At 67.6% G+C, this 222,884-nt stretch carries 217 protein-coding genes, 1 tRNA gene, 1 pseudogene and 1 riboswitch (1 of these 220 running past the window's edge); of the genes and pseudogenes, 118 read left to right on the top strand and 101 right to left on the bottom strand.

The features are described 5' to 3' along the window. Positions 1-403 carry the 5' end (the start) of a GNAT family N-acetyltransferase gene (locus BLS34_RS15965; protein ID WP_093151749.1) on the bottom strand. The gene continues 512 nt to the left of window position 1, outside the view, so 403 of the gene's 915 nt are visible here — the first part of the coding sequence; its start codon is at positions 401-403; its stop codon lies beyond the left edge, outside the window. Between the two features lie 24 nt (positions 404-427). Next, entirely contained in the window at positions 428-1,729 is a 1,302-nt protein-coding gene (purB, locus tag BLS34_RS15960) for an adenylosuccinate lyase (RefSeq protein WP_093151746.1), read from the bottom strand. A 113-nt stretch (positions 1,730-1,842) separates the two neighbouring features. Between purB and mtnA the strand changes: the two genes are divergently transcribed. The 3 genes from mtnA to BLS34_RS15945 all read left to right on the top strand — a co-directional run bounded on the left by mtnA (position 1,843) and on the right by BLS34_RS15945 (position 5,638). Further along, positions 1,843-2,943, top strand: coding sequence for an S-methyl-5-thioribose-1-phosphate isomerase (gene mtnA / locus BLS34_RS15955; RefSeq protein ID WP_093151744.1), 1,101 nt, complete (start codon positions 1,843-1,845; stop codon positions 2,941-2,943). 495 nt (positions 2,944-3,438) lie between these two features. After that, a complete protein-coding gene (locus BLS34_RS15950) occupies positions 3,439-5,109 on the top strand; it encodes a peptide ABC transporter substrate-binding protein (protein ID WP_093151741.1) in 1,671 nt (556 codons plus the stop codon). Positions 5,110-5,137: 28 nt separating this feature from the next. Beyond that, positions 5,138-5,638, top strand: a complete 501-nt coding sequence (locus BLS34_RS15945; RefSeq protein WP_038013982.1) for a PAS domain-containing protein — start codon at positions 5,138-5,140, stop codon at positions 5,636-5,638. A 57-nt stretch (positions 5,639-5,695) separates the two neighbouring features. Here the strand turns inward: BLS34_RS15945 and BLS34_RS15940 are convergent, their stop codons facing one another. After that, positions 5,696-6,265 carry a PAS domain-containing protein gene (locus BLS34_RS15940; RefSeq protein WP_093151738.1) on the bottom strand — a complete coding sequence of 190 codons (570 nt, stop codon included), beginning with the start codon at positions 6,263-6,265 and terminating at the stop codon, positions 5,696-5,698. Between the two features lie 249 nt (positions 6,266-6,514). Between BLS34_RS15940 and BLS34_RS15935 the strand changes: the two genes are divergently transcribed. The 9 genes from BLS34_RS15935 (at position 6,515) to BLS34_RS15895 (ending at position 13,383) form a co-directional block, all read left to right on the top strand. After that, positions 6,515-6,820, top strand: coding sequence for an alkylphosphonate utilization protein (locus BLS34_RS15935; RefSeq protein WP_093151736.1), 306 nt, complete (start codon positions 6,515-6,517; stop codon positions 6,818-6,820). Positions 6,821-6,958: 138 nt separating this feature from the next. Then, positions 6,959-7,669: a glutathione S-transferase family protein gene (locus BLS34_RS15930; RefSeq protein ID WP_028794229.1), complete on the top strand. Its 711-nt coding sequence runs from the start codon at positions 6,959-6,961 to the stop codon at positions 7,667-7,669. Positions 7,670-7,697: 28 nt separating this feature from the next. Continuing rightward, the gene (locus BLS34_RS15925) at positions 7,698-8,264 is read left to right on the top strand and encodes a carboxymuconolactone decarboxylase family protein (protein WP_028794230.1); all 567 of its coding nucleotides are present in this window, start codon (positions 7,698-7,700) and stop codon (positions 8,262-8,264) included. Positions 8,265-8,293: 29 nt separating this feature from the next. Then, positions 8,294-9,277: a zinc-dependent alcohol dehydrogenase family protein gene (locus BLS34_RS15920; protein WP_093151733.1), complete on the top strand. Its 984-nt coding sequence runs from the start codon at positions 8,294-8,296 to the stop codon at positions 9,275-9,277. Positions 9,278-9,393: 116 nt separating this feature from the next. Beyond that, positions 9,394-9,705, top strand: coding sequence for an ArsR/SmtB family transcription factor (locus tag BLS34_RS15915; RefSeq protein WP_028794232.1), 312 nt, complete (start codon positions 9,394-9,396; stop codon positions 9,703-9,705). Between the two features lie 67 nt (positions 9,706-9,772). Next, on the top strand, positions 9,773-10,225 hold the full coding sequence (locus BLS34_RS15910) for a YbaN family protein (RefSeq protein ID WP_093151731.1): 453 nt from the start codon (positions 9,773-9,775) through the stop codon (positions 10,223-10,225). A 119-nt stretch (positions 10,226-10,344) separates the two neighbouring features. After that, positions 10,345-11,706 carry a class I SAM-dependent RNA methyltransferase gene (locus BLS34_RS15905; protein ID WP_093151729.1) on the top strand — a complete coding sequence of 454 codons (1,362 nt, stop codon included), beginning with the start codon at positions 10,345-10,347 and terminating at the stop codon, positions 11,704-11,706. A 25-nt stretch (positions 11,707-11,731) separates the two neighbouring features. Beyond that, on the top strand, positions 11,732-13,126 hold the full coding sequence (gene fumC / locus BLS34_RS15900) for a class II fumarate hydratase (RefSeq protein ID WP_093151726.1): 1,395 nt from the start codon (positions 11,732-11,734) through the stop codon (positions 13,124-13,126). Next, positions 13,123-13,383, top strand: a complete 261-nt coding sequence (locus BLS34_RS15895) for a ribbon-helix-helix domain-containing protein (protein WP_038013985.1) — start codon at positions 13,123-13,125, stop codon at positions 13,381-13,383. Before fumC ends, BLS34_RS15895 begins: the two co-directional genes overlap by 4 nt. Here the strand turns inward: BLS34_RS15895 and BLS34_RS15890 are convergent. Beyond that, positions 13,380-15,806 (bottom strand): DUF1217 domain-containing protein, encoded by a 2,427-nt coding sequence (locus tag BLS34_RS15890; protein ID WP_093151724.1) that lies wholly within the window; start codon positions 15,804-15,806, stop codon positions 13,380-13,382. The two genes, BLS34_RS15895 and BLS34_RS15890, sit on opposite strands and share 4 nt — an antisense overlap. A 326-nt stretch (positions 15,807-16,132) precedes the next feature. On the opposite strand from BLS34_RS15890, the gene BLS34_RS15885 reads away from it, so the two are divergent. Then, the gene (locus BLS34_RS15885; protein WP_028794237.1) at positions 16,133-17,923 is read left to right on the top strand and encodes a gamma-glutamyltransferase family protein; all 1,791 of its coding nucleotides are present in this window, start codon (positions 16,133-16,135) and stop codon (positions 17,921-17,923) included. Positions 17,924-17,961: 38 nt separating this feature from the next. Beyond that, positions 17,962-18,351: an STAS/SEC14 domain-containing protein gene (locus BLS34_RS15880; protein WP_028794238.1), complete on the top strand. Its 390-nt coding sequence runs from the start codon at positions 17,962-17,964 to the stop codon at positions 18,349-18,351. A 180-nt stretch (positions 18,352-18,531) separates the two neighbouring features. Here BLS34_RS15880 and BLS34_RS15875 read toward each other — a convergent pair whose 3' ends face one another. Continuing rightward, positions 18,532-18,735, bottom strand: coding sequence for a hypothetical protein (locus tag BLS34_RS15875; protein WP_139189355.1), 204 nt, complete (start codon positions 18,733-18,735; stop codon positions 18,532-18,534). Between the two features lie 169 nt (positions 18,736-18,904). Between BLS34_RS15875 and BLS34_RS15870 the strand changes: the two genes are divergently transcribed. Genes BLS34_RS15870 through BLS34_RS15860 form a run of 3 tightly spaced genes read left to right on the top strand, consistent with a single transcriptional unit; the run spans position 18,905 to position 21,285 of the window. Next, positions 18,905-19,399: a flagellar basal body-associated FliL family protein gene (locus BLS34_RS15870; protein WP_175474253.1), complete on the top strand. Its 495-nt coding sequence runs from the start codon at positions 18,905-18,907 to the stop codon at positions 19,397-19,399. 52 nt (positions 19,400-19,451) lie between these two features. After that, positions 19,452-20,441, top strand: coding sequence for an N-acetyl-D-Glu racemase DgcA (gene dgcA, locus BLS34_RS15865; RefSeq protein ID WP_093151717.1), 990 nt, complete (start codon positions 19,452-19,454; stop codon positions 20,439-20,441). 4 nt (positions 20,442-20,445) lie between these two features. Further along, entirely contained in the window at positions 20,446-21,285 is an 840-nt protein-coding gene (locus tag BLS34_RS15860) for a class I SAM-dependent methyltransferase (protein WP_093151715.1), read from the top strand. 148 nt (positions 21,286-21,433) lie between these two features. On the opposite strand, the gene BLS34_RS15855 is transcribed toward BLS34_RS15860, so the two are convergent. From BLS34_RS15855 to BLS34_RS15845, 3 genes are all read right to left on the bottom strand, one after another. Further along, positions 21,434-22,417: an NAD-dependent epimerase/dehydratase family protein gene (locus tag BLS34_RS15855; protein ID WP_093151712.1), complete on the bottom strand. Its 984-nt coding sequence runs from the start codon at positions 22,415-22,417 to the stop codon at positions 21,434-21,436. Between the two features lie 109 nt (positions 22,418-22,526). Then, a complete protein-coding gene (locus BLS34_RS15850) occupies positions 22,527-23,285 on the bottom strand; it encodes an alpha/beta hydrolase family protein (protein ID WP_093151710.1) in 759 nt (252 codons plus the stop codon). Between the two features lie 33 nt (positions 23,286-23,318). After that, positions 23,319-24,173, bottom strand: a complete 855-nt coding sequence (locus tag BLS34_RS15845; protein ID WP_139189353.1) for a hypothetical protein — start codon at positions 24,171-24,173, stop codon at positions 23,319-23,321. A gap of 218 nt (positions 24,174-24,391) precedes the next feature. Here BLS34_RS15845 and BLS34_RS15840 point away from each other — a divergent pair, with 218 nt between their 5' ends. Beyond that, positions 24,392-26,011 (top strand): trimethylamine methyltransferase family protein, encoded by a 1,620-nt coding sequence (locus BLS34_RS15840; RefSeq protein WP_093151705.1) that lies wholly within the window; start codon positions 24,392-24,394, stop codon positions 26,009-26,011. 3 nt (positions 26,012-26,014) lie between these two features. On the opposite strand, the gene phhA is transcribed toward BLS34_RS15840, so the two are convergent. Next, a complete protein-coding gene (phhA, locus tag BLS34_RS15835; RefSeq protein ID WP_093151702.1) occupies positions 26,015-26,896 on the bottom strand; it encodes a phenylalanine 4-monooxygenase in 882 nt (293 codons plus the stop codon). A 62-nt stretch (positions 26,897-26,958) separates the two neighbouring features. Beyond that, positions 26,959-27,345 (bottom strand): DUF4870 family protein, encoded by a 387-nt coding sequence (locus tag BLS34_RS15830; protein ID WP_028794246.1) that lies wholly within the window; start codon positions 27,343-27,345, stop codon positions 26,959-26,961. Between the two features lie 89 nt (positions 27,346-27,434). Here BLS34_RS15830 and BLS34_RS15825 point away from each other — a divergent pair, with 89 nt between their 5' ends. Further along, positions 27,435-28,499 carry a threonine aldolase family protein gene (locus BLS34_RS15825; RefSeq protein WP_028794247.1) on the top strand — a complete coding sequence of 355 codons (1,065 nt, stop codon included), beginning with the start codon at positions 27,435-27,437 and terminating at the stop codon, positions 28,497-28,499. Between the two features lie 153 nt (positions 28,500-28,652). Here BLS34_RS15825 and hpnE read toward each other — a convergent pair whose 3' ends face one another. The 9 genes from hpnE to BLS34_RS15780 form a co-directional block, all read right to left on the bottom strand. Further along, positions 28,653-29,909 (bottom strand): hydroxysqualene dehydroxylase HpnE, encoded by a 1,257-nt coding sequence (gene hpnE / locus BLS34_RS15820; protein ID WP_093151836.1) that lies wholly within the window; start codon positions 29,907-29,909, stop codon positions 28,653-28,655. Beyond that, positions 29,906-30,763, bottom strand: coding sequence for a presqualene diphosphate synthase HpnD (hpnD, locus tag BLS34_RS15815; RefSeq protein WP_028794249.1), 858 nt, complete (start codon positions 30,761-30,763; stop codon positions 29,906-29,908). The genes hpnE and hpnD overlap by 4 nt, the downstream gene beginning before the upstream one ends. Continuing rightward, the gene (locus tag BLS34_RS15810; protein ID WP_093151700.1) at positions 30,760-31,641 is read right to left on the bottom strand and encodes a squalene/phytoene synthase family protein; all 882 of its coding nucleotides are present in this window, start codon (positions 31,639-31,641) and stop codon (positions 30,760-30,762) included. Before BLS34_RS15810 ends, hpnD begins: the two co-directional genes overlap by 4 nt. Further along, positions 31,638-32,633 (bottom strand): catalase family protein, encoded by a 996-nt coding sequence (locus tag BLS34_RS15805; RefSeq protein ID WP_093151697.1) that lies wholly within the window; start codon positions 32,631-32,633, stop codon positions 31,638-31,640. Before BLS34_RS15805 ends, BLS34_RS15810 begins: the two co-directional genes overlap by 4 nt. Beyond that, complete coding sequence (locus BLS34_RS15800) at positions 32,630-33,682, bottom strand: sulfotransferase (protein ID WP_281241211.1); 1,053 nt, start codon at positions 33,680-33,682, stop codon at positions 32,630-32,632. The genes BLS34_RS15805 and BLS34_RS15800 overlap by 4 nt, the downstream gene beginning before the upstream one ends. Beyond that, complete coding sequence (locus BLS34_RS15795; RefSeq protein ID WP_245701989.1) at positions 33,679-34,776, bottom strand: oxygenase MpaB family protein; 1,098 nt, start codon at positions 34,774-34,776, stop codon at positions 33,679-33,681. The genes BLS34_RS15800 and BLS34_RS15795 overlap by 4 nt, the downstream gene beginning before the upstream one ends. Before the next feature lie 162 nt (positions 34,777-34,938). After that, complete coding sequence (locus tag BLS34_RS15790) at positions 34,939-35,325, bottom strand: hypothetical protein (protein ID WP_028794253.1); 387 nt, start codon at positions 35,323-35,325, stop codon at positions 34,939-34,941. Positions 35,326-35,337: 12 nt separating this feature from the next. Then, positions 35,338-36,126 (bottom strand): 3'(2'),5'-bisphosphate nucleotidase CysQ, encoded by a 789-nt coding sequence (cysQ, locus tag BLS34_RS15785; protein ID WP_093151695.1) that lies wholly within the window; start codon positions 36,124-36,126, stop codon positions 35,338-35,340. 5 nt (positions 36,127-36,131) lie between these two features. Next, the gene (locus BLS34_RS15780) at positions 36,132-38,462 is read right to left on the bottom strand and encodes a xanthine dehydrogenase family protein molybdopterin-binding subunit (protein WP_093151693.1); all 2,331 of its coding nucleotides are present in this window, start codon (positions 38,460-38,462) and stop codon (positions 36,132-36,134) included. 99 nt (positions 38,463-38,561) lie between these two features. Here BLS34_RS15780 and BLS34_RS15775 point away from each other — a divergent pair, with 99 nt between their 5' ends. Then, positions 38,562-39,281 (top strand): SOS response-associated peptidase, encoded by a 720-nt coding sequence (locus BLS34_RS15775; protein WP_093151691.1) that lies wholly within the window; start codon positions 38,562-38,564, stop codon positions 39,279-39,281. 184 nt (positions 39,282-39,465) lie between these two features. Here the strand turns inward: BLS34_RS15775 and BLS34_RS15770 are convergent, their stop codons facing one another. The 5 genes from BLS34_RS15770 to BLS34_RS15750 all read right to left on the bottom strand — a co-directional run bounded on the left by BLS34_RS15770 (position 39,466) and on the right by BLS34_RS15750 (position 46,032). Then, positions 39,466-40,722 carry a M24 family metallopeptidase gene (locus tag BLS34_RS15770; RefSeq protein WP_093151688.1) on the bottom strand — a complete coding sequence of 419 codons (1,257 nt, stop codon included), beginning with the start codon at positions 40,720-40,722 and terminating at the stop codon, positions 39,466-39,468. A 60-nt stretch (positions 40,723-40,782) separates the two neighbouring features. Continuing rightward, positions 40,783-41,865: a hypothetical protein gene (locus BLS34_RS15765; RefSeq protein ID WP_093151686.1), complete on the bottom strand. Its 1,083-nt coding sequence runs from the start codon at positions 41,863-41,865 to the stop codon at positions 40,783-40,785. 12 nt (positions 41,866-41,877) lie between these two features. Continuing rightward, entirely contained in the window at positions 41,878-44,361 is a 2,484-nt protein-coding gene (locus BLS34_RS15760; protein ID WP_051244573.1) for a sensor domain-containing protein, read from the bottom strand. A 193-nt stretch (positions 44,362-44,554) separates the two neighbouring features. Then, positions 44,555-45,190: a DNA-3-methyladenine glycosylase family protein gene (locus BLS34_RS15755; protein WP_093151683.1), complete on the bottom strand. Its 636-nt coding sequence runs from the start codon at positions 45,188-45,190 to the stop codon at positions 44,555-44,557. Beyond that, positions 45,187-46,032, bottom strand: a complete 846-nt coding sequence (locus BLS34_RS15750) for a polysaccharide deacetylase family protein (protein ID WP_093151830.1) — start codon at positions 46,030-46,032, stop codon at positions 45,187-45,189. The genes BLS34_RS15755 and BLS34_RS15750 overlap by 4 nt, the downstream gene beginning before the upstream one ends. A gap of 106 nt (positions 46,033-46,138) precedes the next feature. On the opposite strand from BLS34_RS15750, the gene BLS34_RS15745 reads away from it, so the two are divergent. From BLS34_RS15745 to BLS34_RS15730, 4 genes are read left to right on the top strand one after another with little or no spacing between them, the layout of a single operon-like run. Beyond that, positions 46,139-46,594 carry a secondary thiamine-phosphate synthase enzyme YjbQ gene (locus BLS34_RS15745; RefSeq protein WP_245701988.1) on the top strand — a complete coding sequence of 152 codons (456 nt, stop codon included), beginning with the start codon at positions 46,139-46,141 and terminating at the stop codon, positions 46,592-46,594. 5 nt (positions 46,595-46,599) lie between these two features. Next, complete coding sequence (locus BLS34_RS15740) at positions 46,600-47,880, top strand: amidase (RefSeq protein ID WP_093151678.1); 1,281 nt, start codon at positions 46,600-46,602, stop codon at positions 47,878-47,880. Positions 47,881-47,925: 45 nt separating this feature from the next. Beyond that, on the top strand, positions 47,926-48,672 hold the full coding sequence (locus BLS34_RS15735; RefSeq protein WP_028794262.1) for a creatininase family protein: 747 nt from the start codon (positions 47,926-47,928) through the stop codon (positions 48,670-48,672). Between the two features lie 13 nt (positions 48,673-48,685). Then, a complete protein-coding gene (locus tag BLS34_RS15730; RefSeq protein WP_093151676.1) occupies positions 48,686-49,372 on the top strand; it encodes a cytochrome b/b6 domain-containing protein in 687 nt (228 codons plus the stop codon). 64 nt (positions 49,373-49,436) lie between these two features. Here BLS34_RS15730 and BLS34_RS15725 read toward each other — a convergent pair whose 3' ends face one another. Then, the gene (locus tag BLS34_RS15725; RefSeq protein ID WP_175474252.1) at positions 49,437-49,871 is read right to left on the bottom strand and encodes a c-type cytochrome; all 435 of its coding nucleotides are present in this window, start codon (positions 49,869-49,871) and stop codon (positions 49,437-49,439) included. A gap of 348 nt (positions 49,872-50,219) precedes the next feature. Between BLS34_RS15725 and BLS34_RS15720 the strand changes: the two genes are divergently transcribed. The 3 genes from BLS34_RS15720 to BLS34_RS15710 all read left to right on the top strand — a co-directional run bounded on the left by BLS34_RS15720 (position 50,220) and on the right by BLS34_RS15710 (position 53,669). Continuing rightward, a complete protein-coding gene (locus BLS34_RS15720; RefSeq protein WP_139189352.1) occupies positions 50,220-50,606 on the top strand; it encodes a hypothetical protein in 387 nt (128 codons plus the stop codon). Positions 50,607-50,764: 158 nt separating this feature from the next. Continuing rightward, entirely contained in the window at positions 50,765-52,399 is a 1,635-nt protein-coding gene (locus BLS34_RS15715) for a long-chain-fatty-acid--CoA ligase (protein ID WP_093151671.1), read from the top strand. A gap of 40 nt (positions 52,400-52,439) precedes the next feature. After that, positions 52,440-53,669, top strand: a complete 1,230-nt coding sequence (locus tag BLS34_RS15710; RefSeq protein ID WP_051244580.1) for an MFS transporter — start codon at positions 52,440-52,442, stop codon at positions 53,667-53,669. A gap of 18 nt (positions 53,670-53,687) precedes the next feature. Here the strand turns inward: BLS34_RS15710 and BLS34_RS15705 are convergent, their stop codons facing one another. Then, entirely contained in the window at positions 53,688-54,494 is an 807-nt protein-coding gene (locus BLS34_RS15705; RefSeq protein ID WP_084618823.1) for a DUF169 domain-containing protein, read from the bottom strand. Positions 54,495-54,619: 125 nt separating this feature from the next. Here BLS34_RS15705 and BLS34_RS15700 point away from each other — a divergent pair, with 125 nt between their 5' ends. Further along, positions 54,620-55,798 (top strand): CaiB/BaiF CoA transferase family protein, encoded by a 1,179-nt coding sequence (locus tag BLS34_RS15700; RefSeq protein WP_175474251.1) that lies wholly within the window; start codon positions 54,620-54,622, stop codon positions 55,796-55,798. Between the two features lie 15 nt (positions 55,799-55,813). On the opposite strand, the gene BLS34_RS15695 is transcribed toward BLS34_RS15700, so the two are convergent. The 4 genes from BLS34_RS15695 to BLS34_RS15680 form a co-directional block, all read right to left on the bottom strand. After that, positions 55,814-56,260 (bottom strand): VOC family protein, encoded by a 447-nt coding sequence (locus BLS34_RS15695; protein WP_093151666.1) that lies wholly within the window; start codon positions 56,258-56,260, stop codon positions 55,814-55,816. Positions 56,261-56,357: 97 nt separating this feature from the next. Further along, entirely contained in the window at positions 56,358-57,185 is an 828-nt protein-coding gene (locus BLS34_RS15690) for an alpha/beta hydrolase (protein ID WP_093151663.1), read from the bottom strand. Positions 57,186-57,231: 46 nt separating this feature from the next. Beyond that, positions 57,232-58,464, bottom strand: coding sequence for a hydantoinase/carbamoylase family amidase (locus tag BLS34_RS15685; RefSeq protein WP_093151661.1), 1,233 nt, complete (start codon positions 58,462-58,464; stop codon positions 57,232-57,234). Between the two features lie 555 nt (positions 58,465-59,019). Then, positions 59,020-59,919 carry a polysaccharide deacetylase family protein gene (locus tag BLS34_RS15680; protein ID WP_028794273.1) on the bottom strand — a complete coding sequence of 300 codons (900 nt, stop codon included), beginning with the start codon at positions 59,917-59,919 and terminating at the stop codon, positions 59,020-59,022. Between the two features lie 223 nt (positions 59,920-60,142). On the opposite strand from BLS34_RS15680, the gene BLS34_RS15675 reads away from it, so the two are divergent. The 3 genes from BLS34_RS15675 (at position 60,143) to BLS34_RS15665 (ending at position 62,791) form a co-directional block, all read left to right on the top strand. Continuing rightward, a complete protein-coding gene (locus BLS34_RS15675; protein ID WP_028794274.1) occupies positions 60,143-60,925 on the top strand; it encodes an SDR family NAD(P)-dependent oxidoreductase in 783 nt (260 codons plus the stop codon). A gap of 122 nt (positions 60,926-61,047) precedes the next feature. Continuing rightward, positions 61,048-61,941: a DMT family transporter gene (locus BLS34_RS15670; protein ID WP_093151658.1), complete on the top strand. Its 894-nt coding sequence runs from the start codon at positions 61,048-61,050 to the stop codon at positions 61,939-61,941. Positions 61,942-61,978: 37 nt separating this feature from the next. Next, positions 61,979-62,791, top strand: a complete 813-nt coding sequence (locus BLS34_RS15665; RefSeq protein WP_093151656.1) for a putative hydro-lyase — start codon at positions 61,979-61,981, stop codon at positions 62,789-62,791. A 76-nt stretch (positions 62,792-62,867) separates the two neighbouring features. Here the strand turns inward: BLS34_RS15665 and BLS34_RS15660 are convergent, their stop codons facing one another. The 3 genes from BLS34_RS15660 to BLS34_RS15650 all read right to left on the bottom strand — a co-directional run bounded on the left by BLS34_RS15660 (position 62,868) and on the right by BLS34_RS15650 (position 65,919). Beyond that, positions 62,868-64,151: a TRAP transporter large permease gene (locus tag BLS34_RS15660; protein ID WP_028794277.1), complete on the bottom strand. Its 1,284-nt coding sequence runs from the start codon at positions 64,149-64,151 to the stop codon at positions 62,868-62,870. A gap of 31 nt (positions 64,152-64,182) precedes the next feature. Continuing rightward, on the bottom strand, positions 64,183-64,758 hold the full coding sequence (locus BLS34_RS15655; protein WP_028794278.1) for a TRAP transporter small permease subunit: 576 nt from the start codon (positions 64,756-64,758) through the stop codon (positions 64,183-64,185). Positions 64,759-64,848: 90 nt separating this feature from the next. Next, positions 64,849-65,919: a TRAP transporter substrate-binding protein gene (locus tag BLS34_RS15650; RefSeq protein WP_038013995.1), complete on the bottom strand. Its 1,071-nt coding sequence runs from the start codon at positions 65,917-65,919 to the stop codon at positions 64,849-64,851. Between the two features lie 244 nt (positions 65,920-66,163). Here BLS34_RS15650 and BLS34_RS15645 point away from each other — a divergent pair, with 244 nt between their 5' ends. Further along, a complete protein-coding gene (locus tag BLS34_RS15645) occupies positions 66,164-66,754 on the top strand; it encodes a carboxymuconolactone decarboxylase family protein (protein WP_093151653.1) in 591 nt (196 codons plus the stop codon). Positions 66,755-66,820: 66 nt separating this feature from the next. On the opposite strand, the gene BLS34_RS15640 is transcribed toward BLS34_RS15645, so the two are convergent. From BLS34_RS15640 to BLS34_RS15625, 4 genes are all read right to left on the bottom strand, one after another. Further along, on the bottom strand, positions 66,821-67,891 hold the full coding sequence (locus tag BLS34_RS15640; RefSeq protein ID WP_028794280.1) for a TRAP transporter substrate-binding protein: 1,071 nt from the start codon (positions 67,889-67,891) through the stop codon (positions 66,821-66,823). A 277-nt stretch (positions 67,892-68,168) separates the two neighbouring features. After that, entirely contained in the window at positions 68,169-69,797 is a 1,629-nt protein-coding gene (locus BLS34_RS15635) for a GMC family oxidoreductase (protein ID WP_093151651.1), read from the bottom strand. Between the two features lie 226 nt (positions 69,798-70,023). After that, entirely contained in the window at positions 70,024-71,718 is a 1,695-nt protein-coding gene (gene betA, locus BLS34_RS15630; RefSeq protein WP_038013998.1) for a choline dehydrogenase, read from the bottom strand. 225 nt (positions 71,719-71,943) lie between these two features. Further along, on the bottom strand, positions 71,944-72,687 hold the full coding sequence (locus BLS34_RS15625) for an SDR family NAD(P)-dependent oxidoreductase (RefSeq protein WP_093151648.1): 744 nt from the start codon (positions 72,685-72,687) through the stop codon (positions 71,944-71,946). Between the two features lie 207 nt (positions 72,688-72,894). Here BLS34_RS15625 and hemN point away from each other — a divergent pair, with 207 nt between their 5' ends. From hemN to BLS34_RS15590, 7 genes are all read left to right on the top strand, one after another. After that, positions 72,895-74,238, top strand: a complete 1,344-nt coding sequence (gene hemN, locus BLS34_RS15620; protein ID WP_038014001.1) for an oxygen-independent coproporphyrinogen III oxidase — start codon at positions 72,895-72,897, stop codon at positions 74,236-74,238. Positions 74,239-74,290: 52 nt separating this feature from the next. Further along, on the top strand, positions 74,291-74,764 hold the full coding sequence (locus BLS34_RS15615) for a hypothetical protein (protein WP_028794285.1): 474 nt from the start codon (positions 74,291-74,293) through the stop codon (positions 74,762-74,764). A 152-nt stretch (positions 74,765-74,916) separates the two neighbouring features. After that, positions 74,917-76,095: an ABC transporter substrate-binding protein gene (locus tag BLS34_RS15610; RefSeq protein WP_093151646.1), complete on the top strand. Its 1,179-nt coding sequence runs from the start codon at positions 74,917-74,919 to the stop codon at positions 76,093-76,095. 92 nt (positions 76,096-76,187) lie between these two features. After that, positions 76,188-77,114: a branched-chain amino acid ABC transporter permease gene (locus tag BLS34_RS15605; RefSeq protein ID WP_028794287.1), complete on the top strand. Its 927-nt coding sequence runs from the start codon at positions 76,188-76,190 to the stop codon at positions 77,112-77,114. Continuing rightward, complete coding sequence (locus BLS34_RS15600) at positions 77,114-78,079, top strand: branched-chain amino acid ABC transporter permease (RefSeq protein ID WP_093151644.1); 966 nt, start codon at positions 77,114-77,116, stop codon at positions 78,077-78,079. Before BLS34_RS15605 ends, BLS34_RS15600 begins: the two co-directional genes overlap by 1 nt. Next, positions 78,072-78,827: an ABC transporter ATP-binding protein gene (locus tag BLS34_RS15595; protein ID WP_093151641.1), complete on the top strand. Its 756-nt coding sequence runs from the start codon at positions 78,072-78,074 to the stop codon at positions 78,825-78,827. The genes BLS34_RS15600 and BLS34_RS15595 overlap by 8 nt, the downstream gene beginning before the upstream one ends. Continuing rightward, a complete protein-coding gene (locus BLS34_RS15590) occupies positions 78,824-79,540 on the top strand; it encodes an ABC transporter ATP-binding protein (protein ID WP_245565595.1) in 717 nt (238 codons plus the stop codon). The genes BLS34_RS15595 and BLS34_RS15590 overlap by 4 nt, the downstream gene beginning before the upstream one ends. A gap of 51 nt (positions 79,541-79,591) precedes the next feature. Here the strand turns inward: BLS34_RS15590 and BLS34_RS15585 are convergent, their stop codons facing one another. Together BLS34_RS15585 and BLS34_RS15580 are read right to left on the bottom strand one after the other, a co-directional pair. Beyond that, positions 79,592-80,185 carry a YeeE/YedE thiosulfate transporter family protein gene (locus BLS34_RS15585; RefSeq protein WP_093151639.1) on the bottom strand — a complete coding sequence of 198 codons (594 nt, stop codon included), beginning with the start codon at positions 80,183-80,185 and terminating at the stop codon, positions 79,592-79,594. A gap of 1 nt (position 80,186) precedes the next feature. Next, entirely contained in the window at positions 80,187-80,753 is a 567-nt protein-coding gene (locus BLS34_RS15580; RefSeq protein WP_093151636.1) for a YeeE/YedE thiosulfate transporter family protein, read from the bottom strand. 293 nt (positions 80,754-81,046) lie between these two features. Between BLS34_RS15580 and BLS34_RS15575 the strand changes: the two genes are divergently transcribed. The 4 genes from BLS34_RS15575 to BLS34_RS15565 are packed head-to-tail and all read left to right on the top strand — an operon-like array spanning position 81,047 to position 84,347. Further along, positions 81,047-82,453, top strand: a complete 1,407-nt coding sequence (locus BLS34_RS15575) for a cytochrome ubiquinol oxidase subunit I (protein WP_028794293.1) — start codon at positions 81,047-81,049, stop codon at positions 82,451-82,453. Between the two features lie 5 nt (positions 82,454-82,458). Continuing rightward, a complete protein-coding gene (cydB, locus tag BLS34_RS15570; protein WP_028794294.1) occupies positions 82,459-83,463 on the top strand; it encodes a cytochrome d ubiquinol oxidase subunit II in 1,005 nt (334 codons plus the stop codon). Beyond that, complete coding sequence (locus tag BLS34_RS26230) at positions 83,460-83,594, top strand: DUF2474 domain-containing protein (RefSeq protein WP_211228889.1); 135 nt, start codon at positions 83,460-83,462, stop codon at positions 83,592-83,594. The genes cydB and BLS34_RS26230 overlap by 4 nt, the downstream gene beginning before the upstream one ends. A 51-nt stretch (positions 83,595-83,645) precedes the next feature. Further along, positions 83,646-84,347, top strand: a complete 702-nt coding sequence (locus BLS34_RS15565) for a histidine utilization transcriptional repressor HutC (RefSeq protein ID WP_093151634.1) — start codon at positions 83,646-83,648, stop codon at positions 84,345-84,347. Positions 84,348-84,416: 69 nt separating this feature from the next. Here BLS34_RS15565 and hutU read toward each other — a convergent pair whose 3' ends face one another. The 3 genes from hutU to BLS34_RS15550 form a co-directional block, all read right to left on the bottom strand. Further along, positions 84,417-86,087 (bottom strand): urocanate hydratase, encoded by a 1,671-nt coding sequence (gene hutU, locus BLS34_RS15560; protein WP_093151631.1) that lies wholly within the window; start codon positions 86,085-86,087, stop codon positions 84,417-84,419. Between the two features lie 31 nt (positions 86,088-86,118). Continuing rightward, positions 86,119-87,642, bottom strand: coding sequence for a histidine ammonia-lyase (hutH, locus tag BLS34_RS15555; RefSeq protein ID WP_093151629.1), 1,524 nt, complete (start codon positions 87,640-87,642; stop codon positions 86,119-86,121). A gap of 177 nt (positions 87,643-87,819) precedes the next feature. After that, positions 87,820-88,614 carry an SDR family NAD(P)-dependent oxidoreductase gene (locus tag BLS34_RS15550; RefSeq protein WP_093151626.1) on the bottom strand — a complete coding sequence of 265 codons (795 nt, stop codon included), beginning with the start codon at positions 88,612-88,614 and terminating at the stop codon, positions 87,820-87,822. Between the two features lie 89 nt (positions 88,615-88,703). On the opposite strand from BLS34_RS15550, the gene BLS34_RS15545 reads away from it, so the two are divergent. Further along, positions 88,704-90,032, top strand: coding sequence for a hypothetical protein (locus BLS34_RS15545; protein WP_139189351.1), 1,329 nt, complete (start codon positions 88,704-88,706; stop codon positions 90,030-90,032). On the opposite strand, the gene BLS34_RS15540 is transcribed toward BLS34_RS15545, so the two are convergent. Next, on the bottom strand, positions 90,029-90,982 hold the full coding sequence (locus BLS34_RS15540; protein WP_169400850.1) for a DMT family transporter: 954 nt from the start codon (positions 90,980-90,982) through the stop codon (positions 90,029-90,031). The two genes, BLS34_RS15545 and BLS34_RS15540, sit on opposite strands and share 4 nt — an antisense overlap. Positions 90,983-91,187: 205 nt before the next feature. Between BLS34_RS15540 and BLS34_RS15535 the strand changes: the two genes are divergently transcribed. From BLS34_RS15535 to BLS34_RS15520, 4 genes are all read left to right on the top strand, one after another. Continuing rightward, complete coding sequence (locus BLS34_RS15535) at positions 91,188-93,524, top strand: xanthine dehydrogenase family protein molybdopterin-binding subunit (RefSeq protein WP_093151622.1); 2,337 nt, start codon at positions 91,188-91,190, stop codon at positions 93,522-93,524. Positions 93,525-93,528: 4 nt separating this feature from the next. Continuing rightward, positions 93,529-94,509, top strand: coding sequence for a DUF1176 domain-containing protein (locus BLS34_RS15530; RefSeq protein WP_093151621.1), 981 nt, complete (start codon positions 93,529-93,531; stop codon positions 94,507-94,509). Positions 94,510-94,638: 129 nt separating this feature from the next. Beyond that, positions 94,639-95,118, top strand: a complete 480-nt coding sequence (locus BLS34_RS15525; protein ID WP_175474250.1) for a PAS domain-containing protein — start codon at positions 94,639-94,641, stop codon at positions 95,116-95,118. Positions 95,119-95,244: 126 nt separating this feature from the next. Then, positions 95,245-95,871, top strand: coding sequence for a glutathione S-transferase family protein (locus tag BLS34_RS15520; RefSeq protein ID WP_028794303.1), 627 nt, complete (start codon positions 95,245-95,247; stop codon positions 95,869-95,871). A 75-nt stretch (positions 95,872-95,946) separates the two neighbouring features. Here BLS34_RS15520 and BLS34_RS15515 read toward each other — a convergent pair whose 3' ends face one another. From BLS34_RS15515 to BLS34_RS15500, 4 genes are all read right to left on the bottom strand, one after another. Continuing rightward, on the bottom strand, positions 95,947-96,528 hold the full coding sequence (locus BLS34_RS15515; protein WP_175474249.1) for a PRC-barrel domain-containing protein: 582 nt from the start codon (positions 96,526-96,528) through the stop codon (positions 95,947-95,949). 178 nt (positions 96,529-96,706) lie between these two features. Then, positions 96,707-97,114, bottom strand: a complete 408-nt coding sequence (locus tag BLS34_RS15510; RefSeq protein ID WP_028794305.1) for a DUF2000 family protein — start codon at positions 97,112-97,114, stop codon at positions 96,707-96,709. Between the two features lie 82 nt (positions 97,115-97,196). Further along, positions 97,197-98,051, bottom strand: coding sequence for a helix-turn-helix transcriptional regulator (locus BLS34_RS15505; RefSeq protein WP_028794306.1), 855 nt, complete (start codon positions 98,049-98,051; stop codon positions 97,197-97,199). Positions 98,052-98,061: 10 nt separating this feature from the next. Continuing rightward, on the bottom strand, positions 98,062-98,745 hold the full coding sequence (locus BLS34_RS15500) for a fused DSP-PTPase phosphatase/NAD kinase-like protein (protein WP_245701987.1): 684 nt from the start codon (positions 98,743-98,745) through the stop codon (positions 98,062-98,064). A 345-nt stretch (positions 98,746-99,090) separates the two neighbouring features. Here BLS34_RS15500 and BLS34_RS15495 point away from each other — a divergent pair, with 345 nt between their 5' ends. Continuing rightward, positions 99,091-100,884, top strand: a complete 1,794-nt coding sequence (locus BLS34_RS15495; RefSeq protein WP_093151824.1) for an ABC transporter ATP-binding protein — start codon at positions 99,091-99,093, stop codon at positions 100,882-100,884. A 14-nt stretch (positions 100,885-100,898) separates the two neighbouring features. Here the strand turns inward: BLS34_RS15495 and BLS34_RS15490 are convergent, their stop codons facing one another. Together BLS34_RS15490 and BLS34_RS15485 are read right to left on the bottom strand one after the other, a co-directional pair. Continuing rightward, complete coding sequence (locus tag BLS34_RS15490) at positions 100,899-101,801, bottom strand: LpxL/LpxP family acyltransferase (RefSeq protein WP_093151615.1); 903 nt, start codon at positions 101,799-101,801, stop codon at positions 100,899-100,901. A 51-nt stretch (positions 101,802-101,852) separates the two neighbouring features. Next, positions 101,853-103,082, bottom strand: a complete 1,230-nt coding sequence (locus BLS34_RS15485; RefSeq protein WP_093151613.1) for an MFS transporter — start codon at positions 103,080-103,082, stop codon at positions 101,853-101,855. Between the two features lie 101 nt (positions 103,083-103,183). Here BLS34_RS15485 and BLS34_RS15480 point away from each other — a divergent pair, with 101 nt between their 5' ends. Next, the gene (locus BLS34_RS15480; protein WP_028794311.1) at positions 103,184-103,627 is read left to right on the top strand and encodes a MarR family winged helix-turn-helix transcriptional regulator; all 444 of its coding nucleotides are present in this window, start codon (positions 103,184-103,186) and stop codon (positions 103,625-103,627) included. 181 nt (positions 103,628-103,808) lie between these two features. Continuing rightward, on the top strand, positions 103,809-104,834 hold the full coding sequence (locus BLS34_RS15475; protein WP_093151611.1) for a hypothetical protein: 1,026 nt from the start codon (positions 103,809-103,811) through the stop codon (positions 104,832-104,834). Positions 104,835-104,963: 129 nt separating this feature from the next. Here the strand turns inward: BLS34_RS15475 and BLS34_RS15470 are convergent, their stop codons facing one another. After that, complete coding sequence (locus tag BLS34_RS15470; RefSeq protein ID WP_093151609.1) at positions 104,964-106,109, bottom strand: PQQ-dependent sugar dehydrogenase; 1,146 nt, start codon at positions 106,107-106,109, stop codon at positions 104,964-104,966. A gap of 70 nt (positions 106,110-106,179) precedes the next feature. Next, the gene (locus BLS34_RS15465; protein WP_093151607.1) at positions 106,180-106,674 is read right to left on the bottom strand and encodes a hypothetical protein; all 495 of its coding nucleotides are present in this window, start codon (positions 106,672-106,674) and stop codon (positions 106,180-106,182) included. A 211-nt stretch (positions 106,675-106,885) separates the two neighbouring features. Here BLS34_RS15465 and BLS34_RS15460 point away from each other — a divergent pair, with 211 nt between their 5' ends. Beyond that, positions 106,886-108,337, top strand: a complete 1,452-nt coding sequence (locus tag BLS34_RS15460) for an N-acyl-D-amino-acid deacylase family protein (protein WP_093151604.1) — start codon at positions 106,886-106,888, stop codon at positions 108,335-108,337. On the opposite strand, the gene BLS34_RS15455 is transcribed toward BLS34_RS15460, so the two are convergent. Further along, positions 108,334-108,885 carry a chloramphenicol phosphotransferase CPT family protein gene (locus tag BLS34_RS15455; protein WP_093151602.1) on the bottom strand — a complete coding sequence of 184 codons (552 nt, stop codon included), beginning with the start codon at positions 108,883-108,885 and terminating at the stop codon, positions 108,334-108,336. The two genes, BLS34_RS15460 and BLS34_RS15455, sit on opposite strands and share 4 nt — an antisense overlap. Before the next feature lie 115 nt (positions 108,886-109,000). Here BLS34_RS15455 and BLS34_RS15450 point away from each other — a divergent pair, with 115 nt between their 5' ends. Next, a complete protein-coding gene (locus BLS34_RS15450; RefSeq protein ID WP_175474248.1) occupies positions 109,001-109,615 on the top strand; it encodes a DUF2459 domain-containing protein in 615 nt (204 codons plus the stop codon). A 7-nt stretch (positions 109,616-109,622) separates the two neighbouring features. On the opposite strand, the gene BLS34_RS15445 is transcribed toward BLS34_RS15450, so the two are convergent. Then, the gene (locus BLS34_RS15445) at positions 109,623-111,017 is read right to left on the bottom strand and encodes an amidase (protein WP_093151597.1); all 1,395 of its coding nucleotides are present in this window, start codon (positions 111,015-111,017) and stop codon (positions 109,623-109,625) included. A gap of 106 nt (positions 111,018-111,123) precedes the next feature. Here BLS34_RS15445 and BLS34_RS15440 point away from each other — a divergent pair, with 106 nt between their 5' ends. Further along, positions 111,124-111,621 carry a PAS domain-containing protein gene (locus tag BLS34_RS15440; protein ID WP_139189349.1) on the top strand — a complete coding sequence of 166 codons (498 nt, stop codon included), beginning with the start codon at positions 111,124-111,126 and terminating at the stop codon, positions 111,619-111,621. Between the two features lie 9 nt (positions 111,622-111,630). Here the strand turns inward: BLS34_RS15440 and BLS34_RS15435 are convergent, their stop codons facing one another. Together BLS34_RS15435 and mnmC are read right to left on the bottom strand one after the other, a co-directional pair. After that, positions 111,631-112,020, bottom strand: coding sequence for a VOC family protein (locus tag BLS34_RS15435; protein ID WP_028794318.1), 390 nt, complete (start codon positions 112,018-112,020; stop codon positions 111,631-111,633). Positions 112,021-112,054: 34 nt separating this feature from the next. Further along, the gene (mnmC, locus tag BLS34_RS15430; RefSeq protein WP_093151594.1) at positions 112,055-114,055 is read right to left on the bottom strand and encodes a bifunctional tRNA (5-methylaminomethyl-2-thiouridine)(34)-methyltransferase MnmC2/FAD-dependent 5-carboxymethylaminomethyl-2-thiouridine(34) oxidoreductase MnmC1; all 2,001 of its coding nucleotides are present in this window, start codon (positions 114,053-114,055) and stop codon (positions 112,055-112,057) included. Between the two features lie 109 nt (positions 114,056-114,164). On the opposite strand from mnmC, the gene BLS34_RS15425 reads away from it, so the two are divergent. Continuing rightward, positions 114,165-114,419 (top strand): hypothetical protein, encoded by a 255-nt coding sequence (locus BLS34_RS15425; protein WP_028794320.1) that lies wholly within the window; start codon positions 114,165-114,167, stop codon positions 114,417-114,419. Positions 114,420-114,478: 59 nt separating this feature from the next. Here BLS34_RS15425 and BLS34_RS15420 read toward each other — a convergent pair whose 3' ends face one another. Then, positions 114,479-115,468 (bottom strand): aldo/keto reductase, encoded by a 990-nt coding sequence (locus BLS34_RS15420; protein ID WP_093151591.1) that lies wholly within the window; start codon positions 115,466-115,468, stop codon positions 114,479-114,481. Positions 115,469-115,718: 250 nt separating this feature from the next. On the opposite strand from BLS34_RS15420, the gene BLS34_RS15415 reads away from it, so the two are divergent. After that, complete coding sequence (locus tag BLS34_RS15415) at positions 115,719-116,885, top strand: SAM-dependent methyltransferase (RefSeq protein WP_281241210.1); 1,167 nt, start codon at positions 115,719-115,721, stop codon at positions 116,883-116,885. Between the two features lie 74 nt (positions 116,886-116,959). Continuing rightward, on the top strand, positions 116,960-118,264 hold the full coding sequence (gene lysA, locus BLS34_RS15410; protein ID WP_093151586.1) for a diaminopimelate decarboxylase: 1,305 nt from the start codon (positions 116,960-116,962) through the stop codon (positions 118,262-118,264). Positions 118,265-118,266: 2 nt separating this feature from the next. On the opposite strand, the gene BLS34_RS15405 is transcribed toward lysA, so the two are convergent. Then, complete coding sequence (locus BLS34_RS15405) at positions 118,267-119,934, bottom strand: sensor histidine kinase (protein WP_093151583.1); 1,668 nt, start codon at positions 119,932-119,934, stop codon at positions 118,267-118,269. Positions 119,935-120,138: 204 nt separating this feature from the next. Here BLS34_RS15405 and BLS34_RS15400 point away from each other — a divergent pair, with 204 nt between their 5' ends. The 5 genes from BLS34_RS15400 to BLS34_RS25945 all read left to right on the top strand — a co-directional run bounded on the left by BLS34_RS15400 (position 120,139) and on the right by BLS34_RS25945 (position 122,639). Beyond that, positions 120,139-120,552, top strand: a complete 414-nt coding sequence (locus tag BLS34_RS15400; RefSeq protein ID WP_051244612.1) for a hypothetical protein — start codon at positions 120,139-120,141, stop codon at positions 120,550-120,552. A 2-nt stretch (positions 120,553-120,554) separates the two neighbouring features. After that, positions 120,555-121,406 carry an alpha/beta fold hydrolase gene (locus BLS34_RS15395; protein ID WP_093151580.1) on the top strand — a complete coding sequence of 284 codons (852 nt, stop codon included), beginning with the start codon at positions 120,555-120,557 and terminating at the stop codon, positions 121,404-121,406. Between the two features lie 125 nt (positions 121,407-121,531). Further along, a complete protein-coding gene (locus BLS34_RS15390; protein ID WP_093151577.1) occupies positions 121,532-121,825 on the top strand; it encodes a hypothetical protein in 294 nt (97 codons plus the stop codon). A 241-nt stretch (positions 121,826-122,066) separates the two neighbouring features. Next, positions 122,067-122,285, top strand: a complete 219-nt coding sequence (locus tag BLS34_RS15385) for a hypothetical protein (protein WP_093151575.1) — start codon at positions 122,067-122,069, stop codon at positions 122,283-122,285. Between the two features lie 239 nt (positions 122,286-122,524). Continuing rightward, a tRNA-OTHER gene (locus BLS34_RS25945) sits at positions 122,525-122,639 on the top strand. Positions 122,640-123,214: 575 nt separating this feature from the next. On the opposite strand, the gene BLS34_RS15380 is transcribed toward BLS34_RS25945, so the two are convergent. After that, positions 123,215-123,601 (bottom strand): hypothetical protein, encoded by a 387-nt coding sequence (locus BLS34_RS15380; protein WP_093151572.1) that lies wholly within the window; start codon positions 123,599-123,601, stop codon positions 123,215-123,217. Between the two features lie 721 nt (positions 123,602-124,322). Between BLS34_RS15380 and BLS34_RS15375 the strand changes: the two genes are divergently transcribed. The 3 genes from BLS34_RS15375 to BLS34_RS15365 all read left to right on the top strand — a co-directional run bounded on the left by BLS34_RS15375 (position 124,323) and on the right by BLS34_RS15365 (position 126,044). Continuing rightward, positions 124,323-125,105 (top strand): class II aldolase/adducin family protein, encoded by a 783-nt coding sequence (locus BLS34_RS15375; protein ID WP_051244616.1) that lies wholly within the window; start codon positions 124,323-124,325, stop codon positions 125,103-125,105. Positions 125,106-125,156: 51 nt separating this feature from the next. Further along, positions 125,157-125,612, top strand: coding sequence for a YcgN family cysteine cluster protein (locus tag BLS34_RS15370; RefSeq protein WP_028794327.1), 456 nt, complete (start codon positions 125,157-125,159; stop codon positions 125,610-125,612). A gap of 171 nt (positions 125,613-125,783) precedes the next feature. Further along, positions 125,784-126,044 carry a hypothetical protein gene (locus BLS34_RS15365; RefSeq protein WP_038014013.1) on the top strand — a complete coding sequence of 87 codons (261 nt, stop codon included), beginning with the start codon at positions 125,784-125,786 and terminating at the stop codon, positions 126,042-126,044. Between the two features lie 39 nt (positions 126,045-126,083). Here the strand turns inward: BLS34_RS15365 and BLS34_RS15360 are convergent, their stop codons facing one another. The 5 genes and pseudogenes from BLS34_RS15360 to BLS34_RS26750 form a co-directional block, all read right to left on the bottom strand. After that, positions 126,084-126,647 (bottom strand): hypothetical protein, encoded by a 564-nt coding sequence (locus BLS34_RS15360; RefSeq protein ID WP_028794328.1) that lies wholly within the window; start codon positions 126,645-126,647, stop codon positions 126,084-126,086. Positions 126,648-126,776: 129 nt separating this feature from the next. Continuing rightward, on the bottom strand, positions 126,777-127,292 hold the full coding sequence (locus BLS34_RS15355; protein ID WP_093151569.1) for a 6,7-dimethyl-8-ribityllumazine synthase: 516 nt from the start codon (positions 127,290-127,292) through the stop codon (positions 126,777-126,779). An 89-nt stretch (positions 127,293-127,381) separates the two neighbouring features. Next, positions 127,382-127,545, bottom strand: a riboswitch (FMN riboswitch). Between the two features lie 100 nt (positions 127,546-127,645). Beyond that, entirely contained in the window at positions 127,646-129,133 is a 1,488-nt protein-coding gene (locus tag BLS34_RS15350) for a hypothetical protein (RefSeq protein ID WP_139189347.1), read from the bottom strand. 178 nt (positions 129,134-129,311) lie between these two features. Continuing rightward, entirely contained in the window at positions 129,312-130,064 is a 753-nt protein-coding gene (locus BLS34_RS15345; RefSeq protein WP_215906125.1) for a mandelate racemase/muconate lactonizing enzyme family protein, read from the bottom strand. Between the two features lie 100 nt (positions 130,065-130,164). Next, positions 130,165-130,332, bottom strand: a pseudogene (locus BLS34_RS26750) (hypothetical protein); the annotation flags it as partial. Between BLS34_RS26750 and BLS34_RS26225 the strand changes: the two are divergent. Further along, positions 130,280-130,489 carry a hypothetical protein gene (locus tag BLS34_RS26225; protein WP_215906124.1) on the top strand — a complete coding sequence of 70 codons (210 nt, stop codon included), beginning with the start codon at positions 130,280-130,282 and terminating at the stop codon, positions 130,487-130,489. The pseudogene BLS34_RS26750 and the gene BLS34_RS26225 sit on opposite strands and share 53 nt — an antisense overlap. A 76-nt stretch (positions 130,490-130,565) precedes the next feature. Here the strand turns inward: BLS34_RS26225 and arsJ are convergent, their stop codons facing one another. Further along, positions 130,566-131,891: an organoarsenical effux MFS transporter ArsJ gene (arsJ, locus tag BLS34_RS15340; protein WP_245701986.1), complete on the bottom strand. Its 1,326-nt coding sequence runs from the start codon at positions 131,889-131,891 to the stop codon at positions 130,566-130,568. A 16-nt stretch (positions 131,892-131,907) separates the two neighbouring features. Then, complete coding sequence (locus tag BLS34_RS15335) at positions 131,908-132,918, bottom strand: ArsJ-associated glyceraldehyde-3-phosphate dehydrogenase (RefSeq protein WP_093151564.1); 1,011 nt, start codon at positions 132,916-132,918, stop codon at positions 131,908-131,910. Positions 132,919-133,010: 92 nt separating this feature from the next. Between BLS34_RS15335 and BLS34_RS15330 the strand changes: the two genes are divergently transcribed. Both BLS34_RS15330 and BLS34_RS15325 read left to right on the top strand, forming a co-directional pair. Further along, entirely contained in the window at positions 133,011-133,361 is a 351-nt protein-coding gene (locus tag BLS34_RS15330) for a helix-turn-helix domain-containing protein (protein WP_028794332.1), read from the top strand. Then, on the top strand, positions 133,358-133,885 hold the full coding sequence (locus tag BLS34_RS15325) for an arsenate reductase ArsC (RefSeq protein WP_425441440.1): 528 nt from the start codon (positions 133,358-133,360) through the stop codon (positions 133,883-133,885). Before BLS34_RS15330 ends, BLS34_RS15325 begins: the two co-directional genes overlap by 4 nt. Before the next feature lie 46 nt (positions 133,886-133,931). Here the strand turns inward: BLS34_RS15325 and BLS34_RS15320 are convergent, their stop codons facing one another. The 3 genes from BLS34_RS15320 to BLS34_RS15310 all read right to left on the bottom strand — a co-directional run bounded on the left by BLS34_RS15320 (position 133,932) and on the right by BLS34_RS15310 (position 137,691). After that, on the bottom strand, positions 133,932-135,398 hold the full coding sequence (locus tag BLS34_RS15320) for a sensor histidine kinase (RefSeq protein ID WP_175474247.1): 1,467 nt from the start codon (positions 135,396-135,398) through the stop codon (positions 133,932-133,934). 150 nt (positions 135,399-135,548) lie between these two features. Continuing rightward, complete coding sequence (locus BLS34_RS15315; RefSeq protein ID WP_093151559.1) at positions 135,549-136,718, bottom strand: AbrB family transcriptional regulator; 1,170 nt, start codon at positions 136,716-136,718, stop codon at positions 135,549-135,551. Further along, positions 136,711-137,691, bottom strand: coding sequence for a M14 family metallopeptidase (locus BLS34_RS15310; protein WP_028794335.1), 981 nt, complete (start codon positions 137,689-137,691; stop codon positions 136,711-136,713). The genes BLS34_RS15315 and BLS34_RS15310 overlap by 8 nt, the downstream gene beginning before the upstream one ends. Positions 137,692-137,989: 298 nt before the next feature. Here BLS34_RS15310 and BLS34_RS15305 point away from each other — a divergent pair, with 298 nt between their 5' ends. From BLS34_RS15305 to BLS34_RS15280, 6 genes are all read left to right on the top strand, one after another. Then, on the top strand, positions 137,990-139,603 hold the full coding sequence (locus BLS34_RS15305; RefSeq protein WP_028794336.1) for an ABC transporter substrate-binding protein: 1,614 nt from the start codon (positions 137,990-137,992) through the stop codon (positions 139,601-139,603). A 136-nt stretch (positions 139,604-139,739) separates the two neighbouring features. Further along, entirely contained in the window at positions 139,740-140,720 is a 981-nt protein-coding gene (locus BLS34_RS15300) for an ABC transporter permease (RefSeq protein WP_028794337.1), read from the top strand. Beyond that, on the top strand, positions 140,717-141,676 hold the full coding sequence (locus BLS34_RS15295) for an ABC transporter permease (protein ID WP_028794338.1): 960 nt from the start codon (positions 140,717-140,719) through the stop codon (positions 141,674-141,676). Before BLS34_RS15300 ends, BLS34_RS15295 begins: the two co-directional genes overlap by 4 nt. Before the next feature lie 12 nt (positions 141,677-141,688). Then, positions 141,689-142,705: an ABC transporter ATP-binding protein gene (locus BLS34_RS15290; protein WP_051244626.1), complete on the top strand. Its 1,017-nt coding sequence runs from the start codon at positions 141,689-141,691 to the stop codon at positions 142,703-142,705. Beyond that, positions 142,702-143,751, top strand: a complete 1,050-nt coding sequence (locus BLS34_RS15285; protein ID WP_028794339.1) for an ABC transporter ATP-binding protein — start codon at positions 142,702-142,704, stop codon at positions 143,749-143,751. The genes BLS34_RS15290 and BLS34_RS15285 overlap by 4 nt, the downstream gene beginning before the upstream one ends. Then, positions 143,748-144,626 carry an N-formylglutamate amidohydrolase gene (locus tag BLS34_RS15280; RefSeq protein WP_093151557.1) on the top strand — a complete coding sequence of 293 codons (879 nt, stop codon included), beginning with the start codon at positions 143,748-143,750 and terminating at the stop codon, positions 144,624-144,626. Before BLS34_RS15285 ends, BLS34_RS15280 begins: the two co-directional genes overlap by 4 nt. A 313-nt stretch (positions 144,627-144,939) precedes the next feature. Here the strand turns inward: BLS34_RS15280 and BLS34_RS15275 are convergent, their stop codons facing one another. The 3 genes from BLS34_RS15275 to BLS34_RS15265 form a co-directional block, all read right to left on the bottom strand. Further along, on the bottom strand, positions 144,940-145,824 hold the full coding sequence (locus BLS34_RS15275) for an aminotransferase class IV (protein ID WP_175474246.1): 885 nt from the start codon (positions 145,822-145,824) through the stop codon (positions 144,940-144,942). A 94-nt stretch (positions 145,825-145,918) separates the two neighbouring features. Next, positions 145,919-147,574, bottom strand: coding sequence for a hydantoinase B/oxoprolinase family protein (locus tag BLS34_RS15270; RefSeq protein WP_093151552.1), 1,656 nt, complete (start codon positions 147,572-147,574; stop codon positions 145,919-145,921). Continuing rightward, positions 147,571-149,613 carry a hydantoinase/oxoprolinase family protein gene (locus BLS34_RS15265; RefSeq protein ID WP_093151549.1) on the bottom strand — a complete coding sequence of 681 codons (2,043 nt, stop codon included), beginning with the start codon at positions 149,611-149,613 and terminating at the stop codon, positions 147,571-147,573. Before BLS34_RS15265 ends, BLS34_RS15270 begins: the two co-directional genes overlap by 4 nt. Before the next feature lie 129 nt (positions 149,614-149,742). Here BLS34_RS15265 and BLS34_RS15260 point away from each other — a divergent pair, with 129 nt between their 5' ends. The 5 genes from BLS34_RS15260 to fahA all read left to right on the top strand — a co-directional run bounded on the left by BLS34_RS15260 (position 149,743) and on the right by fahA (position 155,366). Further along, positions 149,743-150,927 (top strand): M20 aminoacylase family protein, encoded by a 1,185-nt coding sequence (locus BLS34_RS15260; RefSeq protein WP_028794343.1) that lies wholly within the window; start codon positions 149,743-149,745, stop codon positions 150,925-150,927. 347 nt (positions 150,928-151,274) lie between these two features. Continuing rightward, positions 151,275-152,225 (top strand): MBL fold metallo-hydrolase, encoded by a 951-nt coding sequence (locus BLS34_RS15255; protein WP_093151547.1) that lies wholly within the window; start codon positions 151,275-151,277, stop codon positions 152,223-152,225. A gap of 29 nt (positions 152,226-152,254) precedes the next feature. After that, complete coding sequence (locus tag BLS34_RS15250; protein WP_093151544.1) at positions 152,255-153,877, top strand: FAD-dependent oxidoreductase; 1,623 nt, start codon at positions 152,255-152,257, stop codon at positions 153,875-153,877. A 2-nt stretch (positions 153,878-153,879) separates the two neighbouring features. Then, positions 153,880-154,086, top strand: coding sequence for a DUF2783 domain-containing protein (locus BLS34_RS15245; RefSeq protein ID WP_093151542.1), 207 nt, complete (start codon positions 153,880-153,882; stop codon positions 154,084-154,086). After that, the gene (gene fahA, locus BLS34_RS15240) at positions 154,083-155,366 is read left to right on the top strand and encodes a fumarylacetoacetase (RefSeq protein WP_093151539.1); all 1,284 of its coding nucleotides are present in this window, start codon (positions 154,083-154,085) and stop codon (positions 155,364-155,366) included. The genes BLS34_RS15245 and fahA overlap by 4 nt, the downstream gene beginning before the upstream one ends. 1 nt (position 155,367) lies before the next feature. Here the strand turns inward: fahA and BLS34_RS15235 are convergent, their stop codons facing one another. After that, entirely contained in the window at positions 155,368-155,664 is a 297-nt protein-coding gene (locus BLS34_RS15235; protein ID WP_093151537.1) for a hypothetical protein, read from the bottom strand. A 32-nt stretch (positions 155,665-155,696) separates the two neighbouring features. Next, positions 155,697-156,644 (bottom strand): glycerophosphodiester phosphodiesterase, encoded by a 948-nt coding sequence (locus tag BLS34_RS15230; protein WP_093151534.1) that lies wholly within the window; start codon positions 156,642-156,644, stop codon positions 155,697-155,699. A 241-nt stretch (positions 156,645-156,885) separates the two neighbouring features. Between BLS34_RS15230 and ugpB the strand changes: the two genes are divergently transcribed. The 4 genes from ugpB (at position 156,886) to BLS34_RS15210 (ending at position 161,108) form a co-directional block, all read left to right on the top strand. Beyond that, positions 156,886-158,199, top strand: a complete 1,314-nt coding sequence (ugpB, locus tag BLS34_RS15225) for a sn-glycerol-3-phosphate ABC transporter substrate-binding protein UgpB (RefSeq protein WP_038014023.1) — start codon at positions 156,886-156,888, stop codon at positions 158,197-158,199. 96 nt (positions 158,200-158,295) lie between these two features. Next, positions 158,296-159,177, top strand: coding sequence for a sn-glycerol-3-phosphate ABC transporter permease UgpA (ugpA, locus tag BLS34_RS15220; protein WP_028794350.1), 882 nt, complete (start codon positions 158,296-158,298; stop codon positions 159,175-159,177). After that, positions 159,177-160,025, top strand: coding sequence for a sn-glycerol-3-phosphate ABC transporter permease UgpE (gene ugpE, locus BLS34_RS15215; protein WP_028794351.1), 849 nt, complete (start codon positions 159,177-159,179; stop codon positions 160,023-160,025). The genes ugpA and ugpE overlap by 1 nt, the downstream gene beginning before the upstream one ends. 12 nt (positions 160,026-160,037) lie before the next feature. Continuing rightward, a complete protein-coding gene (locus BLS34_RS15210; protein ID WP_093151531.1) occupies positions 160,038-161,108 on the top strand; it encodes a sn-glycerol-3-phosphate import ATP-binding protein UgpC in 1,071 nt (356 codons plus the stop codon). Positions 161,109-161,381: 273 nt separating this feature from the next. Here the strand turns inward: BLS34_RS15210 and BLS34_RS15205 are convergent, their stop codons facing one another. Together BLS34_RS15205 and BLS34_RS15200 are read right to left on the bottom strand one after the other, a co-directional pair. Further along, a complete protein-coding gene (locus BLS34_RS15205; RefSeq protein ID WP_215906123.1) occupies positions 161,382-162,059 on the bottom strand; it encodes a MarC family protein in 678 nt (225 codons plus the stop codon). 120 nt (positions 162,060-162,179) lie between these two features. Then, a complete protein-coding gene (locus BLS34_RS15200) occupies positions 162,180-163,559 on the bottom strand; it encodes an MmgE/PrpD family protein (RefSeq protein WP_093151529.1) in 1,380 nt (459 codons plus the stop codon). 178 nt (positions 163,560-163,737) lie between these two features. Here BLS34_RS15200 and BLS34_RS15195 point away from each other — a divergent pair, with 178 nt between their 5' ends. The 3 genes from BLS34_RS15195 to BLS34_RS15185 all read left to right on the top strand — a co-directional run bounded on the left by BLS34_RS15195 (position 163,738) and on the right by BLS34_RS15185 (position 167,903). Then, entirely contained in the window at positions 163,738-164,541 is an 804-nt protein-coding gene (locus BLS34_RS15195) for an SDR family NAD(P)-dependent oxidoreductase (RefSeq protein WP_093151527.1), read from the top strand. 249 nt (positions 164,542-164,790) lie between these two features. Beyond that, positions 164,791-167,163, top strand: coding sequence for a methyl-accepting chemotaxis protein (locus BLS34_RS15190; RefSeq protein ID WP_093151524.1), 2,373 nt, complete (start codon positions 164,791-164,793; stop codon positions 167,161-167,163). A 212-nt stretch (positions 167,164-167,375) separates the two neighbouring features. After that, the gene (locus BLS34_RS15185) at positions 167,376-167,903 is read left to right on the top strand and encodes a hypothetical protein (protein WP_028794355.1); all 528 of its coding nucleotides are present in this window, start codon (positions 167,376-167,378) and stop codon (positions 167,901-167,903) included. 35 nt (positions 167,904-167,938) lie between these two features. Here BLS34_RS15185 and BLS34_RS15180 read toward each other — a convergent pair whose 3' ends face one another. The 6 genes from BLS34_RS15180 to BLS34_RS15155 form a co-directional block, all read right to left on the bottom strand. Continuing rightward, entirely contained in the window at positions 167,939-168,748 is an 810-nt protein-coding gene (locus tag BLS34_RS15180) for a hypothetical protein (RefSeq protein ID WP_028794356.1), read from the bottom strand. Positions 168,749-168,970: 222 nt separating this feature from the next. After that, on the bottom strand, positions 168,971-169,777 hold the full coding sequence (locus BLS34_RS15175; RefSeq protein WP_084618832.1) for an ABC transporter ATP-binding protein: 807 nt from the start codon (positions 169,775-169,777) through the stop codon (positions 168,971-168,973). A gap of 20 nt (positions 169,778-169,797) precedes the next feature. Continuing rightward, positions 169,798-170,553 carry an ABC transporter ATP-binding protein gene (locus BLS34_RS15170; protein WP_093151521.1) on the bottom strand — a complete coding sequence of 252 codons (756 nt, stop codon included), beginning with the start codon at positions 170,551-170,553 and terminating at the stop codon, positions 169,798-169,800. A gap of 14 nt (positions 170,554-170,567) precedes the next feature. Then, the gene (locus BLS34_RS15165; protein WP_038014026.1) at positions 170,568-171,728 is read right to left on the bottom strand and encodes a branched-chain amino acid ABC transporter permease; all 1,161 of its coding nucleotides are present in this window, start codon (positions 171,726-171,728) and stop codon (positions 170,568-170,570) included. Positions 171,729-171,732: 4 nt separating this feature from the next. Beyond that, positions 171,733-172,749: a branched-chain amino acid ABC transporter permease gene (locus BLS34_RS15160; RefSeq protein ID WP_093151519.1), complete on the bottom strand. Its 1,017-nt coding sequence runs from the start codon at positions 172,747-172,749 to the stop codon at positions 171,733-171,735. 171 nt (positions 172,750-172,920) lie between these two features. Then, positions 172,921-174,267 carry a substrate-binding protein gene (locus BLS34_RS15155; RefSeq protein ID WP_028794360.1) on the bottom strand — a complete coding sequence of 449 codons (1,347 nt, stop codon included), beginning with the start codon at positions 174,265-174,267 and terminating at the stop codon, positions 172,921-172,923. A gap of 265 nt (positions 174,268-174,532) precedes the next feature. On the opposite strand from BLS34_RS15155, the gene BLS34_RS15150 reads away from it, so the two are divergent. The 5 genes from BLS34_RS15150 (at position 174,533) to BLS34_RS15130 (ending at position 180,308) form a co-directional block, all read left to right on the top strand. Beyond that, positions 174,533-176,119: a helix-turn-helix domain-containing protein gene (locus BLS34_RS15150; protein ID WP_093151516.1), complete on the top strand. Its 1,587-nt coding sequence runs from the start codon at positions 174,533-174,535 to the stop codon at positions 176,117-176,119. Between the two features lie 148 nt (positions 176,120-176,267). Continuing rightward, positions 176,268-176,636: a response regulator transcription factor gene (locus tag BLS34_RS15145; protein ID WP_028794362.1), complete on the top strand. Its 369-nt coding sequence runs from the start codon at positions 176,268-176,270 to the stop codon at positions 176,634-176,636. A gap of 19 nt (positions 176,637-176,655) precedes the next feature. Continuing rightward, complete coding sequence (locus tag BLS34_RS15140; RefSeq protein ID WP_038014030.1) at positions 176,656-176,919, top strand: hypothetical protein; 264 nt, start codon at positions 176,656-176,658, stop codon at positions 176,917-176,919. Next, positions 176,919-179,642, top strand: a complete 2,724-nt coding sequence (locus tag BLS34_RS15135) for an ATP-binding protein (protein ID WP_028794363.1) — start codon at positions 176,919-176,921, stop codon at positions 179,640-179,642. The genes BLS34_RS15140 and BLS34_RS15135 overlap by 1 nt, the downstream gene beginning before the upstream one ends. Before the next feature lie 57 nt (positions 179,643-179,699). After that, the gene (locus BLS34_RS15130) at positions 179,700-180,308 is read left to right on the top strand and encodes a hemerythrin domain-containing protein (protein ID WP_093151514.1); all 609 of its coding nucleotides are present in this window, start codon (positions 179,700-179,702) and stop codon (positions 180,306-180,308) included. 303 nt (positions 180,309-180,611) lie between these two features. Here the strand turns inward: BLS34_RS15130 and BLS34_RS15125 are convergent, their stop codons facing one another. Further along, positions 180,612-180,809, bottom strand: coding sequence for a hypothetical protein (locus BLS34_RS15125; protein WP_028794364.1), 198 nt, complete (start codon positions 180,807-180,809; stop codon positions 180,612-180,614). A gap of 235 nt (positions 180,810-181,044) precedes the next feature. On the opposite strand from BLS34_RS15125, the gene BLS34_RS15120 reads away from it, so the two are divergent. Next, a complete protein-coding gene (locus BLS34_RS15120; protein WP_093151512.1) occupies positions 181,045-181,449 on the top strand; it encodes a hypothetical protein in 405 nt (134 codons plus the stop codon). A gap of 78 nt (positions 181,450-181,527) precedes the next feature. Here BLS34_RS15120 and BLS34_RS15115 read toward each other — a convergent pair whose 3' ends face one another. The 4 genes from BLS34_RS15115 to BLS34_RS15100 form a co-directional block, all read right to left on the bottom strand. After that, on the bottom strand, positions 181,528-182,844 hold the full coding sequence (locus BLS34_RS15115) for a TRAP transporter large permease (protein ID WP_093151509.1): 1,317 nt from the start codon (positions 182,842-182,844) through the stop codon (positions 181,528-181,530). Next, on the bottom strand, positions 182,844-183,365 hold the full coding sequence (locus tag BLS34_RS15110; RefSeq protein WP_028794367.1) for a TRAP transporter small permease: 522 nt from the start codon (positions 183,363-183,365) through the stop codon (positions 182,844-182,846). The genes BLS34_RS15115 and BLS34_RS15110 overlap by 1 nt, the downstream gene beginning before the upstream one ends. Before the next feature lie 87 nt (positions 183,366-183,452). Next, positions 183,453-184,481 (bottom strand): TRAP transporter substrate-binding protein, encoded by a 1,029-nt coding sequence (locus BLS34_RS15105; protein ID WP_093151507.1) that lies wholly within the window; start codon positions 184,479-184,481, stop codon positions 183,453-183,455. Positions 184,482-184,595: 114 nt separating this feature from the next. Then, the gene (locus BLS34_RS15100; protein WP_093151504.1) at positions 184,596-185,360 is read right to left on the bottom strand and encodes a GntR family transcriptional regulator; all 765 of its coding nucleotides are present in this window, start codon (positions 185,358-185,360) and stop codon (positions 184,596-184,598) included. Positions 185,361-185,659: 299 nt separating this feature from the next. Here BLS34_RS15100 and BLS34_RS15095 point away from each other — a divergent pair, with 299 nt between their 5' ends. From BLS34_RS15095 to BLS34_RS15075, 5 genes are all read left to right on the top strand, one after another. Beyond that, a complete protein-coding gene (locus BLS34_RS15095; RefSeq protein WP_028794370.1) occupies positions 185,660-186,769 on the top strand; it encodes a 5-methyltetrahydropteroyltriglutamate--homocysteine S-methyltransferase in 1,110 nt (369 codons plus the stop codon). A 74-nt stretch (positions 186,770-186,843) separates the two neighbouring features. Then, positions 186,844-187,887, top strand: coding sequence for a hypothetical protein (locus BLS34_RS15090; RefSeq protein ID WP_028794371.1), 1,044 nt, complete (start codon positions 186,844-186,846; stop codon positions 187,885-187,887). A gap of 102 nt (positions 187,888-187,989) precedes the next feature. After that, complete coding sequence (locus BLS34_RS15085) at positions 187,990-188,460, top strand: chemotaxis protein CheW (protein ID WP_028794372.1); 471 nt, start codon at positions 187,990-187,992, stop codon at positions 188,458-188,460. A gap of 44 nt (positions 188,461-188,504) precedes the next feature. Further along, positions 188,505-188,882 (top strand): response regulator, encoded by a 378-nt coding sequence (locus BLS34_RS15080; RefSeq protein ID WP_028794373.1) that lies wholly within the window; start codon positions 188,505-188,507, stop codon positions 188,880-188,882. 29 nt (positions 188,883-188,911) lie between these two features. Next, the gene (locus BLS34_RS15075) at positions 188,912-189,745 is read left to right on the top strand and encodes a CheR family methyltransferase (protein ID WP_028794374.1); all 834 of its coding nucleotides are present in this window, start codon (positions 188,912-188,914) and stop codon (positions 189,743-189,745) included. An 80-nt stretch (positions 189,746-189,825) separates the two neighbouring features. On the opposite strand, the gene BLS34_RS15070 is transcribed toward BLS34_RS15075, so the two are convergent. Genes BLS34_RS15070 through BLS34_RS15055 form a run of 4 tightly spaced genes read right to left on the bottom strand, consistent with a single transcriptional unit; the run spans position 189,826 to position 194,962 of the window. After that, positions 189,826-190,395 (bottom strand): sarcosine oxidase subunit gamma, encoded by a 570-nt coding sequence (locus BLS34_RS15070; protein WP_051244644.1) that lies wholly within the window; start codon positions 190,393-190,395, stop codon positions 189,826-189,828. Then, on the bottom strand, positions 190,388-193,417 hold the full coding sequence (locus tag BLS34_RS15065) for a sarcosine oxidase subunit alpha family protein (RefSeq protein ID WP_093151501.1): 3,030 nt from the start codon (positions 193,415-193,417) through the stop codon (positions 190,388-190,390). Before BLS34_RS15065 ends, BLS34_RS15070 begins: the two co-directional genes overlap by 8 nt. Next, positions 193,414-193,692 (bottom strand): sarcosine oxidase subunit delta, encoded by a 279-nt coding sequence (locus BLS34_RS15060; protein ID WP_175474245.1) that lies wholly within the window; start codon positions 193,690-193,692, stop codon positions 193,414-193,416. The genes BLS34_RS15065 and BLS34_RS15060 overlap by 4 nt, the downstream gene beginning before the upstream one ends. A 13-nt stretch (positions 193,693-193,705) precedes the next feature. Beyond that, a complete protein-coding gene (locus BLS34_RS15055) occupies positions 193,706-194,962 on the bottom strand; it encodes a sarcosine oxidase subunit beta family protein (protein WP_093151500.1) in 1,257 nt (418 codons plus the stop codon). 170 nt (positions 194,963-195,132) lie between these two features. On the opposite strand from BLS34_RS15055, the gene BLS34_RS15050 reads away from it, so the two are divergent. Beyond that, positions 195,133-195,519, top strand: coding sequence for an MAPEG family protein (locus tag BLS34_RS15050; RefSeq protein ID WP_093151497.1), 387 nt, complete (start codon positions 195,133-195,135; stop codon positions 195,517-195,519). 34 nt (positions 195,520-195,553) lie between these two features. On the opposite strand, the gene BLS34_RS15045 is transcribed toward BLS34_RS15050, so the two are convergent. The 3 genes from BLS34_RS15045 to BLS34_RS15035 all read right to left on the bottom strand — a co-directional run bounded on the left by BLS34_RS15045 (position 195,554) and on the right by BLS34_RS15035 (position 198,880). Beyond that, positions 195,554-196,870 carry a lipopolysaccharide biosynthesis protein gene (locus tag BLS34_RS15045; RefSeq protein ID WP_093151494.1) on the bottom strand — a complete coding sequence of 439 codons (1,317 nt, stop codon included), beginning with the start codon at positions 196,868-196,870 and terminating at the stop codon, positions 195,554-195,556. Positions 196,871-196,961: 91 nt separating this feature from the next. Further along, positions 196,962-198,125 (bottom strand): NAD(P)/FAD-dependent oxidoreductase, encoded by a 1,164-nt coding sequence (locus tag BLS34_RS15040; RefSeq protein ID WP_093151492.1) that lies wholly within the window; start codon positions 198,123-198,125, stop codon positions 196,962-196,964. Further along, on the bottom strand, positions 198,122-198,880 hold the full coding sequence (locus BLS34_RS15035) for an NAD kinase (RefSeq protein ID WP_038014037.1): 759 nt from the start codon (positions 198,878-198,880) through the stop codon (positions 198,122-198,124). Before BLS34_RS15035 ends, BLS34_RS15040 begins: the two co-directional genes overlap by 4 nt. Before the next feature lie 174 nt (positions 198,881-199,054). Here BLS34_RS15035 and BLS34_RS15030 point away from each other — a divergent pair, with 174 nt between their 5' ends. After that, complete coding sequence (locus tag BLS34_RS15030; RefSeq protein WP_093151489.1) at positions 199,055-199,543, top strand: molybdopterin-guanine dinucleotide biosynthesis protein A; 489 nt, start codon at positions 199,055-199,057, stop codon at positions 199,541-199,543. 261 nt (positions 199,544-199,804) lie between these two features. On the opposite strand, the gene moaA is transcribed toward BLS34_RS15030, so the two are convergent. Next, positions 199,805-200,851, bottom strand: a complete 1,047-nt coding sequence (gene moaA / locus BLS34_RS15025; protein ID WP_093151487.1) for a GTP 3',8-cyclase MoaA — start codon at positions 200,849-200,851, stop codon at positions 199,805-199,807. Positions 200,852-200,932: 81 nt separating this feature from the next. On the opposite strand from moaA, the gene mobA reads away from it, so the two are divergent. Both mobA and BLS34_RS15015 read left to right on the top strand, forming a co-directional pair. After that, positions 200,933-201,583: a molybdenum cofactor guanylyltransferase MobA gene (mobA, locus tag BLS34_RS15020; RefSeq protein WP_093151484.1), complete on the top strand. Its 651-nt coding sequence runs from the start codon at positions 200,933-200,935 to the stop codon at positions 201,581-201,583. 145 nt (positions 201,584-201,728) lie between these two features. Further along, positions 201,729-202,052, top strand: coding sequence for a hypothetical protein (locus BLS34_RS15015; RefSeq protein ID WP_028794385.1), 324 nt, complete (start codon positions 201,729-201,731; stop codon positions 202,050-202,052). 117 nt (positions 202,053-202,169) lie between these two features. Here BLS34_RS15015 and BLS34_RS15010 read toward each other — a convergent pair whose 3' ends face one another. The 3 genes from BLS34_RS15010 to bdcA form a co-directional block, all read right to left on the bottom strand. Beyond that, positions 202,170-202,961 carry a citryl-CoA lyase gene (locus tag BLS34_RS15010; protein WP_028794386.1) on the bottom strand — a complete coding sequence of 264 codons (792 nt, stop codon included), beginning with the start codon at positions 202,959-202,961 and terminating at the stop codon, positions 202,170-202,172. Positions 202,962-202,982: 21 nt separating this feature from the next. Then, positions 202,983-204,533: a class I adenylate-forming enzyme family protein gene (locus BLS34_RS15005; protein ID WP_093151482.1), complete on the bottom strand. Its 1,551-nt coding sequence runs from the start codon at positions 204,531-204,533 to the stop codon at positions 202,983-202,985. A 62-nt stretch (positions 204,534-204,595) separates the two neighbouring features. Then, a complete protein-coding gene (gene bdcA, locus BLS34_RS15000; protein WP_093151479.1) occupies positions 204,596-205,309 on the bottom strand; it encodes an SDR family oxidoreductase in 714 nt (237 codons plus the stop codon). Between the two features lie 74 nt (positions 205,310-205,383). Between bdcA and BLS34_RS14995 the strand changes: the two genes are divergently transcribed. Further along, complete coding sequence (locus BLS34_RS14995) at positions 205,384-205,965, top strand: TetR/AcrR family transcriptional regulator (RefSeq protein ID WP_028794389.1); 582 nt, start codon at positions 205,384-205,386, stop codon at positions 205,963-205,965. Here BLS34_RS14995 and BLS34_RS14990 read toward each other — a convergent pair. Together BLS34_RS14990 and BLS34_RS14985 are read right to left on the bottom strand one after the other, a co-directional pair. Continuing rightward, entirely contained in the window at positions 205,956-206,696 is a 741-nt protein-coding gene (locus tag BLS34_RS14990) for a Rossmann-like domain-containing protein (protein ID WP_093151476.1), read from the bottom strand. The genes BLS34_RS14995 and BLS34_RS14990 overlap by 10 nt on opposite strands. Positions 206,697-206,706: 10 nt before the next feature. Further along, positions 206,707-206,889 (bottom strand): DUF3553 domain-containing protein, encoded by a 183-nt coding sequence (locus tag BLS34_RS14985; protein WP_028794391.1) that lies wholly within the window; start codon positions 206,887-206,889, stop codon positions 206,707-206,709. 122 nt (positions 206,890-207,011) lie between these two features. On the opposite strand from BLS34_RS14985, the gene BLS34_RS14980 reads away from it, so the two are divergent. The 5 genes from BLS34_RS14980 (at position 207,012) to BLS34_RS14960 (ending at position 210,735) form a co-directional block, all read left to right on the top strand. Then, a complete protein-coding gene (locus tag BLS34_RS14980; protein ID WP_084618833.1) occupies positions 207,012-207,623 on the top strand; it encodes a histidine phosphotransferase family protein in 612 nt (203 codons plus the stop codon). A gap of 164 nt (positions 207,624-207,787) precedes the next feature. Next, positions 207,788-208,294, top strand: a complete 507-nt coding sequence (locus BLS34_RS14975) for a chemotaxis protein CheW (protein ID WP_093151473.1) — start codon at positions 207,788-207,790, stop codon at positions 208,292-208,294. Between the two features lie 61 nt (positions 208,295-208,355). Continuing rightward, complete coding sequence (locus BLS34_RS14970; RefSeq protein ID WP_028794394.1) at positions 208,356-208,721, top strand: response regulator; 366 nt, start codon at positions 208,356-208,358, stop codon at positions 208,719-208,721. After that, the gene (locus BLS34_RS14965) at positions 208,718-209,902 is read left to right on the top strand and encodes a protein-glutamate methylesterase/protein-glutamine glutaminase (RefSeq protein WP_425441446.1); all 1,185 of its coding nucleotides are present in this window, start codon (positions 208,718-208,720) and stop codon (positions 209,900-209,902) included. The genes BLS34_RS14970 and BLS34_RS14965 overlap by 4 nt, the downstream gene beginning before the upstream one ends. After that, positions 209,899-210,735 (top strand): CheR family methyltransferase, encoded by an 837-nt coding sequence (locus BLS34_RS14960; protein ID WP_028794396.1) that lies wholly within the window; start codon positions 209,899-209,901, stop codon positions 210,733-210,735. Before BLS34_RS14965 ends, BLS34_RS14960 begins: the two co-directional genes overlap by 4 nt. A gap of 93 nt (positions 210,736-210,828) precedes the next feature. Here BLS34_RS14960 and ctrA read toward each other — a convergent pair whose 3' ends face one another. Beyond that, on the bottom strand, positions 210,829-211,527 hold the full coding sequence (ctrA, locus tag BLS34_RS14955; RefSeq protein WP_028794397.1) for a response regulator transcription factor CtrA: 699 nt from the start codon (positions 211,525-211,527) through the stop codon (positions 210,829-210,831). Positions 211,528-211,674: 147 nt separating this feature from the next. Here ctrA and fliI point away from each other — a divergent pair, with 147 nt between their 5' ends. Both fliI and BLS34_RS14945 read left to right on the top strand, forming a co-directional pair. After that, positions 211,675-213,015 (top strand): flagellar protein export ATPase FliI, encoded by a 1,341-nt coding sequence (fliI, locus tag BLS34_RS14950; protein ID WP_028794398.1) that lies wholly within the window; start codon positions 211,675-211,677, stop codon positions 213,013-213,015. A 15-nt stretch (positions 213,016-213,030) separates the two neighbouring features. Then, positions 213,031-213,456, top strand: coding sequence for a flagellar FliJ family protein (locus tag BLS34_RS14945; RefSeq protein WP_028794399.1), 426 nt, complete (start codon positions 213,031-213,033; stop codon positions 213,454-213,456). Between the two features lie 431 nt (positions 213,457-213,887). Here the strand turns inward: BLS34_RS14945 and BLS34_RS14940 are convergent, their stop codons facing one another. Further along, positions 213,888-214,763: a DMT family transporter gene (locus tag BLS34_RS14940; RefSeq protein ID WP_028794400.1), complete on the bottom strand. Its 876-nt coding sequence runs from the start codon at positions 214,761-214,763 to the stop codon at positions 213,888-213,890. Positions 214,764-214,983: 220 nt separating this feature from the next. On the opposite strand from BLS34_RS14940, the gene BLS34_RS14935 reads away from it, so the two are divergent. The 9 genes from BLS34_RS14935 to BLS34_RS25490 all read left to right on the top strand — a co-directional run. Continuing rightward, complete coding sequence (locus BLS34_RS14935) at positions 214,984-215,454, top strand: SUF system Fe-S cluster assembly regulator (protein WP_038014046.1); 471 nt, start codon at positions 214,984-214,986, stop codon at positions 215,452-215,454. 53 nt (positions 215,455-215,507) lie between these two features. Next, a complete protein-coding gene (gene sufB, locus BLS34_RS14930) occupies positions 215,508-216,965 on the top strand; it encodes a Fe-S cluster assembly protein SufB (RefSeq protein ID WP_028794401.1) in 1,458 nt (485 codons plus the stop codon). A 24-nt stretch (positions 216,966-216,989) separates the two neighbouring features. Beyond that, positions 216,990-217,745, top strand: a complete 756-nt coding sequence (sufC, locus tag BLS34_RS14925) for a Fe-S cluster assembly ATPase SufC (protein WP_425441438.1) — start codon at positions 216,990-216,992, stop codon at positions 217,743-217,745. A 10-nt stretch (positions 217,746-217,755) separates the two neighbouring features. Then, entirely contained in the window at positions 217,756-219,057 is a 1,302-nt protein-coding gene (gene sufD / locus BLS34_RS14920; protein ID WP_139189345.1) for a Fe-S cluster assembly protein SufD, read from the top strand. 2 nt (positions 219,058-219,059) lie between these two features. Beyond that, the gene (locus tag BLS34_RS14915; RefSeq protein ID WP_093151468.1) at positions 219,060-220,307 is read left to right on the top strand and encodes an aminotransferase class V-fold PLP-dependent enzyme; all 1,248 of its coding nucleotides are present in this window, start codon (positions 219,060-219,062) and stop codon (positions 220,305-220,307) included. 31 nt (positions 220,308-220,338) lie between these two features. Further along, the gene (locus BLS34_RS14910; protein ID WP_093151806.1) at positions 220,339-220,737 is read left to right on the top strand and encodes an SUF system Fe-S cluster assembly protein; all 399 of its coding nucleotides are present in this window, start codon (positions 220,339-220,341) and stop codon (positions 220,735-220,737) included. A gap of 77 nt (positions 220,738-220,814) precedes the next feature. Continuing rightward, positions 220,815-221,174 (top strand): HesB/IscA family protein, encoded by a 360-nt coding sequence (locus BLS34_RS14905; RefSeq protein ID WP_093151466.1) that lies wholly within the window; start codon positions 220,815-220,817, stop codon positions 221,172-221,174. Between the two features lie 438 nt (positions 221,175-221,612). Beyond that, positions 221,613-222,383, top strand: a complete 771-nt coding sequence (locus BLS34_RS25495; protein ID WP_139189343.1) for a hypothetical protein — start codon at positions 221,613-221,615, stop codon at positions 222,381-222,383. 252 nt (positions 222,384-222,635) lie between these two features. After that, a partial coding sequence (locus BLS34_RS25490; RefSeq protein WP_175474244.1) for a helix-turn-helix domain-containing protein occupies positions 222,636-222,884 on the top strand: 249 nt, incomplete at its 3' end.

Here is a 222,884-nt window from a genome sequence, read left to right as displayed (position 1 = left end):
TGCCGGCGCCATCGGTGAAGTCGACGGCGCGGAACCCGTGGCGCTCGTAGAAGCGGCGGGCCGGGAGGTTCTGCTGGAAGGCCCAGAGCTGGAGTTCTTTCGTTTCGGCCTGTGCGCGGCAGAGCAGCTCGGTTCCGAAGCCGCGGCGCCAATGGCTGGGCAGAAGGTAGAGATGCCGGATCCAGTCGCCGACCGCACTCAGCGCCATATACCCGACGACGGTACCGTCCTCTTCCACGACGGTGACCCGGGCGTCGGGCAGCATCCGGTTCTCGACGAACCAGAGGTCTTCGTCAGGCGTGTGGCGATCGGGCAGCCAGGGCATCGCCGTGCGCATGGAGAGCCGCAGGATGCGGGCGACGGCCGGAGCGTCGGAGGCGAGGGCGGGCCGGTAGTGGATCATATCCGCCTCCGCATCCGTGCGGACCTACTCGGTGCGGCCGAACACGCGCCTGAAGATCGTGTCCACATGCTTGGTGTGGTAGCCGAGGTCGAACAGCCCGTCGAGCTGCTCGGCGCTGAGCGCGGCCGTCACTTCGCTGTCGGCGCCCAGCAGGGTGCGGAAGTCCTTGCCCTCCAGCCAGACCGGCATGGCGTTGCGCTGGACCAGACGGTAGGCGTCCTCGCGGCTCACCCCGGCCTGGGTCAGCGCCAGCATCACTCGCTGGCTGTGGATCAGGCCGCCGAGCTTGTCCAGATTGGCCTGCATGGTCTCCGGGTAGACGATCAGCTTGTCGATCACGCCGGTCAGGCGGGCCAGCGCGAAGTCCAGGGTCACCGTGGCGTCCGGACCGATCATCCGCTCCACCGAGGAGTGGGAGATGTCGCGCTCGTGCCACAGGGCCACGTTCTCCATCGCCGGCACCACCGTCATGCGCACCAGCCGGGCGAGGCCGGTCAGGTTCTCGGTCAGCACCGGGTTGCGCTTGTGCGGCATGGCGGACGAGCCCTTCTGCTTCTCGCTGAAGAACTCCTCGGCCTCGCGCACCTCGGTGCGCTGGAGGTGACGGATCTCGGTGGCCAGTCGCTCGACCGACGAGGCGACCACGCCGAGCACGGCGAAGAACATGGCGTGGCGGTCGCGCGGGATGACCTGGGTGGAGACCGGCTCGGCCACGAGGCCCAGCGCCTTGGCGACATGCTCTTCGACGAACGGGTCGATATTGGCGAAGGTGCCGACCGCGCCGGAGATGGCGCAGGTGGCGATCTCCTTGCGGGCGATGACCAGGCGCTCGCGGCAGCGCTGGAACTCCACATGGTGGGAGGCGAGCGTCACGCCGAAGGTGGTCGGCTCGGCGTGGATGCCGTGGCTGCGGCCGACCTTGACCGTGTTCTTGTGCTCGAAGGCCCGGCGCTCCAGGGCGGCCAGCAGGGCGTCCACATCCTCGACCAGGATGTCGGCGGCGCGGGTGAGCTGCACGGCCAGGCAGGTATCCAGCACGTCGGAGCTGGTCATGCCCTGGTGGACGAAGCGCGCTTCCGGCCCCACATGTTCGGCGAGGTTGGTCAGGAAGGCGATGACGTCGTGCTTGACCTCGGCCTCGATGGCGTCGATGCGGTCGACCTCGAAGGCGCCGCGCTCCCACACGGCCTTGGCGGCCTCCTTGGGGATCACGCCGAGTTCCGCCTGGGCGTCGCAGGCATGGGCCTCGATCTCGAACCAGATCCGGAACTTCGATTCCGGCGACCAGATGGACGCCATTTTCTCGCGGGAATAACGCGGGATCATGCGGGGACGGACTCCGGTGGCGGTTGGGATGCGAGGGTCATATCATCCGGCCCCGCCGGAGTCACCTGAACGAAGCAGCAGCGCACCGCCCTATCGCGGGAGGACACGAGACGATGAAGGTCAACGGAACCCACTACCGCCCGATCTGGCAGGCCAAGGACGGCGAGGCGGTCGAGATCATCGACCAGACGAAGCTCCCGCATGCCTTCGAGACACTGCGGCTGACGTCGATGCAAGACGCCGCGCACGCGATCAAGGCGATGCTGGTGCGCGGCGCGCCGCTGATCGGGGCGACCGCCGCCTGGGGCCTGTGGCTGGCGATGCGCGAGGATGCGTCGGACGGCAACCTGGAGAGCGCCTACACCATGCTGATGGCCACCCGGCCGACGGCGGTGAACCTGCGCTGGGCGCTGGATGCCGGCCGGGCCAAACTGGCGCCGCTGGCTCCCGACGCGCGGGTCGAGGCGGCCAAGACCTTCGCCGAGCAGGTCTGCGACGAGGATGCCGAACTGAACCACGCCATCGGCCGCCACGGGCTGGAGATCATCCGCGCCATCGCGGCGAAGAAGTCGGGCGAGACGGTGAACATCCTGACCCACTGCAACGCCGGCTGGCTGGCGACGGTGGATTGGGGGACCGCGACCTCGCCGATCTACCAGGCGCATGACGAGGGCATTCCGGTGCATGTCTGGGTGGACGAGACCCGGCCGCGCAACCAGGGCGCCTTCCTGACCGCCTGGGAGCTGAACAACCACGGGGTGCCGCACACGGTGATCGTCGACAATGCCGGCGGCCATCTGATGCAGCATGGCAAGGTCGACATGGTCATCACCGGCACCGACCGGGTGACGGCGAACGGCGACGTCGCCAACAAGATCGGCACCTATCTGAAGGCGCTCGCCGCGTCGGATAACGGCGTGCCGTTCTACGTGGCGCTGCCGAGCCCGACGATCGACTGGACGCTGGACGACGGCATGAGGATCGAGATCGAGGAGCGGTCCGGCGAGGAGGTCACCCGCATTCCCGGGCGCCTCGACGACGGCACGCTCGCGTCGGTGACGATCACGCCGAAGGGCTCGCCGGCGGGCAATCCGGCCTTCGACGTCACCCCGGCGCGGCTGGTAACCGGCCTGATCACCGAACGCGGCGTCTCTGCCGCAACACCGGCCGGGCTGCTGTCGCTGTTTCCCGAGCACCGTGCAGCGGGAGAATAGGGGCGAGCAGGGCAGGCGCCCCTCCACCGCTTCCCCTTCTCTCATTCCCCGGATTTATTCCGGGGTCTACGCTCGATAGCGCCCCATCGGCCGGGTTCTTTGGTTCCGCTGCCGAGCAGGTTGATGTGTAGGCCCCGGAATAAATCCGGGGAGTGAGAGTAGGGTGGATGGGCCGACACCGCCGCCGCCCGGCACCACCGCCATGCCGCCACCGCTCGTACCGCCACTGCCCGTGCCCCCACCGCCCCGTGCCGTCCCCGCCCGGCACCGGGGTCCACGGTCCGGCGGCGTCCAGCGGCGGCTTTGGGGGCAACGGCCGTCGGCGCGCCGGTGTGGACCCCGGCCGGGGTCGGAGACGGCTGCATAGGGGCCTCCGCTTCTCCCGTCCTCACCATGGAGACCCCAGACGCGATTTCCCGCACCGAGCGACGCCTCGCGAATTGACCCGGCGCCGCGCGGCCCTATCCTCGACCTCTGGCAACACGAGGTCCGACCATGCGCCGCCGCTTCCTGCTCGCCCTGTCCGCCTTCCTGCTCCTGCTGCCGGGCATCGCCGCCGCGCGCGACACCCTGACCATCGGGGTCAGCCAGTATCCCTCGACCCTGAATCCGATGATCGACGCGATGCTGGCCAAGTCCTACGTGCTGGCCGCCACCCAGCGTCAGCTCACCGTCGAGGACCAGGACTGGGCGCCGGTCTGCCAGCTCTGCGTCAAGCTGCCGAGCCTGGAGGACGGCGACGCCGAGACCTTCCCGTCGAAGACCGAGGAGGGGGAGCCGGTCACCGGCGTGCGCAAGACCTACGAGATCCGCGCCGACGCCTTCTGGGGCGACGGCACGCCGGTCACCACCGACGACGTGCTGTTCGCCTGGGAGATGGGCCGCAACCCGGAGACCGGGGTCGACATCCTGAAGGCCTATCAGGACGTGCTCGACATCGAGGTGCACGGCCCCAAGCGCTTCACCATCGTCAACCGCAAGCTCGACTACCGCTACCGCTCCATGGGCGATTTCTCGGTCATGCCGGCGCATCTCGACCGGCCGGCCTTCGCCGAGCCCAAGGAGTACCGCAACCGCACCCTGTACCAGACCGACCCGACCAATCCGGGCCTGTGGAACGGGCCGTACCGGGTCGCCGAGGTGCAGGTCGGCAGCCAGATCGTGCTGGCCCGCAACGAGCACTGGAAGGGCACGCGCCCGGCCTTCGACCGGGTGGTGATCCGCGCCATCGAGAACACCTCGGCCCTGGAGGCCAATCTGCTGTCCGGATCCATCGACATGATCGCCGGGGAGAGCGGGCTCGCCATCGACCAGGCCATCGCCTTCGAGAAGCGCCACGGCGACAGCTACACCGTGATCTACCAGCCCGGGCTGATCTACGAGCATCTGGACGTCATGCTGTCCAACCCGATCCTTGGCGACCTCAAGGTGCGCCGCGCCCTGCTGCACGCGATCGACCGGGAGGCGATCAACAACCGCCTGTTCGCCGGCAAGCAGCCGGTGGCGACCGGCTCGGTCAACCCGCTGGACTGGACCCATACGACCGAGGGCGTGCCGACATATCCCTACGACCCGGAGGCGGCCAAGGCGTTGCTGGAGGAGGCGGGCTGGACGCCGGGGCCGGGCGGCATCCGGGTGAACGGCGAGGGGCAGAAGCTGTCGATCTCGCTGATGACCACCGCCGGCAACCGGACGCGCGAGCTGGTGCAGCAGGTGCTGGCCGACTACTGGAAGCGGGTCGGGGTGGAGACCGTCATCCGCAACGAGCCGCCGCGGGTGTTCTTCGGCGAGACCGTCTCCAAGCGCCGCTTCACCGGGCTGGCCATGTTCGCCTGGCTGTCGGCGCCCGAGCACCTGCCGCGCACCACCCTGCATTCGGAGTCGATCCCGAGTGAGGCGAACAACTGGGGCGGGCAGAACTACACCGGCTACAGCAACCCGGAGATGGACCGGCTGATCGAGGCCATCGAGGTCGAGCTCGACCGTGAGAAGCGCGGCGCGCTGTGGGCCGAGCTGCAGCGGCTCTACGCCACCGACCTGCCGGTGCTGCCGCTGTATTTCCGGGCCGACAGCTACATCCTGCCGAAATGGCTGGAGGGCGTGCGGCCGACCGGGCACAAGTACACCACCACCAACTGGATCGAGGACTGGCGGGTGGCGGAGTAGCGGATGACCGAATAGCGGGGAGGGGGCCGTGACCGGGGAACGGGATACGCCGGGCGCGCGGACGTCCGTCCGGGAGGCTGTGGAGTGGGGTGCGGTCGGCCATCCGCTGCTGAGCGGTCTGTACGCCTATTGGGACGCCAAGCGCGGCGACCGCCTGATGCCGGCCCGCGCGGATCTCGATCCGCTGGAGATCCCCCAGGTTCTGAGCCACCTGATCCTGCTCGACGTGACCCACGACCCGCTGCGCTTCCGGGTGCGGCTCTACGGCACCGAGGTCGCCGACCTGCGCGGCCGCGACCTGACGGGGCGGTACCTGTACGAGGGCGCCCCCACCAGCCTGGGGGAGACCACCCGCCCCTGGAACCTCGCCACGGTGGAGACCCGCCGCCCGCACTATGTGACCGGGCCCTACGAGGACATCAGCGACAAGCGGATCGGCACCTTCCACCGGCTGGGCCTGCCGCTCTCTGTCCGCGGGGAGCGGGTGGACATGCTGATGATCGGGCTTGTGCGGGAGTGGGAGGCGTGAACAACGAGGTGGAGCCGAGGAGAAACGTTACCGTCTGATATGCTGGAACGGGGCGTCTCAAGTATACCGCCGAAAACTCCCCTCCACCTTCACCGTCCCGCTCTGCGACACCACGACGATGCAGAGCAGAAAACTGTCGATCGTCTGGCCGTCCCGGGCGAAGGGCAGGATCAGGCGGTCGTAGCGCAGCTCGCTGGTGCCGTCGCCGATCGGGAAGACGCGCTGGGAGAAATGCGGCACGCGGGCGGCCAGGATCTCCTCGTAGGTCCGGATCGCGGTCGACAGGTAGGCGTCGCGGTACAGCGCGTGAAAGGTCTTGCCGGTCGGGTCGCGGCCGGCGCGCTCGACGATCTCGGTGCCGGCCAGGCGGTAGCGGAACGAGCGCTCCGCCGGCCTGTCATCCAGTGCCGCCGGCTCCACCGGGAGACCGTCCAGCACCAGGCAGGGCTCGATCACCGCGATGCGCGGCAGCATGGCGCGGAAGTCCGACGGCTCGAAGGTCTCGCGCGACGGCAGGCCGCCCTCCGGCTTGGCGGCGTACCAGAACTCCAGCAGGGCGCGGTGGTCCGGATGCTCTACGGCGGCCAGGGTCGCCACATCGGACGCGTAGTTTCTGTCGTCGCTCATCGTGAGCCCTAACCTATTGGTGCGCAGCGGAAAGGCAAGCCGCCGCGGATCGGTGCAGCCGGCGGCGCGCCCGCGGCGATTGCGCCGCCCGACCCCCGCGGCGATTGCGCCGTCCCGCGCCGAAGCGTAGGTCTCTGGTTCCGGAGCCCTGCGGTACGCGTCTCTTCCATACGATCCGCAAGCCCCATTCGATCAGTTCAACCGGGCCGATCAGCTCAACCGAGCCGACAAATTCAACCGAGGCGTACCATGACCGACGCGCATGAAGATTACGTTTACGACGAGGCCAGCGGCGAGTGGGTTCCGGCCGGGCAGGCCGCCGCGGCCGCCGAGCCCGACGCGGTGCCGGTGCGCGACGCCGCCGGCACGGTCCTGGTGGACGGCGATTCCGTGACGCTGATCAAAGACCTGAAGGTCAAGGGCGCGAACCAGACCCTGAAGCAGGGCACGGTGATCAAGTCGATCCGGCTGACCGCCGACCCCGAGGAGATCGACTGCCGCCACGAGAGCATCAAGGGCCTGGTCCTGCGCACCGAGTTCGTGCGCAAGCGCTGATCCCTGCCGGTGCGGGCGGAGCGGGGCATGGCGGCAAGACACCCTTCGCGGTCGCGGCGCCATTCCCTGCATTGTCGGCCGCGCGCGGGCTCTGCTAGCGTCGCCGTCCCTTCAACCGGTCCTCGCAGGGAGCGCGTCATGGCCATCACCTTCTACGATCTGTGCGGCAAGGACGGAGCGCGGTTCAGCCCCTATGGCTGGCGCACCCGCATGGCGCTGGCCCATAAGGGGCTGGACTACGACCTGGAGCTGGTGAAGTTCACCGAGAAGGAGAAGGTGGCCTTCTCCGGCCAGAAGCTGGTGCCGGTGATCCGCTACGGCGAGACCGTGGTGGCCGACAGTTTCGCCATCGCCTGCTTCCTGGAGGACGCGTTCCCGGACAAGCCGTCGCTGTTCGGCAGCCCCGAGGTCGGAACGGCCGGGCGCGGCATGGCCAAGGTCATCAACGGCTTCGTCGACCGCATGGTGCAGCCGCTGATCGCGCCGCTTATCGTCGCCGACGTGTTCGACTGCGTGGACGAGACCTGCCGGGAGTATTTCCGCACCTCGCGCGAGCAGCGCTTCGGCATGACGCTGGCGGAATTCCAGTCCAAGCGCGACGAGAAGGTGGCGGCGTTCCGCACCGCGCTGGAGCCGATCCGGCTGGTGGTCAAGGACCAGCCGTTCATCGGCGGCACCGCGCCGACCTATGCCGACTACATCCTGTTCGGCTCGATGCAGTGGGCGCGGCTGACCTCGACCTTCCAACTGGTGGAGGGCGACGATCCGATCCATGCTTGGTTCGAGCGCGTGCTCGACAGCAATGGCGGCATCGCCCGCCAGGAACCGATCGTCGCCAAGGCCGCCTGAACGGAACAAGAAACCCGGAGGAAACCGCATGCCGCCCGTCCTGCCGCCGCCGCGCCTCAGACTGCCCGAACCAGACAAGCTGTCGCCGGAACAGCGGCGCATCCATGACGAGATCGCCTCGGGCCCGCGCGGCAAGGTGCAGGGACCGCTGGCGATCTGGCTGACCTCGCCGGATCTGGCGGACAAGGCGCAGCAGCTCGGCGCGTTCTGCCGCTACGGCTCGTCGCTGGAGCCGCGGCTGTCGGAGCTGGCGATCCTGGTGACCGGCCGGGTCTGGGGCGCGCAGTTCGAATGGACGGTGCACAAGCCGATCGCGCTCAAGGCCGGCCTGTCGGAGGCGGTGGTGGAAGCCGTCCGCACCCGCCGGACGCCGCCCTTCGAGAAGGAGGACGAGCGCGTGGTGCACGACTTCGCCCAGACGCTGCACCGCGACCGCAAGGTGACGGACGAACTCTATGCCGAGGCGGTGACGCTTCTCGGCGAGCGGGGGGTGGTCGATCTGGTCGGCATCCTCGGCTACTACACCCTGATCTCGATGACCCTGAACGCGTTCAACGTCCCGCTGGAGGGCGATGCCCAGCCCGAACTGGACTGAACGCATGTGATCCGACGGAGGAGGCTTCGATGCTGGCAGCGGAACTCACGGCCATCGGGCCGGCCCATGAGGTGGTCAAGGCCGTCGAAGTGGCGGCGCCCGGGGCGCCCGCCGCCGACGAGATCGTCGTGTCCCTGGCGGCCTGTTCGATCAACCCGGCCGACCTGCTGCTGATCGAGGGCAAATACGCCAGCCTGCCCGAAGTGCCGTCGCGCCTCGGCATCGAAGGGGTGGGGACGGTGGAGGCCGTGGGCACCGAGATCGACCACCTGTCCCCGGGCGACGTGGTGCTCAGCCTCGGGCGCACGAACTGGGCCCACAAGGTGGTGCTGAAGGGCACCCAGGCGGTGAAGCTGCCGGCCGATATCGATGTCGAGCAGGCGGCCATGCTGAAGGTGAACGGCGCCACCGCCTATCGCATGCTCAAGGATTACGTCGACCTCGCTCCCGGCGACTGGGTGATCCAGGACGCGGCCAATTCCGGGGTCGGCATCAACCTGATCCGGCTGGCCGCGGCCGCCGGGATCCGCACGGTCAACGTGGTGCGCCGTCCGGAGCTGATCGAGCCGCTGATGGACCAGGGCGCGGACGTGGTGGTGGTCGACGGCCCGGACCTGGTGCGGCATGTCCACGACGCCACCGGCGGGGCGGAGATCCGGCTCGGCATCGACGCGGTGGCCGGGAGCATGGTGCACCGCATGGCCGACTGCCTGGCACCGGGCGGGGTGATCGTCAATTACGGCCTGCTGTCCGGCCGACCCTGCGAGATCAGCGCCGACCACCTGGTGTTCAAGGGGCTCAGCCTGACCGGTTTCTGGCTGGCCAAGGTGGCGTCGGGCCTGGCCTATGACGAGGTCGCCGAGATGTACCAGGCCCTGGCCGAGCGCATCCAGGACGGCACCCTCGTCGTGCCGGTGGAGGCCCGCTATCCGCTGGAGGAGATCGAGGCGGCGATGCGCCATGCGGGGACCTATGGCCGGGGTGGAAAGGTACTGCTCCGACCGAACGGCTGAACCGCCCTCAGACACAAATTGTCACTAGACGCCATGTGGATTTACCGCCAATATTTTTCACAAAGAACTAACTAATTTTCATCTGACACGTCTGAAAACCTGCCGGGTGTGGCGTTATGGAACCGAGGAAGGTCGTCGCGGCGTTGTCGGCGCTGGCGCAGGAGACTCGGCTGGGAATCTTCCGTCTGCTGGTGCGGGCAGGCCCTGCCGGCCTGTCGGCGGGGGTGATCGCCCGCGAGCTCGGTGTGGTGGCCTCGACCCTATCCCATCATCTGGGGCTGCTGGAGCAGGCGGAGCTGGTCCGCTCGGCCCGACGCGGCCGGCACGTGATCTACAGCTGCGACCTGGATGGGGTGCGCAGCCTGGTCCGCGTCCTCGGCGAGGATCTGGTTTCCGCGGAGGCCGGCCTCGACTGCGCGGCCGAGTAGGCGGCGGCGCTTGACGGCTTCGGCGCCTTAACCTTGTATTGACGGGTTTCAGCGACACTTAATCGCCATGACCCAGAACCCGGCCGACACCGCTCCGCGCAGCACCGACGAGACCGAGATTGTCTTGCCGGCGGAGCTGTGTGGCGCCGCCAGGCTCGGACTTCAGATCTTCGGCTTCGTGTGCCTCGCCATCGGCATCGCCGGCGTGATCCTGCCGGGCCTGCCGGGCACGGTGTTCCTGATCGTGGCGCTCTGGGCGTTCTCGCGCTCCTCCCACCGCCTGCATCTCTGGCTCTACAGCCATCCGCGCTTCGGCGCCGGCCTGCGGGCGTGGCATCGCCATCGGGTGATCCCGACCAAGGCGAAGATCGCCGCCGTGGCCGCCATGAGCCTGGCCGCCGCCATGCTGATCGCCGCCTTTCCGTCGAATGCCTGGATCCCGGGGACCAGCATCGCGGTCATGGTCGCGGTCGCCGCCTGGATCGTCACCCGTCCGGGGCGGATCGCCGACCCGAGCTGACGGCCAACGCCGCCGTCGGACTGGCCCAAACTCCTCACTTCCGTTAAACCCTTCGCCACCCGCCGATCTGTCGGCGCGGCCCTGTACTGGTACTGGGCGGAAAGAAAGTCTGATCCGATATGCCACCGCGCCGCAGACGCTCAAAGCCGACGCCGATCAAGAAGGGTCGGATCCCCGCCAATGCCGGACCGGTCGATGTCGAGATCGAGACCGTCGGCGGCCGGGGCGACGGGGTCGGCACCGCCACCGTGAAGATTGGCTATGACGAGCGGGCACGCCTGGTTTTCGTGCCCTTCACCCTGCCGGGCGAGCGGGTGCGCGCGCGGCCTGTCGCCGATCGGGGCGAGGGGGTGGCGGCCGAACCGGTCGAGCTGCTGTCCACCGCCGACGATCGTGTCGATCCGGCCTGCCCGCATTTCATGACCTGCGGCGGTTGCGCCCTGCAGCATTGGCGCGACGAGTCCTATCAGGACTGGAAGGTCGGCCAGATCCGCCAGCACCTGTCGCGGGTCGGGATCGAGGGATTTCCGATGGCGCCGCTGGTGACGGCCGAGCCGGGCACGCGGCGGCGCGCCGATTTCGCCGTGCGCCGCCTGTCCGACCGCACCGTCCTCGGCTTCCATGAGCGCGGCGGCAGCAAGATCGTCCCGCTCGATACTTGCCCGGTGCTGACGGCGCCGATCCAGGCACTGCTGCACCCCGTCAGCGACCAGATGCACCGGGTGCTGCAAACGGGCGAGGGCGCCGACGTCATCGTCAACCACCTGCATAGCGGCCTGGACATGCTGGTGGTGCTGCCGCGCAGCCCGAACCTGCAGGAACGCGAGGCCTGGGCCGAGTTCGCCGAGACCGAGGGCCTGGCCCGGCTGTCGATGCGGGTGGCGGGTGATTCCGACCCGATGCCGGAGCCGCTGTCCGGCCGGGGGGCGGCGACTATCCGGCTGGGGGGCGTCGACGTGACGCCGCCGCCGGGCGCCTTCCTGCAGGCGACGGCCTCCGGCGAGACCGCGATCCGGGAGGCCGTGGCGCAGGCGGCCCGCAAGGCCAAGCGTCGGCTCGACCTGTTCGCCGGGATCGGCACCCTGTCGCTGCCCCTGGCCGCCGACGGTCCGGTGCTGGCGATCGACGGCGACACGCTGGCGATCCGTGCCCTGCGCGCGGCCGCCGATGCCGCCGGGCTGGGGACGGCCCGGCTGAAGACGGAAACCCGGGACCTCTTCAAGCTGCCGCTGGAAGGCGACGAACTGGACGGGTTCGACGTTGCCGTGTTCGACCCGCCGCGCGCCGGGGCCAAGGCCCAGGCCGCCGCGCTGGCCGCCAGCGGGATCCCGACGATCGTCGCCGTGTCCTGCAACCCGGCCACCTTCGCCCGCGATGCCGCCGCCCTGGTCGAGGGCGGCTACACGCTGGAGCGGCTGGTGCCGATTGACCAGTTTCTCTGGTCTCCCCACATCGAGCTTGTCGCCGTCTTCCGGCGCTGACGCTTCACCGATCCAAGGAGACCCCATGGCCGCCACCCGCGAAGAAACCGACAGCCTGGGCTCCATCGACGTCCCCGCCGACCGGTATTGGGGCGCGCAGACCCAGCGCAGCCTGGAAAACTTCCCGATCGGCGGCGACCGAATGCCGCTCGCCCTGATCCACGCCTTCGCCCTGCAGAAGCAGGCCTCCGCCCGGGCCAACCGGCGGCTCGGCGGCCTTGAGGCGGAGCTGGCCGAGGCGATCGACAGAGCGGCGGCGGCGATTGCCGCCGGGGATCACGACGCGGAGTTCCCGCTGGTGGTCTGGCAGACCGGTTCGGGCACCCAGACCAACATGAACCTGAACGAGGTGATCTCGAACCTGGCGAACGAGAGCCTCGGCAGCGCGCGCGGCACCAAGCGGCCGGTTCATCCCAACGACCACGTGAACCGGGGGCAGTCCTCCAACGATAGTTTCCCCACCGCCATGCACATCGCCGGCGTGCGGGAGATCCACGCCAGACTGCTGCCCGGCCTGCGCCGCCTGCATGCCGCACTCGCGGCCAAGTCCGAGGCGTTCCACGACATCGTCAAGATCGGCCGGACCCACCTGCAGGACGCCACGCCGCTGCGCCTGGGCGACGCGGTCGGCGCCTGGGCGTTCCAGGTGGAGACCGGGATCGCCCGGGTGGAGGCGGCGCTGCCTCGCCTGTCGGCGCTGGCCCAGGGCGGCACGGCGGTCGGCACCGGCGTGAACACCGAGCCGGGCTTCGCCGAGGCGTTCGTGGAGGAGCTGCGGGCGCTGACCGACCTGCCCTTCACCTCCGCACCGAACAAGTTCGAGGCCCTGGCCGCCCACGACGCCATGGTCGAGATGTCCGGTGCGCTCAACACGGTGGCCGTCTCGCTGATGAAGGTGGCCAACGACGTGCGCATGCTCGGCTCCGGGCCGCGCTGCGGCATCGGTGAGCTGATGCTGCCGGCGAACGAGCCGGGCTCTTCCATCATGCCCGGCAAAGTGAACCCGACCCAGGCCGAGGCGCTCACGCAGGTCTGCGCCCGGGTGATGGGCAACCACACGACGATCACCGTGGCCGGGGCGACGGGACATTTCGAGCTCAACGTCTTCAAGCCGGTGATGGCCGACGCCCTGCTGCAGTCGATCCGTCTGCTGGGCGACGCGGCGGCGAGCTTCGCCGAGCGCTGCGTGGACGGCATGGAGGCGGACAGGTCGCGGATCTCCGAGCTGCTGGGCAAGAGCCTGATGCTGGTCACCGCTCTGGCGCCGCATATCGGCTATGACGCCGCCGCCAAGATCGCCAAGAAGGCCCATGAGGACGGCACCACCCTGAAGGAGGCCGCCCGCGCGCTCGATCTGGTCTCCGACGCGGATTTCGACCGCTGGGTGCGGCCGGAGGCGATGCTGGGACCCGAGGGATGACGGTGTCGGCCGGCGCCGATCCGGCGGCGCCGCGCAAGCGCTCGGTGATGATCGCCGGTCACGCCACCAGCGTGTCGATGGAGCAGGCGTTCTGGGATCTGCTGGCAACCTTCGCCGAGGCGCGCGGGGTGTCGCTCAACGCGCTCGTCACCGAGATCGACCGGACGCGCACGGCCAACCTGTCCAGTGCGATCCGCGTCTGGGTGCTACGGGAGTGCGCGCGGCTGGCCGGCCTGGAGGACGGTCCGGCGGGTTAGACGACGAAGTTCAGCAGGCCGTTGCTCTGGGGCAGGATCGAGCCGATCTGGCTGGCGATCGCGCTCTGGGCGTTGAAGTTCGAGTTCACGCTGAAGCCCTGGGATTCCAGATCCTTCTGGATGAGGTAGCGCTCGATGAACTTGCGGGCCTCGTCGGTGAATTCGATCGGCTTCAGGAAGTTGCCCGTGCCGCCGCCTTCGCCCTCGATCGCGATCCGCTCCTCGTTGAGGATCTCTTTCTGGATGTTCAGCGCGTAGCTCTCCGCCTTCAGGCGGCCCAGGGTTCCCTGGGCGACGAACAGCGCATCGTTCAGGGCGCTGACCCGGGCGTCGTCGTCGCCGGCGGTCGCGGCCACGTAGTCGAAGCCTTCCAGCGCGGTGCGGAAGTTGGTTTCGAACGAGGTCTGGGCATCGATCGTGATCGTCGACCCGAGCGAGTCGAAGGCCACCTTGATGTCGCGGGCGAACTCGCCGAGCAGGTTGTTGCCGTCCTTGCCCGACTTGGAGATCAGCTCGTCGAGCTCGACCCGAAGTTCGCGCACCTGGCTGTCCAGGCGACCGCGCGGGTCCGCCTCTTCCAACGCGAAGGCGATGACGGTGCGATCCCGCTTCAGCTGGGATGTCAGTTCCTGCAACGACGGCTTCAGGTCGTCGTCGAGCTGGGTGACCAGCGCCTCGCCGGCGGCCGCGTCGGTGATCGACGCCGGCAGCAGGTCGTAGATCGAGGCCGTAAGGTCTCCGCCCTCGGCCCGGGCCTGGGTCGTGCCGACAACGGTGTAGTTGACGGTACCGTCGGCCAGCAGGTTGTCCAGGGTCGTCGAATTCGCGCCGTTGCTGACCTCGCCGGGCGTGTTGATGAGCTGGTCAAGCTCCCCGAGGCGGGCGGTGTAGTAGGCGTTGATCTCGGTGAGATCGGCGTCGTCCTTCTGGGCATCCTTGGCGAGCTGCCGGATATCGCCGAGCACGCGCTCGATGGTCGTGGCGCGCTTCAGACCGTCGTCGATCGACAGCAGCCCGGTGCTGAGCGACTGGGTGTCCAGCTCTACCGCGAAATCGACATTGTTCAGGGCGTTGGTGATGCTGACCACGTTGATCGCGGTCTGCGATTCCGACGTCTTGAACGCGGCGTTCGCAGTGTCGAAACTGGCGTCGGCGGTGTCGGCGTCGGCCGAGCGGGTGGCATAGGTCGCGCCGTCGACGGCGTCGCGCGCCGCCTGCAGGTCGGTCAGGAAGCCGGACAGGTCCGTGGACCGCGTGATGGCCTTCGTGCCGTCGCTGGCGACCTGGGTTGTGATCACCGCCTCGGTCGCGTCGGTCCCGGCCGGCAGGGCGCCGCCCGTGCCGTTGCGCAACAGGTTCTGGGTCTGACCGGTCTCAGGATCGTAGAAGGTCGCCGTGTTGACGAAGCCCTCGTCGCCAAGAATCTTGTCGGCATAGTCGAGATACTGAGCCTGCAGGGTGGCGAATGATTCCTCGTCCTCCGCGTTGCGCAGCTTGATCGAGATCTTGTCGAGTTCGTCGAGCACGATCCGGGTGTTCTTTGTCGCCTGGTTGGCCACCGCGACGAGACCGCGCTGGCGCAGCAGGTCTGGAAGGGCGGCTTCCTGGATCGGAATCTCGGCCGCGTTGACCCCGGCCGGATCGGTGATCGCGCCGAGATCGGCATAGGCGGTGCGGGCGGTCTCCAGCTTCTCGACGATGGAGTTCAGCGTCTTGGTGGCCGCGGTGATGGCCGCCGAGCCGTTGGAGATCGAGGTCAGGTCGGCCTGCAGCTTCTCCAGCTGATTTCGCTCCGTCGCCGACGTCGAACTCAGCTTGAGGGAACTGAGGTCCAGGCCCTTCTCGACCAGGGAGGCCTGCTTCTCGACCGACTGGTTGGCGATCTGGGCCGGCAGGTTCAGCGCGTCGGTCACAATGGCGCGCAGAGCGGAATCGCCGAGGATCTGGTAGGTGCTGTCGACCGAATTGATCCGGCGCAGGAAGAACAGCGCGTCGCGGGCGGCCGAGTTCTGCTGGCCCAGGCTGCGCTCGAACTGGACGGTCAGGTACTTGTCGATGACCTCGGTCTGCTCGGAGGAGAGCTTGAGGTTCTTGACGCCGTATTCGGGGGTGTTCAGGAACTTCGCCAGTTCGCCGTAGCGGGTGTCGGCCAGTCGGTTGGCGAAGGAGTTGATGTCGTTGGGGTCGCTCTCGATGACCTTGCGGATCTTGCCGACATTGTTGATGTCGGAGTCCAGGCCGAAAGAGGTCAGAACGAATTGCAGCGTGTCGCGGTCGTCGAGCAACTCGTCGACGTCGTCCAGCTTGGATACGCCCGACTTGAAATCGGCGATGGCATTCTGGACGTCGTTGCGGTCGAGAAAGGATTGGCGGGCGGCAACCTGATCGCGCTCGTAGCTGCGCCAGGCAGCGATTGCCGACATGGTGGAGCCGCCTCCACCGTACGCGGAGCCAAGGAGTCCACCACCACCTCCGGCGGCGCCTCCAAGGATGGCCGATGCGGCTGCGAAGTTCGTCACGGCGGAAAACTCCTGTTTTTGCCGTAGGCTCGGGCAGTAACGCCCGGTCCGGTCGTTTCTCGACCACCGTCTACTATAGGCGTCTCGTTACCTCTTCACAACGAGATTTACGCTTCTGCACACGGCGTCTCTGTTGAGGGCCCTCCGCCGGGCAGTTCTTGCCGGGCGAATGCCCCCGCTTCTATAGTGTCGACCAATCCCATGCGAAAACCATTCCAAGAGTCTGCGCCATGTTCACGACGCGCCCGGAAATCCGCGGCACCTTCGGAGTTGTTGCTTCCACCCACTGGCTCGCGTCCGCCGTCGGCATGCGCGCGCTGGAGCGGGGCGGAAATGCTTTCGACGCCGCGGTCGCCAGCGGCTTCACCCTGCAGGTGGTCGAGCCGCATCTGAACGGCCCGGGCGGCGACCTGCCGGCCCTGTTCTACAGCAAGAAGACCGGCAAGCTGCAGGCGCTCTGCGCCCAGGGGCCGAGCCCGGCGGCGATGACCATGGAGGCGATCCGCGGCCTCGGCCTCGACCTGGTCCCCGGCAGTGGGTTCCTCCCCGCCGTCGTCCCCGGCGCCTTCGACGGTTGGCTGCGGATGCTGCGCGACCACGGCACGATGACCCTGGCCGAGGTGCTGGAGCCGGCGATCGACTACGCGATCAACGGCTACCCGGCCGTCGGGCGGATCGCGGCGACGATCAACACCGTGAAGGAGCTGTTCGAGACCGAATGGCCGACCTCGGCGGCGATCTACCTGAAGAACGGCGAGCCGCCGGCGCCGGGCAGCCTGTTCGCCAACCCGACGATGGGCGAGACCTATGCCCGGATCGTTAGGGAAGCGGAAGCCGGCGGCGGCTCCCGCGAGGCGGTGATCGATCGGGCGCGCGACATCTGGTACCGCGGCTGGGTCGCCGAGGCGATCGACGCCTATTTCCACGCCGCCCCGATGATGGACGTCTCCGGCCGCCGCCATCTGGGACTGCTCACCGCCGACGATCTGGCGAACTGGGAATCCCATTACGAGGAGCCGGCCACCTACCAGTGGGGCCGCTACACCGTCGCGAAATGCGGCCCGTGGAGCCAGGGCCCCTCGATGCTGCAGCAGCTCGCCCTGCTCGACGGCATGGGCGTGGGCGAGATGGATCCGACCGGTCCCGACTTCGTGCACAGCGTGGTCGAGGCGATCAAGCTCGCCATGGCCGACCGCGAGGCGTTCTACGGCGACCCGGACTTCGCCGACGTGCCGATGCAGACCCTGCTCTCCTCGGAATATAATGCCGAGCGGCGCAAGCTGATCACCGGCGAGGCCTCCATGGACCTGCGTCCGGGCACCATCGAGGGCTATCTGGGCTCGATCGACGCCGCGCTGGGCGTGGATGTCCAACTCGACCCGCGCGAGATGGAGCGCATGGGCATCGGCGAGCCGACGGTGTCGAAGAGCGGCGCGATGAAGGGCGACACCGTCCATATCGACGTCATCGACAAGGACGGCAACATGTTCTCCGCCACGCCGAGCGGCGGCTGGCTGCAGTCCTCGCCGATCATCCCGGAGCTCGGCTTCTGCATGGGCAACCGGGCGCAGATGTTCTGGCTGGACGAGCGGTCGCCCTCCGCCCTCGGCCCCAAGCGCCGGCCGCGCACCACCCTGTCGCCCAGCTTCGCGCTGCGCGACGGCGAGCCCTACATGGCCTTCGGCACCCCGGGCGGCGACCAGCAGGACCAGTGGCAAACCCTGATGTTCCTGCACCACGCCGAGCATGGCATGAACCTGCAGGAATCGATCGACTGTCCGGCCTTCCACAGCGAGCATTTCCCGAGCTCGTTCTGGCCGCGCGGCCGCAAGCCCGGCAAGCTGGTGCTGGAGGGGCGCTTCCCCGAGGCGACCGTCAAGGAACTGCAGCGCCGCGGCCATGACGTCCAGGTCGGCGAGGACTGGTCGGAAGGTCGGCTCAGCGGCGCCGTGAAGGACGGCCGGATGCTGAAGGCCGGGGCCAACCCGCGCGGCATGCAGGGCTACGCCATCGGTCGCTGACCGGCCGGCGGACCGGAACCGCCGCAGCGGACGTAGCGATGATCGACAGCCTTACATACAGCGAAGCGGAAGGGATGGTCCGTGTCACCCTCTCCGGCGACCTCGACGTCGAGGATTTTCGTGAGGCGATGGGCGAGGTGGTGCGCATCCGCGCCACCGTCGGCCCGACCCATTCGGTCTGGGACGTCACCGCGCTGGACTTTACGGGGATCGACATCGGCATTCTGCGCAGCCTCAGCCAGGCGCGCGCTTCCTTCGCCCCTCGAGGCCGGGGCGAGCGCGTGGCGATCGTCGTCCCGGGAACGATCGAACAGTCGATCATGAAGCTGTTCCTCGACCTGTCGGAGGAGATCGAGAACCAGCAGCGGGTGTTCACGAACCGCGCCGATGCCGAGCGCTGGTGTCTGACCGGGGCGGAGCCGGCGTAGGGCGCGTCTGGATCGGACCGTTTCGACCTGAAACGCTCGCGTTCTAGAGTCAAATCCGACCATATTGAATCGTTTCGTGAGTCAATTTGGTCGGTGAATTTGTCTCTAAAACAATGAGATAGAGAAGATTCTCGCACGTTGACGCGATCACGAAGTGATCCCGTCACCCCACGATCTGCTCTAGACGTCTTCCGGCATGCCCAGGCAGGCCAGGGCGTTGGACAGGTATTCGCGGAGATAGAAGGCGGTGTCGGGCGTCAGTTCGATCAGGGCCACCCGCCCGTCCTCGCGCTTGATCTTCAGGATCAGGTTCTCGCCCTCCCGTTCGATGATGAACGACTCTGCCCGTGCCGCCATGCCGGGCGCACGATCACGGTCGCTCACGCTGGGCTGAGCGCGCGCGAATTTGTTCCAGTCACTTTCGGCCGGCTTCATCATGGCGCTCGGGGGACGATCATCCTCGTGTCGGCTTGCGATCCATGATTATATAGGATTTGAAAGTGTTTGCCTCGTATTTCCTGCGGAACCGGACGAGGGCGAGAGCCGAGTCGCGATGAAGAAGCTCCTTCTGTTCGTCCTGCTGCCCCTGCTGCTGCTGATCGGCGCCGGCGCCGGCGCTTTCGTGGCGGGACTGATTCCGGGTTTCGGCGGCGCGCCGGAGCCGGAACTCACCGCCGAGCAGAAGGCGGAGCAGGAGCGCATCGCGAACACCGCCCCCTCGGCCGCCAAGCCGAGCCCGGTCGGCGCGGTGTTCCACACGCTTGACGAGTTTGTGGTCAACCTTCGCTCCAACACCGGCTATCCGGTCTTCCTGCTGCTCAGCCTGACCGTCGAACTGCCGAACGAAGGGGCCATTCAGGTCGTGCAGGCGCAGGAGCCGCGCATCCGCGACGCCCTGATCGTCTATCTGTCGAGCCTGACGCCCCAGCAACTGAACGGCTATGACGGAATCCAGAAGGTGCGCAACAATGCATGGCGGCTGCTGCGCGAGCTGGTCGGACCGGACACCATCGTGAACGTCCAGATCGCTAAGCTCACCGTCAAATAGGCGGCCGCCGCGCCGACCGACCACCGTCTTGATCCGATCCAGGGAGAATTCCATGTCTCGCATGCTCGCCGTCGCCCGCGAAAGCTGGCCGATCCGCGGAGTGTTCCGCATTTCGCGCGGTGCGCGCACCGAGGCGGAGGTGGTGCTGGTCACCATCACCGACGGCGAGACGGTCGGCCGCGGCGAATGCGTGCCCTATACCCGCTACGGCGAGTCGATCGACAGCGTGATCGGCCAGATCCAGAGCGTCGCCGAGGCGATCGCCGGCGGCATGGACCGCTCCGCGCTGCTGGACGCCCTGCCGGCCGGGGCCGCCCGCAACGCGGTCGACTGCGCTCTGTGGGACCTTGAGGCGAAGAGCAGAGGCCTGCCCGCCTGGAAACTCGCCGGCCTGGCCGGCGCGCCGCAGCCGGTGACCACGGTCTATACGCTCTCCGTCGACAGCCCGGACGCCATGGGGGCCGCCGCCCGCGAGAACGCCCACCGGCCGCGCCTGAAGCTGAAGATGACCGGCGACGGCGAGGATCTGGCGCGGGTCACGAAGATCCGCGAGAACGCGCCGGGTGTCGATCTCGTGGTCGATGCGAACGAGGCCTGGAGCATCGACAGCTATCTGGAGATCGCGCCAAAGCTGGCCGAGCTCGGCGTGTCGATGATCGAACAGCCGCTGCCCGCCGGCGACGACGCCGCATTGGTGGGTACCCCCCGGGCGACAGTGGTCTGCGCCGACGAGAGCTGCCACGACACCGCCACCCTCGACGGGCTGGAGGGCAAGTACGACATGGTCAACATCAAGCTCGACAAGACCGGCGGCCTGACCGAGGCCCTGCGACTGAAGGCCGAGGCGGAGAAGCGTGGCTTCCGGGTCATGGTGGGCTGCATGATCGGCACCTCCCTGGCCATGGCGCCGGGCATGATCGTGTCCCAGGGCGCGGAAATCGTCGATCTTGACGCCCCGCTGCTGCTGGCCAAGGACCGCGACCCCTGCATGACCTACAACGGCAGCACGGTGATGCCGCCGGAACCGGCCCTGTGGGGCTGAGCCGATGAGCGGCGTCGCCCAGCATTACGAGCGCAGCGGCCTGGTCGAGCAGCTCGTCGCCCGGCTGGCCGAGCACGGCATCGCCGCGCCGACCCGGGCCGACTTCTCGGTGCTGGACCAGATGCACATGCGCGGCGAGACCGGCACCGAGGACGTGATCGCGGCGACGGGGATGGCCGCCGGCATGGCGGTCGCCGATCTCGGCTCCGGCCTCGGCGGTTCCGCCCGGATCTTCGCCGATGTGGTCGGGGCCCGGGTGACGGCGGTCGACCTGACGCCGAGCTTCTGTGCCGCGGCCGAGGCGATCAACGCCATGGTCGGCCTGTCCGACCGGATCGCGGTGGTGGAGGGCGATGCCACCGCCACCGGCCTGCCGGCGGAGACCTTCGACATCGTCACCACCCTGCACGCCTGCATGAACATTCCCGACAAGGCGGGTGTGTATCGCGAGGCCTTCCGGCTGCTGAAGCCGGGCGGTCGGTTCTGCTTCTACGACATCGTCCTGGGGCCGGGCGGCGCCCCGCGCTATCCGACGCCCTGGGCCGAGCGGCCGGCGCTCAGCCACCTGATCCCGCCGACGGAGATGCAGGCGCTGTGCGAGGCCGCCGGCTTCCGCACGGTCGACCTGCGCGACTACACCGCGGAGGCCAAGGCCGGCTCGGTCAAGCGGCGCGAGGAGGCCCGGCGACGGGCGGAGACCGGCGAGCCGGCGCCGCTTCAGGCCGGCGACATCATCATGGGGGAAACCGCCGGCGAGAAGATGCGCAACATGGCCCACAACTTCGATGGCGACCATGTCGGTGTGGCGCTCGGCGTGTTCGAAAAGCCTGAGAATCCGCTGTAAAAAAAAGAGCCGCGGTAGGGGGACCGCGGCTCTTGCGACATGTCCGCAAGGGACGGAGGAAGCCCAGGGTGGACCTCAGTCGTTCGCGTAGTCTAACGATAGGTCGCGCATCGAGTCAATGCGTGCGCGCAATGCGTGCTGATACCTGTCACTCCACCGGGTAGGGGCCGTCCTCGAAGATCGTGTCGTGATAGCCCTTGCTGCCCACGGCCCGAGCCAGCGGGCTGCCGATGGGTTCGCCCCGGGAAAGCTGGTCGAGCACCCGGGCGAAGTCGTATGCGGGCGCCCAGCCAAGCTCCCGGCGGGCCTTGGCATTGTCGTAGACCCGGTCGATCTCGTCGAACATCCAGTAGCCGAGGCGGGCATAGAGCGGCTCGAAATCCGGGAACAATCGGCCCACCACGCCGGCGGGGGTGCCGCGCAGCGCCGCCAGGTCGGCGCGGGTGAAGGGGGTGGTGGCGCTGACGATGTAGCGCCCGAAGCCGATCTCGGCGGCGCGTTCCAGTGCCCGCAGATGGGCCTCGGCCGCGTCCGCCAGGTCCACCCGGCGGAACAGGAACTCGTTCGCCTTGGCATTGGCATCGGCGTAGAGGGCGCGACGCTGACGGTTGTCGTCCTCTTCGGGAAAGAAGCGGGAGGTCCGCAGCACCAGGCAGGGCAGTCCGTGGCGACGGTGGAACAGCTCGCACAGGTCCTCCGCCGCCGTCTTGGTCACGCCGTAGATGTTCTTCGGCGCGCCGCGCACGGTCTCGTCGATCCAGACGGCGGGTTCGCCCGGGGCGGGGGCGAGGGCGCCGCCGAAGGCGCTGGTGGTGCTGGTGAAGATGAAGGCGGAGACGCCGCCGCGCACCGCCTCCTCCAGCAGGGCGAGGGTACCGGCGATGTTGGTGTCGACGAAGTCCTGCCGGCTGTGGGTCCCGACATGAGGTTTGTGCAGGGTGGCGGTGTGCAGGACGGCATCGACGCCCCGTATCGCGGTGGCCACGACGGCCGGATCGGCGATCGAGCCGACGATGCCGGTATGGGGTCCGGGCTTGATGTCGAGGCCGACCGCCGCGTGCGGTCCGTCGGCGAGCAGTCGCATCAGCCCTTCGCCGAGATGGCCGCTACTCCCGGTGACCAGGATCCGCATCGTTCCTCCGCGGTCTTTTCGCGTTGTGTCGCGCGGCCGGAAGGTAACGTCGGCGTGGCGGGCTTCCAGGAATATTTAATTCTGTGCGGCCATGCGTATGGCGATGTGCCTAGGCGAGCGCCGTCTCAAAGAACTTGCAGATCTGGTCGATGTGGATGTTCTCCTCGGCTGGGGAAAACCAGTGGCCTTCCCCCTCGTGGTAGGTGATGTCGGCGGACCGGCGCGCCTCTGAAAGACGGCGCTCGATCCGCCGGGTGCACTCGACCGTCCAGACCTTGTCGTCGGTTCCGTGGCTGATCTTCAAGGGGCCGTCGTAGCGCTCGATCTCGATCGGGTCAGAGGGCCGCAACCCCTCCGTCGAACCACGCCATGTCCAGGCGATCAGCGCCGGGTCCCATGGTTCGAAGTTGGGATCGGTTCGAGACCGGAATTCGTCTGGCCGAAAGGCGCCGCACACCACGTCGCAGGGGCTGTGCGCGGCGACTGCGTCAGGGATCCCGTCAACGCCGTCGCGTGCCATGAGGGCCGTCACGAGCAAGGCGTGTTCCGCCCCGCGCGAGATGCCGTACAGCCCAAGCTTTCCCGAACTCAGCGGATGGTCTCGAAGCTTGGCCATGGCCGCTTCGGTGGCGTCGAGCGGAACGTCGATGATATCGCCAGCGAACCACATCGAGCCGGAGTATGAGTAGCTGAACGGGTAGGCCAGAAACCCTGCGCTGGCCAAAAGGTCGGCGTTCCGGTGGCTCCAGCCGGACCAGCCGCCTTCCGAACCGTGCAGCAGGAGCAGCGCGGGAAACGGACCGTCGCCCGGCGGGCTATAGGCTCGCACCATCCCGTCGATGACGCGAGCAACGACGGGAATGGTCATTCCGACCTCATCCAATCCCTCGGTGAGGTACTGTCAGTACCCCACCTCCGCCTTCCACAGCTCGTCGTTGACCTCGCGCATGGTGCGGTCGTGGGCGCTTTCCAGGCAGCCGCGCAGGGTCAGCTTGAAGCCCATCTCGGCATACTGGCCGCAGCGGTCCAGCTCGCTCCTGGCCCGGGCGATGCCGGCGTCGGACAGCCCCGTCAGGGCGCCGGACTCCGCCACGCTGCTCCACAGGGCGGCGCGCTTGAACGGGTCGACCGCGCGCGGATCGATCCCGCCGGACATGGCGGCGGGCAGGGTGTTGATCATCCGGGTCAGGGTGACCGCCGCGTCGGGCCGGGTCTTGCCGGGGTGGAAGAAGTCGGCGCCGGTGAAGCGCGCCTCGCCATAGGCCGTCTCGGTATCGCCCTCGGCGATCTCGGCGGGCAGCGGGGCATCGGTCACCGGCACCAGGGAGACCATCGGTGCGATCCGCACGGCGACCTCGGTCGCATCCAGCGACGCGAGCCGGGCGCTGTCCATGGCGATCCGGGTGCGGGTGAAATGACCGTCGCTCTCGTAGGTCAGCAGCCCGGCGGCGGAGAACTCGCGCGTGCTGCCGTCGGACTTGCGCACCAGCAAGGTGACGTCGCCGGAGCCCGCGGTCTGGTAGAGCTGGCCGGCGCCGGGCGGCGGGCGGTGCTCCTGCAGGCAGAAGGACGAGACCAGGGCCTCGCAGGTGCCGCCGTCGCAGGTCAGCGGCACCGGCGTCGCATGGGCGACGAGGCCGAGCACCTGCGGCGGCATGGAACTGTCGGCGGCCGCGTCGGCGGTGCCTGGCATCGCGACCATGGCGGCGAGGGCCGCAGCGGCGAGATGCGAGGCGAGAAGCGCGGGTCGTTGCATGCCCATGGGACCTCCCTCGGGCGGATCCGACGGGACGCCGTCCGCCCTGTGTCGATTATGGGAAAAGTATGGGATCGGCCCGGACCGCAGGCAAGTCACGAAACCCGGAGGATCGGAGCCCGCGTTGTCCAACTCCGACGCATTCCTGTCGCGCCCGGCCAAGAATGATCGTCAAGGGAGCGCATGATCGGTATCTAACGCGGTGTTGGAGACGGACCATGAGCGACGATCTGGCCGAGACTTTGGGACTGGATGCGGCCGGCGACGCCGGTGGAGATGCCGGTGGAGATGCCGGCGGCCGCCGCGAGCGGCGGGGCCGTTCCGGCGGCGGCGGCCGCGATGCGCGCCGGGCCGCGCGGGGACGTCCCTCGACCCTCTACACCCCCTTCATCACCCGCAACGTCGGGACCTTCGACGTGCTGTCGCAGGAAGGGCTGGAGATCATCGAGGCCAATGCCGAGACCATCCTGGAGGAGATCGGCATCGAGTTCCGCGACGACTCCGAATCCCTGGATATGTGGCGCGCGGCCGGCGCCGACGTGGATGGCGAGCGGGTGCACATCCCGCGCGGCCTTGCCCGCGAGCTGATCAAGACCGCGCCCGCCAGCTTCACCCAGCACGCCCGCAACCCGGAGCGCTCGGTGGAGATCGGCGGCGGCAACACCGTCTTCGCCCCGGTCTACGGTCCGCCCTTCGTCAGCGACATCGACGGCGGCCGGCGCTACGCGACGATCGAGGACTTCCAGAACTTCGTGAAGCTCGCCTACAGCCACCAGGGCATGCACCACTCGGGCGGCACCGTGTGCGAGCCGGTCGATCTGCCGGTGAACAAGCGGCATTTCGATATGGTCTACGCCCATATCAAGTATTCCGACAAACCGTTCATGGGCTCGGTCACCCATCCGGAGCGGGCGCTCGACACGCTGGAGATGTCGCGGATCGTCTTCGGATCGGAGTTCCTGGAGACCAACACGGTGCTGGTCTCGCTGATCAACGCCAACTCGCCGATGACCTGGGACGCCACCATGCTGGGCGCGCTGAAGAACTACGCGCGGGCCAATCAGGCGGTGATCACCACGCCGTTCATCCTGGCCGGTGCGATGTCGCCGGTGACGGTGGCCGGCACCCTGGCCCAGACCCTGGCCGAGGCGATGGCCGGCATGGCCTTCGCCCAGCTCTGCCGTCCCGGCGCGCCGGTGATCTTCGGCAGCTTCGCCTCGTCCATTTCGATGCAGTCGGGGGCGCCGACCTTCGGCACGCCGGAGCCGGCGCTGGTGCTGTACGGCTGCGCCCAGCTCGCCCGGCGGCTCAACGTCCCGTTCCGCTCCGGCGGCTCGCTCTGCGGCGCAAAGGTGCCGGACGCCCAGGCGGCGTTCGAAAGCGCCAATACCCTGCTGCCGACGGTGCTGGGCGGGGTGAACTTCGTCCTGCACGCGGCCGGATGGCTGGAGGGCGGGCTGGTCAGCTCCTACGAGAAATTCATGATGGATGCCGACCAGTGCGCCATGATGCGCACCATGCTGGAGGGCGTCGACCTGACCGAGAACGGCCAGGCGATGGACGCGATCCGCGAGGTCGGCCCCGGCGCCCACTTCCTCGGCTGCAGCCACACCCAGGCGAATTTCGAGAAGGCGTTCTACCGTTCCTCGATCGCCGACAATTCGACCTACGAGCAGTGGGAGTCGGAAGGCAGCAGGGACACCTATCAGCGGTCCGCCGCCCTGGTGAAGAAGACCCTGGCCGAGTACGAGGCCCCGGTCCTAGACCCGGCGATCGACGAGGCGCTGATCGACTTCATGGCGAAGAAGAAGGCGAGCTTTCCGGACAGCAACGTCTGAGACTCAGGCGGTGGCCCGGCCCTTACCCGCGTGGTAGCGGCCGGTGCCGCGGTGCAGAACCGTGTCGGTGTCCAGCACATCGTCCGGCGCGAGGTCCGGTTCCGCCTCCATGCGGGCGTAGATCGGGGTGAAATCCACCTCGGTCGCGCGGCGCAGGGCCTCGAAGCCGTCGATGACGAAATAGGTCTCCTGGAAGTCGTCGATCCGGTAGTCGGTGCGCATCACCCGCTCCAGGTCGAAGCCGATGCGGTTGGGCGAGGGATCGTCCAGGGCGAACACGGTCTCGCCTTTCGACGAGGCGATGCCGGCGCCGAAGATCCGCAGGCCGTCCTCCGATTTCGTCAGCCCGAACTCCACCGTGTACCAGTACAGCCGCGCCAGCCGCCGAAGCGCGCCCTGGCCGTCGGCCTTCAGCCCGCCCTTGCCGTATTCCTGCATGTAGTCGGCATAGACCGGGTCGAGCAGCAGCGGGACATGGCCGAACACGTCGTGGAAGACGTCCGGCTCCTCCAGATAGTCCAGCTCGTCCATGGAGCGGATGAAACAGGTGGCCGGGAAGCGGCGGTTGGCCAGGTGATCGAAGAACACCGCGTCGGGCACCAGTCCCGGCACGGCGACCACGGTCCAGCCGGTTTCCGCCTCTAGCACCTCGTTCAGGCGTCGGAAATCCGGCACGCCGCCCCCACCATTCATACCGTTGCCCATGCTCAGCGCGTCCACATGGGCGAGGAACTCGGGGACCACCCGGTCCTTCAGCAGCGGCACCTGTCGCTCGGCCAGGACCCGCCAGGTGGCATGCTCCTCGTCGGTATAGGCGTCCCAGTGCTGGTCGATGGTGAAATCGGCCTTCAGACCGGCCATATCGCGGTGGATCTCGACGGGCATGGGTATCTCCTGTCGGTGGTTTCAGGTCGCCCCGCCCCGCGTGTCGCCGTGCTCCGCGCGGATCAGAAGAAATCCCCCGCGCCCTGGATCGGCTCCTCGCCGGACAGCTTCAGCCAGCCCTTCACAACCCGGTAGATCAGCCAGAGATAGGCGAAGCCGACGAGCAGGAAGCCCAGCCCCAGGACCCACCAGGTCAGGCCGCCGATCACCGTCATCAGCAGCCACAGCCAGAAGGTGCGGATCTGCCAGCGCACATGGGTCTCCAGATAGGTCCCCTCGACATCGCCGCGCTTCAGGTAGGCGATGACCACGGCCAGGATGATCGGGATCTGGAACACCAGGTTCGCGGCGTACAGCGCGTAGATCACATGCACCGCCAGCCGATCGTTCTCCGGGGCGGAGAGCTTGAAGGGAAGATTGCGACGCTGCATGGTCTGGGTGTCGGACATCCGGGCTTTCTCCTCACTCTGTCACCGCTTTAAAGTGTGGACGCACCCGGCGTTTCGCAACGTCCAGCCGCCAACATCCGGAGCTTCCCATGGTCTCGTCCAATCCGACCGCCCAGCCGCGCGTCAACCTGCACAGCGATACCGCCACGCGTCCGACCGAAGGCATGCGCAAGGCGATCTACGACGCCGAGGTCGGCGACGAGCAGGCGGGTGAGGACCCCACTGCCATCCGCCTGCAGGAGAAGGTCGCCGAACTGCTCGGCAAGGAGGCGGCCGTTTTCCTGCCCAGCGGCACCATGTGCAACGAGATCTCCTACCGGGTGTGGTGCGACCACGGCGACGAGATCATTCTGGAGGAGAACAGCCACGCCTTGCATTACGAGGTCGGCGGCCCGGGCGCGTTGGCCGGTGTGATGACCCGCACGATCAAGGGCACCAAGGGCTGGTTCACCGCCGATCAGGTGGAAGCGCTGATCCGTCCGAAGTCCCGCCACATGCCGCGCCAGAAGCTGGTGTCGGTGGAGAACACCGCCAACATGGCCGGCGGCACGATCTGGCCGCTCGACACCCTGAAGGACGTGGCCGGTGCCGCGCGCAAGCATGGCATGCGCGTCCATATGGACGGTGCGCGCCTGCCCAACGCGGTGGTCGCCTCCGGCATCTCCTTCGCCGAGTTCGCCGGTCCCTGCGACAGCGCCTGGATCGACCTGTCCAAGGGGCTGGGCTGCCCGATCGGCGGCGTGCTGGCCGGCAGTAAGGACTTCATCGAGGAATGCTGGCGCTTCAAGCACCAGTTCGGGGGCGCGCTGCGCCAGTCCGGCATCGTCGCGGCGGCGGGCCTCTACGCGCTCGACCACCACGTGGAGCGGCTGGCCGACGACCATGCCCATGCCAGGCGTCTGGCGGAGGGCATCGTGGATGTCGACGGGATCGTCGTCGATCCGGCCTCGGTGGAGACCAACATGGTGTTCTTCGACATCGCCGGAACCGGGATCACCGCGCCGGAATTCTCCCGCCGGCTGATGGTCGAGCACGAGGTGAAGATCAGTGCCGTGCAGCCGACCGTGCTGCGGGCGGTGACCTATCTCGGCATCGAGGACCCGGATATCGAGTTCGCCGTCGCCGCGATCCGGCAGGTGGCGATGGAAGCCTAAGGGTAGGGGCCGGTCCTTCATGCACGGCTCGGCCCTGTGCCGGGCCAAGCGCGTCGCCGTGGTGGATCGCGTCCCCGTTTGGGTGCGGCGTCAGCGCGGGCCCCGGAACGGGTCCGGGGAGTGCAGAGAACGATTATCTGCCTGTCCCAACGATTATCTACCTGTCCCGGAAATCACCAGGGACGCCGCATCCCGGCCCGAGCGGATCGCGCCCTCGATGGTCGCCGGCAGGCCGGTGTCGGTCCAGTCGCCGGCGAGCGCCAGGTTGCGCCAGGCCGTGCGGGCGGGAGGGCGCCGGGCGAGGGAGGCCGGGTCCTGCCGGAAGGTGGCGCGCCTCTCCTTGACGATGCGGGCGGGCGGCTGGGCCTGGCCCGCAAGTCCCAGTACCGGCGCGATATCCCGCCAGAGGATCGCCGCCAGATCCTCGCTCGGACGGTCGAGCAGGGCATCGGCGGCGCTGACCGTGACGCTGGCGATCTCGCCGCGCCGGAACAGCCACTGGGCCGTGCCGCCGGTCAACCCGATCAGATCCGCCCGGCCGGGCAGGTGGGCGGGGGCGTCGAGCCGGAAATGGGCGTTCACGATCGCGCTGGACCCGTCCGGGACCGCGAGGCCCGGCAGCAGACCGGCGGCGATCGGGGCGGGGACCGTCAGCACCAGGGCGTCGCCCGGCGCCAGCGCCACGGTCTCCTCAGCGAACCGCAGGGCGGTGGCGCGGTCGTTCGCGGTATCGACGCCGCGCAGCCGGCGGCCGAAGCCGATGCCCACGCCGCGCTCCGCCAGAACGGCAAGGGCCGGATCGACGAAGCTCTCGCTCAGGCCCTCGCGCGCCGTCAGCGGGACCGCCTCGCCGGTGCGCAGCACCTCGCGGATCACCCCGCGCAGCAGGCGGGCCGAGGCGACCTCCGGCTCGGCGTTGAGCACGGCGACGGTCAGCGGACGCCAGAACCGTTCCATCAGCGCGCCCGGACCCAGCGCCTGCATCACCGTGCTGCGGCGACCGGCGACCGCCAGCCGGAGCAGGCCAAGGGCGTCGGCCGCCCCGGCGCCGGGCACCTGACGCAGCGGCGCGGTGAGCCGCCGCCAGACCCCGCCTTCACCGGGCCGCACGGTCCATTGGCGGCCGTCGGCGATGTCGTGGAACGAGAAGGCGGCGTCGCCGGCGCGCAGCGAGCCGCTCGCCCCGGTCTCGGCCAGATAGGCTAGCGCACTCCGGTTGGCCGACAGCAGCAGGTGGTTGCCGTTGTCGATCCGGCAGCCGAGCCGGGTGTCGATGTAGGACCGGCATCGCCCGCCGGCATGCCCGGCGGCCTCGTGGAGCGCGACCGTCCGTCCGGCGGCGCTCAGCGACAGGGCGGCGGCCAGGCCCGCCAACCCGGCGCCGACCACATGGACCGTCCCGCCGCTCACCGGCACAGATGGCGCAGCAGCAGGAGCCGGCGCCAGGGCGAGAGCGACACGCGTCGGCGCGGCTCCCGCCAGCCGCCGGCTTCCATCCGATCGAGCAGGGCTTCGTAGCCGACCATCATCACCACGGCCGAGCGCATGGCGTGCCGGTCGCATTGGTCGATCAGCGCGCGGGCCTCGCCGTAGCGTCGGCGGGCGCGCGCCGCGAGGTCGCGGCAGACCGCGGCGACGCGCGGGTCGTCGATCACCGCGTCCGGGTCGCGGGCGGCGATGCCGTGACGCTCCAGCAGATCGCGCGGCAGATAGAGGCGGCCGTCGGCGGCGTCCTCCCCCAGGTCGCGCAGGATATTGGTCAGCTGCATCGCCTCGCCGAGGGCGATGGCGGCGTCGTCGGCCTCCGGCTGGTGCGCGCCGAAGCAGCGCATGGAGAGCAGCCCGACGGCACCGGCGACCCGGCGGCAGTACAGCTCCAGCTCGGTCATGCTCGGGGCGACGTTGCGGCCCTGGAGATCGGTCTCCATGCCGTCGATCAGCGCCTCGAACTCGGCCCGCGGTAGCCGGTAGCGCTGTACGGCCGGCAGCAGGGCGCGGGCGATCGGTTCGTGCAGCGTCCCGCCGTCATAGATCCGGGCGATCTCGCCGCGCCAGGCGTCCAGCCGTTCCTGCCGCAGGGCGAGGTCGCCCGGTTCGTCGGCGATGTCGTCGATGATCCGGCAGAAGGCGTAGACCGCGTACATGGCGCGCCGCCGGTCGGGCGGCAGGATGCGCATGCCCCAGCGGAACGATGTGCCCGAGGCGCGCACCACCGCCCTGGCCTCGGCCACGGCCGCCGGGTCTTCCAGTGCCGCCGCGCTCATGCCGGATGCCGTCGGGTGTGGCGGTTCGCTGCGCGCAGCCGCCGCCACAGGCATGTCATCGCCGCGCCGGTGCCCACGGCCAGCATCGCCGGGCGGGAGAGTTGGACCCGTCGGGCCAGGGGATCGTGGCGCTTGAGCCGCTTTGCCAGGGCCTCGGCCAGCGCCAGGATGGCGGCGGATTCCAGTGCCAGGCGGGTCGAGCGCAGCCGCAGGGGCAGGGGGGCCGCCGTCGCCAGCAGCCGGTCGACCTCGGCGAGACAGCGATCGATCACCCGGCGCAGTCCCGGAGTCGCTCCCGGTCCCGCGAGCTCCGCCTCGGCGGCTCCGTCGCACGCCAGCCAGTCCGCCGGCAGATAGATACGGTCGAGGATCCGGTAGTCGTCGCCGCAATCCTGCAGGTGGTTGAGGACCTGCAGCGCCGTGCACAGCGCGTCGGATGCTGGATAGTCGGCGGCAGCCTCGCCATGCAGGTCGAGCAGGAAGCGGCCGACGGGATTGGCGGAATCCGAGCAATAGGCAGTCAGCGCCTCCCAATCGGCGCAGCGCGGCTGCACCGCGTCGTGCCGGAACGCCGTGAGAAGCCGCCGCAGATGGCCGACACCCGCGCTGTCCAGGCATGCGCGGGCGCGGGTCGCCGGGCCGAGATCGACGGCATCCAGCGCGCCAGCGTCGAGACCGCCCGTAAGGGCCGCTTCGAACCGGTCGAGGCGCTTCAGTTTCTCGGCAGCGTCCAGCGTCGGATCGTCGGCGATGTCGTCGGCGGCCCGGGCGGCCGCGTAGAAGGCGGCGACCGACGGTCTGAGCCTGCGCGCGATGAGCAGGGAGCCGACCGGAAAATTCTCCTCATCGGCGGTGCGGGAGGTCCGTGGCGCTCTCATGACCCGCCGTCCAGGGGGGCTTTGGCCTGCGCCCCCCGGTTGGCGGCGGAGGCGGCATAGGCCGCGCGGCGCAGCGCGTTGATCGAGCCCAGCGGCTCATGGGCGGCGAGGCAGTTCCACGGGCTGAAGGTCAGGCGGTCGCCGAGAGCGACGGTCGCGGCGACGTCCTGGGGTGGGATCTCAAGGCTGCCGACCGTCACCGTCGGACTGCGCCAGGCCCGGCGCACATCCTCCATCGGGTCGCTGTCCAGCACGCGGGGCTGGAGGCGGAAGTCGAAGCGGATCGGTCCGCTGTCGAGGGCAGCCTGCAGCCTGCCGGCGAGGGATTTGCCTTTGGCCGGGCGCCGGGCCTTGGCATCTGCGTCGGGGACGAGCGTGAACTTCGTCGCGCCGTCGCCCAGCCGGTAGGGCGTGACGCTGCCATAGGCCAACTGCGCCAGATCGAAGCCGCGCAGATGCTGCAGCCCGGACTCGCAGAGAAAGAGGAGATAGCGCCAGCGTGCGCGCCAGGGCAGAAGGCTCGGGAACAGGTAGCGCGGGGCGGCGACCGCGGAGATCGTGGCGCGGCGCAGACCGTCCAAGGCGCGAAACAGCGCCATCGCCTCGTCCGCGTTCCGGGCCGGCCCGGTTTCTGCGTTCATCAGCACGAAGTCCTGCTGACCCGGCGGCGCGCCGTCGCACACCGCCCCGTCGACACCCGTCACCTTGAGCGCCAGGCCGCGGGCGTCCGGATGGTCGTCCTCTGCAAAGAAGGAATTTGAGAACCGGACCAGGGTGTCGTAGCGGCCGGGCCGGGCGAACAGGCCGTGGCGGACAGCCGGGTCGTCCGGCGGATCGATCGTCAGGACCGCGTGCAGGCAGGCATGGGTCTTCCGGTGGAACTGGCGCGGTAAGGTGCCGTCGGCTTCGGGTCGCTGGAACGTGCGTTCGCAGATCGCCAGCAATTCGTCCCGCTGGGCCGGGTCCGCCGGACAGGAGGTCGGCCGATTCATAGCGGGTAACCCAGGCGTTCGAGACCGGGCGCGCAGGCGCGGGTGAGGGCCGCCCGCGCGTCGTCGGGCAGGGTCCCGAACTTGGAGCGCGCCGGTCGCGGGATCGCCGCCGCTTCGTCGAGCCAGGCGGCATTCTCCAGCGACGGGTCGATGAAGCGGATGAGCTCTTCCAGCTTTTCCCGCGGGGCGGCCTGGACGTCCTCGAAGCGGACGTTCAGCAGCCGGTCGGGTGGGAGCTTGGCGACGCTCTCCAGCCCGACCAGGATGAGGTCGCTCCAGAACCGGCCGAAATCCTCCAGGGTCGGGAGGGCGGCGGTCTTGTCGATGTCGAGCAGCGAGAACACGATCCGTTGGATCAGCGGATCCAGCGGGCTTCCCGTGTCGGCGCGGAAGGCGCGCTGCGGGTCGATGCCGAGGCGGCGGCATCGCTTGATGGCGCCCAGCAGCACCCGGAAATTATGGTGCTGGCTCATCGACATCGCCGTGTCCCGCCCATCCCGATAGACGTGGATGACGCGGGCTTCGGGAAACATCCGCAGCAGCTTGGCGGCATGCATCAGGGTACCGCCGGAGCGCTCGACCCAGACCTTACGGTCGAGGATGGTCGCCAGATCGCCGAACAGTGCCCGGTAGTGGTCGGCCAGCGGCATGCGCGGCCGGGCCCGCACCCGGGGTTCGAGCGCGTCGAGAAGAGCCTCCGGCGTGTCGGTCAGGTGCGGCAGGGTGACCGCGATGATCGGGGGCATGTCCGCGGCCCGGTAGCGCGCGGCGGGGTCGTCGTAGGGATACAGGGCTTCGTCGACCACATGTCCCTGCTTCAGCATGGCATGCAGGCCGGGGCTCTGGGTGGTCAGCAGGCGCCACATGCGGTCGCCGTCCGGCCGGCGCAGGCTGAAGGCCTCCGGGCCGAGCGGAACGAAGAACTCCGACAGGCTGAGGACATCCGGATGCCGGTTCAGCAGGTCCGAGACCATGGTGGAGCCGCATCGGCCCGTGCTCAGGATCAGAACCGGGGGGATCGAAAATTCGGTGGGGGGGCTTCCGATCACAGGTGACCGTCCTTCTCCGCATGGGCGTGCTCGGGCAGACGATAGCTCGCACCCTGCTCGCCATACAGGGAGACGGTCAGCATGGTCTGGAACTGGCTCGCCCGCCGGCGGGCGCCCAGGGCCGGGGCGAGCCGGAACAGCACCCGCTCAGCGCCGTTCTTCATCCGGAGCAGGGACAGAGTCCCGACCGTGTTCATCGCCGGGTAGTGGAGCTGATCGGCGAGCTGGTCTCCGATCATCGCCCGCGAAATCCGGTAGATCTTGCGGGCCAGGGCGCGGCGGGCGCGGGGCTCGGTGAAGCCGGCGACGATCGGGGCCGAGTTGATCAGCCCATTGGCCAGGATGATGGATTCCAGCGTCGGCGGCGGCTCGCACAGGGCGCCGATCCGGTGCAGGCGCAAGGCGTCTTCCTCCGACGTGAACAGCAGATCGTCCGGGACGCCCATCAGATGGCCGGCATAGCGCCACACCTGCATGAAGGAGTCGCGCTCCTCGTCGGACAGGGTCACCCCCAGCATGGCGGCACGCTTGAGCAGAAGGCCGGAAAAGGCCGCGGTGGCGAAGCCCATATGCGCCGCGCTCAGCGGGGTGCCCCAAGCCTCCTCGTCCCATTCGGGCGCTGTTTTCAGAAGCTGGCGGATGCGGGCATGGACCAGGCGGACGCGCACCGACAGCTTCCATCCGTCGCCGTCCCGGTCGAGCCCGCCCGGCAGGAAGATCTCCACGAGCTGGCGGTTGTTCTGCTTCAGTCGGCGCACCCCCTGGTCGACGATGCGGCCGGTGATGTTGAACGACTGGCTGATCAGGGTGGAGAAACCCTCGATCAGCACGGCGGCGACGAAGGCGCCGATGAACATTTCGGAGTTTCGGTGGAAGGCCCGGCAACCCGGCAGGAACCGCGCGGGCTCGACCCAGGGCGGGGGAGCGTCGATGTCGGCGAAGAAGGCCCGCACCACCTCGGGCGCGTCGGGGATTGCCGACGGACCGGACTCGATCCCCTTGGTGATCCAGGGTTGGGAGACGGCGGCATCGTGGCGCACCAGTTCTGCCATCACCGCGTCTGCCTGCGGGTCGCCGATCCGGGTGGCAGCCACGTAACGGTCGGCAAGGTCCCGGTCGATCAGGGCCGCGCGGTCGTATCCATCGCGGTAGGCCGTCGGTATGGCAAGGCCGGACGGAGGGGGAACAATTCGAGTCACAGTCGCCAAACCCAGGCACGTTGGTGGAGCCCGTACGGGCGGGGAGGCGAGTGTAAACTATCTCGTCTCGATTGTGCCCGGATGGGTTTTGATCGTGCCGGGGCGCGGGTCGATCGTGCCGATCGGCGCCGGGGGCTCGGCCTTCCGGATCTCCTGACGTTTCGACTCGATCGGCTTGGAAGGTTCGGGAGGTGGGTTCGGCTGGATCCGCTCCGGCCGCGTCGGCTGACGGGTACTGCGTTCCACCGGCTCCGTCGGCGCGACCGGATTGGAGGCCGACGGCTGCTGTTGGGGCTGCTGCGCCGCCGGCTTCGGCGGGACCACCTCGCGGATCGGCTTACCCTCGGAGATCGGGTGGCGCGGTGCCCGCGTTTCGGAAGTCTGTGCTTCTGCCTGTGCTCCCGCCGTGGTCAGCGCGATCAGGGAGAATGCTGTAACGGCCATTCGCCGCATGTCTCACCCGCCCCGGGCGATGAAGTGCCCGTTGCGGAACGCCGGCTTGCCGTAGTCGAAGGGCGTTCCGTCGAATTTGGTCATCGATCCGCCGGCGGCCAGCAGGACCGCATGGCCGGCGGCCGTGTCCCACTCCATGGTCGGGCCGGTGCGGGGGTAGAGATCGGCATCGCCGCGGGCGACGAGGCAGAACTTCAGCGCGGAGCCGCGCGAGACGCTTTCCTTGACATCCATGGTCCCGATATAGGCTTCCAGTTCGGGATTGCGATGGCTGCGGCTGGCGACGATGGTCAGTCCGTCCGGCCCCGGCTTGCGCACCGAGATCGCCGTGCGGGTGCCGTCCTCCGCCTCTTCCCACGCCCCCTGGCCGAGCACGCCACCCCAGACCATTCCGTCGACCGGGGTGTGCAGGGCGCCCAGCACCGGCACGCCGTCCCAGATCAGGCCGATATTGACCGTGAAGTCGGTGCTCTTGTTGATGAACTCCTTCGTGCCGTCGAGCGGATCGACCAGCCAGAACCGGCCGCCGGACACGTCGGGGATGTCGCCGGCCTCCACGCTCTCCTCGGCCACCACCGGGATACCGGGGGTCAGCGCCTGCAGCACCGGCACGATATGGGCGTCGGCCGCCCGGTCGGCGGCGGTGACCGGGCTGCCGTCCATCTTGTCGATCACGGCGGTGTCGGAGCGGTAATACGGCAGGATGATTTTGCCCGCCTCCCGGGTGAGGACGGCAATGGCGTCGAGCAGGGCGATCCGGTCTTCCGGATCGACCGCTGTAACTGAAGGCATGAAGTCTACTCCGCTGCTGCCGCCGGCCGGGCCGCCTGGAGCGCCGCCCAGATACGGTCGGGCGTGGCCGGCATGTCGATATCGGTGACGCCGGCCGGGGCCAGGGCATCCAGGATTGCGTTGATCACCGCCGGCGGGGCGCCGATGGCCCCGGCCTCGCCGCAGCCCTTCACCCCGAGCGGGTTGGTGGCGCAGCGCGTTGGGCTCATCGAGAAGCTCACCGGCGGGACATCGACCGAGCGCGGCAGACAGTAATCCACCAGCGACCCGGTCACGAGCTGCCCATTATCGTCATAGACCGTGCGCTCGTACAGCGCCTGTCCGACGCCCTGGGCGACGCCGCCATGGACCTGGCCTTCCAGCAGGGTCGGGTTCACCACCTCGCCGAAATCGTCGACGACGGTGAACTGGATCAGCTTGACCCTGCCGGTATCCGGGTCGACCTCGACCTCGCAGACATGGGTGCCGTTCGGGTAGGTCGAGGCGGCGGGCTTGTACATCTCCTTCGCCTCCAGCCCCGGCTCGATGCCCTCGGGCAGCTTCGACGGGTCGTTGGCGGCCGTCGCCAGCTCGCCCAGGGTGATCGACTTGTCGGTGCCGACCACGGTGAACTTGCCGTCGGCCAGTTCCAGATCCGAATCGGCCGCCTCCAGCAGGTAGCTGGCCAGCATCCGCGCCTTCGCCGACACGCTCTGGATCGCCATGTGCAGGGCCGAGCCGCCGGCCGGCAGGGAGCGCGAGCCGTCGGTGCCCGAGCCGTTCTCGATGGCGGCGGTGTCGCCCTGGATGACCTTCACCATCTCGTTGTCGACGCCGAACGCCTCGGAGACGAGCTGGGTATAGGCGGTTTCGTGGCCCTGGCCGGTGGAGCGGGTGCCGATCGGCACGACGATGGTGCCGTCCGGCTCGATCCGCATGTCGGACCATTCCGGCCCGCCGCCGCCGCAGGCCTCCACATAGGTCGAGATGCCGATGCCGCGCAGCTTGCCGGCCTTGGCGCTTTCGGCCTTGCGGGCGTCGATTCCGGCCCAGTCGGCCTTGGCCAGCGCCTTGTCCAGATGGGCGGCGAAGTCGCCGCTGTCATAGGTCTCGCCCAGGGCGGTGGTGAACGGCATGGAGGATGCCGGAATGAAGTTGCGCCGCCGGATCTCGTCGCGCGGCAGTCCTGCGACCTTGGCGGCGACATCGACCAGCCGCTCCACCAGATAGGCCGCCTCCGGCCGTCCCGCGCCGCGATAGGCGTCCACCGGCAGGGTATTGGTGAAGTAGTTGCGCACCCGCACATGGATCGCCGGGGTGGTGTAGAGCCCCGCCAGCATGCCCGAGCCGGCGACCGTCGGGATCGCCGGACCGTAGAGCGAGAGATAGGCACCGAGATCGGCCTTGGTATCGACCGAGAGCGCCAGGAACCGGCCATTGTCGTCCATCGCCAGCCGGGCGTGGGAGACATGGTCGCGGCCCTGGGTATCGGAGATGAAGGCCTCGCTGCGGTCGGAGATCCATTTCACCGGCCGGCCCAGCTTCTTGGCCGCCCACAGCACCAGGGCATGTTCGCGGTAGGGGAAGATCTTCATCCCGAAGCCGCCGCCGACATCGGGGGAGACGCAGCGGATCTTGGCCGCGTCCATGTTCAGCACGTCGGCGATGACGTCGCGCACCCCGTGCGGGCCCTGGGTGGAGACGTAGAGGGTGCTCTCGCCGGTCGCGTCGTCGACAACAGCGGCGGCGCCGCGCGGCTCGATCGAGTTCACGATAATGCGGTTGTTCACCAGCTTCAGCTCGGCGACCCTGGCGGCCTTGGCGAAGCCCTTCTCGACCGCTTCGGCGTCGCCGGTCTCCCAGTCCAGGCACAGATTGCCCGGGGCGGCCTCCCAGAGGGTGGTGCCGTTGTCGACCGCGGCCAGGCCGGGTACGGCCGGCAGTTCGGCATAGTCGACCTCGATCAGCTCGGCGGCGTCGCGGGCCTGGTCCATGGTGTCGGCCACGATCAGCGCCACCGCGTCGCCCACATGGCGTACCCGGTCGCCGACCAGCAGCGGATAGTCCGGACCGACCGCCTTCTTGCCGCCGATGCCCTTCAGCAGGGCACCGCAGGGCATCGGCTTCAGCCCGTCGGCGGCGACGTCGGCGCCGGTCAGCACCAGCTTCACACCGGGCGCGGATTTCGCGGCGGAGACGTCGAGGGCGGTGATGTCGCCATGGGCGATCGGACTGCGCAGGACATAGGCGGTCAGCACGCCGTCGATCGGAACGTCGTCGGTGTACTGACCGGTTCCGGTGAGGAAACGCTGATCCTCCAGCCGCTTCATTGTCTGTCCGATGCCGAACTTCGCCATTGCCTGCCTCGCCGGTTCGCGGTTGGGTTGGAGGGATCGTAATGCCGGTACACGTCCGCGCCAAGCAACGTGACGGCGGGCAGAAGGGGCAGTCCATCGATGTGTGGCCGTTACAGCATCACCACGGCGCCGGAGGCCATGCGCCACCTGTTCGATGTGGAGACGGGGCTGAACCTGGAGCCGCGCTGGAACATGGCGCCGACCCAGGCGGCGCCGGTGATCAAGCTGATGACCGAGGGACCGGCCAGGGGGCACCGCGTTCTGGCGATGATGCGCTGGGGGCTGGTGCCGTCCTGGGCCAAGGACACCGATATCGGCGTGAAGATGATCAACGCCCGGGCGGAGACGGTGGACGAGAAGCCGGCATTCCGCGGCGCCTACCGCTACCGGCGCTGCGTGATTCCGGCCGACGGGTTTTACGAATGGCGCACCGAGGGCAAGGTCAAGCAGCCCTATCGGGTGGTGCGCCGGGACCGCGCGCCCTTCGGCTTCGCCGGATTGTGGGAACTGTGGGAGGGCACCGGCGAGGGCAGCGCGTTGGAGACCTTCACCATCGTGACGACCGACGCGACCGAGAGCATCGCCCATATCCACCACCGCATGCCGGTGATGCTTTTCGACCGGGACGCCTTTGCGACCTGGATGGGTCCGGACAAGGACGCTGCCGGCCAGCTCATGCTGCCTTGCGATCCGGGGCTGGTGGAAGCCTATCCGGTGGACCGGCGGGTGGGGAATGTGCGCAACGACGACGCCGGGCTGGTGGAGCCGATCACGCCCAAGCCCAAGCCGCCGAAGCCGATGCAGGGCTCGCTGTTCTGACAGGTAGAGTTACCTTCCCCTACTCCTCCCACCCGTCTTCCCGGGCTTGCCCCGGGATCCAGGACCAGGGCAACTGGAACAAGGGAACCCGGATTTCGAAGGCTCCAGCACACGGACGGCTGGATCCCGGGGCAAGTCCGGGAAGACGGAAGACAGAAGAGGGCACGAGGGCAAGCGGGCGTTGTTACCCCAGCAGCGCGTCCTCGAACGGGAAGTCGCTGAGCAGCTCGATCCCCGTCTCGGTCACCAGGATCTGCTGTTCCAGCTTCACGCCCTCGCCGCCGTCGTTATGGCCGATGAAGCTCTCCACGCAGAGCGTCATGCCGGGCTCGATCACCCCGTCATAGCCCGCCTCGGCGAAATCGGCCCGGTGGTAGAGATAGGGATACTCCCCCGACATGCCGCAGCCATGGGCCGAGAGATAATACCGGTGCTGGGCATACTGCTCCGGGATGTCCCAGGCGCGCTCGGAATACTCCCGGAACGTCAGGCCCGGCCGGATGATGCCCATGTTGTGCTGCACCTGTTCATAGGCCGTCCGGTACAGCGAGCGCTGATGCTCGGTGGGTCGGTCCGGCCCGGCGTGGAAGGTGCGCGAGAAGTCGCTGTAATAGCCGTGGCAGCCGACCACGTCGGTATCCAGCGCGATCAGCTCGTTCGCCGCGATCACCTTGGAGGAGGTCTCCTGGAACCACGGGTTGGTGCGCGAGCCGGAATTGAGCAGCCGGGTCTCGCAGTAATCGGCATTGGCGGCGATGACCGAGCGGTGCAGGACCGACCAGAGCTCCGCCTCGGTCTGGCCGGGACGGATGGCGGCGCGCATCTCGGCCACGCCGGCCTCCGTCGCCCGCAGGGAGGCGCGCACGCATTTCATCTCCTCAGCCGACTTGATGCAGCGCGCCATCTCCACCGGTTCCTGGGCATCGACCAGGCGGATGCCCTCGGCGGCGAGCGCGACGGCGGCACCGGCGTTCAGCCGCTCCACACCGACCACAGGATCGCGGCCGCACATCTCGCGCAGCGTCGCCGCCATCTCCCGGGCCCAGGACCGTTCCTTGTCGGCGACGGCGGGGCCTGCGGCGACGAAGCTGGCGGTAGAACTCGGGCGTACCTCGTCGACCGTCTCGTAACCCTCGCCCAGATGCATGGCGCCGGTGAACTCGTAGAGGATCGAGCGGTCGGCGGTCAGCAGCAGGTAGCGCGACGGCTGGTTGCGGCTGGTGAAGACCTGCATGTTCCGCGTGCCGGTGGCGTAGCGGATGTTGATCGCGTCGCTGAGGATCAGGGCGTCGATGCCGCGCGCCGCCATCTGCGCGCGGACCCGGCCCCGGCGGTATAGCCGGACCGCCCGCAGGTCGATGCCGTCGCTCTCCGGCGCCCGGTCGAGCAGAGCGAGATCGGGATGGGTGCCGCGGTCTGCATGCCAGTCGAGGACGGCCATCTTTGGGGTTCCCTGCTGTGGGGCTCCGTGGAGGGCTTCTTTATGAGGAGTTCCCGGCCGTCATGCCTGACAGCGGGAATAGACCTCCGAGGTGCGCTGGGTGAAGCCGACCGGGGTGGTGTCGCCGATCATCTGGATGTCGTCGTCGCCGAGCTTCTGGAAGTGCTCCACCAGGCTGTCGGAGCGGCGGATGTACCAGGTGTACTCGTCCTCCAGGGTCTCCACGACCGGCACGGCGACCGACGGGTCGCGGCCGCTGGCCTTCACCTGGAAGGCGTCGGCGCCGAACTCGATGTATTCCTGCGCGCAGTCGCCCGACGACCACCGGCCCTGCAGGTCCGGGGCGACGCCGACATGGCGCTGCGCGTCGCCGGCGGTCTGCGGCATGACCGTGTCGGCATCGGCCGGCGCGTCCTGCGGGCCGCCCGCCGCCGACTGCTTCCAGTCGCGCAGCATCTCGATGTAGCGCGGTGCCGGATCGACCTTGAAGGCGACCATCAGGGCGGCGGCCGCGCCCAGGATCAGGATCAGGGCGATGATGACGGTCCCGACCATGAAGAAGGCCCGGCCGCTGCGCCGGGGCTCGGGGCGGAAGTCGGGCGGCGGTCCGACCGGTTCCTCCGCCGCTTGACCGCCGTGGTGGAAGCCCAGCGATCGCAGATCTTCGTTGCTGGTGTCGTCATAACCGCCGCCGCGCCGGGTGGGCGGCGCGTCGCTGGCGGTCAGGCTGGAGTCCAGGTAGCCGTCGTTGCCGTCCTGCTGCTCCGATTCCTGACGGGCGGCATGGATGGCGTCGGCGAAGGATGCACTGCCCCGGGCGGCGGGCGCGTCGGCCAGGTCCGGCACCTCGCGCTCGACATCGCTCCACCCGGCACCGCCTTGCCCGTCGTCGTCGGCACTCACCGGCGGTTCCGCCAGGGAGAGATCGATCGATCCGCGGTCGACGAAGAAGATCTGGCTGAACTCCCACTCGCCGATGGTGGCGTTCCAGTCGCCACCGACGACGCGCAGCTCCGCGTTCTCCTCGCCGTCGAACTCCCGGATCATGGAGGAGACGAGGACCGAGGCGCTCTGAGCCCGCTCGACGGTTTCCCAACCGGCGGCGTCACGCTTCTGCAGAAAATACACATCGAACCGGCGCATCGCGTCGAGCCCCTACCAGCTTCTGTTCTCGCCCAGTAACCGCTCGACCCCGTCCACGTCCAGGGGCGGAGAGAACAAGTAGCCCTGGGCAAAGCCGCAGCCGATGGCCCGCAACTGGGCGAGTTGCTCGGGAGTCTCAACGCCTTCGGCGATCACGTCCAGTCTCAGGTTCTGGGCGAGCAGGCAGATCGTGCGCACGATCTCCAGGTTGTGCCGGTTCCGTCCCATGTCCTGGACGAAGGATTTATCGATCTTGAGGGTGTCGATCGGGAAGGTATGCAGGTAGCTGAGCGAGCTGTAGCCGGTGCCGAAATCGTCCACGCAGACCTGGATCTTCAACGATTTCAGGTCGTTGAGCATCTGGGCCGAGAGATGCGCGTTTTCCATCAGCGCGCTCTCGGTGATCTCCAGCTTCAGCAGGCTCGGGTCCATGCCCGTGCCTTCCAGGCTGTTGGTCACCATGCGCACCAGATCGTACTGGTGGAACTGCCGGCTCGACAGGTTGACGCTGATCTCCATCGGCTCGGCCTTCGGGAACTGATCGCGCCAGCGCACGGTCCGCTCGCAGGCCGTCCGCAGCACCCACTGCCCGATCTCGACGATCATCCCGGTCTCCTCGGCCAGCGGGATGAAATCGGAGGGCGGCACCTCGCCGCGTTTGGAATGGGTCCAGCGGGCCAGCGCCTCGAAACCCTGGATGCGGCCGTTGGCCAGGGAGATGATCGGCTGGAACCGCAGGGTCAACTCCCCGCGCTCGATCGCCCGGCGCAGGTCGGTCTCCATGTCGAGCGGCGTGACCGTGGTGCCGCGCATGTTCGGATTGAAGGCGACCGCCTGGGCCTTGCCGAGTTCCTTGGCCTTGTACATGGCGAGTTCGGCGTCGCGCAGGATGTCCTCCGGCCGCCCGTAGCCCTCGCTGGAATGAGCCGCCCCCATCGACGCGGTGGTGAAGATCTCCTTGCCGCTCAGACTGAAGGGGGAGGCCAGCGCCTTCTGCAGCATGTCGCAGACGCCGATCGACTCGCTCTTGTCGCTGACATCCTCCAGCAGCATGGCGAATTCGTCGCCGCCGAGCCGGGCGACCGTGTCGCCGAACTTCAGGTTGTGCTCCAGCCGGCGCGCGGCGGCGATGATCAGGTCGTCGCCATGGATATGGCCCAGGCTCTCGTTCACCACCTTGAAGCGGTCGAGATCGAGATAGACCACGCCGAAGCTGGCCGAGGGATTGCGGCGGAACCGGGCCAGGGCCTGGCGCACCCGCTCCAGGAACAGGGTCCGGTTGGGCAGGCCCGTCAGGTTGTCGTGCAGCGCGTCGTGGATCGACTGCTCCTCGACGCGCTTGCGGTCGGTGATGTCGGTCATCGACCCGGCGATGCGATAGGCGTGGCCGGAGACGTCGCGCACGCCAAGACCGCGCACCAGCATCCAGCGATAGGTGCCGTCGCGGTGCCGCACCCGGTGCTCGCTCTCGAAATTGCCGACCGCGCCGCTCAGATGGGCGTCGAGCTGGGCCGTCACCCGCTGCACGTCCTCGGGATGGATGCGGCTGAACCACTCCTCCGCGCCGTCGCCGATCTCCTGCTCGACATGGCCGAGCATCTGTTTCCAGCGGGTCGACAGATAGATCGAGTTGGTGGCCAGGTCCCAGTCCCAGAGCCCGTCATTCGACCCGGCGGCGGCCAGGGCATAGCGCTCCTCGCTCTGCTTCAGGGCGCGCTGTGCCTCCTGACGGTCGGAGATGTCCTCGTAGACGATGACCACGCCGCCATTGGGCATCGGCCGGATGCGGACCTCCATCAGGCGACCGTCGCGGTTCGGCCGCTCGTAGACCGTGCCCCGGGTGGTCTGGATCATTTCCAGAATCTCGGAGGCGCGGTCGGCCGCGTCACCCGCCCCGTATTCGCCCTGGTCCGCCAGGTGATGGATGATGTCCGACAGGCGCATGCCGACGCTGGCGAAGCTTGCCGGCAGGCCCAGCAGGTCGAAGAAATGCGCATTCCAGGTCAGCAGCCGCCAGTCGGCGTCGAAGGCGCAGATGCCCTGGCTGATGGTCTCCAGCGTGCCCTGGAGAAACAGGGTGAACCGGGCGGCCTCGTCGAGCTCTCGGCGCTCCTCTGTCACGTCGCGATAGTGAATCAGCCGGCCGCCGTCTTCGGTCGCGTGGTCCATGACCCGGACCCAGCGGCCGTTCGCCAGGCGTCCGTCGATCAGGCCGTGCGGCTGCTCGTGGGCCTCCATGCGGCGCGCACGCCAGGTCTCCGCGTTGGTCTTGAGGGCCGTGTCCTGCTCGGCCGTGACGTTCAGGTCCAGCAGACTGGAGAAGGCCGCTCCGGGCGTCAGGGAGTCGGCAAGATGCGGAAAGAACGCCAGCACCGGCGCGGTGAACCAGACCACCCGGTCGTCGCGGTCGAGCTGCAGGAAGCCGTCATCGATGCCGTCGAGGACGGACGTCGGAAACGCGGCCAACGCGGAACGGGGATTGTCGGCCATCGTCATGCGCGCCCACTTCTCCAGAGGCGGGCGGGCACGGGCGTCCGGCCGACATGGGGGCACAGAGCCCCGTTCGGCATTTCCGTAATCCTGTCCACGTCCCCGGCTTCCGAATGCATTTTCAGCGACTTTGTTTGAAATCCAACCCTATCAGACGCTCCGGATATCGGCCAGCAGCGTGCGGACGCGATCGGACATCTCACCGATCCGCTCCGAAAACCGCAACCCCGCGCCGCACGCGGTACAGGCGCCACAGCAGGTGGGCGGCGGCACTGCGGTGCGGTGTCCAGGCCGCCGACCGGGTGTCGGAGCCGGCGATGTCGGGACGGGCCTCCAGACCCCGCAGCATCCGGATGCCCTCGCGCAGGGCCACATCGCCGGACGGGAAGACGTCCGGATCGCCCAGGGCGAACATGCGGTAGATCTCCGCGGTCCATCGGCCGATCCCGGGCACGGCCACCAGCGCGTCATGGGCCCCCTGGGGATCGTCGCCGGTCAGCCGGTCGAGGGGCAGGCGGCCGTCCAGCACCCGCTCGGCCAGGGCGCGGCCGTAGCGCATCTTGGCCCGAGAGAATCCGATCGCGCCGAGGGCGGCATCGTCGAAGCCGGAGAAGGTCCGGGGATCGAGCCCGCCGGCCGCCGTCAAGCGTGCGAGGATTGCCGCGGCCGACGCGGTGGAGACCTGCTGGCCGACGATGATGCGGATCAGGGCGGCAAAACCGGGCTCCAGGATGCGGGGTTCGGGCGCACCGGCCTCCGCCAGGGCGGCAGCGATGTCCGCGTCGTGGGCGGCGAGGGCCGTCAGTCCCGCCTCCAGCGCCTGCTCCCGGTTCATGCGGCCGACGGCCCTAGCCGGTCGGCGGCTTCCGTCGCGACTTCGGCCATCGTTGCGAAAGCGGCGCCGCCGTCGCGCAGGTGCCGGATCAGCGCCTCCATCGCCATCATCCGATGGCCCCGGCCGGAGACAAACGGGTGGAAGGTGTAGGTGATGACGCCCCAGTCATGGGTGCGGGCCATGTAGTCGAAATCGGCGGTCCAGTTATCGAGCACCGCCCGCCAGGAGGCCAGCCCCTGGTTCAGTGCGCCGCCGGAGGTCACGCTCCATTCGAAATGGGGATAGTCGTCCAGGCTCCAGCTCACCGGGATCTCGATCAGGTCGACCGGTGTCCCGAATCCGGCCGGCTCTAGCAGCGGCACCGTGTCGCCGGCCCGCGATCGGTAGGGCAGGTGATCGTGGCCCATCAGGCTGGAATCGTAAGCGTAGCCGAGCTCCAGAAGCAGATCCAGGGTGTGCTCCGACAGGTCCCAGGAGGGGGAGCGGTAGCCGGTCGGCGTGCGGCCGGAGATCCGCTCGATCGCCGCACCGGCGCGGACCAACTCGTCGCGCTCCTCGTCCTGCGTCAGGGCGGAGGGCCGGCGGTGGGTCCAGCCGTGGCAGGCGATCTCGTGACCGTCCTCCACCAGGGCGCGGACCGCGTCGGGGAAACTCTCGATCGTGTGGCCCGGCACGAAGAACGTCGCGGCGATGCGATGGACCTTGAGCAGCCGGCGGATGCGCTCGACACCGACCAGGCCGAACTCGCCCCGCGACAGCGGCGTGGGCGTGAGCGTTCCCTTCGCGATCGGCAGGGACAGCGCGTCGAAATCGAAGCTCATGCATGCGATGTGGCGTGGCATCCGGTACTCCGGCGGGATACGGTGGCCCGAGGCTAGAGAGACCCCGGACCGCCGACAAGACGGAAGGGGCAAGCCGCGTGGACAGCATGGAGTGGGAACGGCAACGGTGTTGAGGGAACGCGCGATCACCACCTCGGAGGTCACCCGGCAGGCGCTGAGCGAGATCACGGTGGCGACGCCGGGCGCCGGGCTGATCGACATCACCGAGCGGATCGGCAGCTTCGTCGCCGAGTCCGGTCTGGCGGACGGGCTGTTGACGGTCTTCGTGCGTCACACCTCGGCGTCCCTGCTGATCCAGGAGAACGCCGATCCGGACGTCCGGGTCGATCTCGACCGCTTCTTTGCCAAGCTGGCGCCCTGGGACCCGACGCTCTATCGGCATTCGACCGAGGGAGCGGACGACATGCCGGCCCATATCCGCAGCGCGCTGACCCAGACCACCCTGACCATTCCCGTTGCCGGCGGCCGACCGGTTCTCGGTACCTGGCAGGGGATCTATCTGTACGAACATCGCGAGCATCCGCATCGCCGCCACATCGTTCTCCACCTGATGGGAGCCTGACCGACATGACGAACGCCCCGCATCGCCTCGGTGCCCTGGAGGCCCTGCGTGCCATCGAAGGCGGAACGCTGACGCCGGAAGCGCTGATGGAGTCCTGCCTGGAACGGGCGGCTGCGCGGGACGGCGAGGTCGGCGCCTTCATCCATCTCGACGCGGAGCAGGCCCGCGACGCCGCCCGCGCCTCCACCGCGTCGGGTCCGCTCGGCGGCCTGCCGGTGGCGGTGAAGGACATCATCGAGACCGCCGACATGCCGACCGGCTACGGCTCCTCGATCTATGTCGGCCACCAGCCCGAGGAGGACGCCGCCGTGGTCGCCCGGACCCGGTCGGCCGGCGGCGTGGTGATGGGCAAGACGGTGTCCACCGAGTTCGCCTGGCGCAATCCGGGCAAGACCCGCAACCCGCACGGGCTCGACCATACGCCCGGCGGCTCGTCCAGCGGCTCGGCCGCGGCGGTCGGCGATTTCATGGTGCCGCTGGCCTTCGGTACCCAGACGGCGGGCTCGGTGATCCGGCCGGCCGCCTATTGCGGCGTGGTCGGCTTCAAGCCGACCTTCGGAACCCATGACCGGCGCGGGGTGAAGGAGCTGTCGCGCTACCTCGATACGGTGGGCACCTTTGCCCGCTCGGTCGCCGACATCGCCCATTTCGACTACGCCCTGCGCGGCGAGCCCGCACCCCGTCTCGACGGGTTCGACGGGGCCGCCCCGCGCCTCGCCTTCCACGTGCCCTTCGCCGACAAGATCGAGGAGGATGCGGTCGACGTGATGGAGCGGGTGCGGATCGCGGTGCAGACCGCCGGGGCGTCGGTGGTCGGTCTGGTCGACTGGACCGCTTTCGAGAAGATGGACGACATCCATATGCGCCTGATGACCGCCGAGGCGGCGCGGGCGCTGGCCTGGGAATACGACAACCACGCCGACAAGCTGAGCGAGTTCTATCGCGAGACCATCGCCGCCGGCCGCAAGATCGACGATACCGAGCTGTACCAGCTTCAGGCCGATGCGGACGCCTTCCGTAACGACGCGGCGGCGCGGCTGGACGGGATCGACGCGATCCTGACCGTGCCGGCGGCGGGCGAGGCGCCGGAGGGGCTTTCCTTCACCGGCGACCCGCTGTTCAACAAGATCTGGACGCTGCTGCGCTGGCCCTGCGTCACCATTCCGGCGGGCAAGGGCGACCAGGGGCTGCCCCTGGGCGTGCAGATCGTCACCGGCTATGGCGAGGACGCGAAAGCCCTGGCGGTCGCGGACTGGATCGAACGCGCGCTTCAGGCGGATCAATAAGCAAGCAAGGCCGGGATACGGCGGAGCTTTGACGAGGAGAGTGGAATGCGATTGCAGTTGATGACGTGGATGGAGGTGGAAGCCCACCTCAACGGCAACCGGGGCATCATCATCCCCATCGGCTCGACCGAGCAGCACGGGCCGAACGGCCTGTTCGGTACCGACGCCATCTGTCCCGAAGTGATCGCCGACCGGGCGGCGGAGACGCTCGGCTGCATCGTCGGCCCGACCATCTCCATCGGCATGGCCCAGCATCACCTGGCCTTCCCGGGCTCGATCGCCCTGCGGCCCTCGACCCTGATGGCGGTGGTGCGGGACAGCGTACTGTCGCTGGCGCGCAACGGGTTCGAGCGGTTCTATTTCCTGAACGGCCACGGCGGCAACATCGCCACCGTGTCGGCCGCCTTCAGCGAGATCTATGCCGAGAAGAGCCTCGCCGTCGGTCCCAATCAACCGCATGTCCGCTGCAAGCTGGCCAACTGGTTCGCCTTCCCGGCCGTCAAAGAGATCAGCAAGGAACTCTATGGCGACCGGGATGGCAGCCACGCCACCGCCTCGGAGATTTCCGTCACCCAGTACGCCTACCCGGAGCACATCAAGAAAGTAGACATGGACCCGGCCCCGCCGCGCCCGCGTCCGTTCTACGATGCCGAGGATTACCGACTGATTCACCCGGACGGCCGCATCGGCGCCGACAGCTTCCTTGCCACGCCGGAAGCCGGCGCCAGATTGGTGGAAGCCAGTGCGGCGGGGGTGGTCGAGGATTACCGCTCCTTCATGGCGGAGGCATAAGCGGGAGCGTCTCATGGGCGAATACGACGGCAAGCCGGCCGACGTGGTGCCGGTCCGGGTCTGGGACCGGCCGCTGCGGCTGTTTCACTGGGCTCTGGTGCTGTGCCTCGCCGGCTCGTGGATCACCGGCGAGCAGGGCATGCTCGAGTGGCACGAGCGCTTCGGGCTCACGGCCATCGCGCTGGTCGTGTTCCGCGTGATCTGGGGCTTCGTCGGCGGCGAGTTCGCCCGGTTCTCCAGCTTCGTGCGCGGTCCCGGCGCGGTCGTCTCCTATCTGCGCGAAACCCTGGCCGGCCGGCACCCGGAGCATGCCGGGCACAACCCGCTGGGCGCGCTCGCCGTGCTGGCGCTGCTGCTGCTGGTCGGAACCCAGGCGACCCTCGGCCTGTTCGCCAACGACGACATTCTTTACGAGGGGCCTCTGTATCACCTCGTCGGATCCAGCCTGTCGGGCACCCTGACCGGCCTGCACCATCAGCTTTTCGACATCCTGCTGATCGTGGTGATCCTCCATGTGGTGGCGGTGATCGCCTACATGGTCTTCCTGCGCGACGACCTGATCCTGCCAATGTTCACCGGAATGAAGCGTCTGGCGCCGAAGGACGTGCCTGCACGCGTGCGGCGGACGCCGTGGTGGGTGGCGCTGGCGATCCTGATCGTCTGCGGCGCCGCCGCCTACGGGCTCACGCTGCTCGGCTGAAACGGAAAGGCCGGCGCGAGGGCCGGCCTGTCCTTGTCCGAACGGTGTCCGAACGGCGCGGCGGTCACTTCTCGGCGCGATAGGCCTTGTGGCAGGCGCCGCAGGTGGCGCCGGTCGCCTTGAGCTGCTCACCCAGCGCGGCGGCATCGCCGGCTTCGGCCACGGCTTCCAGCTTCTGCACCGCGGCGAGATGGTCCGCGGCGGCCTTCTCGAAACCGGCCCAGTCGGACCAGATCGCCGGCAGGGCGCGGGTGTCGCCGGTCCCGGAGCCTTCGGGGAACCGCGAAGGGATGGATTTGGCGAAGACGACCATCGCCTTGGCCGGTTCGACGGCGGCGGACGCATTGCCGGAGTCGACCGCGGCCTTCACCGCCTTCAGGTTGTCGCCATGCGCCTTGAAGCCCTTGACCCGCTCGTCGACGACATCGGCAAACGCAGCGCCGGCGACCATGGTCATGCCGAGGGCGGCCGCCATGGCAAGCGTCGAAAACATCTTCATTCTTTTTTCTCCTCTAGTCGTCCCGGTCGTTGTGCCGGCGTCAGCAAGGTAACCCGGATCGCGGCACGGCAAGACCTGCGTCATAGGGCCGGGCGGGAACAACCCCATGCTCTCACGTCAATGTGATGGGGCGATGACGCCCGGATTTTCTTCCAACGTTCCGCCGCCAGCCACACTCCGGCCTTGTGCCGGGGCAAGGCTCGAGGCGTACGGAACCTGGAAGGGCTCGCCCTGGCATTTCCCTCCCTTCCCGCGCCTCGCTTCCACAATGTCGACAGAGCGGGCGCGACTCCGTAGAATCGAAGCGATTCGGCACGGACACGACAACCAGCGGGAAGGGGACGCAGCGTGACGGACGACCGCGTAGTTCTCTTGCACCCTGGTCGCAAGGCCGAGGAACCGGCCCTGGACTCCACACCCGAGACCGTCGAGGCGGCGCCGGCGCCGACCCGGCTGACCGTGGGGATCGAGGTGCCGGCCGACCGGCGGTCCGTGCTGCTGGTGCAGACCATCGCCCAGCTTGCCACCCTCGCCAAGGAGGCCGGGGTGCCGCTCGACGACGGGCTCGCCGAAGGGGCCGAGCGGCTTGCCCGCAACCTGCGCGGCGCGGGTCTCGCCCTGCCGGCCCATCTGGAAGACGCGCTGGAGGATATCGCCCGCGCGCTCTCGCCGCCGGAGCCGGAGGAGCCGCGGGGCACGGTGCTGCCGTTCCGCGTCGTTTCCGCCGACGACTGATTCCGACGTCACGCCCGCGCCCATTGCGGCAACTGCCCGATGCCAAGCTCAACCGGCACCTGACGGCCCGACCGTTCGCCGTCGATCTCGACAGGCCGGGCGGTGGCGTAGTTAGCTGGTGGGCATAAGAGACAAAAAAGCATTGGGAGGAATGGGCGATGCTGCAGGGCCAGATGATGGACCGGCCGCTGATGATCTCCGACATCGTCACCTATGCGGCGGAGATCCGCGGGGACCAGGAGATCGTCTCGGCCCGGGTCGAGGGCGACCGGCACCGATATACCTACAAGGATCTGGCGGGACGTGCGGCCCAGCTTGCCGGGGCCCTGCGCAAGCTCGGCATCGGCCCGGGCGACCGGGTGGCGACTCTGGCCTGGAACGGCTACCGGCACCTGGAGCTGTATTACGGGATCTCCGGGATCGGCGCGGTCTGCCACACCATCAACCCGCGTCTCTTCGCCGAGCAGATCGTCTATGTGGTCGGCCACGCCGAGGACAAGGTGCTGTTCCTCGACGCCACCTTCGTGCCCCTGGTCCAGGGGTTGCGCGACAGGCTGCCGAAGGGGCTGCGCTACGTGGTGCTCGGCGACGAGACCCACGGGCTGGAGGGCGCCTTGGCCTATGAGGCGCTGCTGGCCGAACAGCCGGCCGAGATCGACTGGCCGGTCTTCGACGAGCGTACCGCCAGCGGGATCTGCTACACCTCGGGCACCACCGGCCACCCCAAGGGCGTGCTCTACACCCATCGTTCGACCCTGCTGCATTCCTACGGGCTGATGGCGATCGCCACCGAGGTCGGGCTGACCCCGACGGACAGCATCCTGCCGGTGGTGCCGCTGTTCCACGTCAACGCCTGGGGACTGCCCTATGCCATGCCGCTGACCGGCACCCGGATCGTCATGCCGGGGCCGAAGCTGGACGGCGAGAACCTGTTCCGGCTGATGGAAGAGGAGGCGGTGACCTCGGCCTGGGGCGTGCCAACCGTGTGGCTCGGCCTGCTCGGCGAGATGCGCAAGCAGGGCCGCAAGCCGACCGGATTCGACGTGGTGGTGATCGGCGGCTCGGCCGCTCCGGAGCCGATGATCCGCGAGTTCGAGGTCGATTTCGGCGTCCGCGTCGTGCACGGCTGGGGCATGACGGAGATGAGCCCGGTTGGAACGCTCACGACCATGGGCCCGTCCCTGAACGCCCTGCCGGAGGCGGAGAAGCGCGCCTTCAAGACCAGCCAGGGCCGCCGCATGTTCGGCTGCGAGCTGAAGATCGTGGACGAGGCGGGCGACCGCCTGCCCCATGACGGCGTCGCCTTCGGCGAACTGCTGGTGCGGGGCCATGGCGTCATGGACGGCTATTTCGGCGACGCCGAGGCCAGTGCGGCCGTCTTCGACGACGAGGGATGGATGCGCACCGGCGACGTCGCCAAGATCGACGTGCACGGCTTCCTCTACATCGTCGACCGTACCAAGGACGTCATCAAGTCCGGGGGCGAGTGGATCAGCTCCCTCGACCTGGAGGGAGCGGCACTCGGCCATCCGGCCATCGCCGAATGCGCGGTGATCGCCGCCGCCCATCCGAAATGGGGCGAGCGACCGCTGCTGGTGGCCCGCCTGGAACAGGGCAGGACGGCCACGCCGGAGGACATCCGCGCCTATCTCTCCGACAAGGTCGCAAAGTGGTGGTTGCCGGACGACGTGGTTTTCGTCGACGATCTTCCCCATACCGCGACCGGCAAGCTGTCGAAGCTGACCCTGCGCGAGCGGTTCAAGGATCACGTCCTGCCGACGGCCGCACAGTAAGGCGGTCTCGGCCTTCCGGAAGGCCAAATGGGACCGACAGATGAGTGAAGACGCGGCGGTGAGCGCCGAACCCCCGGCGCCGCGTATCCGCTGGGCGATCCTGTTCGGCGTCTGGACGGCGTATTTCTGCTTCGGGCTGACCATCGCCGGCCTTGCGCCCATCATCGGCCCGATCACCCGCGACCTGGAGATCAGCCACACCGCCATGGGCGGGGTGCTGGGCATCTGGCAGCTCACCTATATCGTGGCGGCGGTTCCCGGCGGCAGCTTCCTCGACCGGGTCGGCGCGCGCCGGGCGATCTTTCTCGGCGCCATGATCGTCGCCCTGTCCGGCCTGCTGCGCGGCGTGGCCGACAGTGCCGTCATGCTGTTCGTCGCCGTGGCGATCTTCGGAATCGGCGGCCCTATCGTGTCGGCCGGCGCGCCGAAGGAGATCGCCCGCTGGTTCAAGGGCAGCGACCGCGGCTTCGCCATGGGCATCTACATCACCGGTCCGGCGATCGGCTCGATCGTCGCGCTGTCGCTGACCAACTCGGTGCTGATGCCGTATTTCGACGGGGACTGGCGCGCGGTGCTGCTGCTGTGGTCGGCCGTTGCGGCGTTTGGCGCCTGCACGTGGTTGGCGATCGCCAGTCTGCCGGCGGCGCGCCGTCACGACCCGCCGGCCTCCGCCGCCAAACCGCGACCGCAGAAGGAGGTCATCGGCGAACTGGTGCGCCTGCCGGCGGTGCGTCTGCTCTTGGCCATGAGCGTGGCGATCTTCGCCCTGAACCACGGGCTGAACAACTGGCTGCCGGAGATCCTGCGGGTCGGCGGCATGACGCCGGTTGAAGCCGGGTACTGGGCGACGGTGCCGACCCTGATCGGGATCGTCGCGTCGCTGACCATTCCGCGTCTGGCGACACCCGAGCGCCGCCATCTGGTGTTGGGGCTGCTGGCGGCGGGGGCGGTACTCGCCTGCCTGCTGCTCTGGGTCGCCGGCCAGCCGGCGCTGACCATCGGTCTGGCGCTGCAGGGTATCGCGCGGTCCTCGCTGATGACGGTGGCGATCCTGACCCTGGTGGAGACCAAGGGCGTGGGCGAGGAGCGTGCCGGCACGGCGAGCGGGCTGTTCTTCTCCGCTGCCGAAGTCGGCGGCGCCGGCGGCCCGATCCTGCTGGGCCTGGTGTACGACGCCACCCACAGCTTCGATCTGTCCCTGTGGATCCTGGCTGGCGTGGCGGGGTTCCTGCTGCTCGGCACGCTTCGGCTGAAGACGCTGCAGAGCTGAGGCTCAAACAGCTCCTCGTCAGCCGTAGCTCTTCGACATCCCGATCGCCGGGTCGGCGAAGGCGCCGAACGGGGGGTAGGGATAGCGCAGGCCGTTCTTCGACAGGCCTTTCAGCCCCTCCACTCCGCGCAGGAATTCGTCCGGCGGGCAGGCCATCAGCAACTCGTCGTCCGCCACCCCGCCATAGCGCCGCTCGGCGTAGCAGGGGATGGACAGGCTAGTCTGCCTCGTGCTCAGCGCCCGGCCCCAACTGTCGGCGCAGGCGCTCTCGCCGGTGATCGTGAAGTCGTAGCGCCGGTAGTCTTTGAACTGCAGCCCGTTGATGAACAGGATCATCTGTCCCGGCGAGGCATAAAACAGGCACACGTCCGGCGGATCCAGCCGCCCGGTACGCAGGGGCGAGGCACAGAGGCCGGAATACCGCCCCGGCGCCACCCGCGGCATCTCCGCCTGGTGCTTCTTCGCCGCCTCCTGGTTGTCGAACCAGACCCCGGTCATCTGCTCGCCCGAGGCCAGCCGTTCCGGCACCTCCTCCAGCCCGATATTGGCGCCGCAGCTCGCGTTCGGCCGCAGGTTGTCCTTGACGATCCCAAGGGTGAACCCGGCGGTGCGGACCTGGGTGACGAGCTGGCAGGTGGTGAAGGGGATGCCGTCCATCGGCGTGCGCACGCCCGGCACCGCCTTCATCTCCTCCACATCCTCGAACAGCTTCATACCGAAGGGATAGGTGCGCAGCTTCAGCAGGTCGGACAACTCGGCGGAGGCCTGTTTGACGGTCTCGCCGGTGATGGCTGCGGAAATGGACGTGGTGTCGGTGTCGGTCATGGCGGTCTCCCGTTGCGGTCTTTTTCTCGCCTGCTGCGCCCAGGTGCTGCACGCGGCGGCGTTTCCGCGCTAGCGTGCTGGTTGCGGGACCGGGCGGCAAGACCCGGCGAATCAGGGAGGATTGCGTGGCGAGAGCGTTCGAGGGAATCCGCGTCGTCGACTTCACCCAGGTGCTGTCGGGGCCGTACATGACGTCCCTGCTGGCCCAGGAGGGGGCGGACGTCATCAAGATCGAGGCGCCCGGGCCCGGCGGTGGCGATCAGATGCGCAACCGGATGATCCCCAGCAAATACACCGATATCGACATGGGCTCCGCCTTTCTGGCGCTGAATCCGGGCAAGCGCAGCGTCGCGCTGGACCTGAAATCGGAGGAGGGGCGGGGCATTGCCCACCGGTTGATCGAGACGGCGGACGTGGTCGCCCAGAACTTCCGCGGCGGGGTGGCCGAACGGCTCGGACTTGGCTGGGAGGACGTGAAGGCGATCAAGCCGGACGTGGTCTACTGCCAGATCACCGGCTACGGGGCCACCGGCCCGCGCTCCAAGGAAGGGGCCTATGACGGCGCGATTCAGGCCGCTTCGGGGATGATGTCGACCAACGGCTCGCCCGAGACCGGGCCGATGCGCACCGGTTACTTCCCGGTCGACCTGTTTACCGGCGCCTCGGCCGCCTTTGCGGTCGCCGCCGCCCTGTTCCGCCGCGAGCGGACCGGGGAGGGGCAGTATCTCGACATCTCCATGCTGGATGCCGCCCTGAACATCCAGGCGCCGTCCATCGCCCAGTGGAGTATCGACGGCAATCCGGGCGGGTTGATCGGCAACAGTTCGGCCACCCACCTGCCGACCGCGAACAGCTTCGACTGCGCCGACGGCACGGTGTTGATGTCGGCGACCATGCAGACCCATGTGCAGGCGGTGTTCGAGGAGCTGGGCATCGCCGATCTGCTGACGGACACGCGTTTCGCCGACAGCAAGGCCCGGATCGCCAACCGGGAGCTGGTGGACAGCACGCTGCGGCAGGCGTTCCTGGCGGATACGGCCGCCAACTGGGCAAGGCGTCTGGGGGCGCGGGGTGTGCCGATCAGTCGGGTGAATTCCATTCCGGAAGCCGTGGAGGAGCCGCAGCTCGCGCACCGGGGCACGCTGGCGGAGGTGCCGGCACCCAAGGGGTTCGACCATCCGGTGCGCCTGGCGATGGCGCCGTACAGAAGCGCGGCGGACGGGCCGCGTTTCGACCGTCCGCCGCCTGGATTGGGGGAGCATACCGAGGAGATTCTTGCCGAACTCGGCATCACCCCCGGCTAGGCTCGCGGGCCGGGCTTACCAGCTGCCGGTGTTCTCCATGGAGGCCCAGGGCTCTGCCGGGTCCTTGGGACCGTCGGCATTCAGCAGCTCGATGGAGATGCCGTCCGGCGACTTCACGAAGGCCATGTAGCCGTCGCGCGGCGGGCGGTTGATGGTCACGCCGTTGTCCATCAGCTTCTGACAGGTGGCGTAGACGTCGTCGACGCGGAAGGCGAGGTGGCCCCAGGCGCGGCCCTCGACCTTGTAGTCTTCCGGATCCCAATTGTGGGTCAGCTCCAGCATCGGCGCCTTCTTGTCGGAGGCGGCGCTTTCCTTGTCCTCGGGAGCGGCCAGGAAGATGTTGGTGAACCGGCCCTTCTCGCTGTCGTAGCGGCGGATCTCCTCCAGCCCGAGCAGACCGCAGTAGAAGTTCAGGCTCTCGTCCACGTCTTTGATGCGGACCATGGTGTGGAGGTATTGCATCGGCGCTCTCCGTTGGTGCGGGGCTGTTGATTGGTGGGGGAGATTTGACCCCTCCGGCCGGCGATGGCAACCCCCGGCCTACAACCGTCGGGATACCTCAGAGGCCGCGGCCGTCGAGCCAGCGCAGTACGTCCGCGCGGGTCGGGGCCAGGAAGGCGAGCCGCTTTGAGAAGGCGCCGATCACCCCGGCATGGGCGACCTTGGGATAGGTGATCACCGTCACGTCGCCACCCAGACGCTCGATTGCGGCGGCGAGGTTGGCGGTGTTCTTCGGCAGCACCGTCCTGTCCGCCTCGCCATGCACCAGCAGCAGGGGCGGCGCGTCGCCGCGGGCATAGGCGATCGGCTGGCTGGCGTCCGGATCGCCGCCGGGGGCCAGGATCGGGCGGAGATTGTCGGACAGCGGCAGGAAATCATACGGCCCGGCCAGCCCGACCGTGGCCTTCACCGTCGCGTCCACGTCGATCCCCTCAGCCGCCAGCCATGTGCTGTCGAGGGTCAGCATCATCGCGATATGGGCGCCGGCGGAGTGGCCGATCAGAATCACCGGCCGGTCGAGCCTGCGCCAGACGGCGGCCACGGCCTTCGCCCCGTCTTCGACGAAGGCGGGGAAGGTGACGTCCGGATACAGCCGGTAGTCCGGGATGGCGACCGTGTAGCCGGCCTTGGCCAGGGTCTGAGCGACGAAACGGTACTTGTTCTTGTCGCCGGTCTTCCAACCGCCGCCATAGAAATAGACGATTGCCGGCGCATCGCGCCGGGGCCCGGTCGGCTCGTAGAGGTCGTAGGTCCGGCGCGGTCCTTCGCCGTAGGGAATGCCCTGCACCCGCTCGTAGCCGGTCTTCGGCGTGAGATGGTCGACGATCTGCAGCGGCGAGCAGGCGGCGAGGAACGAGAGCACGAACAGTCCAATCAATCGGCACATGCCGTTTATACGGGATGCGCGACGGATTGGACGTATGACCGGCGCTCTATCCCTTTGCCGCGGCCAGCAGGTCGCCGACCGCCCCGGCGAAAACCCGGGCGCCGGCGATGATGTCCGCGTCGGAAGTGTTCTCGCTCCAGTGGTGGGAGACGCCGTTGATGCTGGGCACGAACAGCATGGCGCAGGGGATGTAGGGGGCCAGCGTGCGCGCGTCGTGGCCAGCACCGCTCGGCATCAGGGTGTGCTTGCCCGGACAGACCCGCTCGGCCGAGGCGGTGAAGGCGGCCTTCAGCGTCTCGTCCATCAGCGCCGGCTTGGTGATACTGACGATCTCCAGGCGGACGTCGCAGGGACCGTTGGTGTCTTCCGCCTTGATCAGCTCCTCGAGCTTGGCATGCATCCGGTCGAGCACCGCAGGGTCGGCGTCGCGGAACTGGAACAGGATCTCCGCCCCGCCCGGCACGATGGCCGGCGCGCCCGGATCCAGCGTGATGCGACCGGTGGTCCATACGCTCAGCTCGGCGGCGATCTTGGGGAACTCGGTCTCGATCGCCTGCAGCAGGCGGGTCGCCGCCACGCCGGCGTCGCGGCGCATCTTCATCATGGTCGTGCCCGCATGGTTCTGCTGGCCCTCGATGACGATCCTGTACTGCCAGGACCCGACGATGGAGGTGACGACCCCGATGGTCAGGTCGTTGGCCTCCAGCCAACCGCCCTGCTCGATATGGGCTTCCAGGAAACAGAGATAGCGCTCGCGCTCCATCTGCCGGCGCGGTTTGCCGGTCAGGCCGGCCTTGTCCAGAGCCTCGCGCAGGGGCAGGCCGTGGGTGCGGTCGACCGCCTGGTCGATGGTCTCCTCGGTGAGCTGACCGACCCAGGAATTGCTGCCGGGCATGTCGCTGAAATGGCCTTCCTCGTCGGCGAAGGCGATCACGTCGACGCCGCTTTCCCCGTAGGCGCCGCTCTCGGCCACGGCGCGGGCGGCCTCCAGCGCGTAGAGCACGCCCAGCGCCCCGTCGAGCCACCCGGCCTCGTTCTGGGTCTCGATATGGGAGCCGGCGAGGATATGCGGACCCTTGCCGGGCGCGCGGCCGATGACGTTGGCGATGCCGTCGATCTCCGCCTCGTGGCCGATGGCCCGCAGCTTGTCGACCAGCCAGTGCCGGGACCTGATGTCGTCCGCCGACAGGGTCGGGCGGTGCACCCCGGTCTTGAAGGTGCCGATCTTGCGCAGGTCGTAGAAGTCCGCAAGCAGGCGGTCGGCATTGATTTCGAGCATCTCGGGCCTCCATCGGGCATTTGGCGGGCAACAGTGCCGGGGAACCGCCGGGCGTCAGGAACGCTGCCCGGGTCTGCCGTACGCGTTTGGTGCGGTGCACAAAAGTCTGGCCGAGTCTGGACCCGCTTCTCAAGAGGGGAAACGCATCCGGGCGGGTCGGATCCGATGCCGTCCTGCGATATCAGAGGTGTCCGGGGAGGTGACTCATTGAATTTGAAGGAATATTGCCGCAGATGCATCGGTTCCACATTGGAAATGGTGCGATGCGAAATGACCCTGGCCCGTTTATTGCTTGTTAAGAAGGATCAGGTATCCTTCAAGGGCTAAAGAAAATGTCTCCCGATCCCGTAACCCCAACCCTCGGCACGCTCCCGATGACCGTTCTCTCCCTGATCTCGCGCCTGCGTCACGATCTCTTCTCCTGGTGGGGCAAGCGCGCCTATCACCCCGAGAAGCGCTACATGCGCGGCACCCACGACGCCTGAGCGTCGGCGCGGCACCTACCGCCTGAGCGTCGGCGTGGCACCTACCGCCTGAGCGTCGGACGGGCTCACCTCATCTCCCGGAGCCGGGAATTGTTCCGGCCGGCAGACGTGTACAGAAGCTGGCGATGGCGCCCGGCGTGGTCAGCCAGATCTCGTCGCGATGACGCAGAATGTGTTTCATCGCCCGCCGCAGCGCCCTCAACCGATACGGCTGCCCCACGATGAACGGATGCAGGACCGCGGTGTAGACCAGCGGCCGCTTCTTCGACTGGTGCAGCAACTCGTCGAACTGATCGATCATCATCCGCTCGAACTCCTCCCCGCTATGCTGGCGGAACACCATCGCCGGCGAGTCGTTCACTTCGATCGAATAGGGCACCGACAGGATCCGGCCCCTGCGGGTGCGCATCCAGAACGGCTGGTCGTCGGCCGGCCAGTCCATCACATAGCCGTACCCGGCCTCCTGCAGCAGATCGAGGGTCACCGGGGTCTGCGCCAGATACGGGCCGAGCCAGCCGGAGGGCCGGTCGCCGAAGAACGTGGTCAGGGTCTCGGTGGTCTCGCGGATGAGCCTCGCCTCGTCGTCCTCGCCCAGCGTGTCCTGGCGCTCGGCGTTGGTGCGCCCGTGGGCCACCACCTCGTCGCCCCGGGCGCGGATCCGCACGGCGATCTCCGGGCAGGCGTCCAGCAGCATCGAGTTGAGGTTGTGGGACGCCGGAACGTTCATCTCGTCGAACAAATCGAACAGGTACCACTGACCCACCCGGTTGCCGTAGTCGCGCCAGGCGAAGTTCCGGGTCGATTGCGGTGCGCCCGGGCTGGCGCTGTCGGAGCCGAGCCCGTCGAGAAACGAGAAGATCTCGATGTTGTTGCAGAAACAGACAGCGAGGCGTTTGCCGCCGGGCCAGTCATAGACCGGGCGGGAATCGAGCGGCGAATAGCCGTAGCGGTTATGGGTCGTCAGCTGCATGCGCGCATGCTGTCGGCGGCGGCCGCGCCGGACAAGTCCTTAAACGCCGGGATGCCGCCGTTTCGGTGGTTCTCGAACTGTTGGGAATCGGCTGTGGAGGTGGGGATCCGGGGTCCCGTGTGGCGCTGCGGATGGAGAACGTCCGCCGGTCTCGGTTTGCCCCTCCAAAATGCCGGCGGGCATGCCATGCTGCGGCGAGAACAAGACCACGCGAGGTGAGGATATGGATGTGCGGCTCGACGGGCGCTCGGCGCTGATCACCGGAGGCAGTCTCGGCATCGGCCGGGCGATCGCCCTGCGCTATGCGGAAAGCGGCGGACGGGTGGCCATCGTGGCCCGGCGCCAGGAGACGCTGGACGAGGCGGCGGCGGCGATCAAGGAGGCCACCGGCGCGGATGTGGTGACCATCGCCGCCGACATCTCCACCGCCCAGGGTTGCGAGATCGCCTGCGACATCGCCCAGGCCCAGCTCGGTGCGGTCGACATCCTGGTCAACAATGCCGGTTCCTCCAAGCGCGGACCCTTCGCCAGCCACGACGATTCGGTGTGGCAGGCCGATCTGGACCTGAAGCTGTTCGCCGCGATCCGCCTGTGCCGCCGGCTGATGCCGGAGATGCAGCAGCGGCGCTGGGGCAGGGTGATCAACATCCTGAACACCGGCGCCAAGGCGCCGCCGGCCGAGGGCGCGCCGACCGCGGTGACCCGGGCTGCCGGCATGGCCCTGACCAAGGCGATGGCCACCGAGTACGCTCCGTACAACGTCCTGGTGAACGCCCTGCTGGTCGGCCGGATCGAAAGCGACCAGTGGGTGAAGCGGCATGCATCCGAGAATGGAAATCGTTCTCTGGAGGACTATTATGCCGAGATGGGCGAGACGATCCCCATGGGCCGCGTCGGCACCGCCGAAGAGTTCGCTGCCGTCGCCACGCTGCTGGCCTCCAAGGAGGGCGGCTATGTGACCGGCACCGCGATCAACATCGACGGCGGACTGTGCCCGGTGGTTTGAACCAGAGGTGGTTTGAACCAGCGGTGGTTTGAGCCGAAGGTCCGGGGCGGATCGTCTGAGCCGATCGCATCGGTTGGAGAATAGTGCGTGACAATGGGTATCGCCGGCCGTAGGCGCCGGTCATGACGGACGTGGCGGGCGTGCCGTTCGACTACATGCCGCTCATCCTCGCGACCACAGCGTCGCTGATGTTCGCCATCGGCGCCCAATGGCAGAATATCGGCCTGGCAACCGTGGACGGACGGACCGGGGCCATGGTCTCGATCACCGCGGCTGCGGCGACCCTGTGGCTGTTCGCGCCGTTCTTCATGGACTGGCACTACTGGCTCGAGCCGGCGATGCTGATCTTCGCCGCCATCGGCCTGTTCCGACCGGCCGTCTCCGCCAATCTGGCGGTGGCCGGGATGAAGTTTCTGGGCCCCACCCTGGTCAGTACGCTCGCCTGCACCTCGCCGCTGTTCGGCACGGTGATGGGCGTGCTGATCCTGGGGGAGATGTTCACCTGGCCCCTGGCGATCGGCACCGGCGGGATCATGGCGGCCGTCCTGCTGCTGTCCAAGCGCGGCAAGGTCAAGGTCGACTGGCCGTTCTGGGCGCTGTTCCTGCCGATCGGCGCCGCCTTCCTGCGGGCGCTGGGCCACGTGCTGTCGAAGATCGGCATGGAGGCGGGCATCCCCGACCCCTATTTCGCCAGCATCGTCGGCTTCACCGTCTCGGCCATCCTGACCTGGTCGGTGCGCGGGGTGCGCCGCGAGCCGGTGGTGGTGAACTGGCGGGCGCCGGGGGTGAAGTGGTTCGCGCTGGGCGGGGCGACCACCTCGGCTGCGATCATCTGCCTGAACACCGGCCTGCTGCGCGGCGATCTGGTGGTGATCGCCCCGATCGTCGCGACCTCGCCGATCTTCACCATGTTGCTCTCGGCCCTGGTGTTCCGCCGCGAGAGGTTGACGGGCAAGGTCGTGATCGCGACCTTTATCGTCGTGGGTTCCGTCATCGTCATCGCGCTCGGGCGGTGAGGCAGATGCCCGAAGCCGCTAACCCGAGGAGACGTCCATGAACCTCCAAGCTCCCTTCCAATCCCCGGCCCGCGCCGCCGATCCGCGCGAGGCGCGCCGGCAGATCCGCGAGGGGCTGCATACCGGCCATACCGCGGGGCTGGCGCCGGGCTATCTGCAAGGCAACCTGGTGATCCTGCCGGCGGAACATGCGCTCGACTTCTTCCGGTTCTGCCAGCGCAACCCGAAGCCCTGCCCGCTGGTCGGCGTGTCCGACACCGGCAATCCGGACCTGTTCACGCTCGGCACAGATGTCGACATCCGCACCGACGTGCCGTCCTACAACATCTTCCGCGATGGCGTGCTGACCGAGTCCGTGCCGGACATCAAGGCGCTCTGGGGCGAGGACTCGGTCGCCTTTGTCATCGGCTGCTCCTTCACCTTCGAGCAGGCGCTGGTGACCGACGGCATCCGGCTGCGCCACTGGGACGACGACACCACCGTCTCCATGTACCGCACCAGCATCCAGACCACCCCGGCCGGCCCGTTCCGCGGCGAGATGGTTGTCTCCATGCGGCCGATGACCATGGCCAACGCGATCAAGGCGGCGGCGATCACCGCCCGCTTTCCCCACGCTCACGGCGCGCCGGTGCATATCGGCGATCCGGCGCAGATCGGTATCGCGGATATCGCTAAGCCGGACTTCGGCGATCCGACGCCGATCGAGGACGGCGAGGTGCCGGTATTCTGGGCCTGCGGCGTGACTCCCCAGCGCACCGTGCTGGAGGCCAAGCTGCCGCTGGTCATCACCCATACGCCGGGCCACATGCTGGTGACCGACATCCCGGGCTACGAGGCGGGCGGCGGCTGATACGTCCGCGGCCAAACGAAAGCCCCCTCTCCGGCGCCGGAGAGGGGGCTTTTTCGTCCGGGTCGTCAGGGACCGCTCAGTAGAACAGGGACGGCAGCCACAGGGCGAGTTCCGGGAAGCCCACCAGCAGGGCCACCATGGCGAACATCGCCAGCAGGAACGGGATCACGCCGACCATCACGTCGGACATCGGCCCGCTGCCGCGCACGCCCTGGACCACGTACAGGTTCACGCCGATCGGCGGGGTGATCAGGGCGGCCTCCAGCATCACCATCAGCAGGATGCCGAACCACACTGGATCGTAGCCCAGGCCGACGATGATCGGGGTGATGATCGGCGCCGTGGTGATCAGCATGGACAGCGTCTCCATGAAGCAGCCGAGCACCAGGTAGAACACGATCACCGCCAGCAGGGTCTGGAACGGCGTCAGGCCGAGGGAGGTGATGAAGGTGGCCAGCGCCTGGGTCAGGCCGATCATGCCGAGCACGAAGTTCAGGAAGATCGCCGCCATGATGATCAGCATCACCATCGCGGTGGTCTTCATGGTCCCCTCGATCGCCTCGCGCAGCATCGAGATCGACAGGCTGCGGTAGCAGGCGGCCAGGATCAGTGCCGCGACCACGCCGAGGGAGGCGGCCTCCGTCGGGGTGGCGATGCCGGCATAGATCGAGCCGACAACCACCAGAAAGATGCCGAGCGGCGGCAGCAGGTCGGGCAGGACGCGCGCCCGTTGCAGCCAGGAGGTCTCGACCTTGTCGCCGTCGAGGCTGGGCCGGAAGGTGCAGAACAGGATGACCGCGACCATGAACAGGCCGGCCAGGATCAGCCCGGGGATGAAGCCGGCGAGATACAGTTCCGGCACGGAGGTGTCGGTCAGCAGGCCGTAGACGATCAGGTTGATCGACGGCGGGATCAGGATGCCGAGGGTACCGCCGGCCGCCAGGGTGCCGAGGAACAGCCGCTCATTATAGCCGCGCTTCTCCACCTCGGGCAGGGCGACCGTGCCGACCGTCGCCGCCGTGGCGACCGAGGATCCCGAGGTCGCGGCGAACATGGCGCAGGCGCCGATATTGGAGTGCATCAGCCCGCCGGGCAGCCAGGACAGCCACTGCACCAGGGCGGCGTACATGCGCTGGGCGATGCCGGCGCGCAGCAGGATCTCGCCAAGCAGCACGAACATCGGGATGGCGACCAGCAGGAACTCGATCGACGTCTGCCAGGCGTTGTCCGCCAGTCCGCGCCACAGGAAGCCGCCGGAAAAGATCTGATCGAGGGCCAGCCCCAGCGTTCCCAGCGCCGCGGCGATCGGGATGCTGAGGGCAATCAGCACAATGAGAATGATCAGCGTCGTGCCGAGCATGGCGTCTCAGTCTCCCAAATATTTATCGCGATCAGCCGGCGTGGCCGCCGTCGCCGCTTTGCATTTCTTCATCGAGTGTCGGAACCCCGGCGATGTCGTGGACGCCGGTCAGGTCGCCGCGCAGCAGCCGGGTCAGTGCGACCACGAACACGAGCAGCACGGTCAGACAGAAAACGACCATGCCGGCGAACCAGAGGGACTGGGGGATCGCGATCGGCGTCTGCAGGGGGGTGATGGACTTGGTCCAGAACCCGATATTGTCCTGCAGCATCAGCCAGCTGCGCCAGGTCAGCGGGAAGAAGAACACCGCCAGTCCGACGAGGGCGACGAGGTCGAGGATCGAGCGCACGAACGGGGGCAGGGGGATGTACAGCGCGTCGATCCGGACATTCGCGCGATGCAGCACCGCGTAGGGAAAGGCGAAGGCCGTCGAGATCGCGAAGATGTATCCGGAGATTTCGTCCGCACCGCCAAGCGTGACCAGGAAGACGTCCCGCAGGAAGACGTCGATTGTCACCATGATTGCGGCGCCGATCAGCCCGGCACCGCCGATCCAAACCATGAGGCTTGAGAGCTTGAAGTTCGCTGCGAGAAGTTTATCCAGCACCGCTTGGCACCTTCCGCTTGATTGCGGGATTTAAGAACGACCCGGGTACTATACAGCACCCGGGTCGTCCGTCCGTGAAGGGATTGTGCCTTACGGCTTCGGCGCGGTCACGCCCGTGATCTTACCGACCGTGGCATTCCAGTCGTCGATGCAGGACTCGCCGGCCTTCTCGACGCAACGCTCGGCCCAACGCTTGAGGACGACTTCCTCCAGCGCCTTCTTGCGCGCGGCCGTATCGGCGTCCGAGAGCTCGACCAGCTTCATGTTGCCGGGCTCGCCCACGGTGCAGGTCCCACCCTGGCCAGTGTTGCAGATGATCCCCATCTCGTCTTCGGCAATCATGTTCTTCCAGGCGGACTCGTTGTATTCCTCCATCATCTTCTCGACGAAGGCCTTGGTCTCGTCGCTCATGCGATTCCAGGTGCCAAGGTTCATCGCCGCGAAGGACATGGAATAGCCGACCCGCAGCGGGAAGGCATGGGTGGCGACCTGGTACCACTTGGCCTGATAGGCCGGCATGGTGCCGGTGATGCCGCAATCCACCACCTTCTTCTCCAGGGCCGGTACGACCTCGGCGAAGGCGATGGTCACGGAGGTGCCGCCCAGACCCTCGACGAGATCACCCATCGACGTGGTGTAGACGCGGACCTTCTTGCCGGTCAGGTCCTCGACGCTGTTGACCTCGGCGTTGCACCACAGCATCTGGCTCGGGAACGGGTAGACCGCCAGGAGCTTCGCGCCGTAGGTCTCCTCGAACTGCTTCTCCATGATCGGCCAGTAGGCCTCGGCGGAGCCGCGCACGTCTTCCCAGCTCTGCGCGACACCGGCGATGTCGATGCCCTCGACCACCGGGTCCTCGCCGGCGATGTAGCCGACCACGCCGTGGGCGACGTCGAACACGCCGATCTTCAGCATGCGCATCACTTCGAAGCCCTTGATGCCGACATCGGTCTGCGGCACGGCATCGGCCGTGATCTTGCCGCCCGACTTCTCCGGCATCGTCTCGTTCCAGAACGGTCCCTCGTTGACCTTCCAGTTCGACAGGTTGCCCCAAGTGCCAACGACCTTGAGGTTCAGTGTATCCAGTTCAGCCGCAGCCGGTCCGGCCATCAGGCCGACCGAAAGCAGAGCTGCACCGAATACGGACAGGGTCTTACCCATTCATTGCCTCCTCACCATTCGAAAGCGCATCCAAAGTTGCGCGTGTGTGCTGTTGGCCAACGCGTGACTCGGCCGCAGTCAACACCAACCCCCGAAGCAGGTCAAAGGGGGTAATAATCCATATTTTTTCAACGGATATTTACCCGAACTACTTCGTACAATTGATGATCTTTCCAGCCTATGGCCAACTCCCGGAGGCATTGTATACACGTCGGTGCGTTAATGATCCATCAAGGAGATGACCATGGCCCGCGTTCGGGATGTTGAAATGGATGAGGTGCCGGAGGAGGTGCGGCCGGTCTACGAGCGCTTCGCCCGCGACTACGGTCCGTTCCTGAATCAGGTGAAGATTTTCGCCCACCGTCCGCCGGCCCTGAAGCACATCATGGGCCTGCTGCTGGACTTCGCCGACGAGGCGATCCTGCCGAAGCGCTACCTGGAGATCGTGCTGGTCGTCGTCTCCAAGCTCAACGCCTGCGAGTACTGTGTCATCCACCATGCGCCGCGCTTGGTGGAGCAGGGCGTGTCGGCGGAGTCCGTTGAGCGGATCCTGGACGAGAGCGTGCCGGGCTTCGACGCGGTCGACCACCTGGTGCGCGACTACGCGGTGAAGGTGACCAACGACTTCAACCGGGTGCGCGACGCCACGTTCGACGCGCTGCGCGAGCATTTCACAGAGGAACAGATCGTCGAACTCACGCTTCGGATCGCGCTTTGCGGCTTCTTCAACCGCTTCACCGACGTGCTGCAGATCGGCGTCGAAGAGGGGGCGATGACCGACATGCTGTCGATCGGGGCAGGCAACAAGAGCCAGCCGACGGCGGCGGCCGAATAGAAACGGCGGCCGTCACCCCGCCTTGGGGATGACGGCCGCCGCCGGACTTTTGGAACGATCTGGAGGTTACGGCTTCGGCGCGGTGACGCCGGCGATCTTGCCGATGGTGGCGTTCCAGTCGTCGATGCACTTCTCGCCGAACTTCTCCACGCAGCGCTCGGCCCAACGCTTCAGCACGACGTTCTCCAGGATCTGCTTACGCTTGGCGTCGTCTGCCGCGCTCGGCTCGACCTTCTTCATGCCGCCGGGCTCGCCCGCGGTGCACTCGCCGCCAACGCCGGTGTTGCAGATGATGCCCATCTCGTCCTCGGCCATGGTGTTGGCCCAGGCGGTCTTCTCGAACTCGTTGAAATGCTTCTCGACGAAGGCCTTGGTCTCGTCGTTCATCCGGTTCCAGGTGGTCAGGTTGATGGCGGCGAAGGTGGCGGTGTAGCCGACCTTCATCAGATAGGCGTGGGTGGCGATCTGCCACCACTTGGCCTGATAGGCCGGCATGGTGCCGGTGATGCCGCAATCCACCACCTTCTTCTCCAGGGCCGGAACGACCTCGGCGAAGGCGATGGTGACAGAGGTCGCGTCCAGGCCCTCGATCAGGTCACCCATGGAGGTGGTGTAGACGCGGACCTTCTTGCCGGCGAGGTCCTCGGCGCTGTTCACGTCGGCGTTGCACCACAGCATCTGGCTCGGGAACGGATACAGCGCCATCAGCTTGGCGCCGTAGGTCTCCTCGAACTGCTTGGCGATGATCGGGCGATAGGCGTCCATCGAGGCCTTGGCGTCGTCCCAGTTCTGGATCACGCCCGCCAGATCGACACCCTCGACGATCGGGTCCTCTCCGGCGATGTAGCCGACCACGCCGTGGGCGACGTCGAACACGCCGATCTTCAGCATGCGCACGACCTCGAAGCCCTTGATGCCCACATCGGTCTGCGGAACGGCGTTCGCGGTGATCTTGCCGCCGGAGGCCTCCGGCATGGTCTTGTCCCAGAAGGGCTGCTCGTTGACCTTCCAGTTCGACAGGTTGCCCCAGGTTCCGACGACCTTCAGATTGAGTTGGTCCAGCTCCGCCGAGGCCGGCGTGGCCAGCAGGCCAAGCGACAGCAGGGCGCTTCCCAGCGCCGTGAGCGTATTTCGCATCCGTGTTTCCTCCACTGATTTGGTTCTCTGTTCCATCGCGCCCTTCGCATGGGGCGCTTTCGACTTTTTGATAGCCAGGGGGAAGTAGGCACGACTGAAAACGATTGGTAAAGGTCCGGAATACAGCTCGGCCGCTTCAGCGGGCGGGCACTAGTTCACGGCACATGAACATGCGCCGGCGCCGGGCGAGGTCTTGCCTCGAACAGGTGACCTTCGCACCGGGCGCCGGCCTAGATTTCAATCGCATTGGTCCGGACGACGTTGGTCCGGATGACGACTATGCCGCCGCGCGGGCTCTGGCGTCCTGCAGCACCATCTCGGCGCCCTTTTCGGCGATCATGATCGCGGCGGCGTTGGTGTTGCCGGAGACCAGGGTCGGCATGATCGAGGCGTCGATCACCCGCAGCCCCTCCATCCCATGCACCCGCAGCCGGTCGTCCACCACCGCCATCCGGTCGCTGGCCGGGCCCATCTTCGCGGTGCCGGCGATATGATACAGCGTCTGGCCGGTCTCTCGGGCGTAGCGCTCGAAATCGGCATCGGCCAGGCAGTCCGGGCCGGGCGTCATCTCCTGGCCGCGATAGGGGTCCAGCGCGGCGGCCCCGGCGATGCGGCGGCCGATCTTCATGCCCTCCACGATGGCGTCGACATCGACCGGATTGGTGAGGAACCGGCCGGTGATCGCCGGCGGCGTGGCGGGGTCCGGTGACTTGATGTGGATCATGCCCTGACTCTCCGGACGGAGCTGGCAGACGGCCAGGGTCATGCCCGGCTCCTTCTCCAGCTTGCGGGTCGCGGCGTCCGCGTAGCTCGCATGGGCCAGATGGAACTGGACGTCGGGCGTCTCCATGTCCGGGCGGCTCTTGACGAAGCCGTGCACCGCGCCGGCGCCGTAGGTGAGGATGCCCTCGCCGAACAGGGCGTAGCGGGCGAGCTCCCGCACGAAGGGCAGGCCGCGGGTGAGCTGGTTCAGGGTGATCGGCTGGGTCACCCGCCAGCGCATGCGGGTGCCGTAATGGTCGCGGTAGTTCTCGCCGACCCCGGGCAGATCGTGCACCACGGCGATCCCGTGCCTGGACAGCAGGTCGCCCTGGCCGATGCCGGACAGCTCCAGGAGCTGCGGCGACTGCACCGCGCCGGCGGAGAGGATGACCTCGCCCGACGCCCTGGCCTCGCGCGGCTGGCCGTTGACGCTATAGCGGATGCCGACGGCGCGTCTGCCCTCCAGGATCAGCCCGGTGGTGAAGGCGTCGGTTTCCACCGTCAGGTTGGGCCGGCTCATCACCGGATGCAGGAAGGCGCGGGCCGTGCTCGCCCGTTTCCCCCGGCGCATGGTGAGCTGGTAGTAGCCGAAGCCCTCCTGGTCGCCGTCGTTGTAGTCCGGGTTGCGCGGAAAGCCGGCCTGCTCGGCGGCGTCGATCCAGGCGTCGAGCAGGGGGTGCTTCTCGGTCGTGGTGGTCACCGACAGGGGGCCGTCGATGCCCCGGCTGTCGTCGCCGCCATCGACGAAGGTCTCCGACTTGCGGAAATAGGGCAGCACCGACTCGTAACTCCAGCCGCGATTGCCGAACTGCGCCCAGGTGTCGTAGTCGAGCGGCTGGCCGCGCACGTAGAGCAGGCCGTTGATGGAGGATGACCCGCCCAGGGTCTTGCCGCGCGGGGTGGCGATCGCCCGGTTGCCGGTGCCTTCCTCCGGCTCGGTCCAGAAACCCCAGTTGTAGTCCTTGCTGGTCAGCAGTTTGTAGAAGCCGACGGGAACGCCGATATAGGGGCTGTCGTCCTTGCGCCCCGCCTCCAGCAGCAGCACCCGGTTGGCCGGGTCGGCGCTCAGCCGGTTGGCGAGCACGCAGCCGGCCGAGCCGGCGCCGACGATGATGTAGTCCCAGGGGGTGGAAGAGGCGGTCATTGGGGTTTCCTCACGCGTTTTGCTCGCGAGTTTAGGGCGCGGGCAGGGGGCGGTGAAGGCACGGAAATCCACCCGCCGCCTTTCCTTCTCCAGACTCCCCGGACCTGCCCCGGGGCAATCCCATCAACGCGCACGACCATTCCAGATCATCTTCCGGCGATCGAGGTTCCCTAGCCTTGCCCCGGCACAAAGCCTGGGAGTGAGGTAAGTAATGGGATGAGGAACCCTACCCCGCCTGCGCCTCGCGCTGGGCCGTCTGCCAGTCCGGGGCGATCCAGACTTCGGCATTGTCGCTGGCCGGGGCCGCGCGGCCGAGGATCAGGTCGGCGGCCTTCTCCGCCACCATGATGGTGGGCGCGTTCAGGTTGCCGTTCGGGATCGTCGGGAAAATGGAACTGTCGGCGACCCGCAGGCCCTCCACGCCGATCACCGTCAGGTCCGGGCGCAGCACCGTCTCGGGATCGTCCGGACGGCCCATCCGGCAGGTACAGGACGGGTGATAGGCGCTCTCCACGTTCTCGCGCACCCAGGCGTCGATCGCTTCGTCGGAGGTCACGTCGGCCCCGGGCTGGATCTCCTCGCCGCGATAGGGATCCATCGCCGGCTGCGCGACGATCTCGCGGGTCAGCCGCACCACCCGGCGCCAGTCCTCCACGTCCTGCGGGTCCTGCAGATAGTTGAACAGGATCGACGGCTTGGTCTCTGGATCGGCGTCGGCGATGTCGATGCGGCCGCGGCTCTTCGGCTTGTTCGGGCCGACATGCACCTGAAACCCGTCGCCGGCGAAGGCGGCGTTGCCGTCGTAGCGCATCGCGCCGGGCAGGAAGTGATACTGGATATCGGGCCATTCCAGCCCGGCGCGCGAGCGGATGAAGGCGCAGGATTCGAAATGGTTGGTCGCCCCCAGCCCGTTGCGGAACAGCAGCCATCGGGCGCCGATCAGTCCCTTGCGCCACAGCGACAGGTGCCGGTTCAGGCTGAGCGGCTGGGTGCAGCGGAACTGGAAGTAGACCTCCAGATGGTCCTGCAGGTTTCCCCCGACACCGGGCCGGTCGGCGATCACCGGGATGCCGTGGCGCTTCAGCTCGGCGGCGGGGCCGATGCCGGAGCGCTGCAGGATCGTGGGCGAGCCGACGGAGCCGGCGGCCAGGATCACCTCGTGCCGCGCGCTCGCCTCCCGCGAGATCCCGCGGGTGGAGTAGGAGATGCCGGTGGCGCGGCCGTCGGCGATGATCACCCGGTCGACCAGCGCATGCTTGACCACCCGAAGGTTCGCGCGCCCCTGGGTCGGACGCAGGTAGCCGCGCGCGGTCGACCAGCGCAGCCCGTCGCGCACGGTCATGTGCATGGCGCCGAAGCCTTCCTGGCGGCGGCCGTTATAGTCGTCGGTGGCGCCGTAGCCCGCCTGCACGCCGGCCTCGATGAAGGCCTTGTACAGCGGGTTCGTCATGTGGTTGCCGTTGGAGGTCGCCAGCGGTCCGTCGCCGCCGCGATAGGCGTCGGCCCCGCCTTCCCAGCTTTCCGCCCGCTTGAAATAGGGCAGCACGTCGGCATAGCCCCAGCCGGTGGCGCCGTGCTCGACCCACTGGTCGTAGTCGCGGGCATGGCCGCGCACATAGACCATGCCGTTGATCGAGGACGACCCGCCCAGCCCCTTGCCGCGCGGGCAGTGCAGGCGGCGGCCGTCCAGTCCGGGCTCCGGCTCGCTCTCGTAGAACCAGTTGAACCGCTTCATGTTCATCGGGATCGACAGGGCCGAGGGCATGGACACGAAGATCGACCGGTCGCTGCCGCCGCCCTCCAGCAGCAGAACCCGGGTCTTGGGATCTTCGCTCAGCCGGTTGGCCAGCACGCAGCCTGCCGAGCCGGCGCCGACGATGATGTAATCGTACGTGTCGATGGTTTCGCTACGATCAGCCATGGGGCCGCATGCCACGCGGCGCGGACCGGCGCAAGGAAATCCGGCGATTGTGGGTTGGGCTCGCCCGCTGCGTCCCGGTCGGCCCCCGGATCAGGTCCTGGGTCCACCGGGATGACGAGGAAGGGTGAGAAGAACGTGTCGCTACATTCCTCCGTCATCCCGGTGACGTCCGGACTTGATCCGGAGCTCGGCCGGAGCCCAGCGGTCTTGGATCTGGCCGTCCTTCTAGGTCTGCGCGCCGCCGTTGCTGGCGATCATCTGGCCGTTGATGAAGCCGCCGCCGTCGGAGCACAGGAAGGCGGTGAGCGCCGCGATGTCCTCCGGCTGGCCCAGGCGGCCGACCGGGATTCGGTCGAGCTGGCTCTTGATGTGATGGGTCATCGAGGCATCGGCATGCTCGGTGTCGATCGGCCCCGGGGAGATCGCGTTCACCGTCACCCCGCTCGGTCCGAACTCCTTGGCCAGCGCCTTGGTCAGCCCCCACAGCCCGTGCTTGGCGGCGGATACCGGCGCGCGGCCGGCATAGCCGTGGATCGCGTTCATCCCCGTCAGGTTCACCACACGACCCCAGTTGTGCTCCACCATGGCGCCGCAGAACGCGCGGCAGAGATAGAAGGCGCTGGTCAGGTCGGTGTTCATCACCCGGTGCCAGTCGTCGTCGGTCATTTCCAGGAACGGCTTCTGCGGCCGGATGGCGGCGTTGTTCACCACGATCGCGACCGGCGGCATCTCCGCCTCGACCCGGGCCTTCAGCTCGGTCACCGCGCCGGAATCGCCGACATCGGCCATGACCACCAGCGCCGTGCGGCCCAGCGCGCCCACATCCTTGGCCACCGCGTCGCAGGCGTCCCGGTTGGCGCGGCCGTTGACGACGATGTCGAAGCCGTCGCGCGCCAGCGCGACGGCGATGGCGCGGCCGATATTCTGGCCGGCGCCGGAAATCACGGCGGTGGCGGGGGTGTCGGGCATCGGGGCCTCCCTGGGCTCGTTGTTCTGCTGGGCTTGTTGTGTCGGTCGGTGTCGGGTTTTGCCGAAGCCTAGGGGATCGCGGCGGCCAAGGGAGCACCCGATTTTTCCCGACCCCGTCCCACGGGGCCGGCGCGTTGACCTGGATCAATGTTCGGCCCGGCGCATCCGGCCACTCTCTGCGGGACACGAGCGAACGGGACCGAGCCCATGTTTCTGCACAGACACGCGACCGCGGCGCTGCCGCGCTACACCAGCTACCCGCCGGCCAACCGTTTCAAGGATGGCGAGGGGCGTGAGCTGTATCCCTGGTGGCTGGACGGGCTGACGCGGGCTGAGCCTCTGTCGCTGTACATTCATGTGCCGTTCTGCGCCCAGCTCTGCTGGTATTGCGGCTGCCACACCTCGGTGGCCAATGACAGCGCGCGCATCGACCGGTTCGTCGGCCATCTGCTCAAGGAGATCCTGCTGGTGTCGAGCCGCGTGCACGAGCCGGGCGAGGTCTGCTCGATCCATTTCGGCGGCGGCACCCCGACGATGATGTCGCCGCAGGCCATGGCCCGGGTGATGAGCACCCTGCGCGACGCCTTTCCGGTGCGCGGTGATGCCGAGATCGCGATGGAGATCGATCCGCGCACGCTCGACGACGCCCATGTGGAGACCATGGCGGCACTTGGCGTGACCCGGGCGAGCCTCGGGGTGCAGGATGTCGATCCCGACGTGCAGCGGGCAATCAACCGGATCCAGCCTACGGAGCTGGTCGCCGACCGCATCGCCACCCTGCGTGCCGCCGGTATCCGCAGCATCAATGCCGACCTGATGTACGGCCTGCCGGGTCAGACGGTGGACCATGTGCACCGCTCGGCGGATGCCGTCAGCGCGCTCGGCGTCGACCGGGTGGCGGTGTTCGGCTACGCCCATGTGCCGTGGTTCAAGAAGAACCAGGCCGCCATCGACGAGACCCTGCTGCCGGGGGCGCGGGAACGCTTCGAGCAGGCCGAGGCGGCGGAGGAACGGCTCGTGGCCGACGGCTATGCCGCCATCGGCATCGACCATTTCGCCCTGCCGCAGGACAGCCTGGCGGTGGCGGCGCGCGAGGGGCGCCTGCGCCGGAACTTCCAGGGCTATACGGACGACCCGGCGAAGACGCTGATCGGCTTCGGCCCGTCCTCGATCTCCGCCCTGCCGGGCGGCTACGCCCAGAACGCGCCGCATGTGAAACAGTGGAGCGAGGCGGTGGCGGCCGGCCGGCTGCCGGTCCAACGCGGGCTGGGCGTCACCCGGGAGGATCGGCTGCGCCGCTCGGTCATCGAGCGTCTGCTCTGCGACGGAGCGGTGGATCTGCGGGCGGTGGCGGCGCGTCACGACGACGAACCGACGCTGCTGGTGGACGCGTTCGCGCGTCTGGCGCCGTTGATCCGGGACGGTCTGGCGACGGTCGATGGCTGGCAGGTTGCCGCCACCCCCGCCGGTCGCCGGTACTGGCGCACGATCGCCGCCTGTTTCGACCCGGAACTGGCCCCGTTCACCGGACGGCACAGCGTCGCGGTGTGACGGCGGGTGGCACGGGGGCCCGCGCCGACGGGATTTGCTTTACCCTGCCGTCATGGAGCTCACCTGGTACCGCACCCTTGTGATCGTGATCGCCCTGGCGGTCACCACCGCCGGATTGTGGTCGCGGTGGCGCTCCGGCGATCTGGTCGACACCCATCGTGACCGCGTCCTGGCGCTCTGCCCGCAGCAACTGGCCGCCGCCGGCTACGACACCGGGCCGGACGCTCTGCGCGTGGAGATGGACGCGCGCTGGGACTGGGGCCGCTTCGAGCTGCGCTCCGATCTCTTCGCCGACCGGCTGAGCCATGCCGGGGCGCGCTTCGAGGCGGTGCGGGCGAGCCTGTACCAGCCCCTGGCCGATGGCGGCGACGGCGGGAGCCGTTGCCGGCGCGCGGTGTGCATCTACTCGGTTCCCCTGGACGCGGCCATCGCCTCGGTGCGGGACGGACCCTGCGGCGGCAGCGGCGGCCATGATCTGGTCACGCCCGGCCTGAAGCCGGACATCCTGAACCAGCAATACCGCTGAATCCGCCCCCCGGGTCCCTGTCCTGCGCCCCCGGGCTTGGAAACCGCGCCGGGGCGGGGCATGCTGCACCGCGACTCCGGCCGGCTGCGGGGCCGGAACGACCATTGGACGCGCAAGACGGACAGGAACAGGGAACATCCAGGGAGAGCATGATGGGTAGGGGAATCAAGGCGCTGGCGCTGGCCGCCGGCATGACCGTCGCGGGCGCGCTCGGCGCCGCTCAGGCGGCCGAGCCGCTCAAGATCGGCATGATGGTCACGCTGTCCGGTCCGCCGGCGGTGCTCGGCAACCACATCCGCGACGGCTTCCAGCTTTTCGTCGATGAAAACGGCGGCAAGCTCGGCGGACGCGACGTGGAGATGATCGTCGTCGATGACGAGCTGAAGCCAGACGTCGCCCTGACCAAGGTCAAGGAACTGCTGGAGCGCGACAAGGTCGACTTCGTCGCCGGCATCGTCTTCTCCAACATCCTGCAGGCGGTGTTCCGCCCGGTGACGGAGAGCGAGACCTTCCTGATCGGCGCCAATGCCGGCACCTCGACCTTCGCCGGCCGGGGCTGCAACAAGTACTTCTTCTCGACCTCCTGGCAGAATGACCAGATCCACGAGGTCATGGGCAAATACGCCCAGGAGAAGGGCTTCAAGAAGGTCTTCCTGATGGCCCCGAACTACCAGGCCGGCAAGGACAGCATCAACGGCTTCAAGCGCTACTACGAGGGCGAGGTGGTCGACGAGGTCTACACCAAGCTCGGCAACCTGGATTTCTCGGCCGAGCTGGCGAAGATCGCCGCTGCCAAGCCGGACGCGATGTTCACCTTCATGCCGGGCGGCATGGGCGTGAACCTGGTGCGCCAGTTCAATCAGGCCGGCCTCGCCGACAGCGTGACCTTCCTGTCGGCCTTCACCGTGGACGGCACCACCCTGCCGGCGACCAAGGACGCGGCCCTCGGCCTGTTCTCGTCGTCCCAGTGGACGCCGGACATGGACAACGAAGCCAACAAGAAGTTCGTGACCGCCTACGAGGCGAAATACGACTCGGTGCCGTCGCTGTATTCCAGCCAGGGCTATGACGCCGCCCAGCTGATCGACAGCGCGGTTGCGGCGGTCGGCGGCGACTTGAGCGACAAGGACGCGGTGATCGCGGCGCTGAAGAAGGCGGATTTCGCCTCCGTGCGCGGCGATTTCAAGTTCAACAACAACCACTTCCCGATCCAGGACTTCTACCTGGTCAAGGCGGTGAAGCGCGACGACGGCGCCTATCACACCACCGTGGTCGAGAAGGTGTTCGACGATTACGGCGACGTCCACGCCAAGGACTGCCGCATGGAGTGATCGGCCGCGGCCGAATTGGGCGGGCGGAGCCTTCGGGTTCCGCCCGTTTCTGTTATTAGGGGGCTCCCGGTGAACGAGGGAGCGGGGGGACGATGACGGCGACGCTGTTCGCGGTGCAGGTGCTGAACGGATTGCAGCTCGGCGTGCTGCTGTTCCTGGTGGCGGCCGGGCTCACCCTGGTCTTCGGGGTGATGGACTTCATCAACCTGGCCCATGGCGTGCAGTACATGCTCGGCGCCTATCTCGCCGTCACCTTCTATGGCCTGACCGGCAACTTCTTCGCCACGGTGGTGCTGGCCCTAGCGGCGGCCCTGGTATTGGGGCTGGTGCTGGAGGTGCTGGTGTTCCGGCATTTCTACGACCGCGACCACCTGGACCAGGTGCTGGCGACCTTCGGCGTGATCCTGTTCCTGAACGAGGGCGTGCGGATCGTCTGGGGAGCCTCGCCGCTCAGCTATCCGGGGCCGGAGATCCTGCAGGGGGCGATCCCGGTGATGGACGGGTTCGGCTATCCGGTCTACCGCATCGCCCTGATCGTCGCCGGGCTGATCTGCGCGGCCGGCCTCTGGCTGGTGGTGGCGCGCACGAAGGTGGGCATGCTGATCCGCGCTGGCGCCGCCAACCCGGCGATGCTGTCGGCCCTGGGCGTCAACGTGCGCCAGCTCTTCATGGTGGTCTTCGGCTTCGGCGCCATGCTGGCGGGATTCGCCGGGGTGATGGCCGGCCCGATCTTCTCGGTCGAGCCGGGGATGGGCGACGGGGTGCTGATCCTCGCCTTCGTGGTCATCGTGATCGGCGGCATCGGGTCCATTCGCGGCGCCTTCCTGGCGGCCCTGCTGGTGGGCCTGGTCGACACGCTCGGCCGGTCCTTCATGACCGACATCTTCAAGCTGTTCCTGGAGCCGTCCGCCGCCAACCAGGTCGGCCCGGCGATCGCGTCGATGCTGATCTACGTGCTGATGGCCGGCGTGCTGTTCTTCCGGCCGACCGGACTGTTCCCGGCACCGGGACGCGCCTGATGCGCGACCTGCTGACACGGGAGCGGTTGATCACGGCCGCCCTGCTGACCGTCTTCGCGCTGCTGCCGCCGGTGGCCGAGGCGTTCGGCCAGGGCTACCTGACCAATGTCGCCAGCCGGGTGATGATCTACGCCATCGCCGCCCTCAGCCTCGACCTGATCCTGGGCTACGGGGCGATGGTCAGTTTCGGCCACGCCGCCTTCATCGGCATCGGCGCCTATGCGGTCGGGATCTCGGCCGAGCACAATCTGTGGGAAGGCACGCTGACCATCCCCATGGCCATGGCCGCCGCCGGGCTGTTCGCGCTGGCCACCGGGGCGATCAGCCTGCGCACCCGCGGCGTCTATTTCATCATGATCACGCTCGCCTTCGGGCAGATGGCCTACTACACGGCCTCCAGCCTTTCGGCCTATGGCGGCGACGACGGGCTGACCATCTGGGGCCGCAGCGAGGTCCTCGGCAATCCGGTGCTGGAGGACGACACCGCCCTGTATTTCTTCGTGCTGATCTGCCTGGCACTGTGCTGGTGGGTCGCGAGCCGCGTCGTCGGCAGCCGATTCGGCCGGGTGATCGCCGGCGTGCGGGAGAACCGGGCCCGCATGTCGGCCGTCGGTTTCGATGCGTACCGTCACCAGCTCGTGGCCTATGTCCTCGCCGGCATGATGGCCGGGCTCGCCGGCGCGCTGCTGGCCAACCACGCCGAGTTCGTCAGCCCGGCCTACATGTCCTGGCAGCGTTCGGGCGACCTGATCATCATGGTCGTGCTCGGCGGCATGGGGTCGCTCTATGGCGCGGTGCTGGGCGCGGTGGCCTATCTGGCGCTGGAGGATGTGCTGGCCGGGTTCACCGAACACTGGCGGGTGATCTTCGGGCCGTTGCTGATCCTGATCGTGCTCTATGCCCGCGGCGGCCTCGCCCGTGCGTTCCGCAGGGAAGGTCCAAGCCGGGAGGGGCGCGATGGCTGACCCGATCCTTGAGCTTGCCGGCCTCAGGAAAAGTTACGGTGCGCTGACCGTCACCGATGGCGTGAACCTGGCCGTGAAGACCGGGGCCATTCATGCAATTATAGGTCCAAATGGAGCGGGTAAGACGACGCTGATCAACCAGATCGGCGGCCAGGCGGCACCCGATGCCGGCACCATCATTCTTGATGGTCGCGACATCACCGGCCTGCCGATCCACGCCCGTTCCCATCTTGGCCTCGCGCGGTCGTTCCAGATCACCAACGTGCTGCCCGGCTTCTCCACCCTGGACAACGTCGCCGTCGCCGCCCAGGCCCATGCTGGGCACAGCTTCCGCTTCTTCCGGTCCGTCGCCCGCGAGACGGCGCTGACCGAGAAGGCGATGGCCTGCCTGGAGACCGTCGGCCTGGCCGACCGGGCGCTGATCCGGGCCGGCGCGCTGAGCCACGGCGAGAAGCGGGCGCTGGAGATCGCCATGGCGCTGGCGACCGAGCCGAAGCTGCTGCTGCTGGACGAGCCGATGGCCGGCACCACCCACGAGGAGACCGCGCGCCTGACCGAGACGCTGGAGGCGCTGCGCGGCCGCTTCACCATCCTGCTGGTCGAGCACGACATGGCGGCTGTCTTCGCCCTGGCCGACACGATCTCGGTGCTGGTCTATGGCCGGGTCATCGCCGAGGGCGCGCCGGACGCGATCCGGACCGATCCGGAGGTCCGCGCCGCCTATCTGGGCGAGGAGGAGATCCCATGACCGCGCCGTTGCTGGAAGTGGCCGACCTGACCGCCGGGTACGGGGCCGCGCCGGTGCTGTTCGGCATGAACCTGACGGTGCAGGCGGGCGAGGTGGTCACCCTGATGGGCCGCAACGGCATGGGCAAGACCACCACCATCCGCGCCGTGATGGGCCTGCTGCCGCCGACCGGCGGACGGGTGCTGATCGCCGGCGAGGATATGCGCGGCCGTCCGGCCCACGAGATCGCCCGCCGCGGCCTCGGCCTGGTGCCGGAGGGTCGGCAGATCTTCCCGACCCTGACGGTGGAGGAGAACCTGATCGCCACCGCCGCCAACCGGCTGGGACGCGGCGCACCGCGCTGGGGGCTGGCCGAGGTGCTGGCGCTGTTCCCGCGCCTGGGCGAGCGGCGGCGGCAGATGGGCGGCTCGCTGTCCGGCGGCGAGCAGCAGATGCTGGCGATCGGCCGGGCGCTGATGACCAACCCGCGCCTGCTGATCCTGGACGAGGCGACCGAGGGCCTGGCGCCGCTGATCCGCGAGGAGATCTGGCGGGTGCTGGCGACCCTGAAGGGGGAGGGCCAGTCGATCCTGGTGATCGACAAGAACGTCTCCGCCCTGCTGGCGCTGGCCGACCGGCACACGGTGGTGGAGAAGGGTCATGTGGTCTGGGAAGGCGACACCGCCGCCTTCCGCGCCGACGGAGCGGTGATCGAGACGTATCTGCACGTGTGAGACGGGAGCGCTACGGCCCAGCGTCGCTCCTTCCCGACTGCGCCGGGATCTCTACTCTACCGGTGCCCGGACAGTCGGCGTGGATGCCCCGGTAAGCCTGTCCGGAAGCAGCCAAGCGATCGCCAGGAATGCCAGGCCGGCCGCGAGACCGATCCACTCGCCGGGCACGCCGATCAGCGAGGGATAGTCGGTCCCGGCGATCGGCCCGAGGGTGGTTTTGCCGCCGGCGATATTCTCCAGAATGCCGGTGGTCTCGACCCAGGCGAAACTCAGCATGTAGGCCGCGGCTCCCAGCAGACCGCCCAGGATGAACCACAGGGCGTCCCACCGCCCGGTTGCCGCGGCGGTGAGGCCGGTTCCCGGGCAGTAGCCGGCGACGGCGAAGCCGACCCCGAGCAGCAGCCCTCCGATAAACACCCCGAGATAGGCGGCCTTGATCGAGACATGGCCGGGATCCACTAGGCCGACGAGCAGGCCGGCGAACATCAGGATCGAGGCCGTTCCGATGCCACTTAGAATGGTCTTCATCAGATGAAGGTCCGAAAGGTTCAGCATTCGGATGATATAGCCGGGGTTGGTCGCGCCGACCCGGTCGAGAACGAAACCGAAGGCGCCGCCAATGGCGATGGCGAGAACGATCTCCATGTCAGCTCTCCTTGCGGAATAGAGCGAGGGCGGTCGGGATGCCGGCGAGGAAGGCGCCGGCGGCGAAGATGTAGCCGGACAGAGCGGTCTGCATCATGCCGCTCATCATGTGGCCGGACGTGCAGCCGCCGGCCAGACGGGAGCCATACAGGACCACGAAGCCGGCGATCAAGGCGGCAGCGTAGCGCTTGACCGGCGAGTCGCCGAAATTCGCCCGCCAGACCGCCGGCATGACGCGCTCGTTCGGCGACAGGCCGCCGCGCAGACGCGACGACAGAAATGCTCCCGCCATCATCGCCAGGACAAAGACAAAGCTGTAGTTCAGCGGATTGGCGACATCCTCGGCGTAGCTTCCGCCGCTCTTGTTCAGATAGGCGTTGGGGCTGCTGTATCCGCTCTTTGCATCCGGTGAGTCCACGACCACGTCCGGATCGACCGCATCCCACAGGATGCCGTCGAAGATGACGAATTGCGTAGATACGCCGATGGGCGATACCGAAAGCACGGCAGCGAAGAACACGGCACCGAGCAGAAGGCCTCCGGTCCTCCAGGGCAGGATATAGGACATGCAAACCTCGTTGCAGCGGCCGGGTGGTCCGACCTGATGGGGCAATGCCACACCCTGATCGTCGCCCGGATGAGTGCTCCATTTCATTGATCTGAATCAAGATTTTACCCTTTTTGAGCGCAACGATGCCGGCCTGCCATTGCCGTCCTCCCCCGCCATGGTATGGCGGCAAAACTGTCGCGGTGATGAAACGCCGCATGGACCCTGCCGGCTTGCCGCACTAGCTCTTCGGTGCGACGAGGGGGATCACAGCGGGCCTTAGGGCCGGCGACAACCATCGAGGAGTGCGGGGCATGGACCTGCCGCTCGCCATCGATCTGGCCCGGTTTCAGTTCGCCTTCACGGTGTCGTTCCACATCGTCTTCCCGGCGTTCTCCATCGGCCTGGCCTCCTATCTCGCGGTTCTGGAGGGCCTGTGGCTGGCGACCGGCCGGCAGGTCTATATCGACACCTTCCAGTACTGGCTGAAGATCTTCGCCGTGGCCTTCGGCATGGGCGTCGTGTCGGGCATCGTCATGAGCTACCAGTTCGGCACCAACTGGAGCGTATTCTCCGACAAGACCGGCCCGGTGCTCGGCCCGCTGATGGGATACGAGGTGCTGTCCGCCTTCTTCCTGGAGGCCGGTTTCCTCGGGATCATGCTGTTCGGGCTGAAGCGGGTCGGCAAGAAGCTGCACTTCGCCGCCACCCTGATGGTGGCGATCGGCACCTTCATCTCCGCCTTCTGGATCCTCAGCGTGAACAGCTGGATGCACACGCCGGCGGGCTACGCCATCAACGATGTGGGCCAGTTCGTGCCGGCCGACTGGTGGGCGGTGGTGTTCAACCCATCCTTCCCGTACCGTCTCGTTCACATGGTTCTGGCGGCCTATCTGACCACGGCCTTCGTGGTCGGCGCCGTGGGCGCCCTGCACCTGCTGCGCAACCGGGACAACCGGCCGGCCAGGCTGATGTTCTCCATGGCCATGTGGATGGCGGCCGTGGTGGCGCCGATCCAGATCGTCGCCGGCGACCTGCACGGGCTGAACACGTTGGAGCACCAGCCGGCCAAGGTCGCCGCCATGGAAGGCCACTTCGAGTCCCAGGAGGGCGCGCCGCTCTACCTGTTCGGCTGGCCCGACATGGAGGCGGAGGAGACCAAATACGCGATCGGCATTCCCAAGCTCGGCAGCCTGATCCTCACCCATGATCTCGACGGGGCGGTCCAGGGGCTGAAGGACTGGCCGCGCGAGGACCGGCCCAACGCCACGGTGCTGTTCTGGACCTTCCGGCTGATGGTGGCGATCGGCTTCGCCATGGTCGGCATCGGCCTGTGGGCGCTGTGGCGGCGCTGGCGCGGGACGCTGTACGAACCCGACCTGCTGCACCGTCTGGCGATCGTCATGGGGCCGTCCGGTTTTGTCGCCGTGCTCGCCGGCTGGGTGACCACCGAGATGGGGCGCCAGCCCTGGACGGTCTACGGTCTGCTGCGCACGGCGGACTCCGCCTCGCCGATGGACGTGCCGGCGGTGGCGACGTCTTTGATCGCCTTCATCGTGGTGTACTTCCTGGTGTTCGGCGCCGGCGTCTACTACGTGCTGCGGTCGATGAACGCCGCACCGCATGACAATGAGCCGGGGCTGAACGAAGACGAACCGGTCCGTGCCGCCGGCATGGCCCAGGCCGGCGCGGCCGGTCCCGGCGCCCCGGGGGAGGAGTGAGCGTCATGGAGATGGATCTCGCCCTGATCTGGGCCCTGCTGATCGCCACCGCCGTCCTGCTCTATGTGGTCCTGGATGGGTTCGACCTCGGCATCGGCCTGGTCTTCCCGTTCCTGTCGGACGAGGGCGAGCGGGACGTGGCCATGAACACCGTCGCCCCGGTCTGGGACGGCAACGAGACCTGGCTGGTGCTCGGCGGCGGCGGGCTGTTCGCCGTCTTCCCGTTGGCCTATGCGGTGCTGATGCCGGCGGTCTACGCGCCGGTGACGGCCATGCTGCTCGGCCTGGTGTTCCGCGGGGTGGCCTTCGAGTTCCGCTGGAAGACGGTGCGCTGGAAGCGGGTGTGGGACTGGTCCTTCACCCTCGGCTCGCTGGTCGCCGCCCTGTCCCAGGGCATCATCCTGGGCGCCCTGGTGCAGGGGATCGAGGTCGAGAACCGCGCCTATGCCGGCGGCTGGTGGGACTGGCTCACGCCGTTCAGCCTGCTCTGCGGCGTTGCGGTGGCGATCGGATACGCGCTGCTCGGCGCGACCTGGCTGGTGATGAAGACCGAGGACGGGGTGCGGGATCACGGCTTCCGCATCGCCTGGCCGGCGGCGATCGGGACGGTCGTCATGGTCGGCGCGGTCAGCCTGTGGACGCCGTTCCTGGACCCCGTTTACATGGAGCGCTGGTTCTCGCTGCCCTGGCTGCTCTGGGCGGCGCCGGTGCCGGTGCTGACCGGCCTGACGGTGCTGAGCCTGGGCTGGGGGCTGCTGCGGCGGCGCGACTACCAGCCGTTCATCTCGGCGCAGATCCTGTTCGTGCTGTGTTTCGTCGGGCTCGGTATCAGCTTCTACCCGAACATCGTGCCGCCCTCGGTGTCGATCTGGGACGCCGCCGCACCGGACGAGAGCCTCGGCTTCCTGCTGGTCGGCACCGCCGTGTTGCTGCCCATCATCCTGGCCTACACGATCTACGCCTACAGCGTGTTCCGCGGAAAGGTCCGGGCGGGAGAGGGCTACCATTGAGCGGCGGCAAGTACGGTCCCCGTGACGGCAGCCGGCTGCGGCGGCTGGCCTGGTTCGTCGGCCTGTGGCTGGCCGGCGTGGTGACGGTCGGCGTGGTCGGGCTGATCATCAAGCTGGTGCTGGCGCCCTAGGACGGCAGCGCCTATACCGGATGTCGGGTTCAATTTGTAAAGACAAATGCCGTGGCGGATACGCCGATCTATCAACTTGTGAAGGACGCGCTGCGGGCGAAGATCGAGTCCGGCGCGCTGCTGGCCGGCGATATGGTGCCCGGCGAGGAGCAGATTGCCGCCGACTTCAACTGCTCGCGCCTGACCGCCCATCGCGCCCTGCGGGAGCTGGCGGACGAGGGGCTGGTGGTGCGCCGACGCCGGGCCGGCACCCAGGTCGCGCCCCGGGATGGCGGTGGCGTGCTGATCCGCATCCCCTCGGTACGCGAGGAGATCGAGGGGCGCGGCTTCGCCTATCGCTACGAGCTGCTGACCCGGCGCCACGCCGCCCCGGCCGCGGTCATCGCCGAGGCGCTCGGCGCGGCGCAGGGCGAGCGGCACCTGAACGTCGTGGGGCGCCACTGGGCCGACGGCCGGGTGTTCCAGCACGACACCCGCTGGATCAATCTGGCGCAGGTGCCGGCGGCGCTGGACGTGGATTTCTCGGAAGTCAGCGCCAATCACTGGCTGCTGGAGAACGTGCCCTATACCGGCGTCGACCACGAGATCTCCGCCCTCGCCGCCGATGGTCGGGCGGCCGAGGCGTTGGAGGTCGCGGCGGGGACGGCGCTGCTGCGGATCGAGCGTGTGTCGCGGCTCGGCGACCGGCCGATCACCCATGCCTCGATGCTGCACCCGGGCGCGCTGTTCTCGCTGAAGTCGGAGCGACGGTAGGGGCTCGGGACATGCCCCTCCCGTCATCCTGACGGACGAGTGGCCGGATCTTCCTCCCGACGTCCCGGGCTAATCCCCCAGAATCCCTGGGAGCCGAAGCTGATGCTCGCGCGCGCACTCGACCGCGATCTCGTAGCCCGCGTCGGCGTGGCGCATCACGCCGCTGGCCGGGTCGTTCCACAGAACGCGCTCCAGCCGCCTGTCGGCCGTCTCGGTGCCGTCGCAGCAGATCACCATGCCGGCATGCTGGCTGAAGCCGATGCCGACCCCGCCGCCATGGTGCAGGCTGACCCAGGTCGCCCCCGAGGCGGTGTTCAGCAGGGCGTTCAGCAACGGCCAGTCGGAGACCGCGTCGCTGCCGTCCTTCATCGCCTCGGTCTCCCGGTTCGGGCTGGCGACCGAGCCGCTGTCCAGGTGGTCGCGGCCGATCACCACCGGCGCCTTCAGCTCGCCGCTGCGCACCATCGCGTTGAAGGCGAGGCCGAGCTTGTGGCGGACCCCCAGCCCGACCCAGCAGATGCGGGCGGGCAGGCCCTGGAAGCTGATCCGCTCGCGGGCCATGTCCAGCCACTGGTGCAGGTGCGGATCGTCGGTCAGCTCCTTCACCTTGGCGTCGGTCTTGTAGATGTCCTCCGGATCGCCGGACAGCGCGCACCAGCGGAACGGGCCGATGCCGCGGCAGAACAGCGGGCGGATATAGGCAGGCACGAAGCCGGGGAAGGCGAAGGCGTTCTCCAGCCCTTCCTCCAGCGCCACCTGCCGGATGTTGTTGCCGTAGTCGAGGGTCGGCACCCCGGCGTTCCAGAAGTCGACCATCGCCGCCACATGCTCCTTCATGGAGGCGCGGGCGGCCTTCTCCACTTCCTTCGGCGCGGTCTCGCGCTTGTCGCGCCACTCGGCGACGGACCAGCCCTTGGGCAGGTAGCCGTTGATCGGATCGTGGGCGCTGGTCTGGTCGGTGACGATGTCGGGCCGCACGCCGCGCCGCACCAGCTCCGGGAACACGTCGGCGGCGTTGCCGATCAGGGCGACGGACTTGGCCTCTCCGGCTGCGGTCCAGCGTTCGATCATCGCCAGCGCCTCGTCCAGCGAGTGGGTCTTCTCGTCCACATATCGGGTGCGCAGCCGGAAATCGGCGCGGGTCTCGTCGCATTCGACGGCAAGGCAGCAGGCGCCGGCGAAGACGGCGGCCAGCGGCTGCGCGCCGCCCATGCCACCCAGCCCGCCGGTCAGGATCCAGCGGCCCTTCAGCGAGCCGCCGTAATGCTGGCGGCCGGCCTCGGCGAAGGTCTCGTAGGTGCCCTGCACGATCCCCTGGCTGCCGATATAGATCCAGGAGCCGGCCGTCATCTGGCCGTACATCATCAGCCCCTTGTGATCGAGCTCGTTGAAGTGATCCCAGGTCGCCCAGTGCGGAACGATATTCGAGTTGGCGATCAGTACGCGCGGCGCGTCGGCATGGGTGCGGAAGATGCCGACCGGCTTGCCCGACTGCACCAGCAGGGTCTCGTCGTCCTCCAGGTTCTTCAGGCTGGCGACGATGCGGTCGAAATCCTCCCAGGTGCGCGCCGCCCGGCCGATGCCGCCATAGACCACCAGCTCGTGCGGGTTCTCGGCCACGTCGGGATGCAGGTTGTTCATCAGCATCCGCATCGGCGCCTCGGTCAGCCAGGACTTGGCGGTGATCTCGGTGCCGGTGGCGGGATAGACGTCGCGGATGTTGTGGCGGGCGTTGGTCATGGCAGCACCTCCAAGGTCGGGTGAGGGCGGTTCAGGTGACGGGAAGATCGACGGCGTCGGTCAGGACACCGTCGGCAACCAGGGCGGCGGCGGCCTCGATATCGGGGGCCAGCATGCGGTCTTCGACGATGGCGGGGATGGTCGCGCGCACCCGCTTCATCACCGCCGCCAGCGCCGGGCTGGTCGTCAGCGGCGCGCGGAACTCGATGCCCTGGGCGGCGCACATCAGCTCGACGCCGAGGATGACGTTCAGGTTGGCGTTCATCTTGGCCAGCCGCCGGGCACCATGGGCGGCCATGCTGACATGGTCCTCCTGATTGGCCGAGGTCGGCGTGGAATCCGTGGTGCACGGATTGGCCATGTGCTTGTTCTCGCTCATCAGCGCAGCCGTCGTGACCTCGGCGATCATCAGGCCGGAATTCAACCCCGGGTCCGGGGTGAGGAACGGCGGCAGGTCGAAGCTCAGGGTCGGGTCCACCATCAGCGCCACCCGGCGCTGGGCGATGGCGCCGATCTCGGCGACGGCCAGCGCGATCTGGTCGGCGGCGAAACCCACCGGCTCGGCGTGGAAGTTGCCGCCGGACACGATCAGCCCTTCCTCCACCAGTACAAGCGGGTTGTCGGTGACCGCGTTGGCCTCGATCTGCAGCGTGCCGCCGGCGAAGCGCAGCAGATCGACCGCTGCCCCGGTCACCTGGGCCTGACAGCGGATGCAGTAGGGGTCCTGGACGCGGGTGTCGCCTTCGCGGTGGCTCTCGCGGATCTGGCTGCCGGCCATCAGGAAGGCCTGGGCGCGGGCGACGTCGATCTGGCCGCGATGGCCGCGCAGCGTATGGATCGCGTCCACCAGCGGGGCGGTGGAGCCCATGATCGCGTCGGTCGACAGCGACGACGAGACGATTGCGGCGCGGGCGTTGCGCCAGGCCCGGAACAGGCCGGTCAGGGCCAGGGCGGTGGAGAACTGGGTGCCGTTGATCAGCGCCAGTCCTTCCTTCGGTCCCAGCACGATGGGGGCGAGCCCGGCCCGCTTCAGGGCCTCGGCGGCGGGGAGGGTCTCGCCTTTATAGATGGCGGTTCCTTCGCCGATCATCGCGGCGGCCATGTGGGCCAGCGGGGCGAGGTCGCCGGACGCGCCGACGGAGCCCTGGTCGGGCACCACCGGCAGGACGCCGGCGTTCAGCATGTCCTGGATGAGCTGCACGGTACTCCATGGCACGCCGGAGGCGCCGCGGCCGAGCGACAGCAGCTTCAGCGCCATCATCAGACGGGTGGTGGCCGAATCCAGCGTGTCGCCGACGCCGCAGCAATGGCTGAGGATCAGGTTGCGCTGCAGGGTGGCGGTGTCCGAGGGCTTGATCTTGACCGTCGCCAGCTTGCCGAAGCCGGTGTTCACGCCATAGACGGCGGCATCCTCCGACGCCGCCTTGCGGACCAGCGCGGCGGCGGCCTCAACGCAGGGTCGGGCGGCGGGGTCGAGGGTGAGGGCCGCGTCGCTGCGCCAGATCCGCTCCAGCGTGTCGAGGGTGGCCTCTCCGGGAACCAGCGTGATGCTCATGACCTGCCTCCAGCGCTCACGGGTGCGTCGTAAGGGGAGAATACGGTCGTTCGGCTATTATGTATATACAAATAAGACGCCGTCGGAGGGATGGGGCGGGGTCACGCTGTTCCTCCCCTTACTCCCCGGAACAAGTTCGGGGAGTAAGGGGGGAGAGGTGGGAGAGGGGCCGGTGGGTTACCCCACCTTCATGTGATGTCCGCCATCGACCGGCAGGCACACCCCGTTGATGTACTTCGCCTCGTCGCTGGCGAGGAACAGGGCGGCGTGCGCCACATCCCAGGCGTCGCCCATCTTGCCGGTGGGAGACTTCGCGTCCCGCTCGCGGATCATCGCGTCGATATCGGCATATTGCCCGGCGATCTGGGTGCGGATCAGCGGGGTGTCCATCAGCCCCGGCATCACCACGTTCGCCCGGATGCCCTGGGCCGCGTATTGCAGGGCGAGGCCGACCGTGAGCTGATTCAGCCCGCCCTTGGACGCGTAGTAGCTGGCATAGGGATAGCCCACATATCGGAAGCCGGCGATCGAGGAGACGTTGACGATCGCGCCCCGGCCGGCCTCCAGCATATGCGGCAGCACGTGTTTGCAGGCGAGGAACACGCCGGTGAGGTTCACGTCCATCACCCGATGCCAGTCGTCCTCCGACAGTTCCACCGGCCCGCCCATCTTGGCGATGCCGACATTGTTGTGGAGGATGTCGATCCCGCCCCAGCGCTCGACCATCCGGCTCACGACGCCGGCGACCTGATCGGAGTCGGTGACGTCGCAGGTCTCGGCCACCGCCGCGCCGCCTTCGCCTTCGATGATGGCCGCCGTCTCTTGCGCCGCCGCGCCGTTCACGTCGGCGCAGACGACCTTGGCCCCCTCGCGGGCGAACAGCACCGCCGTCGCCTTGCCGTTGCCCCAGCCCGGACCGGACGACCCGGCCCCCATCACCAGCGCGCGTTTACCCGTCAGCCTGCCGGCCATTGAATTCCTCCCTCTGATGCGGCACCGCCGCTTCTCTGCGGCGTGTTGGTCCGTTGCGTTGCACAAAACTTTGGGCGACCGTCTACCCGATGACAATCTCCGCTTTGAACCGGCGCTGGCGCCCGCCCGTCCTTCTGGCGATCTGGCTGGCCGCACTGGTCCTGCTCTGGGTCGATATCGGCTGGCTTCATACCGTCGCGGCGAGCGCGCTCGGCGTGGTGGTCGTGCTGTCGCTGCTCGACGCGCGCCGGGAGACGCTGGCCGTGTCCGCGCTGATCGCCGGACTCGGCGCGCTCCTGCTCTGGGCCGGGGCCGATCCGGGCGAGATGCTGCGCGGACTCGACCGGACGCTGATCTTCGCCGGCATGCTGCCGACCCTGGCGATGACCCGGACGATCGCCCGCGGCCTGCCGGCGGTGCGCACCGCCCAGCACCGGATCGCGGCGCTGCCGGAGCGGCTGTCGGGGATCGGTTTGCTGTTCGGCGCCCATGCCTTTGGGGCGGTGCTGAACACCGGCTCCTTCGCCTTCATGGCCTCGGTGATTCCCGACGATGCCGGCGAGAAGCAGCGCCGGTCGTCCGCCCTGGCGTCGCTGCGCGGCATGAACACCGTGGCGCTCTATTCGCCGTTCCTGGTGGGCTTCGCGGTCGCCTATACCTATGTGCCGGAGGTGCCGGTCTGGCAGGCGTTTCTGCTGGGCGGGTCGATGGCGGTCTGCGGGCTGATCATCTCGCTGCTGATCTTCGCCCGGCCGCTCAGCCTGGACGCCGTGCGCCGGGGGCTGGCCTGCCTCGCCCCGATCGGCCTGCTGATGGTCGTGGTCGGCGGACTGGTGGTCGCCGCCTCGCAGATCTTCCCGATCAGCACCCTGGGGGCGGTGCTGATGGTCATGCCGGTGCTCTGCGCCATCCACCTGATCCAGCAGCCGCACCGCGTCGCCGAGGTCTATGGCGACACCAAGGGGGCGATGGCGACCATGGGGGACGACCTGCTGATCGTCTCGATCTCCCTCGTGCTGGGAACGCTGGCGGAGACCGCGCCGCCGATCCTTGAGGTGATGGCGCCCTGGATCGCCGACCATCTGCCGGCCTGGGCCGCCCTGTCGGCGGTGGCGGGAGCCATGGTGCTGTTCGCCCTGATGGGCGTGCATCCGATGATCACTGGCACGGTGATGATGGTGGCGGTGACCAGCAGCGACCTGGCGGTTGCCCATCTGCCGCTGATGACGGCGATGCTGTTCGGCTGGGGCATGGGAGCGATGAGCTCGATCAGCTCGCTGACCGTGGTGACGGCGGGCCGCCTGTTCGGCGTGCGACCGCTCGGCCTGGCGATCAGCCCGAACCTGATCTATGTCGCGGTGTTCTTCGTGTTCACCATGTCGGTGCTGACGGCGCTGAACGCGGTGATGACCGGCTAACGGTTGCGTCGGGTCATCACCAGGAACACGGCCGCCGCGACGCAGAGCAGGGCGGCGTAATCCACCCATTGCGGCCGCACCCCGAAGATCAGCGCGTTGGCGAAGACGCCGACCACGGGGACCATGAGCGTGCCGACCGTGGAGGCCACCACGGGCAGCAGCGACACCACCTTGAAATAGGCCCAATAGCAGAGGATGCCGGTGATCGTCATGTTGTAGAGCACCGCCATGGCCGGCCAGAGCGTCACCTCGCCCATGTTGTCGAGGTCCCAGAAAACGGCGATGATCAGGACCGGGACCGCGCCGATCAGGTGCTGCCAGCCGCAGACCACGGTGACCGGCTGGGTGAAACCGGCATGCTTCACAACCACCGTGCCCGCCCCCCAGCAGAAGGCGGCGGCGACCACCAGGATCGGCCCCAGCGGCGGGCCGGCCAGCGACTTGGCGTCGACCGAAAACAGCAGCGCCATGCCGGCAAGGCCCAGGGACAGCCCGACGATGGCCCGGATTCCCAGACGGTCCTTCAGCACGAAGGCGCCGACCAGGGTCGCCCAGAGCGGCATGGTATAGGCCAGGATCCCGGCACGGCCAGCGTCCATCAGGTCGATTCCATACAGAACCAGGATGTTCCACAGCGCCATGTTCAGGATCCCCGACAGAAACAGCGGACGCCATTTGTCGCGGGGAATCTTCAGCGAATGCCGGCCGATCATCGCCACGGCGAACAGGCCGAAACCGGACACCACGCTGGCCGAGCCCCGGAACACCCAGGGCGGCACCTCGGCCAGCCCCACCTTCATGATCGGCCAGTTGAAGCCCCAGAGCACGGCCAGCATCGCCAACAGGGCGACGGCCAGCGGCGTGGCGGAGCCGGGTGTGGGGCGCTTCGGCGCGGAGAGGCTGGGCGGCGCCGGGTCGATCGGTGCCGCCTGCGGGGAGGAACTGGACACGGGGATGGTCATCCGGTGAAGTGCGTCTAACTCATTGCTAACTGAATTCGTCCTTGAGTGCGAGCGGGCAGGGTTTCTAGGATGCGCGCACGCGTCGAGGAGGCCCCAGGGTAGTTTCGTATCCGGGTCCGTTCGGCCCAACCAGCAACTCGGGTTGCCCCGCCGGGCCGGCCCTTCCAACCAGACTGCAGCGGAGACTGGCGACATGGTGAAGTTCGCAATCGGACAAGGCGTGAAGCGCGTGGAGGACAACCGGCTGCTCAAGGGCACCGGCCTGTATACCGACGACATCGAGGTCGAGGGCGCGTTGGCGTCCTATGTCCTGCGCTCGCCCGTTGCCCATGCGGTGATCACATCCATCGATACCTCGGCGGCCAAGGACGCGCCGGGCGTCGTCGCCGTCTATACCGGCGAGGATGTGAAGGCCGACGGCCTGGGCGACCTGCCCTGCGTGCCGCCGGTGACCAACCGCGACGGCAGCCCGCGCGCCGACACGCCGCGCCCGATCCTGGCGGTCGGCAAGGTCCGTCATGTGGGCGAGCCGGTCGCCTTCATCGTCGCTGAGACCGCGATCCAGGCGCGCGACGCGGCCGAGCTGATCGAGTTCGACTTCGAGGAGTTGGACGCCACGGTCGACACCGAAGGCGCGACCAAGGACGGCGCGCCGCAGCTGTTCGACCACATTCCCAACAACGTCGCCTTCGACTGGGAGAGCGGCGACAAGGCGGCGGTCGATTCCGCCTTCGACAGCGCCCACAAGAAGGTCGAGGTGCGGATCGTCAACAACCGCATCGTCGTCAACTCCATGGAGGTCCGTCCGGTCGTCGCCGAGTACGATCCGGAGACCGACCGCTCGACCCTGTGGTCGTCCACCCAGGGTCCGCATGTGTTCCAGACCCTGCTGGCCGAGAAGGTCCTGAACATCGACCCGGCCAAGCTGCGCTGCCGCACCACCGATGTCGGCGGCGGCTTCGGCATGAAGATCTTCCTGTATCCGGAACAGGCGCTGTGCACCTGGGCCTCGCGCAAGCTGAAGCGGGCCGTGCGCAACCTGCCGGACCGCTCGGAAGCCTTCATGACCGACGCCCAGGGCCGCGACAACATCTCCTATGCCGAGGCGGCGGTCGACGCCGACGGCGTGATCCAGGCGCTGCGGGTGAAGACCTATGCCGCACTCGGCGGCTACCTGCACCACATGGGCGCCTTCATCCCGACCAATGCGGGCACCCACATGCTGTCGGGCGTCTACAAGGTTCCGCAGGTGTACGTGAACGTGCTGGGCGTGCTGAACAACACCACCCCGACGGATGCCTACCGGGGCGCCGGGCGGCCGGAGGCGGCCTATCTGATCGAGCGGGTCGTCGACGTGGTCGGCCAGGAGATGGGGCTGACCCCCGACGAGGTGCGCCGCCGCAACTTCATCCCGCCGGAAGCCATGCCCTACACCACGCCGCTCGGCAACGTGTACGACAGCGGCGAGTTCCAGACGCTGATGGAAGAGTGCATGGAGAAGTCCGGCTGGGCGTCGTTCGAGGAGCGCCGCAAGGAGGCCGCCGGTCGCGGCAAGCTGCGCGGCATCGGCATGGGCTACTACATCGAGAAATGCGGCGGCGGTAACCCGGAGACGGCGGACGTGCGCTTCACCGACGAGGGCAAGGTCGAGATCCGTATCGGCACCCAGTCGAACGGCCAGGGCCACGAGACCGCCTATGCCCAGATCCTGTCCGACACGATCGGCGTCGAAGGCGGCGACATCAAGGTCATCCAGGGCGATACCGACACCGTGCCGCCGGGCATGACCGGCGGGTCGCGCTCGGTACCGGTCGGCGGGGCCGCGGTTCTGCTGGCGGGTCGCCAGATCCTCGAGAAGGGCAAGAAGATCGCCGCCAATGCCATGGAGGCGGCGGCCGCCGATATCGAGTTCTCCGACGGCGTCTTCACCGTGGCCGGCACCGACAAGTCCATGACCATCATGGACGTCGCCAAGGCGGCCAAGGACGCCGCCAACCTGGACGAGGGCATGACCCCCGGCCTGGACGACAGCCACAAGCGGACGCCGGAGGCGGCGACCTATCCGAACGGCTGCCACATCGTCGAGCTGGAGGTCGATCCCGACACCGGCACCGTCGAGATCGAGCGCTACACGATCGTCGACGACTTCGGCGAGACGATCAATCCGCTGATGCTGGCCGGTCAGGTGCATGGCGGCATCGTCCAGGGCGTCGGCCAGGCGCTGACCGAGCACACCGTCTACGAGGAGGGCTCCGGCCAGCTCGTGACCGGCTCGTTCATGGATTACGGCATGCCGCGCGCCGATCTGGTCCCGATGTTCGACTTCAACCTGCACAACGTGCGCTGCACCACCAACCCGCTCGGCATCAAGGGATCGGGCGAGGCGGGGGCGATCGGCGCCCCGCCGGCGGTGATCAGCGCCCTGGTCGATGCCCTGCACGCGACCACCGGCATCACCCATATCGACATGCCGGCGACGCCGCTGGTTATCTGGGATCTGATCCAGCAGGCGAAGCAGAAGGCGGCGTAAGCCCTTGCGCGGTTGCGACATCCTGGCGGCGGCCCCCCGGTGGGGCCGCCGTCTTGCTTTCGGGCTTGCGGGTCTGCTCGCGGCCGCGGGCGCCCAGGCGGCGGATCCGACGCCGCAATCGCTTGCCGCCGCCGGCCTGCTGACCCTGCCCGAACCCTGTACCGTCTCTCGCGAGGAGCTGTTCCAGGCCGCGCCCGACGAGAATGTCTGGGTCTCGGACTTGGCCGATGGGGTCTGGCTCGCCATCGCCCTGTGCGAGCACCATGCCTATCAGTCGACCGAGGTGGCGCTGCGGATCGAGGAGCGGGACGGGGCGCTGACCTCGACCCTGCTGGCCTTCCCCGTGTGGCGCGAGGGCGAGCAGACGCCCTGGCCCTATATCGCCTTTCAGCCCTGGCTCACCGGCCTTGCCAGCGAGGTGAGCGAGCGGCGGATCTCCCTGGTCTACAAGGGACGCGGCATCGGCGATTGCGGCGAGCATGTCGCCTACGACCTCACCGGACCGGTGGTGCGGATCGCGGAATACCGGGCGAAGTTCGAATGCGACGGAGACTGGGTCGAGCCGGACACCTGGCCGCTGGTGCCGCGGCAGGTGCTCGACGACCACGCCCCCGTGCATACGGACCGGATGGCCGGCGAGCTCCTGAGCGCGGTGATGCTGCGCTGGCCGCGCGTCGACTGGATGGGCCATGCGATCGCCCGGGGGGATCTCGATGGCGGCGGGGTCGAGGAGCAGTGGATCGGCGGTTACAGCCGCAACTGGGACACCGAGCTGACCAACTATCATCTGGTGCAGTTGCAAGAGGGAACGCTGCGGGCCTGGGACATCCCGGTGGCGAACGACACCCAGTACGCACTCTGCCAGCCGGCCGCCTCCCTCGCTTTCGAGGACCCGGCGACCCTGGCCATCGACGACGGGCTCTGCGATCGTGTGAGGGTCGGCTGGGACGCCGCGGCCGATACGATCACCTTGGATCGCCGCTGACCGAGCCGTCCACAGGGCTGGTCGTTTTGCCTCGCAGCCACACTTTCTGATTACTTGAAGCTTTCAGCCGGCTGACTTCCGATCCCTATCGGGATGTCCGCGGGACGATCGCACAGGTTGGGGGAGGGGATGCAGATACCGCTCGACGGCTGGTGGCAGATCGACGAGTCGAACGCGCTGCGCTCGGGAGAACTGCGCCGGCTTCTGGCGATGTGGGTGCGGCGACGGGTCGGAACCGGGGTGCCGGCTCGGGAGGCGTTCACCGCGGAGGAGTTCATGGGTTTCGGCGGCCGGGTGGTGCTGCTCGATGTCGAGCCGGACCCGTTCCGGCTGCGCTTCCGCCTGCTGGGTACCCGGGTGACCCTGGCGGTCGGGCGGGATGCGACCGGCAGCTATCTCGACGAGGTCTACGAGCCCGTCTACTGGAACCGTCTCAGGCAGCATTTCCGGCGGGTGATCGACGAGCGGCGACCGTTGCGGATGTTCGGCAACATGGCCCATTCGCGGAAGCCCCATGTCGCGGCGGAGTCCATCGATATGCCGCTGGCCGGCCCCGACGGCTCGGTCGCCATGATCCTGCAGGGGTTCGATTTCGAGGACGCGTACTGAGCGACTGCGGTGGGGCGCGATCCGGAGACCGGTGCTGACGGAGCGTTCATACTTCGCGCCTTACGCGTCCGCCCGCCACTCGCTAAGGTCGCCGCAACGGAAATCCGCGCACAGGGGGAAACACCGATGATCGAACTCTATACCTGGAAGACCTCGAACGGGCGCAAGGCGTCGATCATGCTCGAGGAGATCGGGGTGCCGTACAACGTGCATCCGATCCCGATCGGCCAGGACGTCCAGTTCACGCCGGAATACATCGCCATCAATCCGAACTCGAAGATCCCGGCGATCGTCGATACCGAGGGGCCGGACGGCAAGCCCTTCACGGTCATCGAGTCCGGCGCGATCCTCATGTACCTGGCGGAGAAGTCGGGCAAGCTGATGCCGCAGGACACCGCCAAGCGCTACGAGGTCATCCAGTGGCTGATGTGGCAGATGGGCGGCATCGGACCGATTTTCGGCCAGGTCCATCACTTCGAGCGGGCCGCCAAGGTCGATGTGCCCTACGGCAAGGAACGCTACGGCAAGGAGTGCCGCCGGCTCTACGGCGTGCTGAACGCGCGGCTGGAGGGCGTCGACTATGTCGCCAACAACGAATACTCCATCGCCGACATCGCCATCCTGCCCTGGGTCGCGCGCTACGATTGGCAGAAGGTCGATCTGGCCGACTACCCGAACGTCAAGCGCTGGTTCGATGCGCTGATGGCGCGTCCGGCAGTGCAGCGCGGCATGGAGATCCCGGCGGACGCCTGATCCGCATGGCACGCGCAAAAGAAAACGGCCGCCCCAATGGGCGGCCGCCTCTTTTTTTGAGCCGTTCAGGCCGGATCAGTCGGCGACGATCGTACCGTCGGCATTGACCTCAACCTCGACGTAGCGGTCCTCGCTGAACTGCTCGCGGGTCTCCAGCTCGGCCTTCGTGGCGCTGTTCAGGATGAAGTGATCGTCGGCGCGGGTGAACTCGCTGGCCGGGATCACGACTTCGCGCTCACCCAGGCCCAGGAAGCCGCCCACATCGGTCACGAAGTACAGGACGTTGTCGGACTTGCCGCGGACGACCTCGTCGATCTCGCCGATCGAGTCGCCGTTGGCGTCACGCACCGCGGTGCCCTCGATCTCGGTGATCTGGTCGCCGGACAGAAGCTCGCGGATCTTCGTCTCGGTGGCCGTGGCGGCTGTTGCCGCAGCGGCACCCACGGTGTTCGCGGTCTCCTTGGCGACCTCGCCGGCCTTGTCCATGTCCTTCTTGATCTCGGTCCCGGTCTGACCGTCGGCCTTGATGTGGTCCGTCTTCACGGTGCCATTGGCATTGGTCTCGGCAGACGTCGACCCGGCGATCGCCGGGTTGCCGGCGAGGGCCAGCATGGACGCACCGGCGATCAGGCTCAGGGTCAGGGCGTTGCGCTTCATAACGTACCTCCAGTTAACCTCGTGAGAGGCGTCGTGTGAGTGTCTCGCGGTCGGCCCGTTGGATAACTCGGGGGGTAGGCCGTCCGCTCGACAGGTAAACGTCATGCCTTCGTTGTGGTTCCGTGGATCGACGAAAAACCTTTCCTCTTATTGGGTCTGAATCGCGTCGGCTTTATGGTTATTCATGCAGTTTCAGACCTTTAAGAGACTTGTCGACATCCTTGCGGTCGCCGCGCGTGGCGACCCCGACCAGGTCGAGGGCGTCGCCGGGCAGGGCCGCGACGACGGCCCGGTTGTCGGCGTCGTTGCCGGTCCTGAACATGCCTTCGGCGTACACGGCCAGCTCGAGGCCGCGGTCCAGCGCCCGCCGGTGCGCCTTGGCCAGGGCGTCGCCGCTGCCGGCCAGGATGAGCACGGGCTGCCCCAGGATCGGCAGGTAGGACTGCCCGTCGCGGTCGCGGTAGGTCTCGCCGATGGCGTCCGGATACCGGGCGGCGATGGCGCTGGCCAGGAAGGCGACGACGTTCAGCTTCTGCCAGGTGGCTAGGTCGTCGCGGACGGCGATGGAGATCTTGGTATCGTGCATATCGGATCTGCTGTTGCGGTGGAGAGACCCGCGACACTGCCGCAGATCGGCGCGGCATGATTGGACGTTCGTGCGGTCCCGCTCAGACGCGGTAGGCGCTCTGGAACCGGCCGGGGGTGACGCCGTAGGCCGCCTTGAACCGTCGGCTGAGGTGGCTCTGGTCGGCGAAGCCGACGGCGGCGGCGACCTCGGCCGGGCTGTCGCCGGCCGCCAGCAGGGCGCGGGCCTGTTCCAGGCGGATGTTGGTCAGGTACCGGTGCGGCGGCATGCCGGTGGCGGCCTGGAACGCCCGGTTGACCTGGAACCGGCTGCGGCCGGTCTCGCGGGCCAGATCGTCGAGGCGGATGTCGCTGTCGAAGCCGGCGTGCAGGATCTCGCGGATCCGCGCCACAGCGCCGGCGTCGCCGTCCCTGTCGGGCCGGCCCGGCAGGCTGGCCCGGCCGTGGCGCAGCGCCAGAGCCAGCAGCAGCAGGTCGAGACGGCTCTCCGCGGCCAGGCTCTCCCGCGGCGCGGCGGTATCGGTCGCCCGGGCCTGGAGTGCCGGCATGGTGGCGGCGAAGATCCGGGCCACCGCCGGATCGTCCAGCAGGGTATCGGTGAAGAACGGCGGGTCGGCCCGGCCGGTGGCGTCCTCCAGAACGCGCTCCCACACCCCGGTGTCCGGATACAGCATCCAGTAGGCGAAGCCGCTGTCGTCCGCGGCCTCGCCGTCATGGGGATCTTCCGGGTTGAAGGCGATGATCCGGCCCGGCGTGCTGGTGTGGCGCCGGCCGCGATGATTGAAGCGCTGCAGCCCGCGCATGGTCACGCCGATGGCGAAGGTCGCGTGGGCGTGGCGCTCGAAGGCGGGACCGGAGAAGGCGGCCTGCAACACGTCGACGCCGAGTTCCCCGTCGCGGTCGTAAGCCAGGAAATCGGGCGCCTTGGTGAGGGTCATGGCGCCAGTGTCACTCCCGCCGCAGGATCCTGTCGACCAGGATCTTCGCCGCCCAGTTCTCCTTGAAGGCGGCGTTCAGGGCGTCGCGGTCGTACACCGTCTCCACCCACGCGCGGAAGCCGATGCCGGTCTGTTCCTCGGCCTTCAGGTACTGCTCGTAGAAGAAGTCGATCACCCCGGTCTTGGCCTGGCGGATGTGGCCGTAGCGCAGGGACAGGTGATCCATCGCCCGACGCAGCGGGACGCCCTTGTGCTGCCACAGGTACAGCGTCGCCATGAAGCCGGTGCGGTCGGCCCCGGACTTGCAGTGCATCAGGACCGGGTATTCCAGCGTCTTCCAGATGTCGATGGCGGCGAGCAGGGTCGGCCGGTCCAGTGCCGAGCGCGAGCGGATCGGGAAGTCCACCAGGGTGAGGCCGAGTTCGGCGCAGGCCTGCCGCTCCAGAGTGTAGGGGCCGTCGTCGCGCGGGCCGCGCAGGTTGAGGATAGTCTTGAAGCCGTCCATCTTGGCCTTGCGCAGATGGGTCGGGCTCGGCTGGGCGGCGCGCCAGAGGTCGTCGTCGACCTTGCGTTTGTTAAGGAACACCGCGCGCAGGAAGCCGTGATCGACCAGCATGAGGTTCCACCACGCCGCGCGGCGGGCGGCGGCGTCGAGGGCATCCGGCATGTCGGCAATCTTCGGCAGGTCGACCATGGGCGCTGGCTAGCACAGGCGGCGGATGGCGGGAAGCGTCCGCTGCCCCGGGACCGAGCGGGCGGCGAGGCTTCGGGCGGTCGCAGGCAGGCGCATCCGAGGCGCCGCCCACGGATGCCCGGCCGACCGGTCTGCGAAGACGGAACGACCGAGCATCCGTTTCGGCACGGTCCCAACACCATAGTAGTCTCCATCGCCTCGCGCCGATTGTCTGTCCGTCTCAATTCTCTTGCATCTCCGTCTCGCGCTGCTCAGTCCGGATGCGCCGATGAACGGCGACCGACCTCCGGAAACCTCGGCCGCAGGGTGGATGCGCGCCGGCGCCGGATCGTGTATCAGGGGCCGATGGCCGAGGCGAAACCCGAAAAGACCCGCATTCCGCTGAACGACGCCCGCACCGGCCCCCTGCTGCGCCGGCTGTGGGACGCCTTCGTGCGCCCCCATGCGGGCTGGCTGGCGGTGGCCTCGATCGCCATGGCGATCGTCGCGGCGACCACGGCAGCCACCGCCTGGCTGATGGATCCGGTGGTCGACAAGGTGTTCGTCGAGCAGGACCGCTCCATGCTGTGGCTGGTCGGCAGCGCGGTGATCGTCACCTTCGCGCTGAAATCCGCCGCCTCGTATTTCCAGGACTCGCTGCTCGCCCGGGTCGGCCAGCGGATCGTCGCCGACGTCCAGCTCCGCCTGTTCGGCCATCTGCTGGACCAGGACGTCGCACTGTTCCAGAGCCGGGCGACCGGCGGGCTGATCTCGCATTTCACCTTCGACGTCCAGGCGCTGCGCCAGGCGGTGTCCAATGCCATCGTCGGCCTGGTGCGCGACGGGCTGTCGGTGATCTTCCTGGTCGGCGTGATGCTGTACCAGGACTGGCTGCTGTCGCTGATCGCGCTGCTGGTCGCGCCGCTGACGGTGCTGCCGATCCAGAAGCTCGGCAAGCGCATGCGTCGGGTCTCCGGCGACGCCCAGGCGCGGATGGGCGAGCTCACCACCCTGCTGAGCCAGGCGTTCCAAGGCATTCGTGTGATCAAGGCCTATGCCATGGAGCGGGCCGAGACGAAGCGGATCGGCGAGATCGTCGAGGAGATCTACCGGCTGACCTACCGCCAGGGCCGGGTGCGCGCGGCGGTGCAGCCGATCGTCGACGCCTTCGGCGGCATCGCGGTGGCCGCCGTCATCGTCTATGGCGGCTATCGGGTGATCGAGGGGGCGACGACGCCGGGCGCCTTTTTCTCGTTCATCGCCGCCGTGCTGATGGCTTATCAGCCGCTGCGCGGCCTCGGCAAGGTCAGCACCACCCTGCAGGAGGGGCTGGCGGCGGCGGAGCGGCTGTTCGTCCTGCTCGACCGCAAGTCGGCCATCGCCGAGGCGCCGGACGCCAAGGCTCTCGCACGCGCGCCGGCGGAAGTGGCTCTCAAGGACGTGCGCTTCCGCTATGCCGACGGCACCGAAGCGCTTGCCGGCATTAGTCTGGTGGCGCCGGCCGGCAAGGTGACCGCGCTGGTCGGTCCCAGCGGCGCCGGCAAGAGCACGGTGCTGAACCTCATCCCCCGGTTCTTCGACGTGGAGGCCGGCTCGGTGACGATCGGCGGCACCGACGTGCGCGCCCTGACCCTGGCCAGCCTGCGCGACGCCGTCGCCCTGGTCAGCCAGGAGATCGTGCTGTTCGACGATACGGTGGCGGAGAACATCCGATTCGGCCGGCCCGACGCGACCGACGACCAACTGCGCGCGGCGGCCGAGGCGGCGGCGGCCCATGAGTTCATCTCCGCCCTGCCGGACGGCTACGACACCCGGGTGGGCGAGCACGGCACCAAGCTGTCCGGCGGTCAGCGTCAGCGCATCGCCATCGCCCGGGCGATCCTGAAGGACGCGCCGATCCTGCTGCTGGACGAGGCGACGAGTGCGCTCGACACCGAATCCGAGCGGCAGATCCAGGCGGCGCTGGCCCGGCTGATGAAGGGGCGAACGACCCTGGTCATCGCCCACCGGCTGTCCACGGTGCAGGGCGCCGACGTGATCCATGCGTTCGAGGCAGGACGGGTTGTGGAGAGCGGTGACCACCATGCGCTGGTGGAGCGCGGGGGCACCTATGCCCGTCTGCACGCCCTGCAGTTCCGCGAGCCGCAGAGTGCGGCTTAGGGAAGGGCGGCGGACTACTCCCCCTTCGGCCAGCGCCGGTGGACCCAGAGCCACTGTTCCGGCCGCTCGCGGATCCAGCTCTCCAGCAGGTCGTTGAACCGCTGCACGGTGGCGGCGACGTCTTCCGACGCCTTGCCGTCGCGCGGCACCGTCACCCCCTCATGGGCGGTCACCCGGAACCGCGCACCTTCAAGCCGCTCGATCCGCACCGCGACGATGGGGCAGTCGAACCGCCGGGCGAGCTGGGCAAAGGCCGGGGTGGTCATCGCCCTGCGGCCGAAGAACCGGGCCTCGATCCCGTCATTCATCTTCTGATCAATCAACAGGCCGAGCGGGCGGCCGCGCTTCAGCGCATCCATCACGCCGCGCGCGCCCTGGCTGCCCTTGGGAAACATCGTGGCGTCCGGATGCGGCTTGCGCTTGTCGTAGAGCGAGGAGATCAGCGGATTGTCCGGGGCGCGGTACACCGCGTCGATCACCAGCCCGACATGGGCGGCGGCCAGCGGCATCAGCTCCCAGTTGGCGATGTGGCCGGAGACGTAGATCGCCGGACCGCCGTCCCGCATCGCCGCCAGGGCGTGTTCGGCGCCGACGATCTCGACCCGGCGGTCCATCTCGCGCAGCAGGGTGCGGATATGCGCGAACTCGCCGGCGGTCCGGCCGAGGTTACGCCACATGCCGGCCAGGATCCGGTCGATCTCGCCCGCGTCCTTCTCCGGGAAGGCCCGTTCCAGGTTGCCGCGCGCGACCTTGTGAAGGCGAAGCATCGGGCCGACCCGCGCCAGCACGGCGGCGCCGAGCGCCGAGGCCGCATCGATCGGGAGCAGCCGCATCAGCCCGTAGACGGCGAGCGCGCCAGCGGCCTCCAGCGGCCAAAGCAGGCGTTTGCTCAGGGGGATCTCGCGCGGGTTCGACATGGACGGTGGTATTCGCCGTCCATGTCGGATTTGTCCAGCCCCGTGTGAGCTTTAGACGGTGACCGGGGTGAGCCGGGCGAGCGGCTTCTCGTTGATCGGCAGATGGATGATCGCCGCCGCCAGACCCAGCACCACGCCGGCCCACCACACCCCGTCATAGGAGCCGGTCGTGTCGTACAGGTAGCCGCCGAGCCAGATGCCGGCGAACGAGCCGAGCTGGTGGCTGAGGAACACGAAGCCGAACAGGGTGGCCATGTACTTCACGCCGAAGATTTGGGCGACGATGCCGGTGGTGAGCGGGACGGTCGAGAGCCACAGAATGCCCATGGCGCCGGCGAACAGGTAGATCGTCAGCTCCGTCTTCGGCGCCATGAGCAGCGCGATGATGACGATGGCACGGGCGAAGTAGATCGTGCTGAGCCCGACCTTCTTGCTCCAGCGCTGGCCCGCCATTCCGGAGGCGAAGGACCCGATGATGTTGAACAGTCCGACCAGCGCGAGCGAATAGGCACCAACCGTCGGATCCAGCCCCAGGTCACGGACATAGGACGGGAAGTGCACGGTGATGAAGGCCACGTGGAAACCGCAGACGAAGAAGCCGATGGTCAGCAGGATGTAGCCGCGATGGGCGCCGGCCTCGGCCATCGCCTGACGGAAGGTCTGGTTGCTCGGCACCTCGCCCTTGGCATTGGTGTTCGAGGGCAGGATGAAGGCCAGCGGGATGATGAACAGCGCCGAGGCCGCCAGCATCAGCAGGGCGCTCTCCCAGCCATAGGCGCCGATGAAGCCCTGACCGAGCGGGGAGAACACCACCTGGCCGAACGAACCCGCCGCCGTGCCGAGGCCGAGCGCCAGGGACCGGCGCTCCGGCCCGACGACCTTGGCCATGGCGGCCATGGCCAGCGAGAAGGCTGTGAAGGCCACCCCGATTCCGGTCAGCACGCCGCCGAACAGGTGCAGCTCCAGGGAGCTGTCGGCCGTCGCCATGCCCCAGACCCCGACCGTGTAGATCACCGCGCCGACCGCCAGAACCCGCGAGGGGCCGAACTTGTCGGCGATCATGCCGGCGACCGGCACGCCGATGCCCCAGAGCAGGTTCTGGATCGCCATGGCGAGACCGAACGTCTCCCGGTCCCACCCCTTGGCCAGGGTCATCGGCTCCAGGAACAGACCGAACGCCGAGCGGATTCCGAAGCCGATCATGGCGATCAGACATCCGGCGACGATCACCACGACGGGAGTCCTCCAGCCGGGTGACGAGGGATGGGCGAGGGTCGACATGGCAGACTCCGGAAGGGCGGTTGGCCGGAAATGTGGGGTGTGTTACAGTACGTGCAGCTACACTCGTGTACCTGCACATAATTGTCAATTGGCGCGTGATGATGGTCCCAAGCGACGAAGCCGGTTTGGCCTGTACCTGCTCGCTAGTGCGTGGCGCGGCGCGTCGGCTCACCCAGTATTACGACGAGGCGCTGAAAGAAACCGGTCTTAAGGTCACCCAGTACGGGCTGCTGTCGAACATCGAGCGGATGGACCGTCCGTCGGTGACCGACCTCGCGGACCGGCTGGACCTGGACCGCACGACCCTGACCCGGAACCTGGCGCCGCTGCGGGACGCCGGCTGGGTCCGGCTGGCGCCCGGGTCGGACAGACGCAGTCGCTCGGTGGAACTGACCGACACGGGCCGCGACATGCTGGCGCTGGCGCGGCCGCACTGGCGGCGCGCGGAGGTGGCGTTGCGCCAGCGCGCGGGCGGCGAGGTGACCGCGGCCCTGCGGGACGTTCTGACCCAGACGGTCGCGGCCGCCGACGCGCAACAGCAGTAAGGCCGCGGCCGAGTGCCGGCCGCTTCACCGCCCCGTGCGGGCCTCGTCGGCGCGATGTTTGCCCCGCCCCTTGCGTTGCCCTAGATCCGTCACGATCTTGCGGTTCTGTTGGGCGACGCTTGAGCCCGCACCCCGATACGCGTTAGGGCAGGGGACATTGCCACCGGCCGGGAGCCGATGAATGACCGCACTTCGTTCGATTGCGACGGTCGCCGCCGTCGTTGCCGCGTTGACCCTCTCGATCGCCTCACCGGCTTCGGCCGCGTTCAAGAGCGGGATCTGGCAGGGCGACGCCTATATCTCCAAGGAGGGGCAGTTCCAGCGCTGCGCCATCGTCGGCGACTATGAGAGCGAGACGGATCTCGGCTTCGGACTGGCGGCCAACGGCACGTACGAAGTCTATCTGATCAACAAGAGCTGGACGCTGGAACCCGGTCAGGCCGCCAAGGTCACCATCAAGGTCGACGACCGCCCGGAAGTGAGCGGTGCCTTCCAGGTGGTGAGCAAGGATACGCTCGGCACCCTGATGCAGGACCATCCGGAGCTGGTCCAGGCGTTCAAGGCCGGCAATGTCGCGACGATCACCGGCTTCTTCGGCACCCTGAAGTTTCCGCTGACCGGCACCGCGAAGGCCTTCGGCGTGATGGAGGATTGCGTCCGTCAGGTGAAGGCGGGCGTCCAGGACGGCGAGAAGGCCGCTCAGGCCCGCGAGAAGCTGGCCAAGATCCACGGCCAGGACCTGTTCACGCTGCAGCCCCAGGCCTTTGCCTGGCGCGTGCTGAATGATCTGCCCCAGGACCAGTTCGGCATCCCCAAGGATGTCGATCAGGCCATGAAGCGCTGGAACGCGGCGCTGGTCTGGCGGATCGAGCGCGGGCTCGGTCTGGTCCAGTCGGTGGGAGGCAGCCATAGCGAGGAGGAGCTGCGGGCCGAGCTGACCAAGCTGAAGGCGCCGAGCTGCAAGGGCCAGCTCACCTCCGAGGCGGATCTGCGCATCATGCCGGGCACGGAAACGATCCTGCCGCATGTGGAGTTGTCCTGCACCGATGTCGGCAACGGCAGCGCCGCCTATGAGGTGCTGACCTTCTTCCCGCATGCCTCCGGCAACATGATTGCCGTCAGCCATATCGGTGAAACGCTGCAGATTGCCCAGACGGCGGACGCCACCTTCCTCAACCAGGTGGCTGCCATCGCTGGCCAGCGCTAGAGAAAATCACGATCAGATGGAAACATCTGCTCGTGTGAATTTGCTCTAACTTTGCTGGGTTAGAGGGAGATTCACCGTACAGATCGTTTCGATCTGAACTGCTCGCGCTCTAGCCGCAGGCACCCTCCGCTAGCCGCAGACACCCTCCGACGGCGCGACACGGATCAGCGCGCCGTCGCTCTCATCGGTCAGCAACCAGATCGCGCCGTCCGGACCCATCCGGACGTCGCGCACCCGGCCGAACCGGCCCTTGAACAGCCGCTCCTCGCCGGCGACCGCGCCGTCCTCCATGTCGAGCCGCACCAGCATGCGGTCCTTCAGGGCGCCGACCAGGATGTCGCCGGTCCAGGCCGGAAAGAGATCACCGCCCACGAAGGCGAGGCCCGACGGCGCGATCGACGGATCCCAGTAGTAGACCGGCTGCTCCATGCCGGCCGCCGACGTCCCGATTCCGATCTGGCCACCGTGGTAATGGCGGCCGTAGGAGATCGTCGGCCAGCCATAGTTCTTTCCCGCCTCCGGCCGGTTGATCTCGTCGCCCCCGCGCGCGCCGTGCTCCACGATCCACAGCGCGCCGGTCTCCGGGTGCCGGGCGGCACCCTGCGGGTTGCGGTGGCCGAAGGACCAGATCTCGCGGGCGCCGTTTCTGCCGTCGGCGAAGGGATTGTCGCCCGGGATGCTGCCGTCCTCCGCGATCCTCAGCACCGAGCCGGCATGGTCGCTGGGATTCTGCGCGCGCGGCCGGTCGCCGCGGTCGCCGATGGTGAACCACAGTGTCCCATCGCCCTTGAAGACGATGCGTGAGCCGAAATGCCGCGTCGTGCCGGTCGCCAGCGACATCGAGAAGATCTGCGTCAGGTCGGTCAGCCGCGATCCGTCGGCCGACAGCGTGCCATGGGCGATGGCGGTGCCGGTGAGCCCGTCTCCGCGCCGCTCGGAGTAGGAGAAGTAGAGCCGCCGGTTGTCGGTGAAGTCCGGATGGGCGACCACGTCGAGCAGGCCGCCCTGGCCGGACGCCCGCACGTTCGGGGCGCCGTCGATCGCCGATTTCTCCCCCGATTGCGGGTCGGCCAGCCACAGGGCGCCATCGCGCTCGGTGATGACCGCCATGCCGTCGGGCAGGAAGGTGACGCCCCAGGGATGATCGAGATCGGCGACTCTGGTTTCGGCGGTCAGGGCGCAGGCCTCGGCCTGCTCGGTCTCCTGCGCGACGGCCAGTGAGGGCAGTGCTGCGAGAAAGGGCAGGGCGAGCAGCAACGGTCGGGTCGGGAGCATCTGGGGTCCTCTCGGCCGGAAAACGGGTCTCGGTGAGAGGTGGGGGGCGTTCACGCCCGGTCAACGCCTGCTATGTCATGTCCGTCAGATCGTCGACCGCTCCCTCGAACGCTTCCTTCAGTTCGACCACCGCGCCTCCGGCAGGCGCGGCGCTCAAAAGGCTCTTCAGCAGCGAGTTCAGGAATTCGAGCAGCCGCCGAAGGATCGGCCCGAGCACCACGCGGCGCGGATCGGGGATCTGCTGCGCAGTTTGCAAAAAACGCCGATACCAGTAGTTCACCATTCCAAGTTTCCGGTTCAGGCTCCGGGCGCGGAGATCGTGGCCGTCGATGTGCTCGATCGGCATGTCGGCGCACCATTGCTGGCAAGACTCGAAAGCCGGTCCGCTGGCTTCGAAGAGTTCGGACACCGGCTGGATCAACTCCTCGACCATCAGGTCGGGATATTGTTGCAAGATCTCGCCAAGAAACACGCGGACTTCGCCAACAAAGGCTGACGATACGCTGCGAACGCCGGCGAGATTGTCGGGCGTCTCCGGATCCACAAAAAGTTCGAAATTCGCCATGAGCTGATCCTCCTGACTGAATACGGTGAACCCATTGGGCACCAACTTCCGGGTGCCAGCATTGAAAATTGTCACGCCTCGTCGGATGCAATTATCACGGGAAGCATGCTGGCTGACCCGATAGGGCTTTCTGGTCGGAACGCTTTAACCCGCCTTGACTTCGGGGTGGCGGCGGGCTGCCATCGGGGCTTGCGAGATCAAGGAGACGACGATGGCCGGATTGGAGCGCTGCGACCTGAAACTGAGCGGGGGCGAGGTGATCGACGGGACCGGGGCGGCGCGGATGCGGGCCGACGTGGCGATCGTCGACGACCGGATCGCCGCCATCGGCGACCTCTCCTCCGTCCGGGCGGGCCGCGAGATCGACGTCACCGGCCGCATCGTCGCGCCGGGATTCGTCGATGTGCACACCCATGACGACCGGGCGCTGCTGTCGAAGCCGACCATGGACATGAAGGTGAGCCAGGGCGTGACCAGCGTCGTCGTCGGCAATTGCGGCATCTCCCTGGCGCCGCTGGTCATGGACCGCCGCCCGCCGCCGCCGCTCGACCTGCTCGGCACCGAGGAATGGTGGAAATACGGCACCTTCGACGCCTTCCTGACCGCGATCGACGAGGCCCCGGCCAGCGTCAACGCCGCCTTCCTGGTCGGTCACTCGACCTTGCGGGTCGGTGCCATGGACGACGTCTACCGGGCAGCAAGGTCGGACGAGATCAAGACCATGCGCGGCCGGCTGGAGGAGTCGCTGGACGCCGGCGCCAGCGGTTTGTCCACCGGCCTGTTCTACGCGCCGTCTGAGCAGGCGCCGACCGAGGAGGTGATCGAGATCGCCAGGGCGCTGAAGACCCATGGCGGGCGCTACGTCACCCATATGCGCAACGAGGGTGCCGATGTGGTGAAGAGCCTGGAGGAGACTTTCCTGATCGGCCGAGAGGCCGGGGTGCCGGTGATCGTCTCCCACCACAAGGTGCACGGGAAGGACAATTTCGGCCGCTCCAAGGAGACGCTGGCGCTGTTCGACCGCTATCGGAAGAGCCAGAAGATCGGTCTCGACGTGTATCCGTATCACGCCTCCTCCACGGTGCTGAAGGCGGACAGCATCGCCTTCTCCAACCGGGTCATGGTGACCTGGTCGGTGCCGCATCCCGAGCACAAGGGGCGCGACCTGAAGGACGTCGCCGAGGAGTGGGGCGTGGACGTGTACGCGGCGGCGGAACGGCTGCAGCCGGCCGGCGCGATCTACTTCTCCATGGACGAGGACGACGTGCAGCGCATCCTGTCCTATCCGCAGGCGATGTTCGGCTCCGACGGCCTGCCCCATGACGAGTTCCCGCATCCGCGGCTGTGGGGCACCTTCCCGCGCATTCTCGGCCATTATTCCCGCGATCTCGGCCTGTTTCCGCTGGAGGAGGCGGTGCGCCGCATGACCTCGCTCTCCGCCGAGGAGTTCGGCCTGAAGGACCGGGGCGAGGTGGCGGAGGGCAAGTTCGCCGACCTGTGCGTGTTCGACGCCCGGGACATCATCGACAGCGCCACCTTCGAGGACCCGATGACCCCGGCCGCCGGCATCGACACGGTGATCGTCAACGGCCGCATCGTCTGGGCCGAGGGCCGGTGTACCGGCGAACGCTCCGGCCGGGCGCTGCGGCAGGGCCGGGCCTAAAGGCCGAAGGCGTCACAGATCAGCCGGGCACAGTCTTCGGGGCCGTGCTCGGCGGTGTCGATCTCCAGATCGTAGGTCTTGCCCGCATGCACCCGCGGGAACTGCCATCGGGCGAGGCCGATCCTGCGGTCGCCGCGTGCCGCTTCGCGGGCTTCCAGGACCTCCAGCGGTGCGTGGACAGCGAACTTCAGGAAACGGAACCGGGCGAGGTGCCGGTCGTACTCCGCCATCCGGTCGCCCAGAATGACGTCGTCGACGATCAGGTTGTTGCCGGCGCTCGCCAGCGCGGCGACAGCCGCCGGAATGGCTCCGAACAGGCGGGCGCCGGCCGGGCCGCTGCGCACCGCCACTTCGGGCGGACCGTCGCCGGGGACCGGGACGAAGTCGACGCCGTCCGGGTGGCCTATCAGGCGGGCCGGCAGCATGTCGAAGAAGCCGTCCATCTGCACATGCAGGAACGGATCGCGCGCGACCTCCTGAAAGGCGCGGGCGATGGAGGTCTTGCCGGCGCTGCCGACGCCGTCGAGAAGGATGACGGTCGGGGTCATGCCCTGCCTCCGGATGGCCATTTTGGGTCGGCACCGTCGTCGCCAGTACGTTGAGGGCCGGCACGTTGAGGGCCGGCACGTTGAGGGCCGGATCGTCGAGGGAGGAGTAAGGCGGATGGCACGGGCGGTCGCAATCCTGTTCGGTCTGGGTGTCCTGCTCTCGCTTGCCGGTCCGGCCGCCGGCGGCGAGCGTCTGGTTCATCTCGTCAATATCGGCTGGCACACCGGCATCGCGGTGCGCAGCGCCGATATCGACCCCGCCCTTATCCCCGAGATCGGCGACCTGCCCGAGGCCGGCTGGGTCGAGTTCGGCTGGGGCGATGCTGCGTTCTACCGCGATCCGGACCCGGCGATCGGCAGCTATGTCAGCGCGGCCTTCATCGAGACACCGGCGGTCATGCACCTGGTCGGCATGCCCGTCCCGCCGGCGCGGTACTTCCCGGATGCCGAGGTCGTCGACGTGCCCCTGGATACGGCCGGTTTCGACCGGCTCATCGGCTTTATCGCGGCGAGTTTCGACCGCGCCCAGGGAGAGCGGCTGTCGGCGCTGGGGCCTGGCCTCTACCGTCGGAGCGGGTTCTATGACGCCGTCGGCACTTTCACCCTGTTCAATACCTGCAATACCTGGGTCGCACGCGCCTTCGCCGCCGCGGGCCTGGAGATCGATACCGACCTCAGCCGCGCCAGCACGGTGACGGCGCGGGTGCGGGCTGCCGTGGCGGCCCGCTGAAGATTGCCTAAATCGTCGGCAGTTCGATCGGCATCACGCCCTCGAACGCGGCCGAGGCGGTCAGCACCATATCCTCCCCCCATTTCGGACCGACGATCTGCAGACCGACCGGCAGACCGCCGACGCGGCCGCAGGGGATCGTCGCCGCCGGCTGCTGAGTCAGGTTGAACGGGTAGGAGAACGGCGTCCACTCGGTCCAGCGCTTCATGTTGGAGCCCGGCGGCACCTCGTGGCCGGCCTCGAAGGCCGGCTGCGGCAGGGTCGGGGTGAGCAGCAGGTCGTAGGTCTCGTGGAACTCGTTCATCGTGGTTCCCAGCGCCTCGCGCTGCTTCACCGCGGCGAAATACTCCAGCAGGGAATAGCGGGCACCGGCCTCGGCGACCTCGACCAAGCCCGGGTCGATCAGGGCCTTCTGCTCCTCGCTGAACGCGGTGAACAGGTTGGCGGCCCCGGTGAACCAGTGCGCGGCGAAGACCTCGTGGCTGTTGGGCAGCGGACTTTCCACTTCCTCGACCGTCGCACCGAGTTCGCGGAACACCTCGACCGCCTTGGCCACCAGGGCGGCGACCTCGGGCTGCACCGTGGCACCGCCGAGATCGGGGCTGTAGGCGATTCGCCAGCCGGCCACCGACGGGCGCAGGGCGTTGCGGTAGTCCGCACCCTCGTACGGCACGGCGTACCAGTCGCGGGCATCGGGCTCGCCCATCACCGTCAGCATCAGGGCGGAATCGGCGACCGTGCGGGTCATCGGGCCGATATGGGCGACCGAGCCGAAAGGCGAGGCCGGATAGGCCGGCACCCGGCCGAAGGTCGGCTTGATGCCGTAGATGCCGGTATAGCCCGCCGGCATGCGGATCGAGCCGCCACCGTCCGATCCCTGGTGCAGGGCGCCCATGCCGGCTGCCGCCGCCACCGCCGCTCCGCCGGAGCTGCCGCCCGGCGTCTTCGTCGGGTCCCAGGGGTTACGCGTGATGCCGGTCAGCGGGCTGTCGGTCACGCCCTTCCAGCCGAACTCCGGCGTGGTCGTCTTGCCGAGCAGCACCGCGCCGTGCTCGCGCAGCCGGGCGACGTAGGGGGCGTCCACATCCCAGGGGCCGTCCGCCTTGACGGTCTTGGAACCACGCAGGGTCGACCAGCCCTCGGTCAGGGACAGGTCCTTGATCGAGGTGGGCACGCCGTCGACCAGTCCGACAGGCTCGCCCTTGGCCCAGCGCGCCTCCGATTGTTTCGCGCTCGCCAGGGCCGACTCGTGATCGACCATCCGGAAGGCGTTCAGCTTACCGTTCAGCGCGTCGATGCGGTCGAGGGCGGCCTTGGTCGCCTCCACCGGCGAGATCGTCTTGCGGGCATAGGCGTGCAGCAGGTCGGTGGCCGACAGGAGGGCGAGATCGGTGCTGGTCATCGAAAAAATATCCTTGGAACGAAGGCGTCATCGCGGCGTCAACGAAACCTTATGAACCTCGGCGCTAGCCTGTCGAGCAGGAACAGTCCTTTTGGGTGTGATCACGATGCGCCTCGACCCCTCTCAGCTTCACCGTCCCGAGCTTCAAGAACTGACCGCCTTGTGGGACAAGGCGCGGCGGGGCGGCGGCATCCCTGCCATTGGCGGGTTGTCGCCGGTCGATGTCGCCCCCTACCTCGCCCACATCGTAATCGTCGAGGTCGAGGAGACGACCGATCGGATCCGCTTCCTGCAGATGGGGCGCGAACTGACGCCGCTCTTCGGCGACGACATGGTCGGCCGCTACCTGGACGAGATGCCGGCTGCCCTGCGCGATCATGTCGAGGGGACCTACCGGGCCATGGTGGCCGAACGGGCGCCGCAATATGCCGAATTCGAGGTCGCCGGCGACAGCTGGATGGTGATCTTCGAGCGCCTGATGCTGCCGCTCCGCGACGAGAGCACCGACCGGGTGGCCGGCGGCATGGTCGCGATCTATCCGCGCATCTCGATCCGCAAGCGGGTCACCCACAGCGACCGCGAGGAAGACAGCGTCGCCGCCTGACGGCCCGGATCACGCCAAGGGCGCGGGCCAGCTCGGGTCGCGGAACTCCTGGATCTCGAATCGGTAGCTTTCCAGTCCCCGGAAGAAGGTGGAGTAGACGTTGAAACGCTCGCTCAGCTGCGGCGGCCCCTCGAACTCCACGCCGCGGCTCTTCAGCGTCTCGTACGCGGCGTCCGCGTCGTTCACCACGAAGGAATAGGTCACCGCCGGGTTCTCCGCCGGCGGCCGGTTCGTGCACACCCCCAGAAAGGCGTTCGGAGCGGCCTGGTAGATGTGGCAGAGGTCGAACTGGTTGAGCGCCAGGGTCAGGCCGACCTTGTCGCGCAGGAAGGCCGACCCGGCGGCGAGATCGCGGGTGTACAGGAAGGTGACCTGCTGCTGGATCGTGAACGGGGACATGGTTTCCTCCTCGGGGGCGTTGTTTCGGACCTGACTATATCCGGCGTCGCCGCAGGTCGCGGATCGTGAACCGGTTCGGGTGGACGCAGGCGGCCATCGCGCGGTCGACCGGCCAGGGCTCCCCCAGCAATTGGGAGACCGCGAGCTCCGCCATCAGCGGCGCGGTGACGAGCCCGCGCGAGCCGAGGCCGGTCACCGCGAACAGCCCCTCCAGGAACGGCGGCGGTCCGCCGTCCAGCCGTCGGGCGTCGACCCGCAGGTGACCGTAGGCGTCGACCAGCCCGGCGGCATCGCAGAGCGGCCCGGCGATCGGCTGCCGGTCGGGCGTGACCGCCCGGACCGCCGCCCGGCCGCCCAGCACCGAAGGGGCCGCGTCGAACAGGCGGGACAGGGCGGAGGGCAAGAGGCCGAGGGTGCGTCGGTGGTCCTCCGCCTGCACCGCGACCGGCCAACCCGCCGGCTCGAACCCGCCCCGGGTATAGGTGGCGCCGGTCACATGCGTGCCGCCGATCGCCGGGGACAGATAGCCGCCGAACGAGATGCAGCTTCGCAGGCGGCTGCTTGCGGTGGTTGCGGCGAGACGGGTGATCTGGCCTCGGATCGCTTCCAGGGGGAGGCGGGCGGCCGGGGCCAGCGCCGGCGAGAGCATGGCGGAAGCGAGGATGACCGCGTCGGCCCGGTCCAGCGTGCGGCCGTCGGCATCGCGCAAGGCCCAGCCGGCGGGGTCATGCGTCAGCCCGGCGACGGTCGAGCGGGCCGGACGGTGCGGGCCGGAAAGAGCGGCGCTCCAGGCGCGCGGCGCGACCCAGCCGCCGGTGCGGTGCCACAGGGCCGGCCGGTCGAGCGCGACACCAGCGATCTCGCCGGCCGGCCCTGCATCGACCAGCGCGGCGGAGATCGGCGCCAGATGGCCCGCATCGGCCATGTCCTGGAACCGGCCGAGCACAGCGTCGTCGGGGGCCAGTTCCAGCACGCCGTCGCCACCGATCGGCACACCCGACCGGGACGCCTGATTCAGGGCGAAGCGGAAGGCGGCAGCGCTCAAGGCGCCCTGGACGTCGCCGTCGGCGGTCGGGCGGGCCATCACCAGCCCGGCCGGATTGCCCGAGGCCTCGGCCGCGATCCGGCCATGACGATCGAGCCAGACGGCCTCCACGCCGCGCCGCGCCAGGGCGCCGACCACGGCGGCACCGGCGATCCCGGCACCGATCACCGCCACGCGACCCGGACGCAGCGGCGACGGGGGGGCGTACCAGGGCTCGCCCGTGGCCGGACGACGCGGGCCGGTGAAGCGGGCGGCGATGCAGTCGCGCTTGCGCCCGTGGCCCGGCCGCTTCTCCACAGTAAAGCCGAGTTCGGCGAGGCCTCTGCGGACCGCGCCCGCCGCGGTGAAGCTGGCCAGCCTGGTGCCCGGGCCGGACAGCCGCGCCACCTGCTCCAGCACCGCCGGGCGCCACATGGACGGGTTTCTGGCGGGGGCGAAGCCGTCGAGAAACCAGGCGTCGACCCGCGCCTCCAGCCCGTTCAATGCGGCCGCCGCCTCGCCGATCAGCAGGGTCAGGCAGAGCCTTTCCTCCTCGAACCAGATCCGGTGATGGCCGGCGGTGGCCGGCTCGGGGTAGCGGGCGCGCAGCCGGGCGGCGAAGGCGCCGAGCCCCGGGAACGCTGACAGCGTCTCGCAGAGCTGCGTCCGGGAGAGCGGAAAGCCCTCCACCGCGACATAGTGCAGGATGCCGCCCGCCGGACGGGCCTCGCGCCAGAGCTGCCAGGTGGCCAGGAAGTTCAGGCCGGTGCCGAAACCAGTCTCGGCCACGGTGAAAAGCCGGGGGGTGACAGTCCCGAGACCACCGCGCCACGCGTCCGGCAGGCCGCAGCCCCGCAGGAAGACATGGGCGGTCTCGGCCAGGCCGTCCTCGCGGGAGAAATAGACATCGTCGAAACGCGTGGACACCGGCACGCCGTCGCGCAGGGACAGGCCGGGATCGGCGGCATCGAGCCGGGAGGCGGCCGGCGGATCGGAAGCGGTGTCGGTCATGGCGGCGACACTGCCACGCCGGACCGGCTGCCGCCACGTTCCGGGTGACAGCGGGTACGCGCCGCGCTAAGCCTCGGCGCACCGGACACGCGTTCCAGCGGAGGCGACCATGAGCGACGAACAACAACCGCCGATCCTGCCCGAAGACGAGCAGAAGCGTCTCGCCCTGCGGGTGATGCTCGAAGCCTGGGATGACGCGGTGGCCCAGGGCGCCTCCTCGGAAATCGTCGCCTCCTCGGCGATCTTCGCCGCCCTGACCGACATGATCGACATCTACGGCGAGGAAACGGTGGCCGAGATGGTCGCCGAATGGCCCGACCGCATCCGCGAGGGCGAATTCACCCTGAAGCCGAATTCACCCTGAAGCAACCGGGCGGCTGACCCGCCCGGCTGGCGCGCTCCCGCTGCCCATCGAGGCCGGGCCTAAAGGTCGAAATTCCGGCGCCAGAGGTCGCGCAGGCTGGAGAGCTTGGTGGCGGACAGCGGTCCCGCTTCCGCCGCCTTGATCGCCAGCTCCAGGTGCTCCAGTTCCGCCAGCCCGACGACCACGCAGGAGATGTCCTCGTTCGCGAGCGAGAAGCGGATCGCCGTCTCGGCCCGGCTCTCGCCGCTGTCGCCGGCGGCGGCGATGGCTGAGCGGGCCCGTTTGGACTCGGCCTCGAGGTCCCGGTTTTCCGGGGTGATCGCCACTTCGCGGCCGTGCCGGATGTCGGTCGCCAGCACGCCGGCGGCGAAGACGCGGATGTTCATGATGCCGACCTCGTGGCGCCGACAGGCGGCCATCAGCCCGGTGAAGTCCTGGGCCACGAGACCGTCCAGCGGCTCGCTCAGCCCGGCGGTCGGATTGAGCATGTTGTAGTAGACTTGGGCGGTGTCGACCTTGCCGCTCTCCACGACCCGGATGCAGGAGGCCGGGTCGCCCAGGGCGGTGAAGCCGATATGGTCGGTCAGCCCTTCCTTGCGCAGACCGTCGAGGAGGTCGGCGATCCCGCCGTCGCCGATCACGTCGTCGACACCGACATGCTGGCCGGTCGCCCGGGGCTCCACCGGATTGTGCAGCTGGAACAGGCTCACCTTGTCCAGGCGCAGGCGATCGAGGCTCCGCTCGATGCCGCGGCGGATCTGACTTGCGGCGGTCTCGTCGCTCTCGAGATCCAGGCGGATCTTGGTGGAGACATGGGGGCGCTCGGATGTGTCGATTTCCGACAGCAGCCAGCCCAAGGCGATCTCCGACTGCCCCTGGCCGTAGTCGCCGGCGGTGTCGATCCAGTTGATGCCGGCATCGATCGCCCGGCGGAGTGCCGCCCGTTTAACCTCGTCGTCCTGGTGGATCAGAATGCCGCCGACCCAGCCGCCGCCGAACACCAGTTCCGAGACCTGCAGGCGGGTCTTGCCCAACTGACGCGTGTTCATATGCTTCCCTCCCTGGAAATCCTTATTGTATTATCCTTAGTATGGTTAAGGTCGATTGCATCCATGCGATCGATGACGAAACGAACAGGGGGTGGCGACGATGCTCTCTGCGCGCGCGTTCCGCCAGTTGATATCCATCGGGCATCTTACTTTGATCGACCCCGATGGTAACCGTCACGAGTGTCTTGGATCCTGCGACGGCCCACGGGCCACGGTCAGGATCCTGGATCGGAGCCTCGACCGCCGGCTGATGCTCAATCCCGAGCTGGCGATCGGCGAGGGATACATGAACGGCGGCCTCGTCTTGGAAGAGGAGAGTACGCTCTACGACTTTCTCGATCTCTGCATGGTCAATATCGGCAGTGTGCGCGAAGGCACCATGCGCAAGCTGCTGGCCGGGGTTCGCGGCATACGGGCTGCGATCCGCAATTGGAACCCGGTCCATCTGGCCCAGGGTAAGGTCGCCCATCACTATGATCTGAGCGACGAGCTGTTCGATATCTTCCTCGACAGCGACCGGCAGTATAGCTGCGCCTATTTCCTCAATCCCGACGACGATCTGGAAACGGCACAGTGGAACAAGAAGCTGCATCTTGCCGCAAAGCTGAACCTGAAGCCGGGCCAGCGGGTGCTCGATATCGGGTCGGGCTGGGGCGGGCTTAGCCTGTTCCTGGCCAGTCTGGTCGACGACCTTCAGGTCGACGGCGTGACCCTGTCGCGCGAGCAGCATGCGGTGTCCAACCGCCGGGCCGAGGAGGCCGGCGTGGCGGACCGGGTGCGGTTCCACCTGAAGGACTATCGGGAGGTGGAGGATCAGTACGACCGCATCGTGTCGGTCGGCATGCTCGAACATGTCGGCCCCAGGCACTATGACGAGTTCTACGGTCAGGTGAACCGCCTGCTGCGCCCCGAGGGCGTGGCGGTGGTCCACGCGGTCGGCGTGTTCAACCGGCCGGAGCCGCAGAATCAGTGGATGGAGAAGTACATCTTCCCCGGCGCCTACACACCGTCCCTGCGCCAGCAGTTCACCGCCATCGAGAACACCAGGCTCTTCACGACCGATGTGGAGATCCTGCGCCAGCATTATGCGGAGACACTGAACCGGTGGCGGCTGCGCTGCGCGGAGGAGAAGGATCGGATCGTCGCGATGTACGACGAACGGTTCTACCGGATGTGGGAGTTCTACCTGACCGCCTGCGAGACCGCGTTCCGCCACGGCTCGCTGATGGTCTTCCAGATCCAGCTCGCCAAGAACCTCTACGCCGTGCCGCAGACCCGCGATTACATCGCCGATTTCGAGCGGCGCTGGCGCGGGCGGGGAGCGACCACCCTGCGTCAGGTCGCCGGATCGGACATGGGACGGAAGCCGCCGCTTCCCGACGCGCCCCAGGAGACGGAGGAGCCCAGGCGGGCTTGATGTTTCAGGGATTTCCCGTCATGTGATACGCCGCCGTCCGGACCCTGGACGGCGGCGTTTTCTCTGGGGGATCCATGGCCGCTGCTTCCGACATTTCGACCCGCCTGGGAACCGGCGAGCGCGACGGTGCCCTCATCACCGCGCTTGCCGCGACGGTCGGGACCCCGTTCTGGCTCTATGACGCCGCCCGGATCGAGAGCCAGATCGCCCGTCTGCGCGGCTTCGACACCATCCGCTATGCTCAGAAGGCCAGCAGCAACCTGGACCTGCTGCGTGTGATGCGGCGCAACGGCGTGAAGATCGACGCGGTGTCGAACGGCGAGATCACCCGGGCGCTGGCGGCGGGATATCAGGCCGGCGGAGACGACCTGGTCTTCACCGCCGATATCTTCGACCGGCCCACCCTCGAGCGGGTGGCGGAACTCGGCATTCCGGTCAATTGCGGCTCGCCCGATATGATCGACCAGATCGCCGCCGTCAGCCCGGGGCATCGGATCTGGCTGCGGGTCAATCCCGGTTTCGGCCACGGCCACAGCAACAAGACCAATACCGGCGGCCCGTTCTCCAAGCACGGTATCTGGTACGAGCAGCTGCCCGAGCTTGGCCCGCGCATCAAGGCGGCCGGGCTCGAGCTGGTCGGACTGCACATGCATATCGGCTCCGGCGTCGATTACGGCCATCTGGAGCGGGTCGGCGACGCCATGATCGAGGCCTATCGGGCGCTCGGCCTGCCGGTGCAGGCGGTCTCCGCCGGCGGCGGCCTGTCCGTTCCGTATCACGACGGCGGCAGCGAGATCGATACCGAGCACTACGTGAAGCAGTGGGATTCCGCCCGGTTGGCGATCCAGCAGCACCAGTCGGCACCGGTGGAGATGGAGATCGAGCCGGGCCGGTTCCTGGTCGCGGCGGCGGGCTGCCTCGTCGCCGAGGTGCGCGCCGTCAAGCAGGTGGCGGAGCGGTATTTCGTGGTGGTCGACGCGGGCTTCAACGATCTGGCCCGCCCGGCCATGTATGGCAGCTATCACCGCATCGGCTTCGTCGACGCGGCCGGGGTACCGGTCACCGGTGCCGCGCATCCGGTCGCGGTCGCCGGTCCGCTGTGCGAGTCCGGCGATGTGTTCACCCAGGGCGACGGCGGTGTGGTGGAGTTCCGCGACCTGCCGCTGCCAGCCGTCGGCGATTTTTGCGTCTTCGCCGATGCCGGTGCCTATGGTGCCGCGATGTCGTCGAACTACAATTCCCGGCCGCTGATCCCGGAAGTGGTGATCGATGGCGGGGAGGTGCGCCTCGCCCGGCGTCGTCAGACCATGGACGAGCTGCTGGCGCTGGAGACCGGTGAGACCCTGTCGCTCGGCGACGCGGCCATGCGCAGCGCCTGAGGTCAGGCGGCCGGACTTCGCGGCAGGGTCAGCCGGACGGTCGTGCCCTGGCCGACGCGGCTTTCGACGGAGAGCGTGCCGTCCATGGTACGGGCGAGGGACTGGCATATGGTCAGCCCCAGGCCAACGCCGCCGGCCGCCCGGGCGTAGGACGAGGACAGCTGGACGAAGGGCTTCATGATCTCGCCGAGCTTCTCTTCGGGGATGCCCGGTCCGTCGTCCTGCACGGCGATCTCGATCCGATCCTTGTCGATCAGGGAGGCGCTGACGTTCACATTGGCCGCGGTGCCGGCGTATTTCAGCGCGTTGTTCAGCAGGTTGGCGATGATCTGCATCACTGCGCGCCGGTCGGCGAGGGCGACGATCTCCTCGGCTTCGGCCGAGACCGACAGCGCGACGCCGTTGTTCTCGAACTCGACCCGCAGCCGGGTCGCGCTCTCCAGGAGCAGCGGCACGATATCCACGTGTTCGATCGACGCCGCCCGGCGGCCGCTCTCGATACGGGACAGGTCGAGAATGTCGTCGATGATCGACAGCAGGAACCGGCCGCTCTGGCGGATGTCGCCCACATACTCGCCCGCCCGCTCCCAGACCCGGCTGTTGCGCGGGCTGTTCTCCAGCAGTTCGCTGAAGCCGATGATCGCGTTGAGCGGGGTGCGCAGCTCATGGCTCATGACCGCCAGGAAGGTCGATTTGGCGGCACTCGCCTCTTCGGCGCGCTGCAGGGCGGCGAGGACCTCCTCGTTGGCGAGCGAGCGCTCCTCCGCGCGTCGGTAGCGCGAGACCGTCCAGACGGCGAAGCCGGCAAGCAGCAGCACCAGGCCCGGCAGGGTGACGGAAAGGTAGCTGGTGAAGTTCGGCCAGCCTTCCCGCGGGGCCGCCATGATCCGCCACGACCCGGTCGGGATCGCCACGTCCAGGCTGATCGGATCCAGCCTGTCGATCTCCGGGTCGCCCCAGATGATCTCCCGGTTCTCCGGATCGCCGTTCCGCCCGGACAGGGCCAGGTGATAGGTCTCGGCGAACCGCTCGTACCCGGAATGGCGCAGCAGAAGGGTGAAGTCGATGACGGTGGACGCGATGCCCCAGAGCCGGCGTTCGCCGGTCTTGTCGGCTCGCAACCGGATCGGGAAGCGGGCGATCAGGCCGAGCCCGCCCTGGACCAGCTCGACCGGCCCGGCGACGATGATCCGTTCCTCCTCGATCACCTGCTTCACCGCCGGCCACTGGTTCTCGGTCTTGCGGTAGTCGAGGCCGATCGCCTGCTCGTTTCCGGCGATCGGGTACATGTGGGAGACCACGAGATCCTTGGCCAGCGCGAGGTTGCGCACGTGCTCCGGCGCCCCTTCCAGGATGTCCTGGGCGATCAGGGCGAACTCCTCCGGCGTCAGGTCGGGGCGGGCGCGGACATAGCCGACCATGCCGCGGATCAGCTGAACGTCGCGGCTGAGCACCTGCTGCAGCGAGGCGCGCAGCAGGTTGAGGTCGTCGCGCGCCCGGTTTTCCGCGTTCCTGCGCGCCACGTCGGCCAGCGCCAGTTCCAGCAGCAGGGCGCAGACCAGGCCGATCAGGGCGGCGATCGCGCCGCGGCGGATCACATACCGCGGGAGTCGGGTGTCCTTGGTCGCGCGGCGATCGGCCTGGTCGGTCATTGCGTTGGCGCTCTGCATCGATTGGTCTACCAGAATGCCGGGATGACGGGCGTAAATCGACCGCTCTGGAAAGTAGTTCGTGGGCCGGATTAGACACCGGGAAGGGTTAATTTTTCCTCACCCTGATCGGTTTCGCCCCCGCTCTCCGCATCTTCCGGGCGCGGGATCGGGTGTCTATGCTGGCGCCTGCCGACCGAAGGAAAAAGCCATGAAGGGACGGAGATGACCGGCGAAGAGATCGCGCGCATCCTGGGGCGCCTGCCAGAATTGGTGAATGAAAACGAAGGCTTGGTGCGCCGCGGGCGGACGCTGAGCGGCGAATTCCTGGTCCAGGCCGACGACACGCCGGTGCATATCCGGGTGCATGAAGGCCGCATCGAGGCGGTGGAGACCGGCCCGTTCCGCATGCGCGCCTGGCGCTTCGCCATCAAGGCCGAGGCGGACGCCTGGACCCGCCACTGGGAGGCGATGCCGGCGCCGGGCTACCACGACGTGATCGCCATGACCCGCCTCGGCGTCGCCCGGCTGGAGGGCGACCTGCAGCCGCTGATGGCACATTTACGTTACGTGAAGGAGGTGTTGGCGTTACCCAGACGTTTCGCCAAACCGACCGAAACCGGCGCGGGGAGGGCCTGACCATGGCGATTCAGTACGAACCGATCCTCGGCCGCTACGCTACGTTGGACATCGGCGGCCGCGCCTGCCGCGTCTATATCGAGGAGGCGGGTCAGGGTATCCCGCTGCTCTGCCTGCACACCGCCGGCTCCGACGGCCGCCAGTACCGGCACATGATGACCGACCCGGAAATCACCGAGCATTTTCGCGTCATCGCCTTCGACCTGCCCTGGCACGGCAAGTCGAACCCGCCGGTCGGCTTCCACGAGGAGGAGTACCGGCTGACCTCCGACCTCTATACCGACGCGATCCTGGCCGTGGCCGACGCCATGGAGCTCGACCGCCCGGCGGTGATCGGCTGCTCCATGGGCGGGCGCGTCGTGCTGAACCTGGGCGCCCATCACGCCGACCGGTTCCGTGCCCTGATCGGGGTGGAATGCGCCGACCACCAGACCTCCTGGTACGACACCAGCTGGCTGCACCGCGGCGACGTCCATGGCGGCGAAGTCTGCGCCGCCATGGTCTCCGGCCTGGTCGCACCGCAATCGCCGGACGAGTACCGCTGGGAGACCCTGTGGGGCTACATGCAGAGCGGGCCGGGGATCTTCAAAGGCGACCTGTACTTCTACCGCGAGGACAGTGACTACCGCGACCGCACCCACCTGATCGACACCAGCCGCTGCCCGCTCTACCTGCTGACCGGCGAGTACGACTATTCCTGCACCCCGGAGGATACCGAGCGCACGGCCGCCGCCATCGACGGGGCCGAGGCGGTGATCATGAAGGAATGCGGCCACTTCCCCATGAGCGAGAACCCGGCCGTGTTCCGCGACTACCTGCTGCCGGTGCTGGAGCAGATCCGCGCTGGTGGGTGAGGGGCTGGTGAGGGATGGGGCGCTGCTTTCCCGCCTGGGGGAGGGCGGCGCCTGGTCCTTGGTTGAGCCGGATATCCGCCGAACGCGTTATGTTGTAGACTGTCCCCTCGCTGAGGAGCGGACCCATGGCGGATCAGACCGAAGTCCGGAACATCATCAAGGCGGAGCTGTCCAGGCGGCTGGATACCGTCAAGATCGTCGCGGTCAACCTGACCCCGCAGATCGATCACGACGGCAGCAGGGCCCTGTTCATCAACGTCGTCTACGACGGCAAGCAGGAGCAGCTCGACGTCGGGCAAACGACATCGATGGTCCGTCACATCCGGCCGCTGCTTGAGGAGGCCGGGGAGACCGCATTCCCGGTCTTCACCTATATCGCAAAGTCCGATCTGGGGAACCGAAGCCCTGAGGCCGCTTGATCTCAGTCTGATCGAGACTGCGAAGGACCTGGTTCGCAGTAAGAAGGGCAAGCCCACCCAGGCCAATCTTCGGCGCGCCGTCAGTACGACCTATTACGCGCTGTTTCATTGTCTTGCGCGCACGGCGGCGGATCTGCTGGTCGGCGCAACCCGCGCGTCACGAAGCGACGCCGCCTGGACCCAGGCCTACCGCGCCTTGGACCATGGCTTTGCCAAAGGGCAATGCTCCAATGCATCGGTCATGGGCACGTTCCCCACGGCGATCCGGGAATTCGGCGAGGAGTTCGTGGTGATGCAGCTCAAGCGCCACGCCGCCGACTACGCCCCGGACGACACTTACTACAAGTCGGCGGTCCTGCGGGACATCATCAACGCGGAGGACGTGATCCGACGGTTCGCCCAGGAACCGGCGAAGGATCGACGCGCCTTCGCCGCGTGGGTGGTACTGCGGACGCGGTAAGCTGATGAGTTGATCGGTGGAGCGGGCCTAGCCGAGGGCAGCAGCCACCACCTGGAAGCCGCCTCGCGGCAGCGGAACGACGCAATCGAGCAGTTGAAGGTGGGAGGGAGGGGCAGGAGGCGAGCATACTTATACTTGTTCGGGATGCCTCTTTTGGAACAAGCTAAGGGGGAGCCCGACAAGAAGGTGCTGCAGATGTGGTTGACAAATAGAAGCCATTGCGCTATCTCTAATTGAGTGCGGGTATGGCGGAATTGGTAGACGCGCGCGTTTACCAAAGCATTCGGGCTCCGAGTGCTTTATAAGCGTGTGAGGTAACCCCTCGTGTGAGTTCAAGTCTCACTACCCGCACCATCACTTCTTATCACATCAATTCAAGACCCGCCGCGCTAATATAGGGCGTGATACAAAAGGCCCCGCCAACTATGGCGGGGCCTTCGTCTTCGATGGTATTAGTGGGTGTTACTTCCGCCCCTGACCCTTCTTCTCGTCCTGCCCCAGGACGGACGCCGCGAGGCGACGAGTTTCAGTCGGTGTTGGCTTCTTCGCTCCGCTCAGCACCTTGGATGCTAGCGTCGACACTTTTGGGCTTGATTGCTTCTTCGGCATAGGTTGGATCTCCTTTTTTACCGAAATCTGTGGACAGATTGTAGGGATTCCAGTACCTTAACCGTGGAGGGGCTTGCGCCCCGCCACGGACCGCCTGCTACAACAACAAGTACGGCTGGTTAAAGCCTGCCGCAAGGCTACTTAAGGTCCGCATATAGTCTCCTTTCCCAGGGCCTAACTCCCCCTGGTGGAGGATGTCCGGTGGGACACTGCGTTCACTCCTGATAGCCGGACCCGGCTCTCGGAGTTTCGTTTGACGGAGTTGGCGCTCCGTCGGCGTGTGAGCCGCCTCCTCAATCGAGGAAGGCGGCTCATTAGTGTTACTCATTGTCTGTTTGATAGTTGATGTGCTTTGGCAGAATCCAACGCTTACCAACCACGCCAACAAGACCATTGGCCTTGAGGCGGCTTAGTTGTGGTGACATGCTTGTCCGAGGGACTTCAACGTCGAACCGCGCTTTGATCATGTCTATGATCTCTGCGGATTCCGCCCCATTGCCCTGGTCTTCGAGGACCTGAAGTATCATGTCCTTGATAGTCCCCTTCGCCGGTTGAGGGGCGTCACCAGTGCGAGGTGACTGACTTCCACCTTCCTCCGAGATAGCTACTTCCGCTCGCTCTAGTTCATCAATTTCACGCCGCAGGGCACTGATCTGTTGACGGATTTCGGCCTTTCGGCTGGCAATGAAGTCTCTGAGCGTCGACATGAACGAACTCCTGACTGTTGCTCATCAATATGTGCTCCGCTGCGACAATGCGCAAGCAATAAACTCTCAGAGTCTCGCAACGCAAATAGGGTTTGGATGGAGGCTGGGTGGACTACGTTGATGATGTGATGGGGTGACGGAGCGGCCGACCGGGCAATTTTGCAAGTTGGTGAGGTCGGTTGTCGCTACGTGAGTGCGAACTCCAACATCGTCTGTTTGGGGCAAGTTAGAGTAGTGTAAGCCATTCAATTGTATAGATTATGCTCGAGAGTGCCGAGCGAAACTGGAAGATGGGCTCACGTATGGGCTGTTGAAGCCAGCCCGATTCACACTTGATTGAAGACGAGGACTTTAAGTCTGAACAGCCCGATCAGTTTTGATCAGGATATCTTGTTTGATGCTGGAGTCGGCAAATTGTTGTCTATGCCACAAATCTCATATGTGTGATGCAGACCCTACCGGACTTCCATGATGTGGTGTAGGCACGCGTCATAATTCGGGAGCAGTATGAGGCAACCGTGAACTGTGAATTTCTCGGATATGGGTGCCTCAACGAGACGCTCTTAGGGATTCTTAACTCCCTCCCTTGCATTCCACCCCCCTGGCGCGCTCAATAGAGGTCAGACCGCGCCATAAGCGGCCACCGCAAGATTCCCGCTGGACTGTCATCCCTGACACGACCGCCAAGGATCGGCACCAGAATCCACCGGAGGAAACCGCCATGAACGACATGACCCCCGTGAAGGTCGCCCGCCCCGCCGGTATCAGCGACGCCGAGTGGCAGCTCCGGGTCGAACTCGCCGCCGCCTACCGCATGGTCGATTATTTCGGCTGGTGCGAGCTGATCTACGGCCACCTCACCGCCAAGGTGCCGGGCCCGGATCTGCATTTCCTCATCAACCCCTACGGCCTGAACTACGACGAGGTCACCGCCTCCAACCTGGTGAAGATCGACGTCGAGGGGAACAAGATCGACACCGACAACCCGTACGGGGTGAACCAGGCAGGCTTCGTCATCCATTCCGCCGTCCACATGGCGCACAGCGACCTGCACCAGGTGGTGATGCACACCCATTCGCGCTCCGGCATGGCGATCGCCGCGGTCAAGGAGGGCGTGCTGCCGATCTCCATGGGCTCCACCGCCTTCGTCGACCGGATCAGCTACCACGATTACGAGGGCGTCAGCCTGTATCTGGACGAGCGCGACCGCATCGTGGAGAGCCTGGGCGACAACCACGCCATGGTGCTGAAGAACCACGGGCTGCTGACGACCGGCCGCACGGTGGCCGAGGCCTTCCTGTGGCTGTATCGGCTTGAGCGCGCGGCCCAGGTGCAGATCGACGCCGGGGCGGCCGGGACGCTGAACCTGCTGGGCGATAACGTCGCCAAGAAGTCGGGCGAGGACGTGAACGGCTTCGCGGAATCCGCCGCCGAATACGGCGCGCTGGAATTCGCCGCCCTGATGCGCAAGATGGACAAGATCGACCCCAGCTTCCGCGACTGAGTGCGGCCGCTCGGTGGTCGCCATCGCGAAGCCGAAGTGTAGACGGGGACCATGCAGGCGGATGAAGGCGAAGACCGGTTCTGGGAGACGAAATCGCTCTCCCAGATGACCCGGGCCGAGTGGGAGAGCCTGTGCGACGGCTGCGGCAAGTGCTGCCTGGTCAAGCTGCAGGACGCCGAGACCGACGAGATCTCCTATACCGACGTCGCCTGCAAGCTGCTGGACTGCGGCAGCTGCCGGTGTTCGGACTATGCCAACCGCAAGAAGATCGTGCCGGACTGCGTGGTGCTCAGCGTCAAGCTGGTGAGCCAGCTGCAGTGGATGCCGTCGACCTGCGCCTACCGCCTGCTGAAGGAGGGCAAGCCGCTGTACTGGTGGCACCCGCTGGTCAGCGGCGACCCCGACACGGTGCACGAAGCGGGGGTGTCGGTGCGCGGCCGGGCGATCTCGGAGACCGTGGTCGACGATGCCGAGCTGGTCGAGCACATCGTCGACTGGCCGGCGTGAGAGGGCTCGCCCACCCATCCCTTCACCGTCATCCCCAACTCGTTTCAGGATGACCGGAGGGTGAGGGGGCAAGCTCCCCGACCTCCGCTCCAGAAACCCCACCCTGGCACCGCGCCGCCGCGATCCCCATATGCGGAACTCCAGAGACCCGCACACCAGGATGAGGACCCGATGGGCCGAGGCATGTGGATATTGGCGGCGATCCTCGCCGTGCTGGCCATCAGTCAGATTTACATGGCCGAGACCGGCCAGCTCGACCGGCCGTGGGCCGAGTGCAAGGAGAGCCTGTTCACCCAGGTGTTCTCCAACGAGTGCACCCCGCGCGACGGCGGCATGGCGCCGAGCACCGCCGGCGCAGGCGGCGATCAGCCGGCCGGCGACGGCCAGCGGCGCCTGGACGACGGCGTCGGCAAGGTCGATCTGGGCCAGTAGAGCCCTGCCCGGAACGCCCCTGCCCGGAACGCCCCGGCGTCAGAGCGCGCCGGCCGCCTTCAGTTCGTCCAGCCGCGTGTTGCTCTCCTCGAACAGGCGCACCAGCTTCTCGCTGTCATAGGGCGCCTCGCGCAGGGTCTCGTCGTCCCATTCGCTGCGGCCCGGCGCGAAGAAGTCGCCGCCATAGACATGCAGCGCGCCGGTCAGCCGGGACAGCGGGTTGGTGACCGAGTGGATCGCCGTCTCGCCGAGCCAGACCGCCTCCTTCTCGCCCATCTCCTTGCCGCCGAGCTGCTGCAGCCCGTCGGGGCTGCGCCGCCAGAAGGTGTTCAGCTCGGCCCCGGTATAGATGCCGATGGAGGCCCACATGTTGTGGTTATGCGGCATCAGGTGCATCTCCGGCCCCCAGACCAGATTCAGCACGGTGAGCCGGTCGGAGCGGTGCAGGGTGCTGACGCCGGCCTTCTGCGGCTCGCCGAGCGCCGACATCAGGGCGCCCGGATCCGCCACGGCGCGGGCGACGACCTCCTGGGCCGCGCGATCCGGCGTCTTCTCGTCCAGCGCCGCGTAGCAGTCCTCGATGAACCGGTCGAGATCGAACATTGGTATCCTCCCAAGTCTGTTGACGCCGAGTATGCCGCAGCCGCCGGCCGCGGGGAATGCGTCGGGACTGCGAGCAAAGCGGCTGCGACTGTTGGTAACAGCGGGACCCGGCCCGGACGTGATCCGCGATCAGGCCGCCACGGCGACCGGGACCGGCTCGGCGGTGACCGCGAGGCAGGCGGCGGCGACCTCGCGGCCCTTCAGGCGGAAATGGTCGAGGAAGAACGCCTGGTGCTCGGCGCTCTCATGGAAGCGGTGCGGGGTCAGCACGGCCGACAGCACCGGCAGATCGGCCTCCATCTGCGCCTGCATCAGCCCGGAGATGACGCTCTGGGCGACGAAGTCGTGGCGGTAGATGCCGCCATCGACCACGAAGGCGGCGGCGACCACCGCCCGGTATGTCCCCGCGCGGGCCAGCCGCCTTGCCAGCAGCGGGATCTCGAAGGCGCCGGGCACGTCGTAGACATCGACCGCGAAGGCGCCCGGCCGGTCGCGCCGCAGCGTCTCCAGGAACGAGACCCGGCAGGCATCGACGATCTCGGCATGCCAGCGCGCCTGGATGAAGGCGATGCGGCCGGCCGGCTTGTTGGTGCTGGCAGGGGAGGTGGCGGGGGAGTTGGTGGTGGTTTCGGTGCTCTGATTCATGGCTGTCCTCCTTGGACATGAGCGGTGAACCAGGGCGTACGAACTCGCGGGCGCATCCCCGCGCCCGAGGCGCGCGGATCCGCTCTCTCCTTCGTTATCTTTCATCCGGACTGTGACCGTCGGCTCCGGGATCGCACCGGATCTGCTGACCCCCCAAGGAGACAATCCCCGAAGGCGCTCGCGGGCTCGGCCCCGGGCGCCGCCTGGGACCATCACCGCCGGTGGGGACTTCCACCCCGCCCCGATAACGCGCCGCACCACCGGTGCGGCGGCGGGAGACTACAGGCAGGGGGAAGGAGGTGTCGAGCCACCCAGCGCGATGCCGGGTGGCTCTTTGGATCGGGTGAGAGTGCTTATTGCGGGGTCAGCGGCGTCAGGCTGTCGAAGATATGGCTGACGCCCTGGCTCGGGCTGTCGTTCTTGTCGACCGAATGGCAGCCGAAGCAGTTCTCCGGTTTGAACGACCCGGTGCCCGAGCTGTCCGGGAACTGGTGGAAGGTCTCCATGGTCGCGTTGGCCAGGCGTCGGGTTCCGCGCAGGACGCTGTCGGTGCCGCTGGTGGGAATGGCGTCGGGGCCGCCGCTGCTCCAGATCGACCCGGTCTGGATGTAGTTCGAGCGGACGTCGCCGTCGCCGATCCAGTTGAGGACGGAGCGGTTCAGGGAGATCAGATCCGTGGCGCGGGTGAGCGCCGAGGAATTGCCGCTGTACTGGGCCGCACCGCCCGGCAGGTTGGGGATCGGCGCGTCGCCCCAGGGGTTGATCCGCACCACCGTGTTCGGTCCGATCGTCTCGCCGCTGTCGGCGGTGATCGTCGGCGGGGTTGAGCTGCCGGAATAGGTGGCCCGCTCGACGATCCGCAGCACCGGCGTATGGCTTTCCTGCGGTGAGTCGTTGAACAGCCAGGTCAGGTTGCCGTTGCCGTCATAGGATGCGCTGGCGATGGTGCCGAACGTGGTGAAATACAGGTACCCGTTCTGCGGCGCGTTGTTGATGTGCTCGAAGGTCGCCCAGACCATCTCCGGGTGGTTGTTGACCGACCCGACGATATGCATGCCGACCAGCGCGACGCGCTTGAGGGCGGTGCCGGTCTGCGTCCAGGTCGTCTCCGAGGTGTGCTCGAAGGTGGCGACCGTGGCCATCGCCGTCACGTAATCCTGCGGATTGTCGAGGCTGGCCGCGTCGATCCACGAGGTCTTCAATTCCATCGCCAGGGCGTCGCCCGACGACAGGCCCGAGGTCCCGAACGTGCTGTCGGCGTAGTTGGTGATAGCGGTGAGGTCGGCCGCCGTGGTCGGGAAGTCGGTGGCGAGCTCGCCCTGGAAATTGGCCGGGTTGGACGTGCTCTTCACCCCGGTCTGGTAGTAGGCGTAGACGTTGTTGGTGTTGATCCCGTAGTGGATGATCTCGCCCTGCGGCGAAATCAGGACGCCGCCGCCCCCGGCCTGACCGGCGCCGGTGTCTTCTTGCGGCTTGACGACCCGCGGCTGCAGGGTCATCGCGGCGTTGCCGTTCTGCGCCACGTAGGCATCGTCCGACACGCCGAAGAAGTCGGGGCCGTCGAAGACCAGCGTGCCGTCCGGCTGGGAGGTCAGCCACAGGAACATCTGGGCGCCCCACTTGAAGAAGTTGCAGTCGTTGGCGTCGTCGAAGGTGACGCTGTCGGCCGCCTTGAAGACGCCGGAGGCGGGGGCCTTCCAACTGTCGAACTCGCTCGACGAGACGACGCAGGTATCCATCACGTTGGATGGCAGTGGGGTCTGCGCCCCGGCCGGCCCGGCCAGTCCGGCGACGAGGCAAGCGGCCCCTATGAGTGGGGTGAACTTTGGTATTCCGGTCATGAAACCCTCCGAAAGGATGAGTCAAGGTTGCATTAAAGTCCCCACGTTATTTCAAAGGTAGCATAAATAATCTTATGGTAGAAATTGATAATATAAAAACCGTGGAATCGGTGAGCTGGCGGCGACCCCGCGACGCCTGCCGCGGCGCTGCCCGGTCAGGCGCGGGGTCTCGGGGCGCTCAGTTCACCCGCCAGCGCTCCAGCACGTCGCGCCGGACTTCCACGCCGAGACCCGGTCCGTCGGGCACATGGGCGATGCCGTCGGCCACGCGGATCGGCTCGACCAGCAGGTCCTGGCGGAACGGGTGGGGGGTGCTGTCGTATTCCAGCAGCGGCTGGTGCGCGCCGAAGGCCGGGGCGGTGGTCGGCAGCACGGCGAGCAGCTGCATCGCCGCCGCCAGCCCGATCCCGGTGCCCCAGACATGGGGGTTGTAGCGGATGCCGTGGGTCCAGGCCATGTCGGCGATCCGCTTGGCCTCGCTCAGCCCGCCGCAGGAGGCGGTGTCCGGCTGGATCACGTCCATCGCGCCGGCCTCCAGGATCCGGCGGAAGTCGTGCCGGGTGAACGAGCACTCGCCGCCGGCGATCGGGATGCCGGTGCGGGTGCGCAGCTCGGCATAGCCCGCCACATCCTCGGGTTCCAGCGGCTCCTCGAACCAGCCGATCCCCAGCGGCTCCATGGCGCGGGCGAGGCGGGCGGCCTGGACCCGGTCGCAGCCGTGATTGGCGTCGACGAACAGAGCCACCCCGCCGCCGATGGTCTGGCGCAGCATCTCCACCAGGGCGATGTCGTCGTCGAAGCCGAACCCGACCTTGGTCTTCATGGCGGTGAATCCGGCATCGAGATAGCCGCGCGCCTCCTCGGCCAGCAGCCGGTGGTTGTCGCCCCGGTCGTCGCGGCGCCGGTACAGGCCGGTAGCGTAGGCCCGCACGGACGAACGCACCGGCCCGCCCATCAGCACATGGACCGGCGGGCGCGCCGAAATACTTGCCGCGCAGGTCCCACAGGGCGATGTCGAGGGCCGACAGCGCCTGCACCGGCACGCCGCGCTGCCCGTGGTCGCGCAGGGAATTGTACAGCTCCTCCCACAGCGCGTCGCCGGCCAGGGGCGCGCGGCCGATCAGCCGCGGGGCGTAGTATTTCTCGATGACGGTGGCCAGCGTCCAGGGCGGCCCGTACCCGTCGCCCCAGCCGGTGATCCCGGCATCGGTCTCGATCTCGACGACCAGCCCGACCCGCCGGTCGACCCAGGCCTGGCTGAACGCGAACCGCTCGGCGATGGGCGCCTCCAGCACATGGGCGCGGATGGCGGTGATCTTCATGGACGGCCTCCCCAGGGTTTTCGGGGGAGGGTAGCAGATCCGGTGAGCAAGTCCGGCGTCCGGTGCCGGAGAATGACGACCGTGACGAGGCATCGGAAACGGTCGATGGCTCAGTCGGTGCCGGGGGCAATCGACGTGAGGGCGGCGGCGGTCGCCAACTCGGACGTGTCTGAAGCGGCTGGACGCGGCAGGGCCAACGTAATCGCCACGGTCATCGCCAGAAGCCCGGCCGACATCCATAGGGCACCCGGCAATCCGGCAAACTGATAGAGGAGCCCCGACAGCAGTGTTCCGCCGAATCTGCCGATGGCATTCGCCATGTAGTAGAAGCCGACATTCAGGGCGACTTTGTCGGCGTCCGAATAGGCGACGATCAGGTAGGAATGGATCGACGAGTTCAGGGCGAAGACGACGCCGAACAGCATCAGACCGCCGATCAGCAGCCACGACTGGAGTCCCGCAGGCAGCGCCCAACCGGTGGCGTCCGAGAGGGTCGCAAGGCTCGCCGGCATCATCGCCGCGGCGAGCACGGCCGGGATGACTGCCAGACCCGCCCCCCAAACCTTCGCAAGCCTGGGGGCTCTGGCGGCGGCATCGCGGCCCAGCATCCGTGGTGCGACCGCCTGCACCATGCCGTAGCCGATCACCCAGACGGCCATGAAGGCCCCGACCTGATCGAAGGTCCATCCAAGCTGGTCGTACAGAAAGATCGGAACACCGACGACGAACCAGACGTCCCGCGAGGCGAAGAGAAACACGCGGGCCGCAGACAGGATGTTGATCTCCCGGGTCTTGGAGAACAGCTCGCGGGCCTTCACCTTCTCCTTGGCACGACCGAGATCGGCTCGCACCAATATCAGGGCGGCGGTCAGCACGAGCCCGAGCCCGGCCGCCATGACCCACAGGGACGACACGAAACCCAGGGTCTGGAGCATCACGCCGCCCAGCAGGAAGCCGACGCCCTTCAAGGCGTTCTTCGACCCGGTCAGCACCGCGACCCATTTGAACAGCCCGCCCTGATCCCCGGACGCGACGACCAGCTTCACGGCCGACTTGGAGCTCATCTTCGTGAGGTCCTTGGCGATGCCGGACAGGGCCTGGGCCGTCGTGACATAGGCTACCGACATCGCGGCGACCCAGCCGGGATCGAGGAGCGAGAGCATGACCAACGCGACGATCTGAACGGCCAGCCCGACGAACAGGGTGATCCGAAGTCCGAAGCGTGACCCCACCCAGCCGCCGACGAAGTTGGTGACCACGCCCATCGCCTCGTAGAGGAGGAACAGGATCGCGATGTCGAGTGGGGAGTAGCCAAGCCGGTGGAAGTGCAGAAGCACCAGCATCCGCAACGCCCCGTCCGTCAGGGTGAACCCCCAATAGGCGGCGGTGACCGTGGCATAGTCCTTCAGGTTGGTCATGGCGGGCAGGTTGGTCATGGCGGGCTCCAGGCCATCACAGCGCGCGGGCGACCTTGGCCGTCAGCTCCATCATGCGGTTCATGTAGCCCCACTCGTTGTCGTACCAGGCGTAGACCTTCACCATTAGCCGGTCGACCACCATGGTGGAGGGGGCGTCGATGATTCCGGAGCGGGGATCGTTGACGTAGTCGCTGGAGACCAGCGGGCGCTCCTCGTAGCCGAGGATGTCCTTCAAAGGACCCGCCGCCGCGTCCCGGAACAGGCCGTTCACCTCCTCCACACTCGTGTCCCGCGAGACCTCGAAGACGCAATCGGTGAGCGATGCGTTGAGCAGGGGAACGCGGACGGCGTGGCCGTTCAGCTTCCCCTTGAGCTCCGGATAGATCAGCGTGATGGCGGTCGCCGAGCCGGTCGACGTCGGGATCAGCGAGTTCAGGGCGGACCGGGCCCGTCGGAGGTCCGTCTTCGGGCGGTCGACCAGGACCTGCGTATTCGTCACGTCGTGGATCGTCGTCATCGTCCCGTGGTCGATCCCCAGACCTTCGTGGATCACCTTCACGACGGGGGCGAGGCAGTTCGTGGTGCAGGAGGCGGCGGTGATGACGGCGTGCCTGGCCGGATCGTAGAGGTGATCGTTCACGCCCATCACGATGTTCAGAGCCGAGGCGTCCTTCACGGGGGCCGAGACGATGACCTTTTTGATTCCCCGGTCGAAATAGGGCTTCAGGCTGTCGACCGTTTTGAACTTGCCGGTGCACTCCAGGACGATGTCGGTGTCGTCGCCGGTCCAGGGCACCTCGGCAGGCGAGGCCGCGTCGGTGACGGGGATCGTTCTGCCGTCGATCACCACGCTTCCCCCGTCATGGGCCACCGGAACGGACCAGCGGCCGTGAACGCTGTCGAACTCCAGGAGGTGGGCAACGACCTCCGCACCGCCCGAGGTTTCGTTCATCGCCACGATCTCGAAGGCCGGGTTTCCGATCCCCGCTCGGACCCCCAGCAGTCCCATGCGGCCCATACCATTGATGGCAACGCGTGCGGGCATTTATCGAACCTCCTGCGATCAGATGGAGCGGATCAGATCGGGCGATCTGGGAGTAGACACATCCTCAATCCGACGATACAAATATATTTGTAATGAGAGAAGCACAAGCGATAGAAGCCCTGCTTGGAATGGCCCATCAGCATCGGATGCGGGTCTTCAAGCTGCTTATGAAACGTGGCCCGTCCGGGTTGCCTGCCGGAGAGATCGGAGACCGCGTCGGGATCAGCAGGTCGAGTGCGTCGTTCCATCTGACCCAGATGGAGCGTGCCGGTCTTCTGAGGTCCCGGCGGGTTCACCGGAACGTCTTCTACGCGGTGGACCTGGAGGGGATGCGGAAACTGATCGCTTACCTGACGGAGGACTGTTGCGACGGTCACCCGGAAGTCTGCGGTTCCCTTGTCACCGGTATGCCGATACCCGCTTGCGGAGAGGGAGTGGAATGATGACGGGCCAGTCGCGTTACAACGTGTTGTTTCTCTGCACCGGGAACTCCGCCAGGAGCATCATGGCCGAGTGCATCCTGAAGCGGCTCGATGCCGAGCGGTTCGACGCCTTCAGTGCGGGCAGTCGGCCGAAGGGTGCGGTCCACCCGTATGCCGTCGACCTGCTGAAGCATCAGAACTATCCAACCGACCAGCTTCGCTCCAAGGACTGGGACGAATTCGCCGGTGCCGACGCTCCCGTGATGGACTTCGTCTTCACGGTCTGCGACGACGCGGCCAAGGAAGTCTGTCCGGTCTGGCCCGGTCAGCCGATGTCGGCTCACTGGCCGGTGATCGATCCGGCGGCCATCGAGGGGAACGAGGCGGAGAAGCGGTTCGCGTTTGCCGAGGCTTTCCGCATGATCCACACGCGGCTCTCGATCTTCGTCAGCCTGCCGATCCGGTCGCTCGACAAGCTTACGCTGAAGAAGCGGCTCGACGATATCGGACAGACCGCAGCGTCGTCGGAGTTATCCGGGGTCTGAGTCGGTTGCGCTGTCGTTCGATAACCCGACCGGTCCGCCCGCGCTCCTACCCCTGCGACGTCCCCCGGGGCGGGAAGACGATCGACACGGTGGTGCCCTGCTCGGGCACGCTGTCGATGTCGAGGGTGCCGCCGTGGAGTTCCATCAGGGACTTGCAGATCGCCAGGCCCAGGCCCACCCCCTCGCGCGTGGTCATCGGGTTGCTGCGGACCTGACCGAAGCGCTCCAGCGCCTTCTCGATCTGCGGGCCGGTCATGCCGATGCCGGTGTCGCTGATCCGGATCCGCACCCCGCCGTCGTCGCTCGCGTCGGCCGTCACGCGCACCGCGCCGCCGGTGTCGGTGAACTTGATCGCGTTCTCGGTGAGGTTGAGGACGATCTGCTTGACGCGGAGACCGTCGGCGAAGGCTGGCGGCAGGTCGGGGGCCGCGCTGAAGGTCAGCGCGACGGTCTTGGCCTCGGCGCGCGGGGTCAGCATCGCGGCGCATTCCTTCAGCACATCGCCGATACCGACATACTGCGGCACGATGGTGAGCTGGCCCGCCTCGATCCGCGCGACGTCCAGGATCTCGTTGATGAGTTCCAGCAGATGCACGCCGGAATCGTGCACGTAGCGGGCGCATTCCAGGTACCGGTCGCTGCCGATGGGGCCGTAGGCGCGACCGGTGATCATCTCCGAGAACCCGAGGATGGAATTCAGGGGCGTGCGCAGCTCGTGGCTCACATTGGCCAGGAAATCGGTCTTCGAGCGGTTGGCCATCTCGGCCTGGATCAGCGCCTGGCGCAGCTCCCGGGTGCGGTCGCCGACCTTGCGTTCCAGGTCCAGGTTGGCGGCGTCGACCGCCTCCTTCGCCTGGCGCAGATCGCGTTCGGCGGTCTTCAGGGCGGTGATGTCGGTCTGCAGCACCAGCAGCCCGCCGTCCCGCGTCGGCTTCGCCCGGATCAGGAAGGTGATTCCGGTCGGGCGCGCCACCTCCTTGACGATCTCCCGGCCGCTGCGGCGCTCGGCCAGCAGTTCCTGGATCCGGGATTCGGGATCCACCTCCGCCTTCGGGTCCTTGTCCTTCTGGTTGAGGCGGAGCAGCTCTTCCATCGTGTAGCCGAGGATCGCGTCCTTCGACGGGACCTCGGGATTGAGCTCGTGGTAGCGGGTGTTGGTGAACACCACCCGCTCGTTGCTGTCGTAGAGCCAGACGCCGTCCGAGGCGGTGTCGAGCGCGGATCGCAGCAGCTCGGCCGTGGTGACGCTTCGGCGCATGTTCCGGGCGAAGTGCAGCAGGCCGGTCGAGAACAGACCGATGCCGGCGGCGGTCAGCAGCGTCTCGGCCACACCGGGCGGGGCCGGAAGCAGGTAGACGCTGACCCGCGACGCGGCGAGGGCGGCGAATCCCGCCGCCATCCAGCGCAGCGCGGCGCGGAAGCTGAGCGGATGCGGACGCGCGATCCAGACGAGCGCGACCGCGGCACCGAAAAATAGAAACGCCTGAAATGTGTCCAACTGAAACAAGGTCACCGAAAATGCCCAGGAGTTGCCGGCGGTCGACCGCCACGATAGCCGAACGCGGGCCGTCTTAGAACCGTGGGGCCCCAAAACCATGAGGCCCTACAACCGTGAGATTTTACAACGGTCAGGCTCCGGCCGTGTAAATGCTTGCCGCCGCCCCTACTTGCCGCCGCCCCGCCGCATCAGCCGGAACGCTGCCGGCGCCAGGATGACGATGAAGCCGATCCGGAAGATGTGGTGGGTCGCCACGAACGCCACGTCGCGGCCCAGCGCCAGGGCGATCAGGCTCATCTCCGCCAGCCCGCCCGGCGCATAGGCCAGGACCAGCACGAACCACGGCACGTCGGTCACCTGCTCCAGCACCAGGCCGAAGATCACGCCGAACACCAGCAGGATGATCGTCGAGCCGATGGAGATCTTCACGATGCGGGCGATCTCGCGCACCGGCGTGCCGGCGAAACGGCAGCCGATGCCGGTGCCCATCACCACCTGGGCGCAGGCGACCAGCAGGCTCGGCGGGCTGGCCTCGGTCACCCCGGCCAGATGGATGATGCCGGACATCGCCATCGGTCCGACAAGGAAGGCGGCCGGGATGCGCAGCAGCTTGCCGATGAGGGCGCCGACCACCGCGCAGCCGGCCAGGATCGCCCAGTCCTGCACCGCCATGTCCAGCCCGGCCCCCGGCGGCAGCAGGGTTCCCGACGGCGTGTAGTCGGCGAAGATCCGGAACACGAAGGGGATCGTCATCACCACCAGCAGGATGCGGGCGGAATGGGTCAGGGCGATCACCCGGTCGTCGCCGCCCATCGCCCGGCCGACCAGCACCATCTCGTTCAGCCCCCCGGGGGAGGAGGCGAAATAGGAGGTGACGGCGTCGTAGCCGCCGACCTTGCGGAAATACCAGGTCACCAGGGCGCCGGCGGTCACCGCGTAGACCAGCAGGCCGGCGATGGACACCGCCCAGTCGCCGGCGCGGTCGATCAGCTCGGGGCGGAAGGCGCTGCCCAGCATGACGCCGAGAATGGCGATCATCGCCGTGCGCAGGCGGTAGTCGACGCGGATGCCGGCACCGGCCACCGAGGCGATGGTGGTGGCGACCATCGCCCCCATCATCCAGGGCAGCGGCAGCTGGGCCCAGGCGAACAGCAGCCCGCCGCCGGCGCCGATCGCCAGCGCCAGGACCATGGAGCCGCGCGGCTTGCCGGTGGTCATGCGGTCGCCGCCGGGCTTGCCGGGGGTCTCCTCCGGGATCAGGTCGTCGCCGGCCTCGGTGGCGTCGTTCTCGGGGGCGTCGTTCTCGGGCTTCCTGCCGTTTCCGTTCTCAGCCATCGACCACCCGCCCGAGGCGCACCGCCGTCTGGCCGGCCGACAGGCGGCGCGACGGCATGATCAGGATGCAGTTGTCGTAGGGGGTGACCACCGGCGTGCCGTCGTCGTAGCCGAGCACGGTGCCGGCCTTCTCGATCTCCTCCATGCCGAGATACTCCGCCACGAAGGAGAAGCTGGCGCCGCGCACGGTGACGGTCTCGGTGACCTGGATGATGCGCTGCGGCGGCGGCGCGGCGCGGTGGGCGGCCGGGATGTCGTCGGGCGCCAGGCTGCCGGCGGCGACCAGGAAGCGGTCGAACGCCTCCTCGGTCACCGGCAGGGTGTCCGCGGCCCAGTGCTGTCCCGCCTCCAGCAGCAGGGCGGCGCGCGGGTCGTCGGGCTCGGCGAAGAAGCCGTAGTCGCGCATCCGCGCGCCCGCGGCGTGGCCGGCATCGACGACGATGGAGGCCGGGGTGCCGACCCGGCGGGCCAGGGCCACGCCCTTGTCGCAGGCGCCGGCCAGCATCAGCGGCTCCACCGGGTTGGACATGGAATGGATGTCGAGCAGCAGATCGGCGGTGTCGAGCAGCGGGCGGATGGCGCGGGCCCGGGCCAGCTCGACCGAGGACCGCGGCCCCTCCAGCGTGGCCCGGTCCCAGACCCGGTTCATGTCCTCGTCGACGAAGCGCGACAGGGTCGGATAGGCCGGATCGAAGGCGCGGTAGGCGGCGACGTTGCCGAAGCCGAGGGTCAGCCGGCCGGCGCGGGGCCGCCGGCCGCTCGCCAGAAAGCGGTCGAGCACGATGGCGCCGCACAGCTCGTTGCCGTGGGTGACCGCCGTCACCATCACGTGCGGACCCGGCCGCTCCGAGTCGAGGGTGGTGAAGAACGGGATGCCGGTATTGCCGGCGCGCCAGCGCTCGATATCGGGGGCGGGCAGCTCGACCGGCCAGGATCCGGTGGGGGAGGCCCCGGACGGGGCGCGGACGATCACGCGGTCATCCCGTGCGCTGTGCCGGGGGACCGCTTGGGTGAGGCAGGGGACATCATTGTGCGGCGGTTGTGGTCGATTGGGGGGCGAGGGCGCGCGGCGCCTGGGCGGCACCGGTTTCAGGCTATGCCAAGGCCGGAGCGAACGCCATAGCGCAACGGGCGCGTTCCCGGCGCGATCGGTGTTTTTGGCCGCCACCGGGATTGTATGCGGCGGTCGTTTCCGCCATGCTCTGGCCTTCGCGCGTGCAACGACACGACTGCGCATGCCAAACAATCCCAATGCAATGATGGAGGCAGGGATGAGTTTTATTCGTCGGCTGGGGGTTACGGCGGTCGCGATGGCGGCCTTGGCCGGCCCGGCGATGGCCGAGGACATTACGATCGGCGTCCGTTCGGAGCCGTCGTCCATGGACCCGTACTACCATAACCTCGGCCCGAACAACGCGATCATCGGGCACGTTTTCGCGCGCCTGGTGGACTTCGATCCGAACCAGCAGCTGGTGCCCAGCATCGCCGAGTCCTACAAGGCGCTGGACGACACGACCTGGGAGTTCAAGCTGCGCCCGGGCCTGAAGTTCCATGACGGTTCCGATCTGACCGTCGACGACGTGATCTATTCCTTCGAGCGTGCCGACGGGTACACCGGCGGCAACTCGTCGTTCCGGATCTACACCAAGGGCAAGACCCTGAAGAAGGTGGACGATCTGACGCTGCACATCTCGACGGAAGAGCCCTATCCGCTGATGCCGAACGACCTGACGACGGTCATGATCATGTCGTCGGAGGCCAAGGGCACCGGCAGCGCCGACACGAACAAGGGCATCGAGGCGAGCGACTTCAACGATGGCACCGCGACCATCGGCTCCGGCCCGTACAAGTTCGTGGAGTGGAAGAAGGGCGACCGCATCGTCATGGAGAAGTATGACGGCTACGTCGGTCCGTTCGACCAGACCTGGGACAAGGTCACCTTCCGGTTCATCCCGTCCGAGCCGGCGCGCGTCGCCGCGCTGCTGGCCGGCGACGTGGACATGATCGACAACGTCCCGACCTCGGACATCGCGACCCTTGAGAAGAACAAGGACGTGTCGCTGAGCGACGGTGTGTCGAACCGGGTGATCTACCTGCACCTGGACCAGTTCCGCGAGAAGTCGCCCTTCGTCACCGACAAGGAAGGCAACCCGCTGGACAAGAACCCGCTGCTCGACCCGCGGGTGCGCAAGGCGATTTCCATGATGATCAACCGCCCGGCGATCGTCGAGCGGGTGATGGAGGGCGTCGCCCTGCCGGCCGGCCAGCTGCTGCCGGACGGTTTCTTCGGCCGCTCGCCGAACCTGAAGCCGGAGAAGTACGACGTCGCCGGCGCCAAGAAGCTGCTGGCGGAAGCCGGCTATCCGGACGGCTTCGGCCTGACGATCCACGGTCCGAACGACCGCTACATCAACGACGCCAAGATCTGCGAAGCGATCGGCCAGTTGCTGTCGGCGGCCGGTATCCCGACCAAGGTCGTGACCATGCCGAAGAACGTCTTCTTCTCGCGCGCCTCCAAGGGTGCCGACGGCGAGCCGGAGTTCAGCTTCGTCCTCGTCGGCTGGGGCTCGGGCACCGGCGAGGCCTCCTCGCCGCTGAAGTCGCTGCTGGCCACCCACGACCCGTCCAAGGGCTGGGGTGCGTCCAACCGCGGCCGTCACTCCGACCCGAAGGTCGACGCCCTGATCGGTCAGGCGCTGGCCACGGTGGACGACGAGAAGCGCGGCAAGCTGCTGGCGGAGGCGACCGACATCGCCATCGGCCAGAACCAGGGCATCATCCCGCTGCACTACCAGGTCAACACCTGGGGCACCCGCAAGGGACTGACCTACCGCGCCCGCACCGACGAGCGGACGCTGGCCTACGATCTGGTGAAGGCGAACTGATCGTCCGATCCTAAGCTAAGGGCGCGGCCGGCCTCGGTCGGCCGCGCCCCGATAAAAAAAGAATCCCGTTTCGACTTGCCTCCCGCGGGGGTCCATGTGAGACCCGTCGCGGGACAGGTTTTATGAGAGGTCGGTGATGACGGTCTTCATCATCAGACGATTGATGCAGGCGGCCCTGGTCGTCCTGGTTATGTCATTTCTGGTGTTCTCGGGCGTGTTCCTGGTGGGGGACCCGACCGAAATCCTGGTGGCCGACGACGCCGACCAGGCGGAGCGGCAGGCGATCATCGAGAGCCTCGGCCTCGATAAGCCGTTCCATATCCAGTATCTGCGTTTCCTGCAGAAGGCGGCCCAGGGCAATCTCGGCGAGAGCTTCGTGTTCAACGAGCCGGCGCTGCAGCTGATCATGGATCGGCTGCCGGCGACGATGGAGTTGGCGGTCGCGGCCCTGCTGATCTCCGTGGTCCTGGGCATTCCGCTCGGCGTGATCGCCGGGCTGCGGCCGGAGGCGGCCTATTCCAAGATCATCATGACCGGGTCGATTCTCGGCTTCAGCCTGCCGACCTTCTGGGTCGGCATCATGATGATCATACTGTTCTCGGTGCAGCTCGGCTGGCTGCCGTCGACCGGACGCGGCGACGAGATCCACTACGTGCTCGGATTCCCGACCTCGCTGCTGACCCTGGACGGCTGGAGCCACGTGCTGCTGCCGGCGGTCAATCTGGCGCTGTTCAAGCTGTCGGCGGTCACCCGTCTGGCCCGCGCCGGCACCCGCGAGGTGGTGCACCAGGACTACGTCAAGTTCGCCCGGGCGAAGGGCCTGACCGATCGCCGGGTGATCTTCGTGCACGTGCTCAAGAACATTCTCATCCCGGTCGTCACCGTGCTCGGTCTCGAGTTCGGCGGTCTCGTGGCCTTCTCCGTTGTGACCGAGACGATCTTCGCGTGGCCCGGTATCGGCAAGCTGCTGATCGACTCGATCGGCCTTCTCGACCGGCCGGTGATCGTCGCCTACCTGATGATCATCGTGCTGCTGTTCGTCTTCCTGAACCTGGCGGTCGACATCTGCTACTCTCTGCTCGATCCGCGGGTCCGTCTGCAGGACATCAAGGCATGACTGCGATCCAAGAAGAAACCGCCGTCGAAAAGACGGTCGCCGATCCGAAGGACGCGGCCGTCGAGAGCCCGTTCAAGCGGATCCTGTCCGACTATATGGAGAGCCCGGTCGCCGTGATCGGCGCGATCGGCGTGATCCTGGTGATCTTCATCGCCGTGATCGGGCCGTTCATCGCCCCGACCGACCCGTACGACCTGTCGTCGGTCAGCTTCATGGACAACCTGCTGGCCCCGGGCGAGACCATGGCCAACGGCACGGTCGCCTGGCTCGGCACCGACGGGGCCGGCCGCGATCTGGTCAGCGCCATGATCTACGGCCTGCGCATCAGCCTGGGCGTCGGTGTCGGCTCCGGCATCATCGCCCTGATCATCGGCTGCACGCTCGGCATGATCGCCGCCTATTTCGGCGGCCGCACCGACATGATCATCATGCGCGTCGTCGACATGCAGCTCTCGTTCCCGGCGATCCTGGTGGCGCTGATCCTGCTCGCCGTGGTCAAGGGCGGGCCGAACGAGCCGGGCTATTTTGCGGTGTTCAAGATCATCGCCGCGCTGGTGGTGGTGCAGTGGGCCTACTACGCCCGCACCATCCGCGGCTCGGCCCTGGTCGAGCGGCGCAAGGAATATGTCGAGGCGGCGAACTGTCTGGCGCTCGGCAACAGCCGCGTCGTGTTCCGCCACCTGCTGCCGAACTGCATCGCGCCGATCATCGTGGTCGGCACCATGCAGACCGCGCACGCGATCTCCCTGGAGGCGACCCTGTCGTTCCTCGGTCTCGGCCTGCCGCAGACCGAACCGTCGCTCGGCAAGCTGATCTCCAACGGGTTCGACTACGTGATGAGTGGGAAGTACTGGATCACCGTGTTTCCGGGGCTGGCCCTGCTGTTCATGATCGTCAGCATCAACCTGGTCGGCGACCGGTTGCGCGACGTGCTCAATCCGCGACTGCAGAAGTAAGAGGGGACACCGGTGGCGAAATCCGACGTTCCGACACTCGAGGTCCGGAACCTGCAGACCCATTTCTTCACCCGCGCGGGCGAGGTGAAGGCGGTCAACGACGTCTCCTTCACCGTGCGGCCGGGCGAGGTCCTGGGCCTGGTGGGCGAGTCCGGGTCCGGCAAGACCGTGACCGGCTTCTCCATCATGGGCCTGGTGGACGAGCCGGGCCGCATCGTGGGCGGCGAGATCCTGTACAAGGGCGAGAACATCGCCAACGCGCCGGACGAGCGCATGCGCCGGCTGCGGGGCAACAACATCGCGATGATCTTCCAGGATCCGATGATGACCCTGAACCCGGTCCTGCGCGTCGACACGCAGATGATCGAGGCGATCCAGGCGCATGAGAACGTCAGCCGCGACGAGGCCTGGGAGCGGTCGCGCGCCGCCCTGGAGCAGGTCGGCATCCCGGCGGCCGAGGAGCGGCTGAAGTCCTACCCGCACCAGTTCTCCGGCGGCATGCGCCAGCGCGTCGCCATCGCCATCGCGCTGCTGAACAAGCCGGACCTGATCGTCGCCGACGAGCCGACCACCGCCCTCGACGTCACCATCCAGGGCCAGATCCTCTACGAGGTGCAGAAGCTCTGCGAGGAGACCGGCACGGCGATGATCTGGATCACCCACGATCTTTCCGTGGTGGCCGGCCTCGCCGACGAGATCTGCGTGATGTATGCCGGCAAAGTGGTCGAGCACGGCACCGTCGACGACGTGCTGGACAACCCGACCCATCCCTATACCCACGGGCTGATCAGCTCGGTGCCGAGCCGCAACAAGCGCGGCCAGCCGCTGTCTCAGATCCCGGGCATGACCCCGTCGCTGCTGAACCTGCCCAAGGGCTGCCCGTTCAAGACGCGCTGCCCCCGGGTCGGACCGGACTGCGACATCGAGCCGGAGATCACCCACCCGGTTCCGGCGCGCGACGTGCGCTGCCACTACCCCGTTGCGGCGGGCGAGGCCGCCGCCGTTCCGACGCCTGAGGTGACCGCATGAGCGCCGCAACCGAACACCAGGCCCCGACCACGGCCCCGACTGCTGCCGCCGAGAAGCCGATCCTGGAGCTGCGCCACGTCTCCAAGCGCTTCGTGAAGCCGCTGGACGCCGCCGCCAAGATCGCCAACCTCTTCGGCGCCGGACTGAGGGACGAGATCGTCCATGCGGTCGACGACGTCTCCCTGACCATCGCCGATGGCGAGGTGGTCGGTCTGGTCGGCGAGTCCGGCTGCGGCAAGTCCACCCTCGGCCGCGTGGTCGCGGGCGTGCATCCGGCGACCAAGGGCGAGGTCCTGTTCCGCGGCCGCGAACTGTCGACCCAGAGCTCGGCCGAGGCGCGGGATACCGCGCTCAAGGTCCAGATGATCTTCCAGGACCCGATGAGCTCGCTGAACCCGCGGCTGCGTGTGCAGGATATCGTCGGCGAGGCGCCGAAGGTCCACGGCCTGGTCGATGCCAAGGGCAGCGAGGAATACGTCGCCGAGATGCTGATCCGGGTCGGCCTGGACCCGACCTATGCAAGGCGCTACCCGCACCAATTCTCCGGCGGCCAGCGCCAGCGCATTGGCATCGCCCGGGCGCTGGCGGTGAACCCGGACTTCCTGGTCTGCGACGAGTCGGTGGCCGCCCTGGACGTGTCGATCCAGGCCCAGGTGCTCAACCTGTTCATGCGCCTGCGCGAGGAGTTCCACCTCACCTACCTGTTCATCAGCCACGATCTCGGCGTGGTCGAGCACCTGTCGGACCGGGTGGTGATCATGTATCTCGGCCGGGTGGTGGAGACGGCGAAGACGGAAGACATCTTCGAGTCCGCCAACCACCCCTACACCCAGGCACTGCTGGCCGAGGTGCCGCGGCTCGACACCCGCAAGCGCAAGTTCGTGCCGGTGAAGGGCGAGATCCCGTCGCCGCTGAACCCGCCGCCGGGCTGCCACTTCCACCCGCGCTGCCCCCATGCCCATGAGCGCTGCCGGATGGAGCAGCCGCTGCTCAAGGAGATTGCGCCGGGGCGGTTCTCGGCCTGCCACCTCAACGACGGGGCATGAGCGGCCACCCTTCCGACCCAGACCATCTGATCCCCGGCGTCCTGTGGCGCCGGGACCCGGTGGCCGCGGCGATCCCGCTGGTGGTCGACAGCCCGCATAACAGCACCGACTGGCCGGCCGATTTCGACCCGATCGTCTCCGAGGCCGAACTGATGACGTCGGTGGACCGGTTCGTCGACGCGCTGTTCGACCACGCGCCTTCGGTGGGCGCCACCCTGATCGCCGCCCAGTTCCCGCGCGCCTATATCGACCCGAACCGGGCCGAGGACGATCTCGATCTGGCGCTGATCGACGGCGACTGGCCGCTGCCGGTCAATCCGGGCGAGAAGACCGAGTACGGCATGGGCGTGGTGCGCCGCTACATCCTGAAGGGCCGGCCGATCTACGACCGTAAGCTGACCGTGGCCGAGGTGATGCACCGGCTGGAGACCTATCACCGCCCGTATCATGCCGCGGTGGCGGCCGCGATCGACGCCGCCCATGCCCGGTTCGGGCAGGCGTTTCATATCGACTGCCACTCCATGAAGCCGATCGGCAATGCCATGAACGTGGATACCGGCGCCGCGCGGCCGGACATGGTGCTGAGCGACCGGGAAGGGACGACCTGCGACGCCGTTTTCATCGAGACGGCGGCCGGTCTGCTGCGCGACATGGGCTACCGGGTGTCGATCAACCACCCCTACAAGGGCGCGGAACTGGTGGCCCGGCATTCCGACCCGGCGGCGGGCCGGCACTCGCTGCAGATCGAGCTGAACCGGGCGCTGTACATGGACATCGAGAGCTTCGAGAAATCGGCCGGGTACGACGCCCTGAAGGCGGATCTCGACGGGTTCCTGGAGGGCATGGCGGGGTTCGTGCGGGAGCGGGTCGGGTAGGGTTTCTCTTCCCGCCACCCCCCAACGCACTCCCCGGCCTTGTGCCGGGGCAAGACGTCGGCGTGACGGGTTGCCGGAAATACATTCTCGACGCTCCAACACGCGGATCGTTGGGTCCCGGCTCAAGGCCGGGAAGAAGCAGGATTGAGAAAGACCCAAGAAATCCCCTTACCGTCTTCCCGGCCTTGAGCCGGGATCCAGGGATGAGCCCGCGGGAACCTCGGAGGATCTGCCCCGGCAATCCGTCACGCCGAGACCTTGCCCCGGCACAGGGCCGGGGGAGTGGGTAACGAGAAAAATGGGAGAGAACTCCCTAAACCGCCGTCCCCTCCGCCCGGGTCAGGGCGCGATATTTCTCCATCAGCCGCACCGTCACCGGTCCCGGGATCGGTCCCTTCAACGCCCGGCCGTCGATCGCCTTGACCGGCACCAGCTCGCCCACCGTGCCGCAGATGAACACCTCGTCCGCCGTCACGAAATCGTAGACCGACAGGTCGGCCTCCTTCGCGCCCCAGCCTTCTTCCACCGCCATCTGCAGCAGGATACCCCGGGTGATGCCGACCACGATGTAGGTCGGGTGCGGCGTCATCAGGACGCCGTCCTTCACGCAGAACATCGTCGTCGAGTTGGTCTCCGCCACGAAGCCGCGGTCGTCCAGCATGATCGCCTCGTCGGCCCCCTGCCGGTTGGCCTCGATATTGGCGAGGATCTGGTTGAGCTGGTTGGTGTGGTGGATCTTGGCGTCGATCACGTTCGGCGAGGCCCGGCGCAGGGTGGAGGTGATCAGGGTGATCCCGGCCTTGTCGAAGATCGGCGGCTTGTGATCGACGAAGGCGACGATGGAGGCGGGGCCCAGGTTCAGCATCGGGTTCATGCCGGTCATCCGCTTGCGCCCGCGGGTGACCTGCAGGCGCATGTGCAGATCGGTGGTCAGCTCGTTCGCCGCGAAGGTGTCGCGCACGATCTTGATCATCCCCGCTTGGTCGACGCCCGGATCGATGTCGAGCATGGTCAGCGCCTCGAACAGCCGGCGGATATGCGCCTCCAGGCGGAACACCTTGCCGTCGTAGAGCCGGATGCCCTCATAGGCGCCGTCGCCGTGACAGAACCCGCTGTCGTAGATCGAGATCACCGCCTCCGACTTCCGTACCAGGCGGCCGTTCACATAGACGATGGTGTCGGTATTGGGGATCTGCATGGCGTCGCTCTCCTCAGGGTGGGGCGTTCGGCATCCCCCATAATCTGTCATCCCGAACTTGTTTCGGGATGACGAGGAAGAGAGGGCCGCCAGGTCACCCGCTCGTATACCCGTTCTCCCGGTCCGCCGCCTTCGCCGCTTCGCTGCGGTCCGCCGGGTCGCCGTAGCCGCCGCCGCCCGCCGTCTGCAGGCGGAACACGTCGCCCTTGGATGCCGGCACACTGGAGACCTTCGACGGCAGATCCTCGGTCTCGCCGGTCGCCGCGCGCGTCACCGTCAGGCGCCCGGGCTGACCCGGCTCGCCGCCCGCCAGTCCGTAGGGGCGCACCTTGAAGCGGTCCAGATTGGCGGCGAACACCCCCGTCGGCGTCTCCAGCCGGTAGGCGCGGGCGAGACCCAACCCGCCGCGGGTACGGCCCTTGCCGCCGCTGTCGGGCACCAGGGCGTATTCCTGGAACTGAATGGGCAGGCTGTTCTCCAGCATCTCCATCGGCGCGTTGGAGATATTGTGCAGCCCGCAGGAGAAGCCGCTGGCGCCATCCTCGTCGGGATGGCCGCCCCAGCCGCCGCATTCCAGGTCGAAATACACCTGCCGGCTGCCGTCGGCGTGGATGCAGTTCATCGCCGTGGCGTAGCTGACCCCGTAATAGGCGGCCGGCACCTTGCCCGGGATCGCCTGGTGGAAGGCGCCCATCACCGCGTTGACCACCCGGTGCCCGGTCGCCATGCGGTTGGCCACGGGCGCGGGATAGCGGCAGTTGACCACCGTGCCTTCCGGCGCGGTCACCTTCGCCGGACGGTAGCAACCGGCATTGGCCGGGATCTCGGTGCCGAGCGACATCAGCACGCCGCACATGGCCGCCGAATAGGCCATGGCATAGGTGCAGTTCACCGGACCCTTGGCCTGGGGGCTGGAGCCGGCGAGGTCGATCGACATGCCGTCGCCGTCGACGGTCAGCGTCACAGCGACCCGCAGCCTGGTGTCCCTGTCGATGCCGTCGTCGTCGACGAAATCCTCGAAGCTGTAGGTGCCGTCCGGCACGTCGCGGATCATGGCGCGCATCGCCGCCTCCGACTGGTCCTGGATGCGGGCCATGGCGGCGGCGAGCAGGTCGGGGCCGTAGCGGGCGACGATGCGCTTCAGGTTGGCGGTGCCGGTCTCCAGGGCGGCGAGCTGCGAGGCGAAGTCGCCGCCGACATTCGCCGGCTCGCGGGTCTGGCGCAGCAGCAGTTTCACCACCGCCTCGTTCCGCTTGCCGCGCTCGGCGATCTTCAGCGGCGGGATGCGGAAGCCCTCCTGCTGGATCTCGGTGGCGCTGGGATCGTAGGAGCCGGCCGCCCCGCCGCCCACGTCCAGGTGATGCACCAGGATGCCGGCGATGGCGATCCGCCTGCCCTCGTGGAACACCGGCTTGAAGGTCTGGATGTCCGACAGGTGCTGGCCGCCGGCATAGGGGTCGTTGGTGATGATGATGTCGCCGTCCTCCCACTCCTCGATCGGGATGTGGTTGGCCAGGATCTCGGCCAGGCAGGAGGGCATGGAGTTCAGGTGGATCGGGATCGCCGTGGACTGGCCGACGGCGCCGCCATCGGCGTCGAACACGCAGGTTGAATAGTCCAGCAGGTCGCGCACGACGGAGGACCGGCTGGTCCGCCAGATCGTCACCCCCATCTCCTCCGCCGCCGCCACCAGGGCGTTGCGGATGATCTCCACCTGGACCGGGTCCAGCTCCATCGCGGGCGCGGTCATGCGGCATCTCCTTGGGCAGCTAGGGCGGCGATCAGGGCGCCGCTGGGGTGCACGGTGAGGTCCCAGCCCGGCGGGATCAGCAGGGTGGAATGGGCCTCCTCGATGATCGCCGGACCGGCCAGCGACGCACCGGGGCCGAGGGTCTCGCGGTCGACGATGGCGGTCTCGCGGATCGCGCCGGCGAGCCGCACCGGGCGCTTCGCCTTCACGGTGATCTCGCTGCCGCCCTCGAACGGCCGGGCCGCCGGCTTGCTGAGCCGGCCGGTGGCGGCCATGCGCAGGGTGACGATCTCCGGCGTCACATGGCGTTCGGCATGGGCGTATTGCCGCGCGTGGGCGTCGTGGAAGGCGGTCACCGTCGCCGCCAGGTCGCCGTCGAAGGGCACGCCGATCTCGTAGGCCTGGCCCGGATAGCGCAGGTCCAGGGTGACGGGATAGCTGCGCGCGCCGTCGGGAATGCCGTCGCGGGCCAGCGCCTCCTGGCCGTCCGCCTTCATCTCGGCGATCAGGCTCTCCACTTCGCCGAGATTGTCGGCCTCGGCCTTCATAAGGCGGGAGCGGGCGATGTCGTGCACCACGTCGCTGAACAGCATGCCCCAGGCGCTGAGCGTGCCGGGGTCGCGCGGGAAGACCACGCGGGTGGCGCCGATCTCCGCCGCCGTGTCGCAGGCATGCAGGCCGCCGGCGCCGCCGAAGGAGATCAGGGCGAAATCGGTCGGGTCGAGGCCTTTCTCGAACAGCGACAGCCGGATGGCGGAGGCCATATGGGTGGTGGCGATGGCGACGATGCCGTCGGCCGCCGGCCCGTCCTCCAGGCCGAGCGGCTGGGCCACCTTGGCCGACAGCGCCTTGCGGGCGCCGTCCACGTCGAGGGTCATGGCGCCGCCGAGGAAGAAGTCCGGATCGATCCGCCCCAGCGCCACATTGGCATCGGTCACGGCCGGCTGGGTACCGCCGCGTCCGTAGCTGACCGGGCCGGGCGTCGCCCCGGCACTCTCCGGGCCGACATAGAGCCGGCCGGTCTCGTCGACCCGGGCGATGGAGCCGCCGCCGGCCCCGATGGTGCGGATCTCGATCATCGGCAGCCGCACCGGCAGTCCGTCGACCTTGCCCTCGGTCACCAGCCGGATGGCGCCGTTGTCGACGATGGACACGTCATAGGAGGTGCCGCCCATATCGACGGCGATCAGGTTGCCGATGCCGAGCTCAGCCGAGAGTACCTCCGCCGCCCGCGCCCCGCCGGCCGGGCCGGACAGCAGCAGACGGGCCGGCTGCTCGCCGGCGGTCTCCGGCGTGGTCACGCCGCCGTTCGACTGCACCAGATAGACCGGGGCGGTGATCCCGGTGTCGGACAGCCGGCCGCGCAGCTTCGAGAGATACGTCTTCACCACCGGCATCAGCAGGGCGTTCAGCACGGTGGTCGAGGCGCGCTCGAACTCGCGGATCTCCGGGCTGACCGCATGGGAGCAGGAGACATAGGCGTCCGGCAGCTCCTCCTGGACGATGCGGGCGGCCTCCAGCTCGTGTTCGGGATTGGCATAGGCGTGCAGCAGGCAGATCGCGATCGCCTTGGCCCCGGCCTCGGCCGCCTTGCGGGCGGCGGCGCGCACGGTAGCGGGATCGAGCGCGCGTTCCATCGAGCCGTCGGCCCGCAGCCGCTCGGCCACCGGGTAGCGCCGGGCGCGCGGGATCAGCAGGGCGCGCTCCTCGGCCTTGTTGGCATAGACCAGGCTGCGGAAATGCCGGCCGATCTCCAGCACGTCGGTGAAGCCCTCGGTCATCAGCAGCGCGCCGGCCGGCAGCTTGCGCTCCAGCACCGCGTTGGTGGCGATGGTGGTGCCGTGCATGATCGCGCGGATATCGCCGAGCGCGAATCCGAGCCGTTCGGAGGCCTCAAGGATTCCGGCGATCAGCCCTTCGGAGGGATCGGCGGGGGTGGTCGGCACCTTGTGGGCGTCGGCCGCTCCGGTCTCCTCGTTCAGGATCTGCAAATCGGTGAAGGTGCCGCCGATATCGACGGCGATGCGGATGGCGGCCAAGGGGATTCCTTCGGGTAGCGCGGGGCGGGAGCGTCCATGACAGAGGGCGGTCCGCGCGGCGTCAAGACACGAACTTGGCAGGGGGACCGGCTGCGCCTAGGCTGGCCGCATTCAAGCCAGGAGCCTTCCATGCCGATCATCAATCGCATCGCCGACTTCCACGAGGACATGACCGAGTGGCGGCGCGAAATGCACGCCCATCCCGAGACCGCCTTCGAGGAGGTCTGGACCTCCGACTTCATCGCCAAGCGGCTGGAGGAGATCGGCGTCGACCATATCGAGCGCGGGCTGGCCAAGACCGGCATCGTCGCCACGATCAAGGGGAATGGCGGCGACGGCGGTCGCATCGGCATCCGCGCGGATTTCGACGCGCTCGACATCATCGAGGCGACCGGCAAGCCCTGGGCCTCGACGATTCCGGGCAAGATGCACGGCTGCGGCCATGACGGCCACACCGCCATCCTGCTCGGCGCCGCTCGGTATCTCGCGGAGACCCGCAACTTCGCCGGCGAGGTCGTGTTGATCTTCCAGCCGGCCGAGGAGAACGTCGCCGGCGGCCGGGTCATGGTCGAGGATGACGGGCTGTTCGAGAAGTATCCGGTCGATGCGGTCTACGGCATGCACAACCGCCCGGGCCTGCCCGTGGGCAAGATCTGCATGCGCCCGGGGCCGTCCATGGCGGGCGCGGACATGTTCGAGATCTTCATCCACGGCTATGGCGGTCATGCCGCGCGGCCGCATAAGACCATCGATCCGATCATCGTCCAGGCGCAGATCGTGCTGGCCCTGCAGTCCATCGTCAGCCGCTCCACCGACCCGCTGGACAGCGCCGTGCTCTCGGTGACCCAGGTATCGGGCGGCCATACCGGCAACGTGGTGCCGGATCTGGTCTACCTGCAGGGCACGGTGCGGACCTTCCGACCGGAGGTCCAGGACATGGTGGAAGCCAAGATGAAGAAGCTCTGCACGGCGATCGCCGAGGGCTTCGACTGCACGGTGGAGGTGAAGTACGACCGCCGCTATCCGGCCCTGGTGAACGACCCGGTGCATATCGAGAAGGCGGCGGCCATCGCCCGCGAGCTGGTCGGCGAGGAGAACGTGGACACCGACGCCGAGCCGGTGATGGGGGCGGAGGACTTCGCCTACATGCTGCAGCACCGCCCGGGCTGCTACATCAACCTCGGCAACGGGGTGGGCGAGGATGGCGGCGTGAACGTCCACAACCCGGCCTACGACTTCAACGACGCGGCCCTGCCGTATGGGGCGTCCTACTGGGCGCTGCTGGTGGAGAAGCTGCTGCCGAAGGCGGCGTAAGGTCACGGAGCATAAGGTCCCTGGGCATAAGGTCACTGGGCGTACGGTCACTGGGGGAGGGGCGTACTCTCCCCCTCTCTCCTTTTCGTCTTCCCGGCCTTGCGCCGGGATCCAGCCATCCGCGCGCTGGAGCGCAACCGGAAACGCTCCGGCTGCTTCACCCTGGGTCCCGGCGCAAGGCCGGGAAGACGGGGGAGGCCGGGAAGACGGGGGAGGGTGTCGCGGACAACCTCCCCCAATTCACCCTGTACGGCGGCGACCGGTTCGGGGTTAAGGTTCCTGCCAACAGACCAAACCTCCGGACGCGCCACCCGCGCTCACCGGAGACGCATGAACGGGAGGAGTGCATGGCGAAGGCATTCGCAAGCCAGGGCGATCTTGGCGAGAAGAAGATCAGCTTCACCGAGGTCGGCAAGGACCTCTGGGCCTTCACCGCCGAGGGCGATCCGAATTCCGGCGTGATCATCGGCGACGACAGCGTGATGATCGTCGAGGCCCAGGCCACCCCGCGCCTGGCCGAGATGGTGATCGCCAAGGTCCGCGAGGTCACCGACAAGCCGATCAGCCACGTGGTCCTGACCCACTACCACGCGGTCCGCGTGCTCGGCGCCAGCGCCTTCGGCGACGCGCAGATCATCATGTCGGACAAGGCCCGCTCCATGGTGGTCGAGCGCGGCCAGGAGGACTGGGACAGCGAGTTCCAGCGCTTCCCCCGCCTGTTCGAGGGCCACGAGAGCATCCCCGGCCTGACCTGGCCGACCACCACCTTCTCGGATTCGATGACCGTCTATCTCGGCAACCGCAAGGTCGAGATCAAGCAGATCGGCCGCGCCCACACCGCCGGCGACGCGGTGATCTGGGTGCCTGACGAGCAGGTCATGTTCACCGGCGACATCGTCGAATACCACTCCGCCTGCTACTGCGGCGACGGGCATTTCGAGGATTGGGGCGGCACGCTGGACGCGGTGAAGGCGTACAACCCGCAGTCCATCGCGCCGGGCCGCGGCGACGCGCTGGTCGGCCTGGACCGGGTGGATGCCGGGTTGGAATCGACGCGCGACTTCGTGGAGAGCACCTACCGGCCGGCCCAGAAGGTGGCCGCACGGGGCGGCAGCCTGAAGGACGCCTGGGACGCGGTGCGCGACGCCTGCGACGCCAAGTTCAAGGACTACGCGATCTACGAGCACTGCCTGCCGTTCAACGTCGCCCGCGCCTATGACGAGGCCCGCGGCATCGACACCCCGCGCATCTGGACCGCCCAGCGCGACCTGGAGATGTGGGAGGCGCTGCAGGGGTAACGCACCACCCGAACGCGGGGAGACCGGCGATGCTTCAGGATCGCTACACGCTCGCCTTCCGGGAGTACCCGTACCGGCGGTCGGCGGATCAGGACGCCGCCTCTCCCGTCCGCCATCCGGTGGTGATCGTCGGCGGCGGGCCGGTGGGGATGACCGCCGCCCTCGACCTCGGGCTGAAGGGCGTGCCGGTGCTGGTGCTGGACGACCACGAGGGCATCGGCATGGGCAGCCGGGCGATCTGTGTCGCCAAGCGCAGCCTGGAGATCGCCGACCGGCTCGGCTGCGGCGCGGAGCTGGTGGAGCGGGGTGTCGTGTGGAACCTGGGCAAGGTGTTCCACCGCGACCGCAAGGTGTTCGAGTTCAACCTGCTGCCGGAAGCGGGGCACCGCTATCCGGCCTTCATCAACCTGCAGCAGCCCTATTTCGAGAAGGCCCTGGTCGACCGCCTCCGCGCCGCCCGGGCGCAGGGCGCGCCGGTGGAGATCCGCGGCCGCAACCGGGTGGAGGGCGTAGCCCAGACCGACGACGGCGTCATCCTGGAGGTGCTGACCCCCGACGGCCCCTACACGCTGGCCGCCGACTGGGTCATCGCTTGCGACGGCGCGGCCTCTCCCGTGCGCAACGCGCTCGACCTCGGCTTCGAGGGCCGGGTGTTCGAGGACAGCTTCCTCATCGCCGACGTGAAGATGGACGCCCCGTTCCCGACAGAGCGCCGGTTCTGGTTCGACCCGCCGTTCAAGTCCGGCTCCTCGGCCCTGCTGCACAAGCAGCCGGACAATGTCTGGCGGCTCGACTTCCAGATCGGCTGGCATGTGGACCGGGAGAAGGAGCTGCGCGACGAGAACGTGAAGGCGCGGATCGACCAGATGCTCGGGCCCGACATCGCCTACGAGGTTGTGTGGAAATCGGTCTACACCTTCCAGTGCCGACGCATGAAAACCTTCCGCCACGGCCGAGTCCTGTTCGCCGGCGACAGCGCCCATCAGGTCTCGCCCTTCGGCGCGCGGGGGGCCAATTCCGGGGTGCAGGACGTCGACAACCTGGCCTGGAAGCTGGCCCTGGTGCTGGACGGCACGGCGCCCGACAGCCTGCTGGACAGCTACGCGGCGGAGCGGGAGGTCGCGGCCGACGAGAACATCCTCAACTCCACCCGCGCCACCGATTTCATCACCCCGAAATCGGAGACGTCCAAGCTGTTCCGCGATGCCGTGCTGGAGCTGAGCGAACATTACCCGTTCGCCCGGCCGCTGGTGAATTCCGGGCGGCTGTCGGTGCCCTGCATCTATGACGGCTCGACGCTGAACGGCGCGGACGGCCTGCCGGGAGGTCCCGCGCGCAGCCGCCCCGGCGCGCCGTGCCCCGACGTACCGCTGGGCGACGGGTTTCTGCTCGACCGGCTGGACGGCCGTTTCCACCTGCTGACCGTGGACACCGACGCACCGGAGCGGCTGGAGGAGGGCGGAGTCGCGGTCGCCCGGCTTGCCCTGTCGGCGGCCGACGATCCGAGCGGGGCGCTGGCCGCGCGCTATCTGGGCGACGCGGATGCGGCCGTCTACCTGATCCGGCCGGACCAGCATGTGGCGACGCGCTGGCCCGCCTACGACGCGGACGCGGTCCGGCTGGCGCTGCGCCGGGCAATCGGGAGAGACTGACCATGCCCGACCTGATCCTTGATCCCAATATCGACCGGCCGGACGATTTCTACGCCGCCCTCATCGCCGCCCATGACGGGCTGAGCAAGGAGGAGAGCGATGCGCTGAACGCCCGGCTGATCCTGATCCTGGCCAACCATGTGGGCGACCGGGAGACCCTGTCCCAGGCCCTGGCCGCCGCCCGCCTGCAAGAGGACGAGCCCGAATGACCCGCCTGAACGCCACCCACGATCCCACCCGGCGCAGCTGGGTCGAGAGCGCCAACGTCCCCGGCGCCGATTTTCCCATTCAGAACCTGCCCTTCGGCGTGTTCTCGCAAGGCGACGGCCCCAAGCGTGTCGGTGTGGCGATCGGCGACCGGATCCTCGACCTGACGGCGCTGGAAGCGGCCGGCGTGCTGGAGCCGGCGCCGGGCCGCCCGGTGTTCGCCGAGGGCGTGCTGAACCCGTTCATGGCCCTGCCGCAGGAGGTCTGGTCGCGCACCCGGGCGCGGATCGCCGAGCTGCTGGACGCGCAGACCGGCGGGCCGGACGGGCTGGTGCTGGTGGCGCAGGCGGACGCCACCATGCACCTGCCGATCTTTGTGCGCAGCTTCACCGACTTCTACGCCTCGCGCGAGCATGCCAGCAACGTGGGCAGCATGTTCCGCGGTCCCGACAACGCGCTGATGCCGAACTGGCTGCACCTGCCGGTCGGGTATAACGGCCGCGCCTCCACGGTGGTGGTCTCGGGCACGGCGATCCGCCGCCCGAACGGCCAGCTCAAGGCGCCGGATGCCGAGGCCCCGCATTTCGGGCCGTGCCGCCGCCTGGACATCGAGCTGGAGATGGGCGCCATCGTCGGCACGCCGAGTGCGATGGGACAGCCGGTCACCACGGCGCAGGCCTATGACATGATCTTCGGCTATGTGCTGCTGAACGACTGGTCGGCCCGCGACATCCAGGTCTGGGAGTATCAGCCGCTGGGCCCGTTCCAGGCCAAGGCCTTCGCCACCACGATCAGCCCCTGGGTGGTGACGCGGGAGGCGCTGGAGCCGTTCCGGGTGCCGACCCCGGAGCGGATCAAGCCGCTGCTGCCGTATCTGGAGGAGGCGAGCCCGAACAATTTCGACATCGCCCTGGCGGTCGACATGGCCCCGGCCGGCGGGGCCGGGGATGGCGCGGCGACCACCATCAGCCGGACCAATTATCGGCACATGTACTTCTCCTCGGCCCAGCAGCTCGCCCATCACAGCGCGTCGGGCTGTGCCATGTGCACCGGGGATCTGCTCGGGTCGGGCACGGTGTCGGGGAGCACGCCGGACAGTCTCGGCTCGCTGCTGGAGATCACCTGGAACGGCCGCGACCCGATCGACCTGGGCGGCGTGTCGCGCACCTTCATCGAGGACGGCGACACCCTGACTCTACGCGGGTGGTGCGAGGGGGAATACCGAGTCGGGTTCGGGGAATGCGCGGGGACGGTGCTGCCGGCGGTGGACTACGGGCGTTAGGCTACCGCCCCTGCGCCAACAACGCCCCCGCCATCTCCGCCCATTCCGCGCCCAAATCCCCCTTCGTGTGCGGCTTGCCGGCGCGGCGGAACCAGTAGCCGGCGTTGCTTTCGTCGCCTTCCACCCGGTGCAGGTGGGCGTGGACCCAGGCGGCGTCGGCGCCGTCGTCGTCCTGCACGGTCACGTGGGCGGCTTCCCAGTCGCCCTTGCCCTGGTGCCACAGGCCGAGCAGGGCCGGGCTCAACCCGGCGGGCGGGGCGGGGGCGTCCAGCGAGTCGCGGAATTCGTCGAGGGTCATGGTCTGCTCCCTTCGAAGTGGGCCGGGCGGGGTCAGTTCTTGTGGCGCACCACTTCCACGGCGACGTTCGGATAGTCGGTGATGATGCCGTCCACGCCCATCTCGGCCAACTCCTTCATCTGGGTGGCGTCGTTCACCGTCCAGACATGTACCTCCAGCCCCAGATCGTGGGCCTGCTTCAGCGCCTCGGGCGTGAGGTCGCGGAAATAGGGCGACCAGATATCGCCGTGCAGCGAGGCGATGGCGCGCGGCACCGAGCCGCCGAAATCGTCGATGTCCAGCCCGCCCAGCCAGGGCGAGGCGTCCGGCCGGCCCGCCTGCACGTTGTTCAGCCAGTTGCGCTCCGCCGTCAGATAGGAGGTGCGGATTTCCGGCGCGATGTGCCGCACCACCGCCAGGGTGCGCCAGTCGAAGCTCTGGACGATCGCCCGTGTCTCCACCCCGGCCGCGCGGATCACGGCGACCACGGCCCGGGCGAAGGTGTCCGGATCGGCGGTCTCGCCGGGGGCCAGCGGCGACAGCTTGGTCTCGATGTTGAAGCGCAGGTCGTCCGGCCCTTCCACGGCCGCCAGCGCCAGCACCTCGGCCAGGGTCGGCACCGGCGTGCCGTCCACCGGGGTCTGGTCCGGGAACCGCTCGGCGATCTTTCCGCCGGGACGGGCGCGGCCGACATCGACCGCGTGCAGATCCGCATGGGTCATGCCGCGGATCAACTTCGGGGCGTCGATCCAGGTCCCCCCGATTCGGGCCAGGTCGGGCGACAGGGCCGGGTCGTGCAGCACGACCACCACCCCGTCCGCGGTCATCCCGGTATCCAGCTCCAGAATGTCGACGCCGAGCGCGATGGCCTCGCGAAATGCCGGCAGGGTGTTCTCCGGCAGCAGGCCGCGCGCGCCGCGGTGACCGTGGATGTCGGTGGCCAGCGCGGGGCCCGCGGACAGGCCGGCGAGAACGGTCAGAAGTGTCAGGGAACGCCGCATTGGATTGTTCCTTCTATGGGATCGGCCATCGTGATTGAGGGGCGATTATGCGTTATCTGGCAAGCACGTAACCGGATGGTCATGAAAGTGTCATGTTGCTGTAATTGTCTCTAAGATATGCCTGCGGCGTGCCGATAACTTGCTGCGCATTCGGGGCCCCTCCGCTGTTGCGATCCCCCTTTCCGCCAGCTCGGCACTGGCAACGTCGCCAAGCAAAAGCAACCTGACCCGGGGGAAGAGCATGTTCAACTCCAAGATGATCATCGCCGGCATGGCGGGCGCCTTCGCGCTGTCCATGGCGAGCGAAGCGATCGCCGCCACCGAGATCCAGTGGTGGCACGCGATGGGCGGCCGCAACGGCGAACTCGTGAACGAGATGGCCGAGGGCTACAACGCGTCCCAGTCCGAATTCAAGGTCGTGCCGGTCTACAAGGGCAACTACACCGAGACCATGACGGCGGCGATCGCGGCGTTCCGCGCCAAGCAGCAGCCGCATATCGTCCAGGTCTTCGAGGTCGGCACCGCGACCATGATGGCGGCCGAGGGTGCCGTCTATCCGGTCTACAAGCTGATGGAAGACACCAACACGCCGTTCAATCAGGACGACTACCTGCCGGCCGTGGTCAGCTACTACACCACGCCGGACAACAAGCTGCTGTCGCTGCCGTTCAACAGCTCGACGCCGGTGATGTGGTACAACAAGGACGCGCTGGACAAGGCCGGCGTGACCGAGGCGCCGTCGACCTGGGCGGAGGTGTTCGATGCCTCGCAGAAGCTGGTCGACAGCGGCATGAAGTGCGGCATCTCCTTCGGCTGGCAGTCCTGGGTGATGGTCGAGAACTTCTCGGCCTGGCACAACATCCCGATGGGCACCAAGGAGAACGGCTTCGCCGGCTTCGACACCGAGTTCGTCTTCAACAACGACGACGTGATCGGCACCCTGCAGAGCATCGCCGACAGCCAGGAAAAGAATCTGTTCCAGTACGGCGGCCGTCGCGGCGAGAGCCTGCCGCTGTTCACCAACGGCGAATGCGGCATGTGGATGAACTCGTCGGCCTATTACGGCTCGATCGTCCAGCAGGCCAAGTTCAACTTCGCCCAGACCATGCTGCCGCTGAACACCGAGGTGGCCGACAAGCCGCAGAACTCGATCATCGGCGGCGCCACCCTGTGGGTGCTGCAGGGCAAGCCGGCGGCCGAGTACAAGGGCGTGGCGGAGTTCTTCAACTACATCGCCTCCGCCGAGGTCCAGGCCCGCTGGCACCAGGAGACCGGCTATGTGCCGATCACCACGGCCGCCTACGAGCTGTCCCAGAAGCAGGGCTTCTACGAGAAGAACCCGGGCACCGACACGGCGATCAAGCAGCTCAGCCTGAACACGCCGACGCCGAACTCCAAGGGCATCCGCTTCGGCAACTTCGTCCAGGTGCGCGACGTCATCAACGAGGAGATGGAAGCGCTGTGGGCCGGCGACAAGACCGCCAAGGAAGCCATGGACACCGCCGTGGAGCGTGGCAACGCCCTGCTGCGCAAGTTCGAGAAGGCCAACGACTGAGGCCGTCTCCGCACTCCTTGTGAGTGTGCGTGAATCAGGCGTGGGGGCCGGCGCCATGGGTGCCGGCCCCCCGCACGTTGTTGCGGGGGTGAGACTTTGATCAAGCGTGTGACCTTCCGGAATCCGTGGCTGCCCTATGCGCTGCTGCTGCCGCAGCTGGCGGTGACATTGATTTTCTTCATCTGGCCGGCCGTGCAGGCGCTGTACCAGTCGCTGCTGGTGGAGGACGCGTTCGGCCTGTCGACCGAGTTCGTCTGGTTCGAGAATTTCGAGGAGCTGTTCGCCGATCCGCTCTATCTCGACACCTTCTGGAACACCGTCGTCTTCAGCTTCTCCGTCGCCTTCGCGTCGATGTCGCTGGCGCTGCTGCTGGCGGTCATGGCCGACCGCACGATCAAGGGCGCGACCGCCTACAAGACGCTGCTGATCTGGCCCTATGCCGTCGCCCCGGCCGTGGCCGGCGTGCTGTGGTTCTTCATGTTCAACCCGGTGGTGGGCATCAACGCCTATCTGCTGCGCGGTCTGGGCTATGACTGGAACCACTATCTCGACGGCGGCGACGCGATGATCTTGGTGGTCATCGCCGCCTCGTGGAAGCAGATCAGCTACAATTTCCTGTTCTTCCTGGCCGGCCTGCAGGCGATCCCGCGCTCCCTGATCGAGGCGGCGGCGATCGACGGCGCCGGCCCGTTCAAGCGGTTCTGGACGATCATCTTCCCGCTGCTGTCGCCGACCACCTTCTTCCTGCTGGTGGTCAACGTGGTCTACGCCTTCTTCGACACCTTCGGCATCATCCACGCCACCACCGAGGGTGGGCCGGCGGGCGCCACCCAGATCCTGGTCTACAAGGTGTTCAGCGACGGCTTCATCGGCCTCGATCTCGGCGGGTCGGCCGCGCAGTCGGTGGTGCTCATGGTCATCGTGATCAGCCTGACCGTGGTGCAGTTCCGCTATATCGAGCGGAGGGTCGAGTACTGATGGTCGAGAACCGCCCCTATCTGACGGTCCTGTCCCACCTGGTGGTGATCCTCGGGATCATCATCACGGTGATGCCGATCTGGATCACCTTCGTCGCCTCGACCCACCCGATCGAGCACATCATGGACGGCACGATCCCGATGTGGCCGGGGGACAAGTTCTTCGAGAACTATGCCACGGTGCTCGGCGCCGGCGTGGCCGATGCCGGCGGTATTCCGGTCGGCACCATGCTGTTCAACAGCCTGGTCATGGCGCTGTCGATCACCATCGGGAAGATCGCCATCTCGCTGATCGCCGCCTATGCGATCGTGTATTTCGACTTCCCGTTCCGCATGGCCTGCTTCTGGCTGATCTTCATCACCCTGATGCTGCCGGTGGAGGTGCGCATCCTGCCGACCTTCGCGGTGGTGGCCAATCTCGGGCTGCTGAACTCCTATGTCGGGCTCAGCCTGCCGCTGATCGCCTCGGCGACGGCGACCTTCCTGTTCCGGCAGTTCTTCCTGACGGTGCCGGAGGAGCTGGCCGAGGCGGCGCGGATCGACGGGGCGGGGCCGTGGAAGTTCTTCAAGGACATCCTGCTGCCGCTGTCGCGCACCAACATCGCGGCCCTGTTCGTGATCCTCTTCATCTACGGCTGGAACCAGTATCTCTGGCCGCTTCTGGTGACCACCGACGAGTCCTTCTACACGATCGTGATGGGCATCCAGCGCATGACCCAGGCGGCGGAATCCCTGCCGCTTTGGCATCTGGTCATGGCGACCACGATGCTGGCGATGCTGCCGCCGGTGATCGTCGTGGTGGTCATGCAGAAGCTGTTCGTCAAAGGCTTGGTCGAGACCGAGAAATAAGGAGCGCCTGAGATGGCCGAATTGCACCTCAGCGGTGTTCAGAAGATCTACCCGAACGGCTACCACGCGATCCACGGGATCGACCTGGGCGTGGCCGACGGCGAGTTCATTGTGCTGGTCGGTCCGTCCGGTTGCGGCAAGTCGACCCTGCTGCGCATGGTCGCCGGGCTGGAGACCGTTTCCGACGGCACCATCGATATCGGCGGCCGGGTGGTGAACAATTTGGAGCCGGCCGACCGGGACATCGCCATGGTGTTCCAGAACTACGCGCTGTATCCGCACATGAAGGTCTACGACAACATGGCCTACGGGTTGCGCAACCGCGGCATGGCCAAGGACGAGATCGACCGTCGGGTGCGCGAGGCGGCGGGGATCCTGGAGATCGAGCCGATGCTCGACCGCCGACCGAACCAGCTCTCCGGCGGCCAGCGCCAGCGCGTCGCCATGGGCCGGGCCATCGTGCGCGAACCCTCGGTCTTCCTGTTCGACGAGCCGCTCTCCAATCTCGACGCCAAGCTGCGGGTGCAGATGCGGGTGGAGATCAAGCGGCTGCAGCGCCGTCTCGGCATCACCAGCCTCTACGTCACCCACGACCAGGTGGAGGCCATGACCATGGCCGACCGGCTGGTGGTGATGAACGGCGGACGGGCCGAGCAGATCGGAACCCCGATCGAGCTCTACGACCGGCCGGAGACCACCTTCGTCGCCACCTTCATCGGCTCGCCGTCGATGAACCTTCTGGAGGGCACGGTGGCGGAAGGCGGCACCTCGGTGGCGCTGGATTCCGGCGCGTCGATCAACCTGCCGGACCCGCGTGCCGACCTGGCCGGCCGGTCGGTGACCCTGGGCGTGCGCCCGGAGCACCTGACCCCGGCGGCGGACGGCTCGGGCATGACCCTGCGCCTGGACCTGGTGGAGGCGCTGGGGGCCGATACACTGCTGCACGGCCATCTGGACGGCGACGAGCGCCGGTTGGTGACGGTGCGCCTGTCCGGCCACTTCGCCCCGGGCCAGGACTCGGTGCAGGTGGCGGCGACGGACGCGGTGCACCTGTTCGACCGGGAGACCGGCGGGCGGATTTAATCCTAGAGCCAAATCCGACCATATTGAATCATTTCATGATTCAATATGGTCGGTGAATTTGTCTCTAAAACAATGAGATAGAGCAGATTCACGCACGCTGACGCGATCACGAAGTGATCTCGTCACCGCACGATCTGCTCTAGCCGTCATCCCGGACGGCCCCGGGCTCGACCCGGGGACGGGCCGGGACCGTTTTACGGACGCCGCGGCTGGGTCCCGGCCCGCTCCCGGATCAAGTCCGGTCGCGTCCGGGATGACGGGACATAGTGGGCGTCATGTCGCCGGGCTGGTGTCCAGCACGCCTTCGGCGGCCGGGACCAGGTCGACCACGCCGACCGTCTCCAGCCCGCCGAGTACCGCGTCCACGGCGATGGTGGCGAGGATGATCCCCATGATCCGGCTGATGATGTTCGCCCCCGTCGCCCCGAGGAACGGCTTCAGCCGGGCCGCCATCAGCAGCAGCACCAGGGTGATCGCCATCACGATGAGCAGCAGGATCGCCGTCACCCCCTGATCCAGCAGGGTGTTCTCGTTGTTGTCGGTCAGCACCACGATCGCCAGCATCGCGCCCGGCGAGGCGATCGAGGGGATCGCCAGCGGGAACACCGCGTTGGCCAGGTGATCGCGCGCCGCCTCCTTGATCTCCAACTGCGATTTCGACTCGCCGAAGACCATGGTCATGGCGAACAGGAACAGCACGATGCCGCCGGCGATCTGGAACGAGCCCAGGCGCAGCCCGAGCGCCTCCAGCAGATATTGGCCGCCGACCAGGAACAGCATCAGCACCACCGTGGCGATCAGAACCGCGCGGATGGCGAAGGCCCGGTGCAGCCGCCGGGGGACCGAACTGGTGGCGTAGTAGAAGACCGGCAGGGTTCCGATCGGATCGACCACCACGAGGATGGTGATGAGGGCCCGCCCCAGATCGGGCAGGTCGATCATGGACAGCATCGGGTCATCGTCTCCGGTCGGTCAGGGGGCGGGCGAACAGACCTCCATCCTTACCCGCGATCGGGGCGAAAATCCGGATGAATCGCGAAATCTCCGAAGATTCCGGTCGGCCGGGGGTGTTCAGCCGGGCTGGGTCGCCGCCAGCAGGCTGCGCGGATCGGCACCGGTGGCCGCCAGGGCGGTGCGGCGCAACGCCTCCGCCCGCGTCGCGCCGAGCAGGGGCACCACGAGAGTGGCGAACTTGTCCGACAGCTTGGCCTCCTGGTCCTCCAGATCGGTGGCCGGCACGCCCACGTCGTGGATCTCGTGCAGCACCCGTCCGTCCTCCAGCTCGACGATCACCTCGGCCTTGCTCGCCTCCGAGCGGTCGATCTTCACCGGCTGCACCTCCACCCGGCGGCGCAGCGCGATCAGGTCCGGTTCGTTGGCGACGGCGTCGCTGAAGGTGTCGACCGCGCCGGTATTGCGCCCGGCCAGCGCCAGGGCCGCCGTGTGACGCAGGCTGAACTTCACCTGCAGGCCGGTCTCGGGTTCCGGGATGTTGCACATCCGCAGGCTGCCCTCGCTGACCTTCAGGGTCACCTTCTTCACCTGCACCGGGTCGATGTCGTGGCGGGCGCGCAGGGTACGGTTCGCCTCGATGGACGAATGGGTCATGTAGCAGGCGGCGTGGAACTTGAAGAGGTTGCGCTCGATCAGGAAGCGGTCGCCCGGGACCCAGTTCATGTCGTAGGGGGCGGCGTCCGGTCCCTGGGTCTCCCAGAAGCCCTGCACGCATTCCAGCCCGTCCGGCCGCGACACGAAGCCCCGCGCCGCCCAGCGCGCCGCCTTGGTGCCGTTCTGCGCAGCCCGGCCGGCATGCAGCGGCTTGCCCATGGTGCCGAACTGGGATTTCAGGCCCGAGGTCAGCGTGGTGGCGAGGCCGAGCGCATGGGCAGTGCGCTCCGCGTCCAGGCCGAGCAGGTGGCAGACCCCGGCGGCGGCGCCGAAGGTGCCGACGGTCGCCGTCGCGTGCCAGCCGGTGTCGTAATGGCCGTCGCCGGTCATGTCGCCGACCCGGCAGGCGACCTCGTAGCCGATCACGAAGGAGCGCAGGGCGTCCTCCAGGCTGCGGCCCTCGACGATGGCGGCGGTCAGCACCGCGGGCAGGACGGCGACGGTCGGATGGCCGTGCATGGCGCGGTTGACGTCGTCGAAATCGAGCGCGTGGCCGGCCGCCCCGTTGACCAGGATGGCGTCGGACGGGCGCAGCGTCTGGGAGAGACCGACCAGCGGGATGTCGCCGGCGCCGCCATCGGCCAGCGCCTCGTCCAGCAGGATGGCGACCAGCGGGTCGCCGGCGCCGGCCACGGTCACGCCGATCCAGTCCATCAGGCAGTGCCGCGCCCAGCGCAGGGCCCGGGGGTCGACGGCATCGCCCGGGACGGACGCGATCCAGTCGGCCAGCGCGCGGGTGGGGGCGGTCGCGGTCGCCGTCTCGGCGGCATGGATGCTGGCCATGGAAATCTCCCGGGGTGTTTCCCTGCGGCCCGGTTGAGAGGCGGGGGCCTTGAGCGAAGTCTAGGAGCGGGTTGTGGGATGGTCTACCCGTCCAGGGTTTGCTGTACTGACATCCGCCGGCCGACAACGACCAACAGTCAATCCAATCAACCAGAAGGCCGGCGGAGGAGACGCAAGCATGGGTAAGCTGGAAGGGCGCGTGGCCCTGATTTCCGGTGCCGCGCGGGGCATCGGCGCGCAGACCGCACGGCGCATGGTGGCGGAGGGCGCGAAGGTCGTGATCGGCGACGTGCGCGACGAGCTGGGCCGGGCGGCGGCCCAGGAGATCGGCGGCGGTACCGATGCCTGCCGTTTCGTCACCCTGGACGTGACCGACCCGGAGAGCTGGCAGGCGGCGGTCGACCATGCGGTGGAGGCCTATGGCCGGCTCGACGTCCTGGTGAACAACGCCGGCGTGTTCATCGGCCGCAGCCTCGAGGAGATCTCCTTCGAGGAGTGGAAGACGCTGGTCGACGTCAACCTGACCGGCACCTTCCTGGGGACCCGCATCGCCGCGCCGGCGCTGCGCGAGGCGGCCAAGGACACGCCCCATGGCAGCGCCGTCATCAACGTCTCCTCCATTGCCGGTCTGGTCGGCTCGATGGTCGATCCGCTGTATTCCATGACCAAGGGCGGGGTGACGACCTTCACCAAGTCGACGGCGCTGTATTTCGGCCGGCGCGGCGACCGCATCCGGGTGAACCAGATCCATCCTGGCGTGATCGAGACCGATATGGGCGACCAGACCTATACCGCCCGGGCCCGGGCGCTCGGCACCAACGACGTGGACGCCGCCAAGCAGGCCTCGCTGAACATGCATCCGATCGGCCGCCACGGCACGGCGGACGACATCGCCGGCGGGATCGTCTTCCTGGCCTCCGACGATGCCGGCTTCATGACCGGGTCGAGCCTGGTGGTCGATGGCGGTCTGACCGCCCAGTAGCGGTCTTTCCCGACCGACCCCGGTCGAGCGGGCTGAACCTGTCGCCTCCGTCCGCGGGCTCAGCCGGCGCGCCGCGTGGTCCATGATCTGCGGAAAGAGTCGATTTTTCCTAAATTTCGATTTTTTCCGTGCGCGATTGCGTTTGTTTTAACCTTCTCTTTACGCTCTGCGGACAATCTTAGCGTGATCGGCCCGGCATGTTCTCGTGCGGGCGGTGTTCGTGTCACGTTAACCGTTGTTGGGTCTGTCATGTCGAAACTGGCCTTCAAGATTCCTGCACTCGTTCTGGTCGCTGCCCTGGTGGCCGGTGTGGGCAGCAGCATCGTCGGAATGGTGCTGTCGTCGAGCGCTCAGGAAGAGGCGATCGACTACCGGCTCGTGACCGTGGCGAGCGAGCGCGCCCGGTCCCTGCAGCACTATCTGGAGACGATCCAGGTCGATCTGGAGACCCTGTCGACCAGCCCGGTCGCCTTCGAGGCGATCGTCGAGTTCAAGCGCGGCTGGACCGAGTTCTTCGCCAAGGGTCCGACCAAGGCCCTGCAGGCCGCCTATATCACCGACAACCCCAATCCGACCGGGTCGAAGGAAGAGCTGGACCGCGCGGACGGGCCCGAGGGCTATCACGAGACCCATGCGCATTTTCACCCGTGGTACCGCTCGTTCCTGCGGGCCAAGGGTTTCTACGACATCTTCCTGTTCGATACGAACGGCAACCTCGTCTACACGGTGTTCAAGGAGCTCGACTACGCCACCAACTTCGTGAACGGCGAATATGCCGACACCGGGCTCGGCCGGGTGTATCAGAAGGCGATGGCCAATCCGGGCACCGTGATCTTCGACGATTTCGAGCCATACGCGCCGAGCTTCGGCGCGCCGGCGAGCTTCATCGCCAAGACGGTGACCGACAACTTTGGAAACATCCTCGGCGTGCTCGCCTTCCAGATGCCGATCGATCGGCTCAACGAGGTCATGCAGCACCCGGTCGGTCTCGGCGAGACCGGCGACACCGTGATCCTCGGCCGCGACAAGCTGCGCCGAAGCGATTCCCGCTTCGCCACGGACAGCGCGCTTCTCAAGGAGATGATTTCCTGGCCAGGCGCCGATGCGGTGCTGGCGGGCGAGGTCGGGACCATGGAGGGCCAGATCGGTGACACGGGTGTCCTGGTCGGCTATGCGCCGGTCGAGTTCGTCGGCACCACCTGGGGCGTGATGGCGGCCCTGTCGGCCGACGAGGCCTTCGCCTCGGAAGAAGAACTGCTGTTCTACGAAGCGCTGATCGGCGGACTGGTCCTTCTTGTCGTCCTCGTTGCCGGCATCCTGTTCTCCCGCACGATCACCAGCCCGCTCGCCCGCATCATCGGCGTCATGTCGACGGTCTCCGGCGGGTCCTATGGTGTCGAGGTTCCCGAGAAGGGGCGTGGCGACGAGATCGGCGACATCGCCCGCGCACTGGAACAGTTCCGTCTGAACGGCCAGGAGGCCGAGCGTCTGCGGGTCGAGCAGGAGGAGATGCGCGAACGCAACGAGGCCGAGCGTATCGAGGCTCTGCGGGCCATGGCACGCACGGTCGAGGCCGAGTCCACGCGCGCGGTGGAGAACGTCTCCGCCGAGACCAACGCCATGACCAACCAGGCCGAGGACATGGCCCGTTCCGCCCGGAAGGTGGAGGAGAACAGCCAGACCGTCGCGGCCGCCGCCCAGGAGGCGCTGGCCAATGCGGAATCCGTCTCCGCCGCCACCGAGGAACTCGCCGCGTCGATCGAGGAGATCGCGTCGCGCGTGGTCGACGGCGCCACCACCGCCCGCGAGGCGATGGCGGTCGGCCGCGACAGCCAGGCCACGATCCAGACCCTGGCCGATGCGGCGAAGCAGATCGGCACCGTCGTCGTGCTGATCGACGACATCGCGCAGCAGACCGGTCTGCTGGCGCTGAACGCCACCATCGAGGCCGCCCGCGCCGGCGATGCCGGCAAGGGCTTCGCCGTGGTCGCCAGCGAGGTGAAGAACCTCGCCTCGCAGACCGCCAAGGCCACCGGCGAGATCACCGAGCAGATCCACGAGATCCAGGCGATCACCCAGCGGTCGGTCGATGCGATGCGCTCGATGGTCGAGCGGATCGGCGCGATCGACGAGATCTCCACCTCCGTGGCGACCGCGGTGGAGGAGCAGCAGGCCGCCACCCAGGAGATCGCCCGCAACGTGTCGGAGACCGCCTCGGCGGCCCGTGAGGTGGCGACCAATATCGAACTGGTCTCGGCCGAGGCGCGCTCCAACCTCGACGTCGCGTCCGCGGTGCAGACCGCCTCGGTGCACGTCAAGGACGCGATCGAGAGTCTGAAACAGGCCGTCGTCCGGGTCGTGCGCACCTCCACCCCCGAAGTGGACCGGCGCGAGCAGGCCCGCGCGGTCACCCGGGAGGCCGCCAGCCTGCAACTCGGCTCGCAGCGCTACGACGTGATGGTGCTCAACACCTCGGAGGGCGGCGTCGGGGTCGAGCTCGCCGAGGGTGTGGCGCTGTCCGGCGACATGAGTCGCGGCGAGCTGTCCTCCGCCAGCACCGGTACGCGCTCCGTCCTTGTCACGGGGGTGAACGGTCGCAATGTGGGACTGCGGTTCGCCTGAAGGTTGAGCGCTGGGCGTTGACAAAAAATATAAGCATTATCAATTAATTGAGCGGCGTCCCTCCGGCCCTGGCAGGTCGGGGGTTGCCGTTCGACGGCGGCGGCAGGAAGCTTGCTAGACGACGATGAACCGTTGAAACCTTCGACCGCCCGGTCGTTTCCCGGTAGACTGCGGGCACCAGGCGGAGGTCGGTAGTGCGAGGGGGCGCGTCGATGTCCAATACCTATCTCGATCCCTATGATCGGAGTCGGAAGCCGCATTCCGCGGATGCCGATGACGGCGCCATCATAGAGATGCCGGATCGGTCGACATGGTCGCCGGGGCAGGGACTGCTCGCCACCTGGTACGAGACCCATGCGTTCGAGGCCATGGTGCCGCCGTCGACGCCGATCGACCTGCTGGGACCGCTGATCGGGCTGGTGCACAAGCTGGCCGTCGACCGCGAGCGCGACGATTTCCGCTATCTGATCTTCGGTCGCTCGATCGCCAAGAAGGCGAATATGGGCGGCGACGGGCAGTGGGTCTCCGACCTGATCGAGCCGACCCGGAGCCTGTTCCTGGCCCATTACCGCAGCCTGGTCGCCGCGCCGCGCCTGTTCGTCGGCCGTCTGCGCTACGAGGGCATCGACATCCCGCACCGCGAGTGGGTCCGCGCCGTGGCGCCGATGGGCACGCCGGAGCAAGGGGTCACCCATTTCATCGTCTTCACCGAAACCGCCCACGATCCGCAACAGATCTGAGGCCCGCCGGGCCTCATGCGCAGGCGTCGCGTGTCTCAGATCCGGCGTCCGGTCTGGCGGATCTCGGCCGTCGTCTTGGTGATGCGCAGCCCGACGACCAGCGACAGCAGCAGTGGCCACAGATGCGCCACCGCGCCGAACGGCGAGCGGGCCGAGATCTCCTGCTCCGCCGAAATCCTACGGACCTCGTCGAACCGCGCCACCATGGCCGGCTCGTCGTCGCAGTAGAGCAGGGTGTACAGCTCGGCCTCGGGCACCCGGGCATCGGATTCCGCCGCCGCCTCCGCGGTATGGTAGGCGCTGCGCGCGACGCCGCAGATCTCGGTCAGCCGGGCCATCTTGGTCTCGGCGAAGAACAGCGAGCCGACGCCGCTGATATGCTCGAAGACATAGCGCTTCGCCTGGGGCAGGACAGGCTGCGCAGCGCGGCACAGCGGCAGGTCGAACAGCCGGGACACGGCGCTGTGGCCGAGATTGTCGGCGGAGATCAGCCGGTCGCATTCGGTCACCAGCGCCAGCATGATCGAGTCCTGGCGGCTGAGTTCGACCTCGGCCAGCCGTTCCATGTTCTGCAGCCGGGTGACCAGGGTGTCGCGCTCGCCCTGATAGGCGCCGAGGATCAGCGACAGGAAGGCGCCGACATACCAGACGTAGTCGATCGCCCGCCAGAACCGCCGATTGCCGTGCATCGCCCGCCACAGCACCAGGTGCCAGAACGCCACCGAGCCGGCGAACATCGCCATGATCAGGAGCGCATGGTTGTGCGGCTGGCGGGCGCTGTCGCCGTCGATATAGGCGATCAGCCCGGCGACGGGGGCGGCGAGGGCATCGAGGAACCAGTCCATGGAAGGCATACCGGGCGGTGAGAACCGGCGCCACAATGGCTGATTCGGGGCGGGAAATGGAAACGGGCGGCGCGGTTTCCCTCCGCCGCCCGGCGATGACCCGTTCTGCCCGGCGATGACAGGTCGGTCGGCGGGCGCTCAGCAGCCGACGGTGCAGGTCCCCGCGCCGTCGAATTCCATTGTGCGGCCGTTCAGCGGCAGATGGGCGGGGACGCGCCGCCGTCAGATCGCCAGGTATTCGTGGCGCAGGTCGTCGTTGTCGAGCACCTCCTGGGCTGAGCCGTCGAACACGATCTGGCCCATGTCGAGGATCAGCGCCCGGTTCGCCAGATGCAGGGCGGCGATGGCGTTCTGCTCGACGATGATCGTGGTGATGCCGAGTTCCTTCACGCTCTGCAGGATGCCCTCGATCTCCTTGACGATGGTCGGTGCCAGGCCCTCGTAGGGCTCGTCCAGCAGCAGCAGCTTCAGGTCGCGGGCCAGCGCCCGGGCCACGGCCAGCATCTGCTGCTCGCCGCCGGACATGGTGACCGCGTCCTGACGGCGGCGCTCGGCGAGGCGGGGGAAGTGGTCGTAGATCCGCTCCAGCGGCCAGCCGATCGGCTCCTCCACCTGGGCGAGCTGCAGGTTCTCCTCGACGGTCAGGCCGCCGATGATTCGCCGGTCCTCGGGCACGAGCTGGACGCCGAGGCGGGCCGCCTGGAACGCCTTCATGCTGTGCAGCGGCTCGCCGTGCAGCCAGATCTCGCCGCGCTGCAGGCCGGGGGTGTCGGTGCGGGCGATGGTCCGCAGGGTCGAGGTCTTGCCGGCGCCGTTGCGGCCGAGCAGGGCCACGATGTCCTGCTCGTGCACGTCGAAGGACACGCCTTGCACGATGTAGGACTCGCCGTAATAGGCGTGGATGTCCTGCACCCGGAAGAACGGGGCGGTGCCGGCGGCGGGCGCCTTGTAATCGGCGGTTCCGGTGCCCGTCCCTGCGGTGGAACCGGCAGCGTTGGTCGCCGTATTGGGGGTCGCGGTGGCGTTCATGTCTTGGCCCTCTCTCCAGCCTACAGGTGGGCGCCGCCCAGATAGGCTTCCTGCACCTTGGGATTGCCGCGGATCTCCTCCGGCGTGCCCTCGGCGATGACGGTGCCCTGGGCCATGACGGAGACCTTGTGGGCCAGCGAGAACACCACATGCATGTCGTGCTCGATGACGATCTTGGTGATGCCGCGCTCGCCGATCCGCTTCAGCAGGTCGATGGTGTTGTTGGTGTCGGCCCGCGACATGCCGGCGGTCGGCTCGTCCAGCAGCAGCAGCCGCGGCTCCTGCACCAGGCACATGGCCAGCTCCAGCCGGCGCTTGTCGCCGCGCGACAGGGCGCCCGCATGGTCGGAGCGGTTATCGGCGAGGCCGACCTCCTCCAGCATGTGCAAGGCCTTGTCGCGGATCTCCGCCTCGCCGTCGATGCGCGGCAGCCAGTTCATCTTGAAGGCGCCGTCGCGATGGGCGAAGGCGGGGATCATCACGTTCTCCAGCAGCGAGAGATCGGGAAAGATCTCCGGCGTCTGGAACACCCGGGCGACGCCCAGCTGGTTGATCTCGTGCGGCCGCCGGTTCAGCAGCGACTGGCCGTCGAACATCACGGTGCCGGTATCGGGCTCCAGCCGGCCGACGAAGCAGTTCAGCAGCGTCGACTTGCCGGCGCCGTTCGGGCCGATGATGGCGTGCACCTGGCCCTGCGCGACCTTCAGGTTGACCTGATTGAGCGCCTTGAGGCCGGCGAAGGACTTGTTGACGCCCTGGACGGTAAGGATCGACATGGTCCCGCTCTCCCTCAGGCCGATTCACTGGCGGTGTCGGTGCGCGAGGCCCCGTCCGACCGTCTGAACAACTTTTGAACGCGACGGATGCCTTCCATGATGCCGCCGGGCAGGAAGATGACGATCAGCATGAAGACCACGCCGAGGGTCAGGTGCCAGCCCTCGCCGACGAACAGTCCGGCGACGGCCACGGCCGCTTCCTGCAGCGTCTCCGGCAGCCAGTTGAACATCTCCATCAGGACCTGGTCGTTGAAGGCGGAGAAGATGTTCTCGAAGTACTTGATGACCGCCGCACCCAGCACCGGGCCGAGCAGGGTGCCGGCACCGCCCAGGATGGTCATCAGCACGACCTCGCCCGACGCGGTCCACTGCATGCGCTCGGCCCCGGCCAGCGGGTCGGTCGAGGCCAGCAGCGCGCCCGCCAGTCCGGCATACATGCCGGAGATGATGAAGGCGGCCAGCGTATAGGGCCGGGTGTTGAACCCGGTGTAATTCATCCGGGTCTGGTTCGACTTGATGGCCTTCAGCATGGTGCCGAAGGGCGAGCGGGCGATCTTCATGGCGACGAAGAAGCCGATGATCAGCACCACCGCGCAGAAGTAGAAGCCGGGATAGCCGGTCATCTCCAGCCCGAACAGCGAGGTCGTGGGCGTGGAGACCGTGTCGCGCACGCCGGCGAGCTGCTCCAGGATCCGCGGGTCGCTCGGCAGCACCGTCAGCCCGGTCTCGCCGTTGGTGATCGGAGTGAGCACCGAATAGGCGAGGTTGTAGGACATCTGGGCGAAGGCCAGGGTCAGGATCGAGAAGTAGATGCCCGAGCGCCGCAGGCTGATATAGCCGATGGCCAGCGCGAAGACCGCGGCGGTGATCATGGCGAAGAACACCGCCGGCAGCACGTTCATGCCCAGCAGCTTGAACGACCACACCGCCGTGTAGGAACCGACGCCGAGGAAGGCGGCGTGGCCGAAGGACAGGTAGCCGGTCAGTCCGAACAGGATGTTGAAGCCGATCGCGAACAGGCCGTAGATCGCCCATTTCTGCAGCAGGTCGGGATAGCCGGCGCCGATCAGGCTGGCCCAGAGCGGAGCGGTCAGCACGGCGGCGGCGAACAGGACCAGGAAGATCAGGTCGCTGCGGCGGCTGGTGCCGAAGGCGGAGGTGGGAGCGGCGGCCATCGGTCTAACCCTCCATCACGCCCTTGCGACCCAGGAGGCCACGAGGACGGACTTGCAACACGATCACGGCGATCAGGTAGATGATGATCTGGTCGATGCCGGGAATGATGGACTTCACCTCGTTCATCGAGGCAAAGGACTGCAGGATGCCGAGCAGGAAGCCGGCCAGCACCGCACCGGGCAGCGAGCCCATGCCGCCGACCACGACCACCACGAAGGACAGCACCAGGAACTCCATGCCGATATGGTAGTCGGGCGGCAGGATCGGCGTGTACATCACGCCGGCCAGCCCGGCGACCACCGCGGCGATGCCGAAGACGATGGTGAACCGGCGCTCCACATGGATGCCCAGCAGGCCGACCGTCTCGCGGTCCTGCATGCCGGCGCGCACGACCATGCCGAAGGTGGTGAACTGCAGGAAGGCGAACACCCCGCCGATCACCGCCAGCGAGAAGAACAGGTAGATCAGGCGCCAGTACGGATAGACGATCGTACCCGGCACACCGAACAAGATGCCGAGATCGGCACTGCCCGCCACCACTTCGGGGGCGGGGGTCGGGATCGGATTGGCGCCGTAGATCGCCTTCACCAGCTCCTGCAGCACGATCGCCAGGCCGAAGGTGACCAGGATCTGCTCGGCATGGGAGCGATTGTAGAAGAAGCGGATCAGGCCGCGCTCCATGATCAGGCCGATGATCAGCATGATCGGTATGGCGGCGAGCAGCGAGATCGGCACCGCGTAATCGATGATCACGAGGCCGGTATCGCCGAACCAGGTCTCCAGGTAGGGGATTTCCTTATAGGCGTCGAAGAAGGTGATGCTCTCGTCCTTCACCTTCTTCGACAGCGTCAGCAGCTTCTGGATCGTCACGGCACAGAAGGCGCCCAGCATGAACAGGGCGCCGTGGGCGAAGTTCACCACCCCCAGCGTGCCGAAGATCAGGGTCAGCCCGAGGGCGATCAGCGCGTAGGCGCCGCCCTTGTCGAGCCCGTTCAACATCTGAAGAACGAAAGCGTCCATGACGCGGTCCCCCCTCCGGGATTTCGAATTGCCTAAAAAGTATGCCGTGCGCGGAGCTGTTCGACCATGGGTCGAGAGGGGTCCGAACCGGCAAGTCGGGGGCTCCCTGGCGGGAGCCCCCGTTGTGTCAGCGCATCTCGGTGCAGTCTTGAACCCAGATGCCGGTCCCGATCAGGCGCCGTTGTTGCAGCTGCCGAGGCTGCCGGCGAACTGCGGAATGTTCGCATCGTAGGTGACCTGCTCCCGCGGGACTTCCTGGACGACTTCCAGAAGGTCGAACTGCGAGGACGGGTTGTCCTTACCCTTCACGACCAGCACCTTCTTGAAGCACTGGTGGTCTTCCGCGCGGTACAGGGTCGGACCGTTGCCCATGCCGTCGAACTCGAAGCCCTCCAGGGCCTTGCCGAGCTCGCAGGGAGCGAAGGTGCCGGCCCGCTCGGCCGCATCGGCGTAGAGCAGCGCCTGAACGTAGCAGGTATGCGCGGCCTGGGACGGCGGGAAGCCGTACTCGGCGCCGAACGACTTCACGAAGGCCTGGGAGCCCGCGTCGCTCAGCGACCAGTGCCAGTTGGTCGACCCGAAGATCCCCTTCACGTTCTCGCCGGCACCCTGCGCCATCAGGCGGCTGTAGAGCGGGACGACGATGGCGAAGTCCTTGCCGTTGACCTGCTTGTCGCGCAGGCCGAACTGCACGGCCTGGGTCAGCGAGTTGACCATGTCCTTGCCGTAGTGGTTCAGGATCAGCACGTCGGCGCCGGAGTTCAGAACCGGCGTGATGTACTGCGAGAAGTCACCGGCGCCGAGCGGCGTGCGGACCTTCTCCACGGTCTGCCAGCCGAGGGCCTCGGTGGCGTCGGCGATCGACTCCTCCTGGGTCCAGCCCCAGGTGTAGTCGGCCGTCAGGTGGTAGGCCTTGCGGTCCTTGCCGTAATTGGCCTCGAGCACCGGGGCCAGCGCGGCGCCGGACTGATAGGCGTTGAAGAAGTGGCGGAAGCCGTTGGCACGGCGGTCCTTGCCGGTGGTGTCGTTGGAGTGCGTCAGACCGGCCATGAAGATGATGCCGGCTTCCTGGCACAGCGACTGCACCGCGATGGCCACGCCGGAGGACGAGCCGCCGGTCACCATCACCACGCCGTCCTTCTCGATCATCCGCTTGGCGGACGCGCGGGCGGCGTCGGACTTGGTCTGGGTGTCGCCCGTCACATACTCGACCTTCTTGCCGAGGATGCCGTTGCCCTTCAGGGCCTTGGACGAGAAGGTGTTCAGCATGCCGCCGTCACCTTCGCCGTTGATGTGCTTGACGGCGAGCTGGTAGGCGCGGAGTTCGTCCGCACCCTCGTCGGCATAGGCGCCGGTCTGCGGCACGTTGAAGCCGAGGGTGACGGTGCCGCCCGTCGGCTCGTTCAGATACGCATAGGCGCTTTTGGTGAAGAAGTGCGGAGCGGCGAGGCCGGCTGTCAGTGCCACGCCCCCCTTCATCAGCGAGCGGCGTGAGACGCCCTTATCGAAGACGGTCATTGGTTCCTCCCGTTCGGTCTTCGTCCCTGCCGCGTCGCGTTCGATCACAGTTCGATCTTGAGGGTGGCTTCCGATGGCGCGATGGCCGTCGCAAGCCTGGACTGCGGCAATACGACTGTAGAGGGTATCTGAAAATTTGCAAACTAAGTTGTTGTTTTGAATTGACTATTTTGTCAATTTGAGACACAACGCACCTGCAAAATAGTAAATCTATGACAAAAGCGGGCCTAACCGCGCGCAGGCTGGGGAAAAAGGAGGGGCGGAAATGGCTTTGGAACTCGCCGGGTTCCGCATTCGCGAGCGGCGCAAGCAGATGGAGCTCACCCAGTCGGGCCTGGCCAAGGCTGTCGGCATCTCGCCGTCCTATCTGAACCTGATCGAGGCCGGGAAGCGGAACATCGCCGGCGGCCTGCTGAACCGGCTCGCCGCCGCGCTGGATCTGGACGCCGAGACCCTGGCCGGCACCACCGAGCGCCGGGTGATCGACGACCTGCGCGAGATGGCGGCCGATCCGCGCCTGAAGGCGGCCCGCCTGCCGGAGCAGGGGGCGCAGGATCTGGTGGCCCGGCATCTGGACTGGGCGCAGTCGATGCTGGCCCTGTACCGCGCCTACGTGGATCAGGCTGAGACGGTGTCGGCCCTGTCGGACCGCCTGAGTCGCGACCCGTTCCTGGGCGACCTGATCCACCAGGTGCTGACCCACATCACCGCCCTGCGATCGGTCTCCGAGATCCTGGAGAACGTGGACGACATGCCGGCGCAGCAGCGCCAGCGCTTCCAGGGCATGATGACCGAGGAGAGCGCCAAGCTCAGCGACGTGGCCCAGGCGCTGACCGACGTGTTCCAGGTGCCGGAGGCCCACACCCGCTCGGTCACGCCGGCGGAGGAGGTGGACGACTTTCTCATCGAGCGGCGCAACCACTTCCCCGAACTGGAGGCCGCCGCGGCGGGTCTGCGCCGGGAGGTCGAGCGCCAGGGCGAGACCATGATGAGCGCGCTGATCGACTATCTCGACCGGCGGCACGGCATCAGCGTGGTCAACCGGGGGCGCACCGCCGCCGAGGCGCCGACCGGCGAGCGGTTCCGCAACCACTGCCGGTTCGATCCCGAAACCAGGACCCTGATGTTCCTCGACAACGCGTCGATCTCCACCCGCCGGTTCCAGCTCGCCCGGGTGGCGGCGGAGCTGACCCTGGGCGACGCCATCGCCCGGGAGATCGACGATCCCCGCCTGTCGAGCGAGGCGGCCCGCAACCAGGCGTTCCGCGCGCTCGCCTCCTACGCCGCCAGCGCGGTGCTGCTGCCCTATGAGAGCTTCCTGGAGGACGCCGTCTCCTGCCGCTACGACATCGAGGTGCTGCGCCAGCGCTACGCCGCGAGCTTCGAGCAGGTGGCGCACCGGCTGATCACCCTGCGCCGGCGCGGCGAGGAGGGGATCCCCTTCGCCTTCCTGCGCTCCAATCCGGCCGGTCACGCGACCAAGCGATTCCCGCTGCCCGGCCTGCCGCTGCCGCGCTACGGCCATGCCTGCCCGCTCTGGGCGATCTACCAGTCGTTCCAGACCCCGGACCGGGTGGTGCGCCAGCTGGCGGAGTTTCCCGACCGGGGGCGGTTCCTGTTCATCGCCCGCACCGTGACCAAGCAGCCGGCCACTTTCCACGAGCCGCCGGTGCTGCACTCGGTCATGCTGGCCTGCGAGGCGGTGCATGCCGACGCCACGGTCTATGCCGACGGGCTCGACCTGTCGGCGCGGGAGATGGCGGCGCGGGTGGGGGCGAGCTGCCGGCTGTGTCCGCGGATCGAATGCCTGCAACGCGAGGAGGAATCGATCGTGCGCAGCCCGGCTCTGTGACGGTCGGCCCTTTATGTTTCGATCCGATGAGTGCAGGTAAGACGTTCGTCGGACCGCATCCTCAGAACCGTTCCGTGCGGGAAGGAACGGCGCTACACTACCGAAAACGTCGCCGGACGAACCGGTGAACCCGGGGGAGGAACACACCGTGCCGGCACATGTGCTGATCGCCGAGGACGAACCGAATATCGTCGAATCCCTGAGTTTTATTTTGAGTCGGGAGGGGTGCGAGGTGACCGCGGTCTTCGACGGCCGGGCGGTGATCGACAAGATCGGGACCATGCGCCCCGACCTGGTGATTCTCGACGTCATGCTGCCGAAGATGAACGGGTTCGAGGTCCTGAAATGGATCAAGAGCAATCCCGACCTGAAGGGCGTGCCGGTGATGATCCTGACCGCCAAGGGCCAGGACAAGGACCGCAAGACCGCCGAGGAGCTCGGCGCCGACGCCTTCGTGACCAAGCCGTTCTCCAACCGGGAGGTGGTGGAGCGGGTCATGACCCTGGCTTCGGCCTGAGGCCCGCCCGGGCGTGCGCATGCCAACCCGTCCCACCAGAACCAAGGTCCGTGACGCGGTGGCGCTGATGGCGCTGCTCGGCACCTGGCTGGTCATGCCGCCGATGCTGGACGTGGTGAACCAGCCGACCTCGGTGTTCGGCATCCCGACCATCGTGGTCTACGTCTTCGCGGTCTGGGCCGGGCTGATCATCTTCACCCGCATGGTGGCGCGTCGCGCCGGCCGGGCCTTCGCCCGCGAGGAGATGCCGCCGGAGCCCGAGTCGGAGGGGGAGGGCGGCTGATGCTCTCCGCCAACGTCGTTCTGGTCACGGCACTGGCCTATGTGGCCCTGCTGTTCATCGTCGCCTTCGTCAGCGACCGCCGGGCCCGCGCCGGGCGGGTGGGCCTCGCCCATTCGCCGCTGATCTACACCCTGTCGATCTCGGTCTACTGCACCTCCTGGACCTTCTACGGCGCCGTCGGCTCGGCGGCCCGCGACGGGCTGGAGTTCGTGACCATCTATCTGGGCCCCACCCTGGTGTTCGTCGGCTGGTGGTTCGTGCTGCGCAAGCTGGTGCGGATCGGCCGGGTGCACCGGATCTCCTCGGTCGCCGATCTGGTGTCCTCGCGCTACGGCAAGAGCACGACCCTGGCGGTGCTGGTCACGATCATCGCCGTGATCGCCAGCACGCCCTACATCGCGTTGCAGCTCAAGGCGGTGACCATCAGCTTCTCGGTGGTCGGCAGTGCCGGCAACGAGGCGGTGATCGACGTCTCCACCGCCTTCTGGGTCGCCGCCGGCATGGCCGCCTTCACCATCCTGTTCGGCACCCGCAACATCGACGCCAACGAGCGCCACCACGGGGTGGTGGCCGCCATCGCCCTGGAGGCGCTGGTCAAGCTGGTGGCCCTGCTGGCGGTCGGCATCTTCGTGGTCTTCGGCGTCGCCGGCGGGCTGGGCGAGGTCTTCGCCATGCCGGGGGCGAGCATCGTGATCGACCCGGACACGGTCTACGGCCCGCGCTGGATGGCGATGACCTTCCTCGCCGGCACCGCCATCCTGTGCCTGCCGCGCCAGTTCCAGGTGACGGTGGTGGAGAACGCCGATGAGGGGCAGCTGCGCACCGCCTCTTGGCTGTTCCCGCTCTACCTGTTCCTGATGTGCTGCTCGATCCTGCCGATCGCCATCGCCGGGCTGACCCTGCTGCCGCCGGGCGCCAATCCGGACATGTTCGTGCTCACCCTGCCCATGGCGCAGGGCCAGGACGCGCTGGCGCTGCTCGCCTTCATCGGCGGCTTCTCCTCGGCCACCTCCATGGTGATCGTCGCCTGCATCGCCCTGTCGATCATGGTCTCCAACCACATCGTCATCCCCGTCGTGCTGCGTCTGCCGGTGCTGAGCCAGGCGGTGAGCGGCGACATGAAGCGGCTGCTGCTGGTCAGCCGACGGATCAGCATCGGCCTGCTGCTGCTGCTCGGCTTCGGCTATTTCGTCGCCAGCGCGCAGTCCGACGCGCTCGCCGCCATGGGTCTGATCGCCTTCGCCGGGGCGGCGCAGATCCTGCCGGCCATGGTCGGCGGCCTGTACTGGCGCTCGGCCTCGAAGGCCGGGGCGGCGGCCGGCATGTTCGCCGGCTTCCTGGTCTGGATGTACACGCTGGTCCTGCCGAATTTCGAGGGCGTTTGGTTCGTCACCCACGGGCTCATGGTGGACGGGCCGTGGGGCCTCGGCTGGCTGCGGCCGCATGCCCTGTTCGGCATCCAGGGCGACGACCCGCTGGTGCATTCGGTGTTCTGGAGCATGACCGTCAACATCGTCCTGTTCGTGGCGGTCTCGCTGATCCGCGAGCAGAACCCGCTGGAACGGCTGCAGGGCACCCTGTTCGTCGACGTGTTCCGCAATCCGGCGGAGAGCGAGGGCCGTTTCATCACCCGCTCCGCCACGGTCGACGACCTCTACGTCATGACCCAGCGGATCCTCGGCGCCGAGGAGGCGCAGCGGGTCTTCGCCGAATTCGCCCAGCGCCAGGGGGCGACCGGCGACATGCCGCGCCCGGATGCCGCCTTCATCTCCCATCTGGAACGGCTGCTCGCCGGCGGCATCGGCGCCGCCTCGGCCCGGGTGATGATCAGCCAGGTGGTCACCGGCGAGACCATCAGCCTGGACGAGCTGATCCGGCTGGTCGACGAGACCCAGCAGGTGATCGAGTATTCCCAGCGCCTTGAGGCCAAGTCCCAGGAGCTGCAGCAGACCGCCAAGGCGCTGCAGGACGCCAACGAGCGGCTGCGCCTGCTCGACGCCCAGAAGGACGACTTCCTGAGCCAGGTGAGCCACGAGGTGCGCACGCCCATGGCCTCGATCCGGTCGTTCTCGGAGATCCTGCTGGACAACCCGGATCTGGAATCCGAGCGGTCGCGCAAATACCTGAAGATCATCCAGGACGAGACCCTGCGCCTGTCCCGCCTGCTGGACGAGATTCTCGACGTCTCGCATCTGGACAGCGGCCAGTTCGCCCTGCGGCTGGCCGATGTCGACGGCGCCCGCATCCTGGAGCACGCGGTGGAGACCAGCCGCGGCATGGCGGCCAGCGCCGGGGTGGCCATCGACTACGGCCCCTGCGTCGAGCAGGCGCCGATCCGCGCCGACGGCGACCGGCTGGCCCAGGTGTTCATGAACATCCTGTCCAACGCCATCAAGTACAACACCAGCGAGCAGCCCCGGGTCACCGTCAGCAGCCGGATCGATGGCGGCTCCTATTTCGCCTATGTGGACGACAACGGGCCGGGCATCCCGGCGGAGGACCGCGAGCGGATCTTCGCCAAGTTCGCCCGCGGCCGGGAACTGACCCCCGGTCACCGCACCGGCGCCGGGCTCGGCCTGTCGATCAGCCGCAGCATCGCCCGCATGCTCGGCGGCGATCTGGAGCTGCTGCCGGAGCCGGGGCGCGGATCGGGGCGGGGCGGGGCGCGGTTCCGCCTGCGCCTGCCGCTGCGCTCGGAAACCGCAGCGGCGGCGGGTGAATAACGCGCCGCGAGTGCTATGTAGGGGACAGTTGCCACCGACCCCGGACCCCGCACCCGCATGACCTCCGCCGACCAAGCCGCCGACCAAGCCGCCGACCAGTTCGACGACTCCGACCTCCGTCTCGGCAGCCGCACCGCCCTGCCGGAGACCCTGCGCGTGCTGGTCCACGCCCTGCCGCAGGAGGCCTGGGCGGCGCATCCGAATTTCGGCGGCATGACCCGGTTCTGGCTGGAGCGTCACGCCGCCTTCCGCGAGCTGCTCGACCGCATCGCCGCCGATGCCGGCGCGACCGCTGCGGGCGAGACCGCCCCCGACGCCTACGCGCCCCGGCTCTACGGGCTCGCCAGCACCCTGCTGGGCGAGCTGCACGGCCACCATTCGATCGAAGATGCGCATTACTTTCCGCAGCTCCGCCGGCTGGAGCCGTCGGTGGCCCGCGGCTTCGACCTACTGGAGGCCGATCACAAGGATCTGGACGCCCGGCTGCACGGGTTCGCCGGCGAGGTGAACACCCTGCTGCAGGTGGCCCAGGCCGGGACCCTGGCGGCGGGTCGGGTGGAGCCGTTCGCGGACACGGTGGCCGGGTTCCGGCACCTGCTCGACCGCCACCTGGTGGACGAGGAGGAGATCGTCATTCCGGCCCTGCTGAGAGTCTCCGGCGGGTAGGGGCCGGTCCTTACCTCCGCGCCCGGCGCCCGAAGCCGGCGGTGGCTCCCCACATCTTCCCATTCCCCCCACATCGTCCCATTTCCGCGCATCTTCCCAAACCCAACGTCTTCCCGGCCTTGCGCCGGGACCCAGGATGGGGTCGCTGGAACGCGTGAGGCCGATCTCCCACGCTCCAGCGCGCGGATGTCTCGATCCCGGCGCAAGGCCGGGAAGACGGGAAGGGAAGATGGAGAGAGGAAGGGAAGATGGAGAGTGAACGGAAGAAGGTGAGAGAGAAAAAGGGTGAGGGAGCGACCTGGCCTATTGCCCGGCGACCGGGTCCCCGAACACGCCGGCGAACTTCATCGCCATCAGCAGCACCACGCCCCACAGGCCCAGATTCACCGCGATCAGGATGCCGATCTGCATCAGCGCCGCTCCCACATGCCCGTGACCGGCCCAGCGCATGGGTTCGGCCTTGGCGGGCGTCGGCTGGTCGGGGGGCGGGGTCGGATCCATCGCGGCACCGGAAGTGATCCAGAACTGCGACCACGGTAGCAGAGCGCCGGGCGGCCGTCGCGCGGGATCGCGCGGAATTTTTGCCGCCCTCCGCGGTCAGGATGGTGGCGGGGGATCGGGCCTTCATGCCGGGTGGCAGTCCAGGCGGCAGCCTGGAGCGATCTCTTGAACCGGGTGCGCGGGTGCCCAGATCCGAGTCCGGGTCAGATCTCACAGTTCAGTCAGGAGAGTTCCGATGCGATCCACACTTGTTCCCCTCGCCCTGGCGGGCCTGCTGCTCGCCGGCAGCGGTTCCGCGACGATGGCCCAAAGCACGGGCCAAAGCGCGGGCGAGGACACCCGGGCGGAAGCCTATGTCGACAGCATGACCGCCACGATGAAGGACTGGGCCGACAAGGTGGGCGACTGGACCGCCCGTCAGGTCGATGCCGCCAGCGACGCCACCGCCAAGGCCGGCGAGCGGACGGAAGAGGCGCTGGACCAGGCCTGGGTGGCGGTGAAGCGCGACTGGGCGCAGCTCAAGGAGGCGAGCGCCGAGGGCTACGAGGTGGCGCAGGACCGGTTCGAGGAATCTCTCGACGCCCTGGAGAGAGCCTGGGACGAACGCGACGAAACCACCACTGAGCCGAAGACTCAGTAGGGGAGTTGACGCCGCGACCGCGCTCACTCCCCGGACTAAATCCGGGGAGTGACATAGAACGGAGCGGGGATACGGGCCCTACACTCCCACCAGGAACAGCGTGATCCCCGGGAACAGCACCAGCAGCACCACCCGCAGCATGTCGCTGATCAGGAACGGCAGGGTGCCGCGGTAGGTCTGGACCATCGGCACGTCGCGGGCCATGGAGTTGATGACGAACAGGTTCATCCCCACCGGCGGCGTGATCAGCCCGACCTCGACCACGATCAGCACCAGGATGCCGAACCACAGGGCGAAGGCCTCCGGGTCCATGGCGAAGTCGAGCGCGCTGACCACCGGGAAGAAGATCGGCACCGTCAGCAGGATCATCGACAGCGAATCCATGAAGCAGCCGAGCACCAGATACAGCAGCAGGATCGCCGCCAGCACCGTGTAGGGGCCGACGCCCTGGCCGGTCACCCACTGCGCCGCCTCCTGCGGCAGCTGGGCGAAGGCCAGGAAGGTGTTGAACACCGCCGCGCCGAGCACGATGAAGAAGATCATCGCCGTCGAGGTCGCGGTCTGCAGCAGCGAGGTCTTCAGCTTCTCCAGGGTCAGCCCGCGATTGGCCAGCGCGATCAGCCCGGTGCCGGCGGCGCCGAAGGCGGCCCCCTCCGTCGGGGTGAACAGGCCGAGATAGATGCCGCCGACCACCAGCACGAAGACCGCCAGCACCGGCCAGATCCGCCACAGGGCGCGGAACCGCTCGGCCATCGGCGCCGGGTCGCGGTGGCCGGCGCTGTCCGGCTTCAGGCGGACATAGACCGCGATCGCCAGCATGTAGCCTAGCGCGGCCAGGATGCCCGGCACCACCGCGGCGACGAACAGTTTGGCGATGTTCTGCTCGGTCAGCAGGGCGTAGATCACCAGCACGACCGAGGGCGGGATGAGAATGCCCAGCGTGCCGCCGGCGGCCAGCGCGCCGGTCGACAGCGAGCCGGAATAGCCGAAGCGCTTCAACTCCGGCAGGGCGACCTGGGCCATGGTGGCGGCGGTGGCGAGCGAGGAGCCGCAGATCGCCCCGAACCCGCCGCAGGCGCCGACGGCGGCCATCGCCACCCCGCCCTTGCGGTGGCCGAGCCAGGACTCCGCCGCGTCGAACAGCGCCTTGGACAGGCCGCCATGGGTGGCGAACTGGCCCATCAGCAGGAACAGCGGGATGATGCCCAGGGAGTAGTTGGAGAAGGTGTCGTAGGCCATCGCCTTCATCTGCGACATCACCGGCAGCCAGGTGCCGTTGACCAGCACCGAGCCGCCGATGCCGAGCAGCAGCATGGCCAGCCCGATCGGCATGCGCAGGCCGATCAGCAGCAGCAGGAGCGGAAACGACCACAGGGCGATCTCGAGCTTGTCCATCACGCCCGCCCCGCCGCACGGCCCGGATCCCGGGCCTCAACCAGGCTGCGCACCACCGTCCAGGCGCAGACCAGCACGAAGACGGCGCCGACCGGCACGCAGACCGCGTAGCCCCACCACACCGGAAACTGCAGGATGTAGGTGGTCTCGTTGTACTGCAGCTTGTCCTGCATCCCGGCCCACAGGCGCCACAGGATGAAGGCCGCCACCACGGTCATCGCCAGGTCGAACAGTACCGCCAGGACGGCGTTGACGCGCGGCCCCAGCCAGTCGGCGAAGACGTCGACCGAGACGTGGCCGCGTTCCATCTGGCACCAGGGGAGGAAGCAGAACACCGCCAGCGCGGTGCCCGCCTCGACCAGCTCGAAATCGCCGGGGATCGGGCCCAGCCCGGCCCAGATCAGCGCCCGGCCGCTGACGCTGAGCACCACCAGCGCGGTGATCGCCAGCAGCAGGATGCCGCCGAGCATCGCCAGCAGCCGCGACAGGCCGGTCAGAACTCCGGAAATCGTCGAATACACGCACGTCCCCTCGGCAGGCATCGGGTACCCAAGGAAAGAGGCAGGCGACCGGACCGCCTGCCTCGTCCGGGTCGGCCGGTGTGGCCGTTACTTGGTCTCGGCGGCCACCAGGTCGCGGGCGTCCATCACCATGCCGGCGCCGTCCATGCCCTTGCCGTCCATCTCGGCGATCCAGCCGTCGACCACCGGCGTGGCCGCTTCCTTCCAGCGCGCGGTCTCGGCCGCGTCCAGGGTGATGATGGTGTTGCCGGCCTGCTGCGCCTTGGCCATGCCGATCTTGTCGACCTCGTCCATGGCCCGGCCGGCCAGGCGGGCGGCCTCGACGCCGGAATTGTCGTCGATCACCTTCTTCAGATCGTCGGGCAGGGCGTCGTAGCGCGCCTTGTTCATGGCGAACAGGAACGTGGCGGTATACAGACCGCGGTCGCCCTCGAAGCCGGTGTGGTTGCCGACCAGTTCGGCCATCTTCAGCGGCAGGGTGACCTCCCACGGGATCACCGCGCCGTCGATCACGCCCTTGGACACCGCCTCGGGCACGGCCGGGACCGGCATGCCGATCGCCACCGCGCCGAGCTGCTCCAGCATGCCCGTGATCACCCGGGTCGGGCCGCGCAGCTTCATGCCCTTGAGGTCCTCAAGCGAGCTGACCGGCGCCTTGGAGTGGATCAGGCCCGGGCCGTGGGTGTGCACGGCGAGCACCTGCATGCCGGGGAAGTCGTTCTGCATGTGCTTGTCGGCGTATTTCTGGAACGCGACCGAGGTCTCCTCGGCGGTCGCCACCATGAACGGCAGCTCGAACGCCTCGGCGCGCGGGAAGCGGCCCGGGGTGTAGCCCATCACCGTCCAGATGATGTCGACCGCGCCGTCGGTCACCTGCTGCGCGAGCTCCGGCGGCTTGCCGCCGAGCTGCATGGAGGGATAGTGCTCGACCTTGATGCGGCCGCCGGACTGGGTCTGTACCCGCTCGATCCACGGGTTGATGAACTTGTCGGGAATGGCGGCCTTCAGCGGCAGAAGCTGGTGCAGCTTCAGGGTGACGTCCTGGGCGCCGGCCGGCGCGGCGACAGCGAGCATGCCGGCGGCGACAAGCCCGGCGGACAGCAGTTTCTTCAGCATTGCGTGGTCCTCCCCACTGGTTGCGTTTTTTTGAGTATTGTCTGGAACGCGTCCGATTTCAGTCACGTCACCATATTCGCCCCGGACTGTCGATGATGCTGGGCATGCGCCCGCTCACCCGCTGATCAGCGACAGTCCCGGAACCTTGTTGATCAGTTTGGTATCCTCGATCATCACGTCCAGATTGGTCCGGGCGAGCCTGGCGTGTTCCCGGGCAATGGCCTCGGCGCGCGCACCCTCGCGCATCTCGATCGCATTGACGATGGCGCGATGCTGGGCCTGGGCGACCAGAAGCGATACGCGGATTTCCGGCATCTCTGCCTGGGCGGTGATGAAGGCGTTGGGGGCGGCGAAGGGCAGGCGCATCACCCGCTCCAGCTCCCGACGGATGGTCTCGCTGCCCGACAGCGTGTGCAGCAGGTCGTGGAACTCCCCGTTGCGCGCGATATAGACCGCGAAGTCGGTCCGTTTCGGGTCGGCGACCACATGGTCGAGCTCGGCGAGCAGGCTGTGCATGGTCTGCAGTCGCGCGGCGGGGACACCGCGTTCCGCGGCGATGCGGGCCGCCACCCCTTCCAGCGCGCCGCGCAGTTCGATCGCGTCGGCGACATCGACCTGGGTGAAGCTGCGCACGGTATAGCCACCCGAGGGGATGGCCTCGACCACACCTTCCTGGTCGAGCTGGGCCAGGGCGGCGCGGATCGGCGTGCGGGAAATGCCGAGGCGGCCGGACAGGGTCACCTCGGACAGCCGGACACCGGGGCCCACCTCGCCGGAGAACACCAGCTCGCGGATGCCAAGCAGCGCCTTGAGGCTCTGGGAGGTGCCGCGCTCCCGGCGGGGGGAGGTGCCGCGCTCGCGCCGGGCCGAAGTCGCCATGGCTCAGGCCGCTCCCGCCGGTCGTGTCTTGTATACAAAATGGGTGGTGCGGGTCGGACGTTTCAGGCGGATCGGCGCGCAGAACGGGGAACAAGAGGGAACGTCGCCGGACCGGTCCGCGCCAAGATCGGCTGCAAGACCCGGTTCGAAGGCCGGTTTCAGGTCCGGTTCGAGGTGGCGTGCCATCCTGTTTCCTCCCGATCGTCTCTTGCAATCGTATACTCGCTGTATACAACTTAAGGGAAAGGCAAAGCAATCAGCTCTGTCGAAACCGACAAGAACGACATGGAGGAAACACCATGACGACGCCGACTCCGCCCTTCCGCGCCGACGAGGTCGGCAGCCTCCTGCGCCCGGCCGAGCTGAAGACCGCGCGGGCCGATTTCGCGGCCGGAAAGCTCGATGCGGCCGGACTGAAGACGGTGGAGGACGACTGCATCCGACACGTCGTCGCCCGCCAGGAGCAGGTCGGGCTGCAGGCGGTCACCGATGGTGAGTTCCGCCGCTCATGGTGGCATTTCGATTTCCTGGCAGGACTCGACGGGGTCGAGCTGGTGCAGGGCGCGAAGGCGATCCAGTTCTCCGGCGTGCAGACCAAGTCGGAGAGCATCGGCGTCACCGGCAAGGTCGGCTTCTCCGACCATCCGATGCTGGAGCATTTCAAGTTCCTGAAGAGCGTGACCAAGGTCACCCCGAAGATGACGATCCCGTCGCCGTCGGTGCTGCATTTCCGCGGCGGCCGGGACGCGATCTCCAAGGAGGTCTATCCGGATATCGAGTCGTTCTACGCCGATACCGCGGAGGCCTATGCCCAGGCGGTGCGCAGTTTCTACGACGCCGGTTGCCGCTACCTGCAGTTCGACGACACGGTCTGGGCCTATCTGTGCTCGGAGAAGGAGCGTCAGGCGGTGCGCGACCGGGGCGAGGATCCCGACGCCCTGAAATCGGCCTATGCCGGGATGATCGCCCACGCCCTGAAGGCCAAGCCCGCGGACATGGCGATCACCACCCATGTCTGCCGCGGCAATTTCCGCTCGAGTTGGATCTCCGAAGGCGGTTACGAGCCGGTGGCGGAGATGCTGCTGGGCGAACTGGACTACGACGGCTACTTCCTGGAATACGACACCGAGCGAGCCGGCGGCTTCGAGCCGCTGCGCTTCCTGCCCAAGGGCAAGAAGAAGGTCGTACTCGGCCTGGTGACCTCCAAGTTCGGCGAGCTGGAGAACCGCGACGGCGTCCATGCCCGGGTCGAGGAGGCGTCGAAATTCGCCCCGATCGACCAGTTCTGCCTCAGCCCGCAATGCGGCTTCGCCTCCACCGAGGAGGGCAACATCCTGTCCGAGGAGGAGCAGTGGCGGAAGCTCGGGTTCATCGTCGAGGTCGCCAAGGATATCTGGGGCGAAGCCTGATCCCCGCGGCCCGATAGTATTAACCGGTTCTTTACAGTGTCGGCCTAGAGTTCCTCCCGATCCTGGAGGAATTTATGGCCGACCCTGTGCACATGGACGCAAACGCACCCAAGACCTACGACTTCGGCGCCTCTGAGGCCGCGGTCGATCGGCTGTACGCCCTGCCGCTTCACGACGTCCCGCTTCAGACCCTCGGGCTGAAGAAGGCGACGATGATCAAGAACGCCCATCTGGAGAGCGTGCTCGAGCTGTTCCGCGGCGACGGCATCGGCAGCGGCCAGATCCGTATCGACGAGATCCCGCAGTTCTTCACCCAGGACCCCAAGGCCCTGGAGGAGGACGTGGAGATCCTGCGGCGTCTGGCCGAGCTGGAGAGCTTCGACGTGTTCTCCCTGCGCATCGAGCTGCGCCGCATCAATGTCGACTTCACCGGCACCGAGGCGCTGAACCTGTCGCCCGAGAAGCGCGCCGAGCTGTCGGAATACATGGCCTCCTTCACCCGGCCGCTGATCATGAAGATCTACGGCCAGCAGCAGGACGCCTCGGAGGCCAGCGAGCTGATCGATCTGGTCCGCAAGCCCAACCGCGAGGACGCGATGCGGGCGCTGAAGGAGCTGGCCGACACCCTGAAGATCGAGCTGGAAGACGTGCCGAAGTTCCTGGAGGAGTGCGGCGACGTGTTCCTCAGCCTGAGCTATTTCCGCGACGCGCTGGACGAGGTGACCGGCGCGATCCCCGACATGATCGACTGGATGAACGACCTGAAGGACAATTTCCAGGTCCGCTCCGACCCGGCCAACCAGCGGGTGATCTCCGAGATCGCGTCCGATCTGACCGACATCTCCACCAGCCTGGTCGGCCGCTTCGACATGTTCGACCAGCGCTCCCAGAAGCTGTGGGACGACATCGACCCGCATGCCTTCGAGAATTTCCGCGATTTCGTGCGCGACCACCACGTGTCGCTGGCCGCCGTGCTGTGCGGCCTGACCGTGAAGATGAAGCTCTGGGCCGAGCGGTTCCCGTCGCGCGGCGGCGCGCCGATGAAGCGCATCGAGTTCATCAAAGGCGAGATGCTGCCGGGCCTTGCGCGCATCAAGAAACGCGAGACCGGTCATTGACCCTGCAAAGATAAAATCTTCGCTGTTAACCTTTCATTGGGGTCTCGCCGGTAGAGTCCCATCAGAACGAAGCGGACAGTTCCGCCGGACAGGAGATCGACCATGAATGCGCTCACCCCGCAGGCCAGCGACACCGGGAACGCCATGACCCTGGCTGATGTCGTCCAGTTCGTCACCGTGAAGGTCGGCAAGCAGAGCTTCGGCATTCCGGTCCTCGACGTCGAGGACATCATCGGCCCGCAGCCGGTGACCCGCGTGCCGTTGTCGCTGCCGGTGATCCGCGGGTCTCTGAACCTGCGCGGCCGCATCGTGACCGCCGTCGATCTGCGCACGCGCCTGTCGATGCCGAAATCCGAGAGCGATCACCACATGAACGTGGTCGTGGAGTACAAGGGCGACCTGTACAGTCTGGTGGTCGACGAGGTCGGCGATGTCCTGAACATCCACGACGCCTCGATCGACCCGCATCCGGCCACGATGTCCGCCAAGCTCCGTGAGGTCTCCAACGGGATCCACAAGCTCGACGGCGAACTGCTGGTCCTGCTGGACGTCTCCGAAATTCTCACTTTCTGACTGTCTGCCCGGGACCCCCGATCCCGTTTGCCGGAGGTTTTGTCATGCCTATCTGCCTGATCGTCGATGATTCCTCGGTCGTCCGCAAAGTCGCACGTCGCATCGTGGAGAAGTTCGGTTACGAGGTCGCCGAGGCGGCCGACGGCACCGACGCCCTCGACTATGTGAACTCCCACCCGATGCCGGAAGCGATCCTGCTCGACTGGAACATGCCGCAGATGCAGGGCATCGACTTTCTGGAAAGCCTCCGCAAGATGCCGAACGGCAAGGATCCCAAGGTGGTGTTCTGCACCACCGAGAACGACCTGGCCAAGATCAGCCGCGCTTTGTGGGCCGGTGCCGACGAATACATCATGAAGCCCTTCGACGAGGACATCCTCGCCACGAAGTTCGCGACCGTGGGCCTCCGCTCCGCCGCCTGATCCGCAACGCCAGCGTCCAGGGGGTCGCCATGAACAAAGCTGATTTCGAGCATTTTATCGGATTTCTCAAAACCAAGGCTGGAATCGTCATCACGACGGAGAAGGCCTATCTGGTGGAGAACCGGCTGGCGCCGATCGCCCGCAAGCACGGCATGGCGGATGCCAACGAGGTCCTGACCAAGATCCGCCAGATGCCGTCCGCCGCGCTGGTCAGCGACGTGCTCGACGCGATGACCACGAACGAGACCCTGTTCTTCCGCGACCAGCGGCCGTTCGACCAGTTCCGCGACAATGTCCTGCCGGCGCTGATGGAGCGCAATGCCGCTTCCAAGCGGATCCGCATCTGGTGCGCGGCCTGTTCCAGCGGCCAGGAGCCGTATTCGCTGGCCATGATGTTCAACGAATTGGGTCCCAAGGTCGCCGGGTGGCGCCTGGAGATCGTCGGCACCGACATCTCCAAGACCATCCTGGAGCGTGCCCGCAAGGCCGAGTACTCCCAGTTCGAGGTCCAGCGCGGCCTGCCGATCACCATGCTGGTGAAGTATTTCGAGCAGAAGGGCGAGGCCTGGCACCTGAAGGCCGACATCAAGAACAAGGTGTCGTTCCGCGAGTTCAACCTGCTGGAAAACCCGCGCGCGCTCGGTCAGTTCGACGTGGTGTTCTGCCGCAACGTGCTGATCTACTTCGATCATCCGACCAAGGCGGAGATCCTGGCCCGCATCGCCGGCGTCATGCCGGCGGACGGACACCTGTTCCTCGGCGGTGCCGAGACGGTGCTGGGTGTGTCCGACAAGTTCGCCGCCGCCCCGGGTCTGCGCGGCATCTACGTACCGACCGCCAAGGCCGCCGCCCGCGCGGCCTGATCCTCCACCTTATTTTCCGTCATCCCGGCCCGCCCCCGGATCAAGCCCGCGGCCGTCCGGGATGACGGCTTGTTTTTGAACTAAGCCCCCACCGCCACGCCGTATTGCCGCCCGGCGGCGATCAGCCGTTCGGCCAGGCTGTGCGCATAGCCCCGCGCCATATGCAGGTCGAATGTCGCCGTGCCCAGCCGCCGGTCGAGCGTCACCGGCACATGGAACAGCGCGGTCGACGCCACCCGGTCCTCGGCGAAGGCGCGCGGATGCAGGTCGATCCCGGTCCCGCCTGCCAGCACGTCGCGCGCCCGTGGCCCGGACAGGCGCAGGGTGGTCCGCCCGTGGCTCTGGTCGACCAGAGCCGCGCCGCCGCACCGCTCCCGCAGCAGCGCCATCAGGTCGTCCGGTCCGGCGGACAGCGCCATCCAACGCCCCGGCGCCAGGTTGAGCAGCCGCAGCCCGTCCACCGACACCGCCCGTCCGGGCGCCGGCAGGGGCAGGGCGACGTCGGCGGTCCGCTCCGGTCGGCAGTCGATCTGCACCTGGTCCATCACCCGGGCGGCGATCGTCACGCCGGCCGACGCATCGCTGACGGTCTGCGCGAACAGGCCGGCGACCGGCGACAGCCGGGGCGGCAGGGTCGAAACATCAGCCACGCAGCCGTCCTCCCTCGGGATCGACGAAGACCGGATCGGCGATCCGGACCTCGATTTCCTGCTTTCTCAGGGGGAACAGCGCCCAGACCGTCTCGCCCCTGCGCGTTGGCCCGCCGGACACGAAACCCAAGGCGATCGGGTGGCCCACCGTGGGCGACAGATAGGCGCTGGACGAGACATGCCCCAGCTTCTCCGGACCAAGCTGTCCCGGAGGCACCGGCACCTCGGGGTCGGCCACCAGGATCGCGCCGGCCGGGATGCGCGTCTTGCCGTCCACCGGCACCAGCCCGACCAGCTTGGGCCGCGCCGGGTCGGTGAAGGCCGGCTTGTCGAGCATGCCGCTGCCGACGAACCACTTCTTGCTGCTGGCCATCCGACCCATGCCGGCATCGTCCAGGGTGACCCGGCCGTCCAGCTCGGCATGGGTGACGTGGCCCTTCTCGATCCGCAGAATCGCCATCGCCTCGGTGCCGTAGGGACGCAGGCCGTGCGGCTGGCCGGCGGCGGCCAGCGCCTCCCAGACCCGCGTGCCCCAATCGGCCGGCGCGTTGATCTCGTAGCTCAGCTCGCCGGAGAAGCTGATCCGGAAGATCCGCACCGGCACCCCGGCGATCCGCGCCTCGATGACGCCCATGAAGGGCAGGGCGGCGTCGGACACGTCGGCGCCATCGTCGACGACCGCGGCCAGCACGTCGCGCGCCTTCGGCCCGGCCAGCGCCATCGCCGCCCACTGCTCGGTGACCGAGCAGGCGTGCACGTCCAGCTCCGGCCAGACCACCTGCAGGTACCATTCGATCAGCGCCATGACGTCGCCGGCATGGGCGGTGGTGGTGGTCATCAGATAGTGGTGCTCGCCCAGCCGCGAGGTGGTGCCGTCGTCGTAGACGATCCCGTCCTCGCGCAGCATCAGCCCGTAGCGCGCCTTGCCGACCGCCAGCGTCTTGAAGCCGTTGGCATAGAGCCGGTTCAGCAGCTCGCCGGCATCCGGGCCCTGGATGTCGATCTTGCCCAGGGTGGAGACGTCCACAAGCCCGACGGCGTTGCGCACCGCCTGCACCTCGCGGGTGATGGCGACGTCCATGCTCTGCTTGCCGGCCGGCTCCTCCGGGGCGAGGTAGTATTGCGGCCGCAGCCAGTGCCCCGCCTCCACGAAGGTCGCCCCGTTGGCGGCGTGCCAGTCGTGCAGGGCCGAACGCCGCTCCGGCGTGTGATGGCGCCCCCGGTCGCCGCCGGCGAAGGCGCCCAGGGCGACGGGTGTGTAGGGCGGACGGAAGCGGGTGGTGCCGACCTGCGGGATCGGCTCGCCCCGCGCCTCGGCCATCAGGGCGTGGCCAATGATGTTGGACGTCTTGCCCTGATCCGTCCCCATGCCCAGGGTGGTGTAGCGCTTCAGGTGCTCCACCGACACGAAGCCTTCGCGGTGGGCCAGGGCGATGTCGTCGGCGGTCACGTCGTCCTGCAGGTCGACGAACCGCTTCTTGCCGCTGCCGACGGCCCAGAACGCCTGGATCGGGCGTTGGTCGGGCTCGTCGCTCGCCGGTGTGTCGGGCACGGCGCCCGTGGTGAAGCCCATGGCCTGCGCCATCTCGGCGCCGGCCTTGAACCCGTCCGCGAGACAGGCCGACAGGCTGTACGCCCCGCGCGCCGCACCCACCGAGACATGGGCCTGCCGGGCGGCTCCCGGCACGAAGGCGGCGAGGCCGTCGTCCCAGTCGATCTTGCCGAGCGCGTGGGTGTGCAGATGCACTGCAGGGCTCCACCCGCCGGAAACCGCGAGCAGGTCGCAGGGCTCGAACACCGGCCGGGCGCTGCCGTCCAGCGGGGCGATGTCGCAGCCGATCACCGCGAGCCTTCCATGCACCCGGGTGACGGCGGCGTGGTCGGTCACCTCGATCCCGGCGGCGGCGCAGCGCTCGCGCCAGGCGCTGGGGCCGGCGGGCCGGGTATCGGCCACCTTTATGACCTCGACCCCGGCGGCGCGCAGGTCCAGCGCGGTGCGGTACCCGTCGTCGTTGTTCGCCACCACCACCGCCCGCCGGCCCGGCCGCACGGCGAAGCGGTGCAGGTAGGTGCGCACCGCCCCGGCCAGCATCACGCCCGGCCGGTCGTTATGCGGGAAGGCGATGTGCCGTTCGATGGCCCCGGTGGCCAGCACCACGCGCCCCGCCCGGATATGCCACAGGCGCTGGCGCGGGACGTGGGGCGGCGGGACGGGCAGGTGGTCGGCCACCCGTTCCACCGCGCCGATCATGTTGTCGTCGTAATAGCCGAAGGCGGTGGTGCGGGTGAGGATGCGGACCTCGGGCAGGCTCTCCAGCTCGGCCCGCGCCTGGGCCACCCAGCGCATGGCGGGCACGCCGCCGAGGGTCTCGCGCTCCGAGCGCAGGCGGCCGCCGAGCCCGTCGGTCTCTTCCACCAGGATCACCCGCGCCCCGCTGCGCCCGGCCGTGAGTGCTGCGGCCAGCCCGCTCGGCCCGCCGCCGACCACCAGCACGTCGCAATGGGCCGACTGGCGCTCGTAGGTATCGGGATCGAGCTCGGTGGTCGCCTTGCCCATCCCGGCGGCGGCGCGGATGCGCTTCTCGTAGAAATGCCAGCCGGGGAAGCCCATGAAGGTCTTGTAGTAGAAGCCGGCGACCAGGAAGCGGCCGGCCAGGTCGTTCAGCTCCATGGCGTCGAGGGCGAGCGACGGCCAGCGGTTCTGGCTGGTCGCCTCCAGTCCGTGGAACAGCTCGGCCATGGTGGCCCGCGTGTTCGGCTCCTGCCGTCCGTCCCGGCGCAGCTCGACCAGGGCGTTCGGCTCTTCCGGCCCGGCGCTGAAGATGCCGCGCGGCCGGTGGTATTTGAAGCTGCGCCCGACCAGGGTCACCCCGTTGGCCAGCAGGGCGGAGGCGAGCGTGTCGCCGGCATAGCCCGTGTAGCTCCTGCCGTCGAAGCTGAAGGACAGGGCGCGGCGGCGGTCGATCTCCCCGCCGGTGGGAAGGCGGCAGGCGTTCACGTCCTTGATGCGGCCGAAGATCATTGTGCCGCCTCCAGATCCGCATCCGGCCAGCCGCAGGCGAGTACCTGATGGCTGGTCACGTCGCGCAGCACCTTCACGTAGCGCCGGCAGCCGTGGATGTGGTGCCAGAACTCCAGATGCGGCCCGGCCGGGTTGTCGCGCAGATAGACGTAGTCGTGCCAGTCGGCCGCCGACGCGGTGGCGGGATCGGCCGGGCGGGTCCTGGTCGCATCCCCGGCATAGGAGAACTCGTCCTGGTCGCGCGGGCCGCAATGGGGGCAGGTGATCCGGATCATGGTCGCATGTCCCTCAATGCAGCTTCGGGGTCGGCCCCTTGCCGCCCTCGTCCAGCAGGTATCCGGTCTCGAACCGCTCCAGTCCCATTTCCCGGTTGGTCTCGTGCGGCGCGTCATGGGCGATGGTATGGGCGAAGGCGTAGCCCGAGCCCGGGGTCGCCTTGAACCCGCCATAGCACCAGCCGGCATTGAGATAGAGGTTGTCGACCGGCGTCTTGGAGATGATCGGGCTGCCGTCCATCGACATGTCCATGATCCCGCCCCAGCTCCGCAGGATCCGCACCCGCGACAGGTACGGCATCATCGCCAGCCCGTTGGCCATGACGTTCTCGACCACCGGCAGGTTGCCGCGCTGGGCGTAGGAATTGTGGAAGTCGATATCGCCGCCCAGCACCAGCCCGCCCTTGTCCGACTGGCTGATGTAGAAATGCCCGGCGCCGTAGGTGACGACCCCGTCGATCAGCGGCTTCAGCGGCTCCGACACGAAGGCCTGGAGCACGTGGCTCTCGATCGGCAGCTTCAGGCCGAGCATGGCGGCGACCCGCGAGGTGTTGCCGGCCACCGCCATCCCGACCCGGCCGCAGCCGATGGTGCCGCGGCTGGTCTTCACGCCGGTGATCCGGTCGCCGTCGCGCTCGAAGCCGGTGACCTCGCAGTTCTGCAGGATGTCGACGCCGCGCCGGTCGGCCCCGCGGGCGAAGCCCCAGGCGACCGCATCGTGCCGGGCGGTGCCGCCGCGCGCCTGCAGCAGCCCGCCATAGATCGGCCAGCGGGCGTCCTTGGAGTAGTCCAGATGCGGATAGAGTTTCCGCACGCCCTCGCGGTCCAGCAGCTCGGCGTCGATGCCGTTCAGCCGCATCAGGTTGCCGCGTCGGGCGAAGGCGTCCATCTGCCCGTCGCAGTGGCCGAGGTTGAGGACGCCGCGCTGGCTGAACATGACGTTGTAGTTCAGGTCCCGCGACAGGCCCTCCCAGAGCTTGAGGGAGTGCTCGTAGAAATGGGCGTTGCCGTCGAGCATGTAGTTGGAGCGCACGATGGTGGTGTTGCGGCCCACATTGCCGCCGCCGATCCAGCCTTTTTCCACCACCGCCACATTGGTGATGCCGTGGTTGCGCGCCAGGTAATAGGCGGTCGCAAGGCCATGGCCGCCGCCGCCGATGATGATGACGTCATAGGATTTCTTCGGCTCCGGATCGCGCCAGGCGCGGATCCAGCCCTTGTGGCCGCTGAGCCCCTCGCGGATCAGCGAGAAAACCGAATATTCCGCCATCGCCTGTTCCCTCCCGTCGCCGGGCAGTCTGCACCAGGTCGGGGGGCGCTGCGAAGCCGCGATCGGACGAAATTTGCCGTGGAACCGCCACGGCGGCCCAGACGGTGCTTGATCCGGCGGCGGTGGCGGGTCGTAGGATCCGGAACACTTCCCTGACCGGAGCTCGATCGATGATCACGGCCGCCTATGCGGGACTTCTCGGACTTGTCTTCCTGGGGCTCACCGTGCGGGTGGTCAGGCGCCGGGAGGCGGTCAAGGCCGCCCTCGGGGACGGCGGCGACGTCGTGCTCGAACGCCGCATCCGCGCCCACGGCAACTTCGCCGAGTTCGTGCCGTTGGTGCTGGTGCTGATGACCCTGCTGGAGCTGCAGAGCGTCTCGGTCTGGATCCTGCATCTCGTCGGCGCCTGTCTGCTGGTCGGACGGGTAATCCACGGTTTGGCCATCAGCCGGGAAGACGAGGTCCTGGCCGGGAGGGCCGCCGGCATGGCGTTGACGCTGACGGCCCTGGGCGTGGCGTCCGTCGCCGCCCTGCTGCGGGCGTTCGGGGTGATGTGAAGGGGCTCCCTGCGTTCGAGCCGCCGAGGGCGATCTAAATCCGCTCCGGGACCAGCGCGACCATCGGAACGCCAAGCTTCCGGTAGGCCATCACCGCCAGGAAGACGGAGCGGCCCACCACCACCGCGGCGAACACCGAGGCCGCGCCGAGCAGGCCGAACTGCTGCGCCGCGGCGAGCGAGGCTGCGACCATCACCGCCGCCGCGACCAGTTCCGTGGCGAGAACCAGCCGCGCATGACCGCCGTAATCGAGCCAGCGCGGGCACAGCGCGGTGACGGCCTGGAGCGCCAGGGCGGCGGCGACGATCCACACCGCCTCGCGGGCCCGGTCGAAGCCGTCGCCGAACAGGTCCAGCAGCGGGCCGTCCGCCAGGATCAGGATCGCCAGAAGGGGAGCGGCCATCATCAGCGCCTGACGCTGGGCGTGGGCCTGCAGTCGGGTCGCGCTGCGCGACCCCTGGGCCAACGCGTCGGCCAGGGCCGGGCCGTAGATCTGGCGCTGGCAGGTCACGATGATCAGGAAGGCTTGGCACAGGGTGATGGCGGCGGCATACAGGCCGACATCCGCCTTGTCCTCGGCGAAGACCAGGGCGAAGAGCGGCGCCTCGGCGACCAGGGCGACGACAAGGCCGGTCCCCATCATCGGCAGCGACAGGAGCAGCCAGGCGCGGGGTCCGGTGGCCGCGCCGGGTTCGGTGTCCGGCGGCGTCTCGAGCGGCGCGCGTTCGAGGACCGCAAGGTAGGCGGCGAACACGGCCAGGGTGGTCAGTCCGGCGCCGGACAGCAGGATAACGAACATCACGTCGGACAGGTACCAGTCCGATAGGTGGGCGGCGTAGATCATGGTCAGGCCGAGCACCGGGAAGACGAAACGCGCGGGAAGGGCGGCCAGCACCGGGCGGCGGGTGGCCATGAAGGTCTGGGACAGCAGGTCGAGTCCGGCCCAGACCGGCACCAGCAGGACCACGAAGCAGACCGGGTGGTGGCCGTGAATGTCGTCGGGCAGCGTGTCGTAATAGGCTAGGGTCAGGCTCCAGATCCCGGCCGCGGCCAACAGGGACAGGATAACGATGGTGCGGCCGAAGAAGTGGAGATAGGCCGCCGCCCGGGGCGAGCCGGCCAGCCGTTCCGGCAGGAAGCGTCCGGCCGCGCGCGAGCCGCCGAGCCCGACCGCCAGCGAGACGATGAGCATGGCGGAGGCCGCAACCTTCAGGTTGCCGAAGTTCGCCGGCTCCAGCCACCGGGCCATGGCGATGAAGATCAGCGCGTTCAGCCCGTAGCCGACCGCCGCGACCGCCATGACCGGCGGCAGCGCCCTGGTGAAATAGGCGAGGGAGCCTTCCATCCGCATGGCGCATCCCGCCGGTGGCTCGAGCGGAGATTCTACGGCGCCGTGTGTCGGATGGCGAGGATCTTGGTTGTTCCGCCAGTCGGGGGATCAATCAGGCCGTGTTCAGCCCCGGCCGGTCAGGCGCCAGCTCTTCCCGGGTCAGGCCGAGCGCCACCATGTCCTCCGGCACGCCCCGGCCGAGCGCCAGCGCCGCGCTGAAGCGGCCCATGGCCGCACTGGTCTGGATGCCGTAGCCGCCCTGGCCCGCGACCCACAGGAACCCCTCGGCGGCCGGCGCGAAGCCCACCACCGGCGACTTGTCGGCGACGAAGCTGCGCAGCCCGGCCCAGGTCGAATGCGGCCGGTTGATCACGAACAGGGTGTCGGTCTGGATCTTGTCGATGGCCATGGCCACGTCCTCGATCTCCGGCTGGGCGTCGGTCGGCGGCGAGGGGATCTCGTCGGCCGGGCTGCCCATCATCCGCCCGCCCTCCGGGCGCACGTACCAGGTTTCGTCGCACAGATCGGTCATCGCCCAGCGCGAGGGATCGGCGGTGCTGCCGTCGCGCAGGGTGACGTCGAAGGTGAAGGCGGTGCGGCGCTTGGGGATCAGGCCGATCGGGGCGGCCCCCGCCATCTCGCCGACCACGTCGCACCACGCCCCGGCGGCGTTGACGACGATCGGGGCGCTGAAGGTGCCGGCCCGGGTCTCCACATGCCACACGCCGTCGGTCCGGGTCAGGCCCATGACCTCGGCATCGGTGACCACCCGGCCGCCCTTGGCCCGCATTCCGCGCAGGAAGCCCTGCAGGATGGCATGCACGTCCATGTCCATGGCGCCCGCCTCATAGGCGCCGGCGACGATGCGGTCCGGGTCGAGATACGGGGCGACCTCGAACAGCGTCTTGCCGTCCACCCGCTCCATGCTCGGCGACTGCGCCAGCTCGTGAGCCAGGGTGTCCAGCAGCTCCTCGGTGGCGACGGCGACGGCGCCGCGCGGGGTCATCAGCGGCGCCTCGGCGAAGCCGTCCGGCGGGCTTTCCAGGAACGGCCGGGTCGCCTTGTTCAGCTTGCGGATCGTCGCGTTGCCGTAGTTCTCGAAGAACAGCGCCGCCGAGCGTCCGGTGGTGTGGTAGCCGGGCTGGCTCTCGCGCTCCAGCAGGATCACCCTGGCGTCGTCGGCCATGAAATACCCGGCCGAGGCGCCGGCCATGCCGCCGCCGACGATCAGGATATCGGCGGTATTCGGGTGGGCGGTATGCGATTCAGTGGTCATGGGGCGAACTGCTCCATCAGCACGCGTTCCTCAAGATTGTGTTCCGGGTCGTAGAGCACGGTCAGTTCGACATCGCGGTCCTCGCGGACCTCGACCTCGATGACGTCATGCACCTCCATGACGTCGGCGACCGCGTTGATCGGCCGCTTCTCGGGCCGGATCGTCTCGAAATGGATGACGGCGCCGCGCGGCAGCAGGGCACCGCGCCAGCGCCGGGGCCGGAAGGCGCTGATCGGCGTCAGGGCCAGCACGTTGGCGCCCAGCGGAATGATCGGACCATGGGCCGACAGGTTGTAGGCGGTGGAGCCGGCCGGGGTCGCCACCAGCACGCCGTCGCAGACCAGCTCGGCCAGCCGCTCGCGGCCGTCGACGGAGATGCGGATCTTCGCCGCCTGGGCCGAGGCGCGGAACAGCGACACCTCGTTGATCGCCAGCCCCTCGACCCTGGTGCCGTCGCGGCAGATGGCGTGCATCCGCAGCGGGTGCAGGGTGACCGGCTGGGCCTTGTGCAGCCGCTCGATGAGGCCCTCCTCGCGGAACTCGTTCATCAGGAACCCGACGGTGCCCCGGTTCATGCCGTAGATCGGCTTGCCGGCGCCGATGGCGGCGCGCAGGGTCTCCAGCATGTAGCCGTCGCCGCCCAGGGCCACGATCACGTCGGCCCGGGTCGGCGCCACGCTGCCGTAGCGCTCGCACAGGATCTTCTGGGCCTCTCTCGCCTCGTCCGTATTGGCGGCCACGAAGGCGAGGGCCATACTCTCTGTTCCGGCTGTCACAGCTTTTCTCCGTCGCCCGCCTTGCGGTTCGGCGGCACCATAGGCGAAACCGAGGAGAGTGCGCATCCCTCAATCCGCGCGCTGCCCATCATGTCCAGGTCCTCCCGGCGGGGCGGCCGCTGTTCTGGAGACCACGCTGTTTTGGAGACCACAATGCGCATCGCCCTTTTCGCGTTCCTGATCGCCGCCGCCCTGTCCCAGTCCGTCGCCGGTGCCAGCGGTGCCTGGGCGGACGACCGGCACGAGGGTTTCTACTACCCGAAGATCACCTCCTCCGAGGTCTACAAGGCGCGAATCCAGAAGTTGCGCGATTCCGACCGGTCGCGGCGGCTCGGCTTCGTCACCGGCATGGCGGCCGGCGCGCAGGAGAACGCCTATGCCCCGCAGATGGCGTTCTTCGCCAAGGGGCGGGACGCGGAGAAGGCGATTCTCATCGGGCTGGAGGACGGTCGGATGGCGACGCTCTACCGGGCGCGGGCGGTGCTCGCCCTGCTGACGGCGACGGCGCGGGCGACCCCGGTGTTCCGGGATCTGGATCCGGACGGCCAGTACACGTTCCTGGACCTGCTGGCGCTGCTGGGCTTCGAGGAACTGACGGTCAGCGACGGGCGGAGCTACGCGCACCGGATCGAGATCAAATAGCGCGTTCTTCTTCCCCGGCACGCTTCCCGGGTTTGGCGCGCTCCCCGGCCTGGCGCGCTCCCCCAACGCTCTGTGGGTCTATCGCGTTTCCCCGGGCTTAGTACGTTCCCCAGGGCTCGGCCGTTTCCCCGGGCTTGACCCGGGGTCCAGCCATCATCGCGCTGGAGCGTCCGGGCGTTTGTTCCGACGGTTCCGGCTGCTCTTTTTCTGGATCCCGGGGCAAGCCCGGGAAGACGGAAAATGGAAGACGGACGCGTGGGGCTAGCCCCCCGTCACACTCATGTGCCGCGCCACGGCCGGGCTGCGGTGGCGGCGGTCGATGATGAAGTCGTGGCCCTTGGGCTTGCGGGTGATCGCCTCGCGGATCGCCTCGTGCAGCGCGGCGTCGTCGTCGCTCGCCCGCAGCGGCTCGCGCAGGTCGGCGGCGTCGTCCTGGCCCAGGCACATGTACAGCGTGCCGGTGCAGGTCAGCCGCACCCGGTTGCAGCTCTCGCAGAAATTATGGGTCAGCGGCGTGATGAAGCCGAGCCGGCCGCCGGTCTCCGCCACCGACACGTAGCGCGCCGGCCCGCCGGTCTTGTACGGGATGTCGGTCAGGGTGAAGCGCTCGGCGAGGCGCGCGCGCACCGCCGAGAGCGGCAGGTACTGGTCGAGCCGGTCCTCGCCGCCGATATCGCCCATCGGCATGACCTCGATCACGGTCATGTCGTAGCCACGGTCGCCGCACCATTGCAGCATGTCGCCCAGTTCGTCGTCGTTCACGCCCTTCAGCGCCACGGCGTTGATCTTGATGGCGATGCCGGCCCGGTCGGCGGCGTCGAGCCCGGCCATGACCTTGCCGATGTCGCCCCAGCGGGTGATGGCGCGGAACTTGTCCGGATCCAGGGTGTCGATCGACACGTTCAGCCGCTTCACCCCGCAGGCCGCCAGGTCGTCGGCGAAGCGGGAGAGCTGGCTGGCATTGGTGGTGATCGTCAGCTCCTCCAGGCCGCCGCCGTCCAGGCGGGCGCCGAGGCGGCGGATCAGCCACATGATGTCGCGCCGGACCAGCGGCTCGCCGCCGGTCAGCCGCAGCTTCTTCACGCCGAGATCGACGAAGGCGCCGCACAGCCGGTCAAGCTCCTCCAGCGACAGCACGTCCTTCTTCGGCAGGAACGTCATGTTCTCCGCCATGCAGTAGACGCAGCGGAAGTCGCAGCGGTCGGTCACCGAGACCCGCAGATAGGAGATCGCCCGCTGGAACGGATCGATCAGCGGCGCGGGGGCGTCGGTCGAGCGGATCGAAGAGGTGGCGGTTTCGGTCATCATGTCCCGATATATACGACCAGAATAACGGGATCGAAAGGGGGGCACGTTGAATGGACCAAGGGGACACCCCAGATTTTGACCATGGCACCCACAACGCAAACGCGAACTGTCGATTTTCCCCGGACCCATGAGGCGGTGCTGGGCGTGATTCTGGCCGGCGGCCTCGCCCGGCGCATGGGCGGCGGCGACAAGGGCCTCGCCGATCTCGGCGGCCGCACCCTGCTGCAGCGGGTGATCGACCGGCTGGAAGGCCAGGTCGGCGGGCTGGTGTTGAACGCCAACGGCGACCCGGCCCGGTTCGCGGCCTACCGGCTGCCGGTGGTGGCCGACACGGTGGCCGATCATCCGGGACCGCTGGCCGGGATCCTCGCCGGGCTGGAGCATGCGGAGGCGACCGGGTGGTCGTGGATCGCCACGGCGCCGGTCGACACGCCCTACCTGCCGCGCGACCTGGTGGACCGGCTGCTGACCGCGTTGGCGGGCGAGGCGGCGGAGATCGCCTGCGCCGCCTCGGGCGGACGGGTGCATCCGGTGGTCGGGCTGTGGCCGGTCACCCTTATCGGGCCGCTGCGGGCGGCGCTGGAGGTGGACGGGCTGCGCAAGGTCGATGCCTTCGCGACCGGTCGGCGCCGGGCAATCGCCGCCTGGCCGGTGGAGCCGCACGATCCGTTCCTGAACGTCAATTCGCCGGCCGACCTGTTCGAGGTCGCGCATGGGATGCCGGTCGGCTAGAGCGGACCGTGCGCTGACGGGTCCACGTCGTGATCGCGTCGGTGTGCGTCACTCTGCTCTATCTTCTTGTCTGTTGGCCGCCGTCGGTAACAGCTTGCCCTCCGGAGCGGAATGCCGCACGGTTCAGGCCATGATACGCAAACCAATGATCGTACTGACGGCCTGTCTCGGGCTGGTCGCCTGCGGTGAGGACGAGCAGCCCCCGGGGCCGCCGACCTCGACCATCTATGTGCGCAACGAAAGCTCCACCGAAGCCAATCTACGCATCAAGTTCTGGTCCAAGGACTACCTGAAGGTCTCCGCCGGCGACAGCGACGAGATCACCTTCGTCAACGAGGACGGCATCAACGCCGTGCAGGTCGAGGCGAAGACCCGCAAGCAGTGGGACGACTGCTGGGTCACCATGAACGTGGGCCAGACCATCGTCGTCTTCGACGCGATCGAGCGGATCGGCTGCCGCGTCGAGTAGCCCGCGGTTCCGTCCGCCCCCGCCCCATTCGTGACGCCCCAACCGTTACTCCACACCCGTCACCCCTTCCCCGTCATCCTGACCTGCGTCAGGATGACGGTGAGTTGGGGCGCGCCCTCAGGCCCCAGGAACCGTCCCGTCATAGGGGATCGCCGCCTCCGAGGTCTCCCAGATCGTGCGCATGGACGGCTTCTCCTGTTCCTCGCGCACATGGCCGACCAGGCCGGCGCAGCGGGTGATCAGGGCGAAGCCCCGCAGGATCTCCGCCGGCACGCCGCAATCCATCAGCACCGCCGCGATCGCCCCGGTGGCGTTGATCGTGATGTGCTTGCCGTAGACCGCGTCGATCGCCGCGCTCAGCGCCTTCAGGGCGGCGATGTAGGTACCGGACTGGCCATGCTCCTCGGCGAGTTGGAACAGCCGGATCGGCCGCGGGTCGTCGGGCTTGTGCAGGTGGTGGCCGAAGCCGGGCAGGGGCTTGCGGGCGGCCCGGTGCTCCTGGGCGACGCGCGTCGCCGCCGCCTCGATCCCGGCCGGATCCTCCACGATCTCCAGCAGCAGCTGGGCATTGCCCTCCATGGTGCCGACGAAGACGCTGCCGACACCCATCAGCCCCGCCGCCACGCCCGCCTGCATGGCTTCCGGCGCGCTGGAATAAATCAGCCGCGTGGCCAGTGCACTGGGGGTCAGGCCGTGCTCCATCAGGGTGACCAGACAGGCATCGATCATCGCCGTCTCCGCCGCCGAGGGCATGCGGCCGAGCATCTGGAAGACGATCATCTCGGTGAAGCTCAGTTTGCCGATCAGCTCGCTGCACAGGCTCTTGTCGCGGATATAGATATCGTCGTTGGTATGGGTGGCGATGCTGGTCGTCGGCGCGGCCCGTTTTGTGGCCTTTGGGGCGCTCATGCGTTTCCTCCGAATTGAAGATTAGTCGGCGGCCGGCAGCCGCTTCTCGAGTTCGTGGCGCTGGATCTTGCCCGAGGCGGAGCGCGGGAAGGCGTCCATCGCGATGAAGTGGATGCCCTTGGGCTGCTTGTAGCCGGCGAGTTCGGCCCGGCAGCGGGCGTAGAGGTCGGCCTCGGTCAGGCTGTCGTCCTGTTTCGCGACGAAGGCGATGGGGACCTCGCCCCATTTCGGGTCTGGCCGGCGGACGACGGCGGCGTCGATCACCCGCGGGTCGGCCAGGATCACCCGCTCGATCTCGGCCGGGTAGATGTTCTCCCCACCCGACTTGATCAGGTATTTGACCCGATCGACGAAATCGAGGCTGCCGTCCGGGTTGCGGCGGAACACGTCGCCCATGTGGAACCAGCCGTCGCGGAAGTCCGACAGGTTGGTGGTCTCGTTGCGCCAGTAGCCGCTGAACAGGGTCGGGCCGCGCATGGCGAGCTCGCCCGGGGCGCCGTCTGCTACCTCGGCGCCGTCCGGGTCGACGAGCCGGACCTCGCAGAAGATGCTCTGTTCCTTCGACAGGCTCGCGGGCGCCACGCCGATTGGGATCAGCGAGGAGGAACAGGGCGGGCAGCCGGTCTCGGTCGCTCCGAAGGTGTTGGCGTAGGGGGCGTCGAGCAGGCGGGTGATGCGGGCGATCTCCGCCGGCGGCACCAGGTCGGCCATGACGCCGCAGACCTTGATTCCCTTGGCGGTCACGCCCCGCGTCTCGATCTCGGTCGCGAAGCCGCCGACCATGCCCGGCATCAGCAGCAGCCAGCCGATCGGCTCTTCGCGGACCACCTCGGCCAGATGGCCCTGGTCGAAGCCGTCGACGACGATGACCTTGCCGCCGGCCATCAGGGTGCCGATGGAATTGTCGGCCGCCCCCATGTGGTACATCGGCGACCAGGCGACGAAGCTGTCGGCGGCATCGATGGAGAATTCGGCGCGGGTGACCATGTTGCGCACGATCTGGGCGCGATGGCTGATCACCGCCCCCTTGGGCAGGCCGGTGGTGCCGGAGGTGTACAGGATCAGCAGCGGCGCCTCGGGATCGAGGTCTTCCAGGGCGGGCAGGGCGGACGGCGCGGCCGCGGCCAGGGCCGCCTCGTAGGCATCGCCCAGCACCAGGCATTTATCCGCGTACCCCGCGATCTGTGCCAGTTTGTCCGCGTGACGCTCGGACACCAGCACCAGGGACGGCTCGACCAGGCCCAGGCAGTGGGTGAGTTCGGCGGTGGACAGCCGCCAGTTCTGACAGGCCAGCACCGCGCCGGTCATGGCGGCGGCGAGATAGGCCTCCAGGTATTCCCCCCGGTTCTCCGACAGGATGGCGACCCGGTCGCCGGGGCCGATGCCCTTGTCTTCGAGCACCGAGGAGAGCCGGCGGGCGCGGTCGCAGAGATCTGCGTAGGACAGGGTGGCGTCCCGGGTCTGCACCGCCGGCCGGCCGCCGCCGCGGCGCACCTGCTGCAGGAACAGCCCGGCCACCGTGCTCAGGGCACTGCGGGCGATCAGGGCGGAGGCGGAAGGAGCTGGCGTCATGATTCTGGAACCGTAGCGCCTTCCGCCCCCCGGTCAATCGGTCGAGAGGGGCAGGCTCGGCATCAGGCGCCGAAACCGCCGTCGATGGTGTGCATGGCGCCGGTGACGTAGCCCGCCTCCGGACCGGTCAGATAGGCCACCATGCCGGCGATTTCCGCCGGGGTGCCGTGGCGCTTGATCGCCATGAAGCTGTGCATGACGTCGCGCATCGGCCCGTCCGCCGGGTTCATGTCGGTGTCGACCGGGCCGGGCTGGACGACGTTCACGGTGATCCCACGCGGGCCGAGATCCCGGGCCAGGCCGCGAGCCAGGCTCTGCATCGCGGATTTCGTCATGCCGTAGGCCGCACCGCCGGCAAAGGGCACCCGGTCGCCGTTGACCGAGCCGATGATCACGATGCGGCCGCCATCGGCCATGGTCTTCGCCGCCTCGACCGAGGCGTGGTAGGGGCTGCGGATGTTGATATCGATCATCCGGTCGACCCCGTCGGGGTCGAGCTCGACGGCTTCGCCGATCATCGCCACGCCGGCATTGACGACGAGGATGTCGAGCGGGCCGGCCTCGCGGACCGTGCGGGTGGTGGCGTCGCGGCTCGCGCTGTCGGACTGGACGGTCTTGGCGCCGGTCTCCTCGGCGAGCGCCTGTGCCGCGTCGGCGGATCCCGAATAGGTGAAGGTCACGTCGGCTCCGTCGCGGGCCAGCCGGCGGACGATGGCGGCGCCGATCCCCCGGCTTCCGCCGAGAACGAGCGCGCGCTTTTGGGCTAGAGTGGACATCTGCGGTCTCCTTGAGAAAATATGAAGTGAACGCTATATAAATATGAGTGCCGGACTATCAAGGATATTTTGTAGTGAACGATACAAAAAAAATCCGTGGCCGGGGGAGACCGCGTCGGTTCAACGAGTCCGACGCCATCGAAGCCGCCGAGACGCTGTTCCACGAACGCGGCTATGACGGGGTCGGCGTCGCCGAGCTGGGGGCGGCCATGGGAATCGCGCCGCCCAGCCTCTACGCGGCTTTCGGCAGCAAGCTCGGCCTGTTCGAGCGGGCGCTGCTCGCCTACGAGGCGCAGAATGGCGGCATCCTGGCGGAATTCCTGAACCGCGAGGGGCCGGTGGCGGAAGTACTGCCGTTCTTCCTGGAGGAGGCGGCGCGGTTCTATTCCCGGCCCGGCGCGCCCTGCGGCTGCATGGTGCTGAGCGGCACCTGGAACAGCGCCGATGCCGAGGCGGTCGCACTGACCGCCCGGCTCAAGCAGGCCGGCCGGGATCGGATCCGCGACCGCATCGCCCTGGAACGTCCCCAGGATGCCGAGCGGCTGGCGGATTTCACCGTCAGTCTGATGGCCGGTCTGTCGGCGCTGGCGCGCGACGGGGTGGCGCAGGAGCGGCTTGTCGCCGCCGCCCGGGCGGCGGCCCCTGTCTACGCCTGAGGTGCCGTCAGGGTCACCGGCCGCCCGAACCGCTTCAGCGCCTTGGCGCCCGCGCCCTCCATCACCGCGGTGAAGGCGGCCTGCGGCTCGGTCACCACGAAGCCGGCGAGGCGCCGCACCGGGCCGGTCAGCAGGCCGGGACAGAGCGGCACCGACGGGCCGACGACGGAGACGCGGGCCTCGGGCGAGACGGCGGCCAGGATCGCCTCGGCGGTGCCGTTCACCAGCGTGGACGCCGTCATGACAAGGGCCCGGGCCGTGGCGAAGCGGGGGCCGGCATCGGTATAGGCGACCTCGCCCGCGCGCGGGTCGAGCTCGACCACCGTCGCGCCGGGAAACTTGGCGTCCAGGCCGGGGAAGCGGCCGACGATGACGGTGCCGGCCAGCTCTTCCCTGAGCGCCTCCGGGTCCCGCGCCCAGGGGGTCAGGCCGTCGCCCTCCTGCAGGCTTGGGGTGGGCCGGTTCCAGAAGGTGTTGGCGGCGGCGAGGCCGATCGAGCGCTCATAGGGATTGTCGGTCAGGCAGAGCCGGGCAAGGTCGGCCAGCGGCCGGCCGGCATAGGAGCCGGTCTGCGGCGTGGTGTGGGCGCCGGCCATGCCGCGCGGCGACCAGGCGAGGCCGACGGACGCGCCGCACTGCACCGCGGTCCAGTTGAAGCCGACCACGATCCGCTCGGCGACGGCCCCGTCGTCCATTCCGGCGATCGCCGGCGCCAGCAGGCTCTGTCTCATGCGGTGAGGGTCAGTTTGAGCGGGAGGTCGTGTCCGCGGAGAGCAGCATGGCGCGGTCGGTGTTGATCAGCTGCTTGCCCGCATGCTCGAAGTTCACCGTCACGCGCGAGCCGACCACCGACTGGATCTGGCCGAGCCCCCAATCGGGCCGCCCCTCCAATCGCACGTAGCCGCCAGGACTGAGGAATTCCATGTCACTACTCCGAGGCCCTGAAACCGACACCTGAGAATATCAGAGTCTCATAGGGTTATTAACGATTCCTTTAAGATGGATATGGTGGAGATACCGTCGGAACGTGACCTGAGGAGGTCGTCTTGAGCATTTCGCCCCGTCATCTGGACTTGCTGCTGTCGCGCCTGTTCCACGACCTCATCGGCCCGGCGTCCGCGGCGCGCAACGGATTGGAGCTGGTGCGCGAGTTCGGCGCGGACGATGTCGGCGCCGAGGCGATGGACCTGGTCGCCAGTTCGGTCGATCAGGCCGCCGCCCGTCTCACCTTCTTCCGGATGGCGTTCGGCGGTGCGGGCAGCGGCGGGGGAATCGGTTTCCTCGATGCCCGGCCGGTGCTGGCCGACTATCTGAGTCACCGCAAGCTGGAGCCCCGGATCGCCATCGCCGACGGGCTCGCCAAGCCCAGGGCCGGGGTGATCAAGGTGATGCTCGGCCTTGCCGTGGTCGCGGCGGAGAGCCTGCCGCGCGGCGGCATGGTGTCGGTTTCCGTCACGGCGGAGGAGATCCGGATCGGCGCCGAGGGCAACGACGCGACCCTGTCGGACAAGACGCTCCAGGCGCTGTCCGGCGCACTGGAGCCGGAGGACGAGGTGCTGGTGCTGCCGGCGACCGTGGGTGAGACGGCGCGGCGCTTCGACATCGACTACAGCGTGACCGCCACCACGCCGCCCGGCTTCGCCGTCCGACCGGATTAGGGCGGCCGCGATGGACACACGCACAATCGAGATTTCAGCCACCGACTGTGCTTGTGTCGCCGCCCCATTCGAGCGAGAAAGTGCGCGAGCGGCTGTGGGAGGTGCTCCACGGCCTGATCCGAGGTTTCTGGCGATCGGACCGCCTGATCCAGTGACGGACGGCAATGGCCAACAACAACCTTCCCTCGACACAGCGCAATTCGGGCGTTCCCCAGGCCTTCGGCGGGGAGCGCGCGACCGGACAGTTCGTCTCCATCTCCATCGGCGGCCAGATGTTCGGCATCCCGGTGCTCATGGTCCACGACATCCTCGGACCGCAGCGGATCACGCGGATTCCGCTGGCGCCGCCGGAGATCGCCGGCTCGCTGAACCTGCGCGGCCGGATCGTCACCGCGATCCATGTCCGCCGCCGCCTGGGCCTGGATCCGCTGCCGATCGACCAGAAGTCGATGAGCGTCGTGGTCGAGCATCACGGCGACCTGTACAGCCTGATCGTCGACGGGGTCGGGGAGGTGCTGACGCTGGACCTGGACAGGTTCGAGCCGCATCCGCCCACCATGCCGGCGCGGATCCGCGAGATTTCGGCCGGGATCTATCAGCTCAAGGACACCCTGCTGGTGGTCCTCGACGTGTCCAATCTTCTCGACTTCATCGGGCAGGAACCCGCATGATGATTGCCGCGCATTTGAGAAGAAACTGCAAAGCCCCAGAAGGGGACGCGAGGCGACGCTGATGAAATCCTGCCTAGTTGTCGACGATTCCAAGGTCGTCAGGATGGTGGCGCGCCGGATCCTGCAGGGTCTGGAGTTCGAGATCGAGGAGGCGGCGGACGGGAAGCAGGCCCTGGAAGCCTGCGAGCGCAAGCTGCCCGACGCGGTGCTGCTGGACTGGAACATGCCGGTGATGAACGGCATCGAGTTCCTGCGCGCGCTGCGCAAGATGCCCGGCGGCGACGGGCCGATCGTCGTGTTCTGCACCACCGAGAACGACATGCAGCACATCCAGGAGGCGATCTCCTCCGGCGCCAACGAGTACATCATGAAGCCGTTCGACAGCGACATCATCGCCACCAAATTCCAGCAGGTCGGGTTGATCTGATGGTGCTGACCTCCCCCCCCAAGCCGCCGCGCTCCGCCGACCCGTATCGGGTCATGCTGGTGGACGATTCCGCCGTGATCCGCGGTCTGTTCGCCCGCTCGCTCGAGAGCGATCCGGAGGTCCAGGTGGTCGCCTCGGTCGGCGACGGCCAGATGGCGGTCAACACCCTGGCCAAGGACAAGGGCAAGATCGAGGTCGTCGTCCTCGATATCGAGATGCCCCGCATGGACGGTCTGACCGCCCTGCCGGAGCTGCTGAAGATCGATCCCGACGTGCCGGTCGTCATGGCGTCCACCCTGACGGCGCGCAATGCCGACATCTCGCTGAAGGCGCTGGCGCTGGGCGCCAAGGACTACATCCCGAAGCCGAGCAGCATGCGCGAGCTGTCGGCCGCCGAGGTCTTCAAGCGCGAGCTGCTGGAGAAGGTTAAGGCCCTGGCCGCCGCGCGCCGGCGCAAGGTCGGGGGCGCGGCTCCGGCCCGGCCGCGGTTCACCGCCGATCGCAGCACCGCCGCCACCACCGCCGCCACGACACCGCGGGCGGCCCCGGCGGTGAAACCGGCCGCGCCGCCGATCGCGTTACGGGCTGCCGGCCGCCGGCCGCCGCAGGTGCTGTGCATCGGCAGCTCGACCGGCGGACCGCAGGCGCTGTTCAAGCTGCTCGGCGCCCTGTCGAAGTCGCTGCGGATGCCGATCCTGCTGACCCAGCACATGCCGGCGACCTTCACCTCGATCCTCGCCGACCACATCACCCGGTCCACGGGCTGGCAATGCGTGGAGGCGACCGACCGCATGCCGGTCCAGTCCGGCCGGGTCCATCTCGCCCCCGGCGACTTCCACATGCTGGCGGAACGCTCGGGCACCGGCGTGGTGCTGCGGCTGACCAAGGACCCGCCGGAGAATTTCTGCCGCCCGGCGGTCGACCCGATGCTGCGCAGCGCGATCGAGGCTTGGGGCGGACAGGCGCTGACCGTCATCCTGACGGGCATGGGTCACGACGGGCAGAAGGGGTCGGAGGCGCTGGTGAACGCCGGCGGGACCGTCATCGCCCAGGACGAAGCGTCCAGCGTGGTGTGGGGAATGCCGGGGGCGGTCGCCCGTGCCGGCATCTGTACCGCCGTGCTGCCGCTGGATCAGATCGCTCCCTGGATCGATCGGCAGACGGCGAGGTGGGCGGCATGAAACCAGCGGATCTGGAGCATTTGGCCAAGCTTCTCAAGGACCAGTCTGGCCTCGTGGTCACGCCGGAGAAGGCGTATCTGCTGGAGAACCGCTTGGCGCCGGTGGCCCGCAAGTGGGGGCTGGAGACCATCGACGCCCTGGTCGCCGCCATGCGGTCGCGCGCCGACCACAAGATGATCAAGGACGTGGTCGACGCCATGACTACGAACGAGTCGCTGTTCTTCCGCGACATGAAGCCGTTCGACAACCTGCGCGACCTGCTGCTGCCGGAGCTGATGAAGGCGCGGGCGGGGAGCAAGCGCATCCGGATCTGGAGTGCTGCCTGTTCCAGCGGCCAGGAGCCTTATTCGATCGCCATGCTGCTCACCGAGCTGGGGGCGAAGGTGGCCGGCTGGCGCTTCGAGATCGTGGCCACGGACCTGTCCTCCGACATCATCGGCCGCGCCAGGCAGGGCACCTATTCGCAGTTCGAGGTCCAGCGCGGCCTGCCGATCACCATGCTGGTCAAGTATTTCGCCCAGGAGGGCGACAAGTGGCGGATCAGCGACAAGATCCGCACCATGGTCCAGTACCGGGAGTTCAACCTGCTGGATCACCCGCGCATGCTGGGCCAGTTCGACATCGTGTTCTGCCGCAACGTGCTGATCTATTTCGACCAGCCGACCAAGGCGAAGGTTCTCGCCGGCATCGCCGACCAGATGGCGCCGGATGGCGGGCTGTATCTCGGCGGGGCCGAGACCGTGCTCGGCGTCACCGACCGGTTCGAGCCGATCCCGGGCCAGCGCGGCGTCTACCGGATTTCCCAGAAGGCGGCGGTCAAGGCGACCGCCTGACCGAAAGCAAAACGCATCGCCGGGAGGGACCGGCGATGCGTTTTGCTGGTTCGGCCAACGGGGCGCCGAACGGGGGAGAGAACCGCCGACGGCTTACGCCGCGTTGGTCTTCGCCTCGTTCGGGTCGCGCAGCACGTAGCCGCGGCCCCAGACCGTCTCGATGTAGTTGTCGCCGCCGGTGGCGTTCGACAGCTTCTTGCGCAGCTTGCAGATGAAGACGTCGATGATCTTCAGCTCCGGCTCGTCCATCCCGTTATACAGATGGTTCAGGAACATTTCCTTGGTCAGGGTCGTGCCCTTGCGCAGGGAGAGCAGCTCCAGGATGCCGTATTCCTTGCCGGTGAGGTGCAGGGGCTGGCCCTCGACGTCGACCGAGCGGCTGTCCAGGTTCACCTGGAGCTTGCCGGTGGCGATGATCGATTCGCTGTGGCCCATGGACCGGCGCACGATCGCCTGGATGCGGGCGACGAGCTCGCGGCGGTCGAACGGCTTGGTCACGTAGTCGTCGGCGCCGTAGCCGAGGCCCTTGATCTTGGCATCGAGCTCGGACAGGCCGGACAGGATCAGGATCGGCGTCTTCACCCGGGCCTGGCGCAGCTTCTTCAGGACGTCGTAGCCGTCCATGTCGGGCAACATCAGATCCAGCAGGATGATGTCGTAATCGTAGAGCTTTCCGATCTCGAGACCGTCTTCACCGGCTTCGGCCCGGTCAACCACCCAGCCTTCGGCGCTCAGCATCAACTCGATGCTGCGTGCGACCGCGTCCTCATCCTCGACCAGCAGGATGCGCATGGCTTTTCTCCCTTTGATCCCTACCTGGGCATTAACGCCTAGGTTTAAGAGACATGGCTTAAAAGAAAGGTTAACGCCGCAGCGCCGCTCGTGCCTACGAAAAGCTTGTGATAATCTTCGAAATCCCAGCGGATCAAGGAGTTGGCCGTGGCCACCCTGCTTAAGCACCTGGCGAGCGATATTGAAAAAATACCTGAATTTCGTCTTTATGGCCGCGTAACCGCGGTTTTGGGGATGATGGTGGAGATCGGCGGCGTGGAGCGCGCGCTGTCGATCGGCGACCGCTGCTTCGTGCAGGCCCGCGGCGGCCGCATGGTCGCCTGCGAGGTGGTCGGCTTCCGCGACGGCCGCGCGCTGGCCATGCCGTTCGGCCCGCTGGAAGGGGTCGGCATCGGCTCCCGCGCGCAGATCTCCGACGCCGCACCGGTGATCTATCCCGACGAGAGCTGGCTCGGCCGGGTGGTCGACGCGATGGGACGCTCGATCGACGGCGCCGGTCCGCTGGCCGAGGGGGCGGAGGGCTATCCCCTGCGCAACAGCCCGCCGCCGGCCCACCGGCGCCAGCGGGTCGGGGCCAAGCTCGACGTGGGGGTGCGGGCGATCAACCAGTTCATCTCGATCTGCCGCGGCCAGCGCATGGGCATCTTCGCCGGCTCGGGCGTCGGCAAGTCGGTGCTGATGGCCATGCTGGCCCGGTTCTCCGAAGCCGACGTCTTCGTCATCGGCCTGATCGGCGAGCGCGGCCGCGAGGTGCAGGAGTTCATCCAGGACTATCTGGGCGAGGAGGGCATGCGCCGCTCCGTGGTGGTGGTCGCCACCTCCGACGAGAGCCCGCTGATGCGCCGCCAGGCGGCCTATCTGACCCTGGCGGTGGCCGAGTATTTCCGCGACCAGGGCAAGCAGGTCCTGTGCATGATGGACAGCGTCACCCGCTTCGCCATGGCCCAGCGCGAGATCGGCCTGGCCACCGGCGAGCCGCCGGCCTCCAAGGGCTATACGCCGACGGTGTTCGCCGAGCTGCCCCGCCTTCTGGAGCGGGCCGGTCCTGGCGTGGAGGCGGGCGCGATCACCGGGCTGTTCAGCGTGCTGGTGGAGGGCGACGACCATAACGAGCCGATCTCAGACGCGGTGCGCGGCATCCTCGACGGTCACGTGGTGCTGGAGCGCGCGATCGCCGACCGCGGGCGCTATCCGGCGATCAACATCCTGCGCTCGGTCAGCCGCATGATGCCGGACTGCAATACCGGGGAGCAGACCGCCCTGATCCGCCGCGCCCGGGCGCTGATGTCGACCTACGAGGACATGGCGGACATGATCCGCCTCGGCGCCTACCGCCGCGGCAGCGACCCGCTGGTGGACGAGGCCATCCGGTTTCACGAGCCGCTGGAGGCGTTCCTCAACCAGGACAAGGACGACAACGCGGATATCGATGCCGGCTATGCCGAGCTGGCGGAGATCCTGGGCGTCGCCATGAGCGAGGCGGAGTAGGGGAGCGGCTGAGCCATGCGCCCGTTCGACACCCTGATCGAACTGTCGGAGAACCAGCTCGACGAGAAGCGCAAGCGGCTCGCGGCGCTGGAGGAGCGGCTGGCCGCCGCCCGGGACCAGCGCCAGGCGCTGGACGACGAGCAGGCGCACGAGCAGCAGGTGGCCTCCCAGGAGGTCGGGCTGGTCGGCTTCGCCTATGGCGCCTATGCCGGCCGGCTGGTGGAGCGCCGCGCGGAGGCCGACCGGGCGATCGCCAAGGCCGAGCAGTCGGTGGAGGAGCAGCGCGAGATCGTCCGCGAGGCCTTCGCCGAGCTGAAGCGCTACGAGATGGCGCACCAGGCGCGGCTGGAGAAGGCCCGCAAGGAGCGCGAGGCCAAGGAGCAGATGGAGATCGACGAAATCGCCGGCAACCTGCTCCGCCGCCGGGACGAGCGGCTGTAGGGGGCTTTCCCCCGGTTGCCTCCTCGCCCGCCTTCGCGAAGTTTCTTCATCCGTCTTCCCGAAGTTTCTTTATCCGTCTTCCCGGGCCTGACCCGGGACCCAGCCGTCGGCGTGCTGGAGCGCCGGGGCTCTTACTCCGGCAGTTCCGGCCGCCCGTTTCCTGGATCCCGGGTCAGGCCCGGGAAGACGGGGAGGGGGGATCCTCCTACCCCTCGCGCTCGACCCTCCCTCGCGCACTTCTTCTCTGCACTCCACGCTTCTCTGCACTCCCCGGCCTTGTGCCGAGGCAAGGCCGGGAACAGCTCGATCGCCGAAGCCTCTCGCCGAACGACGAAGCGGCGGAACCGTTGCCCCGGAATAAATCCGGGGAGTGGGTGAAGATTGAAGGAAAAAAGGAAGCAGGAACGGGTGAAGAGGAAGCGGAATGCATCCTACCGCCGGCGGCGCTCGCCCCACAGGTTGATCATGTTGCCGGAGAAGATCAGCACGCCGCCGATCAGAACGTAGGGGTTCCAGGGCTCGGCGTAGAACAGGTAGCCGATCACCGCGATGATCGGCAGCCGGATGAAGTCCATCGGCGCCACCACCGCCGCGTCCGCATGGCGCATGGCATGGGCCACGCACCAGTGCGAGCACAGCCCGCCCAGGCCGATCGCCGCGATCCAGATGTAATTCTCCGGCGACGGCGTCACCCACATGGTCAGCGCCGGGATCAGACCCAGGGGCAGCTGGATCAGGTTCATCCAAAATACGATGGCGAAGGGCCGCTCGGTCGAGGCCATGTGCCGGGTGAAGACATAGGTCGCGGCATAGGCCATGGCGGCGCCGAGCACGGCGAAGGCGGCCACGTCCAGCATCGCCGCGCCCGGCCGCACCACGATCAGGATGCCGACGAAGCCCATGGCCACCGCGATCATCCGCCAGCGGGTGAACGGCTCGCCGAGGAACATGGCGGCCAGGATCGCGGTCCAGATCGGCACGGTGAACTCGATGGAGAACACCGCGGCCAGCGGCAGCAGGCTGAGCCCGTAGACCCAGCCGAACTGGCCGGCGAAATGGACGGTGTTGCGCGCCAGATGCAGGCCGATGCGCTCGGTGCGGATGCCCTCGAAGCGCCGGAACGCGGCGATCCCGGTCAGCACGGCGACGCAGATGATGCTGCGGAAGCTGAGCGCCTGGAAGACCGACATCTCCTGGGTCAGCTCGCGCCCGGCCAGTGCCATGGTGGTGAACGAGGCCAGCGCGCCCATCATCCACAGCACGGCCTTGAGGGTGTTGGTCTGAAGCGGAACGGTCGTGACGGCCACGCGGCGGCTCCCTCGGGTGGGCCCCAGCGGAAGGGGAGGAGGAAAAGACACCCCCGGACGATCCGCGTCAAGCGATGGCCCTCCGGGTCAGGCGGTCCCAGCCGGGCCTGACCGGAACCAGCCGGGCCGGATCGGAAACTGCACCAATCCGGTCCCCATTTCCGTTGACCCCGTCGCAGGGGCGACCTATGTATACCGTACCGGAAAGGTACGGTTTGTGATGTTGCGACTTAATCGCATGACGGATTACGCGATCGTCATCCTGGGCCACATGGCTCACGATGTCGGGCGCGTGCGCACGGCGGCGGCCCTGTCGGAGTCGACCGGGGTGCCGGTGCCGTCGGTCTCCAAGATCCTTAAGATCATGACCCATGCCTCGCTGATCACCGCCCATCGCGGGGCCAAGGGCGGCTACTCGCTCGACCGGCCGGCCGCGGCGGTGAGCATGACCGAGATCATTCAGGCCCTGGAGGGGCCGATCGCGCTGACCGCCTGCGTTGACGGGGCGGAGGAGAGCTGCGAGGTCGAGCATTCCTGCTTCATGCGGGGCAACTGGAACCGGGTGAATGCCGCGATCCATGCCGCCCTGGATGCCGTGACGCTTGCGGACATGATGGATCCGGAAGAGATGTTCCCCGACCGGTCGGCCGACGGGGCGTCCCGCCGGCAGCCGAGTCTGCAAAACGCCTGAGATAACGCCTGAGACTTGGACTTAAGAGTCGAATAGGACTGGGAGAGAGAAGGATGGCTGCAACAGTCGATACCGTGCGCCAGGTCGAGGAAGTCACCGGACGTGCCTACAAGCACGGCTTCGTGACCGATATCGACATGGACATGGCGCCGAAGGGGCTCGACGAGACCACCATCCGCTTCATCTCGGCCAAGAAGGAAGAGCCGGAGTGGTTGCTGGAATGGCGCCTGAAGGCGTTCCAGCAGTGGCAGCAGATGAAGGAGCCGAACTGGGCCAAGGTCGGCTATCCGCCGATCGACTATCAGGACCTGTACTACTACGCGGCGCCGACCCAGAAGCCGCAGCTGAACTCCCTGGACGAGGTCGATCCGGAACTGCTGGCGACCTACGAGAAGCTGGGCATTCCGCTGAAGGAGCAGGAGATCCTGGCCGGCGTGGTTGCGGTCGATGCGGTGTTCGACAGCGTGTCCGTCGCCACGACCTACAAGAAGGAGCTTGAGAAGCACGGCGTCGTGTTCTGCTCGATCTCCGAGGCGGTGCGCACCCATCCCGATCTGGTGAAGCGTTATCTCGGGTCGGTCGTGCCGGCCGCCGACAACTACTTCGCCTGCCTGAACAGCGCCGTCTTCACCGATGGCAGCTTCGTCTACATCCCCAAGGGTGTGCGTTGCCCGATGGAGCTGAGCACGTATTTCCGCATCAACGCCCAGAACACCGGGCAGTTCGAGCGCACCCTGATCGTCGCCGAAGAGGGCAGCTACGTCTCCTATCTGGAGGGCTGCACCGCGCCCCAGCGCGACGAGAACCAGCTCCACGCCGCCGTGGTCGAGCTGGTCGCCCTGGACGATGCGGAGATCAAGTACTCCACCGTCCAGAACTGGTACCCGGGCGACGAGGACGGCAAGGGCGGGATCTACAATTTCGTGACCAAGCGCGGTGCGTGCCGCGGCAAGCGCTCGAAGATCTCCTGGACCCAGGTCGAGACCGGCTCGGCCATCACCTGGAAGTATCCGAGCTGCATCCTGCAGGGCGACGACAGCGTCGGCGAGTTCTACTCGGTGGCGATCACCAACAACGCCCAGCAGGCCGATACCGGCACGAAGATGATCCACCTGGGCAAGAACACCCGCTCGACGATCATCTCCAAGGGGATCAGCGCCGGCCGGGCGGACAACACCTATCGCGGCCTGGTGCGCGTGGGCAAGCGGGCCGACGGGGCGCGCAACTTCACCCAGTGCGACAGCCTGCTGATCGGCGACAAGTGCGGGGCGCACACGGTCCCGTATATCGAGAGCAAGAACCCGTCCGCCCGCATCGAGCACGAGGCCACCACCTCGAAGATCAGCGAGGATCAGCTTTTCTACTGCATGTCCCGCGGTCTCTCGACCGAGGATTCGGTGGGCCTGATCGTCAACGGCTTCTGCAAGGAAGTCATGAAGGAACTGCCGATGGAGTTCGCCGTCGAGGCGCAGAAGCTCATCGGCATCAGCTTGGAAGGCAGCGTCGGTTAATACGGCGCGTGAGGAAAATCTGTTATGGCACTGTTGGAAATCGAAAATCTTCACGCCGAAGTTGATGGCAAGCCGATCCTGAAGGGCATCGACCTGTCGATCGAGGCCGGTCAGGTGCACGCCATCATGGGGCCGAACGGCTCCGGCAAGAGCACGCTGAGCTACGTGCTGGCCGGCCGCGAAGGCTATGAGGTGACCGAGGGCTCGATCCGTCTGGATGGCCACGACCTGCTGGAGATGGAGGCGGACGAGCGCGCCGTCGCCGGCGTTTTCCTGGCCATGCAGTATCCGGTGGAACTGCCCGGCGTGACCGGCATGACCTTCCTGCGCGAGGCGGTCAACGCCCGGCGCAAGGCGGTCGGCGAGGAAGAGATCGACGCCATGGGCTTCCTGAAGATGGTGCGCGCCAAGGCCAAGACCCTGGGCGTCACCGACGACATGCTGAAGCGCGCGGTCAATGTCGGCTTCTCCGGCGGCGAGAAGAAGCGCAACGAGATCCTCCAGATGGCGGTGCTGGAGCCGAAGTTCTGCATCCTCGACGAGACCGATAGCGGCCTCGACATCGATGCGCTGAAGGTCGTCTCCGAAGGCGTGAACGCCCTGCGCACGCCGGAGCGCTCGATGCTGGTCATCACCCACTACCAGCGGCTGCTGAACCATATCGAGCCGGACGTGATCCACGTGCTGGCCCATGGCCGGATCCAGAAGAGCGGCGGCAAGGAGCTGGCGCTCGAGCTGGAGCAGAACGGCTATGCCGATTTCGTTGAGGCGGCGGCCTGAAGGACTTGAAATGGCTGACAAAGCAACCCTTCCGCTGCTGACCGCGGTCCCGAAGACCGAGGGCGGGTCGCCGTGGCTGACCAAGCTGCGCCGCACGGCGGTGGAGAACGCGGAGCGCACCGGCCTGCCCGGCGTGCGGACCGAGGCGTGGAAGTTCACCAACCTGAACGCGCTCAAGGCCCTGGAGCCGGTCGCCGCGACCGGCACCGCCGAGATCGCGCGCCTGCCGGCCTTCGCCGATCTGCAGGCGGTCGAGCTGCACCTGTCGAACGGCACGCTGACCCATGCCGACGCCATGCCCGAGGGTGTGGACCTTGTGGGGCTGGCCGAGCCGGACGACGCGCCCGACTGGGTGTCGGAGACGCTGGGTACGGTGGCCGAGACCGCGCCGCATCCGTTCACCGCGATCAATACCGGCGCCTTCACCGGCGGCATCGCCCTGCGCATCCGCAAGGGGGCGGCGGTCGAGACGCCGATCCTGCTGCTGGTCGATACCCGTAGCCTGGAGGGGGCCGGGACCGTCGCCGCCCATCCCCGCATCCTGGTGGTCGTGGAAGACGGCGCCATGGCGGATCTGGTGGAGGTCCATACCGGCGGCGGCGCCTATGTGAACAACGCCGTCACCGAGCTGGTGATCGGCAAGGACGCGCGCCTGGGCCACTACAAGCTGCAGGCCGAGAGCGGCGAGGCTTTCCACATCGCCATGACCGCCGCCCGCTGCGCCGCCAACAGCACCTACGACAATTTCGCCCTGTCGACGGGGGCGACGCTGTCGCGCAACGAGATCCGCGCCACCCTGGCCGGCCGGCACATCGAGTACCGGATCAACGGCGGCTATCTCGCCTGCGGCGACCAGCACATGGACACCGCTACCTTCATCGACCATGCCGAGCCCGACTGCGCCAGCCACGAGCTGTACAAGGGCGTGCTGGCCGACCGCGCCCATGGCGTGTTCCAGGGCAAGATCCTGGTCCGCCCCGACGCCCAGAAGACCGACGGCTACCAGATGAACCGGGCGCTGCTGCTGTCGCGCGAGGCGGAGATCAACTCCAAACCGGAGCTGGAGATCTATGCCGACGACGTGAAGTGCAGCCACGGCGCCACCGTGGGCGAGCTGGAGGACGATCAGCTCTTCTACCTGATGGCCCGCGGCATTCCGGAGGAGCGCGCCCGCGCCATCCTGGTGTCGGCCTATGTGGACGAGGCCGTCGATCACATCCAGCGCGAACCGATCCGCGACGCGTTCCGCGCGGCGGCGGCCGAGTGGATGCAGAAGAACATCGCCGGCGCGCCGGCCGAGGGAGGGCTCTGAGCATGCCGGAAGGTGCGACCGCCAAGGGTGAGGCCTACGACATCGCGCGGATCCGCGCCGATTTCCCGATCCTGTCGAGCACGGTGCACGGCAAGCCGCTGGTCTATCTCGACAACGGCGCCTCGGCCCAGAAGCCGCGCCAGGTGATCGACCGGATCTCCGAAGTGTACAGCAGCGGCTACGCCAACGTGCACCGCGGCCTGCATTTCATGAGCGAGAAGGCGACCGACGACTACGAGGGCGCGCGCGAGACCGTGCGCGGCTTCCTGAACGCCGCCTCCACGTCGGAGATCATCTTCACCCGCAACACCACCGAGGCGATCAATCTGGTCGCGTCAAGCTGGGGCCGCGCCAACCTGCAGCCGGGCGACGAGATCCTCATCACCTACATGGAGCACCACTCCAACATCGTGCCGTGGCAGATGCTGCGCGACGAGAAGGGGCTGGTGCTGAAGGCGCTGAAGCCGGGCGAGGGCGGAGCCTTCGACATGGCGGCCTTCAAGGAACTGCTGACCGAGCGCACCAAGCTGGTGGCGATCTGCCACGTCTCCAACGTGCTGGGCACCGTGGTGCCGGTCCATGAGGTGACGAAGCTGGCGCATGATGCCGGGGCGGCGGTGCTGCTCGACGGTAGTCAGGCGGTGCAGCATATCGGCGTCGACGTCCGGGACATCGGCTGCGACTTCTACTGCTTCACCGGCCACAAGCTCTACGGCCCGTCGGGCATCGGCGTGCTGTACGGCAAGGAGAGCGTGCTGGACGCCATGCCGCCGTATCAGGGCGGCGGCGATATGATCTCCTCGGTCTCCATAGAGAAGAGCGAGTGGGCCGACCTGCCGGCCAAGTTCGAGGCCGGCACCCCGGCCATCGCCCAGGCGATCGGCCTGGCCGCCGCCATCGACTATGTGAACGGCGTCGGCCTCGACCGCATCGCCGAGCACGAGCGCGACCTGCTGAACTATGCGACGCAAAAGCTCGCCTCTGTCGAGGGTCTGGAGATCCTCGGCACGGCGGCCGGCAAGGTGTCCCTGGTGACCTTCACCCTGGACTGCGCCCATCCGCACGACATCGCGACCATCGTCGATCAGCAGGGGGTGGCGGTGCGCGCCGGCCATCACTGCGCCCAGCCGCTGATGGACTTCTACGACGTAGGCTCGACCACAAGGGCGAGCTTCGCCATGTACAACACCCGCGAGGAGATCGACGTGCTGGCCGGTGCCCTCGACAAGGTACGCCAGATCTTCGCGTGAGCCGGACGTCTGATAGGAAATGGACCTCGTCATGAACCATGAGCTCGGCCTGCACGATTTCATGCCCGGCACCGTCGGCCCGGACGGCATGGCGCGTGCCGGCACGCCGCTGGACGATCCCAAGGGACCCGCCGACGAGCAGACGATCATCGAGGCGCTGAAGACCGTGCACGACCCGGAAATCCCGGTGAACCTGTACGATCTCGGCCTGATCTACGACATCGAGCGGTTCGACGACGGCTCGGTGAAGATCGAGATGACCCTGACGGCCCCGGCCTGTCCGGTGGCGGGCGAGATGCCGAAGATGGTCGCTGACGCCGTCGCCAAGGCCGAGGGCGTGGGCGAGGTCGAGGTGACGCTGGTCTGGGATCCGCCCTGGACCAAGGCTCGGATGAGCGAAGAGGCTCGACTGCTGCTGGACATGTTCTAAACTATCCCCACCTGTAGGGTGAGGAAGAGAACGCGCAAACGGACTGTGAACGACTGTCGAAACCTTAGGTGAGATCGATGTTCCAACCGGGAAAAGCCCCGATCACGCTGACCGAAGCCGCTGCCGAGCGGGTTCGCAGACTGGTGGACAATGCCGGCGACGAGGGCGTCATCGGCCTGCGCGTGGGCATCAAGAACACCGGCTGCTCGGGCCTGTCCTACATTGTCGAATACGCCAAGGAGCAGAAGCGGCTCGAGGACGTGGTCGAGGACAAGGGCGTGAAGATCTTCATCGACCCGACGGCGGTGATGTTCATCCTCGGCTCGGAGATGGACTACCAGGAGGACAAGCTGTTCTCCGGCTTCGTGTTCAACAACCCGAACGAGACCGGCCGCTGCGGCTGCGGCGAAAGCTTCAGCGTGGCGGCCGCCCAGTAGGGGCCGTTCCCACCCGGATCGGGCCGGCGGGTTGCTTTGACCTGACGCATCTGCTTGTGCTGTCTGACCGGGTCGGGAAAACCGGGATTTTGTTGTTGAATAGCGCCTTTCAGGCGGAGATAAAGTCCGTACAAGAGTAGAAAGCGAAGGATATGGGGGCGTACGGTGACCAGGTCCTGAACGGGCAGACAATGTGCGGATCAACCGTATGCGGTCCAGCGGTCAATCAAGATATTGGAAACGTTGATCGTCAGTGATTGAAACTGACATCAGGAGACGTACTATGGAATACTCGAGCGCTCCAATCTTTCGATATTCATCTCGATCGGAACTATTTAGTAATAAGAAAGAATATCAATCACATTACCAGGACAACGCTGTCCTCGTAGTTGAAGATGCTGGCATCTCCTATGACAAAGATTTTTTTCTGTTGTTGAGATGCCTGAGAAACATAAGAAAATTGGATCGCGAAATGGTGTGACGCTTACTCCATTTATTTTGAAAAATGGAGATCTCGTTAGAAATCCAGAAAATGCTCTTTCACGTGTCATAAAGAAAGACAGCTTTCTTGCGAAACTGGCGTATGAATTTCGAGGAATCGAGGTTCAACTACAAAATTTTGCGAGAATGATGTTTCCCACAGTCAAGCCTGCGGGAAGTTATAATTGCACGTTCCGATTGGTTCCAACGCGTAGCGAAGGATTGCACTTCGACTATTTCGCTGAAGGATCTCCGATGGATAATTCAGCTCCCAAAACGAGGGTGAAGATTTTCCTAAATTTGGATGCTGTCGACAGGGTGTGGCGAGTAGGCCCGACATTGCCTGACTTTCTAAAAATCTCCCGGGGCGTTCTTCCTGATGTCTTGCCTGCCGATCTGAACACGTTGAATTATCTGATTGACCGGATCGGGAATGCGGAGCGATGCGCCGCCGTTGAAGTGCGTATCCCGCCTGGAGGCGCCGTTATCGCCAATGGAGCGACCGTGGGCCACGAAATTGTTTACGGCAACCGCATGGCGGCCATTGAGATCGTCGGCGAAAATACGGCCTTCGTGAACGGGTTCGAAGGTGAGCGGCGCGCCTCGGTCCAGTGGATGAAGGACGCGGGCTATGAATTGTCGACGGATTTCGACGGCATTCTTAAGTCGCTGGAGGGGGTTCCTTCTGGTATCGATCGCGCGAAAGAACGGTTGTCGGCAATCGCCTGACATATAATGCAGGAAAGCTTCGGCAATCGTCGTGGAAGTCGATGGTCAATGCCGAGGGTTACTAAGAATCCGTTGGCATCGATCGAATTTTGTCACGACACATGATTTGTGTCTGTTGAGGCGCATGCTGTAGTTGAGTTTGTCTTTCGTATTTAAAATCCTAGAGCATTTTCGCACCTGAGGGAATCGTAGGGGATTCCGTTTTTGGCACGAATCTGATTCACCATCATGGCTGGGGATTGGAGGCCAGCCATGATGACGCGAGCCTTTTCCGATGACCTTCGAGAACGTGTGATCCAGGCGGTCGAGGGCGGGATGTCCCGCCGTGCGGCGGCAGAGCGCTTTGGCGTCGGTGTGTCGACCGCGATCAAATGGGTGCAGAAATGGCGATCGACGGGGACCTGGTCAGCACGTCCGATGGGCGGTGATCGGCGATCTGGTCGGATCGAGGCCGTTGGCGACGAGATTCTCGATCTTGTTGATGCGCGCCCGGACATTACG

Origin of the sequence: Thalassobaculum litoreum DSM 18839 (assembly GCF_900102465.1) — a bacterium.
Taxonomy (GTDB): Bacteria; Pseudomonadota; Alphaproteobacteria; order Thalassobaculales; family Thalassobaculaceae; genus Thalassobaculum; species Thalassobaculum litoreum.
Note: the sequence above shows the minus strand (reverse complement) of the source record. Positions and strands in the feature narration are given on the sequence as shown.

Excerpts from the sequence above, each read along its gene's own strand:
- purB (WP_093151746.1), bottom strand. The coding sequence starts at position 1,729 with ATGATCCCGCGTTATTCCCGCGAGAAAATGGCGTCCATCTGGTCGCCG.
- mtnA (WP_093151744.1), top strand. The coding sequence starts at position 1,843 with ATGAAGGTCAACGGAACCCACTACCGCCCGATCTGGCAGGCCAAGGAC.
- BLS34_RS15950 (WP_093151741.1), top strand. The coding sequence starts at position 3,439 with ATGCGCCGCCGCTTCCTGCTCGCCCTGTCCGCCTTCCTGCTCCTGCTG.
- BLS34_RS15940 (WP_093151738.1), bottom strand. The coding sequence starts at position 6,265 with ATGAGCGACGACAGAAACTACGCGTCCGATGTGGCGACCCTGGCCGCC.
- BLS34_RS15935 (WP_093151736.1), top strand. The coding sequence starts at position 6,515 with ATGACCGACGCGCATGAAGATTACGTTTACGACGAGGCCAGCGGCGAG.
- BLS34_RS15930 (WP_028794229.1), top strand. The coding sequence starts at position 6,959 with ATGGCCATCACCTTCTACGATCTGTGCGGCAAGGACGGAGCGCGGTTC.
- BLS34_RS15925 (WP_028794230.1), top strand. The coding sequence starts at position 7,698 with ATGCCGCCCGTCCTGCCGCCGCCGCGCCTCAGACTGCCCGAACCAGAC.
- BLS34_RS15920 (WP_093151733.1), top strand. The coding sequence starts at position 8,294 with ATGCTGGCAGCGGAACTCACGGCCATCGGGCCGGCCCATGAGGTGGTC.
- BLS34_RS15915 (WP_028794232.1), top strand. The coding sequence starts at position 9,394 with ATGGAACCGAGGAAGGTCGTCGCGGCGTTGTCGGCGCTGGCGCAGGAG.
- BLS34_RS15910 (WP_093151731.1), top strand. The coding sequence starts at position 9,773 with ATGACCCAGAACCCGGCCGACACCGCTCCGCGCAGCACCGACGAGACC.
- BLS34_RS15905 (WP_093151729.1), top strand. The coding sequence starts at position 10,345 with ATGCCACCGCGCCGCAGACGCTCAAAGCCGACGCCGATCAAGAAGGGT.
- fumC (WP_093151726.1), top strand. The coding sequence starts at position 11,732 with ATGGCCGCCACCCGCGAAGAAACCGACAGCCTGGGCTCCATCGACGTC.
- BLS34_RS15895 (WP_038013985.1), top strand. The coding sequence starts at position 13,123 with ATGACGGTGTCGGCCGGCGCCGATCCGGCGGCGCCGCGCAAGCGCTCG.
- BLS34_RS15890 (WP_093151724.1), bottom strand. The coding sequence starts at position 15,806 with ATGTCGGCAATCGCTGCCTGGCGCAGCTACGAGCGCGATCAGGTTGCC.
- BLS34_RS15885 (WP_028794237.1), top strand. The coding sequence starts at position 16,133 with ATGTTCACGACGCGCCCGGAAATCCGCGGCACCTTCGGAGTTGTTGCT.
- BLS34_RS15880 (WP_028794238.1), top strand. The coding sequence starts at position 17,962 with ATGATCGACAGCCTTACATACAGCGAAGCGGAAGGGATGGTCCGTGTC.
- BLS34_RS15870 (WP_175474253.1), top strand. The coding sequence starts at position 18,905 with ATGAAGAAGCTCCTTCTGTTCGTCCTGCTGCCCCTGCTGCTGCTGATC.
- dgcA (WP_093151717.1), top strand. The coding sequence starts at position 19,452 with ATGTCTCGCATGCTCGCCGTCGCCCGCGAAAGCTGGCCGATCCGCGGA.
- BLS34_RS15860 (WP_093151715.1), top strand. The coding sequence starts at position 20,446 with ATGAGCGGCGTCGCCCAGCATTACGAGCGCAGCGGCCTGGTCGAGCAG.
- BLS34_RS15855 (WP_093151712.1), bottom strand. The coding sequence starts at position 22,417 with ATGCGGATCCTGGTCACCGGGAGTAGCGGCCATCTCGGCGAAGGGCTG.
- BLS34_RS15850 (WP_093151710.1), bottom strand. The coding sequence starts at position 23,285 with ATGACCATTCCCGTCGTTGCTCGCGTCATCGACGGGATGGTGCGAGCC.
- BLS34_RS15845 (WP_139189353.1), bottom strand. The coding sequence starts at position 24,173 with ATGCAACGACCCGCGCTTCTCGCCTCGCATCTCGCCGCTGCGGCCCTC.
- BLS34_RS15840 (WP_093151705.1), top strand. The coding sequence starts at position 24,392 with ATGAGCGACGATCTGGCCGAGACTTTGGGACTGGATGCGGCCGGCGAC.
- phhA (WP_093151702.1), bottom strand. The coding sequence starts at position 26,896 with ATGCCCGTCGAGATCCACCGCGATATGGCCGGTCTGAAGGCCGATTTC.
- BLS34_RS15830 (WP_028794246.1), bottom strand. The coding sequence starts at position 27,345 with ATGTCCGACACCCAGACCATGCAGCGTCGCAATCTTCCCTTCAAGCTC.
- BLS34_RS15825 (WP_028794247.1), top strand. The coding sequence starts at position 27,435 with ATGGTCTCGTCCAATCCGACCGCCCAGCCGCGCGTCAACCTGCACAGC.
- hpnD (WP_028794249.1), bottom strand. The coding sequence starts at position 30,763 with ATGAGCGCGGCGGCACTGGAAGACCCGGCGGCCGTGGCCGAGGCCAGG.
- BLS34_RS15810 (WP_093151700.1), bottom strand. The coding sequence starts at position 31,641 with ATGAGAGCGCCACGGACCTCCCGCACCGCCGATGAGGAGAATTTTCCG.
- BLS34_RS15805 (WP_093151697.1), bottom strand. The coding sequence starts at position 32,633 with ATGAATCGGCCGACCTCCTGTCCGGCGGACCCGGCCCAGCGGGACGAA.
- BLS34_RS15790 (WP_028794253.1), bottom strand. The coding sequence starts at position 35,325 with ATGGCCGTTACAGCATTCTCCCTGATCGCGCTGACCACGGCGGGAGCA.
- cysQ (WP_093151695.1), bottom strand. The coding sequence starts at position 36,126 with ATGCCTTCAGTTACAGCGGTCGATCCGGAAGACCGGATCGCCCTGCTC.
- BLS34_RS15780 (WP_093151693.1), bottom strand. The coding sequence starts at position 38,462 with ATGGCGAAGTTCGGCATCGGACAGACAATGAAGCGGCTGGAGGATCAG.
- BLS34_RS15775 (WP_093151691.1), top strand. The coding sequence starts at position 38,562 with ATGTGTGGCCGTTACAGCATCACCACGGCGCCGGAGGCCATGCGCCAC.
- BLS34_RS15770 (WP_093151688.1), bottom strand. The coding sequence starts at position 40,722 with ATGGCCGTCCTCGACTGGCATGCAGACCGCGGCACCCATCCCGATCTC.
- BLS34_RS15765 (WP_093151686.1), bottom strand. The coding sequence starts at position 41,865 with ATGCGCCGGTTCGATGTGTATTTTCTGCAGAAGCGTGACGCCGCCGGT.
- BLS34_RS15760 (WP_051244573.1), bottom strand. The coding sequence starts at position 44,361 with ATGACGATGGCCGACAATCCCCGTTCCGCGTTGGCCGCGTTTCCGACG.
- BLS34_RS15755 (WP_093151683.1), bottom strand. The coding sequence starts at position 45,190 with ATGAACCGGGAGCAGGCGCTGGAGGCGGGACTGACGGCCCTCGCCGCC.
- BLS34_RS15750 (WP_093151830.1), bottom strand. The coding sequence starts at position 46,032 with ATGCCACGCCACATCGCATGCATGAGCTTCGATTTCGACGCGCTGTCC.
- BLS34_RS15740 (WP_093151678.1), top strand. The coding sequence starts at position 46,600 with ATGACGAACGCCCCGCATCGCCTCGGTGCCCTGGAGGCCCTGCGTGCC.
- BLS34_RS15735 (WP_028794262.1), top strand. The coding sequence starts at position 47,926 with ATGCGATTGCAGTTGATGACGTGGATGGAGGTGGAAGCCCACCTCAAC.
- BLS34_RS15730 (WP_093151676.1), top strand. The coding sequence starts at position 48,686 with ATGGGCGAATACGACGGCAAGCCGGCCGACGTGGTGCCGGTCCGGGTC.
- BLS34_RS15725 (WP_175474252.1), bottom strand. The coding sequence starts at position 49,871 with ATGAAGATGTTTTCGACGCTTGCCATGGCGGCCGCCCTCGGCATGACC.
- BLS34_RS15715 (WP_093151671.1), top strand. The coding sequence starts at position 50,765 with ATGCTGCAGGGCCAGATGATGGACCGGCCGCTGATGATCTCCGACATC.
- BLS34_RS15710 (WP_051244580.1), top strand. The coding sequence starts at position 52,440 with ATGAGTGAAGACGCGGCGGTGAGCGCCGAACCCCCGGCGCCGCGTATC.
- BLS34_RS15705 (WP_084618823.1), bottom strand. The coding sequence starts at position 54,494 with ATGACCGACACCGACACCACGTCCATTTCCGCAGCCATCACCGGCGAG.
- BLS34_RS15695 (WP_093151666.1), bottom strand. The coding sequence starts at position 56,260 with ATGCAATACCTCCACACCATGGTCCGCATCAAAGACGTGGACGAGAGC.
- BLS34_RS15690 (WP_093151663.1), bottom strand. The coding sequence starts at position 57,185 with ATGTGCCGATTGATTGGACTGTTCGTGCTCTCGTTCCTCGCCGCCTGC.
- BLS34_RS15685 (WP_093151661.1), bottom strand. The coding sequence starts at position 58,464 with ATGCTCGAAATCAATGCCGACCGCCTGCTTGCGGACTTCTACGACCTG.
- BLS34_RS15680 (WP_028794273.1), bottom strand. The coding sequence starts at position 59,919 with ATGCAGCTGACGACCCATAACCGCTACGGCTATTCGCCGCTCGATTCC.
- BLS34_RS15675 (WP_028794274.1), top strand. The coding sequence starts at position 60,143 with ATGGATGTGCGGCTCGACGGGCGCTCGGCGCTGATCACCGGAGGCAGT.
- BLS34_RS15670 (WP_093151658.1), top strand. The coding sequence starts at position 61,048 with ATGACGGACGTGGCGGGCGTGCCGTTCGACTACATGCCGCTCATCCTC.
- BLS34_RS15665 (WP_093151656.1), top strand. The coding sequence starts at position 61,979 with ATGAACCTCCAAGCTCCCTTCCAATCCCCGGCCCGCGCCGCCGATCCG.
- BLS34_RS15660 (WP_028794277.1), bottom strand. The coding sequence starts at position 64,151 with ATGCTCGGCACGACGCTGATCATTCTCATTGTGCTGATTGCCCTCAGC.
- BLS34_RS15650 (WP_038013995.1), bottom strand. The coding sequence starts at position 65,919 with ATGGGTAAGACCCTGTCCGTATTCGGTGCAGCTCTGCTTTCGGTCGGC.
- BLS34_RS15645 (WP_093151653.1), top strand. The coding sequence starts at position 66,164 with ATGGCCCGCGTTCGGGATGTTGAAATGGATGAGGTGCCGGAGGAGGTG.
- BLS34_RS15640 (WP_028794280.1), bottom strand. The coding sequence starts at position 67,891 with ATGCGAAATACGCTCACGGCGCTGGGAAGCGCCCTGCTGTCGCTTGGC.
- BLS34_RS15635 (WP_093151651.1), bottom strand. The coding sequence starts at position 69,797 with ATGACCGCCTCTTCCACCCCCTGGGACTACATCATCGTCGGCGCCGGC.
- betA (WP_038013998.1), bottom strand. The coding sequence starts at position 71,718 with ATGGCTGATCGTAGCGAAACCATCGACACGTACGATTACATCATCGTC.
- BLS34_RS15625 (WP_093151648.1), bottom strand. The coding sequence starts at position 72,687 with ATGCCCGACACCCCCGCCACCGCCGTGATTTCCGGCGCCGGCCAGAAT.
- hemN (WP_038014001.1), top strand. The coding sequence starts at position 72,895 with ATGTTTCTGCACAGACACGCGACCGCGGCGCTGCCGCGCTACACCAGC.
- BLS34_RS15615 (WP_028794285.1), top strand. The coding sequence starts at position 74,291 with ATGGAGCTCACCTGGTACCGCACCCTTGTGATCGTGATCGCCCTGGCG.
- BLS34_RS15610 (WP_093151646.1), top strand. The coding sequence starts at position 74,917 with ATGGGTAGGGGAATCAAGGCGCTGGCGCTGGCCGCCGGCATGACCGTC.
- BLS34_RS15605 (WP_028794287.1), top strand. The coding sequence starts at position 76,188 with ATGACGGCGACGCTGTTCGCGGTGCAGGTGCTGAACGGATTGCAGCTC.
- BLS34_RS15600 (WP_093151644.1), top strand. The coding sequence starts at position 77,114 with ATGCGCGACCTGCTGACACGGGAGCGGTTGATCACGGCCGCCCTGCTG.
- BLS34_RS15595 (WP_093151641.1), top strand. The coding sequence starts at position 78,072 with ATGGCTGACCCGATCCTTGAGCTTGCCGGCCTCAGGAAAAGTTACGGT.
- BLS34_RS15590 (WP_245565595.1), top strand. The coding sequence starts at position 78,824 with ATGACCGCGCCGTTGCTGGAAGTGGCCGACCTGACCGCCGGGTACGGG.
- BLS34_RS15585 (WP_093151639.1), bottom strand. The coding sequence starts at position 80,185 with ATGGAGATCGTTCTCGCCATCGCCATTGGCGGCGCCTTCGGTTTCGTT.
- BLS34_RS15580 (WP_093151636.1), bottom strand. The coding sequence starts at position 80,753 with ATGTCCTATATCCTGCCCTGGAGGACCGGAGGCCTTCTGCTCGGTGCC.
- BLS34_RS15575 (WP_028794293.1), top strand. The coding sequence starts at position 81,047 with ATGGACCTGCCGCTCGCCATCGATCTGGCCCGGTTTCAGTTCGCCTTC.
- cydB (WP_028794294.1), top strand. The coding sequence starts at position 82,459 with ATGGAGATGGATCTCGCCCTGATCTGGGCCCTGCTGATCGCCACCGCC.
- hutU (WP_093151631.1), bottom strand. The coding sequence starts at position 86,087 with ATGACCAACGCCCGCCACAACATCCGCGACGTCTATCCCGCCACCGGC.
- hutH (WP_093151629.1), bottom strand. The coding sequence starts at position 87,642 with ATGAGCATCACGCTGGTTCCCGGAGAGGCCACCCTCGACACGCTGGAG.
- BLS34_RS15550 (WP_093151626.1), bottom strand. The coding sequence starts at position 88,614 with ATGGCCGGCAGGCTGACGGGTAAACGCGCGCTGGTGATGGGGGCCGGG.
- BLS34_RS15545 (WP_139189351.1), top strand. The coding sequence starts at position 88,704 with ATGACAATCTCCGCTTTGAACCGGCGCTGGCGCCCGCCCGTCCTTCTG.
- BLS34_RS15535 (WP_093151622.1), top strand. The coding sequence starts at position 91,188 with ATGGTGAAGTTCGCAATCGGACAAGGCGTGAAGCGCGTGGAGGACAAC.
- BLS34_RS15525 (WP_175474250.1), top strand. The coding sequence starts at position 94,639 with ATGCAGATACCGCTCGACGGCTGGTGGCAGATCGACGAGTCGAACGCG.
- BLS34_RS15520 (WP_028794303.1), top strand. The coding sequence starts at position 95,245 with ATGATCGAACTCTATACCTGGAAGACCTCGAACGGGCGCAAGGCGTCG.
- BLS34_RS15515 (WP_175474249.1), bottom strand. The coding sequence starts at position 96,528 with ATGAAGCGCAACGCCCTGACCCTGAGCCTGATCGCCGGTGCGTCCATG.
- BLS34_RS15510 (WP_028794305.1), bottom strand. The coding sequence starts at position 97,114 with ATGCACGATACCAAGATCTCCATCGCCGTCCGCGACGACCTAGCCACC.
- BLS34_RS15505 (WP_028794306.1), bottom strand. The coding sequence starts at position 98,051 with ATGACCCTCACCAAGGCGCCCGATTTCCTGGCTTACGACCGCGACGGG.
- BLS34_RS15500 (WP_245701987.1), bottom strand. The coding sequence starts at position 98,745 with ATGGTCGACCTGCCGAAGATTGCCGACATGCCGGATGCCCTCGACGCC.
- BLS34_RS15495 (WP_093151824.1), top strand. The coding sequence starts at position 99,091 with ATGGCCGAGGCGAAACCCGAAAAGACCCGCATTCCGCTGAACGACGCC.
- BLS34_RS15490 (WP_093151615.1), bottom strand. The coding sequence starts at position 101,801 with ATGTCGAACCCGCGCGAGATCCCCCTGAGCAAACGCCTGCTTTGGCCG.
- BLS34_RS15485 (WP_093151613.1), bottom strand. The coding sequence starts at position 103,082 with ATGTCGACCCTCGCCCATCCCTCGTCACCCGGCTGGAGGACTCCCGTC.
- BLS34_RS15480 (WP_028794311.1), top strand. The coding sequence starts at position 103,184 with ATGGTCCCAAGCGACGAAGCCGGTTTGGCCTGTACCTGCTCGCTAGTG.
- BLS34_RS15475 (WP_093151611.1), top strand. The coding sequence starts at position 103,809 with ATGACCGCACTTCGTTCGATTGCGACGGTCGCCGCCGTCGTTGCCGCG.
- BLS34_RS15470 (WP_093151609.1), bottom strand. The coding sequence starts at position 106,109 with ATGCTCCCGACCCGACCGTTGCTGCTCGCCCTGCCCTTTCTCGCAGCA.
- BLS34_RS15465 (WP_093151607.1), bottom strand. The coding sequence starts at position 106,674 with ATGGCGAATTTCGAACTTTTTGTGGATCCGGAGACGCCCGACAATCTC.
- BLS34_RS15460 (WP_093151604.1), top strand. The coding sequence starts at position 106,886 with ATGGCCGGATTGGAGCGCTGCGACCTGAAACTGAGCGGGGGCGAGGTG.
- BLS34_RS15455 (WP_093151602.1), bottom strand. The coding sequence starts at position 108,885 with ATGACCCCGACCGTCATCCTTCTCGACGGCGTCGGCAGCGCCGGCAAG.
- BLS34_RS15450 (WP_175474248.1), top strand. The coding sequence starts at position 109,001 with ATGGCACGGGCGGTCGCAATCCTGTTCGGTCTGGGTGTCCTGCTCTCG.
- BLS34_RS15445 (WP_093151597.1), bottom strand. The coding sequence starts at position 111,017 with ATGACCAGCACCGATCTCGCCCTCCTGTCGGCCACCGACCTGCTGCAC.
- BLS34_RS15440 (WP_139189349.1), top strand. The coding sequence starts at position 111,124 with ATGCGCCTCGACCCCTCTCAGCTTCACCGTCCCGAGCTTCAAGAACTG.
- BLS34_RS15435 (WP_028794318.1), bottom strand. The coding sequence starts at position 112,020 with ATGTCCCCGTTCACGATCCAGCAGCAGGTCACCTTCCTGTACACCCGC.
- mnmC (WP_093151594.1), bottom strand. The coding sequence starts at position 114,055 with ATGACCGACACCGCTTCCGATCCGCCGGCCGCCTCCCGGCTCGATGCC.
- BLS34_RS15425 (WP_028794320.1), top strand. The coding sequence starts at position 114,165 with ATGAGCGACGAACAACAACCGCCGATCCTGCCCGAAGACGAGCAGAAG.
- BLS34_RS15420 (WP_093151591.1), bottom strand. The coding sequence starts at position 115,468 with ATGAACACGCGTCAGTTGGGCAAGACCCGCCTGCAGGTCTCGGAACTG.
- BLS34_RS15415 (WP_281241210.1), top strand. The coding sequence starts at position 115,719 with ATGCTCAATCCCGAGCTGGCGATCGGCGAGGGATACATGAACGGCGGC.
- lysA (WP_093151586.1), top strand. The coding sequence starts at position 116,960 with ATGGCCGCTGCTTCCGACATTTCGACCCGCCTGGGAACCGGCGAGCGC.
- BLS34_RS15405 (WP_093151583.1), bottom strand. The coding sequence starts at position 119,934 with ATGCAGAGCGCCAACGCAATGACCGACCAGGCCGATCGCCGCGCGACC.
- BLS34_RS15400 (WP_051244612.1), top strand. The coding sequence starts at position 120,139 with ATGACCGGCGAAGAGATCGCGCGCATCCTGGGGCGCCTGCCAGAATTG.
- BLS34_RS15395 (WP_093151580.1), top strand. The coding sequence starts at position 120,555 with ATGGCGATTCAGTACGAACCGATCCTCGGCCGCTACGCTACGTTGGAC.
- BLS34_RS15390 (WP_093151577.1), top strand. The coding sequence starts at position 121,532 with ATGGCGGATCAGACCGAAGTCCGGAACATCATCAAGGCGGAGCTGTCC.
- BLS34_RS15385 (WP_093151575.1), top strand. The coding sequence starts at position 122,067 with ATGGGCACGTTCCCCACGGCGATCCGGGAATTCGGCGAGGAGTTCGTG.
- BLS34_RS15380 (WP_093151572.1), bottom strand. The coding sequence starts at position 123,601 with ATGTCGACGCTCAGAGACTTCATTGCCAGCCGAAAGGCCGAAATCCGT.
- BLS34_RS15375 (WP_051244616.1), top strand. The coding sequence starts at position 124,323 with ATGAACGACATGACCCCCGTGAAGGTCGCCCGCCCCGCCGGTATCAGC.
- BLS34_RS15370 (WP_028794327.1), top strand. The coding sequence starts at position 125,157 with ATGCAGGCGGATGAAGGCGAAGACCGGTTCTGGGAGACGAAATCGCTC.
- BLS34_RS15365 (WP_038014013.1), top strand. The coding sequence starts at position 125,784 with ATGGGCCGAGGCATGTGGATATTGGCGGCGATCCTCGCCGTGCTGGCC.
- BLS34_RS15360 (WP_028794328.1), bottom strand. The coding sequence starts at position 126,647 with ATGTTCGATCTCGACCGGTTCATCGAGGACTGCTACGCGGCGCTGGAC.
- BLS34_RS15355 (WP_093151569.1), bottom strand. The coding sequence starts at position 127,292 with ATGAATCAGAGCACCGAAACCACCACCAACTCCCCCGCCACCTCCCCT.
- BLS34_RS15350 (WP_139189347.1), bottom strand. The coding sequence starts at position 129,133 with ATGACCGGAATACCAAAGTTCACCCCACTCATAGGGGCCGCTTGCCTC.
- BLS34_RS26225 (WP_215906124.1), top strand. The coding sequence starts at position 130,280 with ATGACGGTGGCCAGCGTCCAGGGCGGCCCGTACCCGTCGCCCCAGCCG.
- arsJ (WP_245701986.1), bottom strand. The coding sequence starts at position 131,891 with ATGACCAACCTGCCCGCCATGACCAACCTGAAGGACTATGCCACGGTC.
- BLS34_RS15335 (WP_093151564.1), bottom strand. The coding sequence starts at position 132,918 with ATGCCCGCACGCGTTGCCATCAATGGTATGGGCCGCATGGGACTGCTG.
- BLS34_RS15330 (WP_028794332.1), top strand. The coding sequence starts at position 133,011 with ATGAGAGAAGCACAAGCGATAGAAGCCCTGCTTGGAATGGCCCATCAG.
- BLS34_RS15325 (WP_425441440.1), top strand. The coding sequence starts at position 133,358 with ATGATGACGGGCCAGTCGCGTTACAACGTGTTGTTTCTCTGCACCGGG.
- BLS34_RS15315 (WP_093151559.1), bottom strand. The coding sequence starts at position 136,718 with ATGGCTGAGAACGGAAACGGCAGGAAGCCCGAGAACGACGCCCCCGAG.
- BLS34_RS15305 (WP_028794336.1), top strand. The coding sequence starts at position 137,990 with ATGAGTTTTATTCGTCGGCTGGGGGTTACGGCGGTCGCGATGGCGGCC.
- BLS34_RS15300 (WP_028794337.1), top strand. The coding sequence starts at position 139,740 with ATGACGGTCTTCATCATCAGACGATTGATGCAGGCGGCCCTGGTCGTC.
- BLS34_RS15295 (WP_028794338.1), top strand. The coding sequence starts at position 140,717 with ATGACTGCGATCCAAGAAGAAACCGCCGTCGAAAAGACGGTCGCCGAT.
- BLS34_RS15285 (WP_028794339.1), top strand. The coding sequence starts at position 142,702 with ATGAGCGCCGCAACCGAACACCAGGCCCCGACCACGGCCCCGACTGCT.
- BLS34_RS15280 (WP_093151557.1), top strand. The coding sequence starts at position 143,748 with ATGAGCGGCCACCCTTCCGACCCAGACCATCTGATCCCCGGCGTCCTG.
- BLS34_RS15275 (WP_175474246.1), bottom strand. The coding sequence starts at position 145,824 with ATGCAGATCCCCAATACCGACACCATCGTCTATGTGAACGGCCGCCTG.
- BLS34_RS15270 (WP_093151552.1), bottom strand. The coding sequence starts at position 147,574 with ATGACCGCGCCCGCGATGGAGCTGGACCCGGTCCAGGTGGAGATCATC.
- BLS34_RS15260 (WP_028794343.1), top strand. The coding sequence starts at position 149,743 with ATGCCGATCATCAATCGCATCGCCGACTTCCACGAGGACATGACCGAG.
- BLS34_RS15255 (WP_093151547.1), top strand. The coding sequence starts at position 151,275 with ATGGCGAAGGCATTCGCAAGCCAGGGCGATCTTGGCGAGAAGAAGATC.
- BLS34_RS15250 (WP_093151544.1), top strand. The coding sequence starts at position 152,255 with ATGCTTCAGGATCGCTACACGCTCGCCTTCCGGGAGTACCCGTACCGG.
- BLS34_RS15245 (WP_093151542.1), top strand. The coding sequence starts at position 153,880 with ATGCCCGACCTGATCCTTGATCCCAATATCGACCGGCCGGACGATTTC.
- fahA (WP_093151539.1), top strand. The coding sequence starts at position 154,083 with ATGACCCGCCTGAACGCCACCCACGATCCCACCCGGCGCAGCTGGGTC.
- BLS34_RS15235 (WP_093151537.1), bottom strand. The coding sequence starts at position 155,664 with ATGACCCTCGACGAATTCCGCGACTCGCTGGACGCCCCCGCCCCGCCC.
- BLS34_RS15230 (WP_093151534.1), bottom strand. The coding sequence starts at position 156,644 with ATGCGGCGTTCCCTGACACTTCTGACCGTTCTCGCCGGCCTGTCCGCG.
- ugpB (WP_038014023.1), top strand. The coding sequence starts at position 156,886 with ATGTTCAACTCCAAGATGATCATCGCCGGCATGGCGGGCGCCTTCGCG.
- ugpE (WP_028794351.1), top strand. The coding sequence starts at position 159,177 with ATGGTCGAGAACCGCCCCTATCTGACGGTCCTGTCCCACCTGGTGGTG.
- BLS34_RS15210 (WP_093151531.1), top strand. The coding sequence starts at position 160,038 with ATGGCCGAATTGCACCTCAGCGGTGTTCAGAAGATCTACCCGAACGGC.
- BLS34_RS15205 (WP_215906123.1), bottom strand. The coding sequence starts at position 162,059 with ATGCTGTCCATGATCGACCTGCCCGATCTGGGGCGGGCCCTCATCACC.
- BLS34_RS15200 (WP_093151529.1), bottom strand. The coding sequence starts at position 163,559 with ATGGCCAGCATCCATGCCGCCGAGACGGCGACCGCGACCGCCCCCACC.
- BLS34_RS15195 (WP_093151527.1), top strand. The coding sequence starts at position 163,738 with ATGGGTAAGCTGGAAGGGCGCGTGGCCCTGATTTCCGGTGCCGCGCGG.
- BLS34_RS15190 (WP_093151524.1), top strand. The coding sequence starts at position 164,791 with ATGTCGAAACTGGCCTTCAAGATTCCTGCACTCGTTCTGGTCGCTGCC.
- BLS34_RS15185 (WP_028794355.1), top strand. The coding sequence starts at position 167,376 with ATGTCCAATACCTATCTCGATCCCTATGATCGGAGTCGGAAGCCGCAT.
- BLS34_RS15180 (WP_028794356.1), bottom strand. The coding sequence starts at position 168,748 with ATGGACTGGTTCCTCGATGCCCTCGCCGCCCCCGTCGCCGGGCTGATC.
- BLS34_RS15175 (WP_084618832.1), bottom strand. The coding sequence starts at position 169,777 with ATGAACGCCACCGCGACCCCCAATACGGCGACCAACGCTGCCGGTTCC.
- BLS34_RS15170 (WP_093151521.1), bottom strand. The coding sequence starts at position 170,553 with ATGTCGATCCTTACCGTCCAGGGCGTCAACAAGTCCTTCGCCGGCCTC.
- BLS34_RS15165 (WP_038014026.1), bottom strand. The coding sequence starts at position 171,728 with ATGGCCGCCGCTCCCACCTCCGCCTTCGGCACCAGCCGCCGCAGCGAC.
- BLS34_RS15160 (WP_093151519.1), bottom strand. The coding sequence starts at position 172,749 with ATGGACGCTTTCGTTCTTCAGATGTTGAACGGGCTCGACAAGGGCGGC.
- BLS34_RS15155 (WP_028794360.1), bottom strand. The coding sequence starts at position 174,267 with ATGACCGTCTTCGATAAGGGCGTCTCACGCCGCTCGCTGATGAAGGGG.
- BLS34_RS15150 (WP_093151516.1), top strand. The coding sequence starts at position 174,533 with ATGGCTTTGGAACTCGCCGGGTTCCGCATTCGCGAGCGGCGCAAGCAG.
- BLS34_RS15140 (WP_038014030.1), top strand. The coding sequence starts at position 176,656 with ATGCCAACCCGTCCCACCAGAACCAAGGTCCGTGACGCGGTGGCGCTG.
- BLS34_RS15135 (WP_028794363.1), top strand. The coding sequence starts at position 176,919 with ATGCTCTCCGCCAACGTCGTTCTGGTCACGGCACTGGCCTATGTGGCC.
- BLS34_RS15130 (WP_093151514.1), top strand. The coding sequence starts at position 179,700 with ATGACCTCCGCCGACCAAGCCGCCGACCAAGCCGCCGACCAGTTCGAC.
- BLS34_RS15125 (WP_028794364.1), bottom strand. The coding sequence starts at position 180,809 with ATGGATCCGACCCCGCCCCCCGACCAGCCGACGCCCGCCAAGGCCGAA.
- BLS34_RS15120 (WP_093151512.1), top strand. The coding sequence starts at position 181,045 with ATGCGATCCACACTTGTTCCCCTCGCCCTGGCGGGCCTGCTGCTCGCC.
- BLS34_RS15115 (WP_093151509.1), bottom strand. The coding sequence starts at position 182,844 with ATGGACAAGCTCGAGATCGCCCTGTGGTCGTTTCCGCTCCTGCTGCTG.
- BLS34_RS15105 (WP_093151507.1), bottom strand. The coding sequence starts at position 184,481 with ATGCTGAAGAAACTGCTGTCCGCCGGGCTTGTCGCCGCCGGCATGCTC.
- BLS34_RS15100 (WP_093151504.1), bottom strand. The coding sequence starts at position 185,360 with ATGGCGACTTCGGCCCGGCGCGAGCGCGGCACCTCCCCCCGCCGGGAG.
- BLS34_RS15095 (WP_028794370.1), top strand. The coding sequence starts at position 185,660 with ATGACGACGCCGACTCCGCCCTTCCGCGCCGACGAGGTCGGCAGCCTC.
- BLS34_RS15090 (WP_028794371.1), top strand. The coding sequence starts at position 186,844 with ATGGCCGACCCTGTGCACATGGACGCAAACGCACCCAAGACCTACGAC.
- BLS34_RS15085 (WP_028794372.1), top strand. The coding sequence starts at position 187,990 with ATGAATGCGCTCACCCCGCAGGCCAGCGACACCGGGAACGCCATGACC.
- BLS34_RS15080 (WP_028794373.1), top strand. The coding sequence starts at position 188,505 with ATGCCTATCTGCCTGATCGTCGATGATTCCTCGGTCGTCCGCAAAGTC.
- BLS34_RS15075 (WP_028794374.1), top strand. The coding sequence starts at position 188,912 with ATGAACAAAGCTGATTTCGAGCATTTTATCGGATTTCTCAAAACCAAG.
- BLS34_RS15065 (WP_093151501.1), bottom strand. The coding sequence starts at position 193,417 with ATGATCTTCGGCCGCATCAAGGACGTGAACGCCTGCCGCCTTCCCACC.
- BLS34_RS15060 (WP_175474245.1), bottom strand. The coding sequence starts at position 193,692 with ATGATCCGGATCACCTGCCCCCATTGCGGCCCGCGCGACCAGGACGAG.
- BLS34_RS15055 (WP_093151500.1), bottom strand. The coding sequence starts at position 194,962 with ATGGCGGAATATTCGGTTTTCTCGCTGATCCGCGAGGGGCTCAGCGGC.
- BLS34_RS15050 (WP_093151497.1), top strand. The coding sequence starts at position 195,133 with ATGATCACGGCCGCCTATGCGGGACTTCTCGGACTTGTCTTCCTGGGG.
- BLS34_RS15045 (WP_093151494.1), bottom strand. The coding sequence starts at position 196,870 with ATGCGGATGGAAGGCTCCCTCGCCTATTTCACCAGGGCGCTGCCGCCG.
- BLS34_RS15040 (WP_093151492.1), bottom strand. The coding sequence starts at position 198,125 with ATGACCACTGAATCGCATACCGCCCACCCGAATACCGCCGATATCCTG.
- BLS34_RS15035 (WP_038014037.1), bottom strand. The coding sequence starts at position 198,880 with ATGGCCCTCGCCTTCGTGGCCGCCAATACGGACGAGGCGAGAGAGGCC.
- BLS34_RS15030 (WP_093151489.1), top strand. The coding sequence starts at position 199,055 with ATGCGCATCGCCCTTTTCGCGTTCCTGATCGCCGCCGCCCTGTCCCAG.
- moaA (WP_093151487.1), bottom strand. The coding sequence starts at position 200,851 with ATGATGACCGAAACCGCCACCTCTTCGATCCGCTCGACCGACGCCCCC.
- mobA (WP_093151484.1), top strand. The coding sequence starts at position 200,933 with ATGGCACCCACAACGCAAACGCGAACTGTCGATTTTCCCCGGACCCAT.
- BLS34_RS15015 (WP_028794385.1), top strand. The coding sequence starts at position 201,729 with ATGATCGTACTGACGGCCTGTCTCGGGCTGGTCGCCTGCGGTGAGGAC.
- BLS34_RS15010 (WP_028794386.1), bottom strand. The coding sequence starts at position 202,961 with ATGAGCGCCCCAAAGGCCACAAAACGGGCCGCGCCGACGACCAGCATC.
- BLS34_RS15005 (WP_093151482.1), bottom strand. The coding sequence starts at position 204,533 with ATGACGCCAGCTCCTTCCGCCTCCGCCCTGATCGCCCGCAGTGCCCTG.
- bdcA (WP_093151479.1), bottom strand. The coding sequence starts at position 205,309 with ATGTCCACTCTAGCCCAAAAGCGCGCGCTCGTTCTCGGCGGAAGCCGG.
- BLS34_RS14990 (WP_093151476.1), bottom strand. The coding sequence starts at position 206,696 with ATGAGACAGAGCCTGCTGGCGCCGGCGATCGCCGGAATGGACGACGGG.
- BLS34_RS14985 (WP_028794391.1), bottom strand. The coding sequence starts at position 206,889 with ATGGAATTCCTCAGTCCTGGCGGCTACGTGCGATTGGAGGGGCGGCCC.
- BLS34_RS14975 (WP_093151473.1), top strand. The coding sequence starts at position 207,788 with ATGGCCAACAACAACCTTCCCTCGACACAGCGCAATTCGGGCGTTCCC.
- BLS34_RS14970 (WP_028794394.1), top strand. The coding sequence starts at position 208,356 with ATGAAATCCTGCCTAGTTGTCGACGATTCCAAGGTCGTCAGGATGGTG.
- BLS34_RS14960 (WP_028794396.1), top strand. The coding sequence starts at position 209,899 with ATGAAACCAGCGGATCTGGAGCATTTGGCCAAGCTTCTCAAGGACCAG.
- ctrA (WP_028794397.1), bottom strand. The coding sequence starts at position 211,527 with ATGCGCATCCTGCTGGTCGAGGATGAGGACGCGGTCGCACGCAGCATC.
- BLS34_RS14945 (WP_028794399.1), top strand. The coding sequence starts at position 213,031 with ATGCGCCCGTTCGACACCCTGATCGAACTGTCGGAGAACCAGCTCGAC.
- BLS34_RS14935 (WP_038014046.1), top strand. The coding sequence starts at position 214,984 with ATGTTGCGACTTAATCGCATGACGGATTACGCGATCGTCATCCTGGGC.
- sufB (WP_028794401.1), top strand. The coding sequence starts at position 215,508 with ATGGCTGCAACAGTCGATACCGTGCGCCAGGTCGAGGAAGTCACCGGA.
- sufC (WP_425441438.1), top strand. The coding sequence starts at position 216,990 with ATGGCACTGTTGGAAATCGAAAATCTTCACGCCGAAGTTGATGGCAAG.
- sufD (WP_139189345.1), top strand. The coding sequence starts at position 217,756 with ATGGCTGACAAAGCAACCCTTCCGCTGCTGACCGCGGTCCCGAAGACC.
- BLS34_RS14915 (WP_093151468.1), top strand. The coding sequence starts at position 219,060 with ATGCCGGAAGGTGCGACCGCCAAGGGTGAGGCCTACGACATCGCGCGG.
- BLS34_RS14910 (WP_093151806.1), top strand. The coding sequence starts at position 220,339 with ATGAACCATGAGCTCGGCCTGCACGATTTCATGCCCGGCACCGTCGGC.
- BLS34_RS14905 (WP_093151466.1), top strand. The coding sequence starts at position 220,815 with ATGTTCCAACCGGGAAAAGCCCCGATCACGCTGACCGAAGCCGCTGCC.
- BLS34_RS25495 (WP_139189343.1), top strand. The coding sequence starts at position 221,613 with ATGCCTGAGAAACATAAGAAAATTGGATCGCGAAATGGTGTGACGCTT.